The organism is Pseudomonas sp. BIGb0381 (assembly GCF_024809815.1).
Lineage (GTDB): Bacteria > Pseudomonadota > Gammaproteobacteria > Pseudomonadales > Pseudomonadaceae > Aquipseudomonas.
This window is the reverse complement of record NZ_JANUEN010000003.1, coordinates 57,672-288,357: the sequence shown is the minus strand read 5'-3', so window position 1 is coordinate 288,357 and position 230,686 is coordinate 57,672. Positions and strand designations below refer to the sequence as shown.

207 protein-coding genes, 3 tRNA genes and 4 pseudogenes (1 of these 214 running past the window's edge) are annotated in these 230,686 nt (G+C 60.8%); 102 read left to right on the top strand and 112 right to left on the bottom strand.

Annotation, left to right across the window (positions count from 1 at the left end):
• Positions 1-122: 122 nt before the first annotated feature.
• Positions 123-1,334, top strand: coding sequence for an alanine transaminase (gene alaC, locus M2397_RS11350; RefSeq protein ID WP_032891031.1), 1,212 nt, complete (start codon positions 123-125; stop codon positions 1,332-1,334).
• Positions 1,335-1,430: 96 nt separating this feature from the next.
• Here the strand turns inward: alaC and M2397_RS11345 are convergent, their stop codons facing one another.
• On the bottom strand, positions 1,431-2,783 hold the full coding sequence (locus M2397_RS11345) for a GntP family permease (protein ID WP_131697836.1): 1,353 nt from the start codon (positions 2,781-2,783) through the stop codon (positions 1,431-1,433).
• 84 nt (positions 2,784-2,867) lie between these two features.
• A complete protein-coding gene (locus M2397_RS11340; RefSeq protein ID WP_131697837.1) occupies positions 2,868-3,401 on the bottom strand; it encodes a gluconokinase in 534 nt (177 codons plus the stop codon).
• Between the two features lie 212 nt (positions 3,402-3,613).
• Between M2397_RS11340 and M2397_RS11335 the strand changes: the two genes are divergently transcribed.
• From M2397_RS11335 to M2397_RS11315, 5 genes are all read left to right on the top strand, one after another.
• A complete protein-coding gene (locus M2397_RS11335; RefSeq protein ID WP_167655187.1) occupies positions 3,614-4,645 on the top strand; it encodes a LacI family DNA-binding transcriptional regulator in 1,032 nt (343 codons plus the stop codon).
• 89 nt (positions 4,646-4,734) lie between these two features.
• Positions 4,735-5,367, top strand: a complete 633-nt coding sequence (locus M2397_RS11330) for a glutathione S-transferase family protein (protein ID WP_131697839.1) — start codon at positions 4,735-4,737, stop codon at positions 5,365-5,367.
• A gap of 10 nt (positions 5,368-5,377) precedes the next feature.
• Positions 5,378-6,115, top strand: coding sequence for an NAD(P)-dependent oxidoreductase (locus tag M2397_RS11325; RefSeq protein ID WP_167655089.1), 738 nt, complete (start codon positions 5,378-5,380; stop codon positions 6,113-6,115).
• Between the two features lie 12 nt (positions 6,116-6,127).
• Positions 6,128-7,537 carry an MFS transporter gene (locus tag M2397_RS11320; protein ID WP_167655090.1) on the top strand — a complete coding sequence of 470 codons (1,410 nt, stop codon included), beginning with the start codon at positions 6,128-6,130 and terminating at the stop codon, positions 7,535-7,537.
• Between the two features lie 133 nt (positions 7,538-7,670).
• Positions 7,671-8,171, top strand: coding sequence for a hypothetical protein (locus tag M2397_RS11315; RefSeq protein WP_259243135.1), 501 nt, complete (start codon positions 7,671-7,673; stop codon positions 8,169-8,171).
• A gap of 452 nt (positions 8,172-8,623) precedes the next feature.
• Here the strand turns inward: M2397_RS11315 and M2397_RS30510 are convergent.
• Together M2397_RS30510 and M2397_RS11305 are read right to left on the bottom strand one after the other, a co-directional pair.
• Positions 8,624-8,692 (bottom strand): annotated as a pseudogene (locus M2397_RS30510) (hypothetical protein); the annotation flags it as partial.
• A 41-nt stretch (positions 8,693-8,733) separates the two neighbouring features.
• The gene (locus tag M2397_RS11305) at positions 8,734-9,603 is read right to left on the bottom strand and encodes a LysR family transcriptional regulator (RefSeq protein ID WP_145337893.1); all 870 of its coding nucleotides are present in this window, start codon (positions 9,601-9,603) and stop codon (positions 8,734-8,736) included.
• A 96-nt stretch (positions 9,604-9,699) separates the two neighbouring features.
• Here M2397_RS11305 and gstA point away from each other — a divergent pair, with 96 nt between their 5' ends.
• From gstA to M2397_RS11290, 3 genes and pseudogenes are all read left to right on the top strand, one after another.
• Positions 9,700-10,302, top strand: coding sequence for a glutathione transferase GstA (gene gstA / locus M2397_RS11300; RefSeq protein WP_131697844.1), 603 nt, complete (start codon positions 9,700-9,702; stop codon positions 10,300-10,302).
• A 353-nt stretch (positions 10,303-10,655) separates the two neighbouring features.
• A complete protein-coding gene (locus M2397_RS11295) occupies positions 10,656-11,144 on the top strand; it encodes a GNAT family N-acetyltransferase (protein ID WP_237683063.1) in 489 nt (162 codons plus the stop codon).
• Positions 11,062-11,298, top strand: a pseudogene (locus M2397_RS11290) (methyltransferase); the annotation flags it as partial. The gene M2397_RS11295 and the pseudogene M2397_RS11290, both read left to right, overlap by 83 nt.
• An 81-nt stretch (positions 11,299-11,379) precedes the next feature.
• On the opposite strand, the gene def reads toward M2397_RS11290, so the two are convergent.
• The 3 genes from def to M2397_RS11275 form a co-directional block, all read right to left on the bottom strand.
• Positions 11,380-11,919 (bottom strand): peptide deformylase, encoded by a 540-nt coding sequence (def, locus tag M2397_RS11285; RefSeq protein WP_131697845.1) that lies wholly within the window; start codon positions 11,917-11,919, stop codon positions 11,380-11,382.
• A gap of 3 nt (positions 11,920-11,922) precedes the next feature.
• Positions 11,923-12,867: a YihY/virulence factor BrkB family protein gene (locus M2397_RS11280; RefSeq protein WP_131697846.1), complete on the bottom strand. Its 945-nt coding sequence runs from the start codon at positions 12,865-12,867 to the stop codon at positions 11,923-11,925.
• A gap of 182 nt (positions 12,868-13,049) precedes the next feature.
• The gene (locus M2397_RS11275; RefSeq protein WP_131697847.1) at positions 13,050-13,235 is read right to left on the bottom strand and encodes a CsbD family protein; all 186 of its coding nucleotides are present in this window, start codon (positions 13,233-13,235) and stop codon (positions 13,050-13,052) included.
• Between the two features lie 199 nt (positions 13,236-13,434).
• Here M2397_RS11275 and M2397_RS11270 point away from each other — a divergent pair, with 199 nt between their 5' ends.
• Positions 13,435-13,812, top strand: a complete 378-nt coding sequence (locus tag M2397_RS11270; RefSeq protein WP_131697848.1) for a hypothetical protein — start codon at positions 13,435-13,437, stop codon at positions 13,810-13,812.
• A gap of 68 nt (positions 13,813-13,880) precedes the next feature.
• Here the strand turns inward: M2397_RS11270 and fadD1 are convergent, their stop codons facing one another.
• Positions 13,881-15,572, bottom strand: coding sequence for a long-chain-fatty-acid--CoA ligase FadD1 (gene fadD1, locus M2397_RS11265; RefSeq protein ID WP_131697849.1), 1,692 nt, complete (start codon positions 15,570-15,572; stop codon positions 13,881-13,883).
• 414 nt (positions 15,573-15,986) lie between these two features.
• Positions 15,987-17,675, bottom strand: coding sequence for a long-chain-fatty-acid--CoA ligase FadD2 (fadD2, locus tag M2397_RS11260; RefSeq protein WP_145337886.1), 1,689 nt, complete (start codon positions 17,673-17,675; stop codon positions 15,987-15,989).
• Between the two features lie 222 nt (positions 17,676-17,897).
• Between fadD2 and M2397_RS11255 the strand changes: the two genes are divergently transcribed.
• Together M2397_RS11255 and M2397_RS11250 are read left to right on the top strand one after the other, a co-directional pair.
• Positions 17,898-18,842, top strand: coding sequence for an alpha/beta hydrolase (locus M2397_RS11255; protein ID WP_184743883.1), 945 nt, complete (start codon positions 17,898-17,900; stop codon positions 18,840-18,842).
• A gap of 56 nt (positions 18,843-18,898) precedes the next feature.
• The gene (locus tag M2397_RS11250; RefSeq protein WP_003175719.1) at positions 18,899-19,369 is read left to right on the top strand and encodes a MaoC family dehydratase; all 471 of its coding nucleotides are present in this window, start codon (positions 18,899-18,901) and stop codon (positions 19,367-19,369) included.
• A gap of 136 nt (positions 19,370-19,505) precedes the next feature.
• Here M2397_RS11250 and M2397_RS11245 read toward each other — a convergent pair whose 3' ends face one another.
• Complete coding sequence (locus M2397_RS11245) at positions 19,506-19,973, bottom strand: PA2169 family four-helix-bundle protein (RefSeq protein WP_032891010.1); 468 nt, start codon at positions 19,971-19,973, stop codon at positions 19,506-19,508.
• A gap of 206 nt (positions 19,974-20,179) precedes the next feature.
• On the opposite strand from M2397_RS11245, the gene M2397_RS11240 reads away from it, so the two are divergent.
• Both M2397_RS11240 and M2397_RS11235 read left to right on the top strand, forming a co-directional pair.
• Positions 20,180-20,416 (top strand): DUF3820 family protein, encoded by a 237-nt coding sequence (locus tag M2397_RS11240; protein WP_017139191.1) that lies wholly within the window; start codon positions 20,180-20,182, stop codon positions 20,414-20,416.
• 10 nt (positions 20,417-20,426) lie between these two features.
• A complete protein-coding gene (locus tag M2397_RS11235; RefSeq protein ID WP_259243133.1) occupies positions 20,427-21,602 on the top strand; it encodes an aminotransferase class V-fold PLP-dependent enzyme in 1,176 nt (391 codons plus the stop codon).
• A gap of 102 nt (positions 21,603-21,704) precedes the next feature.
• On the opposite strand, the gene M2397_RS11230 is transcribed toward M2397_RS11235, so the two are convergent.
• From M2397_RS11230 to zwf, 3 genes are read right to left on the bottom strand one after another with little or no spacing between them, the layout of a single operon-like run.
• Positions 21,705-22,370 (bottom strand): bifunctional 4-hydroxy-2-oxoglutarate aldolase/2-dehydro-3-deoxy-phosphogluconate aldolase, encoded by a 666-nt coding sequence (locus M2397_RS11230; RefSeq protein WP_026067364.1) that lies wholly within the window; start codon positions 22,368-22,370, stop codon positions 21,705-21,707.
• A 17-nt stretch (positions 22,371-22,387) separates the two neighbouring features.
• Positions 22,388-23,101 carry a 6-phosphogluconolactonase gene (pgl, locus tag M2397_RS11225; protein WP_131697853.1) on the bottom strand — a complete coding sequence of 238 codons (714 nt, stop codon included), beginning with the start codon at positions 23,099-23,101 and terminating at the stop codon, positions 22,388-22,390.
• A complete protein-coding gene (gene zwf, locus M2397_RS11220; RefSeq protein ID WP_131697854.1) occupies positions 23,088-24,554 on the bottom strand; it encodes a glucose-6-phosphate dehydrogenase in 1,467 nt (488 codons plus the stop codon). Before zwf ends, pgl begins: the two co-directional genes overlap by 14 nt.
• Positions 24,555-24,773: 219 nt before the next feature.
• Between zwf and M2397_RS11215 the strand changes: the two genes are divergently transcribed.
• Positions 24,774-25,634, top strand: a complete 861-nt coding sequence (locus tag M2397_RS11215; protein WP_169898656.1) for a MurR/RpiR family transcriptional regulator — start codon at positions 24,774-24,776, stop codon at positions 25,632-25,634.
• Positions 25,635-25,703: 69 nt separating this feature from the next.
• Here M2397_RS11215 and M2397_RS11210 read toward each other — a convergent pair whose 3' ends face one another.
• The 10 genes from M2397_RS11210 to M2397_RS11165 form a co-directional block, all read right to left on the bottom strand.
• On the bottom strand, positions 25,704-26,549 hold the full coding sequence (locus M2397_RS11210) for a D-hexose-6-phosphate mutarotase (protein ID WP_131697855.1): 846 nt from the start codon (positions 26,547-26,549) through the stop codon (positions 25,704-25,706).
• A 102-nt stretch (positions 26,550-26,651) separates the two neighbouring features.
• Positions 26,652-27,998, bottom strand: coding sequence for a carbohydrate porin (locus tag M2397_RS11205; RefSeq protein WP_131697856.1), 1,347 nt, complete (start codon positions 27,996-27,998; stop codon positions 26,652-26,654).
• An 85-nt stretch (positions 27,999-28,083) separates the two neighbouring features.
• Complete coding sequence (locus tag M2397_RS11200; protein WP_065939136.1) at positions 28,084-29,244, bottom strand: ABC transporter ATP-binding protein; 1,161 nt, start codon at positions 29,242-29,244, stop codon at positions 28,084-28,086.
• Between the two features lie 2 nt (positions 29,245-29,246).
• On the bottom strand, positions 29,247-30,092 hold the full coding sequence (locus M2397_RS11195) for a carbohydrate ABC transporter permease (RefSeq protein ID WP_034115702.1): 846 nt from the start codon (positions 30,090-30,092) through the stop codon (positions 29,247-29,249).
• Complete coding sequence (locus M2397_RS11190; protein ID WP_003175732.1) at positions 30,085-30,993, bottom strand: carbohydrate ABC transporter permease; 909 nt, start codon at positions 30,991-30,993, stop codon at positions 30,085-30,087. Before M2397_RS11190 ends, M2397_RS11195 begins: the two co-directional genes overlap by 8 nt.
• Positions 30,994-31,073: 80 nt before the next feature.
• Positions 31,074-32,360 (bottom strand): ABC transporter substrate-binding protein, encoded by a 1,287-nt coding sequence (locus M2397_RS11185; RefSeq protein ID WP_131697858.1) that lies wholly within the window; start codon positions 32,358-32,360, stop codon positions 31,074-31,076.
• 104 nt (positions 32,361-32,464) lie between these two features.
• On the bottom strand, positions 32,465-33,724 hold the full coding sequence (locus M2397_RS11180) for an AGE family epimerase/isomerase (RefSeq protein ID WP_145337880.1): 1,260 nt from the start codon (positions 33,722-33,724) through the stop codon (positions 32,465-32,467).
• Positions 33,725-33,876: 152 nt separating this feature from the next.
• Positions 33,877-34,722, bottom strand: a complete 846-nt coding sequence (locus tag M2397_RS11175; protein WP_131697860.1) for an ATPase — start codon at positions 34,720-34,722, stop codon at positions 33,877-33,879.
• A gap of 127 nt (positions 34,723-34,849) precedes the next feature.
• The gene (locus M2397_RS11170) at positions 34,850-35,848 is read right to left on the bottom strand and encodes an NAD(P)-dependent oxidoreductase (RefSeq protein ID WP_145337879.1); all 999 of its coding nucleotides are present in this window, start codon (positions 35,846-35,848) and stop codon (positions 34,850-34,852) included.
• Between the two features lie 52 nt (positions 35,849-35,900).
• Positions 35,901-36,794, bottom strand: coding sequence for a LysR family transcriptional regulator ArgP (locus M2397_RS11165; protein ID WP_131697862.1), 894 nt, complete (start codon positions 36,792-36,794; stop codon positions 35,901-35,903).
• A gap of 100 nt (positions 36,795-36,894) precedes the next feature.
• Here M2397_RS11165 and M2397_RS11160 point away from each other — a divergent pair, with 100 nt between their 5' ends.
• The 6 genes from M2397_RS11160 to M2397_RS11135 all read left to right on the top strand — a co-directional run bounded on the left by M2397_RS11160 (position 36,895) and on the right by M2397_RS11135 (position 44,471).
• Entirely contained in the window at positions 36,895-37,296 is a 402-nt protein-coding gene (locus tag M2397_RS11160) for an ACT domain-containing protein (RefSeq protein WP_027605586.1), read from the top strand.
• 4 nt (positions 37,297-37,300) lie between these two features.
• Positions 37,301-37,903 carry a LysE/ArgO family amino acid transporter gene (locus tag M2397_RS11155; RefSeq protein ID WP_131697863.1) on the top strand — a complete coding sequence of 201 codons (603 nt, stop codon included), beginning with the start codon at positions 37,301-37,303 and terminating at the stop codon, positions 37,901-37,903.
• Between the two features lie 177 nt (positions 37,904-38,080).
• The gene (locus tag M2397_RS11150) at positions 38,081-38,677 is read left to right on the top strand and encodes a superoxide dismutase (RefSeq protein ID WP_003212997.1); all 597 of its coding nucleotides are present in this window, start codon (positions 38,081-38,083) and stop codon (positions 38,675-38,677) included.
• A 583-nt stretch (positions 38,678-39,260) separates the two neighbouring features.
• Positions 39,261-41,312, top strand: a complete 2,052-nt coding sequence (locus M2397_RS11145; protein ID WP_167655098.1) for a bifunctional diguanylate cyclase/phosphodiesterase — start codon at positions 39,261-39,263, stop codon at positions 41,310-41,312.
• Between the two features lie 126 nt (positions 41,313-41,438).
• Positions 41,439-42,782, top strand: coding sequence for an imelysin family protein (locus tag M2397_RS11140; protein WP_131697865.1), 1,344 nt, complete (start codon positions 41,439-41,441; stop codon positions 42,780-42,782).
• Between the two features lie 234 nt (positions 42,783-43,016).
• On the top strand, positions 43,017-44,471 hold the full coding sequence (locus M2397_RS11135; RefSeq protein ID WP_131697866.1) for a TrkH family potassium uptake protein: 1,455 nt from the start codon (positions 43,017-43,019) through the stop codon (positions 44,469-44,471).
• On the opposite strand, the gene M2397_RS11130 is transcribed toward M2397_RS11135, so the two are convergent.
• On the bottom strand, positions 44,428-45,486 hold the full coding sequence (locus tag M2397_RS11130; RefSeq protein WP_131697867.1) for an AraC family transcriptional regulator: 1,059 nt from the start codon (positions 45,484-45,486) through the stop codon (positions 44,428-44,430). The two genes, M2397_RS11135 and M2397_RS11130, sit on opposite strands and share 44 nt — an antisense overlap.
• A 163-nt stretch (positions 45,487-45,649) precedes the next feature.
• Between M2397_RS11130 and M2397_RS11125 the strand changes: the two genes are divergently transcribed.
• From M2397_RS11125 to M2397_RS11115, 3 genes are all read left to right on the top strand, one after another.
• The gene (locus M2397_RS11125; protein WP_027605580.1) at positions 45,650-45,961 is read left to right on the top strand and encodes a DUF962 domain-containing protein; all 312 of its coding nucleotides are present in this window, start codon (positions 45,650-45,652) and stop codon (positions 45,959-45,961) included.
• 366 nt (positions 45,962-46,327) lie between these two features.
• Positions 46,328-46,513: a hypothetical protein gene (locus tag M2397_RS11120; RefSeq protein ID WP_131697868.1), complete on the top strand. Its 186-nt coding sequence runs from the start codon at positions 46,328-46,330 to the stop codon at positions 46,511-46,513.
• A 93-nt stretch (positions 46,514-46,606) separates the two neighbouring features.
• Complete coding sequence (locus M2397_RS11115) at positions 46,607-47,803, top strand: MFS transporter (RefSeq protein WP_131697869.1); 1,197 nt, start codon at positions 46,607-46,609, stop codon at positions 47,801-47,803.
• Here M2397_RS11115 and arfB read toward each other — a convergent pair.
• Both arfB and M2397_RS11105 read right to left on the bottom strand, forming a co-directional pair.
• Positions 47,800-48,213, bottom strand: coding sequence for an alternative ribosome rescue aminoacyl-tRNA hydrolase ArfB (arfB, locus tag M2397_RS11110; RefSeq protein ID WP_017139168.1), 414 nt, complete (start codon positions 48,211-48,213; stop codon positions 47,800-47,802). The genes M2397_RS11115 and arfB overlap by 4 nt on opposite strands.
• A 68-nt stretch (positions 48,214-48,281) precedes the next feature.
• Entirely contained in the window at positions 48,282-49,709 is a 1,428-nt protein-coding gene (locus tag M2397_RS11105; protein ID WP_145337874.1) for an amino acid permease, read from the bottom strand.
• 638 nt (positions 49,710-50,347) lie between these two features.
• Between M2397_RS11105 and M2397_RS11100 the strand changes: the two genes are divergently transcribed.
• On the top strand, positions 50,348-50,485 hold the full coding sequence (locus tag M2397_RS11100; RefSeq protein ID WP_034100099.1) for a hypothetical protein: 138 nt from the start codon (positions 50,348-50,350) through the stop codon (positions 50,483-50,485).
• A gap of 73 nt (positions 50,486-50,558) precedes the next feature.
• Complete coding sequence (locus M2397_RS11095) at positions 50,559-51,518, top strand: leucyl aminopeptidase (protein WP_131697871.1); 960 nt, start codon at positions 50,559-50,561, stop codon at positions 51,516-51,518.
• A gap of 121 nt (positions 51,519-51,639) precedes the next feature.
• Here the strand turns inward: M2397_RS11095 and M2397_RS11090 are convergent, their stop codons facing one another.
• The 6 genes from M2397_RS11090 to M2397_RS11065 all read right to left on the bottom strand — a co-directional run bounded on the left by M2397_RS11090 (position 51,640) and on the right by M2397_RS11065 (position 57,468).
• Complete coding sequence (locus tag M2397_RS11090; RefSeq protein WP_131697872.1) at positions 51,640-52,557, bottom strand: tyrosinase family protein; 918 nt, start codon at positions 52,555-52,557, stop codon at positions 51,640-51,642.
• 198 nt (positions 52,558-52,755) lie between these two features.
• Positions 52,756-54,003 carry a 23S rRNA pseudouridine(2605) synthase RluB gene (gene rluB / locus M2397_RS11085; RefSeq protein ID WP_092488924.1) on the bottom strand — a complete coding sequence of 416 codons (1,248 nt, stop codon included), beginning with the start codon at positions 54,001-54,003 and terminating at the stop codon, positions 52,756-52,758.
• A gap of 206 nt (positions 54,004-54,209) precedes the next feature.
• Entirely contained in the window at positions 54,210-55,130 is a 921-nt protein-coding gene (gene scpB, locus M2397_RS11080) for an SMC-Scp complex subunit ScpB (RefSeq protein WP_259243120.1), read from the bottom strand.
• Between the two features lie 12 nt (positions 55,131-55,142).
• A complete protein-coding gene (locus M2397_RS11075; protein WP_169898658.1) occupies positions 55,143-55,841 on the bottom strand; it encodes a ScpA family protein in 699 nt (232 codons plus the stop codon).
• 120 nt (positions 55,842-55,961) lie between these two features.
• Positions 55,962-56,591 (bottom strand): L-threonylcarbamoyladenylate synthase, encoded by a 630-nt coding sequence (locus tag M2397_RS11070; RefSeq protein ID WP_027605571.1) that lies wholly within the window; start codon positions 56,589-56,591, stop codon positions 55,962-55,964.
• 13 nt (positions 56,592-56,604) lie between these two features.
• Positions 56,605-57,468, bottom strand: a complete 864-nt coding sequence (locus M2397_RS11065; protein ID WP_027605570.1) for a PHP domain-containing protein — start codon at positions 57,466-57,468, stop codon at positions 56,605-56,607.
• An 87-nt stretch (positions 57,469-57,555) separates the two neighbouring features.
• Between M2397_RS11065 and M2397_RS11060 the strand changes: the two genes are divergently transcribed.
• The 7 genes from M2397_RS11060 (at position 57,556) to M2397_RS11030 (ending at position 63,061) form a co-directional block, all read left to right on the top strand.
• A complete protein-coding gene (locus tag M2397_RS11060) occupies positions 57,556-58,152 on the top strand; it encodes a septation protein A (protein WP_090400540.1) in 597 nt (198 codons plus the stop codon).
• Position 58,153: 1 nt separating this feature from the next.
• Entirely contained in the window at positions 58,154-58,453 is a 300-nt protein-coding gene (locus M2397_RS11055; protein ID WP_027605568.1) for a YciI family protein, read from the top strand.
• 106 nt (positions 58,454-58,559) lie between these two features.
• Positions 58,560-58,967, top strand: a complete 408-nt coding sequence (locus M2397_RS11050) for a translation initiation factor 2 (protein WP_184743919.1) — start codon at positions 58,560-58,562, stop codon at positions 58,965-58,967.
• Between the two features lie 7 nt (positions 58,968-58,974).
• Positions 58,975-59,652: a response regulator transcription factor gene (locus M2397_RS11045; protein ID WP_049711772.1), complete on the top strand. Its 678-nt coding sequence runs from the start codon at positions 58,975-58,977 to the stop codon at positions 59,650-59,652.
• Between the two features lie 142 nt (positions 59,653-59,794).
• Positions 59,795-60,259, top strand: a complete 465-nt coding sequence (locus tag M2397_RS11040; protein ID WP_053135934.1) for an LTXXQ domain protein — start codon at positions 59,795-59,797, stop codon at positions 60,257-60,259.
• A gap of 68 nt (positions 60,260-60,327) precedes the next feature.
• The gene (locus M2397_RS11035) at positions 60,328-61,671 is read left to right on the top strand and encodes a HAMP domain-containing sensor histidine kinase (protein ID WP_131697877.1); all 1,344 of its coding nucleotides are present in this window, start codon (positions 60,328-60,330) and stop codon (positions 61,669-61,671) included.
• A gap of 40 nt (positions 61,672-61,711) precedes the next feature.
• A complete protein-coding gene (locus tag M2397_RS11030) occupies positions 61,712-63,061 on the top strand; it encodes a CoA transferase (RefSeq protein ID WP_259243114.1) in 1,350 nt (449 codons plus the stop codon).
• A gap of 107 nt (positions 63,062-63,168) precedes the next feature.
• On the opposite strand, the gene arcD (M2397_RS11025) is transcribed toward M2397_RS11030, so the two are convergent.
• Entirely contained in the window at positions 63,169-64,596 is a 1,428-nt protein-coding gene (gene arcD, locus M2397_RS11025; RefSeq protein ID WP_259243112.1) for an arginine-ornithine antiporter, read from the bottom strand.
• 442 nt (positions 64,597-65,038) lie between these two features.
• Between arcD (M2397_RS11025) and arcD (M2397_RS11020) the strand changes: the two genes are divergently transcribed.
• The 6 genes from arcD (M2397_RS11020) (at position 65,039) to M2397_RS10995 (ending at position 71,864) form a co-directional block, all read left to right on the top strand.
• Positions 65,039-66,466 carry an arginine-ornithine antiporter gene (gene arcD / locus M2397_RS11020; RefSeq protein WP_131697880.1) on the top strand — a complete coding sequence of 476 codons (1,428 nt, stop codon included), beginning with the start codon at positions 65,039-65,041 and terminating at the stop codon, positions 66,464-66,466.
• A gap of 24 nt (positions 66,467-66,490) precedes the next feature.
• Complete coding sequence (arcA, locus tag M2397_RS11015; RefSeq protein WP_131697881.1) at positions 66,491-67,747, top strand: arginine deiminase; 1,257 nt, start codon at positions 66,491-66,493, stop codon at positions 67,745-67,747.
• Positions 67,748-67,759: 12 nt separating this feature from the next.
• On the top strand, positions 67,760-68,770 hold the full coding sequence (locus tag M2397_RS11010) for an ornithine carbamoyltransferase (RefSeq protein WP_015885593.1): 1,011 nt from the start codon (positions 67,760-67,762) through the stop codon (positions 68,768-68,770).
• A 158-nt stretch (positions 68,771-68,928) separates the two neighbouring features.
• Positions 68,929-69,858: a carbamate kinase gene (gene arcC, locus M2397_RS11005; protein WP_131697882.1), complete on the top strand. Its 930-nt coding sequence runs from the start codon at positions 68,929-68,931 to the stop codon at positions 69,856-69,858.
• 18 nt (positions 69,859-69,876) lie between these two features.
• On the top strand, positions 69,877-70,239 hold the full coding sequence (locus M2397_RS11000) for a DUF5064 family protein (protein WP_131697883.1): 363 nt from the start codon (positions 69,877-69,879) through the stop codon (positions 70,237-70,239).
• 116 nt (positions 70,240-70,355) lie between these two features.
• Positions 70,356-71,864, top strand: a complete 1,509-nt coding sequence (locus tag M2397_RS10995) for a sigma-54-dependent transcriptional regulator (protein WP_259243107.1) — start codon at positions 70,356-70,358, stop codon at positions 71,862-71,864.
• A 9-nt stretch (positions 71,865-71,873) separates the two neighbouring features.
• On the opposite strand, the gene M2397_RS10990 is transcribed toward M2397_RS10995, so the two are convergent.
• Entirely contained in the window at positions 71,874-76,529 is a 4,656-nt protein-coding gene (locus tag M2397_RS10990) for a hypothetical protein (protein WP_259243105.1), read from the bottom strand.
• A gap of 347 nt (positions 76,530-76,876) precedes the next feature.
• On the opposite strand from M2397_RS10990, the gene gcvH reads away from it, so the two are divergent.
• The 6 genes from gcvH to M2397_RS10960 all read left to right on the top strand — a co-directional run bounded on the left by gcvH (position 76,877) and on the right by M2397_RS10960 (position 83,998).
• Positions 76,877-77,260, top strand: a complete 384-nt coding sequence (gene gcvH, locus M2397_RS10985) for a glycine cleavage system protein GcvH (RefSeq protein WP_005790845.1) — start codon at positions 76,877-76,879, stop codon at positions 77,258-77,260.
• Positions 77,261-77,270: 10 nt separating this feature from the next.
• On the top strand, positions 77,271-80,111 hold the full coding sequence (gcvP, locus tag M2397_RS10980; protein WP_167655105.1) for an aminomethyl-transferring glycine dehydrogenase: 2,841 nt from the start codon (positions 77,271-77,273) through the stop codon (positions 80,109-80,111).
• Positions 80,112-80,268: 157 nt separating this feature from the next.
• On the top strand, positions 80,269-81,645 hold the full coding sequence (locus M2397_RS10975) for an L-serine ammonia-lyase (protein ID WP_065947880.1): 1,377 nt from the start codon (positions 80,269-80,271) through the stop codon (positions 81,643-81,645).
• Positions 81,646-81,684: 39 nt separating this feature from the next.
• Entirely contained in the window at positions 81,685-82,809 is a 1,125-nt protein-coding gene (gene gcvT, locus M2397_RS10970; protein ID WP_131697887.1) for a glycine cleavage system aminomethyltransferase GcvT, read from the top strand.
• Positions 82,810-83,202: 393 nt separating this feature from the next.
• On the top strand, positions 83,203-83,415 hold the full coding sequence (locus M2397_RS10965; protein WP_002552288.1) for a cold-shock protein: 213 nt from the start codon (positions 83,203-83,205) through the stop codon (positions 83,413-83,415).
• Between the two features lie 94 nt (positions 83,416-83,509).
• The gene (locus M2397_RS10960; protein ID WP_131697888.1) at positions 83,510-83,998 is read left to right on the top strand and encodes an RDD family protein; all 489 of its coding nucleotides are present in this window, start codon (positions 83,510-83,512) and stop codon (positions 83,996-83,998) included.
• A 75-nt stretch (positions 83,999-84,073) separates the two neighbouring features.
• Here M2397_RS10960 and nadA read toward each other — a convergent pair whose 3' ends face one another.
• The 19 genes from nadA to M2397_RS10865 all read right to left on the bottom strand — a co-directional run bounded on the left by nadA (position 84,074) and on the right by M2397_RS10865 (position 100,380).
• On the bottom strand, positions 84,074-85,132 hold the full coding sequence (gene nadA, locus M2397_RS10955) for a quinolinate synthase NadA (RefSeq protein WP_065925901.1): 1,059 nt from the start codon (positions 85,130-85,132) through the stop codon (positions 84,074-84,076).
• Positions 85,133-85,370: 238 nt separating this feature from the next.
• On the bottom strand, positions 85,371-86,810 hold the full coding sequence (locus tag M2397_RS10950; protein WP_259243533.1) for a lactate dehydrogenase: 1,440 nt from the start codon (positions 86,808-86,810) through the stop codon (positions 85,371-85,373).
• A gap of 452 nt (positions 86,811-87,262) precedes the next feature.
• Positions 87,263-87,338 (bottom strand) — tRNA-Lys (locus M2397_RS10945).
• 110 nt (positions 87,339-87,448) lie between these two features.
• Entirely contained in the window at positions 87,449-88,096 is a 648-nt protein-coding gene (gene queE, locus M2397_RS10940) for a 7-carboxy-7-deazaguanine synthase QueE (protein ID WP_131697889.1), read from the bottom strand.
• 163 nt (positions 88,097-88,259) lie between these two features.
• Entirely contained in the window at positions 88,260-89,096 is an 837-nt protein-coding gene (ybgF, locus tag M2397_RS10935) for a tol-pal system protein YbgF (RefSeq protein WP_131697890.1), read from the bottom strand.
• A 6-nt stretch (positions 89,097-89,102) separates the two neighbouring features.
• A complete protein-coding gene (pal, locus tag M2397_RS10930; protein ID WP_003209827.1) occupies positions 89,103-89,603 on the bottom strand; it encodes a peptidoglycan-associated lipoprotein Pal in 501 nt (166 codons plus the stop codon).
• 55 nt (positions 89,604-89,658) lie between these two features.
• Entirely contained in the window at positions 89,659-90,939 is a 1,281-nt protein-coding gene (gene tolB / locus M2397_RS10925; protein WP_043293513.1) for a Tol-Pal system beta propeller repeat protein TolB, read from the bottom strand.
• Positions 90,940-90,956: 17 nt separating this feature from the next.
• Positions 90,957-92,030 (bottom strand): cell envelope integrity protein TolA, encoded by a 1,074-nt coding sequence (gene tolA, locus M2397_RS10920; protein ID WP_053135848.1) that lies wholly within the window; start codon positions 92,028-92,030, stop codon positions 90,957-90,959.
• On the bottom strand, positions 92,030-92,482 hold the full coding sequence (tolR, locus tag M2397_RS10915; RefSeq protein WP_162276129.1) for a protein TolR: 453 nt from the start codon (positions 92,480-92,482) through the stop codon (positions 92,030-92,032). Before tolR ends, tolA begins: the two co-directional genes overlap by 1 nt.
• A gap of 23 nt (positions 92,483-92,505) precedes the next feature.
• Entirely contained in the window at positions 92,506-93,201 is a 696-nt protein-coding gene (tolQ, locus tag M2397_RS10910) for a protein TolQ (RefSeq protein WP_053135845.1), read from the bottom strand.
• A 1-nt stretch (position 93,202) separates the two neighbouring features.
• A complete protein-coding gene (gene ybgC, locus M2397_RS10905; RefSeq protein ID WP_032890914.1) occupies positions 93,203-93,658 on the bottom strand; it encodes a tol-pal system-associated acyl-CoA thioesterase in 456 nt (151 codons plus the stop codon).
• Between the two features lie 140 nt (positions 93,659-93,798).
• A complete protein-coding gene (gene ruvB, locus M2397_RS10900; RefSeq protein ID WP_003193867.1) occupies positions 93,799-94,857 on the bottom strand; it encodes a Holliday junction branch migration DNA helicase RuvB in 1,059 nt (352 codons plus the stop codon).
• A complete protein-coding gene (gene ruvA, locus M2397_RS10895) occupies positions 94,858-95,469 on the bottom strand; it encodes a Holliday junction branch migration protein RuvA (RefSeq protein WP_003175802.1) in 612 nt (203 codons plus the stop codon). It abuts the gene before it with no gap.
• A 68-nt stretch (positions 95,470-95,537) separates the two neighbouring features.
• Positions 95,538-96,062, bottom strand: a complete 525-nt coding sequence (gene ruvC / locus M2397_RS10890; RefSeq protein ID WP_024077147.1) for a crossover junction endodeoxyribonuclease RuvC — start codon at positions 96,060-96,062, stop codon at positions 95,538-95,540.
• 157 nt (positions 96,063-96,219) lie between these two features.
• On the bottom strand, positions 96,220-96,966 hold the full coding sequence (locus M2397_RS10885) for a YebC/PmpR family DNA-binding transcriptional regulator (protein ID WP_027605539.1): 747 nt from the start codon (positions 96,964-96,966) through the stop codon (positions 96,220-96,222).
• 135 nt (positions 96,967-97,101) lie between these two features.
• Entirely contained in the window at positions 97,102-98,877 is a 1,776-nt protein-coding gene (gene aspS, locus M2397_RS10880; RefSeq protein ID WP_131697891.1) for an aspartate--tRNA ligase, read from the bottom strand.
• A gap of 107 nt (positions 98,878-98,984) precedes the next feature.
• Complete coding sequence (locus tag M2397_RS10875) at positions 98,985-99,206, bottom strand: FmdB family zinc ribbon protein (protein ID WP_010208103.1); 222 nt, start codon at positions 99,204-99,206, stop codon at positions 98,985-98,987.
• 179 nt (positions 99,207-99,385) lie between these two features.
• A complete protein-coding gene (locus M2397_RS10870; RefSeq protein ID WP_131697892.1) occupies positions 99,386-99,727 on the bottom strand; it encodes a ribbon-helix-helix domain-containing protein in 342 nt (113 codons plus the stop codon).
• 179 nt (positions 99,728-99,906) lie between these two features.
• Positions 99,907-100,380 (bottom strand): Dps family protein, encoded by a 474-nt coding sequence (locus M2397_RS10865; RefSeq protein WP_003193874.1) that lies wholly within the window; start codon positions 100,378-100,380, stop codon positions 99,907-99,909.
• 429 nt (positions 100,381-100,809) lie between these two features.
• Here M2397_RS10865 and M2397_RS30300 point away from each other — a divergent pair, with 429 nt between their 5' ends.
• Positions 100,810-101,412, top strand: a complete 603-nt coding sequence (locus M2397_RS30300) for a cold-shock protein (protein WP_005790922.1) — start codon at positions 100,810-100,812, stop codon at positions 101,410-101,412.
• Positions 101,413-101,481: 69 nt separating this feature from the next.
• Here the strand turns inward: M2397_RS30300 and M2397_RS10855 are convergent, their stop codons facing one another.
• Complete coding sequence (locus tag M2397_RS10855; protein WP_167655108.1) at positions 101,482-101,688, bottom strand: SlyX family protein; 207 nt, start codon at positions 101,686-101,688, stop codon at positions 101,482-101,484.
• Positions 101,689-101,691: 3 nt separating this feature from the next.
• The gene (locus M2397_RS10850; protein WP_145337865.1) at positions 101,692-102,117 is read right to left on the bottom strand and encodes an HIT domain-containing protein; all 426 of its coding nucleotides are present in this window, start codon (positions 102,115-102,117) and stop codon (positions 101,692-101,694) included.
• Between the two features lie 743 nt (positions 102,118-102,860).
• Here M2397_RS10850 and M2397_RS10845 point away from each other — a divergent pair.
• A complete protein-coding gene (locus M2397_RS10845) occupies positions 102,861-104,159 on the top strand; it encodes an OprD family porin (RefSeq protein WP_259243061.1) in 1,299 nt (432 codons plus the stop codon).
• A 188-nt stretch (positions 104,160-104,347) separates the two neighbouring features.
• Here the strand turns inward: M2397_RS10845 and M2397_RS10840 are convergent, their stop codons facing one another.
• Complete coding sequence (locus tag M2397_RS10840; RefSeq protein ID WP_131697896.1) at positions 104,348-105,190, bottom strand: mechanosensitive ion channel family protein; 843 nt, start codon at positions 105,188-105,190, stop codon at positions 104,348-104,350.
• A gap of 136 nt (positions 105,191-105,326) precedes the next feature.
• Positions 105,327-105,812, bottom strand: a complete 486-nt coding sequence (locus M2397_RS10835; RefSeq protein ID WP_053135814.1) for a YajQ family cyclic di-GMP-binding protein — start codon at positions 105,810-105,812, stop codon at positions 105,327-105,329.
• Between the two features lie 123 nt (positions 105,813-105,935).
• Here M2397_RS10835 and M2397_RS10830 point away from each other — a divergent pair, with 123 nt between their 5' ends.
• Genes M2397_RS10830 through M2397_RS10820 form a run of 3 tightly spaced genes read left to right on the top strand, consistent with a single transcriptional unit; the run spans position 105,936 to position 109,514 of the window.
• Complete coding sequence (locus M2397_RS10830) at positions 105,936-106,853, top strand: putative 2-dehydropantoate 2-reductase (protein ID WP_145337863.1); 918 nt, start codon at positions 105,936-105,938, stop codon at positions 106,851-106,853.
• Between the two features lie 46 nt (positions 106,854-106,899).
• Positions 106,900-108,933, top strand: coding sequence for a PAS domain-containing sensor histidine kinase (locus M2397_RS10825; RefSeq protein ID WP_131697898.1), 2,034 nt, complete (start codon positions 106,900-106,902; stop codon positions 108,931-108,933).
• Between the two features lie 2 nt (positions 108,934-108,935).
• Complete coding sequence (locus M2397_RS10820; protein ID WP_098478848.1) at positions 108,936-109,514, top strand: cob(I)yrinic acid a,c-diamide adenosyltransferase; 579 nt, start codon at positions 108,936-108,938, stop codon at positions 109,512-109,514.
• Between the two features lie 129 nt (positions 109,515-109,643).
• On the opposite strand, the gene M2397_RS10815 is transcribed toward M2397_RS10820, so the two are convergent.
• From M2397_RS10815 to secA, 3 genes are all read right to left on the bottom strand, one after another.
• Positions 109,644-110,588: a Nudix family hydrolase gene (locus tag M2397_RS10815; protein ID WP_131697899.1), complete on the bottom strand. Its 945-nt coding sequence runs from the start codon at positions 110,586-110,588 to the stop codon at positions 109,644-109,646.
• An 18-nt stretch (positions 110,589-110,606) separates the two neighbouring features.
• Positions 110,607-111,824 carry a bifunctional glutamate N-acetyltransferase/amino-acid acetyltransferase ArgJ gene (argJ, locus tag M2397_RS10810; protein WP_027605527.1) on the bottom strand — a complete coding sequence of 406 codons (1,218 nt, stop codon included), beginning with the start codon at positions 111,822-111,824 and terminating at the stop codon, positions 110,607-110,609.
• Between the two features lie 123 nt (positions 111,825-111,947).
• Positions 111,948-114,683: a preprotein translocase subunit SecA gene (gene secA / locus M2397_RS10805; protein WP_131697900.1), complete on the bottom strand. Its 2,736-nt coding sequence runs from the start codon at positions 114,681-114,683 to the stop codon at positions 111,948-111,950.
• A gap of 294 nt (positions 114,684-114,977) precedes the next feature.
• Between secA and M2397_RS10800 the strand changes: the two genes are divergently transcribed.
• Positions 114,978-115,433, top strand: a complete 456-nt coding sequence (locus M2397_RS10800; protein WP_027605525.1) for a DUF721 domain-containing protein — start codon at positions 114,978-114,980, stop codon at positions 115,431-115,433.
• A gap of 4 nt (positions 115,434-115,437) precedes the next feature.
• Here the strand turns inward: M2397_RS10800 and M2397_RS10795 are convergent, their stop codons facing one another.
• Positions 115,438-116,916 carry a helicase HerA-like domain-containing protein gene (locus M2397_RS10795; RefSeq protein ID WP_145337942.1) on the bottom strand — a complete coding sequence of 493 codons (1,479 nt, stop codon included), beginning with the start codon at positions 116,914-116,916 and terminating at the stop codon, positions 115,438-115,440.
• A gap of 191 nt (positions 116,917-117,107) precedes the next feature.
• Here M2397_RS10795 and M2397_RS10790 point away from each other — a divergent pair.
• The 3 genes and pseudogenes from M2397_RS10790 to M2397_RS10780 form a co-directional block, all read left to right on the top strand.
• A pseudogene (locus M2397_RS10790) lies at positions 117,108-117,651 on the top strand (hypothetical protein); the annotation flags it as partial.
• Positions 117,652-117,835: 184 nt separating this feature from the next.
• The gene (locus M2397_RS10785; RefSeq protein WP_131697901.1) at positions 117,836-118,957 is read left to right on the top strand and encodes a glycosyltransferase family 1 protein; all 1,122 of its coding nucleotides are present in this window, start codon (positions 117,836-117,838) and stop codon (positions 118,955-118,957) included.
• Positions 118,950-119,693 (top strand): polysaccharide deacetylase family protein, encoded by a 744-nt coding sequence (locus M2397_RS10780; RefSeq protein ID WP_259243026.1) that lies wholly within the window; start codon positions 118,950-118,952, stop codon positions 119,691-119,693. The genes M2397_RS10785 and M2397_RS10780 overlap by 8 nt, the downstream gene beginning before the upstream one ends.
• A 45-nt stretch (positions 119,694-119,738) precedes the next feature.
• Here M2397_RS10780 and M2397_RS10775 read toward each other — a convergent pair whose 3' ends face one another.
• Together M2397_RS10775 and purU are read right to left on the bottom strand one after the other, a co-directional pair.
• Positions 119,739-119,924, bottom strand: coding sequence for a hypothetical protein (locus M2397_RS10775; protein WP_131697903.1), 186 nt, complete (start codon positions 119,922-119,924; stop codon positions 119,739-119,741).
• Positions 119,925-120,010: 86 nt separating this feature from the next.
• Positions 120,011-120,859 carry a formyltetrahydrofolate deformylase gene (gene purU, locus M2397_RS10770; protein ID WP_131697904.1) on the bottom strand — a complete coding sequence of 283 codons (849 nt, stop codon included), beginning with the start codon at positions 120,857-120,859 and terminating at the stop codon, positions 120,011-120,013.
• 348 nt (positions 120,860-121,207) lie between these two features.
• On the opposite strand from purU, the gene mvaT reads away from it, so the two are divergent.
• Complete coding sequence (mvaT, locus tag M2397_RS10765) at positions 121,208-121,582, top strand: histone-like nucleoid-structuring protein MvaT (protein ID WP_003175830.1); 375 nt, start codon at positions 121,208-121,210, stop codon at positions 121,580-121,582.
• Positions 121,583-121,671: 89 nt separating this feature from the next.
• Here the strand turns inward: mvaT and sbcB are convergent, their stop codons facing one another.
• On the bottom strand, positions 121,672-123,099 hold the full coding sequence (gene sbcB, locus M2397_RS10760) for an exodeoxyribonuclease I (protein WP_131697905.1): 1,428 nt from the start codon (positions 123,097-123,099) through the stop codon (positions 121,672-121,674).
• 166 nt (positions 123,100-123,265) lie between these two features.
• Between sbcB and M2397_RS10755 the strand changes: the two genes are divergently transcribed.
• The 6 genes from M2397_RS10755 to M2397_RS10730 are packed head-to-tail and all read left to right on the top strand — an operon-like array spanning position 123,266 to position 129,927.
• Positions 123,266-123,958: an RDD family protein gene (locus tag M2397_RS10755; RefSeq protein ID WP_131697906.1), complete on the top strand. Its 693-nt coding sequence runs from the start codon at positions 123,266-123,268 to the stop codon at positions 123,956-123,958.
• Entirely contained in the window at positions 123,955-124,935 is a 981-nt protein-coding gene (locus tag M2397_RS10750; RefSeq protein ID WP_131697907.1) for a stage II sporulation protein M, read from the top strand. The genes M2397_RS10755 and M2397_RS10750 overlap by 4 nt, the downstream gene beginning before the upstream one ends.
• On the top strand, positions 124,922-126,442 hold the full coding sequence (locus M2397_RS10745) for a DUF4129 domain-containing protein (RefSeq protein ID WP_259243020.1): 1,521 nt from the start codon (positions 124,922-124,924) through the stop codon (positions 126,440-126,442). The genes M2397_RS10750 and M2397_RS10745 overlap by 14 nt, the downstream gene beginning before the upstream one ends.
• Positions 126,439-127,596, top strand: coding sequence for a DUF4350 domain-containing protein (locus M2397_RS10740; protein ID WP_259243017.1), 1,158 nt, complete (start codon positions 126,439-126,441; stop codon positions 127,594-127,596). Before M2397_RS10745 ends, M2397_RS10740 begins: the two co-directional genes overlap by 4 nt.
• Positions 127,593-128,588, top strand: a complete 996-nt coding sequence (locus M2397_RS10735; RefSeq protein WP_131697910.1) for a MoxR family ATPase — start codon at positions 127,593-127,595, stop codon at positions 128,586-128,588. The genes M2397_RS10740 and M2397_RS10735 overlap by 4 nt, the downstream gene beginning before the upstream one ends.
• Before the next feature lie 7 nt (positions 128,589-128,595).
• Positions 128,596-129,927 carry a DUF58 domain-containing protein gene (locus tag M2397_RS10730; RefSeq protein ID WP_259243015.1) on the top strand — a complete coding sequence of 444 codons (1,332 nt, stop codon included), beginning with the start codon at positions 128,596-128,598 and terminating at the stop codon, positions 129,925-129,927.
• A gap of 60 nt (positions 129,928-129,987) precedes the next feature.
• Here M2397_RS10730 and M2397_RS10725 read toward each other — a convergent pair whose 3' ends face one another.
• Entirely contained in the window at positions 129,988-130,347 is a 360-nt protein-coding gene (locus M2397_RS10725) for a PilZ domain-containing protein (protein ID WP_131697912.1), read from the bottom strand.
• A 225-nt stretch (positions 130,348-130,572) separates the two neighbouring features.
• Positions 130,573-130,947 (bottom strand): hypothetical protein, encoded by a 375-nt coding sequence (locus M2397_RS10720; protein ID WP_025854787.1) that lies wholly within the window; start codon positions 130,945-130,947, stop codon positions 130,573-130,575.
• A gap of 175 nt (positions 130,948-131,122) precedes the next feature.
• On the opposite strand from M2397_RS10720, the gene pyk reads away from it, so the two are divergent.
• Positions 131,123-132,574: a pyruvate kinase gene (gene pyk / locus M2397_RS10715; RefSeq protein WP_027605512.1), complete on the top strand. Its 1,452-nt coding sequence runs from the start codon at positions 131,123-131,125 to the stop codon at positions 132,572-132,574.
• A gap of 106 nt (positions 132,575-132,680) precedes the next feature.
• On the opposite strand, the gene M2397_RS10710 is transcribed toward pyk, so the two are convergent.
• On the bottom strand, positions 132,681-133,430 hold the full coding sequence (locus M2397_RS10710; protein ID WP_259243012.1) for an enoyl-CoA hydratase-related protein: 750 nt from the start codon (positions 133,428-133,430) through the stop codon (positions 132,681-132,683).
• A gap of 30 nt (positions 133,431-133,460) precedes the next feature.
• Positions 133,461-134,393: an iron-sulfur-binding ferredoxin reductase gene (locus tag M2397_RS10705; protein ID WP_259243011.1), complete on the bottom strand. Its 933-nt coding sequence runs from the start codon at positions 134,391-134,393 to the stop codon at positions 133,461-133,463.
• Positions 134,394-134,611: 218 nt separating this feature from the next.
• Here M2397_RS10705 and M2397_RS10700 point away from each other — a divergent pair, with 218 nt between their 5' ends.
• The 5 genes from M2397_RS10700 to M2397_RS10680 all read left to right on the top strand — a co-directional run bounded on the left by M2397_RS10700 (position 134,612) and on the right by M2397_RS10680 (position 141,819).
• The gene (locus M2397_RS10700; RefSeq protein WP_259243008.1) at positions 134,612-136,135 is read left to right on the top strand and encodes a fumarate hydratase; all 1,524 of its coding nucleotides are present in this window, start codon (positions 134,612-134,614) and stop codon (positions 136,133-136,135) included.
• A 105-nt stretch (positions 136,136-136,240) separates the two neighbouring features.
• Positions 136,241-138,007 carry an ATP-binding protein gene (locus tag M2397_RS10695; protein WP_131697915.1) on the top strand — a complete coding sequence of 589 codons (1,767 nt, stop codon included), beginning with the start codon at positions 136,241-136,243 and terminating at the stop codon, positions 138,005-138,007.
• Positions 138,001-139,335, top strand: a complete 1,335-nt coding sequence (locus M2397_RS10690; RefSeq protein ID WP_131697916.1) for a sigma-54 dependent transcriptional regulator — start codon at positions 138,001-138,003, stop codon at positions 139,333-139,335. Before M2397_RS10695 ends, M2397_RS10690 begins: the two co-directional genes overlap by 7 nt.
• A gap of 167 nt (positions 139,336-139,502) precedes the next feature.
• The gene (locus M2397_RS10685) at positions 139,503-140,822 is read left to right on the top strand and encodes an MFS transporter (RefSeq protein ID WP_131697917.1); all 1,320 of its coding nucleotides are present in this window, start codon (positions 139,503-139,505) and stop codon (positions 140,820-140,822) included.
• A gap of 364 nt (positions 140,823-141,186) precedes the next feature.
• On the top strand, positions 141,187-141,819 hold the full coding sequence (locus tag M2397_RS10680; RefSeq protein ID WP_131697918.1) for a flavin reductase family protein: 633 nt from the start codon (positions 141,187-141,189) through the stop codon (positions 141,817-141,819).
• A gap of 124 nt (positions 141,820-141,943) precedes the next feature.
• Here M2397_RS10680 and M2397_RS10675 read toward each other — a convergent pair whose 3' ends face one another.
• Positions 141,944-142,189, bottom strand: coding sequence for a hypothetical protein (locus M2397_RS10675; RefSeq protein WP_027605503.1), 246 nt, complete (start codon positions 142,187-142,189; stop codon positions 141,944-141,946).
• 42 nt (positions 142,190-142,231) lie between these two features.
• Positions 142,232-142,573, bottom strand: a complete 342-nt coding sequence (locus M2397_RS10670) for an antibiotic biosynthesis monooxygenase family protein (protein ID WP_065925866.1) — start codon at positions 142,571-142,573, stop codon at positions 142,232-142,234.
• Positions 142,574-142,900: 327 nt separating this feature from the next.
• Between M2397_RS10670 and M2397_RS10665 the strand changes: the two genes are divergently transcribed.
• Complete coding sequence (locus M2397_RS10665) at positions 142,901-143,830, top strand: AraC family transcriptional regulator (protein ID WP_027605501.1); 930 nt, start codon at positions 142,901-142,903, stop codon at positions 143,828-143,830.
• Positions 143,831-143,854: 24 nt separating this feature from the next.
• Here M2397_RS10665 and M2397_RS10660 read toward each other — a convergent pair whose 3' ends face one another.
• Genes M2397_RS10660 through edd form a run of 4 tightly spaced genes read right to left on the bottom strand, consistent with a single transcriptional unit; the run spans position 143,855 to position 148,860 of the window.
• Positions 143,855-145,324: an ATP-binding protein gene (locus M2397_RS10660; RefSeq protein ID WP_259242997.1), complete on the bottom strand. Its 1,470-nt coding sequence runs from the start codon at positions 145,322-145,324 to the stop codon at positions 143,855-143,857.
• Entirely contained in the window at positions 145,314-146,048 is a 735-nt protein-coding gene (locus M2397_RS10655) for a response regulator (RefSeq protein WP_024077192.1), read from the bottom strand. The genes M2397_RS10660 and M2397_RS10655 overlap by 11 nt, the downstream gene beginning before the upstream one ends.
• A gap of 32 nt (positions 146,049-146,080) precedes the next feature.
• On the bottom strand, positions 146,081-147,037 hold the full coding sequence (locus tag M2397_RS10650) for a glucokinase (RefSeq protein ID WP_259242993.1): 957 nt from the start codon (positions 147,035-147,037) through the stop codon (positions 146,081-146,083).
• Entirely contained in the window at positions 147,034-148,860 is a 1,827-nt protein-coding gene (edd, locus tag M2397_RS10645; protein WP_167655115.1) for a phosphogluconate dehydratase, read from the bottom strand. The genes M2397_RS10650 and edd overlap by 4 nt, the downstream gene beginning before the upstream one ends.
• 221 nt (positions 148,861-149,081) lie before the next feature.
• On the opposite strand from edd, the gene gap reads away from it, so the two are divergent.
• The 8 genes and pseudogenes from gap (at position 149,082) to M2397_RS30500 (ending at position 158,065) form a co-directional block, all read left to right on the top strand.
• On the top strand, positions 149,082-150,083 hold the full coding sequence (gene gap, locus M2397_RS10640; protein ID WP_184743969.1) for a type I glyceraldehyde-3-phosphate dehydrogenase: 1,002 nt from the start codon (positions 149,082-149,084) through the stop codon (positions 150,081-150,083).
• Between the two features lie 142 nt (positions 150,084-150,225).
• Positions 150,226-150,744 (top strand): RNA polymerase sigma factor, encoded by a 519-nt coding sequence (locus M2397_RS10635; RefSeq protein ID WP_131697924.1) that lies wholly within the window; start codon positions 150,226-150,228, stop codon positions 150,742-150,744.
• A 74-nt stretch (positions 150,745-150,818) separates the two neighbouring features.
• Positions 150,819-151,787, top strand: a complete 969-nt coding sequence (locus tag M2397_RS10630; RefSeq protein WP_259242976.1) for a FecR domain-containing protein — start codon at positions 150,819-150,821, stop codon at positions 151,785-151,787.
• Between the two features lie 117 nt (positions 151,788-151,904).
• Complete coding sequence (locus M2397_RS10625; protein WP_259242974.1) at positions 151,905-154,469, top strand: TonB-dependent receptor; 2,565 nt, start codon at positions 151,905-151,907, stop codon at positions 154,467-154,469.
• Between the two features lie 134 nt (positions 154,470-154,603).
• Positions 154,604-155,212, top strand: coding sequence for a biliverdin-producing heme oxygenase (locus M2397_RS10620; RefSeq protein WP_131697927.1), 609 nt, complete (start codon positions 154,604-154,606; stop codon positions 155,210-155,212).
• Positions 155,213-155,384: 172 nt separating this feature from the next.
• Complete coding sequence (locus M2397_RS10615; RefSeq protein WP_145337846.1) at positions 155,385-155,786, top strand: YbaN family protein; 402 nt, start codon at positions 155,385-155,387, stop codon at positions 155,784-155,786.
• Positions 155,787-155,926: 140 nt separating this feature from the next.
• Positions 155,927-157,159: pseudogene (locus M2397_RS30505) on the top strand (chemotaxis protein); the annotation flags it as partial.
• A 150-nt stretch (positions 157,160-157,309) separates the two neighbouring features.
• Positions 157,310-158,065 carry a methyl-accepting chemotaxis protein gene (locus M2397_RS30500; RefSeq protein ID WP_371929146.1) on the top strand — a complete coding sequence of 252 codons (756 nt, stop codon included), beginning with the start codon at positions 157,310-157,312 and terminating at the stop codon, positions 158,063-158,065.
• Between the two features lie 110 nt (positions 158,066-158,175).
• Here M2397_RS30500 and M2397_RS10605 read toward each other — a convergent pair whose 3' ends face one another.
• Positions 158,176-158,739 carry an NAD(P)H nitroreductase gene (locus M2397_RS10605; protein ID WP_259242969.1) on the bottom strand — a complete coding sequence of 188 codons (564 nt, stop codon included), beginning with the start codon at positions 158,737-158,739 and terminating at the stop codon, positions 158,176-158,178.
• Positions 158,740-158,879: 140 nt separating this feature from the next.
• Here M2397_RS10605 and M2397_RS10600 point away from each other — a divergent pair, with 140 nt between their 5' ends.
• Genes M2397_RS10600 through M2397_RS10590 form a run of 3 tightly spaced genes read left to right on the top strand, consistent with a single transcriptional unit; the run spans position 158,880 to position 162,515 of the window.
• Positions 158,880-160,319: a di-heme oxidoredictase family protein gene (locus M2397_RS10600; RefSeq protein ID WP_131697931.1), complete on the top strand. Its 1,440-nt coding sequence runs from the start codon at positions 158,880-158,882 to the stop codon at positions 160,317-160,319.
• Positions 160,320-160,350: 31 nt separating this feature from the next.
• A complete protein-coding gene (locus tag M2397_RS10595) occupies positions 160,351-161,415 on the top strand; it encodes an imelysin family protein (RefSeq protein ID WP_145338417.1) in 1,065 nt (354 codons plus the stop codon).
• A gap of 2 nt (positions 161,416-161,417) precedes the next feature.
• Complete coding sequence (locus tag M2397_RS10590; protein WP_167655189.1) at positions 161,418-162,515, top strand: DUF1513 domain-containing protein; 1,098 nt, start codon at positions 161,418-161,420, stop codon at positions 162,513-162,515.
• Positions 162,516-162,638: 123 nt separating this feature from the next.
• Here the strand turns inward: M2397_RS10590 and M2397_RS10585 are convergent, their stop codons facing one another.
• The 10 genes from M2397_RS10585 to M2397_RS10540 all read right to left on the bottom strand — a co-directional run bounded on the left by M2397_RS10585 (position 162,639) and on the right by M2397_RS10540 (position 171,289).
• Positions 162,639-162,866, bottom strand: coding sequence for a hypothetical protein (locus tag M2397_RS10585; protein WP_131697933.1), 228 nt, complete (start codon positions 162,864-162,866; stop codon positions 162,639-162,641).
• Complete coding sequence (locus tag M2397_RS10580; RefSeq protein WP_259242965.1) at positions 162,863-163,582, bottom strand: lipopolysaccharide kinase InaA family protein; 720 nt, start codon at positions 163,580-163,582, stop codon at positions 162,863-162,865. The genes M2397_RS10585 and M2397_RS10580 overlap by 4 nt, the downstream gene beginning before the upstream one ends.
• Positions 163,583-163,586: 4 nt before the next feature.
• Positions 163,587-164,267, bottom strand: a complete 681-nt coding sequence (locus M2397_RS10575; RefSeq protein ID WP_145338415.1) for a class I SAM-dependent methyltransferase — start codon at positions 164,265-164,267, stop codon at positions 163,587-163,589.
• Positions 164,268-164,455: 188 nt separating this feature from the next.
• Positions 164,456-165,736, bottom strand: coding sequence for a HAMP domain-containing sensor histidine kinase (locus M2397_RS10570; RefSeq protein WP_131697936.1), 1,281 nt, complete (start codon positions 165,734-165,736; stop codon positions 164,456-164,458).
• Entirely contained in the window at positions 165,726-166,409 is a 684-nt protein-coding gene (colR, locus tag M2397_RS10565) for a two-component system response regulator ColR (protein WP_027605482.1), read from the bottom strand. Before colR ends, M2397_RS10570 begins: the two co-directional genes overlap by 11 nt.
• A gap of 262 nt (positions 166,410-166,671) precedes the next feature.
• Positions 166,672-168,318, bottom strand: coding sequence for a chaperonin GroEL (gene groL, locus M2397_RS10560; RefSeq protein ID WP_131697937.1), 1,647 nt, complete (start codon positions 168,316-168,318; stop codon positions 166,672-166,674).
• A gap of 50 nt (positions 168,319-168,368) precedes the next feature.
• On the bottom strand, positions 168,369-168,665 hold the full coding sequence (gene groES, locus M2397_RS10555) for a co-chaperone GroES (protein ID WP_003175874.1): 297 nt from the start codon (positions 168,663-168,665) through the stop codon (positions 168,369-168,371).
• Between the two features lie 246 nt (positions 168,666-168,911).
• Entirely contained in the window at positions 168,912-169,388 is a 477-nt protein-coding gene (locus M2397_RS10550; protein WP_024077215.1) for an FxsA family protein, read from the bottom strand.
• 66 nt (positions 169,389-169,454) lie between these two features.
• Positions 169,455-170,186: a HugZ family protein gene (locus M2397_RS10545; RefSeq protein WP_131697938.1), complete on the bottom strand. Its 732-nt coding sequence runs from the start codon at positions 170,184-170,186 to the stop codon at positions 169,455-169,457.
• A 95-nt stretch (positions 170,187-170,281) separates the two neighbouring features.
• Complete coding sequence (locus M2397_RS10540; RefSeq protein ID WP_131697939.1) at positions 170,282-171,289, bottom strand: DUF481 domain-containing protein; 1,008 nt, start codon at positions 171,287-171,289, stop codon at positions 170,282-170,284.
• A 144-nt stretch (positions 171,290-171,433) separates the two neighbouring features.
• Between M2397_RS10540 and M2397_RS10535 the strand changes: the two genes are divergently transcribed.
• The 4 genes from M2397_RS10535 to M2397_RS10520 all read left to right on the top strand — a co-directional run bounded on the left by M2397_RS10535 (position 171,434) and on the right by M2397_RS10520 (position 176,245).
• Complete coding sequence (locus M2397_RS10535; RefSeq protein ID WP_131697940.1) at positions 171,434-171,796, top strand: MGMT family protein; 363 nt, start codon at positions 171,434-171,436, stop codon at positions 171,794-171,796.
• Positions 171,797-171,839: 43 nt separating this feature from the next.
• Positions 171,840-173,372, top strand: a complete 1,533-nt coding sequence (locus M2397_RS10530) for an AmpG family muropeptide MFS transporter (RefSeq protein ID WP_131697941.1) — start codon at positions 171,840-171,842, stop codon at positions 173,370-173,372.
• Positions 173,373-173,555: 183 nt separating this feature from the next.
• Positions 173,556-175,271: a proline--tRNA ligase gene (locus M2397_RS10525; RefSeq protein ID WP_065925012.1), complete on the top strand. Its 1,716-nt coding sequence runs from the start codon at positions 173,556-173,558 to the stop codon at positions 175,269-175,271.
• A 20-nt stretch (positions 175,272-175,291) separates the two neighbouring features.
• Positions 175,292-176,245 (top strand): hypothetical protein, encoded by a 954-nt coding sequence (locus M2397_RS10520; RefSeq protein ID WP_065925011.1) that lies wholly within the window; start codon positions 175,292-175,294, stop codon positions 176,243-176,245.
• Positions 176,246-176,319: 74 nt separating this feature from the next.
• Here M2397_RS10520 and dinB read toward each other — a convergent pair whose 3' ends face one another.
• Positions 176,320-177,378, bottom strand: coding sequence for a DNA polymerase IV (gene dinB, locus M2397_RS10515; RefSeq protein WP_115487213.1), 1,059 nt, complete (start codon positions 177,376-177,378; stop codon positions 176,320-176,322).
• 281 nt (positions 177,379-177,659) lie between these two features.
• Between dinB and M2397_RS10510 the strand changes: the two genes are divergently transcribed.
• From M2397_RS10510 to M2397_RS10495, 4 genes are all read left to right on the top strand, one after another.
• A tRNA-Met gene (locus M2397_RS10510) sits at positions 177,660-177,736 on the top strand.
• A gap of 207 nt (positions 177,737-177,943) precedes the next feature.
• A tRNA-Met gene (locus tag M2397_RS10505) sits at positions 177,944-178,020 on the top strand.
• A gap of 266 nt (positions 178,021-178,286) precedes the next feature.
• A complete protein-coding gene (mprF, locus tag M2397_RS10500; protein ID WP_131697943.1) occupies positions 178,287-180,929 on the top strand; it encodes a bifunctional lysylphosphatidylglycerol flippase/synthetase MprF in 2,643 nt (880 codons plus the stop codon).
• Positions 180,929-182,209, top strand: coding sequence for a virulence factor family protein (locus M2397_RS10495; RefSeq protein WP_145338412.1), 1,281 nt, complete (start codon positions 180,929-180,931; stop codon positions 182,207-182,209). Before mprF ends, M2397_RS10495 begins: the two co-directional genes overlap by 1 nt.
• Before the next feature lie 136 nt (positions 182,210-182,345).
• On the opposite strand, the gene recJ is transcribed toward M2397_RS10495, so the two are convergent.
• Together recJ and M2397_RS10485 are read right to left on the bottom strand one after the other, a co-directional pair.
• On the bottom strand, positions 182,346-184,055 hold the full coding sequence (recJ, locus tag M2397_RS10490; RefSeq protein WP_131697945.1) for a single-stranded-DNA-specific exonuclease RecJ: 1,710 nt from the start codon (positions 184,053-184,055) through the stop codon (positions 182,346-182,348).
• A 96-nt stretch (positions 184,056-184,151) separates the two neighbouring features.
• On the bottom strand, positions 184,152-184,694 hold the full coding sequence (locus tag M2397_RS10485; RefSeq protein WP_032890801.1) for a YaeQ family protein: 543 nt from the start codon (positions 184,692-184,694) through the stop codon (positions 184,152-184,154).
• A gap of 148 nt (positions 184,695-184,842) precedes the next feature.
• Here M2397_RS10485 and M2397_RS10480 point away from each other — a divergent pair, with 148 nt between their 5' ends.
• Positions 184,843-186,042, top strand: a complete 1,200-nt coding sequence (locus M2397_RS10480) for a CaiB/BaiF CoA-transferase family protein (RefSeq protein ID WP_131697946.1) — start codon at positions 184,843-184,845, stop codon at positions 186,040-186,042.
• On the top strand, positions 186,042-186,926 hold the full coding sequence (locus M2397_RS10475) for a TIGR02285 family protein (protein WP_405046421.1): 885 nt from the start codon (positions 186,042-186,044) through the stop codon (positions 186,924-186,926). The genes M2397_RS10480 and M2397_RS10475 overlap by 1 nt, the downstream gene beginning before the upstream one ends.
• Before the next feature lie 170 nt (positions 186,927-187,096).
• Here M2397_RS10475 and M2397_RS10470 read toward each other — a convergent pair whose 3' ends face one another.
• The gene (locus tag M2397_RS10470; protein ID WP_131697948.1) at positions 187,097-187,381 is read right to left on the bottom strand and encodes a DUF3509 domain-containing protein; all 285 of its coding nucleotides are present in this window, start codon (positions 187,379-187,381) and stop codon (positions 187,097-187,099) included.
• A gap of 315 nt (positions 187,382-187,696) precedes the next feature.
• On the opposite strand from M2397_RS10470, the gene M2397_RS10465 reads away from it, so the two are divergent.
• The gene (locus M2397_RS10465) at positions 187,697-187,918 is read left to right on the top strand and encodes a hypothetical protein (protein WP_016971927.1); all 222 of its coding nucleotides are present in this window, start codon (positions 187,697-187,699) and stop codon (positions 187,916-187,918) included.
• Between the two features lie 81 nt (positions 187,919-187,999).
• Here M2397_RS10465 and thrC read toward each other — a convergent pair whose 3' ends face one another.
• From thrC to ffh, 9 genes are all read right to left on the bottom strand, one after another.
• Positions 188,000-189,409, bottom strand: coding sequence for a threonine synthase (gene thrC, locus M2397_RS10460; RefSeq protein WP_027605462.1), 1,410 nt, complete (start codon positions 189,407-189,409; stop codon positions 188,000-188,002).
• A 67-nt stretch (positions 189,410-189,476) separates the two neighbouring features.
• Complete coding sequence (locus M2397_RS10455) at positions 189,477-190,781, bottom strand: homoserine dehydrogenase (RefSeq protein WP_027605461.1); 1,305 nt, start codon at positions 190,779-190,781, stop codon at positions 189,477-189,479.
• 129 nt (positions 190,782-190,910) lie between these two features.
• On the bottom strand, positions 190,911-191,642 hold the full coding sequence (locus tag M2397_RS10450; RefSeq protein ID WP_003175893.1) for a thioredoxin fold domain-containing protein: 732 nt from the start codon (positions 191,640-191,642) through the stop codon (positions 190,911-190,913).
• A gap of 141 nt (positions 191,643-191,783) precedes the next feature.
• On the bottom strand, positions 191,784-192,680 hold the full coding sequence (gene xerD, locus M2397_RS10445; protein ID WP_259242938.1) for a site-specific tyrosine recombinase XerD: 897 nt from the start codon (positions 192,678-192,680) through the stop codon (positions 191,784-191,786).
• Positions 192,681-192,857: 177 nt separating this feature from the next.
• Positions 192,858-193,208 carry a 50S ribosomal protein L19 gene (gene rplS, locus M2397_RS10440; RefSeq protein ID WP_003175895.1) on the bottom strand — a complete coding sequence of 117 codons (351 nt, stop codon included), beginning with the start codon at positions 193,206-193,208 and terminating at the stop codon, positions 192,858-192,860.
• Between the two features lie 45 nt (positions 193,209-193,253).
• A complete protein-coding gene (gene trmD / locus M2397_RS10435; RefSeq protein ID WP_184743990.1) occupies positions 193,254-194,027 on the bottom strand; it encodes a tRNA (guanosine(37)-N1)-methyltransferase TrmD in 774 nt (257 codons plus the stop codon).
• Positions 194,009-194,545, bottom strand: coding sequence for a ribosome maturation factor RimM (gene rimM, locus M2397_RS10430; protein WP_027605457.1), 537 nt, complete (start codon positions 194,543-194,545; stop codon positions 194,009-194,011). Before rimM ends, trmD begins: the two co-directional genes overlap by 19 nt.
• A gap of 5 nt (positions 194,546-194,550) precedes the next feature.
• Positions 194,551-194,802 carry a 30S ribosomal protein S16 gene (gene rpsP, locus M2397_RS10425; RefSeq protein WP_003238923.1) on the bottom strand — a complete coding sequence of 84 codons (252 nt, stop codon included), beginning with the start codon at positions 194,800-194,802 and terminating at the stop codon, positions 194,551-194,553.
• A gap of 250 nt (positions 194,803-195,052) precedes the next feature.
• On the bottom strand, positions 195,053-196,429 hold the full coding sequence (gene ffh, locus M2397_RS10420; RefSeq protein WP_010207982.1) for a signal recognition particle protein: 1,377 nt from the start codon (positions 196,427-196,429) through the stop codon (positions 195,053-195,055).
• Positions 196,430-196,663: 234 nt separating this feature from the next.
• On the opposite strand from ffh, the gene M2397_RS10415 reads away from it, so the two are divergent.
• The 3 genes from M2397_RS10415 (at position 196,664) to M2397_RS10405 (ending at position 200,333) form a co-directional block, all read left to right on the top strand.
• Complete coding sequence (locus M2397_RS10415) at positions 196,664-197,476, top strand: inner membrane protein YpjD (protein ID WP_122720320.1); 813 nt, start codon at positions 196,664-196,666, stop codon at positions 197,474-197,476.
• 12 nt (positions 197,477-197,488) lie between these two features.
• Entirely contained in the window at positions 197,489-198,727 is a 1,239-nt protein-coding gene (locus tag M2397_RS10410; protein WP_259242927.1) for a transporter associated domain-containing protein, read from the top strand.
• 295 nt (positions 198,728-199,022) lie between these two features.
• Positions 199,023-200,333, top strand: coding sequence for an MFS transporter (locus M2397_RS10405; protein WP_259242925.1), 1,311 nt, complete (start codon positions 199,023-199,025; stop codon positions 200,331-200,333).
• A 95-nt stretch (positions 200,334-200,428) separates the two neighbouring features.
• Here M2397_RS10405 and purT read toward each other — a convergent pair whose 3' ends face one another.
• The 5 genes from purT to M2397_RS10380 all read right to left on the bottom strand — a co-directional run bounded on the left by purT (position 200,429) and on the right by M2397_RS10380 (position 203,685).
• Positions 200,429-201,610, bottom strand: a complete 1,182-nt coding sequence (gene purT, locus M2397_RS10400) for a formate-dependent phosphoribosylglycinamide formyltransferase (RefSeq protein ID WP_145338405.1) — start codon at positions 201,608-201,610, stop codon at positions 200,429-200,431.
• 69 nt (positions 201,611-201,679) lie between these two features.
• Positions 201,680-202,147, bottom strand: coding sequence for a VUT family protein (locus M2397_RS10395; protein WP_027605452.1), 468 nt, complete (start codon positions 202,145-202,147; stop codon positions 201,680-201,682).
• Positions 202,148-202,310: 163 nt separating this feature from the next.
• Positions 202,311-202,526, bottom strand: a complete 216-nt coding sequence (locus M2397_RS10390; RefSeq protein WP_259242923.1) for a DUF1289 domain-containing protein — start codon at positions 202,524-202,526, stop codon at positions 202,311-202,313.
• Positions 202,523-203,047, bottom strand: coding sequence for a gamma carbonic anhydrase family protein (locus tag M2397_RS10385; RefSeq protein WP_065939223.1), 525 nt, complete (start codon positions 203,045-203,047; stop codon positions 202,523-202,525). Before M2397_RS10385 ends, M2397_RS10390 begins: the two co-directional genes overlap by 4 nt.
• Positions 203,048-203,082: 35 nt before the next feature.
• The gene (locus M2397_RS10380; RefSeq protein ID WP_071489281.1) at positions 203,083-203,685 is read right to left on the bottom strand and encodes a CoA pyrophosphatase; all 603 of its coding nucleotides are present in this window, start codon (positions 203,683-203,685) and stop codon (positions 203,083-203,085) included.
• A gap of 146 nt (positions 203,686-203,831) precedes the next feature.
• On the opposite strand from M2397_RS10380, the gene M2397_RS10375 reads away from it, so the two are divergent.
• From M2397_RS10375 to nagE, 7 genes are all read left to right on the top strand, one after another.
• Complete coding sequence (locus M2397_RS10375; protein ID WP_131697954.1) at positions 203,832-204,380, top strand: NUDIX hydrolase; 549 nt, start codon at positions 203,832-203,834, stop codon at positions 204,378-204,380.
• A 37-nt stretch (positions 204,381-204,417) separates the two neighbouring features.
• A complete protein-coding gene (locus M2397_RS10370; RefSeq protein ID WP_131697955.1) occupies positions 204,418-204,921 on the top strand; it encodes a murein L,D-transpeptidase family protein in 504 nt (167 codons plus the stop codon).
• A 262-nt stretch (positions 204,922-205,183) separates the two neighbouring features.
• A complete protein-coding gene (locus M2397_RS10365) occupies positions 205,184-205,942 on the top strand; it encodes a GntR family transcriptional regulator (RefSeq protein WP_131697956.1) in 759 nt (252 codons plus the stop codon).
• Between the two features lie 10 nt (positions 205,943-205,952).
• Positions 205,953-207,059, top strand: a complete 1,107-nt coding sequence (nagA, locus tag M2397_RS10360) for an N-acetylglucosamine-6-phosphate deacetylase (RefSeq protein ID WP_131697957.1) — start codon at positions 205,953-205,955, stop codon at positions 207,057-207,059.
• Positions 207,052-208,062, top strand: coding sequence for an SIS domain-containing protein (locus M2397_RS10355; protein ID WP_131698011.1), 1,011 nt, complete (start codon positions 207,052-207,054; stop codon positions 208,060-208,062). Before nagA ends, M2397_RS10355 begins: the two co-directional genes overlap by 8 nt.
• A 29-nt stretch (positions 208,063-208,091) precedes the next feature.
• Complete coding sequence (ptsP, locus tag M2397_RS10350) at positions 208,092-210,602, top strand: phosphoenolpyruvate--protein phosphotransferase (RefSeq protein WP_259242914.1); 2,511 nt, start codon at positions 208,092-208,094, stop codon at positions 210,600-210,602.
• Positions 210,603-210,628: 26 nt separating this feature from the next.
• Positions 210,629-212,335, top strand: a complete 1,707-nt coding sequence (gene nagE, locus M2397_RS10345) for an N-acetylglucosamine-specific PTS transporter subunit IIBC (protein WP_259242912.1) — start codon at positions 210,629-210,631, stop codon at positions 212,333-212,335.
• 129 nt (positions 212,336-212,464) lie between these two features.
• Here nagE and M2397_RS10340 read toward each other — a convergent pair whose 3' ends face one another.
• The 3 genes from M2397_RS10340 to M2397_RS10330 form a co-directional block, all read right to left on the bottom strand.
• Positions 212,465-212,725, bottom strand: a complete 261-nt coding sequence (locus tag M2397_RS10340; protein ID WP_131697960.1) for a DUF6124 family protein — start codon at positions 212,723-212,725, stop codon at positions 212,465-212,467.
• Between the two features lie 364 nt (positions 212,726-213,089).
• Positions 213,090-213,539, bottom strand: a complete 450-nt coding sequence (locus M2397_RS10335) for a hypothetical protein (protein WP_131697961.1) — start codon at positions 213,537-213,539, stop codon at positions 213,090-213,092.
• Entirely contained in the window at positions 213,523-214,161 is a 639-nt protein-coding gene (locus M2397_RS10330) for a DUF6036 family nucleotidyltransferase (RefSeq protein ID WP_131697962.1), read from the bottom strand. The genes M2397_RS10335 and M2397_RS10330 overlap by 17 nt, the downstream gene beginning before the upstream one ends.
• Before the next feature lie 251 nt (positions 214,162-214,412).
• Between M2397_RS10330 and M2397_RS10325 the strand changes: the two genes are divergently transcribed.
• Complete coding sequence (locus M2397_RS10325; protein ID WP_259242902.1) at positions 214,413-220,139, top strand: membrane-targeted effector domain-containing toxin; 5,727 nt, start codon at positions 214,413-214,415, stop codon at positions 220,137-220,139.
• Positions 220,140-220,233: 94 nt separating this feature from the next.
• Here M2397_RS10325 and M2397_RS10320 read toward each other — a convergent pair whose 3' ends face one another.
• Positions 220,234-220,545, bottom strand: coding sequence for an NGG1p interacting factor NIF3 (locus M2397_RS10320; RefSeq protein WP_259242901.1), 312 nt, complete (start codon positions 220,543-220,545; stop codon positions 220,234-220,236).
• 4 nt (positions 220,546-220,549) lie between these two features.
• Positions 220,550-224,446 carry a phosphoribosylformylglycinamidine synthase gene (gene purL / locus M2397_RS10315; RefSeq protein WP_259242899.1) on the bottom strand — a complete coding sequence of 1,299 codons (3,897 nt, stop codon included), beginning with the start codon at positions 224,444-224,446 and terminating at the stop codon, positions 220,550-220,552.
• Positions 224,447-224,732: 286 nt separating this feature from the next.
• On the opposite strand from purL, the gene mltF reads away from it, so the two are divergent.
• Positions 224,733-226,193 (top strand): membrane-bound lytic murein transglycosylase MltF, encoded by a 1,461-nt coding sequence (mltF, locus tag M2397_RS10310; RefSeq protein ID WP_167655131.1) that lies wholly within the window; start codon positions 224,733-224,735, stop codon positions 226,191-226,193.
• 40 nt (positions 226,194-226,233) lie between these two features.
• Here the strand turns inward: mltF and M2397_RS10305 are convergent, their stop codons facing one another.
• From M2397_RS10305 to treC, 4 genes are all read right to left on the bottom strand, one after another.
• The gene (locus tag M2397_RS10305) at positions 226,234-226,512 is read right to left on the bottom strand and encodes a PTS transporter subunit EIIB (RefSeq protein WP_131697967.1); all 279 of its coding nucleotides are present in this window, start codon (positions 226,510-226,512) and stop codon (positions 226,234-226,236) included.
• Between the two features lie 2 nt (positions 226,513-226,514).
• Positions 226,515-229,040: a phosphoenolpyruvate--protein phosphotransferase gene (gene ptsP / locus M2397_RS10300; protein WP_131697968.1), complete on the bottom strand. Its 2,526-nt coding sequence runs from the start codon at positions 229,038-229,040 to the stop codon at positions 226,515-226,517.
• 61 nt (positions 229,041-229,101) lie between these two features.
• The gene (locus M2397_RS10295; protein ID WP_145338396.1) at positions 229,102-230,322 is read right to left on the bottom strand and encodes a carbohydrate porin; all 1,221 of its coding nucleotides are present in this window, start codon (positions 230,320-230,322) and stop codon (positions 229,102-229,104) included.
• Positions 230,323-230,376: 54 nt separating this feature from the next.
• Positions 230,377-230,686, bottom strand: partial view of an alpha,alpha-phosphotrehalase gene (treC, locus tag M2397_RS10290; protein WP_131697970.1) — the 3' end only. The gene runs 1,337 nt beyond the window's last position; only the last 310 of its 1,647 coding nucleotides appear in the window; its start codon lies off the right edge, out of view; its stop codon occupies positions 230,377-230,379.

Sequence of the window (230,686 nt, the reverse complement as noted above, 5' to 3'; positions counted from 1 at the left end):
GAAAATTTTCCTACGCATCTGGACAACTGGCCATCATCGACCGTATTGTCTGCCCCGCAGGCCACCGCAGTGGCCGACGTCGCTCGGACGGTTCCGGGCGCTTACGTACTCTCGAGGCAACAATGGCCGACCAAGGTTCGCCGCGCCGCTTTGCGCGCATAGATCGACTCCCCCCGTATGTTTTCAATATCACTGCCGAGCTGAAGATGGCTGCGCGTCGGCGCGGCGAAGACATCATCGACTTGAGCATGGGTAACCCCGACGGCGCCACGCCTCCCCATATCGTGGAGAAAATGGTTACCGTCGCCCAGCGTGAAGACACCCACGGCTACTCCACATCCAAAGGCATTCCGCGTCTGCGCCGGGCGATTTCGCGCTGGTACAAAGACCGCTACGAAGTGGACATCGACCCCGAAACCGAAGCCATCGTGACCATCGGTTCCAAGGAAGGCCTGGCGCATTTGATGCTGGCGACCCTGGACCAGGGCGACACGGTACTGGTGCCCAACCCGAGCTACCCGATTCATATCTACGGTGCCGTGATTGCCGGCGCCCAGGTGCGTTCGGTACCACTGATTCCTGGCGTGGACTTCTTCGCCGAGCTGGAACGGGCGATCCGCGGCTCGATCCCCAAGCCGAAGATGATGATCCTCGGCTTCCCGTCCAACCCGACCGCGCAGTGTGTGGAGCTGGATTTTTTCGAACGGGTGATCGCCCTGGCCAAGCAGTACGACGTGCTGGTGGTGCATGACCTGGCCTACGCCGACATCGTCTACGACGGCTGGAAAGCCCCATCGATCATGCAAGTGCCGGGCGCCAAGGACATTGCGGTGGAGTTTTTCACCCTGTCCAAGAGCTACAACATGGCCGGCTGGCGCATCGGTTTCATGGTAGGCAACCCGGAACTGGTCAACGCCCTGGCACGGATCAAGAGCTACCACGACTACGGCACCTTCACCCCGCTGCAAGTCGCCGCGATTGCTGCGTTGGAAGGCGACCAGCAGTGCGTGAAAGACATCGCCGAGCAGTACCGCCAGCGCCGCAACGTGCTGGTCAAGGGCCTGCATGAGCTGGGCTGGATGGTGGAGAATCCCAAGGCGTCGATGTACGTCTGGGCGAAGATCCCGGAAGCGTATGCCGCCATGGGTTCGCTGGAGTTTGCCAAGAAGCTGCTGCTGGAAGCGAAGGTCTGTGTGTCGCCGGGGATTGGGTTTGGCGAGTATGGGGATGATCATGTGCGCTTTGCGCTGATCGAGAACCAGGACCGGATTCGCCAGGCGGTGCGCGGGATTCGCGGGATGTTCCGGGCGGATGGGCTGGTCGCTAAAGCCTGACCCGATCCACCTGAACAAATGTGGTCAAAATGTGGGAGGGGGCTTGCCCCCTCCCACATTTGCATTGGGTTTTCACCCTTGCCGCTGGTGTGTCGGTTAGACCACCAACGACAGCAACATGATAAAGATCAGTGCCACAATGGAGAGGATGGTCTCCATCGCCGTCCAGGTCTTGAAGGTCTCGGCCACGGTCATGTTGAAGTACTGCTTCACCAGCCAGAACCCCGCATCGTTGACGTGAGACAGGATCAACGAACCCGCCCCCGTCGCCAACACCAGCAGCTCACGGTTAACCCCGGGAATCATCCCCACCACCGGCACCACGATGCCCGCGCCGGTAATGGTCGCCACGGTGGCCGAACCGGTCGCCACACGAATCACCGCCGCCACCAGCCACGCCAGCAGGATCGGGTTGATCTGCGCGTTCACCGCCATATGGCCGATCACGTCACCCACGCCGCTGGTCACCAGCATCTGCTTGAAGCCACCACCGGCACCGATGATCAGGATGATCGCGGCGGTCGGCGCAAGGCTGGCGTCGAGCAGCTTGAGGATCTGCTTGGAGTGGATGCCCTGGCGGCTGCCAAAGGTGTACAGCGACAGCAGCAACGCCAGCAGCAAGGCGGTGATCGGGTGGCCGATCATGTCCATCCAGTTGCGCACCACGTTGCCTTCGGCAAAGGCGATGTCGGCGAAGGTTTTGAGCAGCATCAGGAACACCGGCAACAGCACGGTAACCAGGGTGATACTGAAGCTCGGCAGGTTTTTGTTCTCAGGCTCGCGGGCCAGTTGGTCGACCAGTTCCTGGGACGGGTTGCCCGGGATGTACTTGGCGATAAACGTACCGAAGATCGGGCCAGCGATGATGGCTGTCGGCAGCGCGACGATCAGGCCGTACAGGATGGTCTTGCCGATGTCGGCGCCAAACACGCCGATGGCCAGCAGCGGGCCCGGGTGCGGCGGCACCAGGCCGTGGACTGCCGAAAGGCCGGCGAGCAGCGGGATGCCGATCTTGATCAGCGACACGCCGGTGCGGCGCGCAACGATAAACACCAGCGGGATCAGCAGCACAAAGCCGATCTCGAAGAACAGCGGAATGCCCACCAGGAACGCGGCGAACATCATGGCCCACTGGACCTTGTCCTTGCCGAAGGCGCGGATCAGGGTCTGGGCGATCTGATCGGCGCCGCCGGATTCGGCCATCATCTTGCCGAGCATGGTGCCCAGCGCGAGGATGATGCCGACAAAGCCGAGCACCCCGCCGAAGCCGTCCTGGAACGCCTTGATGATCTTGTCCACCGGCATGCCCGAGGTCAGGCCGAGGAAGCCTGCCGCGATGATCAGCGCAATGAACGGGTGAACCTTGAACCGGGTGATCAAGACGATCAGCCCGATGATGGTGACGACTGCATCTAACAGCAGGTACGACTCGTGGGACATGCCAAACATGGGGGGTCTCTCCTGTTTGTTGTTGTTATTAAAGCGGGTGTTGAATTTCCTGCCGGGGATAGCGCTATCTCTTCCGGCAAAAAATCAGTTGGATGGTTCAAAACCGTGCTTCAGCCACCAGGCGTTGGTCTGCTCGGCCAGTTCCTCGACGCTGTCTTCGCTGGCATTGAGGGCCAGGGTCAGCGGCTCGCCCTTGGGCGATTCAAGGGTGGCGAACTGGCTGTCGATGAGGCTTGCCGGCATGAAATGGCCGGGGCGATGGGACACGCGGTCGGCGGCGACTTCGCGGGTCAGCTCCAGGAATACAAAGCCCAGACCCGGCGCGGCTTCGCGCAGGTGGTCGCGGTATTTCTTTTTCAGCGCGGAGCAGGTGAGTACCGGATGTTCACCGGCTTTGAGCGAACGGCGCAGTTCATCGCACAGGATATCGAGCCAGCCGGCGCGGTCGTCGTCGTTGAGGGGGTGGCCGGCGCTCATCTTTTCGATGTTCGCGGCGGGGTGGAAGCTGTCGCCTTCAATGGCGGTGGCACCGTTCAGGCGGCACAGGGCCTCGCTGACACTGGTTTTGCCACAGCCGGCAACACCCATGATGACCAGGGCGGTAACAGGTTGACTCATGAAACACCTCAAGACGCAGATAGCGCTACCTTTGCACGCTGTAAGGCGAGTGCAAAAACAGGCTTTTCCCGCGCCGTCTTGTCATTTTTATGGAGTGACGCGTGCATCCGCTCCAATCATTTGAACCGGATCAGGCAACCCAAAGTTCAATAATTTGCAGCCTTTTGGAGACAGCGCTACCTTAGTGCCTCGATTTTTGTTTGGCAAGCCGCCTGATGACCTCTAAGAACGATAAAAATACCCGCACCACCGGTCGCCCTACCCTCAATGAAGTCGCGCGCCTGGCCGGCGTCAGCCCGATTACCGCCTCCCGCGCGCTGCGCGGCATCAGCACCGTCGCCATCGAACTGGTGGAAAAAGTCCAGCACGCCGCTGCAGAACTCAACTACGTGGTCAACCCCGCCGCCCGCGCCCTGGCGTCGGCCCAGAGCCATTCGGTGGTGGTATTGGTGCCGTCGTTGTCCAACCTGCTGTTTATCGAAACCCTTGAAGCTATTCACCAGGTACTGCGGCCCAAGGGCTTTGAAGTGCTGATCGGCAACTCCCACTATTCGCGCGACGAAGAAGAAAACCTGCTGCGCAACTACATGGCCTACCAGCCCCGCGGGTTGCTGCTGACCGGCTTCGATCGCACCGAAAGCGCCCGACGGATGGTCGAGGCCAGCAATGTGCCGTGTGTGTACATGATGGACCTCGACCCCAACGCCGGCGTGAATTGCGTGGGCTTCTCGCAGTTGGCGGCGGGTGAAACGGCCGCCGCGCATTTGATCTCACGGGGGCGCAAGCGCCTGGCGTATATCGGCGCGCAACTGGACCAACGCACCCTGTTGCGTGGCGAAGGCTTCCGCCGGGCACTGCAACAGGCCGGCCTGTACGACCCGGCGCTGGAACTGCTGACACCACGCCCCTCCTCGGTGGGCCTGGGCGGCGAACTGTTCCTGCAACTGCTGGCGGCCCATCCGGATGTGGATGCGATCTTCTTCGGCAACGACGACCTGGCCCAGGGCGCGCTGCTCGAAGCCATGCGCCACGGCATCAAAGTGCCAGAGCGCGTGGCGGTGCTGGGCTTCAACGACTTGCCGGCGTCGTCGTTCATGGTGCCGCGCCTGAGCAGTATCAGCACGCCCCGGGAAGCGATTGGGCGGCGGGCGGCGGAGCATTTGTTGACGATCATGGCGGGCAACAAGATCGCCAAGCCGGTGGTGGATATGGGGTTTGAGTTGCAGGTGCGGGAAAGCACGTAGGCCCACATTTCGAGCCTGCCCGCTCGGTGGCATCGCCGTAGCTTCTCCCTCCTGCTAGATTGGCTGTTCTCCACCGCAAGGAAAGCACCATGGCACACTCACTGAAAATCCTGGGTCGCACGTCCTCCATCAACGTACGCAAAGTGCTCTGGACCTGTCAGGAACTGGGCATCGACTATGTGCGCGAAGACTGGGGCATCGGCTTCCAGCCCACCCAGTCCGCCGAATTCCTCGCCCTGAACCCCAACGCGCAGATACCGGTGCTGATCGACGACCACGGCGTGCTGTGGGAATCCAATACCATCTGCCGCTACCTCGTGGGGCTTTACCAACGCCACGACCTGCTGCCCGTCGAGCCCGCACCACGGGCCCGGGTCGAGCAGTGGATCGACTGGCAGGCCGTCGAACTCAATCGTGCCTGGGGCGATGCCTTCACCGCCCTGGTACGCAATAACCCGGACGGCCTGGACGCGGCACAGATTGCTGCCGCCGTGCAACTCTGGAACGACAAGATGGGCATCCTCGAGCAACAGTTGGCGAGGACCGGCGCCTTTGTTGCCGGCGATGAATTCACCCTCGCCGACATCCTCATCGGCCTCTCGGTGCACCGCTGGCAGATGACGCCGATGGAGCGCCCGGCCTACCCCGCCATTGCCGCCTACTACCAGCGCCTCGGCCAGCACCAGGGCTTCCAGCTCTTCGCCCTCGACGGTCACAACTAAGGACATGCACGTGAAAGGACTCACCGTACTGCTCACCGGCGCCTGCGGCAGAATCGGCAAGACGTTTTTCGACGCCTCGAAAGACCGCTACCGTTTCACCCTCACAGACCGCATCGCGCCGGATTTCGATTTGGGCGAACACCGCTTCGTACATGCCGACCTCAGCGACAAAGCCGCCCTGGCCAGCCTGCTCGAAGGTATCGACGTGATCGTGCACCTGTCGGGCATCCCCCACGCCAGCGCCTCGTTCGACGAACTGCTGCCGAACAATATCCTCGCCACCACCTACCTGTTCGAAGCCGCCGTGGCTGCGGGTGTGCAACGCCTGGTATTCGCCAGCAGTGCACAAACCATCGAAGGCTATCCGGTAGACCGGCAGATCACCCCAGGCATGCCGGTGATGCCCGCCAACCTGTATGGCGTGAGCAAATGCTACGGCGAAGCGCTGTGTGGCTACTACGCGGCAAAAACCCCGCTGTCGACGATTGCCCTGCGCATCGGCGCCTTCGAATTCGTGGAAACCCACGACCTGAACAACGCCCGTGACCTCAGTGCCTGGCTCAGCCCGCGGGATGCGGTGCACCTGCTGCAGCGTTCAGTGGAGGCCGAAGGCGTGAAACACCTGATCGCCCACGGCATTTCTAATAACCGCTTCAAGCGCCTGGACCTGAGCGAAACCACGCGGGTGTTGGGTTACCATCCGCTGGACGATGCATTTCAGACCTTCGATATCCCCATCACTGACTGAGTTTTTCCCGCCATGCCTGCACTCCCCGCTACAGACGGCATCGACCCGATCCGCGCCGCCCATATCAGCGCGCGTATCGACCGCCTGCCCGCCGTCGCCACGGTCTGGCGCCTGGTGGCGCTGCTGTCGATCGGCGGTTTTTTCGAGCTGTATGACTTGTTCCAGACCGCCTACATCAGCCCCGGCCTGATCAGTGACGGGATTTTCCACACCGGCAGCGAGGGCGTGTTTGGCTTCTCGGACCAGGCGGCATTCGCCTCGGCGACCTTCCTCGGCCTGTTCCTCGGCGCCAGCCTGCTCAGCCCCATCGCCGACCGCTTCGGACGCCGGGCGATTTTTACCTTCGCGCTGATCTGGTACACCGTCGCCACGGTGTTGATGGGCATTCAGACGTCCGCGCTGGGCATTATCTGCATGCGTTTCCTGGTGGGCATCGGCCTGGGTATCGAGCTGGTGACCATCGACGCCTATCTGTCTGAACTGGTGCCCAAGCGCATGCGCAGTTCAGCGTTTGCCTTTGCGTTTTTCATCCAGTTCCTGTCGGTGCCGGCCGTAGCGTTGATGTCGTGGTGGCTGGTGCCCCAGGCCCCGTTCGGGGTCTCGGGTTGGCGCTGGGTGGTGCTTAGCAGTGCGGTGTTTGCGCTGTTTATCTGGCAACTGCGCAAGCGCCTGCCGGAGTCACCGCGCTGGCTGGCGCAGAAAGGCCGCTTCGAAGAAGCCGGTACGATCATGGACAGCCTTGAGGCGCGCTGCCGGAAAGACCACGGCAAACCGCTGGATGAACCCGAACCCGAAGCGGTCAGTGTGCAAGGCAGCGGCCGTTTTGCCGACATCTGGCAACCGCCATACCGCCGCCGCGCGTTGATGCTGATTGTGTTCCATGTGTTCCAGGCCATCGGCTTTTTTGGTTTCGGCAACTGGCTGCCGGCGTTGCTCTCGGGGCAAGGCGTCAGCGTGACCCACAGCTTGCTGTACGCCTTTATCATCACCCTCGCCTACCCGCTGGGGCCGTTGCTGTTCGTGAAGGTGGCCAACCGCTTTGAAAACAAATGGCAGATTGTCGGCTCGGCCATGGGCGCGGTGATCTTCGGCAGCCTGTTCGCGTTGCAGACCACGGCGGTAGGGCTGGTGATCTGCGGGGTGATGATCACCTTCTGCAACGCCTGGCTGAGCTTCAGTTACCACTCCTACCAGAGCGAGCTGTTCCCGACCAATATCCGCGCGCGGGCGGTGGGGTTCTGCTATTCATTCAGCCGCTTGTCGACGGTGTTCAGCAGCCTGTTGATCGGTTTTATCCTCGAACACCTGGGCACACCCGGTGTGCTGGCGTTTATTGCCAGCAGCATGCTGATCGTGATGATCACCATCAGTTGGTTCGGCCCGCGTACGCGCAACCTGGCCTTGGAAAATATCGCCCATTGACGGCAACGGTTGGCCGCCTGCGGGACAATGTTTGCCGCGGCGGCCAGGCCAAATCCAGTAAAACCGGGGTTATCGGACCCGGCATGTTATTTGCTCCCGCTATGGCACCGAACATTTTCCCAGGTGACCGATCATGCTGGTTAACAACAACACCCAAGCCGTGTCGACCATTCAAAAGATCACGCGGCCCGACATGGACCCTGCCAACGCCGCCGCCAGCACGCTGTACAGCGGTGCCCTGCAAGCGGCGCAGCAAAGCGTGACCCTGCCGGCCGCGCAGAAGGATCTGGACAAGGCGAGCGATCGCATCGACGAAGCTTTCGCCAAGACCCGCGTGCAGTTGCAGGCCAGCACTGCGGCTACCACGGCGGCGACGGATGTACCCGCCACCAGCTCCGCCCGTGCAGACTTCACCGATTACATGAGCAAAACCCCGGCCGAGCGAATCCGTGAGCAATTGCTCAAGGAGCAGGGGTTGACCGAGGCGGATGTGCAGAACATGTCGCAGGAAAAACAAGACGCCATTTCCAAGCAAGTGGCTGAGCGCTTGAAGCAACAGCAAGAGCAGCAGGTGGCGGCGAAGACCACTGAGCCGCAGGCGCAGACAGTGAAAGAAACCCTGGCGGCGATCTAACAGGCACCGCTGATCAAATGTGGAGGGCCCCACTACCTCTTCAACGTAGCGCTGTCGCGCAGCAAACTGGAACCTCTGTGGCGAGCGGGCTTGTCCCGCGTTGGGGTGCGAAGCAGCCCCTGATGAAGACGAATGCAGTGTATCAGGCACTCTTCTGCGCCTGGTTTTGGGGCTGCTGCGCAGCCCAACGCGGGCGGTGCGACGATTCGACAAGCCCGCTCGCCACAAGAATGCCGTCGACTGAAATTGCTTATGCAAGACTCAAGACTTTAGGGTGAAATTTTAACCCTTTAAAATCAGTCAGTTATTTCAAGTTTGATAAGAGCTGGCTCGCTCCCACATTGATCGGGTTATCAAAGTGGAAATCTGTTTACCGCAGTTGCAATGTCGAATTGAAATGCCCGATCGCATCCACCACATGCCGTGGTTTTACTTGCGCACACCTCCACATTTTCCACCGTCGCCTGGCTGGTACGTGCAGCGAGGCTGCACACTTCATCGGCCACTACCGCAAACCCACGCCAGCGTGAGCATAGACACAGCTTGCCGTGAGGCAATGCCACTAATCAGCCAGCATTTTCAACAAGGCACTGCTGGCGGCCGAAGGGGGACGGGTGGGTGAACCGACCAAGGCAAACTCGCGGTGCAGCGGCACCGTCAACGGCATTACGCGCAGACCATTACGTTGAACCGGCAGGGCCATTTCCGGTACCAGCGTGACGCCGACGCCCTCACGCACCAGGCTAAACGCGCTGTTCCATTCGCGCACTTCCACGCGGATATCGCTCAGGCTCAGCCCCGCCGCGGCTCCCAGGCTACGGGCATTGGCAGTGCAACCACCGGTGGCGAGGACGAAGGGTTGTGCGAGCAATTCCTCAAGCGACACCGTGGCATCAACCGAGCGTTGCGCCAACGTATGGTTCGCGGGCAGCACCGCCAGCCACAAGTCCCGCCCCAACACCGTGGCGTTGCGCTCGGGCCGGGGGTTGAGCACCACGCCCAGGTCGATCAGGTCGGCATCGAGCAGGGTGAGTACTTCGTTGTCGGTGACATCCAGGGTGGTGACCTCGATGCCGGGGTACAACTGACGGAAACGTTGCAACAGCGGTGTCAGAAACGTTGCCAGCACCTTGGGGAAACTGGCGATACGAAGACTTCCACGCAGCATCGGGCGCGCTTCATCCACAGTGCTGCGAATGGTCTGCAACGCACCCAGCATCACCCGTGCCTGCTCGATCACACTCAACCCCAGGGCAGTGGGCAACGTCTTGCGTGGTTCGCGGGTGAACAGTTGCGCGCCCAGGGTTGCCTCCATGCTGGCCATGGCCTGGCTGGCGGCGGATTGGGTCATGCCCACGCATTCGGCGGCAGCGGTAATGCTGCCCTGATCGGCCACAGCCACCAGCAGGCGCCAGTGCATCAGGTTCATCATGGCAGTCGCTGTCCTTATGGCAGGGGTCTGAAGGTTTAATTTTACGCACGGTGCCATGCCCGTGAGACTGACGCAAATCCTACGGAGTTGCCCACGATGAAGCTGTATTTTTCGCCGAACGCCTGTTCCCTCGCGCCGCATATCGTGCTGCGCGAATTGGCGTTGCCGTTCGAGTTGGTACGGGTCGACAACCAGGCCAAAACCACCGCCGATGGCCAGGACTACCTTCAGATCAACCCCAAGGGCTACGTCGCTGCGCTGCAACTGGATAACGGCCAGGTGCTGACCGAAGCCAGCGCGATCCTGCAATACCTGGCCGATCTGAAACCCGCAGCGGGCCTGGCCCCGGCCAATGACAGCTGGGCGCGCGTGCGCTTGCAGGAATGGCTGAATTTTATTGCCACGGAAATTCATGGAGGCCTGGCGGTGTTCTTCAACGGTGCGATCCAGGGTGACGTGCGGGCGATGTTCCTGGCCACGTTGTACAAGCGTTTGGCAGTTCTGGTGCAGACCCTGCAGAGCCAGGATTATCTGTTGGGCGGGCAGTATTCGGTGGCGGATGCGTACTTGTTTGTGGTGCTGCGCTGGGCGGCGTTTCACCACATTGATCTGCAACAGTGGCCGGCGCTGGTGGCGTTTATGCAGCGGGTAGGCGAGCGGCCAGCGGTCATCGCCGCGTTGGCCGCCGAAAACCCATAAGCTGAAATGCAACGGAGTGCAGGAACCGCCGACGCCGTGAATTGTTGGGCATCGGCAACTCAGAGCAGGTATTTCCTGCCCTGTGCCGTGACGCGGGAAAATCTTGCAGATCGTTTGGTTCTAAGCGTGTAACTCAGTGACCGAACAGGCCTGTCTCGGTTTTCTTGGCTTTCTTGTCCGCGCGTTTTTCATCGGCGGTTTTTGCCGGTTTCTTCTTCGCGGCTTTCTTTGAATCCATACCTTTGGCCATGATGCATGCTCCACTTACAGGGGATGTAACACTGGGTATACCACCTATTGCCGCACAGAAGGCGCTTATAATCCCCGGCCCTTGATTATGTCGGCCAAACACCATGCCCGAACTGCACATCGAACCCCTGGCTGAGCCGCTGTGGCCGCTGCTGAACAAGTTTTATCGCAGCCATCACTCACCGATGAAGGCGCTCAAGGGCGGGCGTTTGTGGGTAGCGCGCGACAGCGGGATTGTCGCAGGTCTGTGCCTGACGCCCGTGGTCAGCGGACAGTGGTTGACCGGCGTGTTTGTCGACCCGGCGTATCGCGGCCAAGGGTTGGCGGGGCGATTGATAGCTGCGGCGGCGGCCGAGGTGCAAGGCACCCTGTGGTTGTTGTGCCATCCGGACCTGGAGGGTTTGTATCAGCGCATGGGTTTCACCCAGGACACGCTATTGCCGCAATCGCTTAGCGAGCGGCTGGTGCGCTACAAGCGCAACAAACCGATGATCGCGATGGGCTTAGATCGTCAAGGACAGCGGTTACCTGACCACCGCCCAGGTGGTGAAACTGGCCACCGATGCGGGGTTCAAGCTGGTTGGCCAGAGTGAGGTCAACGCCAACCCGAAGGACACCAAGGATTATCCCGCTGGTGTGTGGACGTTGACGCCGACGTTGAAGTTGGGGGAGCAGGATAAGGCCAAGTATGTGGCGATTGGCGAGTCGGACCGGATGACGTTGCGGTTCGTCAAACCGGCCAAATAACCTGGCCTCAAATGCAAATCAAATGTGGGAGGGGCGGTGCGACTTGCCCCCTCCCACATTTTGATCTCAGCGTGTCTGCGATTACTCGTCAGCCGCAGGGTCCATGTCGGGAAACATCACGTCAATGAACCCGAACTTGCTGAAGTCGGTAATCCGCGAAGGGTACAGCCGGCCGATCAGGTGGTCGCATTCATGCTGCACCACCCGCGCGTGGAAGCCATCGGCGAAACGTACGATCGGCTCACCCTTCGGATCAAAACCCTCGTAGCGAATCTGCTGGTAACGGTCCACCGCGCCACGCAGTCCGGGCACCGACAGGCAGCCTTCATAGCCTTCTTCCAACACCGGACTGAGCGGCGTGATCAATGGGTTGATCAGGATGGTCTGCGGCACCGGCGGCGCATCCGGGTAGCGCTCGCTGGCTTCGAACCCAAAGATCACCAGTTGCAGGTCGACGCCAATCTGCGGGGCGGCCAGGCCGACGCCGCCCACGTGCTCCATGGTCTGGAACATGTCGTCGATCAATTGCCACAGCTCGGGGCTGTCGAACATTTCCGGCGGTACCGGCGGGGCGATACGCAGCAGGCGCTCATCGCCCATTTTCAGGATTTCACGGATCATCGATCAGACTTCGTCGGTAGTGGGTTTGGAGTGGTCGCGGCCGAGGCCGGAGACGTGTTGTTTTTCCTGCGGGGGCTCGTCGAAATCCTTCGCGCCGGGTTCCTTGCCTTCGGCCGACATATGCTCGATCACGGCGTTCATCTCCGCCCCCAGCAGCAGCACGGCGGCGGAAATATAGAAGTACAGAAGCAGCACGATGATCGCACCGATGCTGCCATACATGGCGTTGTAGTCGGCAAAGGTTTTGACGTAGTAGCCAAAACCAAGAGAGGCGACGATCCACACCACCACCGCGAGCACCGAACCCGGGGTGATAAAGCGAAACTTCTGCTCGACGTCCGGCATCACGTAATACATGAGGGCCACGGCGAACATCAGCAGGATCACAATCAGCGGCCATCGCACGATGGTCCACAGGGTGACCACGAACTCCTGCATGCCAATCTGGCCAGCCAGCCATTCCATCACCTGTGGGCCGAGCACCATCAGCGCGGCGGCGGCCAGCAGCATGCCGGCGATGCCGACGGTGTAGAAAATCGACAACGGAAAACGCTTCCAGATCGGCCGGCCTTCCACCACGTCGTACGCAGCGTTCATGGCGCTCATCATCAGGCGCACGCCAGCGGAGGCGGTCCACAGGGCAATCACGATACCCACCGAGAGCAAGCCGCCCTTGGATTGCTGCAACTGGTCGATCACCGGGTTGACCTGCTCCAGGGCCTGGGGCGGCAACACCAGCTCCGACTGCAGGCGCAGCCAGGTGAAAAAGTCCGGCAGGTGCAGGAAACCGATCAGGGCGATAAGGAACAGCAAGAAGGGAAACAACGAGAACAGCATCTGGTAGGCCAGTGCCGAGGCATAGGTGGACATCTCGTCATCGACGAATTCCTTGACGGTACGCACCAGCACCTTGTGCAGCTTGAGACCATCGAGAACCGGAAAGATCATAGCGTCTCCTTTCGCCGCAAAGAGGGTGAGTTCGTGGGCGACTCAGGGGCCGTTTTTTACATCAAAGTAGCCCATCTGGCGACTTTGAAACAATTTCGAAACTTTAGTTGCAACACATGACATAAAAACGGCCATCCGTGGATGGCCGCAAGACTGGGCAATTGCCGTCAGCCGGGTCAGGACTATTTGGTCGCTTTCTTGACCGCGTCCTTGGTGTCGCCAACCGCTTTTTGAACTTCGCCTTTCTTTTCTTGAATGACGCCTTCAGCGCGCAGTTTGTCGTTGTCAGTGGCTTTGCCGACGCCCTGCTTGATATTGCCGACGGCTTCATTCGCCAAGCCTTTTGCCTTATCCGATGTGCTACTCATGGTATCTCTCCTGGGAACAATCAAGGATTTTGGTCATTACGTAGAGGTTGACCCGAGGCCGTTCGGCAGAGTTTCAATTATTTTTCAGTGCGCATTTCATCACCAGCCGCAGGTTTGGCTTTATGTTTTGCAGCCAACCCACGAGAATGCCCGGCAGATTCAGGCTCTAACGCTGAATAACAGATCCCGTAGGAAGGTTATGAAACTCAATAAAGCACAGGCCATCGCCCGCAGAAACCAGGAACTGGGTGGTGCCGTACTCGGCGTCAACAACTGCCACTTCACCGACCTGGACCGCAAACGCAACATCTGGTGGTTCGATCTGCCGGTGGGTCGTATTGCCGTCGGCCAGTACGAGTGGATTCACCTGTTGATGCACAACGCCGAGACCGACCAACTGCTGCACCTGAAGGTGCCGACAGCGTTCCTGCGTGAAAAGCTCGAAGGGCTGGTGGTGCGCAACGCGGGCAAGCGCAAGCCGGAGATTACCCTGGAGCTGAGTGCGGACAAGGATTCGTTCTTGAAGGATGTGCGGCCGGCGGGTGCGGGAATCAGTTTCGCGCAGTTCGCCGTGTAAGCACCGGATTTAAAGGTGGGAGGGGGCAAGTCGAATCGTCGCACCGCCCCTCCCACCTTTGGACTGCGTTACTTTTTAAGACCGAGTTTCTTCAACTCTTCATCACGCAATTCGCGGCGCAGGATCTTGCCCACGTTGGTGGTCGGCAACGCATCGCGGAATTCCACGGCCTTTGGCACCTTGTAGCCGGTGACATTGGCGCGCATATGCTCCATCACCTGTTCCTTGGTGAGGGTGGCACCCGGCTTGACCACGATAAAGAGCTTGATGTGTTCCCCGGATTTTTCATCCGGCACACCGATGGCCGCGCACTGCAGCACGCCCGGCAAGCCCGCCAGCACGTCTTCCAGCTCGTTGGGGTACACGTTGAAGCCGGAGACCAGGATCATGTCCTTCTTGCGATCGACGATGCGCATGTAGCCATCCGGCTGGATGATCGCGATGTCGCCGGTCTTCAGCCAGCCTTCGCTGTCGAGCATCTCGGCAGTGGCGTCTTCGCGCTGCCAGTAGCCCTTCATCACCTGCGGGCCCTTGACGCACAGTTCTCCGACTTCACCCAGGGCCAGTTCGACACCGTCGTCGGTGATGACCTTGCACAGGGTGGACGGCACCGGAATGCCGATGGTACCGATCTGGATATGCTGGATCGGGTTCACCGTGGCCACCGGGCTGGTTTCGGTCATGCCGTAGCCTTCGCAGATGCCGCAACCGGTCACGGCTTTCCAACGCTCGGCCGCCGCCAGTTGCAGGGCCATGCCGCCCGACAGGGTGACCTTCAGCGCGGAGAAGTCCAGCTTGCGGAAGGCTTCGTTGTTGCACAGCGCCACGAACAGGGTATTCAGGCCGACAAAGCCGCTGAACTTCCACTTCGACAGTTCCTTGACCATCGCCGGCAGGTCGCGCGGGTTGCTGATAAGGATGTTGTGGTTGCCGATCAGCATCATCGCCATGCAATGAAAGGTGAACGCATAGATGTGGTACAGCGGCAGCGGCGTGATCAGGATCTCGCAACCTTCATGGAGGTTGGAGCCCATCAGCGCCTTGCATTGCAACATGTTGGCGACCAGGTTGCGGTGGGTGAGCATCGCGCCTTTGGCCACACCGGTGGTGCCACCGGTGTATTGCAATACAGCCACATCGCTGCTGGCCGGGCAGACTTCGTTGACCGCTTGCCCCTGGCCCTTGGCGAGTACGTCGTTGAACTTGATCGCCTTGGGCAAGTGATAGGCCGGAACCATTTTCTTCACGTACTTGATGACGCTGTTGATCAGCAGGCGCTTGAGCGGCGGCAACAGGTCGGCGACTTCGGTGACGATCACATGCTTGACGGCGGTCTTGGGTACGACCTTTTCCGCCAGGTGGGCCATGTTGGCCAGGCAAACCAGCGCCTTGGCGCCGGAATCATTGAATTGGTGTTCCATTTCCCGCGCGGTGTACAGCGGGTTGGTGTTGACCACGATCAGGCCGGCACGGATGGCACCGAACACGGCGACCGGGTATTGCAGGACGTTGGGCAACTGCACGGCAATTCGATCGCCGGGCTTCAAGTCGGTATGCTGTTGCAGGTACGCGGCGAAGGCGCCGGACAGTTCGTACAATTCACCATAGGTGAGTGTCTTGCCCAGGTTGCTGAAAGCCGGTTTGTTGGCGAAGCGCTGGCAGGACTGCTTCAATACCGCCTGAATATTCGGATACTCGTCTGGATTGATTTCTGCAGCAATCCCGGCGGGGTACTTATCCTTCCAAAAGTCTTCGTGCATGGAAGCCCACTCCTCAGCGACGCGAATTCATCATCGCATTTGATGCGATTATTATTGGTGTATGTTTTTTTTTGGTGAATCTGGCGCTTTCAAGCAGGCCTAGACGTCACAAAGCGCGCCGAGAGTAGCAGCTTTGCCAAGGGCCGCCTAGAGCCAAAGGAGGGCCCTACAGTCATAATCATGACTGTCCTACAATATTTGGTCACACTTTAAACGGAAGTAAAAAACCTACATGAAAGGCTCTGGAATAAGGCCTTCAGGATGACACACGACAAATGTGGGAGGGGCGGTGCGACAATTCAGCTAGCCCCAATAACGGTGGTTCAGTCTATATATCGGGTGACTGATTCTCCGCTATCGAGGGCAAGCCGAATCGTCGCACCGCCCCTCCCACATTTTTTACCGCATTTCACATCAGGCGATGTCGCGTAGCTCCCTGCGCAGGATCTTCCCTACCGGCGTCATCGGCAACGAGTCGCGCAACACAATGTGCTTGGGCACCTTGTACCCGGTGAAGTTGGTCTTGCAGTACGCCTTCAACTCCTCAAGGCTCACCCCTTCCGCACGCGCCACCACAAACAGCTTCACCGCCTCCCCCGTGCGCTCGTCCGGTACGCCGATCACCGCGCAGTTGGCCACCGCCGGGTGGGCCATTACCACGTCTTCGATCTCATTGGGGTACACGTTGAAGCCCGAGACGATGATCAAATCCTTCTTGCGGTCGACAATGCGCACAAACCCATCGTCGTCGATCACCGCGATGTCACCGGTCTTCAGCCAACCTTCGGCGTCCAGAGCCTCAGCGGTGGCGGCCGGTTGCTGCCAATAGCCCTTCATCACCTGCGGGCCCTTGATGCACAACTCGCCGCGCTCGCCCAGGGGCAGCTCGGTGCCTTCGTCATCAATCACCTTCATCGCCGTGGCGGGCACCGGGATACCCACGGTACCCAGCCGTGATTTGTTGCCGTAGGGATTGGTGCTGGCGACCGGCGAGGTTTCAGTGAGGCCGTAGCCCTCGCCGATCGAGCAGCCGGTGATTTGCTCCCAGCGTTCGGCCGTGGCCTTGATCAGTGCCGTGCCACCGGAGTTGGTGAGCTTGAGGTGGGAGAAATCCAGGTTCTTGAAGTCCGGGTGGTCCATCAGCGCCACAAACAACGTGTTGAGCCCCAGCAACCCGGTAAAGCGCCACTTTTTCAGCTCTTTGATAAACCCACCGATGTCCCGCGGGTTGGTGATCAGCACGTTGTGATTACCCGAGACCATCATGCACATGCAGTTCGCGGTGAAGGCATAGATGTGGTACAGCGGCAGCGGCGCGATCATCACCTCCTGCCCTTCCTTGATCAGTGGGTGGCCGTCATCGCCGGTCTGGGACATGCAGGCGCGCACCTGTTGCATGTTCGCCACCAGGTTGCCGTGGGTGAGCATCGCGCCCTTGGCCAGGCCGGTGGTGCCGCCGGTGTATTGCAGCACGGCGATATCGTCCAGGTTTACCGGGTGGCGCGTCACGCCGAGGCCCGCGCCCATGCGCAAGGCGCGCTTGAACGACACCGCACGCGGCAATTGGTAGGCCGGGACCATCTTCTTGACCTTGTCGACCACGGTGTTGACCAGCCAGCCCTTGGCGGCGGGCAGGAAATCGCCCATCTTGGCTTCGATCAGGTAGTCGATCTCGGTGTCGGTGCATACCTCCTGCACCCGCGAACCAAACAGGTTGAGGTAGACCAGGGCACGCACGCCGGCGTCCTTGAACTGGTGGCGCATCTCGCGCGGGGTGTACAGCGGGTTGGTGTTGACCACGATCAACCCGGCACGCAGTGCGCCGAACACGGCAATCGGGTAGTGCAGCACGTTGGGCATCTGCACGGCGATGCGCTCGCCGGGCTTGAGGTCGGTATGCTGCTGCAGGTAGCCGGCGAACGCCGCACTCTGGCGCTCAAGCTCGGCGTAGGTCAGGGTGATACCCATGTTGCTGAATGCCGGACGGTCGGCAAAGGCCTTGCACGAGCGCTCGAAGACTTCGATCACCGACTTGTAGGCCGAGAGGTCGATGTCGTTAGGAACGCCCGCCGCGCGTTTGTCATTCCAGAAATCAGGTTGCATTATTCTTGTCCTCTTACCTGAATGTGTCCGGCCGCTTTTGTACTGCTTATAAAAAGCGGAGCTTTGGGGACGTTAGCAGCTATGGCCAAACAGGCAAATACAGGAAGGAGCGTCATTTATTGCGTGAATCTTCCTACAGGGGCCTGTGCTGATCAGACGCTTCCCGCGGGATGAGCTATACACTGCAACGTCCCTGTGCAGACCTTGAGAAAAGGAACCGCCATGAATCACAGCACCTTCTGGCTGACCGCGAATGACCACAGCCGCCTGTACGTCAATCAATGGCTGCCCGATGCTCCGCCCAAGGCGCTGCTCATGCTGTCCCACGGCATGGCCGAACACAGTGGTCGGTACGCGCGCCTGGCCGAAGCCTTGTGTGGCGCAGGCTTCGGCCTGTATGCGCCGGACCAGCGCGGCCATGGCCGCACCGCCGACGAGGGCACCTTGGGGCTCTACGCCGAGAAAGATGGCTGGAACAAAGTGGTGGGCGACCTGGCCAGCCTCAACCAGCACATCGGCCAGCAACAACCGGGGCTGCCGATCATTTTGCTGGGCCACAGCATGGGCAGCTACATCGCCCAGGCCTACCTGCTGCACCACAGCGCCAGCCTCAACGGGGCGATTCTCAGTGGTTCGAATTTCCAGCCCGTGGCCCTCTACCGCGCCGCACGGCTGATCGCACGCGCCGAACGTCTGCGCCAGGGTGTGCGTGGGCGCAGTGCGCTGATCGAGTTCCTGTCATTCGGCTCATTCAACAAGGCGTTCAAACCCAATCGCACGGCGTTCGATTGGCTCAGTCGCGACCCGGTGGAAGTCGACAAGTACATCAATGACCCACTCTGTGGTTTCCGCTGCACCAACCAGCTGTGGATCGACCTGCTCGGTGGCTTGCAGCAAATCAGCAAAGCGTCCAATCTCGTGCAGATCGATCCGGGCCTGCCCATCCTGGTGATGGGCGGCGAATGTGATCCGGTGAGTGAGGGCAAGCGTCTCAAAAGCCTGGCCGATGCCCTGCGCGAAGCCGGCTGCCAGAACCTGCAACTGAATATCTACCCGCAGGCGCGTCATGAAGTGTTCAACGAAACCAACCGCGATGAAGTCACGGCAGACGTACTGGCGTGGCTCGACCAGGTCATGACCTTGCACAGGCCGGCCCGCTGCGAATAAATTTTGTTTAAAATCAGATAGTTAAATTACCGATTAGCCACAGGATGCACCTTTAGATGACCCAGGTAACCAACACCCCGTACGAAGCCCTTGAAGTCGGCCAGACCGCCAGCTACAGCAAGACCGTCGAAGAACGTGATATTCAGCTGTTTGCCGCCATGTCCGGCGACCACAACCCGGTGCATCTGGATGCCGAATACGCCAAGGCGACCATGTTCAAGGAGCGTATCGCCCACGGTATGTTCAGCGGCGCCCTGATCAGCGCGGCCGTTGCCTGCGAGCTGCCTGGGCCGGGTACCATCTACATCGGCCAGCAGATGAGCTTCCAGAAGCCGGTAAAAATCGGCGATACCCTCACCGTGCGCCTGGAAATCCTCGAGAAGCTGCCGAAGTTTCGCGTACGCATCGCCACTCGTGTGTTCAACCAGCGCGATGAGCTGGTAGTGGATGGCGAAGCGGAAATCCTCGCACCACGCAAACAACAGGTCGTGACCTTGACCGAACTGCCGCCGATCAGCATTGGCTGAGTACGGTTTCAAGGCCAACACCATACAACTGTGGGAGGGGGCTTGCTCCCGATTGCGGTGGGTCAGTCATTGAAATATCGACTGATCCACCGCTATCGGGAGCAAGCCCCCTCCCACATTTGTTACACAGCAGGGCTTACGACTGAGCGCGAGCCTGGTTACGCAGGGCTTTTACCTGATCGTGATTGCGTTGTACGCCGTGATACTGACGCTCAACCAGGTCACGAATGCCCAGCAGGTTGTGCTTGTTGATCTTCTCGATGGCTTCTTTGTAAGCCTTCAGTGCGTGGTCTTCGCCGCGCTCGGCTTCGTTCAGCACAGCCTCTTCGTCTTTACCGGTAACCATCGACTTAACGTCGACCCAGCCACGGTGCAGGGCGCCGGCAACGCTGCCGGAATCTTCCGGATCACCGCCCAGGGCACGTACAGCCGTCTTCAGTTCGGCGGCGGCAGTGGCGCAGTCAGCGGAACGCTTGGCAAACAGAGCCTTGAGTTCCGGATGCTTGATGTCTTCAGCGCATTCCTTGAAGCCTTTCTGGCCGTCGATGCTGGTTTCGATCAGGTCGTTCAGTACGGAGATCGATTCTTTGTTGATGTCAGTCATTTTTCAATTCCTTAGGCAGGTGAAGAAGGGTTGCCTTAATGATTGCAGCGCCCATGCCAGGTTTTTAAAAATTACTTTTATGTTTATTTTCAATAACTTAAAAATATTTGAACCATCTGTATGTACGTTATTTGCATGATCTGTCATTTGGCCTTCATGCAGAATGCCTGTATTTTCGAAGATCTCGCCTCACTCACACGAAGCCCATGAATCCCGAAAAACTCGAACTGCTGATCACCCGCGAAATGCCCTTCGGCAAGTACAAGGGCCGGATCATCGCCGACCTGCCGGGTCCCTACTTGAACTGGTTCGCCCGCGAAGGCTTTCCCCACGGCGAGTTGGGCGGGTTGCTGGCACTGATGCAGGAAATCGACCACAACGGTTTGTCTGAACTGTTGGAACCGCTGCGCGTTAAACACGGTAAACCCGCCCCCCGCCATTAAGAGACTCGCCATGCCAAGGAATGCTGACAACGAACTTCACTGGCAGACCATCGCCCAGCGCTATGCGCTGGAGCCCGGCCCGATCAACCTGGAGAACGGCTACTTCGGGCGCATGAGCCGCGACGTGCAGGCGCAGTACCTGGAACACGTGGCGTTTATCAACCGCAGCAACTCACTGTATGTGCGCCAGCGCTTCGAACAGGGTGAAAACGTCGAGATCCGTCGCCAGTTGGCAGGTCTGATCGACGTCGACCCTGAGGCAGTCGCCTTTACCCGTAACGCTACCGAAGCCCTGCAAGCACTGATCCGCAACTACAACCGCCTGCAACCCGGCGATCAGGTGCTGATCAGTGACTTGGAGTACGACACTGTCAAAGGTGCGATGCGCTGGTTGGCAGGTGTTCGCGGTGTGGAAGTGATCGAGTTGTCCCACACTCATCCGGCCAGTTTCGACAGCCTGGTGCAGACCTATCGCGAAGCGTTCACCCGGTACCCGCGCCTCAGGCTGATGGCACTTACCCATGTAACCCACCGGACCGGCTTGGTGATGCCTGTTGAAGCCATCGCCAAGGCTGCGCGTGAGCATGCCATCGACGTGATCCTCGACGGCGCCCATGCCCTGGGCCAGATCGAGTTCAACCTCGCCGCGCTGGGCATTGCGTTCGCCGGGTTCAACCTGCACAAATGGATCGGCGCGCCGCTGACCCTGGGGTTTCTCTACATCGCCCCCGAGCGCCTCGCTGACATCGATCCGGACATGGGCGAGTTCCACTATCCCGTCAATGACGTGCGTGCGCGCACGTCGTACAGCACGCCGAACTTTCCGGCACTGATGACCTTGCCGCTGGTACTGCAAGAACATCGTGCGCTGGGTGGCGCGGCGGCCAAGGGCGCGCGGATCAATTACCTGCGGGATTTATGGGTGAGCCAAGTACGGCCGTTGCCGGGGATCGAGGTGCTGACGCCGGATGATCCAAGGCTGTATTGCGGGATTACGGCGTTCAAGTTCAGCGGGCGGGATCAGTTGGTGATGGTGGATCGCATGCTCGAGGACTACGACCTGTTCACCACCACGCGCACGGGTGCTGCGTTTGGTACCTGTATCCGCGTGACACCGGGGTTGGTGACGTCAGCAGCGGACATCAATGTCCTGGTCAACGCCATTACCGAGCTAAGCAGCGATTAAATGGGGGGTCTCAGTTTTTTGCAGGCAAAAAAAAGCGGTACACCGACCAAGTGCACCGCAAAAATGCCGTTAAGCACAGCAACAACGATTCGATGAATCAGATCAATCCAGCAGCGCCAGCGCCTGCGCAGTGACTTCCTGGATGCGGGCCCAGTCGCCGTTCTTGACCCACTCCGGGTCCAGCATCCAGCTACCACCCACGCACATCACGTTTTTCAACGCCATGTAGCTTTTGATATTGGCCGGGCCGACGCCGCCGGTCGGGCAGAATTTCACTTCGCCGAACGGGCCGCCCAGGGCCTTGATCGCGGCAACGCCGCCGCTGACTTCGGCCGGGAACAGTTTGAAGCGGCGGTAGCCCAGGCCGTAGCCTTCCATGATACCGGAGGCGTTACTGATGCCTGGCAGCAGCGGGATCGGGCTGTGTACCGAGGCTTCCAGCAGGTCGCGGGTAATGCCGGGAGTAACGATAAATTGCGAACCGGCGACTTCCGCCGCTTCAAGCATGTGGCGGTCGAGTACGGTGCCGGCGCCGGTGCACAGTTCAGGCCGCTGCTCACGCAGCACCTGAATGGCCTTGAGGCCGAACTCGGAACGCAGGGTCACTTCCAATGCGGTCAAACCACCGGCTGCCAGGGCATCGGCCAGCGGCAGGATGTCCTGTTCGCGGGCGATGGTGATCACCGGCAGGATCCGCGCCTTGGCGCAGAGGCTGTCGATCAGGGCAACTTTATCCGCCATGGACACGGTCGGTTGAGGGCTTTTCATAGCGGCTGATCCTTGGCTCATGGGCACCAGTAAATCTCTAATGTAGGTTGCAAAAACGCGCGAATCGGCATGGCAGCAACGTCGTCACTGGCCAGGGCGGCGCTCAAGGTGGTCAATTTCGAACTGCCGGAAATCGACAGCGCGGTGTAGTGGGCCGTGGCCAGCAACGCGCGACTCATGGTCAGGCGCTGGTGCGGCACGGTCGGCGCCAGCATCGGCCAGCAACGGCGGGTACCGTCGACCTGCAATGCCTCAGCGAGGTTCGGGCTGTTGGGAAACAGCGATGCGGTGTGGCCGTCATCGCCCATGCCCAGCACCAGCACATCAATAGCCGGCAACTCGGCCAACAGGCGATCGGCCTGCTCGGCAGCGTCTTCAAGGTTGGCGGCGGCGCTGTACAGGCTGAGGAACTTGGCCTTGGCCGCCGGTCCTTGCAACAGGTGCTGCTTCAACAGGCCGGCATTGCTGTCGGCGTGTTCGACCGGCACCCAACGCTCATCGGCCAGGGTGATGGTGACCTTGGACCAGTCCACGCCTTGCTTGGCCAGGTTCTGGAAAAACGCCACGGGGCTGCGGCCACCGGACACCACCAGGATTGCCTCGCCACGAGCACTGATGGCCTCGCGCAGTTGTTCGGCCACGTCGTTGGCCAGGCCGTCCGCCAGCAGCACGGGCGTGCGGTACTCGTGGGCAGTCACGCCCCGAGGCAGTTTCAATTCAGATATCGCCATACCAAGACCTCCCATCCCGCGTGATCAGTGCAATCGAGCTCATCGGCCCCCAGGACCCCGCCGCATACGGCTTGGGCGCATCACCGGATTTTTTCCACCCGGCGATCAACTGGTCACACCACTTCCACGCGGCTTCGATTTCATCTTTGCGAACAAACAGGTTCTGATTGCCGCGCATCACTTCCAGCAACAACCGCTCGTAGGCATCGGGGATGCGTGCGCTGCGATAGGTGTCGGAAAAATTCAGTTGCAGTGGCCCGCTGCGCAGTTGCATGCCCTTGTCCAGGCCCTGCTCCTTGGTCATCACGCGCAAGGAAATACCTTCGTCCGGCTGCAGGCGGATGATCAACTTGTTGCTGATCTGCAGGCGCTGCTCGGGAGCGAAGATGTAGTGGGACGGCTCCTTGAAGTGGATGACGATCTGCGACAGTTTCTGCGGCATGCGCTTGCCGGTGCGCAGGTAGAACGGCACCCCGGCCCAACGCCAGTTACGAATATCGGCCCGCAGGGCGACGAAGGTTTCAGTGTCGCTCTGGGTGTTGGAATTCTCTTCTTCCAGGTAACCCGGCACCGGCTTGCCGGCGCTGTAGCCGGCGATGTACTGGCCACGCACCACCTGAGTGGTAAGGCCATCCGGGCTGATCGGCGCCAGGGCCTTGAGCACCTTGACCTTCTCGTCACGGATGCTGTCGGCGGACAGGTCGGCCGGCGGGTCCATGGCGATCAGGCAAAGCAACTGCAGCAAGTGGTTCTGGATCATGTCGCGCAGCTGGCCGGCCTTGTCGAAATAGCCCCAACGGCCTTCGATACCGACCTGCTCGGCCACGGTGATTTCCACGTGGGAGATGTAGTTCTGGTTCCACTGGGTTTCGAACAGGCTGTTGGCGAAACGCAGGGCAATCAGGTTCTGGACGGTCTCTTTGCCCAGGTAGTGGTCGATGCGGTAGGTGCGGTTTTCCGGAAAAAACTGCGCCACGGCGTCGTTGACCTTGCGCGAGGATTCCAGGTCCGAACCGATGGGTTTCTCCAGCACGACGCGGGTGTTTTCCGCCAGGCCGACCTTGGACAGGTTCTCGCAGATCGCACCATACACCGACGCAGGCGTGGCGAAGTAGGCGATCAGGCGTTGTTCGGTGCCGGCCTTTTCCGCCAGAGCCACGTAGTCATCGGCTTTCATGAAGTCGACATGGACATAGGTCAGGCGCGCCAGGAAACGCTGGGCGATGCTCTCGTCCAGTTCCTTGCCGACATATTTACGCAATTCTTTTTCGATATGGGCCAGGTGTTGCTGTTCGGAACCGGCTTCCCGGGCCAGGGCCAGGATGCGGGTGTCGTCGTGCAGGAGCCCGGCGCCATCGAGTTGATAGAGGGCAGGAAATAACTTGCGCAGCGCCAGATCACCCAAGGCGCCAAACAGGGCAAAGGTGCAGGGTTCTACGGTTATCGAAGGCATGATGTTTGTTCTTTTATCAAGTTAAGCTACAAATACCTTTTTTCAAGGCATCACTCAAGGAAAAATGTAGTAATAACCACAACATTTTCCCGAAATACGCATTCCGAGTGGTGGTGTTCAGCTACCCTCAGTAGGATAGGCCACCGCAAAGGGCCACTCGTCGATTGGTTGCCGCCCTTTATTTGCATCGTCGCCCGAAGGAAAGACTGAATGGACCGCGTGCGAAATCTTCTGGAACAGATCCGGAACCGCCTCGAAGAATTGAACAAGGCTGAGAAAAAAGTGGCCGAGGTCATCCTGCTCAACCCGCAGCAGGCGACCCGCTTCTCCATCGCAGCCCTCGCCCAGGCCGCTTCGGTCAGTGAACCGACGGTCAACCGTTTCTGCCGCTCGTTCGGCGTCAGCGGTTACCCTGAACTTAAATTGCAGTTGGCGCAAAGCCTGGCCAGTGGCGCAGCGTACGTCAGCCGCGCCGTGGAGGCCGACGATAACCCCGAGGCCTACACCCAGAAGATCTTTGGCAGCGCCATCGCCTCGCTGGACGCCGCCTGCCAGGCCCTGGACCCGGCCCTGATCAGCAAGGCCGTGGACCTGTTGATCCAGGCGCGGCAGATCCACTTCTTCGGCCTGGGCGCTTCGGCGCCGGTGGCCATGGACGCGCTGCACAAGTTTTTCCGCTTCAACCTGGCGGTCACCGCCCACGCCGACGTGCTGATGCAACGCATGATCGCCTCGGTGGCCCACACGGGCGAGCTGTTCGTGATCATTTCCTACACCGGGCGCACCCGCGAACTGGTGGAAGTGGCGCGTATCGCCCGGGAAAACGGTGCGTCGGTGCTGGGCGTAACCGCCGAGAACTCACCGCTGGCCAAGGCCAGTACCGTCAGCCTGAACATTCCTCTGCCCGAAGACACCGACATCTATATGCCGATGACCTCACGGATCATTCAGTTGACGGTGCTGGATGTGCTGGCGACCGGCATGACCTTGCGCCGTGGCGTGGATTTCCAGCCGCATCTGCGCAAGATCAAAGAGAGTTTGAATGACAGCCGGTATCCGGTGGGGGATGAGTTTAACTAAGCCAGCCTGTGCGTTGGCTTCACTGGCCTCATCGGCGGCAAGCCCCCGATGAGGCCATCAACCACACCGCTAAACCCCAGCCCGCGCCTGCAAACTGAGATGCGCCCTCTCCCCCGGCGCCAGGCTCGCCCCGGCCATCGCCGACTCCACGCACACAAACCCCGACGCCTCGTTGAAGCTCACCCCCAGCAGCGGCCGGCTGCCGGGATGCCATACCACGGTGTCGGCGCTGTCGCCGGTATCGATGCACAATTCACGCTGCCAGGCGTGATCCTTGAGGTGCAGTTCGCCGTCGTGTTGGAACACCCGCTGGCACCCGCCGTCCACGCGCAACTCGCCTTCCTGCTGGCACGCCTGGCGATTGAGCTGGTCGTAACCGTGCGCACCGTCGAGCCCAGACAGCGCTATCTCATCAACGTGACCAATACGCCAGTAAGCGTGCAAAGCATGGCTCAACTGGCACGGCAACTCGTCCTGATGCTCGGTGCTCAGGCGCAGTTCCAGGGTGTCGCCCAGGTGCGCGTGCAGGTCGACCTGCCAGTCGCACAGCTGCAATTGCCAATGCAGGCGCACGCCGTCGTCGTCGGTGCTGCTGTCGAGCAGTTTCCAGTCGATTAATCGCGCCCACCCATGGGACGGCCACGCGTTTTCGCTCGGATGGCGGCCATACCACGGCCAGCACACCGGCACGCCGCCACGGATGGCGCCGACTTGCGGCCACTTGGCCGCGCACCACAGCCAGGGTTTCTGGCCACGGGGCTGAAAGTGCAAGAGTTGCGCACCCTGGCGGCTGAACACCGCCTGGCACAGCGGATGGTCGATCACCAACACGTCGCGCATCTGAAAGCGCTCCCAGGCGAACACTGGACGCTCGCGCAGGGATTTGAAAAAGCGTTGCAGCGGTTGCTCATGCATGTGCCACGGTCCTGAATGTCTTCACAATGCGGCCCAAAAAAAAGCGGATAGCCATGGCTACCCGCAAATGCGCACAGAGAGAAGGAGCTTATCGCAACAGCGTTAGAACGTAGACTGAATTTTCAGGCCCGCCACCAGCGCGTTGTCGACTTTATCCACGCCGCCCGGTTGGACAACGTATTGCAGGTTGGGACGCACGGTCAGCCAGTTGGTGACGTGGAAGCCGTAGTTGATTTCGAAGTTGTACTCGGTTTCGCGGATCGGCGAGAACAGCGGGTTGTCGTAGTCGGCTACACCGTTGGAAGCGTTGAGCAGTTCGGCGTTTTTCTTCACGTCATCGTTGACGTGCAGACGCGCAGCGCCAATGCCGACGTCATCTTTTGGACGCGCGTCGAATGGGCCTTTGTACACCAGCATCAACGACTGGTAGTTGTCGACCAGGTTGGTTTCCTTGTCGTGGAAGGTCGCGTTGGCGGCGATGTTCAAGCCACGGGAAGCGTCGCCGTTATGGGTGGTGAGTTGCTGTTGGGCAACGAACCAGTAGCCTTTTTTGCTGCTGCGGGTACGGTAGGCCGCACCAGTGGTGGCAGCATCGTTGCCATTGACGTCTTCACGAACGTCAGCAGCATCGGCGGCGCTCTTGTAGTAGCCCACACGGTATTCGCCCGGCAGGTTGTTCACCTTCGGCGACCAGACCAACTCCACCGGAATCACGGTGCCCTTGGTGCCGCTGCCGCTGAGCTTGAAGCCGTTGCCGTGCTCCAGCTGCGAAGGGTTCTGGTTGTACGCGCCGATTTGCGCATACAGCTCAGGCGTGATGTTGTACTTCACGCGGATAGCGGCCTGGCTGACCGGCCAGTTGTACCAGGTGTTTACATAGTTACCGACCTGGGAACCACAGAACGACAGGTTCTGGAAGTCGCACGGGAAGGTGTTGAAGTCTTCGCCTTCACCGAAGTAGCCGAGCTTCACGTCCAGCTTGTTGTCGAACATCTGGTGCTGGATCCAGAACTGGGTCAGACGCACCATGTGGCCACGACCGTAGACTTCCATGGACGAACTCAGCGTGCCGGCACGCGGGTCGCCAATGCGGTCGTTGGAGATGTTCTGGCCATTACGGTTAGTCAGTTGGATCTTGGCCTGGGTGTTATCCCAGCCCCACAGCTTTTGCAGGTCCAGCGCTACGCCCAACCCGAACTGGTCGGAGTAACGGCCGGTTCTGTCATCGTTATAGCCGCCGCGCAGGTTGGCGCCCATTTCCCCTACGTAGTCAGCCTTGATGTCGATACCTTGCTCGATCAGCTTGGTACGTTCACCGCCCCAATCGCCGGTCATCCACTTGGAATCGGCACTGAATGCATCGGCCGCCATCGCATTGGCGGACAGTACAAGGGCTGCTGCTGCTGACAGTTGGCAGATCAGCCGGGTGTTGTTGTGTTGCTTTTTCATCCCTACATCCTCGTCTTTATTGTTATTAAACTGTTTTTATCTAACGCGGGTTACTTTTTTCATCTAAAACAACAAGTTATCTACTTCAGCGACCTTTGAATTGGGCCACGTTGTCCGCATGCCCCTGTGCGGGCAATGAAGAAGCAGTGCCGAGGCGCTCGCCCGTGTTGGCGTCGAACAGCAATACCTTGGATGGATCGAATTGCAGTGTCAGGGTCTCGCCCACCTGCGGCGCCACATCAGGCGCCAAACGGCAGCAGACCTTGGTGTCATTGAGCTGCACAAACACCAGTGTGTCCGGACCGGTCGGCTCGGTGACCTGGACCTCGGCACGAATGCTCGATGAACCATTACCCTCACCCGCCGCCAGCACGATCTGCTCCGGGCGCAGGCCCAGAATCACATCACGATCTTCCAGACCGGCGTCGTTCATACCCAGCGGCAATTCGCAACGCGCCTGGCCGCTGTCGAGCAGCGCCACCAACTTCCCGTCCTTGCGTTTTAGGCGCATAGGAACGAAATTCATCGGTGGTGAACCGATAAAGCTTGCCACAAATAGGTTAGCAGGGTCGTTGTAAATTTCTTTCGGCGTGCCGAATTGTTGGATGATGCCGTCCTTCATCACCGCCACTTTATCGCCCAGGGTCATCGCTTCGATCTGGTCGTGGGTCACGTAGACGGTGGTAGTTTTCAGACGTTGGTGCATCAGCTTCATTTCGGTACGCATCTCGACGCGCAGCTTGGCGTCGAGGTTCGACAGCGGTTCGTCGAACAGGTAGATCTTCGGCCGACGCGCCAGGGCCCGGCCCATGGCCACGCGCTGTTGCTGGCCGCCGGAAAGCTGGCCGGGCTTGCGGTTAAGCAGGTGTTCGATCTGCAGCAACTTGGCCACGCGCGCCACTTCAGCGTCGATATCAGCCTGGGGCATCTTGCGGATCTTGAGGCCGAACTCGATGTTCTCGCGCACGCTCATGGTCGGGTACAGCGCGTAGGACTGGAACACCATGGCGATGTCACGGTCCTTGGGGCTCATGCCGCTGACGTCCTGGTCGCCGATCATGATCGCGCCGCCGGTGATGGTCTCAAGGCCGGCGATGCAGTTCATCAACGTGGACTTACCGCAACCCGAAGGGCCGACCAGGATCAGGAACTCCCCTTCCTTGATCGACAGTTCGATGTTCTTCAAGGTGTCGGGCAGGCCGGCGCCATAGGTCTTGTTTACATTGCGAAGTTCAAGCGTAGCCATGATTACCCCTTGACCGCGCCGGCCGTCAGGCCGCGCACGAAATACTTGCCTGCGATCACATAGACCAGCAGGGTCGGCAGCCCGGCGATCATCGCCGCCGCCATATCCACGTTATATTCCTTGGCCCCGGTGCTGGTGTTGACCAGGTTGTTCAGCGCCACCGTGATGGGCTGGGAGTCGCCACTGGAGAACACCACACCGAACAGGAAGTCGTTCCAGATCTGGGTGAACTGCCAGATCAGGCAGACCATGATGATCGGCGTGGACATCGGCAGAATGATCTGACGGAAGATGGTGAAGAAACCGGCACCGTCCAGGCGTGCCGCCTTGATCAGCGCATCCGGAATGCTCACGTAGTAATTGCGGAAGAACAGCGTGGTGAACGCCAGGCCGTACACCACGTGCACAAACACCAGGCCAGTGGTGGTGCTGGCCAGGCCCATCTTGCCAAGGGTGAACGACGCGGGCAGCAGCACGGTCTGGAACGGCAGGAAGCAGCCGAACAACAGCAAACCGAAGAACAGCTGCGAACCACGGAAGCGCCAGAACGACAGCACATAACCGTTCAACGCGCCGATGGCGGTGGAAATCAGCACGGCCGGCACGGTGATCTTGATCGAGTTCCAGAAGTAGCCATCCACAGTGGCCCAGGCCTTGACCCAACCGATGCCGCTGACCACGGTCGGCCAGCTCAGCAGGTTGCCGGTGCTGATGTCTTCCGGGGTCTTGAAGCTGGTGAGCAACATCACCACCAGCGGTACCAGGTACAGCAACACAGCAAGGATCAACACCGCGTAGATCGCGATGCGGCTCAGGCTGATGGCAGGTTTGGCAGCGAGACTAGTCATTACGCTTGGTCCTCAGCTCGGAGTAGAGGTACGGCACGATGATCGCGAGGATCGCACCGAGCATCAGGATTGCACTGGCCGAGCCCATGCCCATCTGGCCACGGCTGAAGGTGAACGAGTACATGAACATGGCGGGCAGGTCGGACGAGTAGCCCGGGCCACCGGCCGTCATGGCCGCCACCAGGTCGAAGCTCTTGATGGCAATGTGCGCCAGGATCATCACCGCACTGAAGAACACCGGACGCAGGCTGGGCAGCACCACGCTCCAGTAGATGCGCGGCAGGCTCGCGCCGTCGATCTGGGCGGCACGGATGATCGATTGATCAACGCCACGCAAACCGGCAAGGAACATCGCCATGATGAAACCGGAGGCTTGCCACACGGCAGCGATCACCAGGCAGTAGACCACGCGGTCCGGGTCGATCAGCCAGTCGAGACGGAAGCCTTCCCAGCCCCAGTCACGCAGAAGTTTGTCCAGGCCCATGCCCGGGTTGAGCAGCCATTTCCACGCGGTACCGGTGACGATCATCGAGAGCGCCATCGGGTACAGGTAAATGGTGCGGATAAAACCTTCGCGGCGGATTTTCTGGTCGAGGAAAATCGCCAGCGTCACGCCGATCACCAAGGTGATACCGATAAACATCCCGCCGAAAAGCGCCAGGTTCTTGCTCGCCACCCACCAGCGGTCGTTGTCGAACAGCCGTTCGTATTGCGCAAGACCCGCCCATTTGTAGCTCGGCAGGAACGTAGACGTGGTGAACGAGAGCACAAACGTCCACAGGATGTAGCCGTAGAAGCCTACCAACACGATGAACATGCTGGGCGCCAGCACCAATTTGGGTAGCCAGCGCTGCAGTGCATCGAACGGCGAGGCTTTGCTGAACACAGCAACAGAACTCATGGGGAAATCCAATACAGGGAAAAAGGACTACAGGAACAAGCCTTGTGAGGGGTTAGGGGTCCCCCTCACAAGGTCAGCTGTTACTTGGCTGACTTGATCGCAGCGCCGAGTTTCTTGGCGGTGTCGGCCGGGTCGGCTTTCGGGTCGTTTATGAAATTGGTCACGACATCAAAGAACGCACCTTGCACAGCCAGGGTGGTGGCCATGTTGTGCGCCATGCTTGGCTGCAGGCCGCCGGACTTGGCGTCTGCCAGGAAGTCCTTGGCAGCGGTCTGGGCGCAGGAGTCGAAGCCGAGCTTGTCCATTTCATTGAGCATGTCGGTACGAACCGGGATCGACCCCTTGTTGATGCTGAACACCTTCTGGAAGTTTTCACCCAGCACGACTTTGGCGATGTCCTGCTGGCCAGCGGCAGTGCCTTTGTCTTTCTGCTTGAACACCGCCAGGGAGTCGATGTTGTAGGTGAAGGCTTTGTCGGTGCCTGGGAAGGCTACGCACTCATAGTCTTTGCCGGCGACTTTCTTGGCGGCGGTCCATTCGGACTTGGCCCAGTCACCCATGATCTGCATGCCGGCCTTGCCGTTGATGACCTTGCCCGCTTCGAGGTTCCAGTCCTGGCCTTTGCCGTCGACGTCCATATAGGTCGCGACTTTCTTCAGCTCGGTCAGGGACTTGACCATTTCCGGGCCGGTCAGCGCAGCGTTATCCAGGTCGACCAGGGCTTTCTTGTAGCCATCGGCGCCCATTACCGACAGGACCACCGCTTCGAACACGGTGCTGTCCTGCCAAGGCTGGCCACCGTGGGCGAGCGGAATGAAGCCCGCGGCCTTGAGCTTGTCGCCGGCTGCGTAGAATTCTTCGAGGGTGGTCGGGTTCTTGGTGATACCGGCTTTCTTGAAGACTTCCGGGTTGATCCACAGCCAGTTCACGCGGTGGATGTTGACCGGTACGGCAACGTAGTCACCGTCGTACTTCACGGTGTCGGAGACTTTTTTGTCGAGCAGGGAATCCCATTTTTCGTCTTTGGCGACGGACTTCAGGACGTCGGTGTCGAGCAGGCCGGTGGACGCCCATTCCTGGATGTCGGGGCCTTTGATCTGGGCAACGCCTGGTGGGTTGCCGGCGACCGCGCGGCTTTTCAGCACGGTCATGGCAGTGGCGCCACCGCCACCTGCGACGGCACCGTCTTTCCAGGTGAAGCCGTCTTTCTCTACTTGGGCCTTCAGGACATCTACAGCCGCTTTTTCGCCACCCGAGGTCCACCAATGCACAACTTCAACCGTCCCTTTGGAGTCGGCGGCAAAGGCACTGAGGGGAAACAACGAGGCAACGGAAATAGCTACGGCGAGGCGATTAATCGCGTTCATCTGAATACCTTTTCTTGTTGTTATGCATGCAAGTCTAGAGCTTGCGCTGCACGGAGTTTAAACATGGTTTTTTCGAGCGCAGGTAACAAAGGGATGCACAAATGTCACCAACTGGTGACATAACACCCAGCGCCTAAAGCGCTGGCCATGCTCGGTGCCAGGGGCAGTGCAGGCAGCACGACCGCTTGCCAGGCATGGTACAGGTCCGGTTTGCCACCCCAGATGGTGCTGCTGGGCTGGTTGTGGGGGTTGAGTTCGTGGTGCCAGCTGCCGTGGATACGGTCGATGAAATGGGTGTCGCAAAACTCCCAGAAGCGCCGGTACCAGGTTTCGTAATGCAGCTCACCCGTGCGTTTGAGCAAGGCCTGGGCAGCGGCGCTGGCTTCAGCGTGGGTCCAGTGCAGACGCTCGCGCACGACCGGGCGGTGGTTCCAGTCCAGGGTGTAGACGATGCCGGGGGCGCCATCCACGGCCCAGGCATATTCGCAGGCGCTGGCGAACAGGCCCTTGGCGGCGCTCAGCAGCCAGTCCGGCGTGGCCAGCCCGGCCTGCAGGCGCGCGGCTTCCAGGTGCAGCACCAGCCGCGCCCACTCAAAACCGTGGCCGGGGGTGATGCCGTAGGGGCGGAAGCCATCGGCGGGGTTGTCTTCGTTGTAATCGAGCAGGGGTTTCCACTGAGCGTCGAAATGCTCGATCACCATGAACTGATTGGCAGCGGCGTGGGTATGAATCACTCGCTCGACGATACGCAGGGCGCGGTCCAGCCAACGCGTGTCAGCGGTGACATCGGCCAGGGCCAGGAAGGCTTCCGTGGCGTGCATGTTGCTGTTGGCGCCGCGATAGGCTTCGACGCCGCTCCAGTCCCGGGCGAAGGACTCGAGCATCACGCCCTCCTCCTCACTCCAGAAGAACTGGTCGATGATAGAGATGGCGTCGCTCAGCAGGTTTTGCGCACCGGGCGCGCCCGCCACCGTGGCCGAGCTGGCGGCCAGGGCGACAAAGGCATGCAGGTAGGCAGCTTTGCCGGTATTGCCGTCCAGGGCCTGGGGCGTGGCGAACCAGCCACCGTGTTCGCTATCACGCAAAGGTCCGCCCAGGGCCGCAATACCGTGCGCCACCAGCTCGGCATAACCCGGCAAACCCATGGCATGGGCCATGGCGAAGCTGTGGGTCATGCGCGCGGTATTCATGGTTTCGGCATGGGCATCGGCCGGCAACTGGCCTTTGTCGTCGAGGTTGCCAAAACCCTCAGGCAGACGGGAGGCCTTGGCGAATGCCAGCAGGCGCTGGCCTTCGGCGGCGAGCCAAGCGTGATGGGCAGGTGCATTCAGCCAACTGCTGGCAGGCAGTGGTTGCGTGGTCATGGGTGGCCCTTATTATTTTTTGTGGGATGACCGGAGTCTAAACAAGGGCGAGGTGGGGGCAAGTAACGAAGGGGATGGGAAATGTCACCAGACGGTGACATTCAAGCCGCTTAGGCGGCCTGTGGCGAGCGGGCTTGCCACAGGCCCGAATATTACTGGCCGAGCGGCGTGACAGCCGCTGACGCGTTGAGGCGCTGATTCAGGTTCTGCACCTGGCTCTGCAAGGTGGTGATATTGCGCGTGGTCTGGATGCGGAACACGTCGAACTCTTTATTGGTCGGCGCATCGCTGTTAGCCGGTTGGCTGTCCTGCGCACTTTTGAGTACCACCAGGTCCTGCTCAAGACGGGCGATGGCTGCGCTTGGGTTACCTTGTTTTTTCAAGGCAGCCACATCAGCGACCAATTCCTTTATCTCGGTATCGCGCTTGCCGGCATCGCCCTGCGCTGCCTTCAGGGTGGCCACAGCATCGGTCAAGGCCTGCACCTGGCCTTGCAGCTTGGCATTGGCGCTCGACAACTCAGTGGTGCTGGCAGTCATTTGCGCCAGGCGCGTGTCCAGCTCGGTGGCCTGGCCGGCAACGCCGAGCTGCTGCTTGCCCTGCTCCAGCAACTGGTTTTCCAGCTGTTTGATCTGCAGTTTCAATGCTTCGCTGCCGTTGTTCACGTTGGCTTCACTGGCTACGACCTTGCCGGAAATGTCCTGCAGACGCCCTGCCGCTTCTTCGCTGATGCGCGCAAAGCTCTCCTGGGTGGCAACCAACTGCTGGCCCATCAGAGATATCTGCTGGAAACTCCACCAGGCCAGGCCGGCGAAGGCGATCAGCAGCGCACCGATCAGTGCCCACAGCGGGCCGGTGCTGGCCCCCTTGACCTTGACCACGGGCGTGTTACGCGAACGCACCGAGGTGGCCGGGGAAGGTTCGAAATCATCGTCATCCCCAAGATCGGCCCGCAGGCTGGGAATGTTGTCGAAATCGTCTTTAGCATCGTTGCGCATGAATCAACCCTGAATCGGTGAGTTAGCTGGCTGGAAAGCCGAGCGACGGGAGTATAAACCCCAACCCCATCGCGTTGATCGACCCGGAACCTGGAATTCGGTTCCCGATGTGTTGCCTGTTGTGACCTTATTTGAACCCGGGATCCTGGGCCTTCCACCAACCGCAGAACTCGTCGAGAGCGGTCCACAGGCTGACCTTGGGCTCGTAATCCAGATAATGCCTGGCCCGGCTGATGTCGAGGGTGAAATCTTTGTTCATTACCTGCATGCCCAGGCGCGATAACGCCGGCTCCGGACGACCGGGCCACATCGCGCAAAAGGCTTCGTTAAGCGCCGCGACGCTGTAGGACAAGCCGTAGGAGCGATAACGGGTCACCTGGGGCAACTCCATTTGGCGCATCACGTAATTCACCACATCCCACACCGGCACCGGCGTGCCATTGCTAATGTTGTAGGCCTTGCCCAGCGCCGAACCGGTGGCCAGCAAACTGCTGAGCAGCGCTTCGTTGAGGTTGTGCACACTGGTGAAGTCGACTTTGTTGAGACCGTCGCCGACGATGGCCAGGCGGTTCTTGCGCTGCATTTTCAACAGGCGCGGGAAAATACTCATGTCACCGGCACCGGTAACGAAACGCGGACGCAGGGCCAGCACCTCGAGACCGAACTCCTGGGCGCCGAACACTTTCTGCTCGGCCAGGTACTTCGTGGCGGCATAAGGGTGCTTGAAGCGCTTGGGGACTTGCTCTTCGGTCAACCCGAGATGATCGCGCCCGTCGAAGTAGATCGACGGCGACGACAGGTGCACCAGACGGCCCACGCGCTGCTTGAGGCAGGCTTCCACGACGTTTTCAGTCACCAGCACATTGCCTTGATGGAAGTCCTGATACCTCCCCCACAAGCCCACGGCGCCTGCACAATGCACCACGGCTTCGACATCGCGGCACAGATCGCGCACCAGGTCGGCGTCACTCAAGTCACCCTGGATAAACTCGGCACCACGCCGAACCAGGTGCTCCACACCCTCGGCGCGCCGCCCGTTGACCCGCACGTCCAGGCCCTGCTCCAGGGCGAAACGCGCAAAGCGCCCGCCGATGAAGCCGCTTGCGCCGGTGACCAGAATCTTCATGTATTACCCCGTGTCCTTTCATTTTTCATCGCTGTTGCCTTGACGACCGTCATCAGTCCAACGGCACCAACCATTGTCCACAGGCTTGGGCCAGATGGTCGGTCAACAAACCCAACAGCTGCCCGCCGCTGCGCCAATGATGCCAGTACAAAGGCACATCAATGGGCTTATCTGGCAATAACTCGATCAGTACGCCCTTTTCCAGCTGGTCGCGCACCTGTAACTCAGGCACCAGCCCCCAGCCGAGCCCCGCTTCCGCCAGGCGTATAAAGCCTTCGGACGATGGGCATAAATGGTGTTCGAAACCACCGTCCACGCCCAGAGACGCCAGGTAGCGGTGCTGCAGGAAATCATCAGGGCCAAACACCAGCGCCGGTGTGCGGGCCAGTTGGTCGGCGCGGACGCCCTCCGGGAAATGCCGTGCAACAAACGCCGGACTGGCCAGTGCCCGATATCGCATGGCGCCGAGCAACAGGCTGCGGGCACCGGCCACCGGGCGTTCACTGGCGCAAATGCAGGCCGCCACCTCGCCGGCACGCATGCGCTTGAGCCCCACCGTCTGGTCTTCTACGACCAGATCCAGCAGCAAATGCTGCTCGGCACAAAAGTCACTGACCGCCTCGGCCCACCAGGTGGCCAGGCTGTCGGCATTCAGGGCGATGCGCAGGCGCTCAGGCATGCCTTCTTCGTCCAGCGCCGGCACCTGGCTTTGCAGGTCGCGCTCCAGCAGCCGCACCTGCTGCACATGGTTAAGCAAACGTCGACCAATATCGGTGGGCGCCGGCGGCGTAACCCGCACCAGCACCGGCTGGCCGATGCGTGCTTCCAATAACTTGATGCGCTGGGAAATCGCCGATTGCGACAGCCCTAATACCTGGGCACCGCGCTCGAAGCCGGCCTGTTCCACCACCGCCGCCAGGGCGGAAAGCAATTTATAGTCGAACATCAGTTTCTCTAATGAGCGATCAGTAATATTGGTTTTTCTTATACAGCCTGCGCCATGAGAATAGCCAGCATCGCTTCTCTCTTTATAAGGACTCTTCATCATGGCTGGCGAAACCGCCCTGGCAACCCTACTGCGCAGCATGAGCCCGCAGCTCAATGACGGTGACTACGTGTTCTGCACCCTGCCTGACCATCGCATCCCGGCCGGTTGCGAGGCCATCGGCAGCTTTCGCGAGCAGGAAGGGTTGACCCTGATCCTGGAACGACGGCAGGCGGAACAGGCCGGCCTGGCGTTCGACTACATCGCCGCGTGGATCACCCTGAATGTGCATTCAGCGCTGCAAGCCGTGGGCCTGACGGCCGCCTTTGCCAGTGCGCTCGGCAAGGCCGGGATCAGTTGCAACGTAATCGCCGGTTACTACCACGACCACCTGTTCGTCGGCCGCGCGGATGCCGAGCGAGCCATGGACGTATTGCGCCAACTGGCAGCGACTTCGGAGTAATGGTATGTGGCAAAGCTATCTGAACGGATTATTGGTGGCCCTGGGGCTGATCATGGCCATCGGCACGCAAAACGCATTTGTATTGGCGCAAAGCCTGCGCCGTGAACATCACCTGCCAGTGGCAGCATTGTGCGTGGTGTGCGACGCCTTGCTCGTGGCCGCCGGGGTATTCGGCCTGGCGACGGTGCTGGCACAAAGCCCGCTCTTATTGGCGATTGCCCGCTGGGGCGGCGCTGCATTCCTGCTGTGGTACGGCACCCTGGCGCTGCGCCGGGCGTTTTCGACACAGGGCCTGGCGCAAGGGGGCAACCTCAAGGTCCGTTCATTGCGTGCCGTGTTGCTCAGTGCCTTGGCGGTCACGTTGCTCAATCCTCATGTGTACCTGGACACGGTGCTGCTGATCGGCTCACTGGGCGCACAACAGACCGAACCCGGCGCCTACGTGGCCGGGGCCGCGAGTGCATCGTTGCTGTGGTTCGCCACCCTGGCGCTCGGCGCGGCCTGGCTGGCGCCGTGGCTGGCACGCCCGGCGACATGGCGCCTGCTGGACTTGCTGGTGGCGGGGATGATGTTCAGCGTGGCCTACCAATTAATAAGCGCACAGTGAACTTATTCCAAAAGGCTCTGGAACCTCTATCCCACACAGTTGTTGCGTGGTTTTGCCGCACCCCCGGTGCTATGATCCGGACCCTGCGCCGCAAAGAGTACAAACTCCCCGGCGCTTGTTTGGCCGCCCGTGATCGGCCTTGCGCTCACCGCAACTGACCTGATTAGGAGAATCATCATGGCTTTCGAATTGCCGCCGCTGCCCTACGCACACGATGCCCTGCAGCCGCACATCTCCAAGGAAACCTTGGAATACCACCACGACAAGCACCACAACACCTATGTCGTGAACCTGAACAACCTGGTGCCAGGCACCGAGTTCGAAGGCAAGACCCTGGAAGAGATCGTCAAGTCTTCTTCGGGCGGCATCTTCAACAACGCCGCTCAGGTCTGGAACCACACCTTCTACTGGAACTGCCTGGCACCAAACGCCGGCGGCCAACCTACCGGCGCGCTGGCTGAAGCCATCAACGCTGCGTTCGGTTCGTTCGACAAGTTCAAGGAAGAATTCACCAAGACGTCCGTCGGCACCTTCGGTTCCGGCTGGGGCTGGCTGGTGAAAAAGGCTGACGGTTCCCTGGCCCTGGCCAGCACCATCGGCGCCGGCAACCCGCTGACCAGCGGCGACACCCCGCTGCTGACCTGCGACGTGTGGGAACACGCCTACTACATCGACTACCGCAACGTGCGTCCAAAGTATGTGGAAGCGTTCTGGAACCTGGTCAACTGGAAGTTCGTGGCTGAGCAGTTCGAAGGCAAGACCTTCACTGCCTAAGCAACCCTTGCAGTAAAAAGAGCCCGGCGAATGTGCCGGGCTTTTTTATGGGCGCGATGCAACCACAAGGGCAGGCAAAGACCCACGGAACTCAACGACAAGAAATGACCACCCAGGCGGCAGGAGGAATGTCCCTCTTAATTGATGTAGGAGAGTGTAATTATGGCAATCGCAGGCGCAGGCGCAGCAGCAGTGGCGGTCCCAATAATCTCAACCGTCGCCCCGATGGCGATAGACCTCGGGATTAAAACCTTAGGAATGGCAATCAACACAGGCTCGTCGCTGGCTAAATCCATGACAGACGCGCAGAAAGATAATCCAAACCAGGTACCAGCCGGGTAAAAGCCGCAGCGTTCGCTTCTCAGGGCTTCCAGGGAAGCGAAAAGCGCAGCCTCTCCCCGTCCATCGCTCGCCTGATTGAACCACCTCTCCATTTCACCCCGCGCCCGCCAACACTACCCGCCTCAGGCTCACCCAGCGCCACAAAGTACCGTAAGCCGCAATGTCCCTTTGACTGCAATCACGGGATTGCCAATACTCATGGCATATTGAAGGCCACCCGCATGAGACAAGGAATGCCCCTTTGAAGCTGGAACTCAAGAACAGCTTGTCGGTGAAGTTGCTACGGGTTGTGCTGCTGTCGGCGTTGATCGTGGGCGTGACGCTGAGCGTGGCGCAGATCGTTTTCGATGCCTACAAGACGCGCCAGGCCGTGGCCGGTGATGCCCAGCGCATCCTCGACATGTTTCGCGACCCCTCGACCCAGGCCGTCTATAGCCTGGACCGCGAGATGGGCATGCAGGTGATCGAAGGGCTGTTCCAGGACGAGGCGGTGCGCATGGCCTCCATCGGCCATCCCAACGAAACCATGCTGGCGGAAAAAAGCCGCGCCTTGCAGCACTCCCCCAGCCGTTGGCTCACCGACCTGATTCTTGGCCAGGAACGCACCTTCACCACTTCATTGGTCGGCAAAGGCCCCTACAGCGAGTATTACGGCGACCTGAGCATTACCCTCGACACCGCCACTTACGGCCAGGGCTTTCTCGTCAGTTCGGTGATCATCTTCATTTCCGGCGTGTTACGCGCCTTGGCCATGGGCCTGGTGTTGTACCTGGTTTACCACTGGCTGCTGACCAAACCGCTGTCGCGGATTATCGAGCACCTGACATCGATCAACCCGGACCGTCCCAGCCAGCACAAGATCCCGCAACTCAAGGGGCACGAGCGCAACGAGTTGGGGTTGTGGATCAACACCGCCAACCAGTTGCTCGAATCCATCGAGCGTAACACCCACCTGCGCCATGAGGCGGAATCCAGCCTGCTGCGCATGGCCCAGTACGATTTTCTCACCGGCCTGCCGAACCGCCAGAAACTGCAGGAGCAACTGGACAAGATCCTCATCGACGCCGGCCGCCGCCAGCGCCGCGTCGCCGTGTTATGCGTGGGGCTGGATGACTTCAAGAGCGTCAACGAGCAGTTCACCTACCAGGCCGGCGACAAATTGCTGCTGGCCCTGGCCGATCGCTTGCGCGCCCACAGCGGTCGCCTCGGCGCCCTCGCCCGCCTGGGGGGCGACCAGTTCGCGCTGGTACAGGCCGATATCGACCAGCCCTACGAAGCGGCCGAACTGGCGCAAAGCATCCTCGACGACCTGGAGGCGGAGTTCGCCCTCGACCACGAGGAAATTCGCCTGCGCGCCACCATCGGCATCACCTTGTTTCCCGAAGATGGCGACAGCACCGAGAAGCTGCTGCAAAAAGCCGAACAGACCATGACCCTGGCCAAGAGCCGCTCACGCAACCGCTATCAGTTCTATATCGCCAGTGTCGACAGCGAAATGCGCCGCCGCCGCGAACTGGAAAAAGACCTGCGCGATGCCCTGGGTCGCGACCAGTTTCACCTGGTCTACCAGCCGCAGATCAGCTATCGCGACCAGCGTGTGGTAGGCGTGGAAGCTCTGATCCGCTGGCAGCACCCGGAACACGGCCTGGTGCCGCCGGACCTGTTCATCCCGCTGGCTGAACAGAACGGCACCATTATTCCGATTGGCGAATGGGTGCTGGACCAGGCCTGTCGACAATTGCGCGAATGGCATGACCTGGGTTTCACCGAACTGCGCATGGCAGTCAATCTGTCCACCGTGCAACTGCACCACACCGAGTTGCCACGGGTGGTCAACAACCTGATGCAGATCTACCGCCTGCCGCCGCGCAGCCTGGAACTGGAAGTCACCGAGACCGGCCTGATGGAAGACATCAGCACCGCCGCCCAGCACCTGTTGAGCCTGCGCCGCTCCGGGGCATTGATCGCCATTGATGACTTCGGCACCGGCTATTCCTCCTTGAGCTATTTGAAAAGCCTGCCGCTGGACAAGATCAAGATCGACAAAAGCTTCGTCCAGGACCTGCTGGACGACGATGACGACGCCACCATCGTTCGCGCGATTATCCAACTGGGCAAAAGCCTGGGCATGCAGGTCATCGCCGAAGGCGTGGAGACCGCGGAGCAGGAGGCTTACATCATCTCCGAAGGCTGCCATGAAGGTCAGGGCTACTACTACAGCAAACCCCTGCCGGCCCGGGAGTTGGCGGCTTTTTTGAAGCAGGCCGAGCGCAATAGCGCGGCCATTCTCTGATCTGGTAAAACGATACTGAATATTTCCTGCGTATAACCCTTTACACAAAATGCAAATCTTTCGCATTATGTCGCAGTTTTGCGCGACCCCCGCGCGCCCATCAACAACCGAAGCAGGATGTTCGCCATGATTCGTATGCCCCTGGCCACCGCCAGTCTGCTGGCCATTGCCATTTCTCTCGCCGGTTGCGGCGAAGGTAAAGACAAGCCCGCAGCCAACCAGGCGCCGACCCCGGCTGCCAGCACTACCGCTCCAGCGGCTGCCACCCCTGCCGGCCAGGTCGACGAAGCGGCCGCCAAGGCCGTGGTTGCGCATTACGCCGACATGGTCTTCGCGGTGTACAGCGATGCTGAATCCACCGCAAAAACCCTGCAAACCGCGATCGATGCCTTCCTCGCCAAGCCCAACGACGAAACCCTGAAAGCCGCCCGCGCCGCCTGGGTTGCCGCTCGCGTTCCATACCTGCAGAGCGAAGTGTTCCGCTTCGGCAACACCATCATCGATGACTGGGAAGGTCAGGTTAACGCCTGGCCCCTGGACGAAGGCCTGATCGACTACGTCGACAAATCCTACGAGCACGCCCTGGGTAACCCTGGCGCTAACGCCAACATCATCGCCAACACCGAAGTTCAGGTCGGCGAAGACAAGGTCGACGTGAAGGACATCACCCCGGAAAAACTCGCCAGCCTCAATGAGCTGGGCGGTTCCGAAGCCAACGTCGCCACCGGCTACCACGCCATCGAATTCCTGCTCTGGGGCCAGGACCTGAACGGCACCGGCCCAGGCGCCGGCAACCGCCCTGCGTCGGACTACCTGACCGGCGACGGCGCAACCGGCGGCCACAACGAGCGCCGCCGCGCCTACCTGACCGCCGTGACCCAACTGCTGGTCAGCGACCTGCAGGAAATGGTCGGCAACTGGAAACCCAACGTCGAAGACAACTACCGCGCCACCCTGGAGGCAGAACCTGCCACCGAAGGCCTGCGCAAAATGTTGTTCGGCATGGGCAGCCTGTCCCTGGGCGAGCTGGCCGGTGAGCGCATGAAGGTTTCCCTGGAAGCCAACTCGCCGGAAGACGAACAGGACTGCTTCAGTGACAACACCCACTACTCGCACTTCTACGACGCCAAGGGCATCCGCAACGTCTACCTGGGCGAGTACACCCGCGTCGACGGCACCAAAATGACCGGCGCCAGCCTGTCGTCCCTGGTGGCCAAGGCCGATCCGGCTGCCGATACCGCGCTGAAAGCAGACCTGGCGGCGACCGAAGCGAAGATCCAGGTCATGGTTGATCACGCCAACAAGGGTGAGCACTACGACCAGTTGATCGCGGCCGGTAACGACGCGGGCAACCAGATCGTACGTGACGCCATCGCCGCCCTGGTCAAGCAGACCGGTTCGATCGAGGCCGCTGCTGGCAAGCTGGGCATCAGCGACCTGAACCCGGATAACGCTGATCACGAGTTCTGATCAGTGCCGTGTTGAATGAGGCGACCTTCGGGTCGCCTTTTTTTACCCCCCGGAACCCATGTGGGAGGGGGCTTGCTCCCGATAGCGGCCTGTCAGAGAAGAAAGTATCTGCTGCCCCCCCGCCATCGGGAGCAAGCCCCCTCCCACATTTGATTGGCGTCGCTTTCAAGGCCCGGTTTACATGCCCTGCACCCCAGGTAGAATGGCGTCTCTGCCCTCTTTCGAGCTCACTTCATGGCGTTGCCGACCCTCCGCATCATCGGTTTCATCATCGGCATCTTCCTGATCACTCTCGCGATCGCCATGGTCGTGCCCATGGCCACCCTGGTGTTTTTCGAACGCACCAGCGACCTGCCGTCGTTCCTCTGGGCCAGCCTGATCACCTTTGTCGCCGGGCTCGCCCTGGTGATTCCCGGTCGGCCCGAACACGTGCACCTGCGTCCGCGAGACATGTACCTGCTCACGGTCAGCAGTTGGGTGGTGGTGTGCGTGTTCGCCGCGCTGCCGTTCTTGCTGACCCAGCACATCAGCTACACCGACTCGTTTTTCGAAAGCATGTCCGGCATCACCGCCACCGGCTCCACGGTGCTGAGCGGCCTGGACACCCTGTCACCCGGCATTCTGATGTGGCGCTCGCTGCTGCACTGGCTCGGCGGCATCGGCTTTATCGGCATGGCGGTGGCGATCCTGCCGCTGCTGCGCATCGGTGGCATGCGCCTGTTCCAGACCGAATCCTCGGACCGCTCGGAGAAGGTCATGCCCCGCTCGCACATGGTGGCGCGACTGATCGTGGCGGCCTACGTCGGCATCACCATCCTCGGCAGCCTGGCATTCTGGTGGGCTGGCATGGGCCTGTTCGATGCGATCAACCACGCAATGTCGGCGATTTCCACCGGCGGCTTCTCCACCTCCGACGAATCCCTGGCGCACTGGAAACAACCGGCGGTGCACTGGGTGGCGGTGGTGGTGATGATCCTCGGCAGCCTGCCGTTTACCCTTTACGTGGCCACCTTGCGGGGCAATCGCAAGGCATTGATCAAGGATCAGCAAGTACAGGGCTTACTCGGTTTGTTGATCGTGACGTGGCTGGTGCTCGGCACCTGGTACTGGTGGACCACCAATCTGCACTGGCTGGATGCCTTGCGCCATGTGGCGTTAAATGTCACGTCGATAGTGACCACCACTGGTTTTGCACTGGGGGACTACAGCCTGTGGGGCAATTTCTCACTGATGCTGTTCTTCTACCTGGGCTTCATCGGTGGCTGTTCCGGCTCCACGGCGGGTGGGATCAAGATCTTCCGCTTCCAGGTCGCCTATATCCTGCTCAAGGCCAACTTGAACCAGCTGATTCACCCGCGCGCGGTGATCAAGCAGAAGTACAACGGGCACCGCCTCGACGAAGAGATTGTGCGTTCGATCCTGACCTTTTCGTTTTTCTTCGCCATCACCATCTGCGCCATCGCCCTGGCGCTGTCGCTGCTGGGCCTGGACTGGATGACCGCACTCACCGGCGCCGCCAGCACCGTGTCCGGTGTCGGCCCGGGCCTGGGGGAAACCATTGGCCCGGCCGGCAACTTCGCCAGCCTGCCGGATGCGGCCAAGTGGATCCTGTCCCTGGGCATGCTGCTGGGCCGGCTGGAAATCATCACAGTCTTTGTTCTGTGCATTCCTGCGTTCTGGCGTCACTGACCGTCGACGCATCCTGCAGTCGCGCCCGGTATTCGCCGGGTGTGGCATCGAACCAGCGGCGAAACGCGCGAAAGAAGTTGCTCGGGTCGGCAAAGCCCAGCAGGTAGGCAATCTCCAACAAGGTCATGCTCGGCTGCGCCAGGTACTGCTCGGCCAGTTCGCGGCGGGTGTCGTCGAGCAGGGTCTGGAAACTCGTGCCCTCTTCCTGCAGGCGCCGCTGCAAGGTGCGCTGGGACAGGTGCAGGGTCTGGGCCACCACTTCGCGCTTGGGTTCGCCCTGAGGCAACAGCCGGCACAGCACCTGCCGGGCCTTGTGGGTCACACGACTTTCCGAGAAACGCGCCAGGTACTCACCGGCAAATCGATCGTGCAACAGCGCCATGGCCTCGTTGGCCGTGGGCAGCGGCGCGTCCATGTCGGCGCGCTCAAAGATCAGCGCGTCATACGGCGCATCGAACTCCAGCGGGGCATGGAACGCTTGTCTATAGGGGGCCAGGTCCTCGGGTTGATCGCCCTGCAGCAATACTTTGCGTGGTTGCAGGGTCCGGCCGGTGAGCCAGCCGCACAGCGCCAATGCACAGGCCAGGGAGGCTTCGGCGCTTTGTCGGGTCGGCGGAAGATGATCGCCATGCACCGTCAGAATCAGCGCATAGCCTTCAGGCAATAGTCGGAAACTCAAGTCGGCGCTTTCGGCGATGATCCGCTGGTAACGCACCAGCCGCATAAAGCCTTCGGCCAGGGTGTTGCTGGACATCAAGGCGTAACCGGCCACATGAAACGACGCCGGGCGCACCACCTTGCCCATGTTCAGGCCAATCGCCGGGTTGCCCGACAGCTCTACCGCGCGCTGCCACAGGCGGGTCATGGAGTCTTGCGGGAACCGCGCATCGGGGTCACTCAGCGCGGCGTAGTCCAGGCCCAGCTGCTTGAACAAGGCGCGGCAATCCAGGCCGTCCATTTCCAATGCCTTGACTATCCCCATCGCCCAGCTTGCAGAAGTTGTTCGTTCGCTCATGGCGTCTTCTTGAATAAAGCAGGCTCAAAACGTCAGCCAGGAAAGCCAAGGATACTAAAGTGGCATCTATTGTCACTGGCTGTTACCACTGATCACTCTAGACTCAAATAAGCTCCCCGCCGAACATCTGTTGGGCAGCACAACAATCAAAGGGCCGGCCACAGTGGAAAACCTCAAGCGATTCAATAGCTTTGCCGAGTTTTACCCTTATTACCTGACTGAGCACGGCAACAGCACCTGCCGGCGCCTGCACTTTATCGGCACTACCCTGGTGATCGGCATCCTGGCCTACGCCATCGGCAGAGGTTCACTGGGCCTGTTGTTGGCCGTGCCGATTGCCGGTTACAGCTTCGCCTGGATCGGGCACTTCTTCTTCGAAAAGAACCGTCCGGCGACGTTTCAGCACCCGTTCTACAGCCTGCTGGGGGATTTTGTGATGTACCGCGACATGATCCTGGGCAAGGTGCCGTTCTGAACGGTGTGACCTCTTGTCACTTGCATAAAAACGATAAAAGGTTCGTTCACCCGGCGATATAAAAGTCTTTTTGTCATTTACAGTGCTGTATCCTGCCAAGGCTTTTTGAGAGCGCGGAATCACCTGCGATTGAAAAAACAGACTTTGCGAGGAGCGACGACGATGCACGAGATACCTAATCTCCCCTTCCCAAGCCTGCACGAAACTGAGCAGCCAACACCGCAGCAGGCCAGCGCGAAGCAGCCTGAGGCCATAGAAGCAAAACCAGTCGACAGCAAGAGCCAGGACTGACGCCGTACCAGACCGTGTGGAAAGCGTACCTTTGAACGCTTTCCACACTGCCTGAATCACCCCGAGGTCCCCGCCATGACAGACACCCTCCCGGACACCGCCGTACTCGACACCGCCCTGCAGATGGTCGAAGTGTGGAACCGCCTCAGCGCGGACAAACAAGCCTTGCTGCTCAAGCGCTTCGGCACCCAGGAAAACGCCCTGGCCGCCCTGGTCACCACCCAATTACTCGCCTCCCCTTCAAGCCTGACGTCTTTTTGATCTGACGTTTTTGCGTTTTACCGCCCTGCGCACGCCTAAGCCCCGGTATCATTAGCAGCCTATCTTTACCTGCTGCGACAGTGGACCTCTCCCATGCCCGATACCCAGCGCCCCCTGGCGGTAACGCTGCAAGTTGTTTCCATCGTGTTGTTCACCTTTATCGGCTACCTGAATATCGGCATTCCCCTGGCCGTATTGCCGGGCTATGTCCACAGCGAACTGGGCTACGGCGCGGTGATCGCCGGGCTGGTGATCAGCGTGCAGTACCTGGCCACGCTGTTGAGCCGTCCGTATGCCGGCAAAATCATCGATAACCTGGGCAGCAAGCGTGCGGTGCTGATCGGCCTGGTGGGCTGCGGCGTGAGCGGCGTGTTCATGTTGCTTGCGGCGTGGTTTTCAAGCTTGCCGGCCGTCAGCCTGGTCAGCCTGCTCATCGGTCGATTGGTACTGGGCAGCGCAGAAAGCCTGGTGGGCTCAGGTGCCATCGGCTGGGGCATTGGCCGGGTGGGCGCGGCCAATACCGCCAAGGTCATTTCGTGGAACGGCATCGCCAGTTACGGCGCGCTGGCGGTCGGTGCGCCGCTGGGCGTGCTGCTGGTGAAGAATTTCGGACTGTGGAGCATGGGTGTCAGCATTATCCTGCTGGCAGTAGTAGGCGTGTTGCTGGCCTGGAACAAAGTGGCCGCCCCCATCGTCGCCGGCGTGCGCCTGCCGTTCATGAATGTGCTGGGCCGGGTGTTGCCCCACGGCTGCGCGCTGGCCCTGGGCTCCATCGGCTTTGGCACCATCGCCACCTTTATCACCCTGTATTACACCACTCAGCATTGGGATAACGCGGTGTGGGCATTGAGCCTGTTCGGTGCCAGCTTTATCGGTGCGCGCCTGCTGTTCGGCAACTTGATCAACCGCATCGGCGGCTTTCGCGTGGCGATCGCGTGCCTGTCGGTGGAGATCCTCGGCCTGCTGTTGCTGTGGTTGGCGCCAGACGCCAACCTGGCCCTGGCCGGCGCGGCGTTGAGTGGCTTCGGCTTTTCCCTGGTGTTTCCGGCGCTGGGGGTGGAGGCGGTCAATCTGGTGCCCGCGTCCAGCCGAGGTTCGGCGGTGGGGGCTTACTCGTTGTTTATCGACCTGTCACTGGGGATTACCGGGCCGCTGGCGGGGGCCGTGGCGGCAGGCTTCGGCTTTGCCTCGATCTTCCTGTTCGCCGCCCTCGCCGCCCTTGGCGGTTTGCTGCTGAGTGTGTACCTGTACCGGCAAGCACCCCTGGCCCGTGCAGCGCGCGACGCCTAAAAGTCGACTTTGCCGCGCCCGGCCTTGATGCTGCCGCGCTTGGTCTTGGATTCCAGGCGACGTTTTTTCGAGCCCAGGGTGGGTTTGGTCGGGCGGCGTTTCTTCTCGACCTTGGTGGCACTGAGGATCAGCTCCACCAGCCGCTCCAGCGCATCAGCACGGTTCTGTTCCTGGGTCCGGTACTGCTGGGCCTTGAGCACCAGCACGCCTTCGCTGGTGATACGACTGTCACGCAGTGCAAGCAGTCGCTCCTTGTAGAACGCCGGCAGCGACGACGCCGGAATATCAAACCGCAGGTGCACCGCGCTCGACACCTTGTTGACGTTCTGCCCGCCGGCGCCCTGGGCGCGGATGGCGGTCAACTCGATTTCGGCGTCGGGCAGGTGCACGTTATTGGAAATTACCAGCATCAATCAAAAACCTCAGGCAACGGATAAGCCCGACCGGGACAACAACATCGACGCCTGGGCCTTGGCAATCACGGTGCCTTTGAACCCGCACTCGCTGCGCTCAACGCGGCGTCAGCACTGCGCTTGTTCTTGATCCCGTAACACACCGCCATAAACGCCACCCACACCGGGATCGCGTACACCGACACCTGGATCCCCGGAATCATCAGCATGATCACCAGGATAAACACCACGAACGCCAGGCACACATAGTTGCCGTACGGGTACCACAACGCCTTGAACAAAGGCACCTGGCCGGTGCGGTTCATGTGCTGGCGGAACTTGAAGTGGGAGAAGCTGATCATCGCCCAGTTGATCACCAGCGTGGCCACTACCAGGGACATCAGCAGTTCCAGGGCGTGTTGCGGGATGAAGTAGTTCATCAACACCGCCACCAGAGTGACCGCCGCCGAAGCGAGGATCGAACGCACTGGCACGCCGCGCTTGTCGATCTTGGCCAGCGCCTTGGGCGCATCACCCTGCTCGGCCATGCCCAGCAGCATGCGGCTGTTGCAGTAGGTGCCGCTGTTGTACACCGACAACGCCGCCGTCAACACCACGAAGTTGAGGATATGCGCGGCAGTGTTGCTGCCCAGCATGGAGAACACCTGCACGAACGGGCTGCCACTGTAGGCATCGCCGGAGGCGTTGAGGGTGGCAAGCAAGCTGTCCCATGGCGTCAGCGACAACAGCACGACCAGGGCGCCGATGTAGAAGATCAGGATGCGGTAGATCACCTGGTTGATCGCCTTGGGGATCACGGTGCGTGGCTGGTCGGCTTCGGCGGCGGTAAAGCCGAGCATTTCCAGGCCGCCAAAGGAGAACATGATGATCGCCATGGCCATCACCAAGCCGCCCACGCCATGGGGAAAGAACCCGCCGTGTTCCCACAGGTTGCTCACCGAGGCTTGTGGGCCGCCGCTGCCGCTGACCAGCAGGTAACTGCCCAGGGCGATCATGCCGACGATGGCCACTACCTTGATGATGGCGAACCAGAACTCCGCTTCACCAAAGACTTTGACGTTGGCCAGGTTGATCAGGTTGATCAACACGAAGAACGCCGCCGCCGAGACCCAGGTCGGGATCTCCGGCCACCAGTAGTGCACGTATTTGCCAACGGCCGTCAGCTCGGACATGCCCACCAGGATGTACAGGATCCAGCAGTTCCAGCCCGACAGGAAGCCGGCGAAACCGCCCCAGTACTTGTGGGCAAAGTGGCTGAAGGAACCGGCGACCGGCTCTTCGACGATCATTTCGCCGAGCTGGCGCATGATCATGAAGGCAATGAAGCCGCAGATGGCATAACCCAGGATCATCGACGGGCCGGCGGATTTGAGCACGCCGGCAGAGCCCAGGAACAGGCCGGTGCCGATGGCGCCACCGAGGGCGATCAACTGGATATGCCGATTTTTCAGGCCGCGTTTCAGCTCGCCTGAAGAGGAATGGGGTTCACTCATGAAAAGGGTCTCACGCAAGGTTTGATGATGTTGAATGCAGGTTGCTGCCTTGAATTACCGACTCAAGCAGCGCCGCTCAAACCCCAGCGCAGGCACCAGGAGTACAGCGTCTTTCTAACGGTCATGCGTCACCTGTTTGTTTTTATCTGTGACGAAATCGAACCCGCCGGGCTCGTGGCCAGGCGGAGTGATCAGGGTGGGTAAACCCTGAGGTCTTGGCCTTTTGCGTGGTTACGCAAGGGGGTCACAGTAAAACGCGGCGCATTGTACACCGCTCGACAGCTTGAAGCCGTACCCGCGGAGCGCGTGCGACGATCTGTCAGGTATTCCTTACAGCGGTAAATAGGCCAATCAGGCCGCGAGCTAGACGTAAATTAATCGTTACAGCATGGAAAATCGGCGTTACAGCTGTAAGTTTTCGAAAAAATGGCGGTAGGAAAATTCATCAACATTAGCGACGCCAGCTCGCTGTATTTCCTGAAGAAAAAAAGCTGGCGAAAAAACAGAAGAAAAAATCCAAATGAGACCGTGTCAATAAAATTTTTGCATTCCCAAACACTCTCACCTAGGTTCTTTCACTTGCCCAGCGAAGCCCGCTGGCAAGCCGTTCTCAAACAACGTCCTCTAGGAGATACACCATGCAAGTACTGGAAAACGACCTGGAAACCGAACTGCAACTCGACGATTGGTTTGAAGCGCCGACCCACGAGGCCGCCGTTGAAATGATGCAAGCCGATGCCGTTGTGCCCTTTGGCACGGCGATGTGGCCTTTCTGACACCCGGCACGTATTCGGCAGGTGCTGTGCACGGCACCTGCCTCCTTACCCAAGGCACACAAGGACACACGTCATGGACAAGGCCCGCGCCGTTGAACACTTTCTCTACTACCTTGCACACCATCCGGCCCTCAGCGGCCTGAGCTGCCCCACCGTGCTACTGGGCCACACCGAGCGCTACGACGCCATCGCCCAGGCGATCACCCAGAGCAGCGCCGCCCGTTTCAACTTCCAGGTGCAGCGCCTGGACCTGGCCGACAGCGACCGCCTGGCGCAGGCCATCGAAGCCTGCGACCTGTACCTGTTCCTCTACGACTCCTCCACCCTGCCCAACCCGCGCGCCGAGGGTCCGGACTTTATCCGTGCCCTGCAAGGCGTGATGGCCGAACACTGGAAGAAATCCCTGCTGTTCAAGGATTACGGCGACTATTTCTACGACACTTTCAGCGTCGAGCCGCAGCGCATCGCCGACCTCAACGCCACGCTGATCCGGCGCATGTCCCAAGCCGCTGTACTGAGCTTTACCGACAAACACGGCTCACGCCTGCAGGCGCCCATGAGCAGCATCAAGAAGTGGACCAATATCAATGGCATCGGCAACCACGACCTGGCCCCCGGCGAAATCGCCACCCACAGCGAGGCCATCAATGGCCAGGTGCGGTTTGTCGGCACCTTTCTCAGCACCATCCCCTTCGCACGCAAGTACGGCGTGCTGCAGTCACCGCTGGAACTGTGGATCGAGAACTCAACCATCTGCAGCGTGGCCAGTGACGTGCCGGGACTGGCCGACGACTTCAACAAATACCTGAATGCCAACCCGTCCAACCGCCGGGTGGAGGAACTGGGGATTGGCACCAATGAAGGGGTGAAGGACCTGTATGCGCGCAATGCCGGGTTCGAGGAGCGCCATTGCGGCTTGCACCTGGGCTTGGGTGGCGGGCAGAAAGGCAGTCATCACCTGGACCTGATCTTTGCCAGCGGGGTGTTGGCGTTGGATGACAAACCCGTCTTTGACGGCACCTTTGCGTTCTGAACATCGACCTTGAAAGCAATGGGGTCCGAATGTGCGGTTTGCTCGCGATAACGGTGCATCTTAAGCCGAGAACACCTCTATCGCGAGCCAGCACTTTCGATGCCGAGCAGGTTGAAGAATGTTACGTGAGCACATCACAAACGGGTGGCACCGGCGCGCAGGTGGTTATCGAGGTAAATAGACCGTAGGTGTAGTCCAGCGCTTCAGAGCTGATCACCTGGTCAACGGTCCAAGTCCCCGGCCAAGGCGCGGAATCGCCCGGCGCGTGGAAAACCAGCGTGGCCTCACGATCCAACCCTGGTACGCCGCTTACCGGATAGTACGCCGCAGAGCTCGGATGCTGGCGCTTCCAGCGTTCCCACAACAGATCAAGGTAACAGTGGTGCAGGAAAAACACCGGATCGTTGGGCGAGGTGGGCAGCGACATGTTACCGCCCACCCAACGGTGCACAGGATCATGCAGCATGCCTTCGCAATAATTGACCCAACTGTCCGGCCCTGGCCCATAAGGTGTCTTGGACAGCGCGCTTAGCACTTGCTCGGAGTCCGGCAAGTGCGCGCCGGGCTCTGTGCCCAGTTCCCGGCGCAAGCCCGAATCGCCCAATTCCAGGTCCCATAGACGAACTTCAAAGCGGCCACCCTGTAAGGCAAATGGACCCGACGTAATACGCTGGTCTTGAGCACTGTCGCCATTGCCGCCCAAAAAGCCAGGAGTGAACGGATTACTTGGGCCCTCCAACGACCAATCCCAAAACGGCAGGGTGAGGGAGGAATCGCTGACGGCGCGTTGCAAATCCTGCTCGAACTGGCGCAGGAATACACGGTGCCAGGGGAAAAACAACGGCGAGCGGTGCGGCATCGGCATGAAAGCACCCGGACCACCCATGGCGCTGCGGTGAACCTGTACGTAATCGTCATAGCGTTTTTGGCGTCCGGGACGCAGGACACTCTCGACGTCGTTTTTCAGCAATAGGATGGCCTGGATAAGAACGTCTTTCTGGCCGCGGGTCATGTGGCGATGATTGATGCGAATATCCATGGAAATAGCCTCGTAGCAAAAGTGAGTACGAGGCCCAATCTAGTGCCCTCTCCACCAAAGCCGGTGGTAACTGTTTAGCCCGGGGCGCACAACAATCCCTCGGCGAATGAAGATCCACCTGGGCACTCAGACGTAAATCCAGCTCAAAAAAAACGCCAACTTCGACAGTTGGCGTTTTTTTATGCAGTGTTTAAAACATCACTGTGGCTTCTTACGACCAAAACCAGGACGCTGACCCGAACCGGCCGGTGCGCCACGGCGCTTGCCCGATGGCTCGTCCGCGACCAACTTCAAGCCTGGACGCTTTTTCGGCGCGGGCTTGGCTGGGCGCTTGGTGTTGGCGCTGTCGGCTGGGTGATCGGATGCCGGAGCACCGCGACCGGCGTCACCACGGTTGCTGCGACCACCGCTTGGCGCTTCGCCACGACCGGCCGGGCGCGGGGTGCGGGGAGCACGCTCGCCTTCCTGACGCGATGGCGCGGTTGGGCGACGCTCGCCTTCGATGTGCGGCTGACGCGAGATACGCCCGCCGGTAGCCGGTGCATCCAGCGCCGGGCGCAGGGTGCGGGCAACGCGTTCGGTGCGGGCCACAGGGCGCGACGATTTACGCTGCATACGATCGAGCTTGTCTTTGCTCTTGGCGTTCATCTGCGGCATGGCGACCGGCGTCAGGCCGACTTCGGCGCTGAGGATGTCGACTTCGTACTGACTCATTTCGCGCCAGCGGCCCATCGGCAGGTCGGAGTTGAGGAACACCGGGCCAAAACGCACGCGCTTCAGGCGGCTGACCACCAGGCCCTGGGATTCCCACAGGCGACGCACTTCACGGTTACGGCCTTCCATCACCACGCAGTGGTACCAGTGGTTGAAACCTTCACCGCCCGGCGCCTGCTTGATATCGGTGAACTTGGCCGGGCCGTCTTCCAGCACTACGCCGGCCTTGAGGCGTTCGATCATCTCGTCATCGACTTCACCACGTACACGCACGGCGTATTCGCGGTCCATCTCGTAGGACGGGTGCATCAAGCGGTTGGCCAGTTCACCGTCGGTGGTGAACATCAACAAGCCAGTGGTGTTGATGTCGAGACGACCGATGTTGATCCAGCGGCCTTCTTTGGGCTTGGGCATCTTGTCGAACACGGTCGGACGGCCTTCCGGGTCGTCACGGGTGCAGATCTCGCCATCGGGCTTGTTGTACATGATCACGCGGCGCACCGATTCGGCGGCCTCTTCACGCTTGATGACCTTGCCATCAATGGTGATTGCATCGTGCAGGTCGACGCGCTGGCCAAGGGTGGCCTCGACGCCGTTGACCTTGATGCGCTTCTGGGTGATCCAGGCTTCGACGTCGCGGCGCGAGCCCACGCCGATACGCGCCAGCACCTTTTGCAGCTTTTCGCCTGCAGGGCCGATTTCCTGGCTGTCGTTCTGGTCTTTATCGTTCATCTTAAGCACCTCCCGGTGGGTCGATTCAGGCGTGGCCTGAAGAGTGTTGAAAGCGGGGCTTTGGCCGAATAGGTCGGCAAAGGGTCGCGAATCATACGCGCATGGCGCGAGTTGCGCATCAGAGACTAGTCGATAAGCGCCGGGTCAGGGTTTTTTCCGCCGACCGGTGGTGCCCAGGGCAACACATGACCCCATGTGGGATAGCGTCAGTCTTCGAACTGGCGGCGTTCGGCCTCGATGGCCTCGGCCAGTGCCCTGGCTTCGTCTTCCTCGTCACTCAGGGGCGGTTGTTCGAGGGCGGCGACGGCGGCCAGGAGTTTTTCGCGGGCTTCGGCCACGCCGAGGACATCGTCTTCGGCTTCGACGTCAAGCTCAGGTTCAACACTCACCTGGGCTTCCGGCTCGGCCGCACCATCACGCAGCAAGTCGTCAAAGTCGGTCTTGATGCCCTGCTCCATGTCGTCCAGTTCCAGCAATAACGTGTGGAAACTGGTTTCGTCCTTCGGCTCTTCCAGCTCGGCCGTGGCGTCGGCCAGTTCCTGCAAGCTCGCCGGGACCGGGGCGTCGTCGAAATCGAGCACCGGCTCGGCTTCCATCTCGCGCAATTCGGCCAGCGGCGGCAGGTCGTCGAGGTTCTTCAGGTTGAAATGGTCAAGGAACACCTTGGTGGTGGCGAACATCGCCGGTTTGCCGGGCACGTCGCGGTAGCCGACGATGCGGATCCACTCGCGCTCCAGCAGCGTCTTGACGATATGGCTGTTGACCGCCACGCCCCGCACGTCCTCGATTTCGCCACGGGTGATGGGCTGGCGATAGGCGATCAGCGCCATGGTCTCCAGCATCGCCCGTGAATAGCGCTGCGGGCGCTCTTCCCAGAGGCGGCCGACCCACGGGGAAAACTTCTCACGAATCTGCAGGCGATAACCCGACGCGACCTCGCGCAGTTCAAAGGCGCGGCCGTCACAGGACTTGCGCAGAATTTCCAGCGCCTTCTTGAACACCGGCGGTTCAGGGCGCTCGGCTTCCTCAAACAGTTCGAACAGGCGCTCCAGGGATTGCGGTTTACCCGAGGCCAGGAGAAAGGCCTCCAGCAACGGGGCCAGTTCGCGGGGTTCAGTCAGATTCATCGATTCAGCTCTTTATTCGGCTCGCGCCCGCACGTGGATAGCCGCAAAAGGCTCATTCTGGACCAGCTCGACCAAGGATTCCTTGACCAGTTCGAGGACCGCCATAAAGGTCACCACCACCCCCAGGCGCCCTTCTTCTGCCGTGAACAGCTCGACAAACGGCACAAACCCGCCGCCTTTGAGGCGTTCGAGCACATCGCTCATGCGCTCGCGGGTGGACAGGGCCTCGCGGCTGACCTGGTGGTGTTCGAACATATCGCCCCGGCGCAGCACCTCGGCCATGGACATCAGCAACTCTTCCAGGCTCACGTCCGGCAGCAGCTTGCGCGCCCGGGCCTCGGGAGCGTCGAGCTTGGGTACCACCACGTCGCGGCCCACGCGGCTCAGGCCGTCAATGCCTTCGGCGGCGGCCTTGAAGCGTTCGTACTCTTGCAGGCGGCGGATCAGTTCGGCGCGAGGGTCGTCCTCTTCGGCCTCGACCGTTTCCGCGCGCGGCAACAGCATGCGCGACTTGATCTCGGCGAGCATGGCGGCCATCACCAGGTACTCGGCAGCCAGTTCCAGGCGTACCGACTGCATCAACTCGACATAGCCCATGTACTGGCGGGTGATTTCCGCCACCGGGATGTCGAGGATGTTGATGTTCTGTTTGCGGATCAGGTACAGCAGCAAGTCCAACGGGCCCTCGAAAGCCTCAAGGAAGACTTCCAGGGCGTCCGGCGGAATGTACAGGTCCAGCGGCATTTCCAGCACCGCCTGGCCATAGACCATGGCAAACGGCAGTTCCTGCTGGGCGCCCGCCTGGCTGTCGACGGTTTCCACGGCTGACATTCAGGCCTCGGCCATAAAGGGCGCAGGGTCGCCGCAACCGACACGGATCACTTCAGGTTCGCCGTCGGCCAGGTTGATCACGGTGGAGGCCTTGTTGCCGCCGAAACCGCCGTCGATGATCAGGTCGACCTGTTTTTCCAGCAATTGGCGCATTTCGTATGGGTCTTCCAGCGGCTCGGTGTCGCCGGGCATGATCAACGACACACTCATCAACGGCTCACCCAGCTCGGCCAACAACGCCAGGGCGATAGGATGCTCCGGCACCCGCAGGCCGATGGTGCGTTTTTTCGGGTGCAGCAGCAGGCGCGGCACTTCGCGGGTGGCGTTGAGGATAAAGGTGTAGGGCCCGGGCGTATGGGCCTTGAGCAGGCGGAAGGTGCCGGTGTCGACCTTGGCGAACAGACCCAGCTGGGACAAGTCGCTGCAGATCAGCGCAAAGTTGTGCTTGTCATCCAGCTGACGCAGGCGTCTTACACGTTCGACTGCGCCCTTGTCGCCGATCTGGCAACCGATGGCGTAGGACGAATCGGTTGGGTAGATCACCACGCCGCCGGCGCGAATGATCTCTACGGCCTGCTTGATCAGGCGCGCCTGGGGGTTTTCCGGATGAATCTGGAAGAATTGACTCACGGGTTCTACCTGTTCAGACGGTGGCAATAATGGGGTCATGCTTGAATCTCCCCCACAACAGCGGCAAATCTTCCGGGACCGCGCGGTACTCGCCGATCTCGGACCAGCCGCCAGGGCCATGAAAATCACTGCCGGCGCTGACCAGCAGACCAAATTCGCGGGCAAGGATCGACAGGCTCCCCACCTGTTCGGCGGGTTGAAAGCCGTTGACCACTTCAATCGCATGCCCGCCCGCTCCAATATAGTCGCCAATCAGCTTGCGACGCTTGCTGCGGGTGAAATCGTAATGCCAGGGATGCGCCAGGCTGACCCAGGCCCCGGAGGCCCGCAGGGTCTCGACGGTGTCTTCAAGGGTCGGCCAATGTTGCTTTACATCGCCCAACTTGCCGGCGCCCAGCCATTTGCGAAAAGCTTCGGCGCGGTCTTTGACAAAACCTTCACGCACCATCCAGTCGGCAAAGTGCGGACGGGCCGGCGCGTTGCCGCTGTCGCCCAGTTCCTGCTGGATGGCGCGGGCGCCGTCGAGGGCGTTGGGCATGCCTTTGAGGCTGAGTTTTCGGCTTATTTCTTCGGACCGCAGCCAGCGGCCATCGTGCAATTGCGCGATAGCCTCCACCAACGGCGGCGCTTTTTGATCAAAACCGTAGCCGAGCACATGAATGGTGGCGCCGCCCCAGGTGCAGGACAACTCCACCCCGTTGACCAGCTGCATGCCCAGGGCATGGGCCGTTGTACGGGCTTCGTCGAGGCCTTCAAGGGTGTCGTGGTCGGTCAACGAGAGGACTCGCACGCCTTTTTCAAACGCACGCGCAACCAGTACCGCGGGCGCCAGGGCGCCGTCGGAGGCCGTGCTGTGGCAGTGCAAATCAACATTCACGGGGGTGTGTAACCTCAAGTCAGCTGGCGCTATCGCAACCAAGGATGTTTGTTATTATGCCGCCACATCCAGCTTCTGGCTCTTACTGTGAAACAATTCATCGACTTCATCCCGCTGTTGCTGTTTTTCATCGTTTACAAACTCGACCCCAGGGTCATCGATCTGGCCGGCCATGAGCTGACCTTCGGCGGCATCTACAGTGCCACCGCCGTGCTCATCATCAGCTCCGTCGTGGTCTACGGCGCCATCTTCATTTCCCAGCGCAAACTGGAAAAAAGCCAGTGGCTGACCCTGGTCGCCTGCCTGGTCTTCGGCAGCCTGACCCTGGCCTTCCACAGCGAAACCTTCCTTAAATGGAAAGCGCCGGTGGTGAACTGGCTGTTTGCCCTGGCGTTCATCGGCAGCCACTTCATCGGTGATCGCCTGCTGATCAAGCGGATCATGGGCCACGCGCTGACCCTGCCGGAACCGGTGTGGACACGCTTGAACGTGGCCTGGATCGCGTTTTTCATCTTCTGCGGCGCCGCCAACCTGTTCGTGGCGTTTACTTTCCAGGACTACTGGGTCGACTTCAAAGTGTTCGGCAGCCTGGGCATGACCGTGCTGTTCCTGGTCGCCCAGGGCATCTACCTGTCGCGCCACCTGCATGACACCGAGCCTACTACGCCGAAAACCGAGGACTGACATGCTCTACGCCATCATTGCCACCGACGTTGCCAACTCGTTGGAAAAACGCCTGTCCGTACGCCCGGCTCACGTGGAGCGCCTCAAGGTGCTGCAAGCCGAAGGCCGCATTGTGCTGGCCGGCCCGCATCCGGCCGTGGACAGCAACGACCCGGGCGACGCCGGTTTTACCGGCAGCCTGATCGTCGCCGAGTTCGCGTCACTGGCCGACGCCCAGGCCTGGGCCAAGGCTGATCCCTATGTCGCAGCCGGTGTCTACGCCGACGTGGTGATCAAACCCTTCAAGCAAGTCCTGCCCTGATCCTGGTTGCGCCGAACCTATTGAGTGCGGCGCACGCCTAATTGCTCATTATTTTCGGCAACCTGCCGACAACGTTCTGAATATTCGTGTGGAATCAGGAGTTCCGATGCGCTTACGTCAGTTGTGTCTGTTGGCAGTGTTAATGATCGGGGCTACGGCCCACGCTGAAGAAACCTCGAACACCGGCAGTTCCACGCCCCTGTCCTTGAGTGCCGGCGCCCAGATCACCGAGTTGCAGCAACGCTTGAAAGAAAGCGAACGGCAGCGTGAAGAACTGAGCAGGCAACTGCAGAGCGCGGATGCTGCCCGCGAAAGCGCTCAATTGAGTCGCCTTCGCCAGGAGAACCAACGCCTGGCCCAGCAACTCAAAGATGCACAGGGCGGCGCCTTGACCCGATGGCTGACCGAGCAGCAACAATGGTTCGTCACCGGTGGGGCCGTCGCACTGATCGCCCTGCTGTGCGGGATCTTCGCCAGCGGTGGACACCGTCGTCGTCGACAATGGCTAAATTGAGTGATTCATGAGCGAGCTGTTACTGATAGATGATGACCAGGAGCTCTGCGAGCTGCTGACCAGTTGGCTGAGCCAGGAAGGTTTCCAGGTGCGCGCCTGCCACGATGGCTTGAGCGCGCGCAAGGCCTTGGCCGACAGCGCCCCGGCGGCGGTGGTGCTCGACGTGATGCTGCCCGACGGCAGCGGCCTGGAGCTGCTCAAGCAATTGCGCAACGACCACCCGGAGTTGCCGGTGCTGATGCTCTCGGCGCGGGGCGAACCCCTGGACCGCATCCTCGGCCTGGAACTGGGCGCCGACGACTACCTGGCCAAGCCCTGCGACCCACGCGAACTTACCGCCCGCCTGCGCGCGGTATTGCGCCGCAGCCACCCGGCCGCCGTGTCCAGCCAACTGGAACTGGGCGACCTGTGCTTCAGCCCGGTGCGCGGCGTGGTCAGCATCGATGAGCAGGAATTCACCCTCACCGTCTCCGAAAGCCGCCTGCTGGAAGCTTTATTGCGCCAGCCCGGCGAGCCACTGGACAAGCAGGAACTGGCGCAGATCGCCCTGGGCCGCAAGCTGACCCTTTATGATCGCAGCCTGGACATGCACGTCAGCAACCTGCGCAAGAAGATCGGCCCGCACCCGGATGGCCGGCCACGGATCGTGGCGTTGCGTAGCCGGGGCTACTACTACAGCCTTTAACCCCCACCGCGCCTACAGGGTTTTGTCAGTTCGCAACAAAACCCTCTTTACCCAAGCTTTACCCACACCTGACCGCCGCTGACCTTGATCTCCGTAATCTACTCACATCCGGACTCGCCGGAATAGAGACAGGAGAATCACCATGCGCAAGACCCTTATCGCTTTGATGTTCGCCGCCGCCCTGCCGACCGTTGCCATGGCCGCTATGCCCGAAGGCCCAGGCCCGATGGGCGGCCCTGAAGGTCACATGATGGGTGGCCCGGGCCACGGCGGTGAACACGGTCCGCGTGGCAAAGGCGGCCCCTTCAGCCAACTGGACCTGAGCCGCGAACAGCGCGAGCAGATCGGCAAGCTGATGGGCGACCAATGGCACGCTCGCAAGGACCTGGTCAAAAAGTACCTGGACAAGCTCCCGGCCGCCGACCAGAAAGCCATGCAGGATGAAATCGCCGCCGGCAAGCAGAAAACCCAGGCCGACATCCGTGCCGTGCTCAAGCCTGACCAACAGAAGAAGTTCGACGAGATCGTCAAGAAGCAAGAACAGCGCCGTGCCGAATGGAAGGAATTCCAAGCCTGGAAAGCGCAACAGCCGCAAAAAGCGCAATAATGCTCCAGCGTTAACGCTCCCAGCCCAGTGGCCCCCGCCACTGGGCTTTTCCTGTTTGAGGGTTTCCTGTGCGTTCATTGTTCTGGCGCATCCTGGCCAGCTTCTGGCTGGCCATCGCCCTGGTTGCCGGGCTGTCGATCCTGCTTGGGCACATGCTTAACCAGGATGCCTGGATTCTCAGCCGTCACCCCGGCCTCAATAACCTGGCGCAAGAGTGGACCCAACTCTACGAAGCCCAGGGCGAGGATGCTGCCCAAGACCTGCTGCAACAGCGCAAACGCCAGTACCACATCGACGTGCAAGTGCTCAACGAAAGCGGCGAGCCGGTGGTGCGCGGCACCTTCCCGCGCCGCGCCGCCGCCTTCGAAGCCCGTCAGAACGACAGCAAAGAGGGCCATCTGCCCTGGCGGCGCCTGACCGCCGAGTACACCAGCGACAAGACCGGCGACACGTACCTGTTGATCTACCGCATCCCACACCCGGAGCTCGACGAATGGCATCGCAGCAGCCTGGCGTGGCCCTTGAGCGCGCTGGTGATTGCGCTGGTGGTGCTGACCCTGTTCAGTCTGTTTGTCACCTTGTCCATCACGCGCCCCTTGAGCCGCCTGCGCGGTGCGGTGCATGACCTCGGCCAGGCCACCTACCAGCAAAACAGCCTGGCGCAGTTGGCCAACCGTCGCGATGAATTCGGCGTACTCGCCACCGACTTCAACCGCATGGGCGCACGCCTGCAAAGCCTGATCGGCAGCCAGCGCCAATTGCTGCGCGATGTGTCCCACGAACTGCGCTCGCCCCTCGCCCGCCTGCGCATCGCCCTGGCCCTGGCCGAACGCGCCAGCTCCGAAGAACGGGAAAAACTCTGGCCACGCCTGACCCGTGAATGCGACCGCCTGGAAGCCCTGATCAGCGAGATCCTGGTACTGGCCCGCGTCGATGCCGACAATGCCAGCGCCGAAGACGTCGACCTCATCCCACTGCTCAAAACCCTGCAAAAGGACGCCCAACTCAGCGCGCCGGACCAAGTGGTGCAACTGAGCACCGACCCGGACCTGCAACTGAAGGGCTGGCCGACCATGATCGAACGAGCGGTGGATAACCTGCTGCGCAATGCCCAGCGCTTCAACCCGCCGGGGCAAACCATCGATCTGCACGCCCAGCGCCACGGCGACCGCATCCTGATCAGCGTGCGCGACCATGGCCCGGGTGTGGACGCCGAACACCTGAGTCAACTCGGCGAGCCGTTCTACCGCGCTCCCGGCCAGACGGCCCAAGGCCACGGCCTGGGCCTGGCGATTGCCAGACGCGCGGCCGAACGTCACGGCGGCAGCCTGATCCTGGCCAATCACCCAGCCGGTGGTTTTATCGCCAGCATCGACCTGCCGTTGGTACCAGGGGTTGTCACGCCGGTGTGATGATCTTCTATAGTGGCCCTTCTCTTAAGGAGGGCCTTTGATGACTGACCTGCTGACTCCCATCCAAGCCGCACTCGATCTACCCCACACCCCGCTGAGCTTCACCGAGGCGGGCGCCCTGCCCTCGACCTACGCCGTCACCGAACTGGCCAGTGCCAGCATCGGCGCCGCCGGGCAGGCCGTCGCCCAACTGATCCAGCAACAGACCGGGCGCTTACCCAGCGTGAGTGTGGACCGACGCCTCGCCTCCTTCTGGTTTTCTTCCTCGATCCGCCCGCTGGGCTGGCAAGTGCCGCCCCTGTGGGACCCGGTGGCCGGCGACTACGCCAGCGCCGACGGCTGGATTCGCCTGCACACCAACGCGCCCCATCACCGTGCCGCCGCCGAACGGGTGCTGGGCAAGGTCGCCGACCGCGCCGAGATGGCCAGCAAGGTCGCGGCGTGGAACGCCGCAGAACTGGAACAGGCGATTGTCGACCACGGTGGCTGCGCGGCGCAGATGCGTACATGGCAGGCCTGGCAGCAACATCCGCAAGGGTTGGCGGTGAACGCCGAGGCGCTGGTCCAACGCCAGACTTTCGAAACCACGACCGATAAACCCTGGCGCGGCTCGGTGGGACGCCCGCTGGCCGGCCTCAAGGTACTGGATTTGACCCGTGTGCTGGCCGGCCCGGTGGCCAGTCGTTTTCTGGCCGGTCTCGGCGCGGATGTACTGCGCATCGACTCACCCACTTGGAACGAACCCGGCGTAATCCCGGAAATGACCCTGGGCAAACGCTGCGCGCGCCTGGACCTGAAAACGCCCGAAGGCCGGCTGACTTTCGAGAGGTTGCTCAAGGACGCCGACATCCTGTTCCACGGTTACCGCGCTGACGCCCTGGAGCACCTGGGCTACACCGCCGCTGAACTGCAACACATCGCCCCCGGCCTGATCGACGTCAGCCTCAACGCCTACGGCTGGAGCGGCCCGTGGCGTAATCGCCGGGGCTTCGACAGCCTGGTGCAGATGAGCAGCGGGATCGCCGAGGCGGGCATGCGCTGGAAACACGCGGATAAACCGGTGCCACTGCCGTTGCAGGCGCTGGATCACGCGACCGGGTACCTGATGGCGGCCAGTGCGATTCAGGCACTGAGCGAACGGCTGCAGTCCGGGCGCGGTGGTTCGGCGCGGTTGTCGTTGGCGCGCACCGCAACGTTACTGGTGCAAGCAGGCCAAGTGCCCGAGCAACCGGCGTTGCGCGAGGAAGAACCAGGGGATCAAGGCCTGGTCGTCGAACAGACCGCCTGGGGGCAGGCCCACCGGCTGCTGCCCCCGCTGACCATCGGTGGAACGCCATTGCAATGGGATTTGCCGGCTGGAGAGTTGGGCTCGCACAGGCCTCAATGGTGACTTGACGGCCGCTATCGGGAGCAAGCCCCCTCCCACATTTTGAATATGTTCACCCATCAAAGTGTGGGAGGGGGCTTGCTCCCGATGAGGCCCGTCCCCTCACCCCATCACAACGACAACAACCCACTGTACAACCCATACGCCGCCAGCCCTGCACCGGCGATCACGCAGCTGAAAATGCCTTTCTCTACGTGGGTAAACAACGGCTGGCCCTGTTCGCGCTTGGCCAGGGCGAACAGGATCACGCCTGGCGCATACAACAGCGCCGACAACAGCAGGTATTTCAGCCCCCCGGCGTAGAGCAACCATACGGCGTAGCCCAGGGCGATCAACCCCACCAGCAAGTCCTTGATGCGATGGCGGTGCGCACCTTCATAGGTTTCACCTCGCCCGCTCAACAGCACGGCATACGCCGCCGACCACAGGTACGGCACCAGAATCATCGACGACGCCAGGTAAATCAGGGTGGTGTAGGTGCTGTGGGAAAACAGCGTGATCACCAGGAAGACCTGGATCATCACATTGGTCAGCCACAAGGCGTTGACCGGCACCTGGTTGGCGTTTTCCTTCTTCAGGAAGGCCGGCATGGTCTTGTCATGGGCGGTGGCGTAGAGGATTTCGGCACAGAGCAGCGCCCAGGACAACAAGGCGCCCAGCAATGAAACCGCCAGGCCGATGCTGATCAGCACCGCGCCCCAGGGCCCGACGATATGCTCGAGCACACCGGCCAGGGACGGGTTTTGCAGGCCGGCCAGCTCCGCCTGGCTCATGATGCCCAGGGACAGCACATTCACCAGCACCAGCAGCAACAGCACGCCAAGAAAGCCGATCACCGTGGCCCGCCCCACGTCCGCGCGCTTCTCGGCCCGCGCCGAATAAACGCTGGCGCCTTCAATGCCGATAAACACAAATACCGTGACCAGCATCATATTGCGCACCTGGTCCACCACACTGCCGAATTGCGGCTTGCCCAGGCCCCAGATGTCAGCCGTGAAAATATCGGCCTTGAACGCCACGGCGGCGATGACCACGAACATCAGCAGCGGTACCAGCTTGGCCACGGTGGTGATCTGGTTGATGAACGCGGCTTCCTTGATCCCGCGCAGCACCAGGAAGTGCACGGCCCATAGCAGCAACGATGCGCAGCTGATGGCCACCGGCGTGTTGCCTTGGCCGAACACCGGGAAAAAATAGCCCAGGGTGCTGAACAGCAACACGAAATAACCGACGTTGCCCATCCACGCGCTGATCCAGTAACCCCAGGCCGAGGAAAAGCCCATGTAGTCGCCGAAACCCGCCTTGGCGTAGGCGTACACCCCGGAATCCAGTTCCGGCTTGCGATTGGCCAGGGTCTGGAAGACGAAGGCCAGGGTCAGCATGCCCACGGCCGTGATCGCCCAGCCGATCAACACCGCGCCCACCTCGGCGCGCGCGGCCATGTTCTGCGGCAACGAGAAGATCCCGCCGCCGATCATCGACCCCACCACCAGGGCAATCAGGGCGCCAAGCCGAAGTTTCTGGGCCGGTTGAGACATGCAGACTCCTGAATAAAAATTGAGCTGACAACCCTGAACTCAACTAATTAAGTCAGCGAGTGTAGCGTTTATTAAAGACAGCGATAAAACCGCCACGCTCATAACTCAACGGCATGACAGTTTATCCAGTTCAGACGTATTTAGAATTTAAATATGGCCACTACTTTGTCGTTTCCAGGTCATTTATTGTCGCCTTTTGGAAAAACTTGCGTATTCAGTAAAAGGGTCTAGTTTCAAACGTCCACACGGCAGACTAAATAATTAATAAAACCGCAGAAATCGCTCTGGAACGCGACTTTGCGGGGGAGAGGTATTGCTCGCGACTTTCCTCCTAACTCATTAATTCACAATGGAATGTGCCAATGAAGTGATCTGAGTCAGCTGTTTGATTAGCACACGGAATTATTCTGTGGTCTCTCTTCTCCTGCATTGGAGTTATGCAATGTCTGAATCTCCCGGAAAACTTCGATTGGGTGCACTGGTTGCACTTGTCGTCGGCTCAATGATTGGCGGCGGGATCTTCTCTCTGCCGCAAAACATGGCCGCCAGTGCCGATGTTGGCGCGGTATTGATCGGTTGGGTAATTACCGCCGTGGGCATGCTGACCCTGGCGTTTGTCTTCCAGACCCTGGCCAACCGCAAACCTGATCTGGACGGCGGTGTTTACGCCTACGCCAAGGCCGGCTTCGGTGACTACATGGGCTTTTCGTCAGCCTGGGGTTACTGGATCAGCGCCTGGCTGGGCAACGTCGGTTACTTCGTCCTCCTGTTCAGCACCCTCGGTTATTTCTTCCCGATTTTCGGTGAAGGCAATACGCCTGCGGCGGTGATTGGCGCGTCGGTCTTACTGTGGGCCGTGCACTTTCTGGTGCTGCGCGGGATCAAGGAAGCGGCGTTCATCAACCTGGTGACCACGGTCGCCAAGGTGGTGCCGCTGGTGCTGTTCGTATTGATCGCCGTGTTCGCGTTCAAGCTGGACATCTTCACCGCTGACATCTGGGGCGTGAAAAACCCGGACCTGGGCAGCGTGATGAACCAAGTGCGCAACATGATGCTGGTCACCGTGTGGGTGTTCATCGGTATCGAAGGCGCGAGCATCTTCTCGGCCCGTGCTGAAAAACGCAGCGACGTCGGCAAGGCCACGGTGATCGGCTTTATCACCGTGCTGTTGTTCCTGATGCTGGTGAACGTGCTGTCCCTGGGCATCATGACCCAACCGGAATTGGCCAAGCTGCAGAACCCGTCGATGGCCGCCGTGCTGGAACATGTGGTGGGCCACTGGGGTGCGGTGCTGATCAGCGTCGGCTTGATCATCTCGTTGCTGGGGGCGCTGCTGTCGTGGGTGCTGCTGTGTGCGGAGATCATGTTCGCCGCCGCCAAGGACCACACCATGCCGGAGTTCCTGCGCAAGGAAAACGCCAACCACGTGCCGGCCAACGCCCTGTGGCTGACCAACGCCATGGTCCAGATATTCCTGGTGATCACGCTGTTTTCCGCCAGTACCTACCTGTCGCTGATCTACCTCGCCACCTCGATGATCCTGGTGCCTTACCTGTGGTCGGCGGCCTACGCCCTGCTGTTGGCGGTGCGCGGCGAAACCTACGAAAACGCCCTCAAAGAGCGCAGGAAAGACCTGTTCATCGGCGCGGTTTCGCTGATCTACGCGGTCTGGCTGCTCTATGCCGGCGGCACCAAGTACCTGCTGTTGTCCGCCCTGCTCTATGCCCCCGGCGCGATCCTGTTCGCCAAGGCCAAGCATGAACTGGGCAAACCGATTTTCACCAACGTCGAGAAGCTGATTTTCGCTGCGGTAGTCATTGGCGCCCTGGTGGCTGCCTATGGCCTCTACGACGGCTTCCTGACTCTGTAATTGTTGTTCCTTGGAGGATCTGTAATGACCACGGAAAAAGTGAAGTACGGCGTACATTCCGAAGCCGGCAAACTGCGCAAAGTCATGGTGTGCTCCCCAGGTTTGGCCCACCAGCGGCTGACCCCTAACAACTGCGATGAATTGCTGTTCGATGACGTGCTGTGGGTGGCCCAGGCCAAGCGCGACCATTTCGACTTCGTGACCAAGATGCGCGAGCGGGATATTGATGTGCTGGAAATGCACAACCTGCTGACCGACATCGTTGCGAACCCCGAGGCCCTGGACTGGATCCTGGAACGCAAGATCACCTCCAACACCGTGGGCCTGGGCCTGGTCGAGGAAGTCAGCTCCTGGCTGCGCAGCCTTGAGCCGCGCAAGATCGCCGAGTTCCTGATCGGTGGCGTGTCGGCCGATGACCTGCCGAGCAGCTTCGGTGGCAAGACCATCGAGATGTTCCGCGACTTCCTCGGCCACGCCAGTTTCATTCTGCCGCCGCTGCCCAACACCCAGTTCACCCGCGACACCACCTGCTGGATCTACGGCGGTGTGACGCTCAACCCGATGTACTGGCCGGCGCGACGCCAGGAAACCCTGCTGGCCAGCGCCATCTACAAATTCCACCCCGAGTTCACCAACGCGGACTTCCAGATCTGGTACGGCGACCCCGACCAGGAACACGGTGCTGCCACGCTGGAAGGCGGTGACGTCATGCCGATCGGCAATGGCGTGGTGTTGATCGGCATGGGCGAGCGCTCGTCCCACCAGGCCATCGGCCAACTGGCGCGCAACCTGTTCAAGAACAAAGCCGTGGAACGGGTGATCGTTGCCGGCCTGCCGAAATCCCGCGCGGCGATGCACCTGGACACCGTGTTCAGCTTCTGCGACCGCGACCTGGTGACCATCTTCCCCGAAGTGGTCAACCAGATCGTGCCCTTCACCCTGCGCCCTGACGAGAGCAAGCCCCACGGCATCGACATTCAGCGGGAGAAAACCAACTTCCTCGAGACCGTGGCCGCTGCGCTCAACCTCAAGGCCCTGCGCGTGGTGGAGACCGGCGGCAACAGCTTCGCCGCCGAACGCGAGCAGTGGGACGACGGCAACAACGTGGTGGCCTTGGAGCCTGGCGTGGTGATCGGCTACGACCGCAACACCTACACCAACACCCTGTTGCGCAAGGCTGGCGTGGAGGTCATCACCATCAGCGCCGGTGAACTCGGCCGTGGCCGTGGCGGCGGCCACTGCATGACCTGCCCGATCATCCGCGACCCTATCGACTATTAAGGAGATTCCATCATGGCTTTCAATATGCGCAACCGCAGCCTACTGTCGCTGATGCACCACACCACCCGCGAACTGAATTACCTGCTGGACCTGTCCCGCGACCTCAAGCGCGCCAAATACACCGGCACCGAGCGTCCGCACCTGCAAGGCAAGAACATCGCGCTGATCTTCGAAAAAACCTCGACCCGCACCCGTTGCGCCTTCGAAGTGGCAGCCCACGACCAGGGCGCCCACGTCACCTACATCGACCCGGTGTCGTCGCAGATCGGCCACAAAGAAAGCATGAAAGACACCGCCCGCGTCCTTGGCCGCATGTTCGACGCCATTGAGTACCGTGGCTTCGAGCAGGAAATCGTCGAAGAGCTGGCCAAGTTCGCCGGCGTGCCGGTGTTCAACGGCCTCACCGCCGAATTCCACCCGACCCAAATGATCGCCGACACCCTGACCATGCGCGAGCACAGCGACAAGCCGCTGCATGACATCAGCTACGCCTACCTGGGTGACGCGCGCTACAACATGGGTAACTCGCTGCTGATGATCGGCGCCAAGCTCGGCATGGACGTGCGCATCGGCGCGCCGAAAGCCCTGTGGCCCCACGAAGACTTCATCAAACAGTGCCAGGCATTCGCCGAGGAAAGCGGCGCGCGCATCACCATCACCGAAGACCCGAAAGAAGCCGTCAAAGGCGTGGACTTCATCCACACCGATATCTGGGTGTCCATGGGTGAGCCCGTGGAAGCGTGGGACGAACGCATCGAGCAACTGCTGCCGTACCAGGTCAACGCCAAGATGATGAAGGCCTCGGGCAACCCTCGGGTGAAATTCATGCACTGCCTGCCGGCGTTCCACAACAGCGAAACCAAGGTCGGCAAGGACATCGCCGCACGTTATCCGAACCTGGCCAATGGGGTGGAAGTGACCGAGGAAGTCTTCGAGTCGCCGGCCAACATCGCTTTTGAGCAAGCGGAAAACCGCATGCACACCATCAAGGCAATCCTGGTGTCGGCACTCGCGGATATCTAAAGGCTACACGGGTCAAGTGTGGGAGGGGCGGTGCGACGATTCGACTTGCCCCCGATGGCGGCGGATCAGCTACAGATAAGTTGCCTGACATACCGCTATCGGGAGCAAGCCCCCCCCCACATTGGCCTCTGTGTTCACACCCATAGAAGGATTGCATTATGCGCATCGTCGTAGCTCTGGGCGGCAACGCCCTCCTGCGCCGTGGTGAACCCATGACCGCAGACAACCAACGCGCCAATATCCGTATCGCCACCGAACAGATCGCCAAGATCCATGCCGGCAACGAGCTGGTCATCGCCCACGGCAATGGCCCGCAGGTCGGCCTGCTGTCGTTGCAGGCGGCCGCCTACACCAGCGTTTCGCCTTACCCGCTGGACGTACTGGGTGCCGAGACCGAAGGCATGATCGGCTACATCATCGAACAGGAACTGGGCAACCTGCTGGACTTCGAAGTGCCATTCGCTACCCTGCTCACCCAGGTGGAAGTGGACGCCAAGGACCCGGCCTTCCAGAACCCGACCAAGCCCATCGGCCCGGTGTACTCCAAGGCCGAAGCGGAAAAACTCGCCGCCGAGAAAGGCTGGGCCATCGCCCCGGATGGCGACAAATATCGCCGCGTCGTGGCCAGTCCACGGCCCAAACGCATCTTTGAGATTCGCCCGATCAAGTGGTTGCTGGAAAAAAACGCCATCGTGATCTGCGCCGGTGGTGGCGGTATCCCGACCATGTACGGTGAAGACGGCAAGCTCAAGGGCATCGAAGCCGTGATCGACAAAGACCTGTGCTCCTCGTTGCTGGCCTCGCAACTGGACGCCGATTTGCTGGTGATAGCCACCGACGTCAACGCCGCGTTTATCGACTTCGGCAAGCCGACGCAAAAAGCCATCGGCCAGGCCCACCCCGACGACATGGAAAAACTCGGCTTCGCCGCCGGCTCCATGGGGCCCAAGGTGCAAGCCGCCTGCGAGTTCGCCCGCCAGACTGGCAAAACCGCGGTGATCGGTTCACTCTCCGACATCGAAGCCATCGTCCAGGGCAGCGCCGGCACGCGCATCAGCACGGCAACACCTGGCATCACCTATCTGTGAAGTAGAGGAGATACGCCTATGGCCACCTTTGAACCCGGTCACCTGCACGTCGAACGTCACGCCCTTAACAAGGACGACTACAGCTACAACCTGTGCATCGATTACGAAGTCAGCCAGGATCCAAAGGAAGGCAAGGGCATGCTGTTCAAGCTGCACGGCTCGGTGCAGGGCAAGGACCTCAAGGAGGAGTTCTTCTTGCCCAAGGACCAGGCATTCGACTTCGCCCGGCATGCGATGAACATCGCGCAGAAGTATGGGATGCCGAAGACGGCCGTGCTCAATGGTTCGATGCACAAGCAGTACGACCAGATGTTCGAGGATGTGCGGCATCAGCTGGATGTGAAATCGGGCGATCCGGTCAAACCCGAACACCTGGAATAACTGACAAAACTCTGCTCCAACTGTGGGAGGGGGCAAGCCCCCTCTCACATTTTTTGATCTCTATCGCCTGTCAGGCATACTTGCCGCCTCTCGCTCCCCAGAATTGTTAGCGCCCCATGCGTATCCACGTCAGCTTCATCGACCGCGTCGGCATTACCCAGGAAGTCCTGGCCTTGCTTGGTGGGCGCAATCTCAACCTGGATGCGGTGGAAATGGTGCCGCCCAACGTCTACATCGATGCCCCGACGCTCAGCGCCGAGGTGCTCGAAGAGCTGCGCGACGCGCTGTTCAGCGTGCACGGCGTACAAGCCGTAACGGTAGTGGATATCCTTCCCGGCCAACGCCGCCACCTGCAACTCGACGCCCTGCTGGCGGCCATGACCGACCCGGTGCTGGCCCTGGACAGTGCGGGCAAGATCCTGCTGGCCAACCCGGCAATGATTGCGCTGTACGGGCGCGAGCCGGCGGGGGAAAGCATCGCCGAGCTGTTCAATGACCCGGCATTACTGGACACCTTGCTGGAACAGGGCTTTCGCCTGCCCCTGCGCGAGATCAGCGTCAACGGCCAGACCCTCTTGCTGGACGCCACTCCGATCACCGATGCCGGCGCCCTGCTCACCCTGTACCAACCCAACCGCATCGGCGAACAACTGTCGGCGCTGCACCATGATCATGCCGAAGGCTTTGATGCGCTGCTGGGCGAGTCACCGGTGATCCGCACGCTCAAGGCACGCGCACAACGGGTGGCCGCACTCGATGCTCCGCTGTTGATCCAGGGCGAAACCGGCACCGGCAAGGAGTTGGTGGCGCGGGCCTGCCACGCCATCAGCGCACGCCACAGTGCGCCGTTTTTGGCGTTGAACTGCGCGGCGCTGCCGGAGAATCTCGCCGAGAGTGAATTGTTCGGTTACGCCCCCGGCGCCTTTACCGGCGCCCAACGCGGCGGCAAGCCAGGGCTGATGGAGCTGGCCAACCAGGGCACGGTATTTCTCGATGAAATCGGCGAAATGTCGCCCTATTTGCAAGCCAAGCTGCTGCGTTTTCTCAACGACGGCAGCTTCCGCCGGGTGGGCGGCGACCGCGAAGTGAAGGTCAATGTGCGCATCCTCAGCGCCACCCACCGCGACCTGGAAAAAATGGTCAGCGAAGGCACCTTCCGCGAAGACCTGTTCTATCGCCTCAACGTGCTCAACGTCGAAGTACCGCCCCTGCGTGAACGCGGCCAGGACATCCTGCTGCTGGCCCGCTACTTCATGCAGCAGGCCTGTGCGCAGATCCAGCGCCCGGTGTGCCGCCTGGCGCCCGGCACCTATCCGGCGCTGTTGGGCAACCGTTGGCCGGGCAATGTGCGCCAGCTGCAGAACGTGATCTTCCGCGCCGCCGCCATCTGCGAAAGCAGCCTGGTGGACATCGGTGACCTGGACATCGCCGGCACCTCCGTGGCCCGCCAGAACGACGGCGAAGTCGATAGCCTGGAACAGGCCGTCGAGGACTTCGAGCGCAGCCTGCTGGAGAAGCTCTACGTCAGTTACCCCTCGACCCGGCAGTTGGCCAGCCGCCTGCAAACCTCACACACCGCCATCGCTCACCGCTTGCGCAAGTACGGCATTCCCGCAAAACCCTGAGCGCCTGCATCACCAGAACGCACGCCGGCCACGATGCTTGATAACGCCGGCAGCGCTGAAAAACAGCTGCGCGGCCATGGGCGGGCTGATGCGCGAATAGTAGATCGCGATGGCCTCACTGTCGGTTTTGTCGAGCAGGCTGCGAAAACTCATGAAGCGCTGCTCCGGCCTTTTCAGATGGCCGGCGTTGTAGGGTAAATCGGGGTCCGTGGGCGATGAATAATGAAAGTGCGCATAAGCCAGGACCTTGCCCTGCCTGTCCTTGACCACATACTCCTGCAGGAAATCATCCACCCGCTTGAGCGCAATACGCCCCTCGATGCGCAGTATCTGCACCTGGTTCCGGGCCAGGAGCCAGGCAATCCCATCCTCATCGGGCGGCAAGCGCTTGATCATCTCGATGCGCAACGCTCGACCCTGCTCCAGAGAGTGGCTGGCGGCCTGTTCCAATTCAGCGAGCAGCGCCTGGGCCGCGGTATCCGGCGTTGACGGCAGCGCCTTGCGAATCTTTTCGGCAACCGCCTTGATGCCCTCGGACTGCCGCGTCAACCGGGCTTCGACGCTGGCCGGCAGCTTGGCACTGCGCGCTTCGTCGCGGGTCTGCTGCAGCACCAGCGGTGCTCTGGCCAACAAGCGGCGCGCGTCGGCCTTGAGGTTTTCCAGGGAGCGCGTCGGCCGCGGCACCACGGCGCCAGCCGGTGTGATCGCTTCGAACGCATCCGAGCCCGGCTGCTGATGCAGGCTCACCACCACGGCCTGGTCAATCGGGTTGATGACATCAACGATGTCTTCGGTCGCTTCCGGCGTGCGGGCGCGAACCCGCCCCAATTGATAGCGCTTCTTCGAATCGCGGATCAGCCGTTGATCGGCTTCAAGGGGGCGTACCCGGCCGGGCTGAGGGTTGCGCTCGTGCTCACGCAGCAGCTTCGCCAGGGCGATTCTCGACTCCTGTTCCAGGCTGAGGATCGTGGCTTCCACCGGCACCTCGACATCCCCATGGATCAATTCCGGCGCGGCGGAACGGTATTCATCCAGGAGCGCCAGGGTTTTGGCGTATTCGTGCAGCACCGCCCGGGTGCCCTCGATACGCTGCTGCACACTCAGCACGCCTGGCTCATCGATGGTTTTCTGGGACTGTGCCGACTGGATCGCCTCATCCATGGCCGCGTCGATCCGACTGAAGTCGTCCTGCTCTTCAGGCAGGGGCCGCCGGCGCCACAGCTGCTCCTTGAGCACCTGCAACTGCACGGTCCGCCAGCCCAATGGCTGCCCGTACGAGGACGGTTGCAACTCACCGGTGTATGACTTGTAGGCAGGAATGCTGAGCAACCGCTCGTAATTGACCCGCTCCCAGAAGCTCAGGTTGACCATCTTGTCGTGAAACTCGCCGATTCTGCGGCTCTCTTCGGTCAAGATTCCGATAACCGCCTGGGCCGCGGTCGCGTCCTGCCCCGACAGTTGCGCGAGATGCGCTTCGGAAAACTGCTCCTCGCGGCGACTGAAGGTCAGCACGAACATCTGCCGGCGCAGGTTCAGCACGATATCTTCCAACTGCAGGCACTGTTCCCGTTCAAAGCCGTCCAGGGGTTTGTTGGCGTTTCTGCGCATAAGCACATTGAGTTTTTTCTGTTGCGCATCGGTCTTTTTTTCCAATTCGCGCAGGTAGCGCGCCCTGGCATCGCGCCGGTGCTGCTCGGTGAAGGCTGCCTCGGAGGTCAGGTGCGCCTTCTCACACAGGTCTTCGGCCGCGGTCACGACACGCTCGAGGCTCTGCAATTCGTTGCTTGCCGCGCTGTACTCGCGCTCAAGCTCAAGCTTTTGCTGCTCGATGTGGGCACGCCGCTGGGCCACCGTGCTCTTTGGCTGCCCGCCAACCAGGCGCAGGCCCAGGTCGACTTTCCAGACCCCATGGGCATCTTTGCCCAGCCACGGACCGAGACGCTGGGGTTGCCGCAGATCGACGACCCGCCAGCCATCCTTGACCGCGCTCAGGCCATACACTTTGCTGTCTATCAACGTGTAAGGCTCCTGACGGGCCGCGCCACTGTCGCCCTGTACCAGCAGACTACCGCGCACCGGGCTCGCCGCCGAGGCCAGCGTCGGCGAGTCGGGCCAGCGCTCGCCCTGCCTGGGTGACCATTGGAACGTCTCGAGCTGGGCACGCTGCTGGGTCGTAAGCCTGGACCTTGAGTTGGCCCAGGAAAAATCCATTGCCGTGACGTCGGCGAATGAACGCTGCCAGGCAAACGTCGACGCCGAGTGGCGCGTGTGGCTGACCGGGATCGCGTCACGGGCCTGGGCACTGCCAGGATTCAGGCGTAACCGTTGATCCAGCGTGACCACAGGGCTCATCAGCAGGCCGGCCACGCTGCCGATCAACTCGGCGAAGGCATTGGCGGAATCTTCGCGGCTGGTCTCAACCGGCAGCGCCAGCACCGTGCGGAACGTCCTGAAGGTTTGGGACAACCAGCCCGCCACCGCCACCGGCCCCCTGACCATCGGCAAAAGCGCATTGAACACTTGCCACAGATCATTCTTGAACAGGGTCCAACGCAGCGCCTCGTTGGAAACCGACTGTTTGACGGCGCGCTGCCACAGGTCTCTGGCGTTTTCATCGAAGACGCTCTCAAGGAACTCGCCATGCACCGGTTCGTCACTCAACAACGCCGGGCTCGATGCGGGCAGCACGTCGAACTCATCGCCCTGCAGCACACGCTGGACATGAGGACGAAGAAAACCGCCGTTGGCAAACAGAGCGCGGCTGTTCTCCGGTAAACGCTGCAGCACCACGCGTTGAAGATCGCCGCCCACCGTTGCGATCTCGTCGAGCAACGCCTGGCGGCTGGGGAACTGTTGCAGCACCGCGTCGGTTTGATCCGGCCGATAGAGAATATGCGGCAACGTGCTGTTGTCGCGGGGACCGATGACAAACAGGTTGTGCGCTTGATGGGCCAGCCCGCCTGCATGGGCCAGGAACGCCAGGGGCCGGGCGACAATCACCTCATCGTCGACCACGCGCTGACGCGGATCTTCCCGCAGCATCGCTTGCACCACCCGAGCGCCTGCCCGGGTGAAACCGTTGCGCTGGCGAAGGCTGTTTTCAAGGGCGCGCATCGGCAGTTGCAGCGCCATCTGATCGACAAACAACCGGCGCCGCCGTGCAGACTGCATCGGGTCGGCGATCAGTGCGTGCTCCAGCAACGACGGATAATACTTGCCCACGTCCACCCGCTCGATCAGTCCCTTGAGATAGGCCGGCGTGACCCAGCGCGGCACGTTACCTGGCGTGGCCTGGTGGCTGATGTGCACACTGGCATAGGCGGTGGCGAAGGGGTTTTCCAGCGACCAGTGGGTCAACGTCCGGGTGGTTCGTTGCGTCCAGCCAACCGTGCCACCCTGGGTGCGCTCGAAGGTCAGGAGGTAGTCGTCCGGGTTGATGGGGGCTTGCGTTGGATGATCCAGGCGCATTTGCCGTTGCAACGCCTTGCGCGCGTACACATCGATTGGCTCAAGGCCATCGAGGAACATTGCACCGCCGGTGCTGCGTTGCAGGCGCGCCAGGCGCTCCAGCCACTGACCGTAAGCCAGGCGATCCGCGCTGCTGGCCCGCTGCAACCAGACCGGTAATTGTTCTTCGTGAGGCTGCTCGAGGTAATCCGGGTCGAACCAGGCCAGTGGCGAGGTGAGCGTGATAAACAGCTGTTCATAGCTGCCGATATCGGGCAGTGCAGACCAGTCAACCCGCCGTACATCGCGAAGTTGTCGTTCGAGCAAGGCCTGGGCCAACGCATCGAACACATCGCCCTCGGGCTCGCGCAGTACCCATTGCAGCGGCGCCCCTGGCCGGTAGTGGCTCATATAGCGCGGCAGCAGGTCACCCAAGGCGTCCAGGGATTCGAGCTGCACCAGGTTCATCACCGGGATATAGACGAGGGTGAGCTGTTGCCCCGCGACCCGACGCTGCAAGATCAACAGCGGCAGCCATTCGCCCGGGTCCCCGGCCTGGGCCGCATAGACTTGATAGATATGCAGCGCATCGGCATCACCCAAGGCCTCTCGATCCGCCCGATACCCCCAAAGCTGCTGTACCTGCTCATCGCCCAGCCCCAGCAGCAGCCGCGCCTGCTCCGGCGTCAATGGCGGGTTCTGCCGCGCCGTGAGCAGGCATGCACGTAACTGGCTGCTGACCGCGTGCCAACGGCTGTCGGCCGAACCGTCCGACACGCGCGCGTTCCAGTAGTGCACCAAGCGTTCGGCAAAACCCGCCAGCACATCGGGCGCCAGGGTGTTGAGCATCCACTCGATATCGTCCACGGTGAGGGCGCCGCTCGCCGGTTGGAACACCTGCGGTGCAGACTGCACCAACAGCACATGATGGCCTGGCGTGTAGTTCAGCGCGTCACCCTTCATGCAGCGCTTGATCAGTGCGTCGCTCAAGGTAATAAGCGGCATGTGGCGGCGGCCGACCGAGGTTGGCTGGATCACACCGATCCAGCTGTTAGCGGCCTGCAGGCCGGAACCGGCAAACCACTGTCCGATCCATTCCTGGATCATTTCCCGGGCCACTTGGGCCAGGCCCAGGCGCCGGGCGAAGACGTTGGATAAATAGTCGCGAGATGTCCGGGCCTGGGAAATCTCCGGGGGAATAAGGTTTGAAGTACTCATGCGGCGCATCCTGATGACGAAGTGCGCGCACGGTAAAACGCGGGCCGGCCTCCCAGACGGTAGATAAATCGCAAAAGCGACGTCCATCCGTACTGAAAGCGCTACAGTGGAACGATATCGCTACAACCTTGTTTTTTACGCGCCATGCAAGGCTTTGATCCGCATAGGCTTTTTTTCGACGGCCGGAGTGTAGCGAAATCGCTACACACAAATGCGCTATCGTTATAACCGCTTTTACCAAGCCATTGATTAATAAAGAGTTAATGACATTGGCCGCGATATTGCTAAGCAACTCTCCATTATTTCCAATCCCGCCCACCAGACGATTCTGGCCCTGAGGAGTTTCCATGAGCGAGTTGCGTTTCACTGAAGATCACGAATGGCTGCGCGCCGAAGCTGACGGCAGCGTCACCGTGGGTATCACCGCTTTCGCACAGAACGCGCTGGGTGATGTGGTTTTCGTGCAACTGCCGGAGTTGCAGGCCTACGACAAGGGCGCTGAAGCATCCACCGTAGAATCGGTCAAGGCCGCCAGCGGCGTGTACATGCCGTTGGACGGTGAAGTGCTGGAAGTGAACGACAAGCTCGATGGCAGCCCGGAACTGGTCAACGAAGACCCGATGGGCGAAGGCTGGTTCTTCCGCTTTAAACCGGCCGATGCCGATGCGGTAGCTAAACTGTTGGATCAGGACGCGTACGACCGCCTGATCAAAGCCAACGCTGAAGCCTGAGGAGCGCGCCATGACGATCAACCTGAGCACCGCCAACGAATTCATCGCCCGCCACATCGGCCCGCGCCAGGAAGATGAGCAGCAGATGCTCGCCAGCCTGGGCTTCGATTCCCTGGAGGCCCTGAGCGCCAGCGTGATCCCGGAAAGCATCAAGGGCACCAGTGTGCTCGGCCTGGAAGATGGCCTGAGCGAAGCCGAGGCCCTGGCCAAGATCAAGGCCATCGCCAGCCAGAACCAACTGTTCAAGACCTACATCGGCCAGGGCTACTACAACTGCCATACGCCGTCGCCGATCCTGCGCAACCTCCTGGAAAACCCGGCCTGGTACACCGCCTACACCCCGTACCAGCCAGAAATTTCCCAGGGTCGCCTGGAAGCGCTGCTGAACTTCCAGACCCTGATCAGCGACCTCACCGGCCTGCCGATCGCCAACGCCTCGCTGCTCGATGAAGCCACCGCCGCCGCCGAAGCCATGACCTTCTGCAAGCGCCTGAGCAAGAACAAGGGCAGCAACGCCTTCTTCGCCTCTATCCACAGTCACCCGCAAACCCTCGACGTACTGCGCACCCGTGCCGAGCCGCTGGGCATTGACGTGGTCGTGGGCGATGAGCGCGAACTGACCGACGTCAGCCCGTTCTTCGGCGCGCTGCTGCAGTACCCGGCCAGCAACGGTGACGTGTTCGACTACCGCGCACTGACCGAGCGTTTCCACGCCGCCAATGCCCTGGTAGCCGTGGCTGCGGACCTGCTGGCCCTGACCCTGCTGACCCCTCCGGGTGAGTTCGGCGCCGACGTGGCCATCGGCAGCGCGCAACGCTTCGGCGTGCCGCTGGGCTTCGGTGGCCCGCACGCGGCGTACTTCTCCACCAAGGATGCGTTCAAGCGCGACATGCCGGGGCGTCTGGTCGGTGTGTCGGTAGACCGCTTCGGCAAGCCGGCCCTGCGCCTGGCCATGCAGACCCGCGAGCAGCATATCCGCCGCGAGAAAGCCACCAGCAACATCTGCACCGCCCAAGTACTGCTCGCCAACATCGCCAGCATGTATGCCGTGTACCACGGGCCCAAGGGCCTGACCCAGATCGCCAACCGTATTCACCACCTGACCGCGATCCTCGCCAAGGGCTTGACCGCGCTGGGCCTGAAGGTCGAGCAGGAACACTTCTTCGACACCCTGACCCTGCACACCGGTGCCGACACTGCCGCACTGCACGACAAGGCCCGCGCCCAGCGCATCAACCTGCGTGTGGTGGACGCCGAGCGGGTTGGCCTGTCGGTGGACGAAACCACCACCCAAGCCGATATCGAAACCCTGTGGGCGATCTTCGCCGCTGGCAAAGCCCTGCCGGACTTCAACGCCGAGGTGGACAGCCGCCTGCCCGCCGCATTGCTGCGCGAGTCGCCAATCCTCAGCCACCCGGTGTTCAACCGTTATCACTCCGAAACCGAGCTGATGCGCTACCTGCGCAAGCTGGCGGACAAAGACCTGGCCCTGGACCGCACCATGATCCCGCTGGGCTCGTGCACCATGAAGCTCAACGCCGCCAGCGAAATGATCCCAGTGACCTGGGCCGAATTCGGTGCCCTGCACCCGTTCGCCCCGGCCGAGCAAAGTACCGGCTACCTGCAACTGACCTCCGACCTGGAAGCCATGCTCTGCGCGGCCACCGGGTACGACGCGATCTCGCTGCAGCCGAACGCCGGTTCCCAGGGTGAGTACGCCGGCCTGTTGGCGATCCGAGCCTATCACCAGAGCCGTGGCGAAGAACGCCGCGACATCTGCCTGATCCCGTCGTCGGCCCACGGCACCAACCCGGCGACTGCCAACATGGCCGGTATGCGTGTGGTAGTTACGGCCTGCGATGCCCGTGGCAACGTGGACATCGAAGACCTGCGCGCCAAGGCCATCGAGCACCGCGAACACCTCGCCGCACTGATGATCACCTACCCGTCCACCCACGGCGTGTTCGAGGAAGGTATCCGCGAAATCTGCGGCATCATTCACGACAACGGCGGCCAGGTGTACATCGACGGCGCCAACATGAACGCAATGGTCGGCCTCTGCGCCCCAGGCAAGTTCGGCGGCGACGTGTCCCACCTGAATTTGCACAAGACCTTCTGCATCCCCCACGGCGGTGGCGGCCCGGGCGTTGGCCCGATTGGCGTCAAGTCCCACCTCACGCCATTCCTGCCAGGCCATGCGGCCATGGAACGCAAGGAAGGCGCGGTCTGTGCCGCACCGTTCGGCAGCGCGAGCATCCTGCCGATCACCTGGATGTACATCAGCATGATGGGCGGCGCAGGCCTCAAGCGCGCTTCGCAATTGGCGATCCTGAATGCCAACTACATTTCCCGTCGCCTCGAAGAGCACTACCCCGTGCTCTACACCGGCAGCAACGGCCTGGTGGCGCACGAATGCATCCTCGACCTGCGCCCGCTGAAGGACAGCAGCGGCATCAGCGTGGACGACGTGGCCAAGCGCCTGATCGACTTTGGTTTCCATGCACCGACCATGTCGTTCCCGGTGGCGGGCACGCTGATGATCGAGCCGACCGAAAGTGAATCCAAGGAAGAACTGGACCGCTTCTGCGACGCGATGATCGCCATCCGCGAAGAAATCCGCGCGGTGGAAAACGGCACCCTGGACAAGGACGACAACCCACTGAAAAACGCCCCGCACACCGCAGCGGAACTGGTGGGCGAATGGAGCCACCCCTACAGCCGTGAACAAGCGGTGTACCCGGTAGCCTCGTTGATCGAAGGCAAGTACTGGCCGCCGGTTGGCCGGGTCGACAATGTGTTTGGTGACCGCAATCTCGTATGCGCATGCCCTTCAATCGAGAGCTACGCGTAACCTGAGGCTGAACTCAATCAAATGTGGGAGGGGCTTGCTCCCGATGGCGGTTTTACATTCAACATCTCTGTTGACTGACACACTACCATCGGGAGCAAGCCCCTTCCCACATTGACCGAGTACACCCAATACATAACAAGAAACCGGAGAACAACTCATGTCTTTAAGCGTGTTCGACCTGTTCAAGATTGGCATCGGCCCCTCCAGTTCCCACACCGTTGGCCCCATGCGTGCGGCCGCTCGGTTCGTCGAGGGCCTCAAGCGTGACAACCTGCTGAGCGCCACCACCGGCATCAAGGTGGAACTCTATGGCTCCCTCGGCGCCACCGGTAAAGGCCACGGCAGCGACAAGGCCGTGCTGCTGGGCCTGGAAGGCGAACACCCGGACACCGTGAACACCGAAACTGTTGCCGCACGCCTGGCGCAGATGCGCGGCGACGGTCGCTTGAACCTGCTCGGCGAACACAGCATTGCGTTCAACGAGAAAGAACACCTGGCGATGATTCGCAAACCCCTCGCCTATCATCCCAACGGCATGATTTTTCGTGCCTTTGATGCGGCGGGTATCCAGATCCGCAGCCGCGAGTACTACTCGGTGGGCGGCGGTTTTGTGGTGGATGAAGACGCTGCCGGCGCCGACCGGATCGTCGAAGATGCCACTCCACTGACGTTCCCGTTCAAGCATGCCAAGGACTTGCTTGGCCATTGCACCACCTATGGGCTGTCCATCAGCCAGGTGATGCTGACCAATGAAAGTGCCTGGCGCCCGGAAGCGGAAACCCGCGCCGGCCTGCTGAAGATCTGGCAAGTGATGCAGGACTGCGTGGCAGCCGGCTGTCGCAACGAAGGCATCTTGCCCGGCGGCTTGAAGGTCAAGCGTCGCGCTGCCGCCTTGCATCGCCAGTTGTGCAAGAACCCGGAGTCGGCCCTGCGCGACCCGCTGTCGGTACTCGATTGGGTCAACCTGTACGCCCTGGCCGTGAACGAAGAAAACGCCAACGGCGGGCGCGTGGTCACGGCGCCCACCAACGGCGCGGCCGGGATTGTGCCGGCGGTGCTGCATTACTACATGCGCTTTATCCCCGGCGCGAACGAAGACGGCGTGGTGCGTTTTCTGCTCACCGCCGCCGCCATCGGCATTCTCTACAAAGAAAACGCCTCGATCTCCGGGGCCGAAGTTGGTTGCCAGGGTGAAGTCGGCGTGGCCTGTTCCATGGCCGCTGGCGCGTTGTGCGAAGTATTGGGCGGTACGGTTTCCCAGGTGGAAAACGCCGCCGAGATCGGCATGGAACACAACCTCGGCCTGACCTGTGACCCGATTGGCGGGCTGGTGCAGGTGCCTTGCATCGAGCGCAATGCCATGGGCTCGGTGAAGGCCATCAATGCGGTGCGCATGGCCTTGCGTGGCGATGGGCAACACTTCGTCTCGCTGGACAAGGTTATCCGCACCATGCGCCAGACCGGCGCCGACATGAAAAGCAAATACAAGGAAACCGCCCGTGGCGGTTTAGCGGTCAACATTATCGAGTGCTGACGCCTAAAGGCGCGCCAGCACGTTTTTCAGGAGCTGAATATGTCCACCGAAACCCTGTTGAAAACCCCATTGCACGCCCTGCACCTCGAGTTGGGTGCACGCATGGTGCCCTTCGCCGGCTACGACATGCCGGTGCAATACCCACTGGGCGTGATGAAGGAACACCTGCACACCCGTGAACAGGCCGGGTTGTTCGACGTGTCCCACATGGGCCAGATCCGCCTCACCGGCGCCAACGCCGCCAAGGCTCTGGAAACCCTGGTACCGGTCGACATCATCGACCTGCCGGTCGGCATGCAGCGCTACGCGATGTTCACCAATGACCAAGGCGGCATCCTCGACGACCTGATGGTGGCGAACCTGGGTAACGACGAACTGTTCCTGGTGGTCAACGCCGCCTGCAAGGACCAGGACCTGGCGCACCTGCGCCAGCATCTCGGCGACCAGTGCAGCATCGAGCCGCTGTTCGAAGAGCGCGCCCTGCTCGCCCTGCAAGGCCCGGCCGCGGTTAAGGTGCTGGCGCGCCTGGCACCGGAAGTCACCCGGATGACTTTCATGCAGTTCGCCTCACTGCGCCTGCTGGGCGTGGACTGCTACGTCAGCCGCTCCGGCTACACCGGTGAAGACGGCTTTGAAATCTCCGTGCCCGCCGCCAACGCCGAAAGCCTGGCGCGCAGCCTGCTGGCCGAGGACGAAGTGCAGGCCATCGGCCTGGGCGCCCGTGACTCGCTGCGCCTGGAAGCCGGCCTGTGCCTGTACGGCCACGACATGAACACCGAGACCACCCCGATCGAAGCCAGCCTGTTGTGGGCGATCTCCAAGGCCCGTCGCACCGACGGTGCGCGCGCCGGTGGCTTCCCGGGTGCCGACCGCATCTTCACCCAGCAGCAAACCGGTGTGAGCCGCAAGCGCGTGGGTCTGCTGCCCCAGGAGCGCACGCCTGTACGTGAAGGCGCAGAGATAGTCGATGAACACGGCACCGTGATCGGCAGCGTGTGCAGCGGTGGCTTTGGCCCGAGCCTGGGTGGCCCACTGGCCATGGGTTATCTGGACAGTGCATTCATCGCACTGGACACCGAGGTCTCTGCGTTGGTGCGTGGGAAAAAAGTGCCACTTCGTGTAAGCAAAATGCCATTTGTGCCGCAACGTTACTATCGTGGCTGATTGACTGTTCCTATAAGTAACGCGGTTGCATTAACGTGCACTAATCTGTAACGCAACCGCCATAAAATAGTGCAGCAACGATAGGCATTATTATAGGAATTAACCTATAACAAGTGACCCATTCTATCGAATAAGCAAGCCTCCCATTATTCAGCGAAGTGCCCTGTGGCCGAGTAAACGCTGGGCTTTTGGCAGGGCTTGTTTTTTCTCCATTAGTTGGCGTAGAGTTTGCCCACTGTGTTTGCATGGGTCGCTTGGAACCTGGACCTGGGCAGTAGCTGAAGTAGTTGTGCTACAACCCGTTCGACGTCTCTTACTTTCCTGCAACCCAGCCCAGTACTCTTTCATGCGAAAGGGGCTGTCATTAATTTTTAGCGTCAAGGAAATAAGAAAATGGCTGATCGTCAGAGCGGTACCGTCAAGTGGTTTAACGACGAGAAAGGGTTTGGTTTTATCACTCCAGAAAGCGGTCCGGATCTGTTCGTGCATTTCCGCGCTATTCAAGGCAACGGCTTCAAAAGCCTGAAGGAAGGCCAGAAGGTCACCTTCGTTGCGGTGCAAGGCCAGAAAGGCATGCAGGCTGACGAAGTACAAGCAGAAGCCTGATCCTTTCTGCAACAAAAAGCCCCTGAGATGACATCAGGGGCTTTTTTATGGGCGCTATTCCGTAAAATGGATTTTTTCCTCAGAGAGCCCTGCCATGCCCAAACCCTTGCTGAGTCCCCAAGGCGAGTTCCCCGCCGTTGGCCTGGGCCGTCGCCTGGCAGCGATGTTCTATGACTTCCTGTTGTGCACTGCCCTGCTGATCGTCACCGCGTTTATCTACAAGCTGGTGTGGATCGCGTTCGTAGGCGAAGCCAAGATGCGCACCCTCACCGAATCCGGCGCGCTGGACGGTGACCCGCTGCTGTCGACGATTCTGTTCTTTGTGCTGTTTGGTTTCTTTGCCAAGTTCTGGACCCATTCCGGGCAAACCCTGGGCATGCAGGTCTGGGGCGTACGCGTGCAAAACGCCGACGGCTCGCGAATCAGCCTGTGGCAGGCGCTGTTGCGCTTTGTGGTGTCGATTGCATCGTGGTTGTGCGTGGGGCTGGGGTTTGTCTGGTCGTTGTTCGACAAGCAGAAACGCAGCTGGCATGACATCTATTCGGACACGCAGTTGGTGCGGATTCCGAAGCAAAAGAAATAACCCACTGCCTGAACGAGATCAAAATGTGGGAGGGGGCTTACCCCCTCCCACATTTTTAACCGAGTTCGCCTCCGTTCAAGCGTTACCGGCCAGCCTCAGGCGCGCAGCCTGGGTGAAATCCAGCATGCGCTTGAGCGGTCGCACGGCGTGAGGAATCACCGAAGGCTCGACGAATATCTCGTTACTGCCTTCACGCAGGCACTGCAGCGTGCGCTCCAGCGTATTCATCGCCATCCACGGGCAGTGTGCGCAACTGCGGCACGCGGCGCCGTTGCCGGCTGTGGGCGCTTCGACGAAGACCTTGTCCGGGCACAGCTGCTGCATCTTGTAGAAGATGCCGCGATCGGTCGCCACGATGAAGGTCTTGTTCGGCAGACGCTGTGCCGCCGCAATCAACTGGCTGGTGGAGCCCACCGCGTCGGCCAGTTCGATCACCGAGGTCGGCGATTCCGGGTGCACCAGGATCGCTGCGTCCGGGTACAGCGCCTTCATGTCCTCCAACTGCTTGGACTTGAACTCCTCGTGGACGATGCACGCACCGTCCCACAGCAACATGTCGGCACCAGTCTGGCGCTGGATGTAGGTACCCAGGTGCTTGTCCGGGCCCCAGATGATGGTCTCGCCGTTGTCCATCAGGCTTTCGACGATTTCCAGCGCGCAGCTGGAGGTCACCACCCAATCGGCCCGGGCCTTGACCGCCGCCGAGGTGTTGGCATACACCACCACGGTGCGCTCGGGATGCTGGTCGCAGAACGCTGAAAACTCATCCACCGGACAACCCAGGTCCAGGGAGCAGGTGGCTTCCAGGGTCGGCATGAGGATGCGTTTTTCGGGGGTGAGGATTTTGGCGGTCTCGCCCATGAAACGTACACCGGCGACCAATACGGTCTTGGCCGGATGGGCTGCGCCGAAGCGGGCCATTTCCAGGGAGTCGGAGACACAGCCACCGGTTTCTTCGGCCAGGGCCTGGATCACCGGATCGCAGTAGAAATGGGCAACCAGCACCGCGTCCTGAGCCTTGAGCTCGGCGGCGATGGCGGCACGCAGGCTCGCCTCTTCCTCGGCGCTGAGGGCCTTGGGCTGCTTGGCGTCGAGGTGGGCTTGAACCAGTAGGCGTTCGGAAATGTGCGTCATGTTCGCAAGACCTGCAGGCGCAGTTGCGCGAAAGTCGAGTGTACCACCGGCTCTGGAGCCCTTCGGGCGCCGCCGGACGAAGTGATTGTGTTCATCAAGCACGGGTAAAGGTGAAGCTGCGCAAGGCTACAGAATATCGAATGGATTCAAAAGCCTAATCTGACTTTCGCGAGTGCGTCTGGCGGGCAAAAAAAACGGGAAACCCCGCCATTGGGGTTTCCCGTTTTTACGACGGCCGTCAGCGTGTCAGTGCAGAGGGATCTTCCTGCAACATCACCGATTCATGCATGTTCGCCAGGGCGTCCTTCAAGGTCGACTCTTGCAGCGCGTCCTTGGACTTCTTGCTTTGCGTCGCCGCGTACTCCAGCAGCACCAAATAGTCGCGCTGGACCGAGGCTTGCTTGGGCACAAAGGTCTCGTCGACCAACTTGCCCAGCACGTATTTCTGCGTGCGGGTGGACTGGCTGGCCTCTTGCGAAACAGAGGCGTTGGTCAGCAGGCCATCCTTATAGGCGAGGTTGGCCGAACTGCTCGCGTTGTCCTCAACCTGCACATAGAGGTAGTTTTGCGAGTTTTCATCGCGAGTCAGTCCCGGGGTTTTACTGCCATCAAGGCCCTTGTGATAACTGGCCGAAAGCCTCGACTGCTGGTCCTGAGTCACGCTGCGGTCCAATGCGCTGCTGCCGCTAACACGGGTCTTCTGCGACACGTTGTAGGCAAAACTGTCGATTTCAGAGGGGCGCATCGGGTTGGAGGATTCGCTGGTTTGCTTGATGGAGGCCTTGAAGTCCGCCAGGCCGGTCAGCAAGCCTTGGTCCGTCGGGTTGCGGGTCAGCGCCTCAGGAAGGCTGACACCTTGCGGGTAGTTGCTGTTCATGGCACTGAACGCGTCCTTGAACATCGTCATCAGGTCCGCCTTGGCATTGCCACGCTCCTGCGCCCGGTCAAACTGGGCCAGGTAGCTTTTCAGCGCCTTGGCCTGCTGCTGGGCGTTACCCAGGATCGCAGCGTTTTTCAGGTCTACCGCCAGGTTCACTTCGCCGTCCGGACCACTCATGCGCGTGGTGCGGCGCTGAGCGTCGGCGTGGAAGGCCAGAGTCTGGTTCTGACCGTCCAGCGTTTTCACTTTAGCGTTGAGGTCAACCGAGGCCAGTACCTTGGGGTCAAACTTGGTCAGGTTACCCAGATCAAGTTTAGGCGGCGTTGCGGTAAGGCCATCGATCGCTGATTGGAAGGCGCTGCCCAGTTTGCCGACGGCCTTGAGTTCGTCGTCGGTCAGGCTGCCCCCTTCCACGGTTGCCTGCACGCCCAGGCCGTCGCTCTGGCTGGCCAGGCTGAAGGTGACGGTCTTGCCGCTGGCGGTCTTGATACTGAGGCTGACCAGGTTGTCGGCGCTGTTGCGCAGCAGCGTCTGGTCGACTTTGATCTCACCAGCATTTTGCGCGCGGTCGGCGCTCGCGTAGAGCACAGACTGAGAAATGTTCGTACCGTTCTTGGCGAACAGCTCCACAAGGCCGGCGCCCAGGCCATTGAAGCGATTGGCTGTCGACAATGAATTGAAATTGGTATTGATCGCCTTGCTGAGGGCGTCCTGGCTGTCGCTCTCCCACGCTCGCACGACCTCCTGGCCGCGCAGTTGGCCGCGACGCGAGTAGGTATCGGCAAGCGTATCAGACATCACATTGCCCAGACTGACGACCGAAGAGGGTCGTGCAACGGCGGTAGAGGTGCTCTGCGCAAGGCTGACCGAAGGTTCGGTGGGCCGAATACCCAGTGTATTGACGGAGCTGATAGGCGAAAGCGTAGTCATGACGATCCCTGTCTTGAGTTGAACAGCCTTGATTAAACCCAACCAGCCCGACACAGGGCAAGCGATAAAAACGGTAATAGCACATTGACTCTTCCCTCGCTGGAGGGTTTACGCTCCGCGCCTTACTCATCATCACCGCATCCTGAAAGTTGAGCGTTCAGAATAGGGCGTGCTCGTAACAAAAGAGTCAACAGGTGCCTTGGCCAAATGCTGGCATTGCCGGGTGCATTGCGCACCTGTCAGGCCCAAATCACAGGCAAAAAAAAAACCCGGAAATCCTCACTTGCGTGGGCCTTCCGGATTTTCTAAACCGCCAAAAATGGTGGGTCGTGTGGGATTCGAACCTACGACCAATTGGTTAAAAGCCAACTGCTCTACCAACTGAGCTAACGACCCGCTGTGTGGTGGCGCGTATAATACTGATTTCTAAGGATTATTCAACACCTTATTTTAAAAAATCTGAAATAACGCGTTGGGGCCGCAATTGCGGTCGTTTGTGCGACCTCTCAGCGACCCGGCTCGTCGTTCCACAGGTACTTGTGCAACTGCAATTGCAAGCGTACCGGCAGGTTGTCCGCCACCACCCAGTCCGCCAGGTCGCGCGCGTTCAGGTCGTGGTGGCTTGGGGAAAACAGCACTTCGCCGGCTCGACGGTCGAGACCGTATTGGATCAACTTGGAGTTGGCCCAGTCGTAGTCCTCACGGGAACAGATGACGAACTTGACCTGATCGTTGGGCGTCAGCAGCTCGATGTTCTCGTAGCGGTTGCGATGAGCTTCCTTGGAACCTGGGGTCTTGAGGTCGACCACGCGACTGACGCGTGAGTCGACTGCGGAGATGTCCAAGGCACCGCTGGTTTCCAGGGACACTTCATAACCGGCATCACACAATTGCTTAAGCAATGGGATGGCATTGGGCTGGGCCAGGGGCTCGCCACCGGTCACGCAGACATAGCGAGGCTTGAAGCCGGCAACCTGCTCCAGGATGTCGTCGAGGGTGCGCAGGGTACCGCCACTGAAGGCGTAGGCGCTGTCACAGTATTGGCAACGCAAAGGGCAACCGGTGAGGCGCACGAAGACAGTAGGCAGCCCAGCGGTTCGCGTTTCACCCTGTAACGAGTAAAAAACTTCGGTAATACGTAATGTGTCTTGCATAGTCGCCACGGGCGTAACAGCTAAACAGGCTGTCCGCCTCCGTCAGGCACTTCAAGGAACCCCGCCAACGCGCAGGTCCCAGGAAGCGTGTGTCATAAAAGGGCGTGGATTCTAACGAAAAAACCCGCGCCAGGCGCGGGTTTCTTCTAAACGGCTGCATCGCTTACAAGCGTTGCAGATCCCGTTGAGCCAACTGTGCAGCGGAGGTACCCGGATATTGGGCTACGACCTGCTGCAGAATGCCTTTGACCTTATCGGTATGACCCAGGCGGCGCTCCACGTCAGCAAGTTTATACAGCGAGTCCGGCACCTTGGCGTGCTTGGGGTACAGCTGGCTGACCTTGGCAAATGCCTGGCCCGCCCCCTGCAGATCACCCTTTGCCAGGTTCACCTCGCCCAACCAGTACTGGGCGTTGCCCGCGTACTGGCTGTTTGGGTAGCGGCCCAGGAAAGCGGTAAAGGCTTTGCTGGCCTTATCGAAATCCTTGGCCTTGATCAGGTCGAAGGCTGCATCGTAATACAGCTTTTCCTTCGCCGGATCACCCGGTTCACTGCCGGCGGCAGGGGCTTGGCTCGCAGCTGCGGCCCCTGCTGCAGCACCACCGATAGCCGCGCTGGGCGCGCCACCGGCAGAAGAATTATCAGGAGTAGCGGCAGGTGTAACACCGGCTCCTATACGTCGATCAAGATCCTGGTAACGCTCCAGGCCTTCTTGCTTCAGCTGACGCACCTCATTTTGCAGAACTTCAATGGTGCCTTGTTGCTGCGCCAATTGATCCTGCATGCGTTGCAGCTGGTTGAACAGTTCGCCCTGTGCCGAGGGAGCGGACGTAGCCGCCCCCCCAGCATAGGCGCCATTCGTGCCATAACCCGCTGGCGGATAGCTGCTCCCGCTATTGTTATAGCCAGAGTTGCTATCTTCCACAGGAACCGCAGCCCACACCGCAAGCGGAGCGAGGCTGAGAGCCAATACAGTTAGAGCACGACGGCACGTTCGCATGACGAATTACTTACGCAGTTCGACGCGACGGTTTTGAGCCCAGGACTGCTCGTCGTGGCCAGTAGCAACTGGACGCTCTTTACCGTAGGAAACCAGTTCCAGTTGGCCTGGAGCAACACCTTGCAGTACCAGGTAGCGCTGAACGGCTTTCGCACGACGCTCGCCCAGTGCCATGTTGTACTCACGAGTACCACGTTCGTCAGTGTTACCTTCCAGAACAACGCGAGCGCCGTTAGCTTTCAGGTCCTTCGCGTGAACGTCCAGAGCGCGCATGGCTTCTGGTTTCAGGTCCGAACTGTCGTATTCGAAGTAGAAAGTGGTGATAGCGCGCAGAGCAGCTTCTTCGCTCAGGGAGCCGTCAACTGCACCAGTGTTAGCGCCGTAACCAGCGTTTGGATCAACAGCTGCGCCTTCACCGGCATTGTCGCCGCCTTTAGACGAGCAACCAACGGCTACGGACAGAGCCAGAGCCAGAGCAGCAAACTTACCAAACTTCAGCATTTCCATCGTGAAACTCCTAATGAACCCCAGTGTGTTAAGTACTTCTTTTTGTAGCGCCGCGTCAGTTCAGGTAAGGGGACCAGGACGGTTCTCTGACTTCGCCTTGTGCGGTAGGAAGCGGGAGCCTTACGCGTCCATTAATGGACACGAGCATCAAGACTCCCCGGCCCTGCTGGCGGGTGGCGTAGATTACCATGGTGCCGTTGGGCGCAACAGTGGCTGACTCATCAAGGTTGGTATCTGTGAGGATTTTTACCGTTCCACGCTGCAAATCCTGGGCCGCAACCCGGAAATTAGTGAAACCATCCTGACGATGAATCATCACCAACGTCTTTTCATCAGCTGAAAGCTTAGGATTGGCGTTGTAGTTACCGATAAAGGTCACGCGTTCCGCGCCCCCACCGCCAACGCTCGTTTTGTAGATTTGTGGCTTGCCGCCGCGGTCGGAGGTGAAGTAGATGGTCGAACCATCCTTACCCCAGAACGGTTCGGTGTTGATGCCTGGACCGCTGGTCACGCGGCTGATCTGGCGCGAAGCCATGTTCATCACGTAGATGTCCGGGTTACCGTCCTTGGACAGCACGAATGCCAGGCGCGAACCATCCGGCGACCAGGCCGGTGCACCGTTGAGGCCTTCGAAGTTGGTGATCTGCTCACGACGGCCAGTATCGATGTGCTGGACGAAGATACGCGGACGCTTCTGTTCGAAAGACACGTAGGCAATACGCTTGCCGTCCGGCGCGAAGCGCGGCGACAGGATTGGTTCACGCGATTGCAGCAAAGTAACAGCGCGCGCACCGTCGTAGTCCGAACGCTGCAGGGTGTAGCGAGTGTTGTCTACGGAGAAACGCTCGGCCGTTACATAAAGCAGACGCGTCGAGAACGCACCCTTGATGCCGGTGAGTTTTTCAAACGACTGGTCCGAGATGTAGTGGGCCATGTCGCGCAGTTGTTCGGCGGTACCCGATACGCTGCCGGTCAAGACCTGCTGCTCGGTGGCCACGTTGAACAAGGTGTACTGGATCTGCAGGCGACCGCCGGCCGGCGTGATGCTGCCGACCATCAGGTACTGCGCGCCCACCGCTTTCCAATCACGGAAGATGACTTCGCTGGCCTGGGTCGGCTGGCTGATCATGTTGCCTTTCGGAATCGGTGCGTAGTAACCGGAATTGCGCAGGTCGTCACTGACGATCTGAGCCATGTCGTCCGGCAGCACGCTGCCGCCCTGCCAACCAAACGGTACTACCGCGATCGGGGTGGCCCGATCGCTACCGCTGGTGACCAGGATGTTCTTTTCATCCGCCGCCGCTATCCCTGCCATACAGCAAATAACGACAAGCATTCCTCGAAGAAGGTTTCTCACAAGGCTAGATCCTCAGGTGTGAATGTCATCTTGAATGAACGATAGGGAGCGAAGTCGCTTGGTTTCATTCCCTGCATCTCGGTCAACCGGCCAATATTCTTGACCGCGGCAACCGCCGAACTGTCGAACGAACCGTCACCACTGGACTTGGCCACGCTGACCGAAGTCACCGTACCGTCCGGCAACATGCCGATCTGCAGCACTACTGTCATGCCTTTGCGTGCCGAAGGTGGACGTGTCCAGCCTTCTGCTGCCCGCGCCCGAATCAGGTCGTCGAAACTGCCCGCGACTTCATCGCCACGCTCATCGGCCAAGGCTTGCTGACGCTGCGGCGTGTCGGAGAGCAAATCTGCCAAGGCCTGGGCCTTTTTCTCTTCGGCGGATTTACGCGCTGCTTCCTGGGCCTTTTTCTTGGTGGCATCGGCGGCAGCTTTCTTCTTCGCGTCGTCGGCGATTTTCTTCTTCGCCTCGTCTGCTTCAGCTTTTTTCTTGGCGTCTTCGGCGGCTTTCTTTTTCGCGTCTTCGACTATTTTCTTCTTGGCGTCTTCAGCGGCCTTTTTCTTGGCCTCTTCTTCGGCAGCCTTTTTGGCTTCTTCTTCAGACTTCTTCTTGGCTATATCAGCCAATTGTTTCTCTTCAGCTTTTTTAGCTTCGGCAGCTTTCTCGGCTTTCTTGGCTTCATCAGCCTTTTTCGCCTCGTCGGCCTTCTTGGCTTCGTCAGCCTTTTTCGATTCCTCGGCCTTTTGAGCCGCCTCTTCTTTCTTTTGTTCCGCAGCAGCCTTCACCGCTTCCTGCTCGACCTTCTTCTGTTCCATCTGTTCGACTTCAGTCTGGCGCGCGGCCGACTTCTGGGCCTCACCCGCAATCTTCTGATTGGTCTGGGTGGTGGCCTGGCTTTTCGATTTCAGCTGATACAGGGTCGCCTGCACGATCGGCTTGGCTGGCGGCAGGTCCGGGGTCATGGCAAAGCTGACGAACAGCATGCCAAAGACCAGGACGTGCAGGGCAATCGCCCAGACGCTAGGCCAGAAGAAGCTTTCCGAGGCGGACGGCTCTCGCTGTTGGTGCATCAGGGCGCCTCGGTAATCAAGCCAACGTTACCGACGCCGGCCTTCTGCAGCCCGCCCATGGCGCCCATGACGGAACCGTAGTCGACCGACTTGTCGCCGCGGATGAACACCTGGGTGTGCTTGCCGCCTTCGTTACCGGAGCGAATGATCTTGGTCACCGCATCGGTCATCGCCGGCAGGGTCAGAGCCTTGTCCTGCTGCTTCTGGGTGTCGACTTCGCTGCCAAGGTTCCAGTAATAGGTCTTGTCAGACTTGATCGAAATGGTCAGGACCTGGGTGTTGTTGTCTTGCGGTAAGGCTTCACTGGAAACCTTGGGCAGATCAACCTTCACGCCCTGGTTGAGCATCGGCGCGGTCACCATGAAGATCACCAGCAGCACCAGCATCACGTCGATGTAGGGCACTACGTTCATCTCGGCGACCGGCTTGCGCTTTTTGCGAGCTCGAGCGATTAAAGCCATTGGGAATTACCTGCTTATTCTTCGCTGGTGTGCACTTTACGGTGCAGGATCGCCTGGAATTCATCGGCGAAGGTGTAGTAACGGCTGATCAACGTTTCGCTGGTGGCAGCAAAGCGGTTGTAGGCAATTACTGCGGGGATAGCGGCGAACAGGCCGATCGCGGTGGCGATCAGGGCTTCGGCAATACCCGGGGCCACGGTGGCCAGGGTCGCTTGCTGGGCCTGGGCCAGGCCGCGGAACGAGTTCATGATCCCCCACACGGTACCGAACAGGCCGATGTACGGGCTGACGGAACCGACGGTAGCGAGGAACGGCAGGCTCTGCTCCAGTTTCTCTTCTTCACGGGAAATGGCGACGCGCATGGCACGGGCCACGCCTTCCATGACCGCTTCCGGATCAACACCCGGCTGTTGGCGCAGGCGCGAGAACTCCTTGAAGCCGGCGCGGAAGATCTGCTCGACGCCCGAGTCCGGGTCCGGGTTGCTGCCGGCCTGGCGGTACAGCTTGGACAGGTCGATACCCGACCAGAAGCGCTCTTCAAAGCTCTCCAGGGCACGTCGACCGGCACGCAGCAGGTTGCTGCGCTGAAAAATCATGACCCAAGAGGTAACCGATGCGGCTACCAGGGTCAGCATCACCAGTTGAACCACAACACTGGCATTGCTGACCAGGCTCCACATGGAGGAATGGTCGACGACGGTAGGTTCCACGCTAAATCTCCTGCTTTGATTGTTTACCCGCGCCGCTCACGGCGGCAAAGGCCGCACGTAGAGTTTCGGGAATGGCCCGAGGTTTCAAACTGTTGGTGCGCACACACGCCACCAGAAACTGCCCCTCACAGAGCAGCGTTGCATCCGTTGCCCGCCTGACCTGCTGCTTGAAACGCAGGCTGGCACGGTTCAATTCGATTACTTCAGCGCTGACCAGCAGCTCGTCGTCCAGTCGCGCCGGTGCGTGGTAACGCGCCTCGCTGGAATGCACGACGAATAACAGGTCCTCCCCTGCCAGCTGGGATTGGGCAAAGCCCAGCTCCCGTAGCCGCTCGGTACGAGCCCGCTCCATGAACTTGAGGTAATTGACGTAATACACGATGCCGCCAGCATCGGTGTCCTCGTAATAAACGCGACAGCGATGTGCGAACGACTGATCCCCGTTTTGCGCGCGCATACTCTAGTGCTTACTCCTCAGGTTGCCAATCCGGTCGGGCAACTGTTTTTTCATTCTCGAAAAACATATCCAGTGACTGAATGACGACGCCCGCCACTAGGACAGCACAAACATCGAATAAATCGACTGGCGTGAAGCTTTTAATCGTCCACTGCATCAAGGAATTCGTCTACCACGGGCATCTCACCCAATCGTGACGGAATGTTTAACCCGAAGTGCAGATAGGCATGGCGCGTCACCACCCGGCCCCTTGGCGTGCGCATGATATAGCCTTGCTGGATCAGGTATGGCTCCAGCACATCTTCGATGGTATGACGCTCTTCACTGATGGCCGCCGCCAGGCTGTCGACACCCACCGGGCCACCGTCGAACTTCTCGATCATGGTCAAGAGCAGGCGCCGGTCCTGATGATCGAAGCCGTGCTCGTCCACATCCAGCAGGTTCAAGGCCAGGTCCGCCACGGCTTTGGTGATATGCCCCTTGGCCCGAACTTCGGCAAAGTCACGCACGCGACGCAGCAGGCGGTTGGCAATCCGTGGCGTGCCCCGGGCCCGACGAGCGATCTCAAACGCGCCTTCCGGGTCCAGGGGCAAGCCGAGAATACTCGCCGAACGGCTGACGATGGTCGCCAGGTCTGCCGTGCTATAGAACTCAAGACGCTGAACGATACCGAAACGGTCTCGCAGCGGGTTGGTCAACATACCCGCACGCGTGGTCGCGCCCACCAGGGTGAAGGGTGGCAAGTCGAGCTTGATCGAGCGGGCCGCCGGGCCTTCGCCAATCATGATGTCGAGCTGGAAGTCTTCCATCGCCGGGTACAGCACTTCCTCGACAATTGGCGAGAGCCGGTGGATTTCATCGATAAACAGCACATCGTGCGGTTCGAGGTTGGTGAGCAACGCCGCCAAATCACCTGGCCGCTCCAGCACCGGGCCGGAGGTGGACTTGATCGACACGCCCATTTCCTGGGCAATGATGTTGGCCAGGGTGGTTTTACCCAGCCCCGGCGGGCCGAAGATCAAGGTGTGGTCCAGGGACTCACTGCGCCCGCGCGCGGCCTGGATAAACAACTCCATCTGCTCGCGCACAGTGGGCTGGCCGATGTATTCGGCCAGGCTCAGGGGGCGAATGGCGCGGTCCTGGACTTCTTCACGGTCGCGCGGGCCAGTGGCCGCGATCAGACGATCAGCTTCAATCACTTAAATCATTCCCTTCAGGGCGCGGCGGATCATGTCTTCGCTGCTCAGGTTCTTGTCCTTGATGGCCGAGACGGCCTTGCTGGCCTCCTGGGGTTTGTAGCCCAGGGAGATCAGCGCACTGACGGCGTCGCTTTCAGCACTCGCGACCTGGCCCGCCGGCATGTCCGGCTGGTTCGGCACCAGGGCAAACATGCTCGGCACCACCTCCCAGGCCTTAAAGCGGTCCTTGAGCTCCACCAGCAGGCGCTCGGCGGTCTTTTTGCCGACGCCCGGCACCTTGGTCAGTGCCGAGGTATCCTGGGCCGAAACGGCACGTACCAGCTCATCCACTTCCAGGCTTGACATCAACGCGAGGGCCAATTTAGGCCCCACGCCATTGAGGCGAATCAATTCGCGGAAGAAGTCGCGGTCGCGCTTACCAATGAAACCATAGAGTAGTTGCGCGTCTTCGCGCACCACCAGATGGGTATGCAGCGTTATCGGCTCACCGACCGACGGTAGGCGGTACAGGGTGGTCATGGGCACTTCCAGCTCATACCCCAGCCCGTTTACATCCAGAATCAGGTGCGGCGGCTGTTTCTCAGCCAGGGTGCCGCGCAAGCGTCCAATCACGGTTCAGATCCTTAAAGCTTGGGGGTCAGAGCGAGGCCTGACCGGAAATAACGATTGCGCTGATGCTATCAGAGACGCAGGCGCCCGCCACGACTGCGTGCCGTACCCAAGCCGTGAGGCAGAAGGCTGGAACGGGTATGCGCATGGCAAATGGCAATGGCCAGGGCGTCGGAGGCATCGATCTGCGGTTTTGAGGTGAGCTTGAGCATGTGCATGACCATCATCTGCACCTGCTCTTTATTTGCCGCTCCGGTACCGACCACGGCCTGCTTGACCTGGGTCGCGGTGTACTCGGCGATCTCCATGCCCTCCTCGGCGCCGGCGACGATGGCGGCGCCACGGGCCTGGCCAAGCTTCAACGCCGAATCAGCGTTTTTTGCCATGAACACCTTTTCGATGCCCATGGTCACCGGTCCGTAGGTCTGGATCACTTCACGCACGCCACGATAGACGATCTGCAGGCGCTCAGCCAACTCGCCCGCGCCGGTACGGATACAGCCCGAGGCCACATACACGCAACCACGCGGGGTGTGTTGCACCACGCCAAAACCGGTGATGCGCGAACCGGGGTCGATACCTAGGATTAAAGTCATAACGCCTGCGGGTTGGGTAAACACAATTTTTGATTCACCGTAGTTCCAATGTGGGAGGGGGCTTGCTCCCGATGGCAATCGTCCAGTTAGACATAAGCTGACTGATACACCGCCATCGGGAGCAAGCCCCCTCCCACATTTGGATCTACGTCATTCTTCAGCCTAGCTGTTCGGCCACTGACTCCGGGATGTCGGCATTCGAGTACACGTTTTGCACATCATCCAGATCTTCGAGCATGTCGAGCATCTTCAGCACTTTCTGCGCACCGTCCAGGTCCAGCTCGGCACTGGTGGTCGGCAACATCACGATCTCGGCGTCGGAGCCTTTGAAACCGGCCGCTTCCAGGGCGTTACGCACGGCGTAGAAGCCGGCGAACGAGGTAAACACGTCGATGGAGCCATCTTCATTGGTCACCACGTCGTCGGCATCCGCCTCCATCGCCGCTTCCATCAGCGCATCTTCATCCACACCCGGCGCGAAGGAGATCTGCCCCTTGCGCTCGAACAGGTAGGCCACCGAACCGTCAGTCCCCAGGTTACCGCCACACTTGCTGAACGCATGACGCACGGCGGCGGCGGTACGGTTGCGGTTATCGGTCATGCATTCGACCATTACTGCCACGCCACCTGGGCCGTAGCCTTCGTAGGTCAGCTCGACCATATCGTCGGTGTCGGCAGCACCCGCGCCACGGGCCACGGCACGGTCGATGATGTCACGACTCATGTTGGCGCCCAGAGCCTTGTCCAGCGCCAGGCGCAGACGCGGGTTGGAGCCCGGGTCACCACCGCCCTGGCGGGCAGCGACCGTCAGCTCGCGAATCCACTTGGTGAAGATCTTGCCTTTCTTGGCATCCTGACGCTCTTTGCGGTGCTTGATGTTCGCCCACTTGGAATGGCCAGCCATAACACAACTCCGAAATTCTCTAGAAACCTTATCAACCCCACCCTGGGTGGGATACACCCCTTGTAACGCAAAGGCGCATCCGAAGATGCGCCTTTTTTGACTGCGTAAACCTCAGTGCGCTTTCACGCAGCAGCCTTACTCAGCCTTCGGCGTCTCGCGCAGGCGGATATGCAGCTCGCGCAGCGCCTTGGCATCCACCACACCTGGAGCCTGGGTCATGACGTCCGCAGCACTCTGGGTTTTCGGGAAGGCAATCACTTCACGGATCGACTGAGCGCCGGTCATCAGCATTACCAGACGGTCCAGACCGAAAGCCAGGCCACCGTGGGGCGGCGCGCCGTATTTCAGGGCGTCGAGCAGGAAGCCAAATTTCTCTTCCTGTTCCGCTTCGTTGATGCCCAACAGGCGGAACACCGCTTGCTGCATCTCCTTGCGGTGGATACGGATCGAACCGCCACCCAGCTCAGTACCGTTCAACACCATGTCATACGCGCGGGACAGCGCGCCTGCCGGGTTGGCTTCCAACTCTTCAGGCGAGCACTTCGGCGCGGTGAACGGGTGGTGCAAGGCGCTGAAGCTGCCGTCGTCATTTTCTTCGAACATCGGGAAGTCGACGACCCACATCGGCGCCCACTTGCAGGTCAGCAGGTCCAGGTCGTGGCCCAGCTTGATCCGCAGCGCGCCCAGGGCTTCGCTGACGATCTTGGCTTTGTCGGCGCCGAAGAACACGATGTCGCCATCGACCGCACCGACGCGATCCAGGATCACGTTCAGGTTGGCTTCCGGGATGTTTTTCACGATCGGCGATTGCAGGCCGTCAACGCCATTGGCGCGCTCATTGACCTTGATGTACGCCAGGCCCTTGGCACCGTAGATGCCGACGAACTTGGTGTAGTCGTCGATCTGCTTGCGCGGCATGCTCGCGCCGCCAGGCACGCGCAGGGCGGCGATGCGGCATTTAGGGTCGTTGGCCGGCCCGCTGAACACCTTGAAGTCGACATCCTTGAGTTGGTCGGCCACGTCCACCAGTTCCAGCGGGTTACGCAGGTCTGGCTTGTCGGAACCGTAGCGGCGCATGGCTTCTTCGAAGGTCATGTGCGGGAATTCGCCGAACTCCAGGTCCAGCACTTCCTTGAACAGGTTGCGGATCATCTGCTCAGTGATACCCATGATCTCTTTTTCATCGAGGAAGCTGGTCTCGATGTCGATCTGGGTGAATTCCGGCTGACGGTCGGCGCGCAGGTCTTCGTCGCGGAAGCACTTGGCGATCTGGTAGTAACGGTCGAAGCCGGCCACCATCAGCAGTTGCTTGAACAGCTGCGGCGATTGCGGCAAGGCGAAGAAACTGCCGGCGTGGGTACGGCTAGGCACCAGGTAGTCACGCGCGCCTTCCGGGGTGGCCCGGGTCAGGATAGGCGTTTCGACGTCGAGGAAGCCGTTCTCGTCGAGGAAGCGGCGGATGCTGGTGGTCATGCGCGAACGCAGGCGCAGCTTCTCGGCCATTTCCGGACGACGCAGGTCAAGGAAGCGGTAGCGCAGGCGGGTTTCTTCGCCGACGTCGGAGTATTCGTTGAGCGGGAACGGCGGGGTTTCCGATTCGTTCAGTACTTCCAGCTCGTAGCCCAGCACTTCGATCGCACCCGACGCCATGTTCGCGTTCACGGCACCGGCCGGACGCAGGCGAACCTTGCCGGTGATCTTCACGACGTACTCGCTGCGCACGCGGTCGGCGGCGGCGAAGCTCTCGGCGCGGTCCGGGTCGAACACCACCTGGGCCAGACCATCACGATCGCGGATATCGAGGAAAATCACCCCGCCGTGGTCGCGGCGACGGTGAACCCATCCGCAAAGAGTGATTTCCTGACCATCCAGGGTCTCGTTCAGTTGGCCGCAATAGTGGCTGCGCATCATGGTAGTGGTTTCACTTCTCGTAATTCGAAATTCGGTGGAGGCCCGCCTCGTCACCGTACATTAAAGCAGGGGACGGATAATGCAGGAGCCTGCGCGTAGAGTTCAACTCAGTCTGCTTTGTCGCCGCCCGCCAGGTTCTTCTTCGAGCCGGTCTTGAAGTCGGTCTCGTACCAGCCGCTGCCGCTCAGGCGGAAGCCCGGCATGGACAACATCTTCTTGAGCTCCGGTGCCTGGCAGGCAGGGCAATCGACCAGCGGCGCTGCGCTGATCTTCTGGATGGCTTCCAACTGATGTCCACAGGAAGCACATTGATAGTCGTACATGGGCATGGCGATGTCTCGGCGATCGATCGTTACTGTGCCGCGCCCGCTCCTGATAGAGAGCAGAGGGAGAAAGCCCCGGCAGCAGCAAAGCGCGGGATTATATCTGGTAAATCAAGGCAGCGCAGCCGGCTTTCTGCCCGGAGCATGGTCCACCTCAACGGCGGACCAGCCCGGAGGCCTGCCGATTACTCAGGGTTCGGTGAGGTAGCACGGCCTTTTAACAGATGAACCACACACACCACCCTGACCAACCCACTGAAGTTCTTCACTCCTCCATACCGCAAGTGCACTTCCCGATCGACATAGGACAGCAATGCACTGACAGAGCAGGCATTGATCCTGGCTATTTCCGTGAGGATATTCCAATAGATCTGCTCAAGCCGAAGACAAGTGGAAAACCCATTGAGCCTTACCGATCGGGACAATGGCTTGGCCAGCCCCATATCGAAACCCTTGGCGAAGGGGTCGACGTTTATCTTGTGGAAACCACCGGTTTCCATCACTCCAACATCCACTCCACGTGACATACACCTGACACTCCATTGCCAAACAACAGCCCATGGGTTCTCCCATTGGACAGTAGCCCTATAAGACAGCAGGACGAGGCAGGCAGCCAGAAGACGGGGCGTTGATAGGCGTAGGACAACGCCAGGAAATGCGTGGAAACAAGCAAGTGGCGCCATAACGGCGCCACTGCGGGTGACGGTTACTGGTTTTCGAGCAGGGAGCGAAGCATCCACGCGGTTTTCTCGTGAACCTGCATGCGCTGGGTCAGCAGGTCCGCGGTCGGCTCATCGCTGACCTTGTCGAGCAACGGGAAAATACCGCGTGCGGTACGTGTGACCGCCTCCTGGCCCGCCACCAGTTGCTTGATCATCTCTTCTGCGCTGGGTACGCCCTCTTCTTCCTTGATGGAGGAAAGTCGGGCATAGATCGAATAGGCGCCCGGCGCCGGGAAACCCAGGGCACGGATACGCTCGGCTATGGAGTCCACCGCCAGCGCCAGCTCGTTGTACTGCTCTTCGAACATCAGGTGCAGCGTGCGGAACATAGGGCCCGTGACGTTCCAATGGAAGTTATGGGTCTTCAGGTACAGTACATAGGTATCGGAAAGCAGTCGTGAAAGCCCATCGACGATGGATTTACGATCTTCTTCACTGATACCGATATCGATTGCCATGTTTATCCCCTTCAATTGACAAGCATTCATTGATCAGGTGCAGGACCACTCTAGCAAGAGCGCCGGAGATACGCAGCCCGACACCCTCGGGCGAGATGCGGCAAATCGTCCCTGCACGACCGATCAGCACTTGCAGGACAAGCCTTTGGGGCGCATAGGAAATTTCCTTTGAAGCCGCCTGAAACACCTGCACATGTCTAGGACAAGCGTTTCCCGCAGAAATGCCGTGCCCCTTTCAGCCCCGGAAAATGCTTGATTTGAGTAGGCACGGCCTTTGCTGTTAAATAGGCAGCGTGTCGCCGCCGTTAATTTCCACGGCAAGCGGCATAGGCTGATACCCGCGCACGTGCCCAGCGCCTCCCATTGTTCAGAAGCGAACCGTGCCAGTCAGCTCTTCCTTGTGATCCGTCTTAACGTGAGTTAATCAAAATGTTGAAAATCGTCCACCTGCTAACGGGCGTTGCAGCGTTGCTGCTGTCCTTTATCCCGAGCCTGCAGCCTGAAAGCCTGCCCTACCTGCAACAACACGACGCTCTGTACCTGGCCTTGTTCGGCCTTCTTAACCTGACGCTCGCTCCGGTAATCCCTTACTGGAACAAAGGCACGCGTCATCAACTGCAAAACCTGGTCAGCGCGCTGCTGGTACTGACCGTTGTCGTACAAACCCTCACCCTCCTGGCACCTATGCCTGAAGTCGGCGGCCACCCGGCCATCCTGCTCAGCCTGGTGATTGCTGTGGTCGCCATCGTTCTTCATCTGGCCATCAGCTTCTACCGTTCGTCCCCGGCGGCCGCGTCGCAAAACTACGACATGACCAATCGGGATACCGGTACCGTCAAGTGGTTCAACACCTCCAAAGGCTTCGGCTTTATTTCCCGCGATTCGGGCGACGATATCTTCGTCCACTTCCGGGCCATCCGTGGCGAAGGCCATCGCGTCCTGGTGGAAGGCCAGCGCGTGGAATTCTCCGTCATGAACCGCGACAAAGGCCTGCAAGCCGAAGACGTGATCGCTGCCCTGCCGCGCCGCTGATTCCAGCCGTCGCAGCAAAAAAAACCGCGATCCAGCTTGGCTGGGTCGCGGTTTTTTATTGCACTCGGATTAATAGTGCGGTGGCGGCGCCTCTTCTTCGGACGTCTCGAACTGGCCACTCATTTCTTCCTGACGCTTGAGCAGCGCGGTCATCTGCAGTTGCAGGCGTTCAACCGCGCGCTGCTGGGCGACCAGGATGTCATTGAGAGTTTCGATGGTGTCGTCCTGAAAGGCCAGGCGGCTTTCCAGATCGGTAACGCGGTCTTGCAGATCCATGATTCAGCCCTGGGTAAAGATGAAGTCGGCCGGCAGCAACTCGCGCAGGCGCACACGAATGGCCGCCACTTGTTCTTCAGTGTACGGCTTTGCCGGATGCTTGCCCCACACGGGTGCCGGCCAGGCGGCGTCATCACGCTTGCGTACGATCACATGCACGTGCAATTGGCTGACGACATTACCCAGCGCACCAATATTCATCTTGTCGGCGGCCAAACCTTCGTTCAGCCACTGCGCCAGGGCCGTTGTTTCCTTCCAGAGGATTTGTTGATCTGCGACATCCAGCTGAAACACTTCGCTGATACCGTTGATGCGTGGCACCAGAATGAACCAGGGGTAGTTCGAATCATTGGACAGCAGCAGGCGGCACAGCGGGAAGTCCCCGATGACCAGTGTGTCTTGTTGCAAGCGTTGATCTAAGGCGAACACCACGGGCACTCCGTTGGGCAGGTCAAGTTCAGGGCGCCAGCATACCTTCGAACGCCCCAGGCTTCACGGCGAATGCTGAAAACCGAATGCACCGCGATAAAAAACTGCACCCTTTAGAGGCAGGCCAATATTTGAGCTACGCTAACGCGGGCCTCCCAGGGACGCACCAAAATGACCCACTTGTGCTTCAAAGGGATCCGCCGATTACCCACTCTCAGGGTGAACCGGTAACGTTTTTCTCTGGGAAGGCATTTTTGCCTCACGAGTCAGGGACAACGCAGACGCGTCAAGCGCAAACAAAACGGCGTAAAAAGCCCGTGTTTATGAGGTCTTTACACGATTTTCACGTTTTTCACGAAAAAATGACATTCGATTACCGATTTGGGCGCGCTTGTTGCATTCACACCCATATCGTCGGCAACGACACCCGCTGGGAAGCAGGTGTTTCGCGATAGAAGAACAGCAGCGTTTCAATGCGCCTCAAGGAAAATCTCAAACTTAGAAAGGCGTTTGAAAAACAGCATTGAAGTTGTCAGTCCCGTTACACTCGGACTGTGAATTTGCGACATGGAGCTAGCAATTTACGACAGCCTCGTAAAGAAGCTGAAAGGAAAGATGGGTAAGTATCGTCAATAGAGTCTGCGTGATATAACTTTGCGCCGACACAAAAAAGAAAGAGCCGCCCAGATAAAAATACAGGTGGGACGGCAGTACTCTTCCTAAAACCAAAGGAGCAAATCACGATGCGCGTGATGAAGTGGAGCATGATCGCCCTGGCTGTTTCAGCAGGCACCTCGCAGTTCGCAATGGCGTCCGCCCAGGACGATTCCAAGGGCTTTGTTGAAGACAGTACGTTCAGCATCAACACTCGCGCGCTGTACTTCAGCCGCGACTCCCGTAACAACCCGTCGGGCCCGACCTCACAAAGCCGCACTGAAGAGTCCGGCCTGGGCTTCAACGCCCTGTACCAATCGGGCTTCACCCAAGGCACCATCGGTGTCGGTGTTGACGTAATCGGCCTGTTGGGCGTGAAGCTCGATAGCGGCAAGGGTCGTGCGGGTACCGGTCTGTTCCCAACCGGCTCCGATGGTCGTTCACAAGACGATTACTCCAAAGGCGGTGGCGCCGTTAAGTTCCGTATCTCCGATACCGTCCTGAAAATCGGTGACCAGTACACCACAGCTCCAGTGTTCGCGTCCGATGACAGCCGTCTGCTGCCAGAGCTGCCACAAGGCATCTCGATCACCAGCAACGAGATCAAGGGCCTGAAACTGGAAGGCGGTCACTTCACTTCCAGCGTTGCGCAGAACCAGACCTACCATGACAGCCTGGGCCTGACGAAGACCGACTTTGTCGGTGGCGTCTACTCGTTTACCCCAGAGTTCACCGGCAGCCTGTACTACGCGAAAACCGAAGATTACTTCCGCAAGTACTACAGCAACCTGAACTGGACCCATGCGCTTAGCGACGACCAGTCGTTCGCCTTGGACTTCAACATCTACGACACCAAGAGCGAAGGCGAAGGCCTGCAACGCGCTTCCAAAGACAGCGCGCTGCCATTTGATCAGCGTACCAAGCTCGACAACCGCGCATTCAGCTTGCAAGGTGCCTACACCATCGGCGCTCACACCTTTACCTTGGCAGCTCAGAAGGTTACCGGCGACGGCGACTACGGTTACGGTGTAGACGGCGGCGGCACAGTGTTCCTGGCCAACTCCGTTGCCCGTTCCGACTTCAACGCCGAAGGCGAGAAGTCCTACCAGGCTCGTTACGACATCAACATGGCAACCTTCGGCATTCCTGGCCTGAGCTTCATGACTCGTTACGTGACCGGTAGCGGCGCCAACACCGCCACGACGTCGAACGGCAAAGAGTGGGAACGCGACTTCGAAGCCAAGTACGTGATCCAGAGCGGTCCAGCCAAAGACCTGAGCCTGCGTGTGCGCCAAGCGACCTATCGCTCGTCTGACGGCGTGTACTACGGTTCTTCGTCCATCGACGAACTGCGTCTGATCGCGCAATACCCGCTGAACATCTTGTAATTGCTGGTTCAATTACAACGATGACTTAAGGCCTCGGCCTTAAACAAAAAGCCGCTCCCCTGCTTACAAGGGAGCGGCTTTTTCATTGCAGTTTTATTTCGACAAATAATAACTAGCAAGCTAACTAACGAGATTCAGGTGACACGTTTAACCTGACCTGTCGGCCAAGTTAAACACGCTTCTTTCGTTTACTTCGGGGTTGCTTCCTGCATCACGCGAATAACTCGCTGCGGAAATGGAATATCAATCCCCGCCGCCTTTAAACGGTCGCGCGACAGTTCATTCAGCATGAACACTACATCCCAATAATCCGGGGTGTTGGTCCAGCAGCGCAGGGAAACGGTGATTGAGCTATCGCCCAAGGTCGACACCACGGCCACTGCAGCAGGATCAGTCAGTACGCGCGGGTCTTTTGCCAGTTCCAGCAGCACTTCACGCGCTTTTTGCAGATCGGCCTCGTAGTCCACACCCACATCAAACACCACCTTGCGGGTCGGCTGACGGTTGGTGTTGGTGATGATGCCGTTGGACAGGATGCCGTTGGGCACGATCACGGTCTTGTTGTCGCCGGTACGCAGCACGGTGTGGAAGATTTGGATGCTGTCGACAGTCCCCGAGGTGCCCTGGGCTTCGATCCAGTCACCGATGCGGAACGGGCGGAACAACAGAATCAGCACGCCACCGGCGAAGTTGGCCAGGCTGCCTTGCAACGCCAGGCCGATGGCCAGGGTAGCGGCACCGATGGCAGCCACGAACGAGGTGGTCGCCACGCCGATCATCGAGGCCACACTGACAATCAGCATGACTTTCAGCGCGATGTTCGCCAGGCTGGTGATGAAGTGCTGCAGTGCAAGGTCCGCGTTACGCATGGCCAGCAGGCGGCCCACACGGTGGGTCAATACGTTGATCAGCCACCAGCCAATGGCCAGGGTGATCACCGCCAGCAATACCCGGCTGCCGTATTCCATGATCATCGGGATCCACGACTGCGAAGTCTTGATCAAGTGATCCATTTCAGCGTTTAAATCCATGTAGCTTCTCCTGTGTGGCGGATGTGCGGCTTTATTGACTGCCTGGAAACGCAAATGAGCCCCGTGGGGCTCATTTGCAGGCGCGGGTTCTGGGGCGTGGGACGTCGAAAACGCCCGCAGGTTCCCCAATGTGCCATCAGTCGCGGAAGTTATTGAACTGCAGCGGCATGTCGAAGGTCTTGGCGCGCAGGGCCGCAATGGCGTCCTGCAGGTCATCACGCTTCTTGCCGGTGACGCGAACCTGCTCACCCTGGATGGCAGCCTGGACTTTCAGCTTGGCATCCTTGATATGGGCGACGATCTTCTTCGCCAGCTCCTTGTCGATGCCTTCCTTGAGTACGGCTTCCTGCTTCATCAGCTTGCCGGAGGCGTAGGCGTCCTTGATTTCAAGGCACTGTGCGTCGATCTTGCGCTTGACCAGCGACAGCTTGAGGATCTCGATCATCGCTTCCAGCTGGAAATCGGCTTCAGCGGTCAAGTTGACGGTCAGCTCCTTTTCCTTGAATTCGAAGCTGCCCTTGCCTTTCAAGTCATAGCGGCGGTCCAGCTCCTTGACGGCATTCTCGACGGCGTTGGTGACTTCGTGTTTGTCCAGTTCAGATACCACGTCGAACGAAGGCATGTGATTTCTCCAATATAAGGGGCGGGCTCAGTAGAGATGGAGCGCGCCCGAGCTAAAATGCCGGGGCATTATAGCGGTTCTTTCGTCCCGTTCACTGTGAGCGACCCTACGGAGCAAAAACTGATGTCGACCACCTGGCATATTCTCGGCGCCGGCAGCCTGGGCACGTTGTGGGCCACCCGCCTGGCTCGCGCCGGCTTGCCCGTCAGGTTGATCCTGCGCGATGCCGCGCGACTGGCCAGCTACCGGGCTTCATCAGGCTTGACCCTGGTGGAACACGGCGTAGCCCATACCTACCCGGTGTTCGCCGAAAAACCCGACAGCCCCGAGCCGATTCATCGCCTGCTGGTAGCCTGCAAGGCCTACGACGCCGAGGGCGCTGTCGCACAACTGCAACATCGCCTGGCACCGGACGCCGAGCTGATCCTGCTGCAAAACGGCCTCGGCAGCCAGGACGCGGTGGCCGCGCAACTGCCCCAGGCTCGCTGCATTTTTGCCTCCAGCACCGAAGGCGCGTTTCGCGACGGTGACTGGCGCGTGGTGTTCGCCGGCCACGGCTACACTTGGCTGGGGGACGCGAGCCACCCTACCCCACCGCTGTGGCTGGACGACCTGCACGCTGCGGGCATCCCCCACGAATGGAGTACCGACATCCTGACGCGCCTGTGGCGCAAACTGGCGCTCAATTGCGCGATCAACCCGCTGACTGTGCTTTACCAGTGCCGCAACGGCGAACTGCAGAACCATCAATGTGAAATCGCTACCCTGTGCGCCGAACTTGGCGAACTGCTGGAATGCTGCGGCCAGCCCGCTGCCGCGCTGGATCTGCAGCACGAAGTGGAACGGGTGATCCAGGCCACGGCTGCCAATTACTCGTCCATGTACCAGGACGTGGCCAATGCCCGCCGCACCGAAATCAGCTACTTGTTGGGCTATGCTTGCCAGGCGGCCGCCCGTCACCAATTGAGCCTGCCGCATTTGCAACAACTGCAAGTGCGCCTGGTCGAGCAGTTACTTGCACGCGGATTGCCCAGCGACTGAGCCACGCGCTACCCTGCCCGCCTGTCTATCACCTGGAAAAACCCTGATGCCGCTGCGCCAGCGTCTAGAAAACCTACCGGTCGGGCAGAAATTGCTGGCCGCCCTGCTGGTGCTGCTCACCACTGTCCTGCTGGTGGCCAACCTGACCTTTATCAGTGCCGCCTACTGGATCTCCCAGGAAAGCATGGCACCCCAGGCCTTGCAGGCCATCGGCCGGCTGGTGTCCAACCCGGCCCTCGCCGCCGAAGCCCTTGAATCCCCGGCCAAGGCTGATGCGCTGCTCAATGAACTGACCAGCTATTCGCCCCTGCGCGCCGCCGCCCTGTACGACGGCGAAGGCAATCGCCTGGCGCAGATGCAACACGGCGATCGCCTGCACCTGCCGGACAACTACCGGCATATCGAAGCCTGGCGAGTGACCGAATTTCGCAGTAACCAGGTCATCACCCTGCCCCGCCCCGGCCAACCGTCCGGTCACCTGCTGCTGGTGGCCAGCAGTGAGCTGCCGGTGGCTTTCTATACCGGCACATTGACGGCGAGCCTGGGCATCCTGATTTTCAGTGTGCTGCTATGGTTGATCATCGCCCGGCAGATCAAACGCCTGATCACCCGGCCGATCCATGAACTCGAAGAGCTGTCACGCCAGGTCACCCGCGAAGAGAACTACGCCTTGCGTGCCGGCCGGGGCAACCGCGACGAAATCGGCAGCCTGGCCGAAGCCTTCAACACCATGCTGTCGCGCATCGAAGCCCGGGAGCAGCAGCTCAAGCGCGCGCGGGACGACTCCCAGGCGGCCTACGACCAGGCACAAGGTCTGGCCGAAGAGACACGTCACACCAACCGCAAGCTGGAGCTGGAAGTCCAGGTGCGCAGCAAGATCGAGAAAAAGCTCACCGGTTTCCAGAACTACCTGAACAGCATCATCGACTCGATGCCTTCGGCACTGATCGCCCTGGACGAACAGCTCTACGTCACCCAATGGAATCAGGAGGCCACGGCCTTGTCCGGCACGCGCCTGGATGAAGCGCTGAATCAACCGATCTACCTCGCCTTCCAGCCGCTCAAGCCATACCTACCGCAGATCAAGGCCACGGTGGAGCAACACACGGTGGAACGCATCGAACGCGTTACCTGGATCAAAGACGACGAACCCAAGCATTACGCCCTGACCTTCTATCCGCTGATGGGCGGTGCCGGGCGCGGCGTGGTGATCCGTATCGACGACATCACCCAGCGCCTGTCACTGGAAGAAATGATGGTGCAGTCGGAAAAAATGCTGTCCGTCGGCGGGCTTGCTGCCGGCATGGCCCACGAGATCAACAACCCGCTGGGGGCGATCCTGCATAACGTGCAGAACATTCGCCGTCGCCTGTCCCCGGACCTGCCCAAGAACCTGGAGCATGCCGAACAGGTGGGCATTGAGCTGGGCACGGTCAACCGCTACCTGCAAAGCCGCGAAGTGCCGCAACTGCTCGACGGTATCCAACAGGCAGGGGCGCGGGCGGCGAAAATCGTCACCCACATGCTCAGCTTCAGCCGCCGCAGCAACCGGCAGATGGCGCCTTGCGACTTGCCGGCGCTGATCGACCAGGCGGTAGAAATCGCCGGTAACGACTTTGACCTGGCTATTGGCTTCGACTTCAAGGGCCAGGCGATCATACGTCAGTTCGACCCGCAGCTGGGCCCCGTGCCCGGCACGGCCAACGAACTGGAACAGGTGCTGCTCAACCTGCTGAAAAACGCCGCCCAGGCCATTCATCTGCGCGAAGACGACAGCGAACCGGGGCGCATCATCCTGCGCACGCGCCTTAACCCGCCGTGGGCGGAAATCCAAGTGGAAGACAACGGCATCGGCATGAGCGAGAGCGTGCGCAAACGCACCTTCGAACCGTTCTTTACCACCAAGGAAATCGGCCAGGGCACCGGGCTTGGGCTGTCGGTGTCGTATTTCATCATCACCAACAACCACAAAGGCCAGATGGAAGTGCATTCCACCCTCGGCCAAGGCACCTGCTTCACCTTGCGCCTGCCCTTGGCGGGCCAACTGCCACCTTACGAACTCACCCAACTGGAGCACTGACCATGGGCTTTCGCCTGTCGAAGATTTATACCCGCACCGGCGATAAAGGCGAAACTGGCCTTGGTGACGGTCGCCGCGTGCCCAAGGACCATCCCCGGGTGGAAGCCATCGGCGAGGTCGATACGCTGAATAGCCAGTTGGGGTTACTGCTGGCGTATCTCGAAGCGCTCGGCGGGCAGCATCCAGGCTTACAGGACGTGATCGAGGTGCTTACGCCTTGCCAGCATCGATTGTTCGATCTGGGCGGCGAGTTGGCGATGCCAGAGTACAAGGCACTGAACGCGGCGGAAGTTGATCGGCTGGAAGCGGCGATTGATCGCTGGAACGAGGAAGTCGGACCGCTTGAAAACTTTATCTTGCCTGGTGGTTCAGCGCTGATTGCCCAGGCCCATGTATGCCGCAGCCTGGCGCGCAGTGCCGAACGGCGCTGTCAGCATTTGAATGCTGTCGAGCCGTTGGAAGGGGTGGGGTTGGCGTATATCAATCGGCTGTCGGATTTGTTGTTTGTGGCGGCAAGGGTGATTGCCAGACGCCAGGGAGTTGCCGAGGTTTTGTGGCAGGCGGCGGCAAAGCCACACTGATGATGATTCGGTGACTGACAGGGCCTCATCGGGGGCAAGCCCCCTCCCACATTTTGATCACATTCCAAAGTTGGAACTCGGTCGAATGTGGGAGGAGGCTTGCCCCCGATAGGGTCCTTCAGAGCGTCATCAAACCTCAGGCCAGAACGCCCGAATCCCTGCGACACCTTGAGCCCCGGCTTCCCACGCCTGCTCCCGCTGCGCAGGCCCTACCCCACCCAACAGAAACACCGGCTTGCTGAACCCACGGATCAACTCCGCCGCCTGCTCCCAGCCCAACGGCTGGGCATCTGGATGGGTCTGGGTCGGCTGCACCGGCGACAGCGTGACAAAGTCCACGTCCATCAATTCCGCCAACGCCAATTCTTCCGCGTTATGGCATGAAGCCCCCAACCAGCGATCCTTCGGCAACGGCCGGCCCTTGCTCGCATATTTGCGCAGTTGGGCCGAGGTCATATGCCAGCCGGCCGCCGGGAAGTCCCCGAGCCATTCAAACGGCCCCTTGAGCATCAACTGCGCCTTACCGGCGCACAGGCCCACCGCATCTACCGCGAGGTCGCGGTATTTGGGGTCGTAACCGTTGGGCGCCCGCAGCTGGATCAGCTTGATACCGCCAGCGACAGCCTTCTGAATCCCGCGCAAGAGCGTCGGCGTTTCCAGCTCGCCCGGCGTGATCAGGTAGTCGGCGGGCAAGCGTGCAGCAGCCACAATCGGCGCATTGGCCGCTGGGAACTCATAGTTGGGCAGATCGCGCGGGGCCACCCACTCCAGCGGTTGTCCCTCGGCACCGTGGGGCTCGCCGGTAAAGGCCGAGACTTCCCAGACATCCAGCAACACCTGTTTGTCCGGGTAGTCATGCTGCACCTTGATCAGCGGTCTCGCCGTGGTGACCTGGATGCCCAGTTCTTCCTGCAACTCACGGGACAGGGCCGTGGCGACCGACTCATCGGCCTCCACCTTGCCACCGGGAAACTCCCACAGGCCGCCCTGATGCTGGGTATCGGCACGGCGCGCCAGCAGGATCCTGCCGTCGACACCGCGGATCACCGCTGCTGCTACATGCACTCGTTTCACCGCGCTTATCCTCTTCTATCAGGTGCGGTATTCCGCATTGATCTTCACGTACTCGTGGGACAGGTCGGTGGTCCAGATGGTTTCGCTGCACTCACCGCGACCGAGCTCGATACGGATGGTGATCTCTTCCTGCTGCATCACCGCCGAGCCCTGGGCTTCGGTGTAGGTTTCGGCGCGGGCGCCACGGCTGGCAATGCACACGTCGCCCAAGAACACGTCGATCTTGCTCACGTCCAGGTCCGGCACGCCGGCACGGCCGACGGCAGCCAGAATGCGACCCCAGTTCGGATCGGAGGCGAACAGCGCGGTCTTGATCAGCGGCGAGTGGGCCACGGTGTAGCCGACATCCAGGCATTCCTGGTGGTTGCCGCCGCCGTTGACTTCAACGGTCACGAACTTGGTCGCGCCTTCACCGTCACGCACGATGGCCTGGGCCACGTCCATGCACACCTCGAACACCGCCTGCTTCAGCGCCGCGAACAGCGGGCCGCTGGCCTCGGTGATTTCCGGCAGGTTGGCCTGGCCGGTGGCGATCAGCATGCAGCAGTCATTGGTGGACGTATCGCCATCAATGGTGATGCGGTTGAACGACTTGTTGGCACCGTCCAGGATCAGACTGTGCAGCACATCGCGGGAAACCTTGGCGTCAGTGGCGATGTAGCCAAGCATGGTGGCCATGTTCGGGCGAATCATGCCCGCGCCCTTGCTGATACCGGTCACGGTAACCGTCACACCGTCGTGAACGAACTGGCGGCTCGCGCCTTTTGGCAGGGTATCGGTGGTCATGATGCCGGTGGCGGCAGCTGCCCAGTTATCCACAGACAAGTCATCCAGCGCGGCTTGCAGGGCGCCTTCGATTTTCTCGACCGGCAGCGGCTCACCGATGACGCCCGTGGAGTAAGGCAGCACCTGGCTGGCGTCCACACCGGCCAGTTGGGCCAGCTTGGCGCAGGTACGCGCAGCGGCGACCAGCCCTGGCTCGCCGGTACCGGCGTTGGCATTGCCGGTGTTGGTCAGCAGGTAACGGATCGAGCCGGCAACACGCTGCTTGGCCAGGATCACCGGCGCGGCACAGAAGGCGTTGAGGGTGAACACGCCCGCAACGGTCGAGCCTTCGGCACAGCGCATCACCACCACATCCTTGCGCCCTGGGCGCTTGATGCCGGCCGAAGCGATACCGAGCTCAAACCCGGCAACCGGGTGCAATGTGGGCAAAGGACCAAGACCAACAGCCATGAATGCGCTCCTTAAATATAGGTGATGTCTGTGCCGTCGTGATCGACGGTGAAATTAATGGCAAAACGCCGCGACGGCGGGGGCCGGTCGCGGCGCGGGGTGTAGCAGCGTCAGGCGAAAATCTTATTCGATCTGGCCGTGGCAGTGTTTGAATTTCTTGCCCGAACCGCAATAGCACAGTTCGTTGCGGCCCAGCTTCTGCTCGTTGCGAACCGGGGTCTGGGCCAGGACCACATCGACCTCTTCACCCAATACTTCAGGCGCTTCCAGGCCAGGTGCCTCGTCGTGCTGGAACTGCAAGCGCGCAGCCAGTGCCTCGGCTTCCTGGCGCAGGCGAGCTTCTTCCTCGATCGGGTCTTCGCGACGCACCTGAACGTGGGACAGCACGCGAATCGAATCGCGCTTGATCGAATCCAGCAACTCGGAGAACAGCGTGAACGACTCGCGCTTGTACTCCTGCTTCGGGTTCTTCTGGGCATAGCCACGCAGGTGGATACCGTGACGCAGGTGGTCCATGGTCGACAGGTGGTCTTTCCACAGGTCGTCCAGCACACGCAGTACGATTTGCTTCTCGAAGGTGCGCAGTGCTTCGGCACTCGCCTGCTCTTCTTTCTCGTTGTACGCGGCCAGCAGCTCGGTCATGAGCTTCTCGCGCAGGGTCTCTTCGTACAAGTGGTCGTCTTCGTCGAGCCACTGCTGGACCGGCAAGTCGACACCGAAGTCGCTCTTCAACGCCGCTTCCAGACCGGCGACGTCCCACTGTTCAGGCAGCGATTGTGGCGGGATATGTGCGCTGACGGTGGCGTTGAGCACGTCCTGACGGAAATCGGCGATGGTCTCGCCAATGTTGTCGGCGGCCAGCAACGTGTTACGCATGTGATAGATCACTTTACGCTGTTCGTTGTTGACGTCATCGAACTCGAGCAGTTGCTTACGAATGTCAAAGTTACGGCCTTCGACCTTGCGCTGGGCCTTCTCGATGGCGTTGGTCACCATGCGGTGCTCGATCGCTTCACCGGACTGCATGCCCAGGGCCTTCATGAAGTTTTTCACCCGATCCGAGGCGAAGATACGCATCAGGCTGTCTTCCAGGGACAGGTAGAAGCGGCTGGAACCGGCGTCACCCTGGCGGCCAGCACGACCACGCAGTTGGTTGTCGATACGACGGGATTCGTGACGCTCGGACGCGATCACCTGCAAGCCACCGGATTCCAGCACGGCCTGGTGGCGTTTCTGCCAGTCTGCCTTGATCTGGGCGATCTGCTCGGGGGTCGGGTTGTCCAGCGAGGCCACTTCCACTTCCCAGTTACCGCCCAACAGGATGTCGGTACCACGACCGGCCATGTTGGTGGCGATGGTCAGCGCGCCTGGGCGACCGGCCTGGGCGATGATCTCGGCTTCTTTTTCGTGGAACTTGGCGTTGAGGACCTTGTGCTCGATACCTTCCTTGTTGAGCAGGTTGGACACGTGCTCGGAAGTCTCGATGGTAGCGGTACCCACCAGGATAGGGCGACCTTGGGCCATGCCGTCCTTGATGTCGTTGATGATCGCCGCGTATTTCTCTTCGGCGGTCAGGAACACCAGGTCGTTGAAGTCTTTACGGGCCAGCGGCTTGTTCGGCGGGATAACCACCACCGACAGACCGTAGATCTGGTGGAATTCGAACGCTTCGGTGTCGGCGGTACCGGTCATGCCGGACAGCTTGTTGTACAGGCGGAAGTAGTTCTGGAAGGTGGTGGACGCCAACGTCTGGCTCTCGGCCTGGATGTTGAGCACTTCCTTGGCTTCGATGGCCTGGTGCAGGCCCTCGGACAGACGACGGCCCGGCATGGTACGCCCGGTGTGTTCGTCGACCAGTACGACCTGGCCATCCTGCACGATGTATTCGACGTTGCGATGGAACAGCTTGTGGGCGCGCAGGCCGGCATACACGTGGGTCAACAGGCCCAGGTTGTGGGCCGAGTAGAGGCTTTCGCCTTCAGCCAGCAGGCCGATCTGGGTCAGCATGTCTTCGACGAACTGGTGACCGGCTTCGTTGAGTTCGACCTGGCGGGTCTTCTCGTCGATGGTGAAGTGACCTTCTTTGGTCACCACGCCTTCCACTTCCTCGATGTGCTGCTCAAGACGCGGGATCAACTTGTTGATCTCGGTGTACAGGCGCGAGCTGTCTTCGGCCTGGCCAGAGATAATCAGCGGGGTACGGGCTTCGTCGATGAGGATGGAGTCGACTTCGTCGATCACGGCAAAGTTGAGTTCGCGCTGGAATTTTTCTTCCATGCTGAACGCCATGTTGTCGCGCAGGTAGTCGAAACCGAATTCGTTGTTGGTACCGTAGGTGATGTCGGCGGCGTAGGCGGCGCGCTTTTCTTCCGGCGGCTGGAACGGCGTTACCACGCCGACGGTCAGGCCGAGGAATTCATACAGCGGGCGCATCCAGTTGGCGTCCCGGCGAGCCAGGTAGTCGTTCACCGTCACAACGTGCACGCCCTTGCCGGACAGTGCGTTGAGGTAAACACCCAGGGTTGCTACCAGGGTCTTGCCTTCACCGGTACGCATTTCGGCAATCATGCCTTCATGCAAGGTCATGCCGCCGATCAACTGGACGTCAAAGTGGCGCATGCCCATGACACGCTTACCGGCTTCACGAGCAACCGCAAAGGCTTCGGGAAGCAGCTTGTCGAGGGTTTCACCTTTGGCTATGCGGGCCTTGAACTCTTCGGTCTTGGCGCGCAATTGCTCATCCGAAAGGGCAACCATCTGCTCTTCGAAGGCATTGACCAGCTGCACCGTCTTGAGCATGCGTTTGACTTCGCGCTCATTCTTGCTTCCAAAAAGTTTCTTTAACAAAGGCGCAAACATATCGGCAGGTTCTTCCACACATAGGGATGGAGGGCGCACCGTGAGTGGCCCGAGCAGCCCTCACGGCCGCATGCGAACGCGCATTCTACCCGGAATCGTGGGTGAGGAAAGTGGCGTTGTTCCCCGAGGCGGGCAAGGGGCTGTGAGAGGGCTTGTTTAAAATAAGGGCTTTTGCGCGAACTTCAACCCGTGGAGCTCATTGATTTTGTGGATAAAGCCCCGGCAATGCATTGCCCGGGGCCGCGTAGACGCTTTCTGCTAAGATGGCCGCTCTGTTACTTAAGGTGTCCAATCATGGCATTTCGCCCTCTTACAGCCCGCGCGCCCAGCGTGTTGCTTCGCGAAGCCAAGCCGTTGAAAGCCATCTTTGGCCATGCGCAACGCTTGGGCCACTTGCAACGCCTGCTCGAAAGCCAACTGCAACCGGCCGCCCGCGAACACTGCCATGTGGCGTCCTGGCGTGAAGGCAACCTGCTGCTGATTGTCACAGATGGCCACTGGGCGACCCGCTTGCGCTATCAGCAAAAACGCCTGCAGCGTCAATTGATGGCATTCGATGAGTTCGCCAGCTTGACGCGCATCCAGTTCAAGGTGCAGCCGCCGACCGTGCAGCAAGGCGCGGCGGGCCACACGATGGACTTGTCGGAGACGGCGGCCGAGACGATTCAGGCCACGGCCGACGGGATCAGCGATCCGGGCTTGCGCGCGGCACTTGAGCGGCTGGCCGCCCATGGCAAGCCCAAACCCTGAACCGCTACTTGCGCTTACTACCTCCCAGCAAAGACCCCAGCAAGCCACGCACCAGTTGGCGCCCCATCTGATTGGCCGCCTGCTGCATCGCGGATTTCAGCGCCTTGCCTGCGGTGGTTCCCAGAAACGCCCCGGCCTTGTCAGTGAAGCTAGGCTCCTCGTCGGACTGCCTGGCCTCTTCGGTCGGTCCAAGCGCCTTGCGCGCCATCAATACTTCATAGGCCGACTCGCGATCAATCGGCTTGTCATAGCGCCCCTGCAACGGCGAACTGGCCACCAATGTGGCGCGCTCAGCGGCGCTCAGCGGCCCGATTCGCGATTGCGGCGGCGCGACCAGTACGCGTTGGACGACTTCCGGCGTACCTTTTTCCTGCAAGGTGCCCACCAGTGCCTCTCCGGTGCCCAACTCGGTCAACACCGATAAAGCATCAAACGCCGGGTTCGGCCGGAACCCGTCTGCTACCGCCCGCAAGGATTTCTGTTCTTTCGTAGTGAACGCCCGCAGGCCATGCTGGACCCGCAAACCCAGTTGCGCCAGCACGGTGTCTGGCAGGTCGCCCGGCGATTGGGTAACGAAATACACCCCCACACCCTTGGAACGAATCAGTCGCACCACTTGCTCCAATCGTTCTTGCAAAGCCTTGGGCGTATCCGCGAACAATAAATGCGCCTCGTCGAAAAACAGCGCCAGCAACGGTTTGTCGGCATCGCCGCGCTCCGGCAGTTGCTCGAACAATTCCGCCAACAGCCACAACAGGAAGGTCGCGTACACCTTCGGCGCTTCATGCACCAGGCGGCTGGCGTCCAGCAGATGGATACGTCCGCGCCCGTCGCTGGTGGGCTGCAAGATGTCTTCAAGCTGCAGGGCCGGCTCGCCAAACAAGGCCTCGGCGCCCTGTTGCTCCAATACTGCCAGACGCCGCAACAGCGCCTGGCTGGAGCCAGTAGTCATCAGCGCCGCGTCTTCGCCGAGCAACTCCGGGTGATAGCGCAGGTGGTTGAGCAGGGCCTTGAGGTCCTTGAGGTCCAGCAGCAACAGGCCCTCGCGATCCGCCACCTTGAACGCCGCGTAAAGGGCCGACTGCTGGCTATCGGTGAGCTCCAGCAAACTGCCGAGCAACAACGGCCCCATTTCGCTGATGGTGGTGCGCAGCGGATGACCGGACTGCCCGTGGATGTCCCACAGCGTCACGGGGTACGCCTTGGCCGTGTAATTAAGGAAAGGCATGCCGGCGATACGCTCGGCCACCTTGCCCTGGGGGCTGGCGGCGGCACCCAGGCCACAGAGGTCACCTTTGATATCAGCCGCAAATACCGCCACGCCCGCATCACTGAAGGCTTCGGCCAGGCGTTGCAATGTGACCGTTTTGCCCGTGCCCGTGGCGCCGGCGATCAACCCGTGACGGTTGGCCAGGCGCATGGCCTGGGCAATGGGCTGGCCGTCAAGACCGGCACCGATAAGGAGTTGCGTGGAGTCAGGCATTTCGTCACCCATGGTTAATCTTTAGTGTCGCCAGGTCTATAAGACAGATGTGAGACCCACAAAGTCTAAAAAACGCTCAGATAGTTCCTACAGGGACCAACGGAAATATCAAACTTTTTTTGACGCTACCCTTCCGCGTGTTCCACAAGGACGCGCCTCGGATATTAAGACCTTAGCGGCCCCTTCAAGCTATGAATAAAAATCTGCGTTTCAGCCATAAAATCCTGCTTGCAGCCGCCCTTATCGTCATCGCCGCATTTACGCTGTTCACTCTTTATAACGACTATTTGCAACGTAATGCGATACGCGACGACCCCAATAGCTACCTGCACGAGATGGGCGACGTCACCGCGAACAGTATCCAGACCTGGCTGACCTGACGTATCGCGCTGGTAGAAAACGCCGCACAGAACATCGCCATTAACCCTGAACCCGGTGCGGTTGCCAGCCTGCTGGAGCAGAAACCCCGAATCTCCATCGCCCCCCCAGCGCCAAGATAGCCAGAGCATCGGTGTGGCCGGCGGCGACCTGAGCCTGCAGACCCTGGTGGATAAGGACGATGCCTACGCAATGCTCAGCAAATTTCGCACCTCCGCCGTAATCGCCACCGTGATTGCCGTGGTGATCATCATCGCCCTGCTCGGCATGCTGATACGCGTGCTGCTGCAGCCGCTGCACGTGATGACTCGCGCGATGCAGGACATCGCCGACGGCGAAGGTGACCTGGAACAGCAGGCGGCGCGGTTGAAACAGCTGGTGGGCAGCTTCCGGATCTGACACTCACTGCAAAAAACCTTGTGGGAGCAGCCCTGCTCCCACATCTGGCCCGTTTCCAGCTGATGACTGCAGCGACACCTATCCCGATCGAACATCTATCCTTACCTCAGGTCCACGTAGGGGAGAGCAATGGATCGGAGGGATGTTCATCGTGCATATCGCTGACATAACCATGTTCTACGCCCCAGCCAGCGGTGGCGTACGCACTTATCTCGACGCCAAGCACCGGCGCCTGGCGCTCAAGCCGGGCATCCGCCACAGCCTGCTGATCCCCGGTGCACACCTGAGCGAACAGGATGGAATATTCAAGGTGCCGGCCCCCGCCCTGCCCTTCGGCAAAGGCTACCGGTTCCCGCTGCGCCTGGCGCCATGGCGAAACGTCCTACACGATTTACAGCCTGATCTGATCGAGGTGGGTGACCCCTACCTGACCGCCTGGGCCGCGCTGGATGCCCGGCGCCAGCTGGATGTGCCGGTGATCGGCTTTTATCACTCCGACCTGCCGTTGTTGGTGCGCAACCGCATGGGGCCCTGGCTTACCCCGAATGTCGAAGCCTACGTCAGCAAGCTCTATGGGAATTTCGATCGCGTCCTGGCACCCAGCCGGATAATGGCCGACAAGCTCACGGGGCTTGGGGTGAAGAATGTTTTCGTTCAGCCGCTGGGGGTGGACCTGCAGACCTTCACCCCGGACAGGCGCGACCCGGGGTTGCGTGCGGAGTTGGGGGTCAGTGAAGACACGCGCCTGCTGATCTTCGCCGGGCGCGGCTCCAAGGAAAAGAACCTGCCAGTGCTGCTCAACTGCATGAAACGCCTGGGGAGTGGCTATCACCTGCTCTTGGTAGGCTCCAGCATGCCTGCCAGCGTGCCGGACAATGTCACGGTCGTCGATGGGTTCAGGCCTGCCCCGCATGTCGCGCGGTTGATGGCCAGTGCCGATGCGCTGCTGCATGGCGGGGACCAGGAAACCTTTGGCCTGGTAATCCTGGAGGCCATGGCTTGCGGGATCCCGGTAGTTGCAGTGGCCGCTGGCGCCTTCACTGAAATTGTCCATGAGCACTGCGGCCTGTTGTGCCCCCCGAACAACCCCAAGGCTATGGCCGATAAGGTGCGCGAGTTGTTCAGCGCCGACAGCCGTCACCTGGGCGCACAGGCACGCCGATATGTGACGCAGCATTATGCGTGGGATGCGGTGGTCGACAGCCTGCTGGGCCATTATCGTGCGGTACTCGGCAGCCACAAGCCGATGCTTTCCCATGGCTGAGCGCTCGGTGTTGCTGGTCTTGCATGACGTGGCACCGCACAACTGGGCCGACTACCGACCGTTTGTCGAAGCCGTTGACGCGCTGGGAGCGGTGCCTGTCACCTGGCTGGTAGTGCCGGACTTTCATCATCGTGATGCACTGTCCACCCAAGGAGACTTTCGACGACTGCTGGACCGCCGCCTGGAGCGGGGCGATGAACTGGCCCTGCATGGCTACTTCCATAGCGATGATCAACCGCCACCGCGCACGCCCAAAGAATGGTTCATGCGTCGCATCTATACTCACGAAGGTGAGTTCTACCAATTGCCACAGGCCCAGGCCCTGGAACGTATTCGCGCCGGCATCGAGGTATTTCGCCGCAACGACTGGCCACTTCATGGGTTCGTTGCACCCGCCTGGTTGATGAGCCAAGGCACCCGTGATGCCTTGCGCCAATTGCCGCTGAACTACACCAGCGATCCACAACACCTGTACCGGCTCCCCGACTTCAGCCGTATCGACGCCCCGGGCCTGGTGTGGAGTGCCCGTAGCAGCTGGCGTCGGGGCTTATCCAAACTCGTCAGCGACCACCGTGAACAGCGCTGGCAGAACGCCCCGGTGATTCGACTGGGGCTGCATCCCGTGGATATGCGCCACGATTTTTCCCGTCGTTACTGGATTGAAACCCTGCAACGCCTGCTGGCCGCTGGCCGCACGCCGCAGACCAAAGTGGCGTGGCTGGCAGCGCAACCCTGAGTCGGGTGGTTTGACGGCTGTCGGACGGGTATTCGCCGGCGCTGCTCAAGCGTCTTTTTCAGAAGACTCTTGCGGCTCGTCCGGCAATTGCAACTGCTCCCACAGCTGGGCAGCTCCGGGAAAGTCGGTGCCATCCTCGGCATCCAGCGCGTCAGGGTCGTAACGACTCAGACAGCCTTCGCCCAACGTAGCCGGCGCTTTGGACGTGGCTTTATCAAGTGGATCGCGCATCGCCGACTCCTCAATGGCCGACAAAGAAAAAGGGCCTGCAGCGATTTAACGCCCAGGCCCTCCATTCTTCAATCTAAACGCGTTGATCAGAACACGACAGTCTTGTTGCCGTGCACCAACACGCGATCTTCCAGGTGATAGCGCAGGCCACGGGCCAGCACCATCTTCTCGACATCCCGGCCAAACCGCACCATGTCCTCAATGCTGTCGCTGTGGCTGACACGCACCACGTCCTGCTCGATGATCGGACCGGCATCCAGCTCTTCGGTGACGTAATGGCAGGTTGCGCCAATCAACTTCACGCCACGCAAGGAAGCCTGGTGGTAAGGCTTGGCCCCCACGAACGACGGCAGGAAGCTGTGGTGGATGTTAATCACCTTGCCCGCGTATTCGCGGCACAGCTGCGGCGGCAGGATTTGCATGTAGCGCGCCAGCACGACCACGTCGGCCTCATGCCGCTTGACCAGGCGAGAGACCTCGGCGAACGCCGGCTCCTTGTCCTGCGGGTTGACCGGCACGTGGTAGTAGGGGATGCCATGCCACTCGACCATACTGCGCAGGTCGTCATGGTTGGAGATCACGCACGCGATCTCACAATCCAGCTCGTCGCTGTGCCAGCGGTGCAGCAAGTCGGCCAGGCAGTGGGATTCGCGGCTGGCCATCAACACTACGCGCTTTTTCTGCTCGGTGTCGGTGATGTGCCAGGTCATCGAAAACTCTTCTGCGATTGGCGCAAATGCCTCGCGGAAAGCCTCAAGACCAAAGGGCAGCGTGTCGGCACGGATTTCGTGACGCATGAAGAACCAACCGCTGAGATTGTCCGAGTGATGGCTCGCCTCGGTGATCCAGCCGTTGTGGGAGGCCAGAAAGTTACTGACTTTGGCAACGATGCCGACCCGGTCCGGGCAAGCAATCACCAGCCGAAAAGTGCGCATTAGGGGGGAACTCCAGAACTTCGCAAAGGCCGCCATTCTAGCGATTGTGCAGAAAAACTGCAGTATTCGATGAGCCTTATTCTGATCCCCCGACCTGGTCACATCCCTTAATAGCGCATGGTTTTACCAGCGCTATATGAATGAACAGCGCAAGCTGCGGCAATTATGGAAAAATTAAGCAGGTTATTTGCGGGGTAGCCCCTACTAATTAACTCGATTGCATAGCGCCTTTACAAACATTCAAAGTAATTCACCTAAATGCGCTCTTAAATGTTTACTTGAGGAAACCGCCTGACTATTATTGGGCCACTCTCCCTGTCAATCAGCGTTCTACATAAGGTAGTCCACATGTCTCTGATCAACGAATACCGTGCCACCGAAGAAGCTATCAAAGAGCTGCAAGCTCGTTTGAAGAACCTGTCCCAAGATGACAAACTGAAAACCGAGCTGGAATTCGAAGGCAAACTGCGCACCCTCATGGGTGAATACTCCAAATCCCTGCGTGACATCATCGCGCTGCTGGATCCAGAGTCGAAAGTTAAAGCACCACGTGGCGCCGTAAAAACTACCGGTACCAAGCGTGCTCGCAAGGTCAAGCAATACAAAAACCCGCACAACGGCGAAGTGATTGAAACCAAAGGCGGCAACCACAAAACCCTGAAAGAGTGGAAAGCCAAGTGGGGCGGTGACGTGGTTGAAGGCTGGGCTACCCTGCTGGGCTAAGCTTCGCCTGGTCCGCGCTTGATACGCGACCCATTAAAAACGCCAGCTTGCTGGCGTTTTTTATTGTCCGTCTTTTCTACAAACCGCTATTACCGATTCACACGAGCAGCTAAAGACTCAGCATATCCCTGCCACTGCTCCAGCACCTGCTGCTGAAACGGCGTCGCACTAACGGCCAACTCCTGCCGAGCTAGATTAAATGCCTCAAGGGTATTCGGCGCGCCGAATTCAGGATTTGCCAAACGCTGCTGACAGAAAAGTTTCCAGCGTTGTAGCTCCTCGCTGTTCAGCGTATCGGGGAAGTTGCGCGCCCGGTAACGAAACAATAATTCAGGCAAACGGTGATCATCAAAAGGCCACTGCCGGCTGGCTAACTGCGCAGGATCAGCCGCCCGGACTTGCTCGCATAACCGCCGATCACGATCCCCGATAAAACCCTCGTAAAGCTGCTGTTCCGGGTCTGAGCTCGGGGCAAAATCTTCCTCGGCGTAAATGACCGCCAACTTATCGCGCCAAAGTTCCTGTGCGTCAGTTAGCCGCAGGGCCCGCGCCTGGCAAATATCCATATCCAATTGCAGGCGTTCACGGTCCTCGGCCCGCAGTACATTCAAGGGCGCGACCACGGGGCAACGGTTGATATGCACCAACTTGAGCGGCACCGGCAGCTCTCCTTCGGCAAGGTCCTCACGACGGGTGTACAGGCGTTGGCGCAAGGCAGCGGCATCCATGTCCAGCAGCCCCTGGGGTTCGAGCCCAAGGTCGCAGACAATCAGCGCATTACGGTTGCGCGGGTGCCAGGCCAGGGGCAGCACGACACCCAGGTAATGACGCTCGGCAGAAAAACGTCCGGAAATATGCACCATGGGTTGCAGCAAGCGCACCTGGTCCATCACCCGTTGCTTGCTGCGCAGTTGAAACAGCCAGTCGTAAAGCTTGGGCTGCTTCTCGCGCACCAGGCGCGCCAGGGCGATCGTGGCACGCACGTCGGATAACGCATCGTGGGCCTGGCCGTGGTCAATGCCGTTGGCGGCGGTCAGGCGCTCAAGCTTGAGGGTCACGCGCCCGTCCTGCTGCGGCCACTCGATGCCTTCCGGACGCAGGGCGTAGGCAGTGCGAACCACGTCGATCAGGTCCCAGCGGCTGTTACCGCCCTGCCACTCCCGCGCGTAAGGGTCGAAAAAATTGCGATACAGGCTGTAGCGCGTCATTTCATCATCAAACCGCAACGTGTTGTAACCTGCGCCGCACGTCCCCGGGGCCGCCAGTTCGGCATGTACACGGGTCATGAAATCGGCCTCGGCCAGACCTTTTTCCGCCAGTATTACAGGGGTGATGCCGGTGATGGCACAAGCGGCGGGATGGGGCAGGATGTCGTCGCTCGGCTGACAGTAAAGATTGACCGGCGGGCCGACCTCGTTGAGATCGAGATCCGTACGAATGCCGGCAACCTGGAGTGGGCGATCGCTGCGCGGGTTGATGCCGGTGGTTTCATAGTCGTACCAGAAAATGGAGGTCACGGGCTATTCCTGTGCTGAAGATCGACAAAGTCTAGGCGTTCAGTCGTATTCGCGGCCAGCACCAATTACACTGTACAAACATCCAGCAAAACCTTGGGTAGTTGCTTCCATCGCCGACACTGTTAGCATCCGTGTCTCCAGCCGCTCTGCACTGCCAAGGATCGCGATGCCATCAGCCCCATTGGATACCCTCTACCAGATCGAGACCCCGGAGGGCATCGACCTGCCGCTGCGCCCAGCCGGACTGGTGTCACGGGCGCTGGCATTTGCCTTCGACCTCGGCGCACGCGCAGTGATCATGGGCGTGCTGCTGGTGCCGTTGGCGCTGCTCGGCAATATTGGTATCGGCCTGGGGTCGCTTTTGTTGTTCCTGGTCAGTTGGTGGTACATGGTGCTGTTCGAGGTACTCAACCAGGGCTGCTCACCGGGCAAACAGGTCATGGGCTTACGGGTCGTGCAGGACGACGGCACCCCCATAGGCTGGTCGGCGTCGCTGATCCGCAACCTCCTGCGGTTTGTCGACATGCTGCCTTTCGGCTACTTTCTCGGCGCAATCAGTTGCTTGCAACATCCTCACTTCAAACGCCTTGGCGACCTGGCCGCTGGCACCTTGGTGGTCTACCGCGAACAGCCTCTGGCACGTCCCCAGGTACCTCAAGCTGCGGCACTGCGCTTGCCGTTTGCCCTGGACCTGAGTGAGCAGCGAGCGATTCTTGGCTTCGCGGAACGCCAGGGTGAACTGTCCGCCGAACGGGTACACGAGCTCGCCTCGATCCTTGCAACGCCGCTGCAAGTATCCCCGGCCCGCGCCGTGGAGCAACTCAATGGTGTGGCCCGTGGCCTGTTGGGGCCGACATGAAGCAGAGTCTCTTCGAAAGCCGTTACCAGCACCAATGGCAATCCTTTGCCGAACAGCTGAAGTTGTTGGAGCACGGCAAGGCCAAGGCCAGTGACATGGCCGATTTCCCTCATCAATACCGGCGTCTATGCCAGCACCTGGCCCTCGCCCAGGAACGCGGCTACAGCAGTTACCTGGTGGACCCCCTGCAACAACTGGCATTGCGCGGCCATCAACAACTGTATCGCCACCGCAGCCAATTGGCGGCGAATCTGCTGAGTTTCATCCTGGCCGACTTTCCGCGACTGGTACGAGACCAGTGGCGTTTCGTGTTGATTGCCAGCCTGCTGTTCTTTGGCAGCCTGCTGGGCATTGCCCTGCTGGTCTATCTGTTTCCCGACCTGATCTACAGCATTGTCAGCCCCCAGCAGGTGGCCGAGATGCAGAGCATGTATGACCCCGAAGCCAGCCGGCTGGGGCGTGCTGCCGAACGTGCTTCGAGCGAAGACTGGATGATGTTTGGCTACTACGTAATGCACAACATCGGTATCGCCTTTCAGACATTTGCCGCCGGTTTGCTGTTCGGCCTGGGCAGTGTGTTTTTCCTGATATTCAATGGGCTGATCATCGGCGCGATTTCCGGGCACCTGACCGAAATCGGCTATGGGCAGACCTTCTGGTCATTCGTCATCGGCCATGGGGCCTTTGAGTTGACGGCCATTGCACTCGCCGGTGCCGCGGGCTTGCAACTGGGCTGGGCGTTGATCGCCCCGGGGCAACTGACCCGTGGCGAATCCCTACGGCTCGCAGCTCGCAAGAGTGTGCAACTGCTGTGCGGTGTCATGGTGTTCCTGCTGATCGCGGCATTTATCGAGGCCTACTGGTCTTCCACCACCCAGATCGCCCCTTGGGTCAAATACCTGGTGGGCGCTGCACTTTGGCTGCTGGTGGCGGCTTACCTGACCTTTGCCGGACGGACTCGCCATGCGCCTGAGTAATGCCAGCGTGGCGATTCGACCGCGTACCGCATGGGAGGCCATGGACCTTGGGGTATTAATGGCCCGGGAACATCGCCTGCTGTTGATGAGCAGTTGGGCGCTGGTGACCCTGCCGGTTTTTGCCCTGCTTACCGCGTTGCTATGGAAGTACCCATCCGCAGCCATGTTCCTGTTCTGGTGGTTCAAACCGGCCTTCGACCGCTTGCCTCTATATATCCTCTCCAAAGCCCTGTTCGGCGAAACGCCCAGCCTTAAACAGGCTGTGCGCGAATGGCCAAGACTGCTTAACCACCAACTGCTGGCCAGCCTGACCTGGCGCCGACTTAGCCTCAGCCGTAGTTTTGTAATGCCGGTCAGCCAGCTCGAAGGTTTGGACGGCCAGGCGCGTCAGAAACGCCTGGGCGTGCTGCAGCAGCGCAATGCCGGTGCCGCGCGGTGGTTGACCACCGTTGGGGTGCACCTGGAAATCGGGTTGTGGTTCGGCTGCATGGCACTGTTCTATCTATTCATTCCGCAACAACTTGAACTGGATTGGGATTGGCAACGGTTGGCGCTGGCGACGGGCTCCGAGGGGGTCTGGCTGGAACACTTGAGCAATGCCTTCTACGCCTTGATCCTGTTGTTTTGGGAGCCCATCTATGTCGCCTGTGGTTTCAGCCTTTATCTCAATCGTCGCACCCTACTGGAGGCGTGGGACTTGGAACTGGTATTCCGCCGCCTGCGCCAGCGCCTGAGCAGTGCAGCGCCGCTGTTAATGCTGTTAATCGGACTGACCTTGCTGTCATTCAACCCGCCCGCCATGGCGGATGAAGCCAAACCACTGCCCCCCCAAAGCGCAAGCCAATCCATCAAATCGCTGCTGGACAAGCCTCCCTTCAAAAATCCGGAAACCGTCACCCGCTATCGCTTTGGCGAAGAAAAACCCGTCGTTAAAAACAAGGCACACAGTGACGGCAAACTTCCGGCATGGCTGCAGGCACTGCTGGACAACCTCAACAGCAATACTTTCAAGCCTGTCGCCCAAGGCCTGGAAGTACTGTTATGGAGCCTGCTGATCGGTGGCGTGGCCCTGCTGGCATGGCGTTATCGGGACTGGTTGCGCACCTTTGTCAGCCTGCGCGGGGCACGTACACCCAAAGCGGCGAAACCATCACCCGCACAATTGTTCGGCTTGGAGCTGGGCACCGAGACACTGCCCGAGGATATCGCCAGCACTGCCGAGCAACTCTGGTCTACCCAGCCACGGGAAGCCCTCGGTCTTTTGTATCGTGGCCTGCTGAGCAGGTTGTTGCATGATTTCAACCTGCCCCTTAAAAGCGCCGACACCGAAGGTCAGGTCCTGCAACGCATTCACCAGTTGCAGCAGCCGCAGTTACTGGCCTTCAGTGATGAATTGACTCGGCACTGGCAAAACCTTGCCTATGGCCACCACCTCCCCCCGGTCTCAGCCCAGCAGAAATTGTGCAACGATTGGCGTGCCCTGTTCAGTTCGGGAGGCGCCCAATGAACCGGCCATTACTGTGGGTGGGGCTAGTGATGGCGTGCCTGCTTGGAGCGGGCGGCTTTTACGCTTGGAGCAAAGCGATCCCCTATGAAGAAGTGGTGGACCGCGGCCCCTCCCCGGAAGCCATGGCCAACCCTTACCTGGCGGCCGAACACTTTCTGCGCCAGCAAGGCCTGGCCGTGGAACACGCCAATGGCCTGGAACGCCTGACTACCCTGCCCGCCAAGGGCAACAGCCTGTTGTTACTGGGCGAGCGCGGCAACATGTCGCCACGCCAGGTAGGGCAACTCCTGGACTGGGCCAAGTCCGGCGGCCATCTACTGGTAGTCGCCGAGGCCCTGTGGGACGAAGAAGCCGGCAAGAGCGGCGACATGCTGCTCGATCGCCTGCATATCCACCAGGCCCTCAGCGATGAACCTGATGACCCCGCACAGGCCCGCAAAAACAAAGCACCGGACCTGACCAAACTCTATGTCGACAACGACACCGCACCGGCCTATTTCAGTTTCGACACCGACTTCAATCTCATCGACCCCAAGCACCGGGCACAATTTTCAGCCAATAGCGCCAGGTCGAGCCACTTGATGCAACTCGATGTCGGGCAAGGCCGCGTCACGGTGATCACCGACAGCGACCTGTGGAAAACACCGGCTATTGGCAAACACGACAATGCCTGGCTGCTGTGGTACCTGGCCCAGGGCACTGCCGTGACCTTGTTGTTCAACAGCAACGTGGATGACCTGTTCACCCTGCTGCTGCGTTATTTCCCCCAGGCGTTGGTGGCGCTCATTGCCCTGATTGCCCTGGCACTCTGGCAGGCAGGTATGCGCCAGGGCCCAATCCAGGCGCCCGCCCCCAAGGCACGCCGGCAATTGCAGGAGCACCTGAAAGCCAGTGCCGACTTCCTGCTGCGTCGCAGCGGCCAAGGCACACTATTGCAGGCCTTGCAGCGCGACATCCTGCGCGCCGCACGGCGGCGTCATCCCGGCTTTGAACATCTCGACAACACGGAACAGGGGCGAGTACTTGCCCACCTGACGCGCCAACCCTCTCACGTCATCAGCCAGGCCCTCGGCCCACTCCCGGCAAAACGGCTTTCCAGTGCCGATTTCAGCCGGCAGGTGGCGTGCCTGCAAACCCTCAGGAATGCCCTATGAGCGAATTTCCCAGCGCTAACACCCTGCCCGGCGACTCTCTGCAACGTGCTAGCCAGCAGGCCCAGGCCCTGCGCATTGAACTGCGCAAGGCGGTGATCGGGCAGGATCAGGTGATCGATGATGTACTCACCGCGCTGATCGCCGGCGGCCACGTATTGCTCGAGGGTGTCCCCGGGCTGGGCAAGACCTTGCTGGTACGTGCCCTGGCCCGTTGCTTTGACGGCGAATTCGCGCGGATCCAGTTCACCCCGGACCTGATGCCCAGCGATGTCACCGGCCACGCGGTGTACGACCTGCACACCGAGCAGTTCAAGCTGCGCAAGGGACCAGTATTTACCCACTTGTTGCTGGCCGACGAAATCAACCGCGCCCCGGCCAAGACCCAGGCTGCCCTGCTCGAAGCCATGCAGGAACGGCAAGTCACCCTCGAAGGCGAGGCGCTGCCCATCGGCCAGCCGTTCATGGTACTTGCCACGCAAAACCCCATCGAACAGGAAGGCACCTATCCCCTGCCGGAAGCGGAACTGGACCGTTTCATGCTCAAGGTACGCATGGACTACCCCGATGCTCAGCAGGAACTGGATATGGTGCGCGAAGTGACGCGCTCATCACGGGCCGACATGCTGGATGTGCAACCGTTGCGCACCGTGCTGAAGGCCGAGGACGTGCTGCAACTGCAACGGATCGCCAGTGAACTGGCCCTGGATGAACACGTGCTCGACTATGCCGTGCGCCTGGCGCGAGCAACCCGCAGCTGGCCGGGACTGGCCATAGGCGCCGGCCCGCGAGCCTCCATTGCCCTGGTACGCGGCGCCCGCGCACGGGCCTTGTTACGTGCAGGCGAGTTCGTCACACCGGACGACATCAAGGGCTGTGCCCTAGCGGTACTGCGTCACCGGGTACGTCTTGCGCCAGAACTGGATATAGACGGGCTGGAGGTCGACCAGGTGCTCAAGCAGTTGCTGGACCAGATTCCGGCCCCCCGGCAATGACCCGTCCATGAAACCGACCCGTCTGTTATTAGCCTGGCTTAGCGTACTGCTGGGTTTGAGCATCCTGCTGGGCGCTGCGGCAGCCTTGCAGTTCAAGGTACCCGACACCTTGCACTCAATAGCGTGGGGCTTGCTCCTGGCGCTGTTGCTGCTGGCCATGCTGGACGCACTGCGTCTGCGCCGCCGACCCTCGCCACGCGTGCACCGGCAGATGCCCGGCAGCCTGGCGCTGGGCCGCTGGGGCGAAGTACGCCTGTCCTTGGAATATGACTACCCACAGGCGCTGACGGTGCAGGTGTTCGATCACGTCCCCGATGGGCTAAGCGTGGAAAACCTGCCCCAGTCCATCGAATTGCGCCCTGGTGAACGCAGTGAGCTGGGTTATCGCCTGCGCCCCTTGCGGCGTGGGCATTTCACGTTCAGTCGCTGCGAAATCCACCTGCCCAGTCCATTGGGGCTCTGGTCTGCAAGGCGCTTTATCGACGCCGAGGATGCCACCCGCGTCTATCCGGATTTCGCCCGCCTGTACGGGGCACAACTGCTGGGTGTGGATAACTGGCTGAGTCAACTGGGGGTACGCCAACGGCAACGACGAGGATTGGGACTGGAGTTTCATCAGTTGCGCGAGTTTCGTGAAGGCGACAGCCTGCGGCAAATCGATTGGAAAGCTACCGCGCGGCAACGTACCCCCATCGCCCGGGAATATCAGGACGAGCGAGACCAGCAGATCGTGTTCATGCTCGATTGCGGCCGCCGCATGCGCAGCCAGGATGACGAGCTGTCCCATTTCGACCACGCCCTCAATGCCTGCCTGCTCCTCAGTTATGTGGCCCTGCGTCAGGGCGATGCGGTGGGGTTGTGCACCTTTGCCGCTGACCCGCCCCGCTACCTGGCGCCGGTCAAGGGCTGCAGCCAGTTGAACCTGTTACTCAATACGGTCTATGACCTGGACACCACCCGCCGAACCGCCGACTACCAGGCAGCGGCCAGCCAAATGCTGGCCCGGCAGAAACGTCGGGCATTGGTCATTATTGTCAGCAACCTGCGCGATGAAGACGATGAGGCGCTGCTCTCCGCCGTCAAGCGCATCAGTCGCCAACATCGGGTGCTGGTGGCGAGTATGCGTGAGGAAGTACTCGATCGACTGCGCCAATCCCCCGTACAAACCTTGCCCGAAGCCCTGGCCTACAGCGGTACTGTCGACTACCTCAATACTCGGGATGAATTGCATGACCGCATGAACGCCCACGGCCTGTCGCTGTTGGATACGTTGCCATCAGAAATGGGCGCGGCCTTGGTGACACGCTACCTGGGTTGGAAGAAAGCCGGTGTATTCTAAAAAAAGCGCACGACTGCGGCAGGGACAGTAGCCCCCGGCCGCATCGACGACGCGCTGCTTCTAGGCCGAAGCCTGCAAGGGATCAAAACTGAAGTACTGCAACAGCACGTTGATCAGTTGCCCATACTCCTGGGGAGCCTCAAGCACGCTGAACCCGGAATCGTAGTGCTGCGGGTTGATATCTTCATGGCTCCACAGGCAGGTCGCCGTGATGTCGATGGCATGGAACGTGTCGCCAGCTCCGGGTATCTTCAAACACAACTCGAAATCCACATTGACCATCATCGGTAACTGGCTGATCAACATCAGCCCGTCTTCAGAGACGTTACCCAAAAAACCTATGGGTTTGTCGGTGACGCGGTTAAATACTTGCAGGAAATACGGTAGTTGATGCCGCTCGATCCGTCGGTCGGTAAACATGGTGAGATCGCCATCCAGTGGCCATGACTCTGGCCGTGCCAGTGATTCGGAACGAGCGCAATTGCTCGCTCTCCCTGGATCTCGGTGTGACAACGGACAACATTTTGTCACTCGACAGCTGCCGAATCCGGGCCCTGCATCCGTTCGAATAGAAACTTGTACAAACGAACATTGAAAGAATAGCCCAAGACTGGCAACGGGCTAGTGGTTGAATGACGAATGCCATCACAAAGAGGCGGGCCGCGGCTGTGCCACGCTCGCACCGGGGTAATGACCCAGTTGTTGCAAGGTGTCCAGCCTCGCGCGGGCACGGTAGGCGTACTCGCTCGACGGGTATTGGTTAATGATGAATTGATAGGTTTGCACGGCGTCGACGAACAGTTTCTGGCGTTCCAGGCATTGCCCGCGCAACATCGAAACTTCCGGTTGTACATAACGCCGTGTACGGCTCTCGCGGTCGACCTGGGATAGTTCCAAAGTGACGCGCTCGCAATCACCGACCTTGTACGCCCGGTAGGCATTGTTCAAATGGTGGTCCATCGACCAACGGGTGCAGCCGACAACACTGACGGCCAGGGCAGCAATGAGCAAAATTCGCATGAAGGTTCTCCTGTCTTGTGCAGTGTATCGACCCCTCGTCAAAAATCTTCAAGGATGTTCATCTATTCAACCGGCGCGAAAACAAGCGAATCGTCGATAAGTAGTGCAAACGAACAATGACTACAACCAAAGAGCATAGTAGCCTTCCTCAGCGCTTGAACTCAGGAGTCTGTGCATGTCCGTCCGTCGTACCAAAATCGTCGCCACCCTTGGCCCGGCCAGCAACTCGCCGGAAGTCCTCGAACAGCTGATTCTGGCTGGTTTGGACGTTGCCCGTCTGAACTTCTCCCACGGCACCCCGGACGAGCACAAGGCTCGCGCCAAGCTGGTGCGTGACCTGGCCGCCAAGCATGGCCGCTTCGTCGCACTGCTGGGTGACCTGCAAGGCCCGAAAATCCGTATCGCCAAATTCGCCAACAAGCGTATCGAGCTGAAGATCGGTGACAAGTTCACCTTCTCCACCAGCCACCCGCTGACCGAAGGCACCCAGGACGTCGTGGGTATCGACTACCCGGACCTGGTCAAGGATTGCGGCGTCGGTGACGAGCTGCTGCTGGACGACGGTCGCGTGGTGATGCGCGTCGACACCGCTACCCCCACTGAATTGAATTGCACGGTGATCATCGGCGGCCCGCTGTCCGACCACAAAGGCATCAACCGTCGCGGCGGTGGCCTGACCGCGCCAGCCCTGACTGAAAAAGACAAGGCCGACATCAAGCTCGCCGCTGAAATGGAAGTGGACTACCTCGCCGTGTCCTTCCCGCGCGACGCCGCCGATATGGAATACGCCCGTAAACTGCGCGACGAAGCCGGCGGTACCGCCTGGCTGGTGGCGAAGATCGAACGCGCCGAAGCCGTGGCCGATGACGAAACCCTCGACGGCCTGATCAAGGCGTCCGACGCCGTGATGGTTGCCCGTGGCGACCTGGGTGTGGAAATCGGTGACGCCGAACTGATCGGTATCCAGAAGAAGATCATCCTGCACGCACGCCGCCATAACAAAGCAGTGATCGTCGCGACCCAGATGATGGAGTCGATGATCCAGAACCCGATGCCGACCCGCGCCGAAGTGTCCGACGTGGCCAACGCCGTGCTCGACTACACCGACGCCGTGATGCTCTCGGCCGAAAGTGCCGCCGGCCCGTACCCACTGGAAGCCGTGCAGGCCATGGCGCGTATCTGCGTCGGTGCCGAAAAGCACCCGACCAGCAAGACCTCCAGCCACCGCATCGGCAAAGTGTTTGAAAGCTGCGACCAGAGCATCGCCCTGGCAGCCATGTACACCGCCAACCACTTCCCGGGCGTGAAGGCGATCATCGCCTTGACCGAAAGTGGCTACACGCCGTTGATCATGTCGCGTATCCGTTCTTCGGTGCCGATCTACGCGTTCTCCCCGCACCGCGAAACCCAGGCCCGTGCGGCCATGTTCCGTGGCGTGTACACCGTACCGTTTGACCCGGCGTCGTTGCCGCCCCATGAAGTCAGCCAGGCAGCCATCGACGAGCTGATCAAGCGCGGCGTGGTGGAGAAAGGCGACTGGGTTATCCTGACCAAGGGCGACAGCTACCACACCATCGGCGGCACCAACGGCATGAAAATCCTGCACGTTGGCGACCCAATGGTCTGAGTGACAGGCTGAGAAACAAAAGCCCTGCCATGTGAATGGCGGGGCTTTTTGCTTTCCGTGTGGCAGGGAGCAAGTCGAATCGTCGCACCGCCCCTCCCACATCTGGTTAACGCCTATCCATAAACCCCGACAGTGCCGCAATCGCTTCCGGTGACTTCAAGCGCTGCACAAACAGCGCCCCCTCCTCCTCGATCACTTGCCGTAACTGCTCACGGTCCACGCTCTTCATCAACTGCTTGCTCACCTGTACCGCCCCCGGCGCCAGGACTTCAAAGCGCTCGGCCATCTCCCGTGCCTTGGCCAACGCTGCCTCGCCACTGCCCAACGCTTCGGTAGCAATCCCCCACGCTGCCGCTTGTTCGCCAGTAAAACCCTCGCCCAACAACAGCAGTTCAGCCGCCTTCGCGTGCCCCAGCAAACGCGGCAGGATCAGGCTCGCCCCAAACTCCGGACACAGCCCCAAATTGACGAATGGCATGCGCAACCGTGCATCGCGGCTGATGTACACCAGGTCGCAATGCAGCAACAGGGTCGTGCCGATACCCACCGCCGCACCCGCTACGGCTGCGATCACCGGCTTGCGGCAGTTGAGCAGGCTTTTCATGAAGTGAAACGCCGGGCTGTCGAGGTCGCTGGGCGGTTGTTCGAGAAAATCGCCGATGTCGTTGCCGGCGGTAAAACACCCGCTGCTGCCCTGGATCAGCACGGCGTTGATGTCCGGGTCCGCGTCGGCCTGCTCCAACGCCTGGGCCAATTGGCTGTACATGGCTCGCGTCAGGGCGTTTTTCTTGTCCGGGCGATTGAGCAGCAGGGTCAGCAGCCCGCGCTCGCGTTGCAGCAGGATGGCGTCGGTCATGGCGAATCTCACGGCAGTGGAATTCAGCACTCAACCACGGGACAGGAACACATCGGCCAGCAGTTGATTGCGCGGCAGTCCCGCCAGGAACAGGCGCTTGGAGAAGGCCTCGACGCTGACAGGATGCCCGCAGAGTAAGGCCAGCGTTTGCCGGGAAACAAGCCGCAGTTGCGCCAATGCCTGGGCCGACTCGGCCGCAGTCCACAGCTCCACCGTCAGGTTCGGATGACGCGCAGCCAGCTCGGCCAGGGGCCCGGCCAGGTAATGACCGTCGGCATCATGGGCCAGGTGAATCAGGCGGATGGCGCCCTGGTGATCCTGGCGCAACGCCTCGCGCAGCACACCCCACAAAGGGCCCAGGCCGGTACCGGAAGCCAGCAGCCACAGCGGCCGGGATTGCCAGTCGGGATCGTATTGCAGTGCGCCGCCACGCAATTCTCCCAGGCGCAGGCGATCACCCGCCGACAATGCTCGCGCGGCATCGCTGAATGCGCCGGGCTGCCGGCAATCGATATGAAACTCCAGGAAAGCATCCTCCTGAGGCAGGCTGGCCAGGGAGTAAGGCCGTGCCACCTGCCCGGCCCACACCACCAGGTGCTGCCCGGCGCGATACCGCAACCCGCGCTCCGGTTGCAGCCGCAAGCGCAGCACCGAGGCACTCAACCAATCGGCACCCACCACCTGGGCCGGCAAACCGTCACGCAGCGGGTCGAACGCTTCGACCTGCAGATCGCCGATCACCTGGCACTGGCACGCCAGGCGCCAGCCCTCCTGGCGTTGTGCCGGGCTCAGGGCATCGGGCTGCTGGTCCTCGACCTCACCCTGGCACCGCACCAGGCACGCATGGCAACTGCCGGCTCGGCAGCTGTAAGGCACGGCCACACCCGCCTGGTTCAAGACATCCAGCAGGTTGCTGCCGGTGGCTACCGACCAATGGCGTTCGCCGACGTACAGTTCAGGCATGGAAGGACTCAATCACAAGGGGTGCGCACAGGGAATCATGCCTGCGACAGTTTGACCATAGTCGGGTGTATCGGCCACCGTGCCGGGTTATACTGCCGCGCCTTTTTAGCGTCGCGCCTGCACCACTTGGCGTGCCTTGGAAAGGTGGACTCAGCCGACCGATGCACCCCCACTGAGCCCACCTTTATTGAATGTTCCCTTATAGAGGAGCGCGACTCATGACCGTGATCAAGCAAGACGACCTGATTCAGAGCGTTGCCGACGCCCTGCAATTCATTTCCTACTACCACCCCGTTGACTTCATCCAGGCGATGCACGAGGCCTACCTGCGCGAAGAATCGCCGGCAGCCCGTGACTCCATCGCGCAGATCCTGATCAACTCGCGCATGTGCGCCACCGGCCATCGCCCGATCTGCCAGGACACCGGTATCGTCACCGTGTTCGTGCGCGTGGGCATGGACGTACGTTGGGATGGCGCCACCATGGGCCTGGACGACATGATCAACGAAGGCGTGCGTCGCGCCTACAACCTGCCGGAAAACGTCCTGCGTGCATCGATCCTGGCCGACCCGGCCGGCGCACGCAAGAACACCAAGGACAACACCCCGGCCGTGATCCACTACTCCATCGTCCCGGGTAACACCGTGGAAGTGGACGTGGCGGCCAAGGGCGGCGGTTCCGAGAACAAGTCGAAAATGGCCATGCTCAACCCGTCCGACTCCATTGTCGACTGGGTGCTCAAGACCGTTCCGACCATGGGCGCCGGCTGGTGCCCACCGGGCATGCTCGGCATCGGCATCGGCGGCACCGCCGAGAAAGCCGCGGTGATGGCCAAGGAAGTGTTGATGGAATCCATCGACATCCACGAGCTGAAAAAGCGCGGCCCGCAGAACCGTATCGAAGAGATGCGCCTGGAGCTGTTCGAGAAGGTCAACCAACTGGGCATCGGCGCCCAGGGCCTGGGTGGCCTGACCACCGTGCTCGACGTGAAGATCATGGACTACCCGACACACGCCGCTTCGCTGCCGGTGTGCATGATCCCCAACTGCGCCGCCACCCGTCACGCGCACTTCGTGCTCGACGGTTCGGGCCCGGCGTCGCTGGAAGCACCTTCGCTGGACGCCTACCCGGAAATCGTCTGGGAAGCCGGCCCATCGGCCCGTCGCGTCAACCTCGACACCCTGACCCCGGAAGAAGTACAGAGCTGGAAGCCGGGCGAAACCGTGCTGCTCAACGGCAAGATGCTCACCGGTCGCGACGCGGCGCACAAACGCATGGTCGAGATGCTGAACAAGGGCGAAAGCCTGCCGGTGGACCTCAAGGGTCGCTTTATCTACTACGTCGGCCCGGTTGATCCGGTGCGCGAAGAAGTGGTTGGCCCGGCTGGCCCGACCACCGCGACGCGGATGGACAAGTTCACCCGTCAGATCCTCGAGCAAACCGGCCTGCTGGGCATGATCGGTAAATCCGAGCGCGGCCCTACCGCGATCGAAGCAATCAAGGACCACAAGGCCGTGTACCTGATGGCCGTGGGCGGCGCCGCTTACCTGGTGGCGCAAGCCATCAAGAAGTCGCGCGTGGTTGCCTTCGCCGAACTGGGCATGGAAGCGATCTACGAGTTCGACGTAAAAGACATGCCGGTCACCGTTGCGGTGGACAGCAAGGGCGAATCCGTCCACATCACCGGTCCTGCCATCTGGCAGAAAAAGATCAGTGAAAGCCTGGCGGTAGAAGTGCAGTAAGCACTTTCCCGCAAGGATAAAGGCGACTGCGGCCTCATGGCCCAGTCGCCTTTTTTATGGCTCATGCTATGGTGCACTCCCCTTACCGTGCCTGCCTATCACCGTATGATCGTGATCCCTCGTCCCCTGCGCCTGACCTTCTATTCCCTGCTGATCATCGCCGGTGCGTTGCTGGCCGCTGCCTTGGCCACGCGCCATGCCGAACGCCAGGCATTGGTGGACGATGCGGCACGCGCCAACCAGCAACTGGCGCTGTACGCCAACTCCCTGCACACCCTGATCGAACGCTACCGCGCCCTGCCCGCCGTGCTGGCGCTGGACTCGGAGATGATCAACGCGCTCAAAGGCCCGTTGGACGCCAGCACCCAGGATCTGCTCAACCGCAAGCTCGAACGCATCAACGGTGCAGCCCAGTCCTCCACCCTGGAACTGATGGACCGTACAGGCCTGGCCGTGGCCGCCAGTAACTGGAACTTGCCGAGCAGTTACGTCGGGCATAACTACGGGTTTCGGCCGTATTTCAGCCAGACCAAGAGCCAAGGCACCGGTCGCTTTTACGCGGTAGGCGTGACCACAGGGATTCCGGGCTATTTCCTCTCCAGCGCGGTGCTCGATGAACACGAGCAGTTCCTTGGTGCCATGGTGGTGAAGCTGGAGTTCCCTGAGCTGGAGCGCGAATGGGCCCAGGGCAATGACCTGTTGCTGGTCAGCGATGCACGCGGCATCGTGTTTATCGCCAACCAACCGGGCTGGCGTTATCGCAACCTGCACCCGTTGTCGGCCAGCGACCTCGCCGAACTCAAGGCCACCCGCCAATACGACAAGAAACAACTGCAGCCGCTGGACACCCAAACGTTGCAACGTTTCGACGAAAACAGCCACCTGATGCGCGTCAACGGCCCGGATGGCAACGCCAATTACATCTGGGAGTCCCTGCCGCTGAAGGCCGAGGGCTGGACCCTGCACCTGTTGCGCAAACCCCAGTTCGCCTTTGAAGACCAACGCAACGCCGGCCTCGCCGCCGCCGGTTCCTGGCTGGCACTGGTGTTCCTGGCGCTGTTCCTCAGCCAACGCTGGCGCCTGGCCCGTTTACGCCAGCGCAGCCGCGAAGAACTCGAACAGCTTGTGGAGGAGCGCACCCAGGCACTGCGCACCGCCCAGGATGGCTTGGTGCAATCGGCCAAGCTGGCGGCGCTGGGGCAGATGTCCGCCGCCCTCGCCCATGAGATCAACCAGCCACTGACCGCCCAGCGCATGCAGTTGGCGACCCTGCGGTTACTGCTGGACCACGGTCGGGTGGACGACGCCTACAAGGCCCTGACCCCGCTGGACGATATGCTCACACGCATGGCTGCGCTGACCGGCCACCTCAAGACCTTTGCGCGCAAAAGCCCCAGCGGCCTGCGCGAACGCCTGGACCTGGCCACCGTGGTCGACCAGTCCCTGCACCTGCTCGACGCACGCTTGCGTGATGAAGCAATCGGCACCGTGCTGGACCTGGCCCGCCCCGCCTGGGTACGTGGCGATGCGATCCGCCTCGAACAGGTGCTAATCAATCTGCTGCGCAACGCCCTCGACGCCATGGCCGACAAACCACGCAAGCGCCTGGAAATCCGCCTGCACGCCGATCAGCAACTGTGGCAACTCACGGTCAGCGACAGCGGCGGCGGGATTGCCGAAGAGCACCTCAACAGCGTGTTCGACCCGTTCTTCACCACCAAGCCGGTGGGCGACGGGCTCGGCTTGGGTCTGGCAGTTTCCTACGCTATCGTGCACGAATTGGGCGGTCGCCTGGTCGCCAGTAACCGTGGCGACGGCGCGGTATTTACCCTGACCTTGCCTATCGCGCTGGAGACACCCGACTTATGTTGAACGCGGTGATTGTGGTCGATGACGAAGCCAGCATTCGTACGGCCGTCGAGCAATGGCTGAGCTTGTCGGGGTTCGAGGTGCAGTTGTTCAGCCGCGCCGAGGCCTGCCTGGCGCAACTGCCCAGGGACTTTCCCGGGGTCATCCTGAGCGACGTGCGCATGCCCGGACTCAGCGGCCTGGAGCTGCTGGCCGAAGTGCAACGCCGTGACGCCGACCTGCCGGTCATCCTGCTGACCGGGCATGGCGATGTACCGATGGCCGTCGAAGCCATGCGCGACGGCGCCTACGACTTCCTGGAAAAACCCTTCAGCCCCGATGCCTTGCTCAACAGCCTGCGCCGCGCGCTGGACAAGCGCAGGCTGATCCTCGAAAACCGCCGCCTGCACCAACAAGCTGATCATCGAGCGCAGCTGGAATCGAGCCTGCTCGGTGTGTCCCGTGGCTTGCAGAACCTGCGCCGCCAGGTACTCGACCTGGCGAGCTTGCCGGTCAACGTCCTGATCCGTGGCGAGACCGGCAGCGGCAAGGAGCTGGTCGCCCGCTGCCTGCATGACTTCGGCCCACGCGCGAAAAAACCGTTCGTGGCGCTCAATTGCGCGGCGATCCCCGAGCAGTTGTTCGAGGCCGAACTGTTCGGTCACGAAAGCGGCGCCTTTACCGGCGCCCAGGGCAAGCGCATCGGCAAACTGGAGTACGCCCATGGCGGCACGCTGTTCCTCGATGAAATCGAAAGCATGCCCCTCGCCCAGCAAGTGAAGCTGTTGCGCGTACTGCAGGAGCAAAAGTTAGAGCGGTTAGGCTCCAACCAGAGCATCCACGTGGACTTGCGCATTATCGCCGCCACCAAGCCGGACCTGCTGGAAGAAGCCCGCGCCGGGCGCTTTCGTGAAGACCTGGCCTATCGGCTCAACGTTGCACAACTGCGCCTGCCGCCTCTGCGCGAGCGCCGCGAAGACATTCCGCTGCTGTTCGACCACTTTGCCCAAAGCGCCGCCGAGCGCCTGGGCCGCAGCGTCGAACCGCTGAGCGGCGTGCAACTGGGGCGCCTGCTCAGCCATGACTGGCCGGGCAATGTGCGCGAGTTGGCCAACGTCGCCGAACGTCAGGTGTTGGGCCTTGGCGAGCCGGAGCCAGAAGGGATCGAAGCCGGGCAATCGTTGGCCGCGCAGCAGGAGGCGTTCGAGGCCCATTGCCTGAAGGCTGCATTGACCCGGCATAAAGGCGACATCAAGGCGGTGCTGGCGGAGTTGCAACTGCCACGGCGCACCTTCAACGAAAAGATGCAGCGCCATGGGTTGGCCAGGGACATGTTCCTGAAAGATGAATGAGCGGATTTCCGCTCACCCCCCTAAAAAACATCAGCGACTTTCCGCTCAAAATAAACCCCAGACCCTTCTAGACCGGACCTTCATCTATCTGGCACAGCTCCTGCTATAGCCCCAGCCAGGCTGCGCTCGCGCCGCTCCATAAAAACAACTAGATGAAGGATCCTTCAATGGATAACTCCAACACCTTGCCTCTGGGGTCGGCGGCCGCGCCGGCTAAAGAACGCTCCACCTCCAGCCGGATCAAATCGATCTTCAGCGGGTCGGTCGGCAACATGGTCGAGTGGTACGACTGGTACGTCTACGCCGCTTTCTCGCTGTACTTCGCCAAAGCCTTCTTCCCGAAAGGCGACACCACCGCCCAATTGCTCAACACCGCCGCGATCTTCGCCGTGGGCTTCCTGATGCGCCCGATCGGTGGCTGGCTGATGGGCCTGTACGCCGACCGTGCGGGTCGTAAAGCGGCTCTGATGGCTTCGGTCCTGTTGATGTGCTTCGGCTCATTGATCATCGCCCTGAGTCCCGGTTACGAAACCATCGGCGTCGGCGCGCCGATCCTGCTGGTATTCGCGCGTCTGCTGCAAGGCTTGTCGGTCGGTGGCGAATACGGCACCTCGGCCACCTACCTGAGTGAAATGGCGACCAAGGAACGTCGCGGCTTCTTCTCCAGCTTCCAGTACGTGACCCTGATCTCCGGCCAGCTCATCGCCCTGGCGGTACTGATCGTGCTGCAACAAGTGCTCACCACCGAGCAACTGTACGACTGGGGCTGGCGTATCCCGTTCGCCATCGGCGCCCTGTGCGCAGTGGTCGCGCTGTACCTGCGTCGCGGCATGGAAGAAACCGAGTCGTTCACCAAGAAGGAAAAAGCCAAGGAAAGCGCCATGCGCACCTTGATGCGCCACCCCAAGGAACTGATGACCGTGGTCGGCCTGACCATGGGCGGTACCCTGGCCTTCTACACCTACACCACCTACATGCAGAAGTACCTGGTGAACACCGTCGGCATGAGCATTTCCGACTCCACCACCATCTCGGCGGCAACGCTGTTCCTGTTCATGTGCCTGCAACCGATTGTCGGTGGGCTGTCGGACAAAGTCGGCCGTCGGCCGATCCTGATCGCCTTCGGCATCCTCGGCACCCTGTTCACCGTGCCGATCCTCACCACCCTGCACACGATCCAGACCTGGTGGGGCGCGTTCTTCCTGATCATGGCGGCGCTGATCATCGTCAGCGGCTACACCTCGATCAACGCAGTGGTCAAAGCTGAACTGTTCCCGACCGAAATCCGCGCCCTGGGCGTGGGCCTGCCGTATGCGCTGACCGTGTCGATCTTCGGCGGTACCGCTGAATACATCGCGCTGTGGTTCAAGAGCATCGGCATGGAAACCGGTTACTACTGGTACGTGACCGCGTGTATCGCGGTGTCGCTGGTGGTCTATGTGACCATGAAGGACACGCGCAAGCATTCGCGGATTACCACGGACTAACGGTTGAATGCAGTAACAAATGTGGGAGCGGGCTTGCCTGCGATGGCGGTGGACCAGCCAGGGTTGTATTAGCTGAAACACTGCCATCGGGGGCAAGCCCCCTCCCACATTTTGAATCAGGACACCTCTGCTACCGGGCTCCGGCCATACCGACGCTGTGCATACGACGCCCCGGCAATCACCACCACCAGCACCGCCGCCAATACCGCCGATGATCCAATGGTGCCGAAATTCCACCGCCCCTTTCATGGGACCTGGTCAGGAAGTCGCCCAGGGTCGCCAAATTCCATAGGATCGATGGAAATTCGTCGCCGTGGATTGCACTATGGCTGCCTCCCAGAACCCCGCAGCAGGAACCCCGGCCATGTCTGACGCTATCCACTTCTACGAACCGGCCAACGGCCACGGCCTGCCACACGACCCGTTCAATGCCATTGTCGGGCCACGGCCGATTGGCTGGATTTCATCCCACGACAGCAACGGGCGCCTGAACCTGGCGCCCTACAGTTTCTTCAATGCGTTCAACTACATTCCGCCGATCATTGGGTTTTCCAGCGTCGGGCGTAAAGACAGCCTGAACAACATCGAACAGACCGGCGAGTTTGTGTGGAACCTGGCCACCCGCCCGTTGGCCGAGCAGATGAACCAGAGCTGCGCGGCCGTCTCGCCGGATGTGAATGAGTTCGAGTTGTCCGGCCTGACGCCGGTGGCGTCGAAAATCATTGGCGTACCGCGGGTGGGCGAGAGCCCGGTTTCGTTCGAGTGCAAGGTGACGCAGATCATCCAGCTGCAGCGCGCTGACAAACAGCTGGTACCAAGCTGGCTGGTGCTGGGCGAGGTGGTCGCGGTGCACATTGCCAAGTGGTTGCTCAAGGATGGGGTGTACGACACCGCCGCCGCCGAGCCGATTTTGCGCGGTGGCGGCCCGGCGGATTACTTCCAGCTGGGGCCGGAGGCGTTGTTCAAGATGTACCGCCCAGGCGCCAGCAAACCCTGACTGAAATACAGTCAAAAAGTGGGAGGGGGCTTGCCCCGATGGCAATGGCACATTCAACCTCTTTGTTGACTGACACACTGCTATCGGGAGCAAGCCCCCTCCCACATTAGATTGTCAGCGTTGTTCAGCTGGCGGCGCTCGCCCAGGTCAGTTGACCCTCTTCATCCACACCGATCAACCGTTCAAGCTGCACGGTGGCTGCATCATCGGCATCGGAGGCAGTCTTGAACGTCTGTCCATCCAGGATCTTGTGAAACTGCGGTGCGCCCATGCCATCCAGTGCCTTGACGGCGACGGCGGCGCTGTAGCCCCCTTCACCCGGTACTACGGCGGAAACGGCTTCGTGGTGGGCAAATTGTTTACGTGCCATGTTGCAGGTCCTGGCCAATGGAAAAGTGGGCCATTCTAACCATTAACCGGCCAGTTGCAGGTACTCGCCGTAGGCATTGGCGGCAGAGGCATCGGTGAAGGTCTGGAAGTCCATGCTGCGCACGACCATGTCGTTCAACAGCTCGGTAAAGATCATCAGGGCCGGCGAGTTGAAGTAGGCGCTCATCGCCTGCTCGCTGCTCCAGAAACCCGAGATCAACCAGACATCGGGATCGACCTGGGAATGCTGCAACGAGAACTGCAGGCAACCCTGAGCCTGACGGCCCGGTTCGATCAAACTGCTCAAGCGTGCACCCAGTTCGGTGCTGCACCCGGTGCGGGCGCGGATAAAGGCCATATGGCTTGCGGGAATGGGGGTGGACATGTTCGACTCTCCCGTTGAGAAGTGATGCTCGGCAAGCACTGTGAGGGCGTGTTGCCACAGGATCAAAGATAACGGCGCGGGTGCGGGCGCGGTTAGTCAATTCCTGCAGGCTTATTGCACAATCCTGCGAGAAGCGTAGACAGGACGTTCGGCCCGCCGGTTTATTCCACAGACCAACGCCTTATTTCAGGGAGTTGACAGCCCCGGCGCTTGCCTGATTCACGCGGTGTCGCAGGATCAGGCAAGGATTGTGCAGAATCGACCTAACACTGTTTGAAAAGCCGCCGCTAAGCTGAGCCCATCAAAAAAGCATGCAGAGGACGCCTTATGCCGTCGCCCGAACATCAGTCCATGCCCCTCGACGCCGAGACGGAAAAACAGCGCGCCGAGCTGGCGAGCATCGTGCATCGCCATACCTGGGAAGACGGCTCCTATGGCACCGCGATTACGTCACTGTTCCTGAACCGCCACAACACGCCGCGTGACTTCATGCCGGTGCTGGTGGAGCCTGCGTTGTGCATCCTCGCCAACGGCAGCAAGGAAGTGCGCCTGGCCGACGAAATCTTTGCCTACGACCCGCTCAATTACTTGGTGTTCTCGGTGGCGATGCCGGTGGCCGGGCGGATCATCGATGCCACGCCGGAAGATCCGAACCTGTCAGTGCGCATCAATATCGACCCGGCGCAGCTCACCGCCTTGATCGCCGAGGCCGGCCCCATGGGCGTGCCCACGCGCCCGACATCGCGCGGGATGTATGTGGACCGCATCGACCCCCAGTTGCTCGACGCCGTGCTGCGCCTGGCGCGCCTGCTGGATACGCCCAAAGACATCGCCATGCTGGCGCCGCTGATCAATCGTGAAATTCTCTACCGCCTGCTGCGCGGGCCGCAGGGTTATCGCCTGTATGAAATTGCCGTGGCCAATAGCCAAAGCCATCGCGTCAGCCAGGCGATCAAGTGGCTCAATGGCAACTACGAACAACCGTTGCGCATCGATGACCTGGCCAAGGAAGTGAACCTCAGCGTCTCGACCCTGCATCACCGTTTCAAGGCGATTACGGCCATGAGCCCGCTGCAGTACCAGAAACAGCTGCGTTTGCAGGAGGCACGTCGGCTGATGATTGCCGAAGGGCTGGAAGCGTCGGCGGCAGGGTATCGGGTGGGGTATGAAAGCCCGTCGCAGTTCAGCCGGGAGTACAGCCGGTTGTTTGGGGCACCGCCGCTGAGGGATTTGGCCAGACTGCGCCAAAGCGTCTGACCCACATTTGCCCAACCGTGTATTTCAGTCCAGGGTCCGGGGCAATTGCAACGTCACCCGCAAGCCCCCCTCACGCAAATTCTGCAAGCTCACTTCACCGCCATGGCTGTGCGCGATGTTACGGGCAATACCCAAGCCCAAACCGTAACCCTGCTGCTGGCCGGCCAGGCGAAAGTGCGGTTCGAAGACCTGTTCCAGGCGCTGTTCCGGCACACCAGGGCCTTCATCGTCGACGTGGAGGATGAACTCTGCGCCATCGTCCTCGATACGCAAATGGGCGTTCTGCCCATACTTCAAGGCATTGTCGATCAGGTTGCCGATGCAGCGCTTGAGCGCCAGCGGCTTGCCCGGATAAGCCGCCACCGCTGCGCCGTCCAAGGTGACCCGGCCGTTACCGTTGGGCGCCACATAAGGCTCCACCAGGCATTCGAGCACATGGTTGAGGTCGACCGGCTGGATGTTCTCGTGGATATCGGTGTCTTTCACACATTGCAGCGCGCCTTTGACCAGCAATTCCAGCTCATCCAGGTCGCGGCCGAACTTGGTTTGCAGGTTCTCATCTTCAAGCAGTTCCACGCGCAGGCGCAGACGGGTAATCGGTGTGCGCAGGTCGTGGGAAATTGCGCTGAACAACTGGCTGCGCTCCGTGAGGTAACGGCTGATGCGTTCGCGCATGGCATTGAACGCGCGGCCCACTTCCACCACCTCACTGCCGCCGCCTTCGGCCACCGGTTCCACATCGGCACCCAGGGACATGTCCCGCGCCGCCCGCGCCAGGCGCTTGAGCGGCCGGCTTTGCCAGTGCACCAGCAGGCCGATGAACAGCAGCAAAAAGCCGCTGGTCAGCACGATAAACCACACCTGCTGGGACGGCAGGCCCTGTTCTTCCAGGCTGGTGTAGGGCTCGGGCAACAGCGAAGCGATGTACAGCCATTCGCCGGGGGCGAGTTCGATCTGGGTGACCAGTACCGGCGGGTTGACGGGTTCCAGGGTCAGCGCGTAATGCGCCCAGGAGCGCGGCAACTCATCCAGTTTCAAGCCGGCGTTGAAGATGCGCAGGTCTTCAGCGCTGACGAACTCCACCGAGATTGGCACGTTGGCGCCCAGGGTCTGGCGCAGGACTTCATCCACGGCCACCAGCACCGCCTGTTTACGAGGGGTTTGCGGCAGCACTTGCATGTCCAGTGGCCGGTCATTGAGGGTCACGACAAAACGGGTGCCGCCCATGCTGCGCAACTGGTCAAGGACCAACGGCCGATAGGCCACCGGCAACGAACGGAAATAACTCACACTGGCGGTCATCGAGTGCGCCAGGCTACGTGCGCTGGTGACCAGGCCTTCGAGCTGGGTGGCACGCAACTGCGAAACCCAGATCACGCTGGACAGCGCCTGGGCGAACAGCACCGCGAGCAAGGTCAGCAGCAACATGCGCCCCAGCAATGAGCGCGGGACCGGGAGGCGCCGGCGACGCTCGGTTAGCAGTTCAGTGGGCATTGCCGGCAACCACGCTGGCTGCCAGTTGATAACCGCTGCCGCGCACGGTGCGGATCAGCCTCGGGGGTTTTTCGGTATCGCGCAGGCGTTGACGCAGGCGGCTGACAGCCATGTCGACGATCCGGTCCAGCGGCATCAGGTCACGGCCACGGGTGGCATTGCCGATGGTGTCACGGTCGAGAATCTGTTGCGGGTGATCGAGAAACAGCTTGAGCAGGGCAAAGTCGGCACCGGAGAGGATCACCTCTTCGCCATCCACGTGGAACAGCCGGTGACTGATCATGTCCAGACGCCATTCATCGAACACCAGCACATCGCCATTTCCGCTGCGCTCCTGGCCGAACTGGCAGCGACGCAACAGGGCTTTGATCCGTGCCTGCAACTCGCGGGGGCTGAACGGCTTGCCGATATAGTCGTCGGCCCCCAGTTCCAGGCCGATCACGCGGTCGGCTTCGTCGGAACTGGCGGTGAGCATGATGATCGGTACCTGCGCCTGGCGCGGGTGCTGGCGAATCCAGCGGCAGAGACTGAAACCGTCTTCGTCCGGCAGCATCACATCGAGGATGACCAGGTCGCACGGTGCCTCGTTCATCGCCTGGCGGAACCCCGCGCCGTCCGGCACGCCACGCACCTGGAAACCGGCGCGACTGAGGTAGGTTTGCAGCAATTCGCGGATTTCCTGGTCGTCATCGACGAGGAGAATCGATTTACTGATTACGCTCACGGGGTCCTCCTTGTTGTTATAGGTGATGCGGATCAGGCAAACGCCTGTTCCAATGCGACGCCAGCCCCGGTCAACCCGGAATACGGCGCGGTCACCAACCACACCGGAATGCCTTTGAAGTAGTCGCTCATGCAGCCTTTGTCACTGAAGCTCTTGGCAAATCCGCTGTTGATGAAAAAGTCGGCAAACCGCGGAATCACCCCACCCACGATATACACACCCCCGCGCCCACCGGTGGTCAGCACATTGTTGCCCGCTACCCGGCCCAGCCAGATGCTGAATTGATCCAACACTTCCATGGCCACTGGGTCGCCGGCCAGGCCCGCCGCCGTGATGGCTTCGGGCGTGTCGAGCACCGGTGTGTGGCCATCGACCGCACAAATCGCCCGGTACAGCCGCGGCAGACCGCCACCGCTCAAGGCGGTTTCGGCGCTGACGTGGCCGATCTCGTTGTATATTTGCTGCCACAGCTGGGTTTCCCGTGGGCTGCTCAGGGGCAGGTCGACGTGGCCGCCCTCTCCTGGCAACGCCGCGTAACGACCTGCGCCGAGGTCCAGCAGGGTACCGACACCCAGGCCGGTGCCCGGACCGATTACCACCGCCGGACGCAACGGTTCCGGCGTGCCTTCGCAGACCACGCGGAATTCGTCGGGTTTAAGGCGAGTCATGCCCAGGGCCATGGCCGAGAAGTCATTCACCAGCAGCAGCTCATCCACTTGCAAGGCCTGGCAAAACGCAGTCTTGCTCAGGCGCCAGTGATTGTTGGTGAATTTAAATTCATCCCCGCTCACCGGCCCGGCGACGGACAGGCACACCGCACCGATGTCGCCGATTTGCAGGCCTTCTTCCTTGAGATAGACCTTGATCGCGTCCTCAGGGCTTTGGTGATCAGCCGTGGCATGCACCCGAATCGAATGCAGTGCCTGATCTCGCCACAACGCAAAACGGGCGTTGGTACCCCCGATGTCACCGACCAGCGCTAGCTTCACTTAAGCGTCTCCAAGGCAGAGGTAAAGGCGCTGGCGCCCTGCTCTGCGGAGCTTGCGGCCAAGCGCATAAATGCAAACAGCTCGCGACCGGCCCCCACGTTATTGCCCAACAGGCCCGTGGCAGGCGTGCGCGCTGCAAATTCTTCGGCGTCCACCTTAAGCTCCAAGGTGCCTTTGACGCCATCGACGCGAATGATATCGCCATCTTTGACCCGTGCCAGTGGCCCGCCGCTCTGGGCTTCGGGGTTGACGTGAATCGCGGCGGGGATCTTACCCGACGCGCCGGACATACGCCCGTCTGTCACCAGTGCGACTTTGAAGCCACGGTCCTGTAACACACCGAGGAACGGCGTCATCTTGTGCAGTTCCGGCATGCCGTTGGAGCGCGGGCCCTGGAAGCGCATGACCGCGACGAAGTCTTTTTCCAGCTGGCCGGCCTTGAACGCATCGGCCAGGTCCTGCTGGTCCTGGAACACCACCGCCGGTGCTTCGACAATCTGGTGCTCCGGGGCAACGGCGGAAACTTTCATCACGCCCCGGCCGAGGTTGCCTTCCATCACACGCAGGCCACCTTCCGGCGAGAACGCGCGCGCCACGGGGCGCAGGATGGTTTCGTCGAGGCTTTCGATCGGGCCGTCGCGCCAGACCAGCTCGCCATCGACCAGGAACGGTTCCTGGACGTAGCGGCTCAGGCCCTTGCCGGCCACGGTATTGACGTCGTCGTGAAGCAGGCCGGCTTCGAGCAGCTCGCGAATCAGGAACGACATGCCGCCCGCCGCCTGGAAGTGGTTGATGTCGGCCTTGCCGTTTGGATACACGTGGGACAGGGTCGGCACCACCTCGGAGAGGTCGGCCATGTCGTCCCAAGTGAGGATGATGCCCGCCGACATGGCGATGGCCGGCATGTGCAGGGTGTGGTTGGTGGAGCCGCCCGTAGCGTTGAGCGCAACGATGGCGTTGACGATGGATTTCTCATCGACGATCTCGCCGATCGGCGTGAAGTTGCCGTTGGCCTTGGTCAGGCGCGTGACCTGGTGCGCGGCTTCGCGGGTCAGGGCGTCACGCAGCGGCGTGTACGGGTTGACGAACGAAGCGCCCGGCAAGTGCAGGCCCATCACTTCCATGAGCAGTTGGTTGGTGTTGGCGGTGCCGTAGAACGTGCAGGTGCCGGGGCTGTGGTAGGACTTCATCTCCGATTCCAGCAGCTCTTCGCGAGTGGCCTTGCCTTCGGCGTAGCGCTGGCGCACGTCGGCCTTCTGCTTGTTGGAGATGCCCGACGGCATCGGCCCGCCGGGTACGAAGATCATCGGCAGGTGGCCGTAGCGCAGCGCGCCCATCATCAGGCCTGGCACGATCTTGTCGCAGATGCCCAGCATCAGCGCGGCGTCGAACATGTTGTGGGACAGCGCTACCGCCGTGGACATGGCGATGACTTCACGGCTGAGCAGGCTCAGCTCCATGCCGGGCTCGCCTTGGGTCACGCCGTCGCACATGGCGGGGGTGCCGCCGGCGAACTGACCGACCGAGCCGACTTCGCGCAGGGCTTTCTTGATCTGTTCAGGAAAATGTTCGTACGGCTGATGCGCCGAGAGCATGTCGTTATATGACGAAACAATTGCCACGTTGGCGGCGTTCATCATGCGCAGGCTATTTTTATCTTCGGTGCCGCAACCGGCCACGCCATGGGCGAAGTTGGCGCATTGCAGCTTGCCGCGCATCGGACCGTCGCTGGCTGCGCCGCGAATGAGCGCAAGGTAAGCTTCACGAGTGGCGCGGCTGCGGGCGATAAGCCGTTCGGTGACCTCAAGGACGCGGGGATGCATGTGTAGAACTCCAGGCTAACGGATGTGGCGACCTGAGTGTCTATGCTGATCAAACGCCCGCAGCTCATGGGATGGCAGAGAGTCGTTTGGATCATCGGACCAGTTGATTCAGGTCACTCGTTGTAGATTGAACAAAATATTGCCACTAAAAAGGCTTGTTTTCTATTTTTATGCGAATAATCTTGTAATTCTTACAACAAATCGACGACAGGCACTTTCCAATGACTCTTCGTATCGCAATCAATGGTTTTGGCCGTATCGGCCGTAATGTCCTGCGCGCACTGTATACCCAAGGCTATCGCCAGGATTTGCAGATCGTCGCCATCAATGATTTGGGCGACAGCTCGATCAACGCCCACCTGCTTAAATACGACACCGTGCATGGCACTTTCGATGCAGAGGTCGCCCACGATCAGGAAAGCCTGACCGTCAATGGTGACCGGATTGCCGTCAGTGCCATTCGCAACCCGGCCGACCTGCCGTGGGCGGCGCACAAGGTCGACGTGGTGTTCGAATGCACCGGCCTGTTCACCGACCGTGACAAGGCTGCCGCCCATATTAGCGCCGGTGCACGCAAGGTGATCATCTCCGCCCCCGCCAAAGGCGCGGACGCGACCGTGGTCTACGGCGTGAACCACGACATCCTGCGTCAATCCCACCAGATCATCTCCAACGCGTCGTGCACCACCAACTGCCTGGCGCCGGTTGCCCAGGTGCTGCACCGTGAGCTGGGCATCGAAAGCGGCTTGATGACCACGATTCATGCCTACACCAACGACCAGAACCTGACCGACGTCTACCACACCGACCCGTACCGCGCGCGCTCGGCCACCCAGAACATGATCCCGAGCAAGACCGGCGCTGCCGAAGCGGTCGGCCTTGTACTGCCGGAACTGGCAGGCAAGCTGACCGGCATGGCCGTGCGTGTGCCGGTGATCAACGTGTCGCTGGTGGACCTCACCGTGCAGCTGAAGAAAGAAGCCACTGCCGATGAAGTCAACGCGCTGCTCAAAGAAGCCAGCCAACACTCGAAGATCCTCGGCTATAACACCCTGCCGCTGGTTTCCAGTGACTTCAACCACAACCCGCTGTCGTCGATCTTCGACGCCAACCACACCAAGGTCAGCGGCAAGTTGCTGAAAGTACTGGCCTGGTATGACAACGAGTGGGGCTTCTCGAACCGCATGTTGGATAACTGCCTGGCGCTGTGCAACGCCGAATAATGCGGTCCTGTGGGAGGGGCCAGTCGAATCGTCGCACTGCCCTCCCCCCACATTTGTTCTATGTAGACCCAGAGAAATAGCCACTTGCCATTTGAGTTGATGATAAGCATTATCATTAACTGCAAATCGGTCTGGTATCACTGTGAGCCAATCTCGCTTCAACCAAGTCTTTCTCACCCAACGGGTGATTCTGCTACGCACCTTGCAGCGGATGGTGAATAACCACAGCACCGCCGAGGACCTGTTGCAGGAAACCTACTTGCGCGTCACCCGAGCCCTCAGCGAGCGGCCGATCGATCACCTCGAACCCTTCGTCTACCAAACCGCGCGTAACCTGGCGCTGGATCACTTGCGTTCGCGCAGGATTCAGGCGCGCACGCTGCAGGAAGATGTACCGCTGGACATCCTGCAAAGCGTCGCCGCCCCCACCAGCACCCCCGAAGACGCAACCCAGGCCGAGCAATTGCTTGAGCACCTGAGCATCAGCCTCGGCCAGTTGAGCGCGCGCCAGCAGCAGATTTTCATCCTCAGCCGCCTGCACGGTTGCAGTTACCAGGAGATCGCCGATCAGTTGGACGTGTCCTTGAGCACCGTGCAAAAGGAACTGAAACTGATCATGGCTATTTGCGTAGGTGTGGCCGAAAGACTGGATCAGCCTTAAGCTTCAGCCGACAGAAGAGTGGACCCAAGCTGTAGGAAAGATGAATAGAACGTGGCGAAGACCCGAGGAACACCGTGACGGACCCGAATAAACTGCGCCCCCATGAGCTGGCTCATGAGGTGTTGCAAGACACGGCTATGGACCAAGCCCTCGACTGGCTGATCGCCTTGCAGTGCCCAGCGCCTGGGCAGCAGGCCGAGTTTGAAGCCTGGCTGGCCCAAGACCCCGCTCACGTCCACGCCTTCGGCAAGGCCCAGGCCGCTTGGGGTGGCGCGCCGGTGCACAGCGCCGCCGTCGCCCTGGCCGCGCCGCGCAAGCCCAGCGGCTGGCGCCGGATCAAGCCGCACTGGAAGCCGCTGGCCACCGCCGCCGTGCTGTTGATCGGCCTGTTCAGCTTCAGCAACCTGCCGGTGCGCCTGCAAGCCGACCATCTCACGGTGGTGGGCGAACGCCAGCGCCTGCAATTGGACGATGGATCGAAAGTGTTGCTGAACACCAATTCGGCGTTTTCCAGCAGCATCAAGGACCACCAGCGCATCGCCCGCCTGTACCAGGGCGAAGCCTTTTTCGAAATCATGCCCGGCCATGGCCTGCCCCTGGAAATCGACGCCGGCCCCGTGCGCGCCAGCGTGCGGGATACCGCCTTCGCCGTGCGCTACCTCAACGGCGAAGCCCAGGTGCAGGTGCAGCGCGGCGATGTCGACCTGAGCAACACCGTCGACGATGCCCGCGTACGCCTGAGCGCGGGCGAAAGCATCCGCATCGGGCCCAAGGGCTTTGGCCAACCGGCCAGGCTGGATGCCAACAAGGATCTGGCCTGGGTCCAAGGCCGGCTGATTTTCGAAAACTGCCCGATGAGCGAAGTGCTCGCCGAGCTGCGTCGTTACTACCCCGGCTGGATCGTCAACACCAACGACAAGCTCGCCAGCGTTGCCGTCACCGGCAATTACCGCCTCGACCAACCCCTGGATGTGGTGCGCTCCCTGGCCCACATCACCTCAGCGAAGTTGTCGGAATACCCCGCGCTGGTCATCCTCAACTAAATGAGAATTATTTTTACTCGATAGCCCTCGACGGTACGTCTCGTCTTAGCCAATGCAACTGATTCCTATTTGGTTCGGTTCGCAACTATAAGATTCGTACCTTCCGGAGCGCTCTCGATGTCCTCTCGTTTCAACCGCCGGTCCTCCTCGCCCGTGCTGTCGTTGCTGACCGCCGCCATCCTGCTGGCCGGTTCACCAGTGATGACCGCGACGGCCGCCGAACCTGCCGCCCGCAGCCACGGCAACTACAGTTTCAGCATCGAGCAACAGCCGCTGGTCTCGGCGCTGAACGCCTTTACCAGCGTAACCGGCTGGCAAGTCGGCCTGCCCGCCGAGCTGGGCCAGGGCGTGTCGTCCCCTGGCGTGCGCGGCGCACTGTCGCCGGAGAAAGCCCTGGACCGGCTGTTGGTGGGGACCAACCTGAGCTACCGCAAGCTGGGCAATAACAACATCGTCCTGGAAAAGCGCACAGCGGGCAGCACCCTCAACCTGCAACAGGTGACCATCAGCGCCACCCGTAACGAACAGGATGTGAACAGCGTACCGAGCACCGTCAGCGTGCAGGATCGCCAAGAGCTGGACCGCCAGAACGTCAACAACATCCGCGAACTGGTGCGCTACGAGCCCGGCGTCTCGGTGGGCGGCGCTGGCACCCGTGCCGGCAATGCCGGGTTCAACATCCGCGGTATCGACGGCGACCGTATCCTCACCCAGGTGGACGGTGTGGAAGTGCCCGACAACTTCTTCAACGGCCCCTACGCCAAGACCCGCCGCAACTACGTCGACCCGGAGATCGTCAAGCGCGTCGAGATCCTGCGCGGCCCAGCCTCGGCGCTGTACGGCAGCAGCGCCATCGGCGGCGCCGTGAGTTACTTCACCCTCGACCCGGACGACATCATCAAGCCCGGCCAGGACGTCGGCGCACGCCTGAAGACCGGCTACAGCTCCGCCGATGACAGCTGGCTCACCTCCGGCACCGTCGCCGGCCGCGTGCAGGACTTCGACGGTTTACTGCACCTGAGCCAGCGCAATGGCCATGAGACCGAGTCCTACGACGGCAACAACGCCACCGGCCTGGCCCGTACCGGCGCCAACCCCGAGGATGCGCGCACCACCAACGTGCTGGCCAAGCTCGGCTGGAACTATGGCAATGACAACCGCTTGGGCCTGACCTATGAAAAGTACAAGGATGATCGCGACGTCAACCTGAAGAACGCGGTGGGCGGCCCGTTCATCGGCGGCCGAGGCTTCAACCTCTACCGAGATCGTCGTGGTAACGACACCATTACCCGTGAACGTTTCGGCCTGGAAAACAGCTTCGCCCTTGAGTCGCCGATTGCCGACCGGATCAAGACCAGCCTCAATTACCAGATCGCCAAGACCGACCAGACCACTGCCGAGATCTATCAGTCAGGTCGTCGTGTCCTGCGCACCCGCGACACGCTGTACCAGGAAAAACAGTGGATTTTCGATGCCCAGTTGGACAAAGCGTTCAGCCTCGGTGAAACCGATCACCAAGTGACCTATGGCACCACCCTCAAGCAGCAGAAAGTCACAGGCTCGCGCGAGGGCGGCGCGACCTGTGTGGCCGTCGGCAGTGGCTGCACCGCCATCGGCGCGCCCAGCCCGATTGCCACTGACAGCGTGAAGAAGTCCAGCGACTTCCCCGACCCGACCATCAACACGTATTCGCTGTTCGCACAGGACCAGATCACCTGGGACAAATGGACCTTCCTGCCCGCCGTGCGCTACGACTACACCCAGCTCAAACCCAAGCTGACCCAGGAGTTCCTCAACACCGTCAACCCGACAGGTGCGGACCCGGTGAGCGACAGGGAAAAAACCTGGCACCGTGTGACCCCCAAGTTCGGCCTGACTTACGCCCTGACGGATCAATACACCTGGTTCGGCCAATATGCCGAAGGTTTCCGTACGCCATCGGCCAAGGCGCTGTACGGCCGCTTCGAAAACCTGAACCTGGGCTACACCGTCGAGCCGAACCCCGACCTCAAGCCAGAAACCAGCAAAGGCATCGAAACCGGGATTCGCGGCAAGTTCGACGAAGGCTCCTTCGAGATCGCCGTGTTTTACAACAAGTACCGCGACTTTATCGACGAAGACAACGCCGTCGTCGGCGGCACCGTTGAACAGTTCCAGGCCGTCAATATCAAGCGCGCCACCATCAAGGGGGCCGAAGCCAAAGGCCGCCTGAACCTGGATCCATTCGGCGCCCCGCAAGGCCTCTACACCCAGGGTTCGGTGTCCTATGCCTACGGCCGCAACGACGATAACGGCGAGCCGCTGAACAGCGTCAACCCGCTCAAGGGCGTCTTCGGCCTGGGCTACGACCAGGACAACTACGGTGGCCTGTTGAGCTGGACCCTGGTGAAAAAGCAGGATCGCGTCGACAGCACTACCTTCCACGCGCCGGACGGCGACACCAGCGGGCCCTTCAAGACCCCAGGGTTCGGTGTTATCGACCTGACCGCCTTCTACAAAGTCACCAACGACGTGACCATCAACGGCGGCCTCTACAACCTCACCGACAAGAAGTACTGGAACTGGGATGACGTGCGCAGCTACGACAGTGTCGGCGAAGCCGCTGTGACCGGACCGGCCAACCTCGACCGCCTGACCCAGCCGGGCCGCAACTTTGCGATCAACGTGATCTGGGACATCTGACAAAGCTTCCCTCACCTCGCGAAATTTCAGCGGCGAGGTGAGGATTTTTTACTGTGCCGCGTCTTCTTGTTCGTCTAGTTGATAACAGCTCTCTTTAAGGGCAACAAGGCGCTCCCCTTCTCAAGGACTTTTTCATGACCGCTTCTCCTACCGCAGAACGCCCAAGCCTGCGCTCCCAGCGCCTGAACCAAATCACCCACGAGCCGCACACCAAGCTGGATGCACTGGTCAAGGCCCACGCCCCGTTCGAAACCCAGGCCAACTTCGCGCGTTTCGTGGTGGCGCAGTACCTGTTCCAGTCGGAACTGGTGCCCCTGTACAACGATGCCGAACTGATCAAGATCGTGCCTGACCTGGCCGAACGGTGCCGCGCCGAAGCCGCCAGGCTGGACCTGGCAGACCTGGATACCGAAGTGCCTGCCCCGGTCGCGGGCGCACTGAAGAACCCGAGCAAGGCCGAAGCCCTGGGCTGGTTGTTCGTATCCGAAGGTTCCAAACTGGGCGCTGCGTTCCTGATCAAGCGCGCGGTAGGCCTGGGCCTGAGCGAAACCTTCGGTGCCCGCCACCTGGGTGAGCCCGCCGGTGGTCGCGCCGAAGGCTGGAAAAGCTTCACCCGCACCCTCGACGCCCTGGAGTTGAGCGCCGAAGAAGAAGCCGCAGCGGAAAAAGGCGCGGTGGATGCGTTTGTGCGCTTCACCGTGCTGCTGGAACAGGCGTACGCTAGCGCCCCTGAACTGGCCTGATCGCCCACATTGAAATGCAATCAACTGTGGGAGGGGGCTTGCCCCCGATGGCGGTGGGTCAGTGACCTATTTGTTGACTGATGCACTGCCATCGGGGGCAAGCCCCCTCCCACATTTTGATCGCATTTAAGTTCGGACTTTTTGTAAACTTTCCTCCAAGAAAAGCTTCACCATGACCGGCAAACCCCAATCCACCTCGAAAATCGCACAGATCCTCTTCGGCCTGCTGGCCTACGTCAGCCTGGGCATCGGGCTGGTGGCGATTGTGGTGCCGGGTTTGCCCACCACCGAATTCATCCTCCTGGCCGCCTGGGCCGCGACCAAAAGTTCGCCGCGCCTCAGTGCCTGGTTGGAAAACCACCGCCTGTTCGGACCGATCCTGTTCAACTGGCGCAACGGCAGGATCATCGCGCGTCGGGCCAAGGTCAGCGCCACCGTGAGCATGCTGCTGTGCGCCATCCTGATGCTGCTAATGCTCGACCACGGCTGGCCGATCTACCTGGCGATTGCCGGGATGAGCCTGGGCAACCTGTGGATCTGGTCACGCCCCGAACGACTCGCACAGCCCGTGTGACGCTGGCTGTAGGTGTTTTCCTACCGCCCATCGCCTCTCTCTCATGAATTGATTTGTTACGCCGATGTTTCAGACATAGCGCTGAATGGACTTGGCCCTGGATTGCATGCATTTCCACACGCCCATTCGCGAGTGAACCTATGTTCGATACCCTCTCCATACGTTTGAAAATCGTACTGCTGTCCGGGCTATGTCTGCTGGGCGTAATAGCGTTGATCATCAGCATCAACCTTTACGAAACCGACCAGAACGACCATCTGATCAGCGATTCAAGCTCGCGAATGCTCACCAGCAGCGTGCAGAACCTGCTGCAAGCCAAGGCAGCGGAGCAAGCCGTGCTGCTGCAGAAAACCTTTGGCGAAAATCTTACCGTGATCACGGCCATCGCCGATCAGGTCAAAGACCTGCGCAACCTGGCCACCAAGCGCTCGCTGGACCCCGGCGCCTTGCGTGAAGAACTCAACCAGAGCCTGAAAACCACCTTCGAACGCAACAGCAAAGTGCTGGGCATCTGGCTGGCGTTCGAGCCCAATGGCCTGGACGGCAAGGACAGCGAGTTCGCCAATGACAAGTCCCGCGCGTCCAACGAAAAAGGCCGTTTCTCCAGCTACTGGAACCGCGTCGGAGGTGAAGCGTTGAACACCATCATGGTCGAGGAAGACCTGACCAAGACCACGCTCAACCTCAGCGGAACGCCCTACAACATTTGGTACACCTGCCCCCGGGACACCCGAAGCACCTGCCTGCTGGACCCATATGAAGACACAGTGACCGGCACACCGGTACTGATGACCACCATCTCCTTGCCGATGATCGTGGACGGTAAAGTCATCGGCGTGGTCGGTGTCGATATCGCCCTCAACACCCTGCAAGCCAGCACGGACGCCGCGCAAAAAGAGTTGTTCAACGGCGCTGCACACCTGGAGATCATTTCCAGCAACGGCCTGATTGCTGCCTACAGTGGCGAGCCCGCCAAGGTTGGGAAAAACCTGGTCGACACCCTCGGTGCAGAAGGCAAGGAGATCGTGCAACTGCTCGCCAGTGGCAGCTATGTCAACCGCGAACAAGGCGACACCATCTACGCGGTTTACCCGGTCAAGCCCATCGCCGATGCCAAAGCCTGGGGTGTAGTGATCAAACTGCCCAAACACGTGATGCTTGCCGACAGCATGAAACTTCAAGGCGTGCTCGACGCAGCCCAAGCCAGCGGCACCCTCAAGGCCCTGCTGGTCGGTGCCGCTGCCGGCCTGCTCGGTTTGCTGCTGATCTGGCTCACCGCCACCGGTGTGACTCGTCCGATCAACAGCGTCGCCGCCATGCTCAAGGACATCGCCAGCGGCGACGGCGACCTCACCCAGCGCCTGGCCTACGCCAAGAAGGATGAGCTGGGCGAATTGGTGAACTGGTTCAACCGTTTCCTCGACAAGCTGCAACCGACCATCGCCCAGATCAAGCAAAGCATCACCGAAGCGCGTGGCACGGCTGACCAGTCCTCGGCCATCGCGCGCCAGACCAGCGAAGGCATGCAGGTGCAGTTCCGCGAAATCGACCAGGTGGCCACGGCGTCCAACGAAATGAGCGCCACCGCCCACGAGGTCGCCAACAGTGCCTCCAATGCCGCCAGCGCGGCACGCGGCGCCGACCAGTCGGCGCGTGAAGGCATGTCGATCATCGAACAGAGCACCCGCGACATCACCACCCTCGCCGAAGAAGTCAGCAAGGCCGTGGGCGAAGTCGAAGCCCTGGCGGTCAACAGCGAACAAATCGGTTCAGTCCTGGAAGTGATCCGCAGCATTGCCGAGCAGACCAACCTGCTGGCGCTCAACGCAGCAATTGAAGCCGCACGCGCCGGGGAAAGCGGCCGGGGATTTGCGGTGGTGGCCGACGAAGTGCGCAACCTGGCCAAGCGCACCCAGGACTCGGTGGAGGAAATCCGCCTGGTGATCGAACGCATCCAGAGCGGTACCCGAGGGGTGGTGGCGACCATGCACTCCAGCCAAAGCCAGGCCCAGAGCAATGCCGGGCAGATCCATCAAGCCGTACAGGCCTTGGGCAAGATCAGTGACGCAGTGACGGTGATCAGCGACATGAACCTGCAAATCGCCAGCGCCGCCGAGCAGCAAAGTGCCGTGGCCGAAGAGGTCAACCGCAACGTCTCGGCGATCCGCACCGTGACCGAAACCCTCACCGGCCAGGCCACCGAGTCGGCGGCCATCAGCAGCCAGCTCAATGCCTTGGCCAGCCAGCAGATGAAACTCATGGATCAGTTCAAGGTTTAACAAACACCACAGGACCCATGTGGGAGGGGGCTTGCCCCCGATAGCGATGTGTCAGCTACAGATGAGGTGACTGACACACTGCAATCGGGGGCAAGCCCCCTCCCACATTGTCAAAGACCGGGCCAGGCCTTCACAAACGCCGCCACATCTTCCTTCGGCGCCGTACGCGGCGGGTTCTGCGGTGTACCCAAATAAAGGAAGCCAATCACTTCCTCATCCGCGGTCAGCCCCAGGCCTTTGGCGACGTGGGCCGAGTAGGACAACTCACCCGTGCGCCACACCGCACCAATCCCCTGGGCATAGGCCGCCAGCAGAATGCCGTGGGCCGCGCAGGCGGCTGCCAGCCGTTGTTCGGATTTGGGCACCTTGAAGTGCTCCTGCAGACGGGCAATAACCACCACCACCAGCGGCGCACGCAACGGGCCGTTCTGGGCCTTGTCGATGGCAGCTTGCGGGGCATCGGGGTCTTGCAGGCGGGCGGCTTCGGCCAGCAGCGTGCCCATCTGCTCACGGGCGGCACCTTCCACGGTGAGGAAACGCCAAGGGCGCAGTTGGCCGTGATCAGGCGCACGCATGGCCGCGGCGAACAGCACATCGCGCTGCTCCTGGGTCGGTGCCGGTTCCAGCAAACGCGGCACGGAAACACGGTTGAGCAAAGCGTCGAGAGCCTGCATTGGCCACCTCCAGAAAAAAATGTGCGGTCATTCTAGCGGGAATGAATCGGGATGCCACCAAACGATAATTGCTCTTATTCAATCCGCCCGGCCCTGTTAGACTTTGCGACCTTATTTTCAGCCTTCGTCCGGGAAACTCGATGTTTCGTTCGCTTTTTCGCCTGTGCGCAGCATTGATGGCCTTGAGCCTGACCGCCTGCGATGACGCCCCTCGTTTCACCAAGGCCGAGCCGGGTGAATCGCGAGCCGGCGGCGCGACGACGGTGAACAAGCGCGACCAGAATGCGTTTTCCCTGCCCTCGGCCAACCTGTCGCCCACGCGCCGCCTGGATTTCAGCGTGGGCAACAGTTTTTTTCGCAGCCCTTGGGTGATCGCGCCGTCCACCACCACCGCCCGTGATGGTCTGGGCCCGCTGTTCAACACCAACGCCTGCCAGAACTGCCATATCAAGGACGGCCGTGGCCACCCGCCACTGCCCGACGCGGCCAATGCGGTGTCGATGCTGGTGCGCCTGTCGATCCCCGTGTCTATCCAGGAACAGCCGCCCTACGCCAAGCTCATCGAGCAAGCCGGGGTGGTACCCGAGCCCGTCTACGGTGGGCAACTGCAGGACATGGCAGTGCCAGGCGTACTGCCGGAAGGCAAGGTGCGGGTCGACTACACGCCGGTCAACGTCACGTTCAAGGACGGCAGCGTCGTCGAGTTGCGCAAGCCCGACCTGCAGATTACCCAGCTCGGCTATGGCCCGATGCACCCGGACACGCGCTTCTCCGCGCGCATCGCCCCGCCGATGATCGGCCTGGGCCTGCTCGAAGCCATCAGCGACGCGGACATCCTGCGCAATACCGAGCCGAAGACCGCCGACAAAGAAGCCCTCGTCGGCCGGGCGAATTGGGTCTGGGATGACGCCGAGCAAAAAACCGTACTCGGGCGTTTTGGCTGGAAAGCCGGGCAACCCAACCTCAACCAACAAAATGTTCACGCGTTTTCTGGTGATATGGGCCTCACTACCTCCCTGAGACCCTTCGATGACTGCACCGAGGCCCAAGTCGCCTGCAAACAGGCGCCCAACGGCAATGGCCCCGATGGCGAGCCGGAAGTCAGCGATAACATCCTGCGCCTGGTGCTGTTCTACACCCGCAACCTGGCCGTGCCCGTGCGCCGCGACGTCAACACACCGCAGGTGCTGGCCGGGAAAAACCTGTTCTACCAGGCCGGTTGCCAGGGTTGCCATAAGCCGACGTTCACCACCGCTGCGAATGCCGCCGAACCCGAGTTGGCCAACCAAGTGATTCGTCCCTACAGCGATTTGCTGTTGCACGACATGGGCCCAGGCCTGGCCGACAACCGCACAGAATTCAAGGCCGGTGGCCGCGACTGGCGCACGCCGCCGTTGTGGGGCATCGGGCTGACGCAGACCGTCAGTGGCCATACCCAGTTCCTGCATGACGGCCGCGCCCGCAACCTGCTCGAAGCCGTGCTGTGGCACGGCGGCGAAGCACAAGCGGCGCAGCAGCATGTGTTGTCCTTCAATGCCGAGCAGCGTGCTGCGTTGCTGGCGTTCCTGAATTCTTTATAAGCTTCGCCCCAATTACAGAAGGGAGCTCGACATGTTCCGTCCCAAGTTGTTGTTCACCAGCCTGGCCGCCCTCGCCCTGGGTGCCTGCTCGCCACAAGACCCGCAAGCAGTGACCTCGGCGGCGATCGCCAAGCAGGTGATCCTGCCGACCTACAGCCGCTGGGTCGAAGCCGACCGCCAGTTGGCCGTCAGCGCCCTCGCCTACTGCCAGGGCAAGCAAAGCCTGGACACCGCCCGCGCCGACTTCCTCCACGCGCAAAAAGCCTGGGCCGAGTTGCAACCGCTGCTGATCGGCCCGCTGGCTGAGGGCAACCGCTCGTGGCAGGTGCAGTTCTGGCCGGACAAGAAGAACCTCGTGGGCCGCCAGGTCGAGCAACTGGTCGCCGCCCAGCCGCAGATCGACGGCGCCGCACTGGCCAAATCCAGCGTGGTGGTACAGGGCCTGTCGGCCTACGAATACATCCTCTACGACGCCAAGACCGACATCGCCGACGACGCGCAGAAAGCCCGCTACTGCCCGCTGCTGGTGGCCATTGGTGAGCGTCAGAAAGCCCTGGCCGAAGAGATCCTGGCCAGCTGGAACAGCACCGACGGCATGCTCGCGCAGATGAGCAAGTTTCCGAACCAGCGCTACGCTGATTCCCACGAAGCCATCGCCGATCTGCTGCGCGTACAAGTGACCGCACTGGACACCCTGAAGAAAAAACTCGGCACGCCCATGGGCCGCCAGACCAAGGGCATCCCGCAGCCGTTCCAGGCCGATGCATGGCGCAGCCAGTCATCCCTGCAAAGCCTGGAAGCCAGCCTCGCCGCCGCCCAGACCGTGTGGGTCGGCGTCGACAACAAGGGCCTGCGTGGTTTGCTGCCGGCGGATCAAAAGCCATTGGCCGACAAGATCGACGCGGCCTATGCCGCCTCGCTGAAACTGTTCGCCAGCAACCAGCGCACCCTCAACGAACTGTTGAACGATGACGCCGGGCGCCAGCAGCTCAACGACATTTACGACAGCCTCAACGTGGTCCACCGCCTGCACGAAGGCGAGCTGGCCAAAGCGCTGGGGATCCAACTGGGCTTCAATGCCAACGACGGTGACTGATGATGCTCAGGCGACAGGCTTTGGCGATCGGCAGCGTGCTGCTCAGCGCACTTACGTTGGGTGGCTGGACGCTGTTCAAAGGGAAGGACAAGCGCCCGCTGCTGCTGTCGGCGCGCGATGATGCAGACGGCAAGCACTACGCCGTGGGCTTTCACTTGGACGGCAAGCAGGTATTTGCCACTCAGGTCGGCCAGCGCTGCCACGACATCATCAACCACCCGACGTTGCCGATTGCACTGTTTGTCGCCCGCCGCCCGGGCACCGAGAGCTATTTGATCGACCTGCGCGATGGCACCCTGCTGCAAACCATCACCTCGAACGCCAACCGCCACTTCTATGGCCATGCGGTCATCCACAAGAGCGGCGATTGGCTGTACGCCACCGAGAACGACACGTCCGACCCCGGCCGTGGCCTGCTCGGTGTGTATAAGTTCGAAGGCGAGCGCCTGGTACACAGCGGCGAGATCTCAACCCATGGCATCGGCCCGCACCAGGTGTCGTGGATGCCCGACGGCGAAACACTGGTGGTGGCCAACGGCGGCATTCGCACCGAAGCCGAAAGCCGCGTGGAGATGAACCTCAACGCCATGGAACCGAGCCTGGTGCTGATGCAGCGCGACGGCACCTTGATCAGCAAGGAAACCCTTGGCCAGCAGATGAACAGCGTGCGCCATATGGGCATCGCCAGCGATGGCACCGTCCTCACCGGCCAGCAGTTCATGGGGCCTTCCCAGGAGCGCTCCGAGTTGCTGGCAATCAAGCGTCCGGGGCAGCCGTTCGTGGCCTTCCCGGTGGCCGATGAGCAGTTGCAGGCCATGGGGCATTACACCGCCAGCGTCGCCGTACACAGCGAATTGCGCCTGGTGGCGTTGACCGCACCGCGTGGCAACCGCTTCTTTATCTGGGACATGGACACCGCCGAGCTGCGCCTGGATGGACCGTTGCCCGATTGCGCGGGCGTTGGCGCAGTGGCCGATGGTTTTGTCGTCACCTCGGGCCAGGGCCGTTGCCGCTACTACGATTGCCGCCAGAAACAGCTGGTCGCCAAACCGTTGGAATTACCGGCGGGGCTCTGGGATAACCACCTGCATCTGATCTGACCTGCGTAGACACCGTCTAATCCACCGCCGCACAAATCCGTAGCAGCCGCGCTGCGGGTAAGGTTTGAAAGGCAAAAAAAAGGGCCTCGCATCGCAAGGCCCTTTTCGGGGGTTTGAATCGTTTCAACTCTGCGGCCTCATCGCTTGAGACATACCAAACATGAACAGCAACAGCTCATGATCAGGCTTGGCCGCCACACTCGCCTTGGCGACGCGCGGCAACAGGCATTGCGTGCCGTCTTGCACCGCGCTGAGCACTTGTGTGCGAGGCTGCTCCCACGCCGCCAGGGCCAGCGCTGCAACGCCCATGGCCCCGACCAGGAACAAACCTCGTGCTATTTCTAGCTTCATTTGGTTAAACCCTTGATAGCGCTGCCAAACGCCGTCTCGTAAAAGTAGCTGAGTTTTTCCCAGTCGGTGCTGTTCCACGACGAATGGCGACGCAGCTGCAACATGTCATGGGAGGCTGCCCGATAAGCGGTCAAGCGCTGGCGGCATTTTTCGAAGTCCAGCAGCGCCACTTCCACTTGGGCCAAGTCACCCTCACCCGTCACCCGCACGAAAATATGCTTGATGTACAGGCAACCGTGCTGCCAGCGCCCTTTATGCATGCGGGCCAGGGTGCCGGCCAACTCCTTGAGCAAGCGCTCGTGCACGCACTCGCCGTACTGTTCGCGGCCACCGGCGGCGTACCAGTGTTCAATTTCTTCAAAGCCGTCGAGGGCGGCGGTTACAAGCAGTGCCTTCCAGCGGTGCTCGGGGTCACGACGCGCCTCGCAAAAGACCATTTCGGGGACACGCACATCCAACCCCCGCAGGCCCCTGAGGGCATCACGCTCGCGCAGCACGGTGGGGCGCCCAAACGGGTGCAGCCAACTGCGGTAGATATGGCCCGTCTGGCGCTTGCTGTAGAGCAACCGGCCATTGGCACTGAGTACGCGCTGTACACCACTTTCACCGCCACGCCGGAGATTGGGTTCTTCGACCCATTCGCCTTGCTGACGCCAGAAATAATCGAAGCGTTCTTCGGGAGCTACGTGACTGCCTGCTACGCACTCAACTGCCATCCTGTTACCTCTTGCGCAATACATATACACGCCACATGGCGTAGAGCGGAATGAAGTCCAGGGATTCCTGAACACGGAAACCGGCTTGCTCGAACTCTGCCTCAACAGTAGCAGCCGGTAACACAAATCTGTTTTGGTAACCTTCCTGCTCACCTTTCCTGCGACGCTGCCCTTCAAGACGCTTGCGTTTCCAGGCTTTGAAATTGCCATCCACCCACAGCGAAATGATCACGCTGTCACGGGTAACCCGCTGAAACTCCCGCAGAATCGCCTGCCGGTGCGCCGGATCACCAATGTGGTGCAGCAGGCGCATACAGAAAATGCTGTCGACCGAGTTATCCGGCAAATCGATATCGAAGGCAGATGTCTGCAAGGGCCGTACCCGTTTCACCACATCCGCGGGTTGGGCGACCGTCGCGACCTTCAACATGGAGGCCGAATTATCGGCGCCGATGATCACGCGGTTGGGCTTTTCCGCCAGCAACGGCCAGAAACGCCCGGCGCCGCACGGCAGGTCCAGCACCAGGCCAGGCTCGCCGGCCATCGCCAACGCGCCACGGGCCAATTGCTCGTCGCGTTTGTGGGACAACCGGCGCGCCAGATTGTCCTGATGCTTGAGCAAATATTCGTGGGCGTGCTGGTCGTCGTACTTTTCGGAAAATTCGAGTTTGATCGGGGTAGGCATCAACGGATCTCCAGTTGCTGATGCCTACAACCTTAAGCAGCGACCTGTGATCAACAGGTCAACCCATTGTGAAAAACTTGTCCTGTCCAATCTCATATATTTCAAGACTTTACAGATACAGGCAATATCATGGGGCCATCTTCGCCGATTTACGGGGATCTCTGGCAGGATAGCGGCAGGGGGAACGGTCAGGCGTTGACCTGACTCAACTGGACATGAAAGCGACAGCCATGGGGCTCCATGGTGCTGAGGGTAACGCTCCAGCCCTGGTTCTCGCAGATGCGCTGGACCAGCGACAACCCCAACCCCAGGCCCTCACCGCGCTTCTCACTGCCGCGTACGAACGGCTCGAACATCGCTTCGCGCTTGTCTTCGGGAATGCCGACGCCGCTGTCTTCCACCACAAAACCGGTCGGTTCCAGGGTAAGCCGGATAAAGCCGCGTTCGGTGTAATGCAGGGCATTGCGCAACAGGTTGCCCATCACGGCATGCAGGAACGTCGCGTTGTAGCGCGTATCCAGAGGGTTGCCCGGCTGGTAGATCAACTCCAGGCCCTTGTGCTCGATAGGCTCGCGCCAGATGCCGAGCAGATCATCAGCCACCTGGGACAGATTGACCTTGGGCGACATGCTCCCGTCATCATGCTGAGCCCGGGCCAGCATCAGGAAGGTTTGCACCAGTTCGCGCATTTCTTCGCAGGCACGGGCGATTCGCTCGACCTGGTTACGCCCACGCTGATCGATGGCCGGGTTTTCCAACAGCAGTTCGCAGGAACTGGCCAGCACCATCAACGGTGTGCGCAGTTCGTGGCTGACATCGCTGGTAAACAGCTGCTCGCGGGACAACGCCTGGCGCAGGCGCCCCAGCGTGGCGTCGAAGGCCACGGCCAACTCCCCCACTTCGTCGGCGGCGTAGTCCGGTGCCAGGGGCGGCGCCAGGCCCAGCAACTGGTCGCGGTGCCGCACCTGGCGGGCCAGGCGCACCACCGGCGCCATCACCTTACGGGCCAGCACCCAGCCGAGGAACACCGCCAGCGCCAAGCTGAGCACGAAGCCCACCAGCACCACGGCAAACAGCACGCGCTCGCGCTCTTCGAAATCGCTTTGATCCTGCAGCAGCACATAGCGCCGACCGTCGACCACTTCTACCATCGCGTGGTACGACAGCGCCTCGCGAAACACCTCATGAAACCCTGGTTCCAGATGCCGCAGGTCCTTGGGCAATTCAAAATCGCCGGGGCCACCGCTGAAGTAAAACAGCTGGTCGGGCTCGGGCCGGTGCCGCCAGTCCTCGACGGTGTCCATCAGCAGCAGGCGCTGCAAGTCACCGCCCAAGCCTGCCGAGATCAACTTCTCTTCCACCAGGTGCACGGTGGCGACGATGCCCATGGCGAAGGCCCCCGCCACCAACGCACTCATCAAGGCAAAGGCAATGATGATCCGCTGGGCAAGGCTTTGCTTAAACTCCATCACGGCCCTCGGCCAAGCGGTAACCCACCCCATGCACCGTTTGCAGCAACGGTTTGGCGAACGGCTTATCGATCACTTGACGCAACTGGTGGACGTGGCTGCGCAGACTGTCGCTGTCCGGGCAGTCATCGCCCCACAGGGCCTCTTCAAGCACTTCCCGACGCAGTACGTGGGGACTTTTCTGCATCAATACGGCGAGCAGCTTGAGGCCGACCGGGTTGAGTTTGAGCAGGCGCCCTTCGCGGGTCACTTCCAGGGTATCAAGGTCGTAATTCAGATCGGCCACTTGCAGGGCGCGACGACCGCCACCTTGGGCACGGCGCAGCACGGCTTCGATGCGCGCGGCCAATTCCGACAGGGCAAACGGTTTGAGCAAATAATCATCGGCGCCGGACTTGAAGCCCTGCAGCCGGTCATCCAACTGGTCGCGGGCGGTGAGCATGATCACCGGCGTGTCGCGGCGGGCGTCTTCGCGCAGGCGTTTGCACAAGGTGTAGCCATCGATGCCAGGCAGCATGATGTCGAGCACGATCAAGTCGTAATGCTCGGTCGCGGCCAAATGCAGGCCCGACAAACCGTCCTGCGCACAGTCCACGGTGTAGCCTTTTAGCCCCAGGTAGTCGGCCAGGTTGGCCAGAATATCGCGGTTGTCTTCAACCAATAGAATTCGCATGGGCAGTGTCTCCGTACGCGGTAACGGCCGTGTTGGCTCGCGCAGCTTAAGGCCAACGCTGACTCACGACTAGGGTACCTGAGCGAGTCTATAAGCTTTTTTAACCAACAGGCGCAGTTCACAAGTTTTTCACTATCGCTTCACCCCGTCGGTACATCGGGCGTGCCAAGCTCATGGCCTTCACGCCGATCAAAAACTTGGCGTAAAAAAACCCGCCTGCATCACTGCAGGCGGGTTTTTTCAGTCGCAGGGTAAGGCTGGCTTACATCATGCCGCCCATGCCACCCATGCCGCCCATGTCTGGCATACCGCCGCCAGCCGAGCCTTCTTTCTTCGGTGCATCAGCGATCGCAGCTTCGGTGGTCAGGATCAGGCCGCCGATGGAGGATGCTGCTTGCAGCGCGGAACGAGTCACCTTGGTAGGGTCCAGGATGCCCATTTCGATCATGTCGCCGTAGACGCCAGTCGCAGCGTTGTAACCGTAGTTACCTTTGCCGTTCTTGACTTCGTTGACCACAACACTTGGCTCGTCGCCGGAGTTGGCAGCGATCTGGCGCAGCGGTGCTTCAACAGCACGACGCAGCACAGCGATACCGACGTTCTGGTCAGCGTTGTCGCCGGTCAGGTTAGTCAGCGCTTCCAGAGCACGGATCAGCGCAACGCCACCGCCAGGTACCACGCCTTCTTCGACGGCTGCGCGGGTTGCGTGCAGGGCGTCTTCAACGCGGGCTTTCTTCTCTTTCATTTCAACTTCGGAACCAGCGCCAACCTTGATCACTGCAACGCCACCGGACAGCTTGGCCAGGCGCTCTTGCAGTTTTTCACGGTCGTAGTCCGAGGAAGTCTCGGCAACCTGCGCACGGATCTGAGTGATGCGCGATTGGATGTCGCCGTCAACGCCAGCACCGTCAACGATGATGGTGTTTTCCTTGGAGATGGTCACGCGCTTGGCGCTACCCAGGTTTTCCAGGGTGGCGCTTTCCAGGCTCAGGCCGATCTCTTCGGAGATAACGGTACCGCCGGTCAGGACGGCGATGTCCTGCAGCATGGCCTTGCGACGGTCGCCGAAGCCTGGAGCCTTGACGGCTGCGACTTTAACGATGCCACGCATGTTGTTCACAACCAGGGTCGCCAGGGCTTCGCCTTCAACGTCTTCGGAAACGATCAGCAGTGGGCGGCCGGCTTTGGCAACGGCTTCCAGCACTGGCAGCATTTCGCGGATGTTGGAGATTTTCTTGTCGACCAGCAGGATCAGCGGGCTGTCCAGCTCGGCAACCATGGTTTCCGGCTTGTTGACGAAGTACGGGGACAGGTAGCCACGGTCGAACTGCATGCCTTCAACAACCGACAGTTCGTTTTCCAGGCCAGTGCCTTCTTCAACGGTGATCACGCCTTCTTTACCGACTTTTTCCATGGCTTCGGCAATGATGTCGCCGATGGAGCTGTCGGAGTTGGCGGAGATGGTGCCTACCTGGGCGATAGCCTTGGTGTCGGCGCAAGGCTTGGACAGGTTTTTCAGCTCAGCGACGATGGCGATGGTCGCCTTGTCGATGCCGCGCTTGAGGTCCATCGGGTTCATGCCGGCAGCAACGGCCTTGTAGCCTTCGTTGACGATGGCCTGAGCCAGAACGGTAGCCGTGGTGGTGCCGTCGCCTGCGTCATCGTTGGCACGGGAGGCAACGTCTTTGACCAGCTGCGCGCCCATGTTTTCGAAACGGTCTTCCAGTTCGATTTCTTTGGCGACGGAAACGCCGTCCTTGGTGATGGTCGGAGCGCCGAAGCTCTTCTCGATGATCACGTTACGGCCTTTCGGGCCCAGGGTCGCTTTTACTGCGTCAGCCAGGATGTTGACACCGGTGAGCATTTTCTTACGGGCGGAATCGCCGAATTTAACTTCTTTAGCAGCCATGATCGATATTCCTTAAATACTTTGTAGTAACGGGAAAATGAGCGGGGAAATCAGTCTTCCAGAACAGCGAGAATCTCGTTCTCAGCCATAACCAGCAGGTCTTCGCCGTCGACTTTCACAGTGTTGCTGCCGGAGTAAGGGCCAAATACAACCTTGTCACCGACTTTAACGGCCAGCGCACGTACGTCACCGTTTTCCAGAGTCTTGCCTGGGCCTGCAGCGACGATCACACCGTGGTTGGCTTTTTCAGCAGCCGAACCTGGCAGAACGATACCGCCAGCGGTTTTCTTTTCTTCTTCGCTGCGACGGATTACGACGCGGTCGTGCAGAGGACGAAGCTTGCTCATTGTCGATCTCTCCTAATTGTGTTTTTCATCGGCCGGTATCGATACCGGCGGGTTGTATTCCGGCAGTGCCGGTCGCGGTTCGCTGGGCGAAACACGGAAGTCTGTCCGGTGTCGCCACCAGAAACCTTGCGGTGACCGTTACATAAGGGCGCATAAGCTTATTACAAGGGGCCGGCGATGATTTTTTTGCGTCTGCCAGCCTATAAAAGCAACACGGCACCCGAAGGTGCCGTGCCAGTGAAGCGGTTATTTGCTGTCGCGATGCTCGAACTCGCCTTCGATCACATCGCCTTCTCGCCCCAACGGTTGGCGCGGAGCCGGGCCGCCACGGGGTTGCAGGTCGTCGGCGAACGCACGTTGGCGAATCGCGGCCTCTTCGGCGCGCTGGCGCATCTTGCCCGCCAGCAATTTACGGGTGAACGGCAGCAGCATGACCAGGCCCACTACATCGCTGATAAAGCCCGGCAGGATCAACAGGCCGCCCGCCAACGCCATCATCAGGCCTTCGAGCATGGTCTGGGCCGGCAGTTCGCCGCGGTTCAGGCTCTCACGGGCACGCAGCGCCGTGGCGAGGCCGGCGACGCGCAGCACCAGGACGCCGAGCATCGAGCCGAGAATGATCAGCAACAGGGCCGGGAAGAACCCGATCGCACCGCTGACTTGAACGAATACGAACAGCTCCAACACCGGGAACAGCAGAAAGAGCAATAAAAAAGGGCGCATCAAATGGTTCCTCAACGCAAGAATGCCTTGCCAGTCCACCTTAGATGACGTCGCCGTTTCGTGAATTCAAGCTTCAGCAGCGGCTTTTTTCGGCCAGACCTCGGCGTGGGCCAATGAAACCAAGGCTTCGCGTACTTGTGTCGGCGTGTTGCAAGACTCGGCAAATGGCAGCCAATGCAGGGCTTGGCCGATACGCAGGTGCATGCCTTCGCTGTCGATGCCGGCCAATTGCGCAGGCTCGAACGTCGGCAAGCCGGCCAACTCGACGTAGTGGGCAATGGCCTTGGTGTGGTCGCTGTTCATGTGCTCGATCATGCTGCGCTCGGCCTTGCCCGCGAAGGGGTTGGCCAGGGTCAACTGGTCGATCCAGTGAATCGCGCCAAACCCGCCGATATAACGGTGGCGTACCGGCTTGAGCATCCAGAAATCGAAATCGTGGGCTTTGTGGTAGTTGGCCGAATCGGGGAAGTAGCGGTAATAGCGCTCGGCGGCCGCCTCGATGGCGGCCCCCTCCTCGAGTTTCTCGGCTTCGGCCAGATAGGTCAGGCGCCCCACGGCCTGCACATCATCCGCTTCGCGCTCGCCGACCAGCAGCGAACACTTGGGATCTTTTTGCAGGTTATGGGTGTGCTGGGCGATGCGGCTGATCAGGATCAACGGGCGGCCCTGATCGTCCAGGCAATAAGGGACAACCGATCCAAACGGAAAGCCGGGCATGGCTTTGGACAATGTGGAGAGAGCCCCACGGTACTCCTTGAGCAACAGCTCTCGGGCGTTCTTGGCAACCTGCGTGCTCAACGTATGACTCCTCGGGTATTCAGCCGCCCATAGCGTATGGGAATGGATCTCAACACAAGGTAATCAATCTACGCGCCGGTTGCCAGGGGCTCGATTTACCAGGCGACGCCGAAGCCTGCGGTATAGCGGGTCTTGCTCAGGCTGCTTTCCGAATCGCCGCTGATCACGTCGCGCTCGGCCTTAAGGTTGAGCGACGCCCACTCGGTGACTTTGTAGCGCAGGCCCATTTCCGCATCCAGGGAGTACTCCGCCGGGCCGTCGATAGGCTTGCCCACCTCGCCATTGGTGAAGAACTCAACGGTCTTGCCCACCAGGTAGCGGTTGTAGTTCCACTTCATGGCGAGGGAATAGAAGTTGTCCTTGCCACCTTCGGCGTATTCGTAATCGGTGCGGTTGACCAACGAACCGAGGGAGAATGCACCCAGTTCGTCGTCCCAGAACTGGTAGCCCGGGCCGGTACCGACGGTACGTTGGCGCGCCAGGTCTTCAACCTTGTCGCGCTTGTAGGTCAGACGACCCTGCCAGAACCAGTGCTCGGTGATGAAGCGGTCCAGGTCATACTCCAGGGCCCAGTTGTCGGTGGTGGTGACGTCGTCCTGGAACTCGCGGTTGTATTCACCCTGCCCGGTATGGCGCCATTGGCCATGACGCGCGGTGGTCTTGAAGTCGATGTCGTAGTCGTTGGTGTCTTTTTCGGCGCGCTTGTAGTCCAGCGCCATGTCGACATTGCCCTTCCACACCAGGTCTTCGATCACCGGCTTGGGCTTGATGATCTGCTGGATACTTGCCAGCTCGACGGTCTTGGGCGCCTCACCATTGGCCAGCACCACCTTGCCATCGTCCGCCGCCTGCAGGGACTTGGCTTTCTCGCCGGTGTAGGCGTCCTGCTTGACCAGCAGCTCCTGGTCGCTCTCCAGGGTTTTCACCTGCTTCCAGTCCACCGGAATGGCGCCGGCGTAGTCGGTCTGGATCAGTAGCTTGCCACCGTCGAAGACCTTGATCTTGCCGGTCAGGCGGTCACCGTTTTTTAACCAGACGGTATCGGCCAGCAGGGGCGTGGAGGCACTGAAGACAGCAAGGCACAGCAGGGTTCTGGACAACATAAGCGGATGGGGAGCTCAAGGTTGGCGAAAAGGGGCGATTATCGTGTTAGATAGCTAGGACTGACTCAAGGATTTGTGTTGAGTTCAATTCTCAACAGCATACTTACAGACGTTTCTTACAAAAGACCGACGATCCTAACGGATATGCCCACAGTGAATCAGCCTGCCGATGCTCCACAAAACCCCGCCGAGATGCGCCGCACTGCGCTGTACCTGACACTGGCGCAAGTCCCGCCAGGGTGCGTCGTGAGCTACGGCGAGCTGGCGCAACTGGCCGGGCTGGGACGCGCGGCACGCTGGGTCGGGCGCACCTTGAGCCAACTTCCCGAGGGCACCACATTGCCCTGGCACCGCGTGCTGGGTGCCGGTGGTCGGATAAGCCTGCCGGTGGGCAGCGTCTCAGGGGACGAGCAGCGGGCGCGCTTGCGCGATGAGGGCGTCACGGTGCGCAACAATCGCGTGGATATTCAGCGCCATGGCTGGCGCCCGGTAGAGCACAGCGGTTAGAGTGCGCGCTTTGTTTCCGTGAATCTGAGGCAGACTCCAGCCCATGCCCCGTAAAACCTGGCGCGCCGCGCTCGCCGCCTATGCCAGCCCCTCGACGTTAGTGCTGTTGTTGCTCGGCTTTGCCGCCGGTTTGCCTTACATGTTGGTGTTCTCGACGCTTTCGGTGTGGCTGCGTGAGGCCGGTGTGGCCCGCGAGACCATCGGCTATGCGAGCCTGATCGGTTTGGCGTATGCCTTCAAATGGGTCTGGTCGCCGCTGCTCGACCAATGGCGCCTGCCACTGCTCGGTAAACTCGGACGTCGTCGCTCCTGGCTTGTGCTTGCACAGTCGCTGGTGATCCTCGGATTGATCGGCATGGGCTTCTGCGACCCGCAGAAACACCTGTCCTGGCTGATCGCCATTGCCGTCGTGGTTGCTTTCGCTTCCGCCACCCAGGACATCGCAGTCGACGCCTATCGCCTGGAAATCGCCGACGACAGCCGCCAGGCTGCCCTGGCCGCCAGCTATATGTCTGGCTACCGCATCGCCGCCCTGCTGGCCACGGCCGGTGCGCTGTTCTTTGCCGAAGGCTTCGGCTCCACTGGCTTCAACTATAAGCACTCGGCTTGGACCGGCACCTATGTGCTGTTCGGCGTGCTGATGATCCCGGCGCTGCTGACCACCCTGTTCATGCGCGAACCGAATGTGCCGCTGCGCACCCAGTTGCAGGCCGGACGCTACAGCTTCGTGCATCAGCTGGTGTCGGTGTTCGTACTGATCGTCCTGCTGGTGTCCGTACCGGCGATGTTCACCCAGCTGTTCAACACCGACTTCGCCAGCGTGCTGTTTCAGGGTGTCAGCTTGTGGGACTTGCTGATGGACGACCGCGCTTTCCTGCGTGCCATTCTCTATATCATCCTCACCGCGTTATGCCTTTCGGCCATGGGTCGGCGGGGCCTGGCGCCGGTACTCACGCCGGTCAACGACTTTATCCTGCGCTACCGCTGGCAGGCATTGCTGCTGCTGGGGCTGATCGCCACCTATCGCATGTCCGACACAGTGATGGGCGTGATGGCCAACGTGTTCTACATCGACCAGGGCTTTACCAAGGACCAGATCGCGGGGGTCAGCAAGATCTTCGGCCTGATCATGACCCTGCTCGGCGCCGGCATGGGCGGCCTGCTGATCGTGCGCTTCGGCATCCTGCCGATCCTGTTTATCGGCGGCGTGACCTCGGCGGGGACCAACCTGCTGTTCGTGATGCTTGCCGACATGGGCCCCGACCTGCAGATGCTGATCTTTACCATCTCCCTGGATAACTTCAGCTCGGGCCTGGCCACGTCGGCATTCGTGGCGTACCTGTCGAGCCTGACCAACCTCAAGTTTTCCGCCACCCAATATGCGCTGCTCAGCTCGATCATGCTGTTGCTGCCTCGCCTGATCGGCGGGTATTCGGGGGTGATGGTGGAGAAATTCGGGTATCACAATTTCTTCCTGATCACCTGCATGCTGGGTGTGCCGACACTGTTGCTGATTGCGCTGCACTGGTATCAGGAGAATCGGCGGATTCGGTTGAATCCACCCGCCGAAGACTGACAATGCGGGAGGGGGCTTGCCCCCGATAGCGGTGGGTCAGTGACACATAAGCGCCTGACACCCTGCTATCGGGGGCAAGCCCCCTCCCACATCCCCCTCTGCATTCTGATGCCTGTACTCCAGCAGTTTGCGCCCGTACAATCCCAAGTCATTTCAAGTCCAAGCAACCGACAACGGCCTACCATGCGTACCAGTCAATATTTGCTCGCCACACAGAAAGAAACGCCTTCCGACGCGGTCGTGATCAGCCATCAGCTGATGCTGCGCGCCGGCATGATCCGCAAACTGGCCTCCGGCCTGTACACCTGGCTGCCCATGGGCTTGAAGGTGATGCGCAAGGTCGAAGCCATCGTTCGTGAAGAAATGAACGCCGCCGGCTCTCTGGAAGTGTTGATGCCGAGCACCCAACCGGCCGAGCTGTGGCAGGAATCCGGGCGCTGGGAAGAGTACGGCCCTGAGTTGCTGCGCTTCAAGGACCGTCATGGCCGCGACTTCTGCGCCGGCCCGACCCACGAAGAAGTGATCACCGACCTGATGCGCAACGAGTTGAGCAGCTATAAACAGCTGCCCCTCAACCTGTACCAGATCCAGACCAAATTCCGCGATGAAATCCGCCCACGCTTCGGTTTGATGCGCGGCCGCGAATTCATCATGAAGGATGCCTATTCGTTCCACGCCGACCAGGCATCGCTGCAGGCCACCTACGACCGCATGCACCAGGCCTACTGCAACGTGTTCACACGCCTGGGCCTGAAGTTCCGGGCGGTTGAAGCGGACAATGGCTCCATCGGCGGTGCCGGCTCCCACGAATTCCACGTGCTGGCCGAGTCCGGCGAAGACGATATCGCGTTCAGCAACGGTTCCGACTACGCGGCGAACATCGAGAAAGCCGAAGCCGTGCCACGGGAAACGTCCCGTCCAGCCCCGGCTGAAGAACTGCGCCTGGTGGATACGCCAGAGACCAAGACCATCGCGGCCCTGGTGGAGAAATTCAATCTGCCGATTGAAAAGACCATCAAGACCCTGATCGTCCACGCCGAAGAAGAAGGCAAGCTGATCGCCCTGGTGATCCGTGGCGACCACGAACTCAACGAAATCAAGGCCGCCCAGCAACCTGGCGTGGCCAGCCCGCTGGTCATGGCCAGCGATGCCGAACTGCGCGACGCCATTGGCGCCGGTGCCGGCTCCCTCGGCCCGCTGAACCTGCCGCTGCCGATCATCATCGACCGCTCAGTCGAGCTGATGAGCGACTTCGGTATCGGCGCGAACATCGACGACAAGCACTACTTCGGCGTGAACTGGGAGCGTGACCTGCCGGTTCCGACCGTGGCCGACCTGCGCAACGTGGTGGCCGGCGACCCAAGCCCGGACGGCAAGGGCACCCTGGAAATCAAGCGTGGCATCGAAGTCGGGCACATCTTCCAGCTGGGCAACAAGTACAGCAAGGCGATGAAGTGCGAAGTGCTGGGCGAGAACGGCAAGCCGATCACCCTCGACATGGGCTGCTACGGCATTGGCGTTTCCCGCGTGGTTGCCGCTGCCATCGAGCAGAACAACGACGAGAAAGGCATTATCTGGAGTGACGCCCTGGCGCCTTTCCAGGTTGCCCTGGTACCGCTGCGTTACGAAACCGAGCAAGTACGCGAAGCCACCGACAAGCTGTATGCCGAACTGACGGCCGCTGGTTTTGAAGTGCTGCTGGATGACCGGGACAAGAAAACCAGCCCGGGCATCAAGTTCGCCGACATGGAGCTGATTGGCATTCCGCACCGGATCGTGGTCAGTGACCGCGGCCTGGCCGATGGCAATCTGGAATACAAGAGCCGGACCGAAGCCGAAGCCCAACCGTTGCCGGTGGCTGACGTGCTGTCTTTCCTCCAGGCGCGTATTCGTCGCTGAAAACCAGATCAAGAGAAGTCATGTTCAAGCGAAACACCAGAGCCCTGGGGGGCGCCGCCTTGTGCGGCGCCCTGCTGGTCAGCGGCTGCGCCAATCAGATGTCGCAACGCAGTGAGCACGAGGAGCGGGTCGAGCGTAAGTTGCTCGACCACAGCCTGCAGATCGATGTAGGCGAACCCAAAGTGTTGGAACTGCCGCAACGCCGGGTTCGTATTCACGAGCAAAAGACCTTTGAGGTCACCGAATTCGAAGTCACCCGTCGTTACGACCGCTACACGCCCTACCAGCCCTGGCGCAAACTCTATGAGATGCCCTTGGGTGCAGTGGCTTTGGTCGCGGGCGCGGGCGCCAACGTGGCGAACATCTTCGCCCTCGGCAACCTGCCGACCAGCATGACCCACGACTGGCTGACCTACGGCGTGGACGGCCTCAACCCGTTCATGAACGTGCAGTCCCATGGCCGTGCGCAACAGAACCTGGCCGGTATCGATGAGGTCCAGCGTGACAAGCGCGTGGAGTATTCGAGCCTGCCCTGGAGCGAACGCCCGGTCCAGGTCACCGCCGGCAAACAGACCCATGAGCTGACCACCGACCGCAACGGCGTCCTGCGCCTGAACCTGTTGGACAGCCCGTTTGCCGAGCAGGACCTGAACCGCGTCACGACCTTGAAGATCAGCGTGGAAGATGGCCAGGACGACGTGCACTCGGACTCGACCCTGGCAATCAGCAGCACCCTGCGCGGCAAATTGCTGGAAGCCCACGGACTGATCTACGACGATCTCGAAGACGATGAAGTCAGCCAGTGGGTGCACCGGGTCAAGCGTCTGTCGGAGCTGGGCCTGGAAGAAGAAGCCAGTGAGCTGGAACAAAGCCTGATCGAATTGACCCGCAATGATCCCGAGTTGCAGCAGGAATTCCTGCAAGCGTTGACCAAGGATGCGGGGCGGTTAGTCGCAGATCCCGGAGCACGCTGAGACTTCGAAAACCCTATAGATCCAAATGTGAGAGGGGCGCTGCGACTTGCCTCTCCCACATTTTTTCCCGGTTTCTACCAAGAAAACTCTAACTGTTCGTTCCCGCCACTCAGGTCCAGCAACCGCACGCCAATCCCCAGCAACCGCACCGGTTTACCGCCACGATTGAACGCCTGGGTCATCAACTGTTGATAACTCTCCAGATCCCGCGCCGCTCCCGCCTGCTCCAACGTCGTCTGGGTAAAGTCATGAAACTTCACCTTAACGAACGGCTTTCCCGCCTTATAACTGCTGTCGATACGCGCCATGCGCCCGGCCAGGGTTTCCATCAACTCTGGAAGTTTCGCCAGGCAGCTTGAGAGATCCGGCAGGTCCACATCGTAGGTATTTTCCACACTGATGGACTGCCGCCGGCTGTCATTCTGTACCACACGGTCATCTATCCCACGGGCCAGGCTCCACAGCCGCTCGCCAAAACTGCCGAACTCACGCACCAGCGCCAGCTTGTTCCACTCGCGCAATTGCAGGCAGTCTTCGATGCCCAGGCGCGCCAGTTTGTCCGCCGTCACCTTGCCCACGCCGTGCAACTTGCTTACCCGCAGTTGGGAGACAAAGTCCTCGACCTGATCCGGGGTAATGACAAACAGGCCATTGGGCTTTTTCCAATCGCTGGCGATCTTGGCCAAAAACTTGTTCGGTGCCACGCCGGCGGACACGGTGATGTGCAACTGGTTGGAGACCCGGCGCCGAATATCCTGGGCGATGCGCGTGGCACTGCCGCCAAAGTGCGGGCTGTCGGAGACATCCAGGTAGGCCTCGTCCAGCGAGAGGGGCTCGATCAGGTCGGTGTAGTCGCGGAAGATCGTCTGGATTTCCTTCGACGCTTCCTTATATGCATCCATGCGCGGCTTGACGATGGTCAGGTCCGGGCAGAGCTTCAGGGCATGGCGCGACGACATGGCTGAACGCACCCCATACGCCCGCGCTTCGTAGTTGCATGTAGCAATCACGCCCCTTCGATCTGCCGATCCACCTACCGCCAGGGGCTTTTGCGCCAGGCTCGGGTCATCGCGCATCTCAATGGCGGCGTAGAAGCAATCACAGTCGACGTGGATGATTTTGCGCTGCGTCATAGATAGAAGGGGGTGTAATCCAACGGGTGGGCAGTATCGCATTCACCCCTGTATATAGCACCAGTAGTTTGAATCTTCCGCCTAAGCGGTAGGAAATTTCCCAGATGAATTTATTTTCTCAATCGAAATTAGCCCCCCAATAGAGCTGAAACCCTTAGCCCTACTGGCCCGCACGATTAAAATGGCTCTGTCTGGAGAGCTAACCGATTGAACCACAAGCCCTTTTCTTCGATTCACAGGTTGACACACACGCGATCCTCTGTAGAATGCCGACACACAGACGCGGGATGGAGCAGTCTGGTAGCTCGTCGGGCTCATAACCCGAAGGTCGTCGGTTCAAATCCGGCTCCCGCAACCAAACATCAAAAAAGGCTACTCGAAAGAGTGGCCTTTTTTGTGCGCGTCTGTTTTGTGTCTGTACGAAAATTGTAAGACAAAAAAATCTTTACCCATCGCGCACTTACCTTCCACAGCCGCCCTTCACCGCTCATTTCACACTTATTTGACCCATCGGCTCATTAACGGTTGACACCTCGCCGTTGGGCTGTAGAATGCCGCCCACAGACGCGGGATGGAGCAGTCTGGTAGCTCGTCGGGCTCATAACCCGAAGGTCGTCGGTTCAAATCCGGCTCCCGCAACCAAACATCAAAAAAGGCTACTCGAAAGAGTGGCCTTTTTTGTATCCGATGAAAAAGTTCATCTGAAACAATGGCATGGCATCTTTCATGAAACCGTACACGGTTTGTAGAGTCCATCTCATCGCACGCTATGCTTACGCCTCTACGACCAATGGCCGCAGTCGCCGCACCCGGTGATCCGCGTTAATATTTGTAATTATTTTGTCCATAGGGATTGGTAACTTGGCTGGATACCTCCATCCTGTCGCGCACAATCCACGAGGTGATTGATGCGCGCCAACTCGTCTGAACCACAAGACACCGTCACAGCAGAACAACCTATCGCTCCGACCCGCTTGCGCTGGCTGGATCTGTTGAGCAAATACCGGCAACCCATAGGGCTGGCCGTGACCTTGTTGCTGTTCGCAATCGCGCTGATCGCCTGCCGACACCTGCTATTGGAGCTGGACCTCTACGCCCTCCACGACTCGATCCTGGAAGTGCCCAAACCCGCTTTGCTCGGTGCGTTCGCCGCCGCCATCGCGGGGTTCGTCATTCTGTTGGGCTATGAGTTTTCCGGCGCACGCTATGCCGGGGTGAACCTGCCTGCCAAGACCTTGGCCCTCGGCGGCTTTACTGCCTTTGCGATCGGCAATGCCATTGGCCTTTCGATGCTCTCGGGCGGCTCGGTGCGCTACCGTTTATATGCACGCCATGGCATCGGGGCTTCGGAAGTCGCCCACATGACCGTGTTCGCCAGCCTGGCACTGGGCTGCGCCCTGCCCCCGCTGGCTGCGTTGGCCACGTTGAGCAACTTGCCGGCAGCGTCGACCTACCTGCATTTGCCACAAACTGTGCTCGGCGGCGTTGCCGGCGCGGTGCTGTTGCTGTCGGTCGTATTGTGCATAGGTATCTATCGCCGCCGCCTGCCGGAACAGCCCTACCCTGACAACCTGCTGGTAAAAGCCGGGCGTCGGACCTTGCGCCTGCCTGGCCGGCGCCTGACGTTCCTGCAACTGATCATCACCGCACTGGACGTTGCCGCTGCCGCTACCGTCCTTTATATGCTGCTGCCGGAAGCACCGCCTTTCGGCCCGTTCCTGCTGGTGTATCTGCTGGCGCTGGCCGCGGGTGTGCTCAGCCATGTACCAGGCGGTGTCGGGGTATTCGAGGCAATCCTGCTCGCGGCCTTCGCCGACAAGCTCGGTGCAGCGCCACTGGCGGCCGCCCTGCTGCTGTATCGCATGATCTACGTTGTATTACCGCTGCTGATCGCCTGCGTGTTCCTGCTGGTCAACGAAGCGCAGCGCCTGTTCCAGACCCAACAGAGTCTGCGGGTGGCTTCCGGCCTGGCGGCCCCGGTGCTGGCCGTACTGGTTTTTTTGTCCGGCGTGGTCCTGCTGTTTTCCGGCGCCACGCCGGAGATCGACTCACGCCTGGAAAACATCGGCTTCCTGATTCCCCACCGCCTGATTGACGCCTCGCACTTCGGTGCCAGCCTGATCGGCGTGCTGTGCCTGTTGCTGGCCCAGGGTCTGCGTCGACGCTTGTCGGCTGCGTGGATGCTGACCATGGTGCTGCTGCTGGTGGGCGCCCTGCTCTCGCTGCTCAAGGGCTTCGACTGGGAAGAAGCCAGCCTGATGACCATGACGGCGATACTGCTGGCGATCTTCCGCCGCTCGTTCTATCGCGCCAGCCGCCTGACCGAGCTGCCTTTTTCACCGCTGTACCTGGTGGCCAGCGTCTGTGTGCTGGGTGCTTCTATCTGGCTGCTGCTGTTCGCGTATCAAGATGTACCGTACAGCCATCAACTGTGGTGGCAGTTCACCCTCGATGCCAACGCCCCGCGCGGCCTGCGCTCGCTACTGGGCGCCGCCGTGCTGCTGGTCATCGTTTCGCTGACCTGGCTGCTGCGCACCGCACGCCCGGTGATCCACCTGCCGACACCCGATGAGCTGGAACGCGCCACCAAGATCCTGATGGCATCGTCGCAACCCGACGGCGGCCTGGCGCTGACCGGCGACAAGGCGCTGCTGTTCCACCCCAACGATGAAGCCTTCCTGATGTACGCCCGTCGCGGGCGCAGCCTGGTGGCCTTGTATGACCCGATCGGCCCGACTCAACCCCGTGCCGAAATGATCTGGCAGTTCCGTGACCTGTGCGACATCCATCATGCGCGCCCGGTGTTCTATCAGGTACGCGCCGAGAACTTGCCCTATTACATGGACATCGGTCTCACCGCGATCAAGCTGGGGGAAGAGGCCCGCGTCGACCTGAAACGCTTTGACCTGGAAGCCAAGGGCAAAGAGATGAAGGACCTGCGCTACACCTGGAACCGTGGCACCCGGGACGGCCTGTCCCTGGAGATTTTTGAACCCGGCACGGCGCCGATGGATGAATTAAAAGTCATCTCGGATGCCTGGCTTACCGGTAAGAATGTGCGGGAAAAGGGCTTTTCCCTCGGACGCTTCAGCGACGACTACCTCAAGCACTTTCGCATCGCGATCATTCGCTTCGAAGGTCGCCCGGTGGCCTTCGCCAACCTGCTCGAGACCTACAACCACGACCTGGCCAGTCTCGACCTGATGCGCGCCCACCCGGATGCGCCCAAGTTGACCATGGAATTCATGATGGTCGGCCTGATTCAACACTATAAGAGTCACGGCTATGCTCGCTTCAGCCTCGGCATGGTGCCGTTGTCGGGCCTGCAACCGCGACGCGGCGCGCCACTGACCCAGCGCCTGGGCTCGATGGTGTTCCGTCGCGGCGAGCAACTGTATAACTTCCAAGGCTTGCGCCGCTTCAAAGACAAGTTCCAGCCTGACTGGGAACCCCGTTACATGGCTGTGCCCGCGGGACTTGACCCGCTGGTGGCACTGGCCGATACCGCCGCCCTGATCGCGGGCGGCTTGACTGGATTGGTGAAACGCTGATGATTCGACGCTCCTGGCGGTATGTATTGGCCTTTGTAGTGCTGCTGGCCCTGATCCTGGGTGGCGGCTTTTGGTTCTGGAACCGCCCTGCCCCGCAGCCGACCCTGGAGCAACTGCCCCAGGCCGACGGCTCGGTGATGACCCGCGTGACCCCGGCCGGCACCCCGAAAGCCCGCGTCGCGGTGGCGGTGATGGCTGGCGAAACCCTGACGGATAGCCAACTGATTACCCTGAGCCAAGGCGGCAAGGCGCAGATCGTCCAGGTGATCCTGCCAAAGGATGACTGCAAGCTGCAGGAACAAGCGCTGCAAAGCGCCCTGGGCCAGCTCAAAGGGCCCGCGACCCTGGTCAGCGGCATCGGCCCTGGCGCCGCCCTCGCCTGGCGCTGGCTGGCCACACAGAACGACGACAAGGCCAACGCCATCTCCGTCGGCTTCGCGTTGGTACAGGAAGGTTGCAAGGACCCACTGCCGAAAACCGCCGCACACGGTAATTGGCTGGTGGCCTGGAACGATAACCCTGACGATGAAAGCGCCAGTTTCGTACGTGACACCCCGCGTGCCACCACCAGTATCAGCGACTACGACATTCACTATCCGCAAGTGCTGAACAACGAACTGCGCAAGCAACTGGTGGGTTCGGACAACGGCGGCCTGGCGATTCCCGTCGTGGAAGTGCCGGCTGGCCAGGCCAAGGACACCGTGACCCTGTTCCTCTCCGGTGATGGCGGCTGGCGTGACCTCGACCGCGATGTGGCCGGCGAGATGGCCAAGATCGGTTACCCGGTGGTCGGCATCGACACCCTGCGCTACTACTGGCAGCACAAGACCCCGGAACAAAGCGCCAAGGACCTTACCGAGCTGATGCAGCACTACCGGCAGAAGTGGGGCACCAAGCGCTTTGTACTGACCGGCTACTCGTTCGGTGCCGACGTCCTGCCGGCGATCTACAACCGGCTGCCGGAAAACGAACAGCAGCGTGTGGACGTCATCATCCTGCTGGCATTCGCCCGCACCGGCAGCTTTGAAATCGAAGTGGAAGGTTGGCTGGGCAACGCCGGCAAAGAAGCCGCGACCGGCCCGGAAATGGCCAAGCTGCCGGCTGACAAGGTGGTGTGCATCTACGGTGCCGAAGAAGTCGACGAGAGTGGCTGCACCGACAAGACTGCCGTGGGCGAGACTGTGAAGCTGCCGGGCGGGCATCACTTCGATGAGAACTACCCGGCGCTGGCCAAGCGGTTGGTGGATATCATCGTGAAGCACCAGGCCAAAACCGAATAAACCCGAGCCTTATACAAATCAAACTGTGGGAGGGTGCTTGCTCCCGATAGCTGAGTGTCAGTCAACAATGCTGTGACTGACCCAATGCTATCGGGGGCAAGCACCCTCCCACAGTTTTTTGCGGCGTCGGTAAGATCTAGCGCGGTTCGATGTGGGCAATCATCAGTTGCACGGTTTCATTCCCACGAAACTCGTTCACGTCCAGCTTGTAAGCCAACTCCACCCAACGTACGGACGGGTTCGGCCAGACTTCCCGGTCGACGCCAAAGGCAATGCCATCGAGCTTCACCGACCCGCACTCGCTCTTGAGCACCACTTTCAGGTGCCGCTCCCCCACCACTCGCTGCTCTACCAGCTGGAACACACCATGGAACAGCGGCTCTGGAAAGTGTTGCCCCCACGGCCCGGCATGCCGCAATGCGCGCGCCAGTTCCAGGTGAAACTCTTCCACCGCGAGGGTGCCATCGGACAGCAGACGCCCGGTGAGGTCTTCTTCGCGCAGTTGCCGACGCACTTCGGCGTCAAAGGCTTCGGCAAACAGTGGGAAATTTTCCTCGGGCAAGGTCAGCCCCGCCGCCATGGCGTGGCCGCCGTATTTGGTGATCAGGTTGGGATGCTGGCTCGCGACCACCGCCAGCGCATCGCGGATGTGAAAGCCCTGCACAGAGCGTCCAGAGCCCTTCAGCAGCCCATCGCCGGCATCGGCGAAGGCGATGGTCGGGCGGAAGTACCGCTCCTTCATGCGCGACGCAAGAATGCCGATCACACCTTGGTGCCAGTCCGGATCAAACAGGCACAAGCCGTAGGGCATCGATTCCACCGGCAAGTCCTTGAGCTGGGCCAGGGCCTCGCGCTGCATGCCTTGTTCGATGGATTTGCGGTCCTGGTTCATGCCGTCCAGTTGCGCGGCCATTTCCCGTGCCGCGGCGAAATCCGTGGTGAGCAGGCATTCGATGCCCAGGCTCATATCGTCCAGGCGCCCAGCGGCGTTCAAGCGTGGCCCGAGGATAAAGCCGAGGTCGGTGGACGTGATGCGCGCCGCATCGCGCTTGGCCACTTCGAGAATCGCCTTGATTCCCGGCCGTGCGCGACCGGCGCGAATACGCTCCAGGCCCTGATGCACGAGGATGCGGTTATTGGCGTCCAGAGGCACCACGTCGGCGACGCTGCCGAGGGCCACCAGGTCGAGCAGTTCGCCGATATTCGGTTGAGGCGTGTTCTCGTACCAGCCCAGACTGCGCAAACGCGCGCGCAGGGCCATCAGCACGTAGAAGATCACGCCAACGCCGGCCAGGGCCTTGCTCGGGAACTCACAGCCCGGCTGGTTCGGGTTGACGATGGCATCCGCCGCCGGCAACTCGTCGCCAGGCAAGTGGTGATCGGTCACCAACACCTGCAACCCCGCCGCTTTCGCCGCCGCCACGCCTTCGACACTGGAGATGCCGTTGTCCACGGTGATCAGCAACTGCGGCTCGCGCTGCAGCGCCACGGCGACGATCTCCGGGGTCAGGCCGTAACCGTACTCGAAGCGATTGGGCACCAGGTAATCGACATGCGCCGCACCGAGCAGACGCAGGCCCAGGGTGCCCACGGTGCTGGCGGTAGCGCCATCGGCATCGAAGTCACCGACGATGAGGATGCGCTGGCGCTGTTCCAGTGCCGTCACCAGCAAGTCCACTGCCGCGTCGATGCCCTTGAGCTGCTGATAGGGAATCAACCGCGCCAGGCTCTTGTCCAGCTCAGCCTCGGACTGCACACCACGAGCGGCGTAAAGACGGGTCAACAGCGGCGGCAATTCACCAAGGAAGGGCAGGACGGCGGGCAGTGGGCGGGGATCGATACGCATGGGTGACGGGAGCTTCTCTTGAATACAAAGGTTAAACGACAACTCTGAAGGCAACACAGATCAAATGTGGGAGGGGGCTTGCCCCCTCCCACATTTTCAACCGCGTTCGCCGACCAGCCATTGCAGTTGTACTTCGTGCTGGCCACGGTCGTCAGTGACGAAGATCGTGCCTTCGCTGATCATCACGTCCCACTTGATCACGCGGGGCATGTCCTTGGCCAGAACCTCCAGAATCTCCTGGGGCACCGCCGCGATGTGCACATTCTTCAGGTTATTGGCCACCGGCACGACCTTGCCCTCCCACACGCGCAGGCTGCCGTAGGCCAGCAGACTGGTGCGCTCGGTGCGGCGCGAGCACCAGGTCAGGCGGTCGGCATCCGGCTGGCCGACTTCGATCCAGTGCAGGACCCGATCGTCCAGGCTTTTTTCCCACAGGGCTGGCTCGTCTACATCTGACAGGCCACGACCGAACGCCAACTGTTCGTTGTAAAAAAGGGCGTAGGCCAGCAGACGCACGGTCATGCGCTCTTCGGTTTCCGACGGGTGACGGGCGATGGTCTGCTTGACGCTCTCGTACACCGAGCGATCAAGGTCGGTGAGGTTGAGTTCGAATTTATAGGTCGTGGACGGCTGGGCCATGAACGGGCTTCTAGAGACAGGGAAAGGCGGCCAGTCTAACCGATGGCGAGGTCATTCACCGAATCCTGCGCTGCATCATCCTTATCCCTGGGCTACTCGCCTATGTTAAAAGGCTTCACATCATCGTTCTGCGCAGACAAGGATCCCCATGTCGTTTAATGCCAAACCACTTGCAGGCCTGAAAGTTATCGAACTCGGCACCCTGATCGCCGGGCCGTTCGCTTCACGTATCTGCGCCGAATTCGGCGCGGAGGTGGTCAAGGTCGAATCCCCGGACGGCGGCGACCCGCTGCGCAAATGGCGCAAGCTGTATGAAGGCACCTCGCTGTGGTGGTTTGTGCAGGCGCGCAACAAGAAGTCGCTGACGCTTAACCTCAAGCATCCGGACGGCCTGGCGATTCTCAAGCAACTGCTGGCCGACGCCGACATCCTTATCGAAAACTTCCGTCCAGGCGTGCTGGAAAAGCTTGGCCTGAGCTGGGAAACCCTGCACGCACTGAACCCGAAACTGGTCATGGTGCGCCTCTCGGGTTTCGGCCAGACCGGGCCGATGAAAGACCAACCCGGGTTTGGCGCAGTGGGCGAGTCCATGGGCGGGCTGCGCTATATCACCGGTTTCGAAGATCGCCCGCCGGTACGCACCGGGATCTCCATTGGCGACTCCATCGCCGCGCTGTGGGCGGTCATCGGCGCCTTGATGGCGCTGCGTCATCGCGAGGTCAACGGAGGTGTGGGCCAGGTGGTGGATGTGGCACTGTATGAAGCCATCTTCGCCATGATGGAAAGCATGATCCCCGAATTCGACGTATTCGGGTTTATTCGCGAACGCACCGGCAACATCATGCCCGGCATCACGCCGTCATCGATCCACACCAGCGCGGACGGTAAGCACGTTCAGATCGGCGCCAATGGTGATGCCATCTTCAAACGTTTCATGAGTGCCATCGGCCGGGAAGACCTGGCGAACGATCCACAACTGGCCAGTAATGACGGGCGCGATAGCCGTCGTGATGAACTCTATGGCGTGATTGATCGCTGGGTGAACTCGCTGCCGCTGGAGCAGGTGGTGGAGCAACTCAACAAGGCCGAAGTGCCCGCCAGCCGTATCTACAGCGCCGAAGACATGCTGGGCGACCCGCAATTCCTCGCGCGCGAGATGTTCCTCAAGGCCCGGCTTCCCGGCGGCAAGGACTTCAAGATGCCGGGCATCGTGCCCAAGCTGTCGGATACACCGGGCAGTTGCGAATGGGTGGGGCCGCAACTGGGTGAACACAACGGCGTGGTGTTGGGCGAGCTGGGATACGACGCCGCCGCCATTGTCCGCCTGCGTGAGAAAGGCGCAATCTGATGCCCCACGGCTGCAAACACTGGCTCATTGCGCTGTACCTGGCCGTCATGCTGGCCGGCAGTTGGCCCGTACCGGCGAGTGCCGAGGGTACGTTGAGCTGGTTGTTGCGCGACTTGCCGCCGCTGACCATCTTCGAAGGGCCAAGCAAAGGCCTGGGTGCACTCGACCAGTTGCTGCCGATACTGATCGGACACTTGCCGGAGTATCGCCACCAGGTAATGCACGTCAATCGCGCGCGCGGCATGCAGATGCTGCGCGAGCCCACGCTCACCTGCGATCCATCATTGCTGTGGACGGCCGAGCGGGCCAGGTACATCGTATTTTCCAGGCAGGCGTTTGTGGTCGTCAGTAATGGCATCACGATTCGACAGAGCCAGCAGGACGCCTTGGCGGCGTTTATCGTAGACGGCCAGTTTGACCTGCAGGCCTTCTTCGCCGCCCCTAAGGCAAGGGTCGGCGCGATTGCGGAACGCAGCTACGGCCCCGTTATCGATGAGCGGCTGAAACAGGCCGACACACACAAACTGGCACTGCACTACGGCAACGATGCACTTGGCAGCTTGCTGCAGATGCAGCGCCTGGGCCGGCTGGAGGCGGTGCTGGGCTATTGGCCGGAAATCCGCTACCACGCGATGCAACAGGGGATCGCAACCGAAGACCTCAGCTTCTACCCCATCAAGGGCACAGCACCTTACCAGCGCACGTATATCGGCTGCTCGGATACGCCTCAGGGGCGCGAGGCCATGGAACGGATCAACCAGGTTCTGCTCAGCCTCCCGCTGGCACAAGTACAACAGTCCTATGCCGCCTGGCTAGACCCTGCCATGCGCGAACATTACCTGCGAGACAACCCGAGTTTTTTCCGGGATTCACCAGAACCCTGACAAATCCCAGGCAAAAAGAAACCCCGAAGAGTGGGGAGACACTTCGGGGTTAAACGTGGCCTACAAAGACCAGTACAACAAGGCACAAACACCGGAGCACAATGTTTGCTCTTGCTGTTACGAAATCTGACCGGCCATGACGTGGGAAGTTTCCATGGGTAAACAATTCTTCATGCAACGGCAGCGCCACGGGTCTGGGCAGCGCTGCGCAAGGCCGCGATGACCGAGGGCTCCAGGCGTCCTTCAGCGATCTTGAGGTCACGCAGCAAGCAATCCACCACATCCACCAATAGGCGCTTATCGAGCAATTGCGCCCGGTCGACTTCACGCTCGACCATGATCGCGCCGGCGGGGTTCTTTACGGTTACCAGGCACTCTTCCTGCACACCTGCGGTGGTCAACGTCACCTGATAAGGGCTCAGTGCTTCTTCGAGCAATAGGCTGATACTTTCCATCTCGATCACCACTCAATAGTTCGCAAACATTCTTGTAAACGGGAGCTGCATCTATCCTAAGTGACTGGTTGTGACGTAGGAAAGTTCGCTTTTTCGTTTATGCGGGGTTGTCGGGGGATGACGTTTCCAGCATGCGCTTGCAACATGACAGGCAAAAAACGGCAGCACATAAATGCTTACGCAATGGGCTGCTGTTTTTGGGGTTTGCCAGGCGCTGAGGCCGGGAGTGAATCCTATACTCGGTGAGCGCTGGTTACGCTGCGATGCAGATGAAAACGCATGTCATCAGGCCCTTATTGCGAAGGATAAATAGCGATGGCAGAACAAAATGAGCAACAAACGTCGACAGACAGAATGCACGCCGAGGTATCACGTATTTTTGCTGAAATAGCACGTATGAACGCAGAGCAAAACAAACTCAACAAAGAATCCCTGAAGATAACCTGTGAGACTTTCTGGTACCCGGTGGGTATCGCGACAGGCTTCTATGCCGCCGTGGGCACGGTCATAGTGGTCGCGCAGAAACTATTCTCGTAACGCGAGACCGGGCCTGCCAGAAACAAAAAACGCCGCTGACCCAAGGAAGGGAAAGCGGCGTTTTTGTCTTCGTGATTTGCCTTACAAAGGCTTACCACGGTTGCCATGCTGGCTGACAAACGCCTGCATCGCCTTCAAGTCATTCGGCAGCACCGTGCAACGCTCTTCACGCTCGAACAGGTCTGTCAGGTGAACCGGCAGTTCCAGCGCCTTGCCGACACCCGCCTTCTCCACCGCTTCCGGGAATTTCACTGGATGGGCGGTGCCGAGGATCACCATCGGGATATCCAGGCTTCGACGGCATTCGCGGGCGGCCTTCACCCCAATGGCGGTGTGCGGGTCGAGCAGCTCGCCGGTCTGGGCGTAGACTTCGGCGATGGTTTCGCAGGTCTGCGCGTCGTCCACGGCCAGGGAGTCGAACAGCTTGCGGGTTTCGGTCCAGCGCTCTTCATCAACGCTGAAACCGCCGCCGCTCTTGAAGGTGTCCATCAAGCCGGCAATGGCTGCGCCGTTGCGACCGTGCATGTCGAACAGCAGACGCTCGAAGTTCGACGACACCATGATGTCCATGGACGGCGACAGGGTGGCGTGCAGGGTTTCCTTGACGTACTGGTTGCCGCTCATGAAGCGGTGCAGGATGTCGTTGCGGTTGGTGGCAACGATCAACTGGTTGATCGGCAGGCCCATGTTACGGGCCAGGTAGCCGGCGAAGATGTCGCCGAAATTGCCGGTCGGCACCGAGAACGACACCGAGCGCGCCGGGCCGCCCAACTGCAGCGAGGCGTGGAAGTAGTAGACGATCTGGGCCATGATCCGCGCCCAGTTGATCGAGTTCACCGCCACCAGTCGCGTGCCTTTGAGGAAGCCCTGGTCAGCGAAGCTGTTCTTGACCATTTCCTGGCAGTCATCGAAGTTGCCTTCGATGGCGATGTTGTGGATGTTCTCACCGAAGATGGTGGTCATCTGGCGACGCTGCACTTCCGACACACGCTTGTGCGGGTGCAGGATGAAGATGTCGACGTTTTCGCAGTGCTTGCAGCCTTCGATGGCGGCCGAACCGGTATCACCCGAGGTCGCGCCGATGATCACCACGCGCTCGCCGCGCTTCTCCAGCACGTAGTCCAGCAGACGACCCAGCAGCTGCAGGGCGAAGTCCTTGAACGCCAGGGTCGGGCCATGGAACAGCTCGAGCACCCATTCGTTGCCGTTGAGTTGGCGCAAAGGGGCGATGGCGCTGTGGGAAAACACGCCGTACGTCTCTTCCAGAATCTTTTTGAAGTCCGCATCGGGGATGCTGCCGGTGACGAACGGGCGCATCACCCGGAACGCCAGCTCGTGGTACGGCAGGCCGGCCCACGAAGCGATTTCTTCCTGGGTAAAGCGTGGCAGGTTTTCCGGCACGTACAGGCCGCCGTCGGTGGCAAGGCCTGCCAGCAAGACGTCTTCGAAATTCAGGGCCGGTGCCTGGCCGCGGGTGCTGATGTAACGCATGACTGGCTCCTCTAAAACATTCTCGAACAGAGGCCGCCGCACACGCGGGGCCTCTGGAACAGATCGGTTAGTTCAGGTGTTCGACGCGAATCCGCACCACCGGGCCCACGACGCCTTGCAAGGCCTCCAGAGCAGTGATGGCATCGTTGATGTGCTGCTCGAGCACGCGGTGGGTCAGCAGGATCATCGGCACCTGGCCGTTCTGCTCCTCGACTTCCTTCTGCATGATCGACTCGATGTTGATACCGCGCTCCGACAGGATGCTGGCCACCTGGGCCAATACGCCTGGGTGATCCTTGGCCTGGATGCGCAGGTAGTAGGCGCTTTCGCAGGCCTCAATCGGCAGGATCGGGTGGGCCGACAGCGAATCCGGCTGGAAGGCCAGGTGCGGCACGCGGTTTTCCGGGTCGCTGGTCATGGCGCGAACCACGTCCACCAGATCGGCGATCACCGACGAAGCGGTCGGCTCCATGCCGGCACCGGCGCCGTAGAACAGGGTGGAACCGGCGGCATCACCGTTGACCATCACGGCGTTCATCACGCCATTGACGTTGGCGATCAGGCGGTCGGCCGGGATCAGCGTCGGATGCACACGCAACTCGATACCCGCCGGAGTGCTACGCGCGACACCGAGGTGCTTGATGCGGTAGCCCAGGGCTTCGGCGTAGTTCACGTCGGCAGTGGTCAGCTTGGTGATGCCTTCGGTGTAGGCCTTGTCGAACTGCAACGGGATACCAAAGGCGATGGACGCCAGGATGGTCAGCTTGTGCGCCGCGTCGATGCCTTCCACGTCGAATGTCGGGTCGGCTTCGGCGTAACCCAGCGCCTGGGCTTCGGCCAGCACGTCTTCGAAGGTACGGCCCTTCTCGCGCATTTCGGTGAGGATGAAGTTACCGGTGCCGTTGATGATACCGGCTACCCAATTGATGCGGTTGGCGGACAGGCCTTCACGGATCGCCTTGATCACCGGGATACCACCGGCAACCGCGGCTTCGAACGCGACGATCACGCCCTTCTCGCGGGCCTTGGCGAAGATCTCGTTGCCGTGCACGGCAATCAGCGCCTTGTTGGCGGTGACCACGTGCTTGCCGTTTTCGATAGCCTTGAGCACCAGCTCGCGGGCCACGGTGTAACCGCCCACCAGCTCGATGACGATATCGATTTCAGGGTTGGTGGCCACGGCGAAGACATCGTTGGTAATCGCAATACCGGTCGTTTGGAACTGAGGCTTTGGCGAACGCGTGGCAATTTGCGCCACTTCAATCCCACGCCCTGCACGGCGGGAAATTTCTTCAGCATTACGCTGAAGTACGTTGAAGGTGCCGCCACCGACGGTCCCTAACCCACAAATGCCTACTTTGACCGGTTTCACTGAAGAACTCCCCATGAAACGGCCGACGCTAGGTCGGCCGTGGAAAACAGCCGCACAACTGCGGCTTTCAATTAATAGCCCGTCGACTTATCCGCGGGCCATGATCGTCAAAGGTTCGACGATGCTGGTTTATTTGGCACTCAGCGCCAGTTTGGCAACTTGTGGTGCCGGCTGGTAGCCCGGAATCACCTGGCCGTCAGCCAAAACGATGGCCGGTGTACCGTTGACGCCGATGGACTGGCCCAGGGCAAACTGCTTCGACACCGGGTTGGCGCACTTGGCGGCCTTGATTTCCTTGCCATCGACCATCTTGTCCATGGCAGCTTTCTTGTCGGCCGAGCACCATACGGCCTGCAGCTGCTCGTCGCCCGGCGAACCCAGACCCTGGCGCGGGAACGCTACGTAGCGTACTTCAACACCCAGCTTGTTCAGCGCAGGCACTTCGGCATGCAGCTTATGGCAGTACGGGCAGGTGGTGTCGGTGAACACGGTGATATGGGTCTTCGTTTCGCCGATAGCTGGGTAAACCACGGTTTCCGCCACCGGGATGCCGTTGATCAGCTTGGATACACCCAGGCGCTCGGCTTTCTCGGTCAGGTTGACCGGCTTGCCGTCCTTGAGCTGGAACAGGTAGCCCTGAACGATGTACTGACCGTCTGCACTGGCGTACAGCACACGGCTGCCCTTGAGCTTGACTTCATACAGGCCGGCCATCGGGCTGGCGCTGATGCTTTCGATCGGGGTGTCGAGCTGCAGGTTGGCCAGGCTCTTGCGGATGGTCTGCTCGGCAGCGTCATCGGCGACGGCAAAGGTGGAAACCAACGCAATGGCTGCGGCGGCAATAATCTGGGTCAAGCGCATGGAAACTCCTGAAGGCAGATGCAGGGACGGGCGCAGGCACGCCGATACGCAAACACGGGTGCGGGCCGTCCCTTTGCTAACCGGCAAAGCCTACCACAGTTGGGCCGCAGGGCAGCCCGTGGCGGGATAAATTGGCGGTTTTCAGCCTCGTGGGTGGTGCTTGGCATGCATTTCCTGCAAGCGCGCACGCGCCACGTGGGTATAGATCTGGGTGGTGGATAAGTCGCTGTGCCCGAGCAGCATTTGCACCACGCGCAAATCCGCGCCGTGGTTGAGCAAATGGGTGGCGAATGCATGGCGCAAGGTGTGGGGCGACAGGCTCTTGCCGATCCCCGCCACCTTGGCCTGGTGCTTGATGCGATGCCAGAACGTCTGGCGGGTCATCTGCTCGCCACGCTGGCTGGGAAACAGCACATCGCTTGGCCGCCCGCCAAGCAGCTCGCTACGGGCATCGCGCATATAGCGCTCGACCCACACAATTGCTTCCTCCCCCATCGGCACCAGCCGTTCCTTGCTGCCCTTGCCCATTACCCGCAGCACCCCTTGACGCAGATTGACTTGCTCCAGAGTCAGGCTGATCAGCTCCGTGACCCGCAGGCCGCAGGCATACAACACTTCCAGCATCGCGCGGTCACGCTGGCCGATGGCTTCGCTGAGGTCGGGCGCAGCAAGCAAGGCATCGACGTCGGCTTCCGACAGGGATTTGGGTAAAGGCCTACCCAGTTGCGGCATATCGATTTGCAGGGTTGGATCGAGGGCGATCAGTTTCTCCCTCAGCAAATAGCGATAAAAACCACGCACACCGGAGAGAAACCGTGCAGTGGAACGGGGTTTGTAGTTCTGCTCCAAACGCCAGGCCAGGTGATCGAGGATCAGCTCGCGGCCGGCATTGATCAGTTCCAAGTGTTTCTCATGCAACCAGCCGTTGAACAGCGCCAGGTCGCTGCGGTAGGCCTGGCGGGTGTTGTCTGACAGGCCTTTTTCCAGCCAGAGGGCGTCGAGGAAGCGGTCGATCATGGGGTGGTCAATGGCAGGCATGAGGGCTCAGCTAAGGAAAGTGCGGGTATCGGGTAGATCCTATCGCAGCCCAGCCATGTACACACGCTTGAAGGTATGAACCGTCGCAGCAGGCCGCATTTCCGCCAAGGGCAGCTCAAATCGCGGGCACAAAAAAGCAGCCCGTAGGCTGCTTTTTTCTGCATCGGGAAGCTGGACTTAAGCCAGTTTTTCCTTGATGCGAGCTGCTTTACCGGACAGGTCACGCAGGTAGTACAGCTTGGCTTTACGTACGTCACCGCGACGCTTAACGGCCATGCTGTCGATTTGCGGGCTGTAGGTCTGGAAAGTACGCTCTACGCCAACACCGTTGGAGATTTTACGAACAGTGAAAGCACTGTTCACACCACGGTTACGCTTGGCGATTACCACGCCTTCGAACGCTTGCAGACGCGAACGGTCGCCTTCCTTCACTTTCACCTGGACGACAATGGTGTCGCCTGGGGCAAAGGTAGGGATCTCTTTGGTCATCTGCTCTGCTTCGAGTGCAAGGATGATTTTGTTAGTCATGCTGTGCTCCTAAGGTAAGTCAATGGACCTACCATCGATACGTTGTTAACTATCGTCCCGCGCGAGGATGTATTCCTCGAGCAGCTTCTTCTCTTCTCCAGAAAGCGAGCGGCTTTCCAGAAGATCGGCGCGTCGTTCATAGGTCCGACCAAGGGACTGCTGTAAACGCCAACGCCGGATGTGTGCGTGATTGCCACTTAGCAATACGTCGGGAACACGCTGATCCGCATACACCTCCGGTCGGGTGTAGTGCGGGCAATCCAGCAAACCGTCCGTGAAGGAATCTTCCTCCGCGGAGTCCGCATGCCCTAAAGCTCCAGGCAGCAGTCGTGTAACCGCATCTATCAGGACCATCGCCGGCAGCTCGCCGCCAGACAGGACATAGTCCCCAATCGACCACTCTTCATCGACATGAGCATCAATAAAACGCTCGTCAATGCCTTCATAGCGACCGGCAATCAGGATCAGTGCTTCCTCATTCGCCAGTTCGCGGACCCCAGCCTGTTTCAGCTGGCGGCCTTGAGGGGACAGGTAAATAACCTTCGCCTTCTCCCCGGCAGCGACCTTGGCCTGAGCCAACGCGTCTTCCAGGGGCTTGATCTTCATCACCATGCCCGGGCCACCGCCAAATGGGCGATCGTCCACAGTGTGATGTCGATCCGTCGTGTAGTCTCGCGGGTTCCAACAGGTAAGCTGCAACAGCCCCTGTTTCACCGCCCGACTGGTGATGCCGTACTCGCTGATGGCGGAAAACATCTCGGGAAACAAACTGATCACTTCAATGCGCAAATTAGCCACGCTTAGAAGTCCGCGTCCCATTCCACCTTCATCTCGCCCGCTGCCAGGTCGACAGCCAACACGCATTGCTCGGTATAGGGCAACAGGCGTTCGCGATCATCCAGGCTGCCAGCGCAAGGCTTGACCACCATTACATCATTGGCGCCGGTTTCCAGAAGATGATCGATTTTCCCGAACAATTGCCCGAGTTGATCAATAACCTTCAGACCTTCCAGCTGGTACCAGTAGTACTCGCCATCGGTCAATTCAGGGAACAGGTTGCGCGGCACGCAGATCTCATAACCGGCCAGAAGACGAGCTTCTTCACGATCATCAAGACCCTTGAGCTTTGCGACCAGGAACTTATCGCTCCCGCGTCCACTGACCAGCTCGACCTGTTTCACACTACCTTCGCGCTTAAGCGTCCAGGTTTTGTACTGCAACAGGTTTTCAGTCGGATCAGTAAAGGAATACACCTTCACTTCGCCGCGAACGCCATGAACAGAATAAATCTTGCCAATAACGATCAAATCATCAGCAACAGTTGGCGTCGCGTTCATATTGCTCAGGCTGCGGCCTTAGCCGAGTCCTTCAACAACTTGGCAACACGCTCAGACGGTTGTGCACCAACGCTCAGCCAGTAGGCTACGCGCTCTTGGTTCACGGACAGGCGGACTTCTTGACCACGAGCGATCGGGTTGAAGAAACCTACTTGTTCCTTGTGAGAGCCGTCACGTGGGTTGCGGCTGTCAGTTACGGTCAAGTGGTAAAACGGGCGCTTTTTGGAGCCGCCAAGGGCAAGACGGATTGTTAGCATGTGAACATCGTTCCTGTAGTCGGTGCTGCAAATCTAAATGCACAGCGGGCATAGGTGCCCGAAAGGCCGCATATTCTAAGGAATATCCGGACTTTTGCAAATGTCTTTTTCTGGCGCCTATCAGCGTGCCATTCAGATCTGCTAGAGAGCCGTCGGTTAAAACGGCAGGTCAGCCCCCGCCAACGGCGGGTTTGCTGGAGATCCCACATCGCTGTGGGTCGGAGCAGGAGTGAACTCCCGCTCGAATTCTTTACATTTTCGGCATGCCGCCGCCGGGCAACATACCGCCCATGCCGCGCATCATCTTGGCCATTCCGCCCTTGGCGGAGAATTTCTTCATCATTTTCTGCATCTGCTTGTGCTGCTTGATCAAGCGACCGATATCCTGCACCTGGGTGCCGGAACCCATGGCGATCCGACGCTTGCGCGAACCACTGATCAGCTCAGGGTCGCGGCGCTCGGCCGGGGTCATGGAGTTGATGATGGCTTCCATCTGTTTGAACTGCTTCTCCGCCGCGCCTTGGGCATTGCCCATTTGCGCCAGGTTCACACCGCCGATGTTCGGCAGCTTGTCCATCAGGCCGCCGAGGCCGCCCATGTTCTTCATTTGTTGCAGCTGGTCGCGGAAGTCTTCGAGGTCGAAGCCCTTGCCCTTCTTCAGCTTCTTGGCCAGTTTATCGGCCTTGTCCTTGTCGAGGGTGGCTTCGGCCTGTTCGATCAGGCTGAGCACGTCACCCATGCCGAGGATACGCGAGGCGATACGCTCAGGGTGGAACGGTTCGAGCGCGTCGCTCTTCTCGCCCATACCGATGAACTTGATCGGCTTGCCGGTGATGGCACGCACCGACAGCGCGGCACCGCCACGGGCGTCGCCGTCGACCTTGGTGAGGATCACGCCGGTCAGCGGCAGCGCGTCGCCGAAGGCCTTGGCGGTGTTGGCCGCATCCTGGCCGGTCATGGCGTCGACCACGAACAACGTCTCGACCGGATTGATCGCGGCATGCAGCGCCTTGATCTCGCCCATCATCTCTTCATCGATGTGCAGGCGACCGGCGGTATCGACGATGACCACGTCGATGAATTTCAGTTTTGCTTCTTTAATAGCGGCGTTGGCGATGTCGACCGGCTTCTGGCTCAGGTCGGACGGGAAGAAGGTCACACCCACTTCGCCCGCGAGCATTTCCAACTGCTTGATGGCCGCCGGACGGTACACGTCAGCCGACACCACCATCACGGACTTCTTCTTGCGCTCTTTAAGGAAGCGCGCCAGCTTGCCGGCGGTGGTGGTCTTACCCGCACCTTGCAGGCCGGCCATCAATACGACGGCCGGTGGCACGGCGCTGAGGTTCAGGTCTTCGTTGGCCGCGCCCATCAGGCTTTCGAGTTCGGCCTGGACGATCTTCACAAAGGCCTGGCCCGGAGTCAGGCTGCGGGACACTTCAGTGCCGACCGCACGTTCCTTGACCGAGTTGACGAAGTCCTTGACCACAGGCAAGGCGACATCGGCTTCCAGCAACGCCATGCGCACTTCACGCAGGGTGTCTTTAATATTGTCCTCGGTCAGCTTGGCCTTGCCGGTTACGTGGCGCAGCGTCTGCGAGAGACGGTCAGTCAGGTTTTCAAACATGCGCGATCCTTTCAGGCCCTATTCATCGAAATGCATTAGTAGACCGAGGTAATGGCGGCCCAGGCTGTGGTAAATCGCTATTAAAAACAGCGCTCGGCGAGCCTGCGGCGTGGGCAGGTCGCGGATTATAGCGAAGACTGCGCCCATGCACACCCGCTGTCTGGCCCTGGAGTCTTTCGTGGAACGCAGGTGTATGCCAAACTCAGCGCCTTTCGGGCTTGCCTCTCAGGATTTATGCTCCCCTTGTCACCCAGTTTGCTACCCAGCCTCGCCGCCGCCATCGTGTATGCCGCTGCGACCCTTTATCAGGGCACTCGTCTGGCCAAAGGCGCCAAGGCGGACAAACGCCTGCTGGTCGGCCTGGGCGTCCTCGCCCTGCTGGCCCATGCTGCGAGCCTGTTCACCCACCTGATGACGCCGGTTGGCCTTGGCCTGGACTTCTTCAGCGCCGCCAGCCTGATCGCGGCGGCGGTCATTGCGCTGACGCTGATGGCCTGTTATCGGATTCCTGTCGAGAACCTGCTGGTCCTGCTCTTCCCATTGGGCGTGCTGACGGTGCTGCTCGCGCAGTTCGCCCCCACCGGCACGGTGCAGGTGATCGATGAGGAGCCAGGCATCCTCGCCCATATCCTGCTGTCGATCCTGGCCTACGGCATGTTCACCATCGCGGTGTTCCAGGCCTTGCTCCTGCTGCTGCAGGACCACCAGCTCAAGCACAAGCACCCTTCCGGGCTGATCAAGAACTTCCCGCCCCTGCAAACCATGGAAAGCCTGTTGTTCGGTTTCCTGTGGGCCGGCTGGACGCTGCTGTCGCTGTCGCTGATTTCCGGTTGGCTGTTCGTCGAAAACCTGTTTGCCCAGCACCTGGTGCACAAGACCCTGCTGGCGTGCCTGGCCTGGGTGGTGTTCAGCGTATTGCTGTGGGGCCGCAACCGCCTTGGCTGGCGCGGACACAAAGCGATTCGCTGGACCCTGGCCGGTTTCTGCCTTCTGATGTTGGCCTATTTCGGCAGCAAGCTGGTTCGCGAATACATCCTGCATATCTGACGGGCAGCAAAAATGGACAACTTGCCCCTGGGGCCGATGCTCGCGGTAATCGCCTTGCTGGTGTTATGGGCGGCGCTGTTTACCGCCATCGAAGCCGCACAACAACACCTGCTGGCCCTGCGCCCCGGTACACGCCAGGGCGACAAGGCTGCCGCCCGCCTGAGTTTCCCGCGCCACAGCCTGATCCTCTGCAACAGCCTGTGCCGTGCGGCCGTGGTAATCCTCTGCACCCTGCTGGCGATTTATGCCTGGGCACAGAACGGCCCGTGGCTCGGCTGGCTGATCTCCTGCGCCGTTCTGCTGATCCTGGCCGACTACCTGCCACGCGCCCTGGCAACCCGTCATCCACAAGCGGTGCTGGGCTTCGGCAACACGCTGCTGGGCGTGCCATTGAAAATCCTCTATCCCGCCGCCTGGCTGCTCAATGGCATCAGCCTGTTGCTGCTGCGCCCGTTTGCCCGAAAGCCCGGCGTGGTGAAAAACAGCGATGAGCCACAGCCCGGCCACGACGATGAACCGCAGCCCGAGGCCGATGACGGCCGCACCCCTGGCATGCCGGGTATCCACGCCCTGGACAACATCACCGTCAATGACATCCTGGTGCCCCGCAGCGAAGTGGACGGTATCAACCTGGATGACTCGATCGAAGAAATCATCGAGCAATTGCGCACCTCCTCACGCACTCGCCTGCCGGTGTTCCACAGTGACATCAACCAGGTTGAAGCCGTACTGAACACCCGGCTGATCCAGCACCTGCTGCCGGACGCCAGCCTGACCAAGGAAGCCCTGCTGGACGCTTCCTACGAACCCTACTTCGTCCCCGAAAGCACGCCCCTGCAACTGCAACTGCTGAACTTCCACAAACAGCAGCGACGCCTGGGCATGGTGGTGGATGAATACGGCGAAGTACTGGGTATCGTCACCCTGGAAGATATTCTCGAAGAAATCGTCGGCGAATTCGAAAACGAGCAAAGTGCGGACAACCCGCATATCGAAGCGCAGCCGGATGGCCGCTATATCATCGACGGCGCCGCTTCGATCCGCGAATTGAACAAGAGCCTGGGCTGGCACCTGCCCAGCGACGGCCCCAAGACCCTCAACGGCCTGGTAACCGAAGCACTGGAGACCATTCCGGATTGTGCGGTGTGCCTGAAGATCGGCCGCTACCGCCTGGAAATCCTTGAGACCGAGGACAACCGCGTCAGCAAGGTGCTGATCTGGCATACCAGCCACGTGCCAGTAGCCTCATAACTTCCTGATAAGCCACAATCCAGTGTAGGAGGGGGCAAGCCTCCTCCCACATTTTGATTTGCGGCGCTCCAGTCACTTGTTGTAATTCCAAACCCCTTCCTATAATCCCTGCGGCTTACCCAAGCCCCCGCCCGACCGCGTGCTACCCGCACTCAGCGCGTCCAGGCACCGCTTTACCATGTCCGACCGGTGTCCGCTCCCATCCCGAGCCGCCCCGAGCACTACCCTGATCCAAGGGTGTTCGACCCAATAATAATCCGCGTCCAAACGCGCAACGACCGTCAGGGATACCTCCATGAGCACCACCTATAACGAGGCCGCGACCGCCGCCCCGACCAACTCGACCGCACGTGTCGCCACCGCGAGCATCGTCGGCACCGCCATCGAGTTCTACGACTTCTATATCTACGCCACGGCTGCCGCGCTGGTGATCGGGCCGGTGTTCTTTCCGCAGACCTCCGGTACCGCGCAGATGCTGGCGTCGTTCCTGACCTTCGGCATCGCCTTTATCGCCCGCCCACTGGGCTCAGCGCTGTTCGGCCACTTTGGCGATCGCATCGGCCGCAAGTCGACCCTGGTGGCCTCGCTGCTGCTGATGGGCGTGTGCACCACGCTGATCGGCTTGCTGCCCGGCTATGACAGCATCGGTGCCTGGGCGCCGATCCTGTTGTGCGTGCTGCGTTTCGGCCAGGGCCTGGGCCTTGGCGGCGAGTGGGGTGGCGCGGCACTGCTGGCCACCGAGAACGCGCCGAAAGGTAAGCGCGCCTGGTTCGGCATGTTCCCGCAACTGGGCCCCTCGATCGGGTTCCTGGCAGCCAACGGTTTGTTCCTGATCCTGGCGATGAGCCTGAATGACGAGCAGTTCCGCAGTTGGGGCTGGCGTATCCCGTTCATCCTCAGCGCAGCCTTGGTGATGGTCGGCCTGTATGCGCGCCTGAAGCTGCATGAAACCCCGGTGTTCACCAATGCCGTGGCGAAGGAAGCCCCGGTGAAAGTGCCGTTGGTGGAGCTGTTCAGCCAGCATTGGTTGCCGGTCCTGCTGGGCGCCGCGTCGATGGTGGTGTGCTATGCGCTGTTCTACATCACCACGGCCTTTTCCCTGAGCTACGGCGTTTCGACGCTGGGCTACAGCCGCGAGACGTTCCTTGGGTTGCTGTGCTTTGCAGTGCTGTTCATGGGTCTGGCCACACCGCTGGCGGCGCTGGCCAGTGATCGCTATGGGCGCAAGCCGGTGCTGATCGTCGGCGCAGTCCTGGCGATTCTGTCGGGCTTTACCATGGAACCGCTGTTGACCCACGGTTCGACCTGGGCCGTAGCACTGTTTTTGGCCCTGGAGCTGTTCCTGATGGGCGTGACCTTCGCGCCGATGGGTGCGCTGTTGCCGGAATTGTTCCCGACTCGCGTGCGTTATACCGGGGCTTCGGCGGCGTATAACTTGGGTGGGATTGTCGGCGCTTCGGCCGCACCGTTCTTCGCGACCAAGCTGGTGGCGATGGGTGGGCTGAGTTATGTCGGCGGGTATGTGTCGGCGGCAGCGTTGCTCAGCTTGATTGCGGTGCTGTGCCTGAAAGAGACGCGGGATAACGATTTGAACAGGGTTGCCTGATAAACAGCTATTGGGGGCAAGCCCCTCTCACATTTTGACCGCATTCCTACAGATTAAACGCGGTCAGTGTGGGAGGGGGCTTGTCCCCGATGCTTTTAGAGCTCTACAACAACCGCTTGGGAAGCACGGGTCGCCTTGGCTCGAGCCGCTTCAATCGACTCATCCCGCGCCAACGCCACGCCCATGCGGCGCTGGCCATTCACTTCTGGCTTACCAAACAGACGCAACGCCGTGTCCGGCTCGCTCAAGGCGGCGCCGAGGTTGGCGAATGCGGTCTGGGTCGACTGCCCTTCCACCAGAATCACCGCCGAAGCCGAAGGCCCGAACTGACGGATCAACGGGATTGGCAGGCCCAGGATGGCGCGCGCATGCAGGGCAAACTGCGAAAGGTCCTGGGAAATCAGGGTCACCAGGCCGGTGTCATGGGGGCGCGGCGACACTTCGCTGAACCACACCTGATCGCCTTTGATGAACAGCTCCACGCCAAACAGGCCACGACCGCCCAACGCCTCGGTCACTGCCTTGGCCACACGCTCGGACTCGGCCAGGGCAATCGGGCTCATGGCTTGCGGCTGCCAGGATTCCTGATAGTCGCCCTTCTCCTGACGATGACCCACCGGCGCGCAGAAGGTGGTGCCGCCGATGTGACGCACGGTCAGCAGGGTGATTTCATAGTCGAAATCGATAAAGCCTTCGATGATCACCCGGCCTTTACCGGCACGCCCGCCTTCCTGGGCGTAGTCCCAGGCTTTCTGCACATCGTCGGCGCTGCGCAGCAGGCTCTGGCCCTTGCCCGACGAACTCATCACCGGCTTGACCACGCAAGGGAAGCCCAGGTCCTGGACAGCCTTGCTGTAGTCCTCGAAGGTGTCGGCGAAGTGGTACGGCGAGGTCGGCAGGTCCAGCTCTTCGGCGGCCAGGCGACGAATACCTTCGCGATTCATGGTCAGCGACGCGGCGCGGGCGGTCGGGATCACGGTGAAGCCTTCGGCCTCCAGCTCCACCAGGGTCGCGGTGGCGATGGCTTCGATTTCCGGCACGATGAAATGCGGCTTTTCCGCTTCGATCACCGCACGCAGGGCGGCGCCGTCGAGCATATTGATCACATGGCTGCGATGGGCAACCTGCATGGCCGGTGCATTGGCATAGCGATCCACGGCAATCACTTCAACGCCCAGGCGTTGCAGTTCGATCACCACTTCCTTGCCCAGCTCACCGCAGCCACACAGCAAAACGCGGGTCGCGGTTGGCGACAATGGAGTTCCGATTCGGGTCATCTCAGGTCCTCAGGGGAGCGGATCATGGGGAGAAAGGCCGGCATTTTACATGAACTGTAAAAATTGGCCTCAGTTGGCGACGGCCCGCTTGCGGATACGCCAGGCCATGATCAGCCACACCACCGTGACCCCGGCGAACTTCGACGCCAGGGCCGTGCCCACCACGGCAGGAGTGAGTGCGCCGATCAGGCCGAAAAAGATAAAGGTGTCGAGGGGAATGCTCAGTGCCGAACTTATCCACAGGCGGTCGTGGAGCGGGCGCTTGGTGATGCTGAACACCAGCCAGTCGATGCATTCCGACACCGCGAATGCCGTTGCGCTGGCCAGGGCGATGGACGGGTCGGAGGTGATATACGACAACGCCAGCGCCGCCAGCATGGCGATGATCGCACCGTGGCCGAAGCGGGTTTGCACCATGTCACGCAGGATAAACACCAGGCCACCCCAGGCCGACCAGATGACATCCAGGTGCGGGGCGGTGGAGAAGGCGAAGTTGATCAGCACGACACTGCTGATGTAGGCGATCAGGAAGAGCATGGGGCGAGGGACCTGTGAACAAGGGGCACAGGGTACTTCACATTTGGAAATATGTCGTCTGGGTGGGCCTCATCGGGGGCAAGCCCCCTCCCACATTTTGACCGCATTCTTACAGATCAAACGCGGTTAAGTGTGGGAGGGGCTTGCTCGCGATGGCGATCTATCAGGCGCCGGATTTACCAGAAACCATAAACACCAACCCTCCCGCCACCGCCCGCTCATGGCACAACCCCAACACCACCCGCCGTTCGGCGTTGTCCATGCGGCTCCAGCGCGTGATTTCATCCACGCTGCGCTGGCAGCCGGTGCAAATATCGTCGTCATCCAGCGCGCAAATGCTCACGCACGGCGAGGCGACGGGGCGTTCAACTGCACTCATTCTTCCTGCTCGACCAGGTCACGCGCATACCGCTGGGCGTTATGCACATAGTGTGCGGCGCTGGCTTCGAGCATGCGTTTTTGCGCATCAGTCAATTCACGTACCACTTTGCCCGGCGAGCCCATCACCAGGGAACCGTCAGGGATTTCCTTGCCTTCGCCGATCAACGAGTTGGCGCCGATGATGCAGTGCTTGCCGATCTTGGCGCCATTGAGGATCACCGCGTTGATACCGATCAGGCTGTAATCGTCGACCGTGCAGCCGTGCAGCATGGCGTTATGGCCGATGGTCACGCCGGTACCCAGGGTCAGCGGGTAGCCCATGTCGGTGTGCATCACGCTGCCGTCCTGCACGTTGCTGTTCTTGCCGATCAGGATCAGTTCGTTGTCGCCGCGCAGCACCGCGTTGAACCAGACGTTGGCGCCCTCCTCCAGCTTGACCTTGCCCACCAGCGTGGCATTCGGCGCCACCCAGCTGTGTGGATGGGTCTCGACGCGGGCATCGCCCAGGCGGTATTTCATGGTGTTCCCTCACGGCTGGCCGTTCAAACGACGGCTTAGGTATTGATGAAGCTCTTGGGCGGCTGGTGCAGGCTGATCTTGGCGTCGTCATAAAGCAGGTTGATCAACTCGACGATCATGATTGCCGTCAGGCCCCAGATCTTGTATTCGCCGAAGCGATAACTGGGCACGTACCAACTGCGGCCCTGGTAATCGATTCGGTGGGTATGTTCGCGCGGGTCCTGTCGGAAAAAATCCAAGGGCACGCTGAAGACGGCGGCAATCTCGGCATCGTTGGCCAGGTATTCGACGTAATCGGGGATCACCCCCACATAGGGCGTGACCCGGATGCCGTGCAGGGAGATCAGCGGGCTGAGCGGGCCGATGACTTCCACCAGGCCGGGGGGCAGGCCGATTTCTTCTTCAGCTTCACGCAGGGCGGTGAAGATCAGGTCCGGGTCTTCGGGGTCGCGGCGCCCGCCGGGAAAGGCCACTTCGCCACCATGGGTCGACAGGCCGCTGGCGCGCAGGGTCAGGATCAGCTCGGGTTCGTCACTGCGGGTAATCGGCACCAGTACCGCGGCCTCGGGGAAACGCCCGTCGGTTTCCAGCGTGTGGGGGGTGTGGTTGCTTACCCGGCGAAGTAGCTCGTCCAGCATGAGTCATCTCGGTCTGTTGGCTACCTTGCATCATGCACCAAAGCCGCCGGGTGCCCAACCCCAAAACCTGGGGCATGTCGCTAAACGACAACTTGCAGGGCCCTGCCGGCCAAGCCAAGATAGACGCACTTTCCAGGAACCCCAGCATGAATTTCTGCAGCCAGTGCGGTAAACCGGTTACCCAACGCATTCCCGACGGCGACGCCCGTCTGCGTTTTGTGTGTGATCACTGCTCGACCATTCACTATCAAAACCCCAATATCGTCGCCGGTACCGTGCCGGTGTGGGGCGATAAGGTGCTGCTGTGCCGCCGCGCCATCGAGCCGCGCCTGGGTTACTGGACCCTGCCCGCAGGTTTTATGGAAAACGGCGAGACCGTGGAACAGGCCGCCATGCGCGAGACCCTGGAAGAAGCCTGCGCCCACGTACGCAACCTGAGCATCTATACCCTGATTGATGTGCCGCACATCAGCCAGGTGCATATTTTCTACCGTGCCGAACTGGTCGACCTGGACTTCGCCGCAGGCCCCGAAAGCCTCGAAGTGCAGCTGTTCGACGAGGCTGACATCCCTTGGTCCGAGCTGGCTTTCCGCACGGTCGGGCGTACCCTAGAATACTTTTTCGCCGACCGCCGCCAGCAGTCGTTCCCGGTGCGCAGCGAAGCCGTGCCACCTCTTTCCAAGCCCGCCCAATAACCATTCGGCCGCTCGTCGCCACAGGGATACCGTTTTAATGCGTTGGTTGCTTGCTCTGATCTGCCTGTCGTTCGCCACGCTGTCGTCAGCCTCTACCGTGGAAACCCTGGGTGGCAAGACGGTCGAAAAAGTCCTGGTGCTCAAGTCCGCCCACCAATTGCAGTTGATCAACGACGGCAAGCCCTTCAAGACCTACCGTATTTCTCTGGGCAAAAACCCCAAGGGCCACAAGCTGATCGAAGGTGACCGCCGCACACCGGAAGGCCTGTACTGGATCGACTGGCGCAAGACCAGCGACCGCTACTATCTGTCCATGCACATCTCCTACCCCAATATCAGCGATGCCGCCCGCGCCCGACGCGAAGGGGTGAAGCCCGGCAGCATGATCATGATCCACGGCACGCCCGACACCGAAGAGTACCCGGAGCAGTGGTTTCACACCCTGGACTGGACGGACGGCTGCATCGGCATGCGCAACGTCGACATGCGCGAAGTCTGGAACCTGGTCAAGGACGGCACGCTGATCGAGATTCGGCCCTGACGTTGGACCGCTCGTAAAATAAATCAAAAAAGATTCCTGCCCTCGGCAGCCCCTGCCAGTGAATACCAATTCACTGCGCGGGCTGCGCACCTCTGCGCGCTATAAAGACCTCTCTAATACCACTTGATACCAGGCACCGTTAAGGTGCCCTTAAACCGCTACATGCACCGTTTTGGAAGCATTGACATGGTATTTAAGTGGTATTAGCTTCCGGCCAATACCGGGCGACAACACTCCAATAACCGCATCGGAAACCCCATAGATGAACCCCATCCTGACGCTGCGTCCCGACGACAAGCAATCCACACCGCTGTACCTGCAATTGGCCCGCAACCTGGAAGCGGCGATCCATGCCGGCCAGTGGAAATCCGAACAGGCCCTGCCCTCGGAGCGTGCCCTCAGCGAGCAGCTGAGCATTTCGCGGGTCACCGCCCGTAAAGCGTTGGAAGTGTTGTTTGCCCAAGGCCTGATCCGCCGCAGCCAGGGCTCCGGCACCTTTATCACGCCACGCCTGGAGCAACCGCTGTCGCGCCTGTCGGGGTTCAGCGAGATGTTGCGCCTCAAGGGCTTTGTGCCCAGTTCCCAATGGCTGGAACGTGACATCACCCCGCCGACCCATGAAGAACTGATCCGACTGTGCCTGTCGCCGAACGACAAGGTCGCGCGCCTCAAACGCCTGCGTAAGGCCGATGACACCGTGATGGCGATCGAGATGACCGCCATGCCCGCCTCGGTACTGCCGCAGCCGCAAGCCATCGGCAATTCGCTGTACGAATACCTGGAAGGCATCGGCAAACCCATCGTTCGCGCCCTGCAACACATCCAGGCGATCAACGCCTCGGATGAATTCGCCAAGCTGGTGGGCATCGCCCCCGGCACCGCCATGCTGCTGATGACCCGGGTCGGCTACACCGCCGACAACACGCCGATCGAAATCACCGACACCTACTGCCGCAACGACTACTACGACTTTGTCGCAGAGCTTCGCCGTTATGACTTTGCCGCCGAGTTGCGGCCTTAGAGAACTGCCCATGTCCGAAGACAATATCCTCACGCCCCACGGCTGGATGCGCGGCCGCCTGGTGCACCAGCACGGCAAGGTCATCGCCATTGAAGGCGAGCCTTGCGATCCGGCTGAAAACGACTTGCCGTACCTGCTGCCGGGTTTTATCGACCTGCACGTCCACGGCGGCGGCGGTAAAGACATCATGGAAGGCGCCGACGCCTTCGAGACCATCACTCGCACCCACGTGCGCTTCGGCACCACGTCGCTGCTGGCCACCACCATGACTGCCCCGGTGGAGGAAATCTCCAGCGTGCTGGGCCAACTCGGCCGCTTCTGCGAACAGCGTCCTGCAGGCAGCGCCCGGGTACTCGGCGTGCACCTGGAAGGCCCCTACATCAATCCGGGAAAACTCGGCGCGCAACCCAACTTCGCTCATACCGCATTGATGGCCGAAGTTGAAGCCTACCTGCGCCTGGCGCCGATCCGGGTAATTACCATCGCCCCGGAAATCGCCGGCCACGACGCCCTGATCCGCGCCCTCAGCGAGCGCGGCGTGCGTATGCAGATCGGCCACACCCTGGGCAGCTATGAAGAAGGCGTCGCCGCCCTCGCTGCCGGCGCCACCAGCTTCACCCATTTGTACAACGCCATGAGCCCGTTGCATCACCGCGAACCGGGCATCGTCGGCGCCGCGCTGGCCCACGCCCAGTACGCCGAGTTGATCCCGGATTTGCTCCACGTGCACCCCGGCGCCATGCGCGTGGCCCTGCGCGCGATCCCGTGCCTGTACTGCGTCACCGACTCCACCGCCGCCGCCGGCATGCCCGACGGCGAGTACAAGCTGGGCAGCCACACCGTGACCAAATGCCTGGGCGGCGTGCGCCTGGCCGACGGCACCCTGGCCGGCAGCACCCTGACCATGGATCAGGCGCTGCGCAACCTGGTGAAAATCGGCCTGCCCATCAGCGAAGCCTCACAACGCCTGTCGCAATTTCCGGCGGACTACCTAGGCCTGGAACAACGCGGTCGCCTGCAACCCGGCAGCTTCGCCGACTGCGTGCGCCTGGACCGCTCCCTGCACCTCACCGACGTCATGGTCGAAGGAGAAACCATTGTCTTCAAAGATGCTTGAAGAGGCCTTGGCCTCCTGTGACGCCGTCGCGGCGCAACTGCAACGCCTGGAACCGTTGCTGGAAGAAGTCGCCGGCCGCCTGCGCCGCCAGCCGCCACAAGTGGCGATGACCATTGCGCGGGGCAGCTCGGACCACGCCGCCAGCTACTTCGCCTACCTGGCCATGCAGCATGTCGGCATCCCGGTGGCGTCGTTACCGATGTCGGTGGTGACCTTGTTGCAAGCACCAATGAAAGTCAGCGGCCAGGTAGCGTTCGGTTTCTCCCAGTCGGGGCAAAGCCCGGACCTGGTCAACAGCCTGCGCCTGCTGCGCAAGCGTGGCGCCTTGAGCATCTCGCTGGTCAACGTCGAAGACTCACCGCTGGAAGCCGCCTGTGAATTCCATGTGCCCCTGTGCGCCGGGCCGGAACTCAGCGTGGCCGCGACCAAGAGCTTTATCGCCACCCTCAGCGCCAGCGCGCTGCTGATCGGCCACTGGAACCAGGAGCCCGACTTGCTGCAAGCCTGCCATGCCCTGCCCGCTGGCCTGCGTGAGGCCGCCGGGCAGGACTGGACGCACGCCATCGAGGCGCTGCGTGGCTGCCAGCAACTGATGGTGATCGGCCGTGGCGCCGGTTTTGCCATCGCCCAGGAAGCGGCGCTCAAGCTCAAGGAAACCTCGGCGATCCAGGCCGAAGCCTTCAGCAGCGCCGAGGTGCGCCACGGGCCGATGGCCTTGATCGGCGCGGACTACCCGCTGCTGGTCTTCGCACCACGGGGTGCCGAGCAAGCCGGCTTGTTGAGCCTGGCCGCCGATATGCGCCAGCGCGGCGCCCGCGTGCTGCTCGCCGCGCCGGACGATATCGCCGAACGCGACTTGACCCTGAGCCGCGCCGAACACCCGAGCCTGGATCCGATCCTGGCGATCCAGAGTTTCTACGTCATGGCGGCCGGCCTGGCGGTCGCTCGGGGCATGGACCCGGACCAGCCGCGCCACCTGAGCAAAGTTACCCGCACTCACTGAGTCGCGCTTTCCTGATGAGTACCGTGCCCATGTCCAACAACAATAATGAATTAACCCTCAACGCGCCCCTAAGCGGGCCGTTACTGGCCCTGGGCACCGTGCCTGATGACGTGTTCGCCAGCGGCGCCATGGGCGACGGCATCGCTATCGACCCGCTCAACGATTGCCTGCATGCGCCGTGTGATGGCGTAATCATCCATGTCGCCCGCACCGGCCACGCCTTGACGATTCGTGCCGACAATGGCGCCGAAGTGTTGCTGCACATCGGCATCGACACGGTCGAATTGAATGGCGAAGGGTTTGCCCTGCTGGTCAAGGAAGGCGCCCGGGTCCGCAATGGGCAGGCGCTGGTGCGCTTTGACCTGGACCGTATCGCCCGCCAGTGCAAAAGCCTGATCAGCCTGATCATCCTCACCAATGGCGAACACTTTGAACTGCGCCCGCTTGCCGCGAAAACCGTCAAGCTGGGCGAACCGCTGTTGCAGGTCGTGCCACGCGCAACCGCGCCGCTGCAAACGGCTGTGGATAACGTCGTCGCCGAAGCCAGCGCCAGCGTGCGCGTGACTCACCGTGGCGGCCTGCACGCACGACCGGCGGCGCTGATCCGCAAGACCGCCCAGGGTTTCAGCAGCCAGGCAAAGGTGCACTTCGGCGCCAAGTCGGCCGCTTGCGACAGCCTGATCGGCCTGATGGGGCTGGGCATTGGCGAAGGCGACGAGGTGCGCGTGACCTGTCGCGGCAAGGACGCCGAGGCCGCGCTGCAGGCGCTGGTCGCGGCCTTGTCCGTCGCGGTTAAGCAAGAACACCACGCACCGGTCGTCGCCATGCCACGCCGGGCAACTACTGAGGCAGATGTGTTGCAGGGCGTGTGTGCGGCACCGGGACTGGTCTGCGGGCCGTTGTTCCGGCTGGCGGGTATCGAGTTGCCGTCAGACCCCGGCAATCACGTCACCGACGAACAACTGCAACGCCTGGACGCAGCCCTGGAGCAGGTGCGCGGTGAGGTCCGCAGCACCCTGGACCAGGCTCGCCAACGCAAGGCCGTCGAAGAAGAAGAGATCTTCGCCGCCCACCTCGCCCTGCTCGAAGACCCGGCCCTGCTGGAGGCCGCCACCGACGCCATCGAACACGGCAGCGCCGCCACCCACGCCTGGCGCGATGCGATCCAGGCGCAGTGCGCGGTATTGCTGGCCCTGGGCAAGCCGCTGTTCGCCGAACGCGCCAACGACCTGCGCGATCTGCAACAACGGGTGCTGCGCGCACTGTTGGGCGAAGCCTGGCATTTCGAGTTGCCTGCGGGGGCGATTGTCAGTGCCCATGAACTGACCCCTTCGGATTTGCTGCAACTGAGCGCGCAACAGACTGCCGGGATCTGCATGGCCGAAGGCGGCGCCACCTCCCATGTGGCGATCCTGGCCCGGGGCAAGGGCTTGCCTTGCGTGGTCGCCCTGGGTGCTGAAGTGCTCGCTGTACCGCAAGGCCAGCGCGTGGTGCTCGACGCCGTCAACGGCCGCTTGGAGCTGGCCCCCAGCGAGGCGCGCCATGCCGAAGTACACCAGATGCGTGACGCACAAAAACTGCGCCGCCAGCATCAACAGGCCCAGGCCCAATCGCCGGCCCTGACCCGCGATGGCGTGGGCATCGAAGTGGCCGCCAATGTCGCGTCGAGTGCCGAGGCGCACATAGCGTTTGAGAACGGCGCCGATGGCGTCGGCCTGCTGCGCACCGAATTCCTCTTCGTCGACCGCCGCACCGCGCCGGATGAGCAGGAACAATGCGACGCTTATCAAGCCGTGCTGGACGCCATGGGCGACAAGTCGGTGATCATCCGCACCATCGACGTCGGTGGCGACAAGCAGCTCGACTACCTGCCGCTGCCCGCCGAAGCCAACCCGGTGCTGGGCCTGCGCGGCATCCGCATGGCCCAGGTGCGTCCCGAACTGCTCGACCAGCAACTGCGCGCGCTGCTGCGAGTTTCGCCGTTGGCGCGCTGTCGCATCCTGCTGCCGATGGTCAGCGAAGTCGACGAACTGCTGCAGATTCGCCAGCGCCTGGATGAGTTGTGTGCAGAGCTGGAACTGACCCAACGCCCCGAGCTGGGGGTGATGATCGAAGTGCCCGCCGCGGCGCTGATGGCCGAGCAGTTGGCCGAGCACGCGGACTTCCTGTCCATCGGCACCAACGATCTGTCCCAGTACACCCTGGCCATGGACCGCGACCACGCCGGCCTCGCCGCACGTGTCGATGCGCTGCACCCGGCGCTGTTGCGGCTGATCGCCCAGACCTGTACCGGCGCGGCGAAACACGGGCGTTGGGTCGGCGTGTGCGGCGCCCTGGCGTCCGATCCGCTGGCCACGCCGGTGCTGGTCGGCCTGGGGGTCAGCGAACTGTCGGTGAGCCCGCCGCAGATCGCAGAAATCAAGGACCGCGTCCGTCACCTGGACGCGGCGCAATGCCGGCAACTCAGCCAGGGCCTGCTTGACCTGAGCAGCGCCAAGGCAGTTCGCCAAGCCTGTCAACACCACTGGCCGCTGAGCTGACAACAACAAGAAAAAGGAGACCCGCCATGCACCAATTATTCATCGAAGGGCTGCAACGCCTGGGCCGCGCGCTGATGCTGCCCATCGCCATCTTGCCGATTGCCGGCCTGCTGCTGCGATTGGGTGACACCGACCTGTTGAACATCGCGGTGATGCACGATGCCGGCCAGGCGATCTTCGCCAACCTGGCACTGATCTTCGCCATCGGCATCGCCGTGGGCTTTGCCCGCGACAACAACGGTACGGCCGGGCTGGCCGGTGCGATTGGTTACCTGGTAATGGTCTCCACCCTCAAGGTGATGGACAGCAGCATCAACATGGGCATGCTCGCCGGTATCGCCAGCGGCCTGATGGCCGGTGCGCTGTATAACCGCTTCAAGGACATCAAGCTGCCGGAATACCTGGCGTTCTTCGGCGGGCGGCGGTTTGTGCCGATTGTCACCGGGTTCTCGGCCGTTGCGCTGGGGGTGATCTTTGGCCTGATCTGGCCGCCGATCCAGCACGGCATCAATAGCTTCGGCGTGTTGCTGATGGAAAGTGGCAGCTTCGGCGCGTTCGTGTTTGGCGTGTTCAACCGCCTGCTGATCGTCACCGGTTTGCACCATATCCTCAACAATATGGCGTGGTTCGTGTTCGGTACCTTCACCGACCCGGTCACCGGCGCCGTCGTCACCGGCGACCTGACCCGCTACTTTGCCGGCGACCCGAAAGGCGGCCAGTTCATGACCGGCATGTTCCCGGTGATGCTGTTCGGCCTGCCCGCCGCGTGCCTGGCGATGTACCGTAACGCCCTGCCGGAGCGGCGCAAGGTGATGGGCGGGATCTTCCTGTCGATGGCGCTGACGTCGTTCCTGACCGGGGTGACCGAGCCGATTGAATTCGCGTTCATGTTCCTCGCACCGTTCCTGTACCTGATCCACGCGCTGCTCACCGGCCTGTCGATGGCGGTGACCAATATGCTGAATATCCACCTGGGCTTTACCTTCTCCGGTGGGTTTATCGACATGGTGCTGGGCTGGGGCAAGTCCACCAACGGCTGGCTGGTGATCCCGGTGGGCCTGGCGTATGCCGCGATCTACTACAGCGTCTTCAGTTACTGCATCCGCCGTTTCAACCTGAAAACCCCGGGCCGTGAGGATATCCAGGTGGCGCAGGCTGCAGCGATGAGTGATAACCAGCGCGCCACGGCTTACATCCGGGCCTTGGGCGGTGCGGCCAACTTGCTCAGTGTGGGCGCCTGCACCACGCGCCTGCGGTTGGACATGGTCGACCGCAACAAAGCCGTGGATGCCGAATTGAAAGCCCTGGGTGCGATGGCCGTGGTGCGGCCTGGCAATGGGGGGAGTTTGCAGGTGGTGGTCGGGCCGCTGGCGGACAGCATTGCCGATGAAATTCGGTTGGCGATGCCATCGTTTGTAGCCTCTGCACCCGTAGCGGCTGTGCCTGTGGATAAGTCGGCTGCGGTGAATGCGCAGGAGGCCGAACAATGGCTGGCCGCACTGGGCGGTCGAGGCAATGTGCGCCAGCTGGAAGCGGTGGCGATGACCCGGCTGCGGGTGGAGTTGGGCGATGATTCGGTGGTGTCCGAAGCTCAACTGACGGCGTTGGGTTGCCAGGGTGTGCGCCAACTGGACAGCGGGGTCTGGCACCTGGTGATGGGTGACAAGGCGTCGGGGTTGGGGGACGCACTGGAGCGCTTGGTCAGTGGCCGTAACGTAGGCGCCAGGGTATAGAGCTGCGGTGACCGTACTGACCAATCGCGGGCAAGCCCACTCCCACATTTTGATCGGTGCCCGACTTGGCAATACGGTCAAATGTGGGAGCGGGCTTGCTCGCGAATGGGCCTCATCGGCGCCGAATTACTACTGCGCAGGCACCTCGGATAAATCCAGTACTCGATCCACCATCAACTGGATCCCCTCCACCATCCGGTGAATGCCCAGCACCGCATCACGCTGCGAGCCGTCGATGTCAAACGCCAGATGGGCCGCCAGCGCCTGCACGGATGCCAGATCCTGGGATGCGTTGGCAAGCAAGGTTTCGCTGTTCAGATGGGGCAGTACGGTGAAGAGTTGGTCGGTGGGTTGAGAGGCGGATGGGGGATTTGGACTGTCTTTGATCATGGTAAACCTCTGGTGTGAAGTAAGAGCTACCAGCGTCACTTGCAGTTGATGGGTGGCAGCTGTGTGCAGGCCTGCAAGACCGAGAATCACCAGTAAATCTCGGTAGACCCGAAGGTCTCCCGCACACAGCCGCCATAAATGACGACCATGAAAAAGCGCCGCAATTATAAAGGCGCTTGTGACTAACTGGTGAGGTTTCGGCGGGCTTGCAGTCCCGATCGCTGAATGAGCAGCGACTGGCGAAGGTTAGTGAGGTGAGTTCCGAGGGACAACCTGAACAGATTGTGGGAAATCTCCGAGAGCTGAAGATATCGCAGACAATAAAAAACCGGCCTGAACCGGGTCCTCTGATCGCGACCAACGCTTAGGTAGATGCTGCCGCACGTTGTTGCGCCTCGTAGTGGCGGGTCTGAAAAGGTATCAATGCCTGAGCCTTCAAACCCAGCCCTTCACTCAACCCCCAAGACACTGCCAACTCATCACGACGACGGCGAAGCGCAACAGTACCTTGTGGTTTTACGTCTTGCCTGGAAGCAGAAAACAACTCAAGCGCCTTCAACGCCTCCATTACCCGACTGTCTGTCGCACACGAAAAACGCGTGAATCGCTCAAGCAAGTAGCCTGCGCGACGAAGTTCCACCTCACTGGAGTGTTCCTCCAGAAAAGCTCTCACCTCGCCCACAAGGTTCGCTTCCGAGTACCAAACCGCTTTCGCTGCACTGACAAGAGCAGTGTCATCAGCCTGATTCAAAGGTTCTTTGACCAGAGTCCCCAAGGCGCAAGAGAGGACTGGACCATCAAAAGGCTTCGTCAACTTCAGTGTCCAGATAATCGTGCAAAATATTGGTCAGAATGGATCTAGGTGGCTCTTTGTTACCAACATACATATCAATCGCCTGCAACGCCAGCCGGCGGAACTCAGTGGTCACAATGAAGCCGGCCCTAAGCAACGCCATGATATCGCCAATGTCCTGATCAGTCGCTCTACCCAGTTTGGAAATTGCAATATCGATAGGCGCAGCTATACGCAGATGCAATGCAGACTCATCAGGAAACTCTTCGAGGGGAAGACTGCGTTCCCAGTAATCTTCGTGAAGCGGGCCAAAACCCGTGTTGTACTGAAGATCGTAATTCAGTTCCATTACACGGCCAGACTGCTGGTCGAAAAACTGCTCTGGAAACTCGGCCAGCAATGTCCGCAGACGCAGCTTGTCCTGAATATTCGCGCAATAAATCTCTGCATCCACGTCAGTGGAAACACGGTGGTGCGTATATAAATGAACAGCGCAACCACCGAATACAATGACCTTGACCGCGCCTGACGCGGCGCCCTCAAGCATTAACTCCACCTCGATGGACTTGAACATCGAAACCAATGCTTGCCCCAGTGCAGTACTCGTATTGAGTCTAGGAACGACGACGTCTGGTAACTCCATTATTGAATCTCAAGCCGGTGCAACGTTACTGAACGGGTCTTGAGTTCAAACCCCGATCACTGAATTGTCAGCGACCGGCGAAGGTTATTGAGGCGGGTTCCTAGGGACAACCTGAAAGGGTTGTAGGAAACATGCAGATTGTCGTCGGGTAGATTCATTCCCACAAATCAAAAAACTTACTTATCTACCTCTCTGCCAATGGCCCGCCTGCGCATGCTCAAGGTTCTTACCCCCGCATGGAGAGCGTACCTGTGAGCACACCCCCCCAGACCTTTGAAGGTATCAAAGGTCACCTCAATCAGATCGGGCACCACCTGCTCCAGATCGAAAAGCCGCTAGTGCCCGAACACACACCGTCTGCCGAACTGGCCTACCTGGAAAAAACCAACGGCATCCTGACGCGTTACCGCCAGCAGTTCCTGGCCAAGAGCCGCGCCCTCTATCAGGACATCACCCAGAGCGATTTGCTCGCCCGAGTCGAAGCACTCAAGACCACCTTGAATACGCATCTGCTGGCACTTGATCGCAACGAGCAAATCGATGGCAAGCCCCGCAAATCCTTCATGACCTTTGAAGCCGGCTACACGGCCCTGGCCAACGAAACGGCGGTCAGTGCCCAGGACCGCCTGCTGCATCCGCAACAACAGGCCATGCTTGAGCGCGTACCGCTGGGCGCTACGTTGCGTCCAGGCCTGTATGCACTGACCTTTCGTTATCAGGAGCAGACGGTTGAACTGGCCGGTGCCTTTGTCCTGACCGAAAATTCCAGCCCTGTGGTCGCTGATCTAAGCGCTGCGCCGACGGTAGGTGAAGTGATGCTGTTCACGCCCTCACACGGGATCGAGTCCTTCGGCTCGCTGGCGCAACTCAATACGCACGTGCTGCAAGGCATGGAGGATGCCGAGCGGCGACGCGACTTCATGGCGTTGTTGCCCGTGCGTTATCGCGCTGTGACGCCTGCCGCCATGTGGCCGCTGGAACTGACGCCCATCCAGGATAAGCCGCTGTTTGAGCACACCTACAACGCCTTGGTCGACAAGCGCACCCAGGACATCGAGCGCGCCTTGAGCCTGGTGGACAACCCCGCCCACGCGGCGGCTCAGTTGATCGACGCCCTGGACCGTGCCATAGCGGCGGCGTTGCCGGATTTCAGCGCACGCCTGCAATGGCGCAGCCGACGTCTATTGGAGCGGCACCTGCGCCACAGCGCTCCGGACTGGTATCGCAGCGCCACCGAAGCTCGCCGCGCCGCACTCGCCGCTCACCTGGCGAGCTATAACGAGGCCCGCCAACAGCTTCTCGACGTGCTCGGCCCGGTCACCAGCCCTGAAGCCCTGGCCCGTTATCGACTGTTGCAACACCTCAGCGATGAGCTGGACATCCACGACCTGGCGCCGGAACACCTGGCGATCAACACGCGCCGCTACGTGGACCCCATCGGCGAATACGAACACGACCGCAACCTGGTTGAGCTGGCCCTGCGCGGGCTGCACGCCGGTGATGATGCGCCGGGGTCGGACTTCCTGACCAAAACCACGCTGACCTACCAGGAGGCACCGCTGCCCGAGGCCTACCAGGACCTGACTCCCGCCTGGCTGGCGCAGGTACTGACCACCTTGCAACCGCGTATCGAGTTCGGTGAGTTGCAGCAACAGATACATGCCAAACCTGTGGTCAGCCGTGCGATCGAAACAATGCTCGACCAGCGGATCAACGCGCTGGCCTACACCGCGATGCTCCAGGGTCATCTCAGTGAAGAGGACTTTCAGTTGGTCCAGGACGTACGCCTGGGCACCGACACTCGCCTGAGCGCCGCCACCCTGTCATTGCACGAAGCCCAGTTGCAGGACATATGGGTACTGCGCCAACGCGACGCCAGCGGCGCGATCATCCGCCTGTTGCTGTGCACGCCCGAAGCGCCACGGGAGCAGCAGTTCCAGGCTTTCGACAGTGAGGTCGCGTGCCAGAATCACATCCTCGGCTGGAGCCTGGACAACGGCGAAAAAAAACCGCCGGGCACCCTCACCGATTACCTGATCAAACGGGTCGCCCTGCGTTTTCGCAGGGCCATGAAGCGCGTCCTGAGCGGCTTGAGCTTCAAGGTTCAGGACCGCGAGTACACAGCGATCAGCTTTGGCAATGTCGGCAGCCACGCCGACTGCCTCAAGGCCATGTCCGCCCATGTGCTGGCGACCCGCCTCGACGACTACGCGTTCAGCACCCCGACCTGGTACCGCGCGGCCCACCCCGACACCCGCCGCAAGTTGTTGAAACTGGCCGAGGACAGCGAAGGTGCGCTGCTCACCTACCAGGACTTTCCGCTGTCTGACGCGCAGTTTCCCAGCTTCGCTGACTACCTGCATGAACAGGCCAAAAAACGCCTTAACCTGCTGCTGGCACGCCCTCAGAACGATGTCGACCCCGACACCGTCTGGGCCTTTTCACCACCGGCGCTGCTCGGCTCATTGACCCCCGCGCCCATGACCTACACCCAGCTCTACCGCGACGGCTACGCCGACGGTGTGGGGTTTATCGACGAGAAGTTCTCGCGCGCCGCCCGATTCAAAGGCCCCAAAGGGGTGGACCTGAGTGCGCTGACGGCAGAAAAAGTCGCCCGCTCGATCACCGGCACCTGGGTCGGCCAGCGTTACATCAACGAGGTCAGGCGCCGCCTGCTCAACGTTGGCAACGCGGACTATGACCTGCGGCGCAATGCGACGCTGAGCATCACCCAGCGCCAGATGCAGAGCGCCGCCCTGGAGTGCCGGCTTGAAGGCTACATCGCTGGTGTCGACTGGACCTGGTTGGAGCTCGCCATAGCCAGCATGGGTGACACCGCCACCGACACACGCAACACCTACGCCATTCATCGCCTGCTCATCGATGGCGAATGGGTGATGGGCAATTTCCTCTTCAGCCACGCCACTTTCCCGACGCTGCTCTACACCCCCAATGCCCCGGACGGCATCAGCTTTCGCGAGGCCAGGCAGTTCAACTACCTGCTGAAAAAGGTGCCCGGCATGGTCGGCTATTTCACCCTGCGGGTTGGCGCCCACTCCCAGGCCAAAGTGCGTACCTTTCTCGAAAATGCCAAGGCACAGCTGCCCGAGGACCTGAACAAAACCGACACCAGCCCGGCACGCTACGACACAATCCGTGCACAACCACCGCTGACGGATCTGCGTCGAGCACTGTACGACATGAAGCTGCAGCGCAAGATCGATGACGTTGAAGGCACCACGGCCAATCGCACCCAGATGATCACGGGCATCCTCTGGACCTGCGTGGAATGGGTCACTGCCATTGCTACCGCGCCGTTTCCCACCGTCAGCCTGAGCCTGGGCATGCTGCTGGCGTTCAAGGACGGCATGCTCGCCCTGAACGCGTATGAGCAAGGCGACACCGGAGCTGCCGTGGAACACTTGATCGGTTACGTGCTCAACAGCGCCGGCGCGGCTTTTACCGATCTGCGCCCGGCATTGGTTTCCCTTAGGCAACTGGCAAGACCGGCGCCGCGCGAGGCAGCCAAGAGCGCCGCCGCTGCCAGCGAGGCCGTGAAGCTGGTGCAACCCCTGCAAGCCCAGGCTCTTGCACCGGCAGACATGCAGGCGGTGCTGTTCGATGGCGAGTTGCTTTGGGCGAAGAACACCCCCGACCCGATCGGACGTTATTTGCTGTACCGACTCGATCCGCCTACCGGCAAATTGATCTCCACGACTCGCGTGGCTGCGCCTGATGCACAAGGTGTGTGGCGCCGCACCGGGGTCACGGGCGGCGCGCCCAAGTATGAAAAATTGCCGGACACACCGGAGCCGCTCAAGCCTTACGAGGTACCGGGGAAATACGCCGGCAAGCTGGAGTTGGCCCTTAACCCGCAGGTGCGAGCCGAAATCCTGTCACGTTCCGAATGGGAGTTCGGCACCACAAACGTCGGTCGGGGAAGTGGCATCAGCGACCTGCGATCCCTGCGCACGGTTTACCTGCAACAGGCCAAACGCTTGGCGACTGACGCCGAGGACTTTTTCAAGCACCTCGACCCGTTGCCGCCCCGTACCGCGCCCCCGGCCCTGGAGGCCAACACATCGTTTGCACAGCTGATTGCCAGCGATGCCTTCAGCGGCAACAAGAACCTGGTCATTGGCGCACTACCGGGCTCCATCGCCAGCAAACAACTATTGATCACCCAGATGGACGCCTTGATTGAGCGCGGCTTCAAGCATGTGTACATCGAGTACCTGCCCACCGATGTATTCCGCCTAAAACTGGAAAAACTCAACAGCGGCAAATCCTGGCAGCATATCGAACGGCACCTCAGGGCCGTCGATAAAGCCCTCGGTTTCGCCGAGGATGCCGAGTACTCCTACGTAGCATTGGTGCGCAAAGCCCAGGAAAAGGGCATGCAGGTCAAAGCCCTGGACGCCTCCACGTCCTACCTGCTGGACGATGTGCTGCAAATGGGCGATACCCCACCGACCACGCCACGGGGTAACAGCGTCAGGAACTTCTACTCCCATAAAGTCATTGAGGCCGATGCCCTCAGCGAACAGGATGAACGTTGGATTGCCCTGGTGGATCACTCCCGCCTGCGTACCTTCGAGAAAACGCCTGGCCTGGCGGACCTGCAGGATGCGGTTGCGCTGCGCGTGGTGGATGTGGGCGCGGACCAACCGGTGGGCGTGTGGGTCGACGCCCCCGGCGCCCTGGCAGGTGACGCGCTGGCCAGGGGCGATTACCAGTTGGCCCTGCGAACCTCGTACAAAGCGCCCGAGCCGATAGCATCGTCCAGCACAGTCACGGCGGCGGTGGCACATTACGACGAATACGACATTGCCCGCCCTCTCAGGGAAAGCATCGTCCGTCAGACCGATACCCGGCACGGGCTGGACACTCGCTACTTCCCACAGAACCCTGACCATACCGAGGCCTTCCTGGCGTTTCAAAACGCCAGGGCACGTCTGGTCACCGATGCAGATACCTACCTGGCCAGCCACGTACCACCCGCCAGGCCCGATCCCTCCGTCCTCGCCTCACCGAAAAGCCCGGAGGCGCTGCTGGAGAACGTCCGTCAAAGCGAGTTCTCGGGGCTGGTAATCGGTGAAGGACACAGCGCGCAGTCCAGCAAACGCTGGTTGCGCGACTACATGAAAAAACTCAAGGACCTGGAATTCAAGACCCTGTACATGGAGCACCTGCTGACCGATATCCACCAGGAAGAGCTGGATATTTTTCTGCGCACACAGCGGCTGCCGGACAACCTCAAGCGCTACCTCACCCAGTTGGATCGCGGCCATATGCCAGGCTACAAAGGCAACGATACCTACACTGAGGTGATCCAGGCGGCGGCCAAACAGGGCCTGCGCATCCGGGCCCTGGACTGCACCGCCAGTTATCACGTCAAGGGCCTGGGGGATGAGGACGTCTCGCGCAACCAGCTGTTCAGTTACTTCGCCAACCAGGTAATCACGGCCGACCAGGCGGCACAGGGGTCTCACAAGTGGGTTGCCTTCATTGGCAGCACCCACACCAATACGCACCTGGGCGTGCGAGGCCTGGCGGAACTGCAAGGTGCGGTCAGCCTGCATGTCCGGGACACCGCCCCCGCGCTGGCCCAGAATATTCGTCCGGGTGCCTGGGAGTCGTTTGCCGAAGGGATGAGTCCGTACAGGAAAGCCTTGCGCAGCGACTTCATCCTGGACGCCGGTGTTGCCGGTATCAACGCCCCCGCCCCGTTCGTTGCGGTGGACAGGGCACGACTGAACCGGCCCGGCCTGTTCCTGATCGAACGCTCGTCGCCGTCGCAGAGCAACTTGCTGCATCGCTCGCGCAGCGGGGAGATCGTGTCGACGCCGATCAAGGTCGACAACAACGGCCTGTTTTATGTCGAACGCTGGGAGCCGATGCAGGGCAAGCGTTTCAGCTACGAAAACATCTTGATCGATGCGTTGAAGGCGGAAGTGGGGTTGGTTCCGGCCCCCTGAGCCACTGAGGCTTTGACGCGGGGTTCATGACCGTCAACAAAAAACCCGCTGGCCAAACTGGCCCAGCGGGTTTCTTGTCTTTACCGTCGGTGGATCAGAAGTCCGCCAACTGCCACACGTCATAAGCCGGTGTTTCATAGGGGTGGCTGAGCTTCAACGCGGCGACCACCGCGTTGATCAACTCATCGGCCACTACCAGCTCAACCTTCCATTCTTCCACCACTTCAACCTGGCCAACCTGCCCGATAAACGGCTGGCTTCCGTCCAAAGCGCGAAACTGGCCCTGGCCCAGCACTTGCCAGGCGCAGCTGTCGTAGTCGCCGATGCGCCCGGCGCCAACCGCGAAGACGGCGGTTTTCACCGCCTCCACATGGCTGTCGGGCACAAAGAAGGCAAGCTTGTACACGGCCTTAGTTCACCCATACGCGGGCGTTGCGGAACATGCGCATCCACGCACCGTCTTCGTTCCACTCTTCCGGGCGCCACGAGTTCTGCACGGCGCGGAACACACGCTCCGGGTGCGGCATCATGATGGTGACGCGACCGTCGCGGCTGGTGAGGCCGGTGATCCCGCGCGGCGAGCCGTTCGGGTTGGCCGGGTAGCTTTCGGTGACCTTGCCGTGGTTGTCGACGAAACGCATGGCCACGCAACCGGACAGGTCGGCTTCGAGCAAGGCTTCTTCGCTTTCGAACTCGGCATGACCTTCACCGTGGGCGATGGCGATTGGCATGCGCGAACCGGCCATGCCTTGCAGGAAGATCGAGTTGGATTCCTGCACCTGCACCATGGCGACACGGGCTTCGAACTGCTCGGAGCGGTTACGCACGAAGTGCGGCCAGAACTCACTGCCCGGGATCAGTTCGTGGAGGTTGGACATCATCTGGCAACCGTTGCATACACCCAGGGTGAAACTGTCGTTGCGTTCGAAGAAGCCCTGGAACGCATCGCGGGCACGGCTGTTGAACAGGGCCGATTTGGCCCAGCCTTCGCCGGCACCGAGCACGTCGCCGTAGGAGAAACCACCGCAGGCCACCAGGCCTTTGAACGCGTCGAGGTCAACGCGACCGGCGAGGATGTCGCTCATGTGCACGTCGATCGCATTGAAGCCGGCGCGGTCGAACGCGGCCGCCATTTCCACCTGGCCGTTGACGCCCTGCTCACGCAGTACGGCAACTTGCGGGCGGATTCCTTTCTTGATGTACGGCGCGGCGATGTCCTGGTTGACGTCGAAGCTGAGCTTGGTGCTCAGGCCCGGGTTGTCTTCTTCAAGGATCACGTCGAATTCCTGCTCGGCGCAGTCGGCGTTGTCACGCAGGCGTTGGATCTGGTAGCTGGTCTCGGACCACTGGCGTTGCAGCAAGCGGCGCTGGCCGGCAAACACGGTGTCGCCGTTGAAGGAGATGTTGATTTCACCGTTGTTGATCGGCTGGCCGATCACCGCGACGCAGTCGTCCAGGCCAGCGGCGCTGAACTGTGCGAGTACGTCAGGGGTAGCGTCCTGGCGAACCTGGATCACGGCGCCCAACTCTTCGTTGAAGAGGATGCCGTTGATTTCCGAGGCGTCCTCGGCAACGCTGTCGAGCACGATGTTCAGGCCGCAGTGACCGGCAAACGCCATCTCGACCACGCTGGTCAGCAGACCACCGTCGGAACGGTCGTGGTAAGCCAGCAGGTGGCCGTCGGCGTTGAGGCCCTGGATCACGGCGAAGAAGGCTTTCAGGTCTTCGGCGTCATCCACGTCCGGCGCGTGCTTGCCGAGCTTGCCGTGGGTTTGCGCGAGGATCGAGGCGCCCATGCGGTTCTGGCCACGGCCCAGGTCGATCAGGATCAGGTCGGTGGTGCCCTTGTCCATGCGCAGTTGCGGGGTCAGGGTCTGGCGGATGTCGGTGACCGGCGCAAAGCCGGTGACGATCAGCGACAGCGGCGAGGTGACGCTCTTGTCCACGCCTTCATCGTTCCAGCGGGTGGCCATGGACATGGAGTCCTTGCCCACCGGAATGGTGATGCCCAGCTCCGGGCACAGCTCCATGCCGACCGCTTTTACCGTGTCGTACAGACGCGCATCTTCACCTGGGTGACCGGCGGCGGACATCCAGTTGGCCGACAGCTTGATGTCGGACAATTTACCGATACGCGACGCGGCGATGTTGGTGAGGGTTTCACCAATGGCCATGCGGCCCGACGCCGGGGCGTCCAGCAGGGCCAACGGCGTACGCTCGCCCATGGCCATGGCTTCACCGGTGTAGACGTCGAAGCTGGTGGCGGTGACGGCAACGTCAGCCACCGGAACCTGCCATGGGCCGACCATTTGGTCACGGGCCACCAGGCCGGTGATGGTGCGGTCGCCGATGGTGATCAGGAAGCTTTTGCTCGCCACGGCCGGGTGGTGCAGCACACGTTCGATGCTGTCGGCCAGGTCCAGGGCGCTTGGGTCGAAATCATCGCCCAATTCGGCTTCACGTACCGCCGAACGGTGCATGCGCGGGGCCTTGCCCAGCAGCACTTCGAGGGGCATGTCCACCGGGCTGTTGCCGAAGTGGCTGTCGGTGACCGTCAGTTGCGGCTCGGCAGTGGCTTCGCCGACCACGGCAAACGGGCAACGCTCGCGTTCGCAGATGGCCTGGAAGCGCGCGAAGTCTTCAGGGCCGACCGCCAGTACGTAACGTTCCTGGGATTCGTTGCTCCAGATTTCGTGCGGGGCCATGCCCGGCTCGTCGTTTGGAATGTTGCGCAGTTCGAAGCGGCCACCGCGGTCGCCATCGTTGACCAGCTCCGGGAAGGCGTTGGACAAACCGCCGGCGCCGACGTCGTGGATGAAGCTGATCGGGTTCTTGTCACCCAACTGCCAGCAACGGTCGATGACTTCCTGGCAGCGGCGTTCCATCTCAGGGTTTTCGCGCTGTACGGAAGCGAAGTCGAGGTCTGCCGAGCTGGTGCCGGTGGCCATGGAGGAAGCCGCGCCGCCGCCCAGGCCGATCAACATCGCCGGGCCGCCGAGGACGATCAGCTTGGAGCCGACCAGAATCTCGCCTTTCTTGACGTGTTCTTCACGGATGTTGCCCATGCCGCCAGCCAACATGATTGGCTTGTGGTAGCCGCGCACTTCATCGCCACGCGGGGTGGTGATGGACTGTTCGAAAGTACGGAAATAACCAGTCAGCGCCGGACGGCCGAACTCGTTGTTGAACGCGGCGCCGCCCAGCGGGCCTTCGATCATGATGTCCAGCGCAGTCACGATGCGCTCAGGCTTGCCGTACGGCACTTCCCATGGCTGTTCGAAGCCCGGGATCTGCAGGTTGGACACGGTGAAACCGGTCAGGCCAGCCTTTGGCTTGGCGCCACGGCCGGTGGCACCTTCGTCGCGGATCTCGCCGCCGGAACCGGTGGCTGCGCCCGGGAACGGAGCAATCGCGGTCGGGTGGTTGTGGGTCTCGACCTTCATCAGGATGTGCACCGGTTCCTGCACCGCGCCGTACTGGCGGGTTTCAGGGTCCGGGAAGAAACGGCCGGCAACCGAGCCGACGATCACCGAGGCGTTGTCCTTATAAGCCGACAGAACGCCTTCGCTATGCATCACGTAGGTGTTCTTGATCATGCCGAACAGGCTTTTTTCCTGGCTCTCGCCGTCGATGTCCCAACTGGCGTTGAAGATCTTGTGACGGCAGTGCTCGGAGTTGGCCTGGGCGAACATCATCAGTTCGATGTCGTGGGGGTTGCGCTTGAGACCGGTGAAGGCGTTGACCAGGTAGTCGATTTCGTCTTCGGCCAGCGCCAGGCCCAGTTCGGTGTTGGCCTTCTCGAGGGCGGCGCGGCCACCGCCGAGCACGTCAATCGCGGTCAGCGGCTTGGGCTCGGCGTGGCTGAACAGGCCGGCAGCCTGTTCCAGCTGGCTGACGATGATCTGGGTCATGCGGTCGTGCAGGCTGCTGGCGATCAGCTCGGCCTCGGCATCGCTGAACCCACCTTCGACATAGAAAGCGATACCACGCTCCAGGCGCTGGATTTTCTCCAGACCGCAGTTGCGGGCGATATCGCTGGCCTTGCTCGACCAGGGCGAGATGGTGCCGAACCGTGGCAGAACCAGGAACAAGCGGCCAGTCGGCTCTTGAACGGGAACGCTGGGGCCGTACTTCAGAAGGCGTGCGAGCACTTGCTGTTCGTCGGCGGTCAAGACGCCGGTAACGTCGGCGAAGTGAGCAAATTCAGCATACAGGCCTGTAACCGCTGGAACCTTCTGGCTCAGTTGCTCAAGGAGTTTGCTGTGGCGAAAGGCAGAAAGGGCAGGAGCGCCGCGCAGGATCAACATCTTCGGGACAGCCTCGGGAAGGGGTGTGCTTTGAGGCCGTGCATTCTAGCGTAAACCTGCGCCAACGGCACCCGAAACGGCACCGCTGGCTGCTGCCGAACGTCAGTTGGCACGGTTTGCACGGTATCGGGGCGCTATCCAAGGCATTCCGCGCAGTTATTTTAACCGTCACAATCGGCCCCCAGGCCACGTTTCTGCGGGCTGCAGCACAGTTTTTCCGGCGCTAGCAGACAAGTCCGCCGCTGTCGAGATATGGCGCCGTGGGCCGTTTGCGTATACTGCGCAGATGTTCTCCCCAACTGCTTTGCGCCCGCGATGCGCCAGATGGCTCATCGTCACCGGACTCTTCCTGATGCTCAGCGCCTGTGTTGATAAACCCAGCACGCTCGAGCGAATCAAGGAGGATGGCGTATTGCGGGTGATTACCCGAAACAGCCCGGCGACTTATTTCCAGGACCGCAACGGTGAAACCGGTTTCGAATACGAACTGGTCAAGCGTTTTGCCGATGACCTGGGCGTGAAGCTGGAGATCGAGACCGCCGACAACCTCGACGACCTGTTCGGCCAGTTGGGCAAACCCAACGGCCCGGTGCTCGCCGCCGCCGGCCTGGTCAGCAGCGAGCAGCGCCAGCAACAGGTGCGATTCTCCCACCCTTATCTTGAAGTCACCCCGCAGATCATCTACCGCAACGGCCAGTCCCGGCCGACGAACGCGGCGGACCTGGTGGGCAAGAAGATCATGGTGCTCAAGGGCAGTACCCACGCCGAACAACTGGCGGCGCTTAAAAAGCAGAACCCGGCCATCGAATACGAAGAATCCGACGCCGTTGAGGTGGTCGACCTGCTGCGCATGGTGGACGAGGGGCAAATCGACCTGACCCTGGTGGACTCCAACGAAGTGGCGATGAACCAGGTGTACTTCCCCAACGTGCGGGTGGCGTTCGACCTCGGCAATGCCAGCAACCAGAGCTGGGCCGTGGCGGCCGGCGACGACAACAGCCTGCTCAACGAGATCAACAGCTACCTGGACAAGGTGGAAAAGAACGGCACCCTGCAACGCCTTAAAGACCGCTATTACGGGCATGTCGATGTCCTCGGCTATGTCGGCGCCTACACCTTCGCCCAGCATTTGCAGCAGCGACTGCCCAAATACGAGAAGCACTTTCGCGCCTACGCCAAGGAAGAAAAAGTCGACTGGCGCCTGCTCGCGGCGATCGGCTATCAGGAATCGCTGTGGCAACCGACGGTCACGTCAAAGACCGGCGTGCGCGGCCTGATGATGCTGACCCAGAACACCGCCCAGGCCATGGGCGTGTCCAATCGCCTGGATGCCAGGCAAAGCATCATGGGCGGCGCCAAGTACCTGGCCAAGATCAAGGACGAGCTGGACGACAAGATCGCCGAGCCCGACCGCACCTGGTTCGCCCTCGCCGCTTATAACGTCGGCACCGGCCATCTGGACGACGCGCGCATTCTGGCGAAGAAGGAAGGCCTGAACCCGAACAAGTGGCTGGACGTGAAGAAGATGCTGCCGCGCCTGTCGCAGAAGCAGTGGTACAGCAAGACCCGCTACGGCTACGCCCGAGGCGGCGAGCCGGTGCACTTTGTGGCGAACATCCGGCGTTATTACGACATCCTGACCTGGGTGACCCAGCCGCAGCTGGAAGGCAACCAGGTGGTGGAGGGCAACCTGCATGTGCCGGGTGTGGACAAGACCAAGCCGCCGGAAGACACCCCGCAGCTGTAAAACTGATCCTCCCACTCCCACATTTTGATCTCTACTTGGGTTAGAGGCCGGTGATCAGGTGGACCACTCCTCCCGCCAACACCATCACACCCGGCACACCCGCCGCTTTCAACGCCGCCTCATCCAGCCGGCCCGCATCCTGCAATTGCACCCTCACCCGCGTCAGCGCCACACGCTGTTGCGACTTGAGGTTATCCGCACCTCCCAACGCACTCAGCACCTCGGCCGACAACAGCCCCTGCGTCGGAGTCACCACCGTCTCGGCAATCAAATCCGGGGTCAGGGCTTTCCAGAACGCCCGCTGCAATTTCTCGAACATGCTCAGTGCTCCACGACAGGTGAGGTTTCAACGGTGGCCGCGTGATACAGGCGCAAGGCCTCGCGCACCTGGGCGGCTTCTTCCAGGCCCAGTACCTGACGGGCGATGGTCTGGCAGTCGACCAGGTCCAGCTCGCGCACGGTGGCCTTGATGGTGGGAATCAGCGGCACACTGACAGACAGCTCATCCACGCCCAGCCCGATCAACACCGGCACCGCCAGCGCTTCGGAGGCCAGTGCACCGCATACGCCCACCCACTTGCCATGGGCGTGGGCGGCCGTGACGGTGGTGGCGATCAGGCGCAGCACCGCCGGGTGAAAGCTGTCGGCCTGGCTGGCCAGGCGCGGGTGATCGCGGTCCATGGCCAGGGTGTACTGGGTCAGGTCGTTGGTGCCGATGGAGAAGAAATCCACATGGGGCGCAAACACATCCGCCATCAAGGCTGCCGACGGCACCTCGATCATGATGCCCAGTTTGGGCAACTCGCTGATCCCGAGGGCCTGGGCTTCTTCTTCCAGAACCTTGCGCGCCAGATGCAGCTCCGACAGCAGGCTGACCATCGGCAACATGATATGCAGGCGCGCCAGCCCGGCACTCGCAAGGATCGCGCGCAACTGTTCACGCAACAGCTCCGGGCGCTCCAGGCACAGGCGTATGCCGCGCAGGCCCAGGAACGGGTTGGTTTCACTGTCCATCGGCACATACGCCAGCGGTTTATCGCCGCCGACATCCAGGGTGCGCACCACCAGATTGCGCTCGGTACCCAGGGCACGGGCGATGGCGCTGTAGGTTGCGGCCTGCTCATCCACGCTTGGGGCGCGATTGCGATCCAGGTACAGGAACTCCGACCGCAGCAGGCCGACGCCTTCGCCTCCCAGGGCCAGGGATTGCTCCACCTCCTGCAACGACGCGACGTTGGCGGTCACCTCGACGTGATGGCCGTCACGGGTAATCGCAGGCACGGAGGCCTGCGCCACGTCACGCTGGCGTCGCAGTATTTGCTGTTGGCGCGCAGCCTCCAATTGTTCGATCTCGGCCAGGTTGGGGTCCAGGTGCAACTCACCCTTGTCGGCGTCGAGCAGGACCTGTTTGCCGTTGGCCAGCGCCAGCACTTCAGGCCCGACCCCACACATGGCAGGCAGGCCCAGGGCACGCGCCAGGATCGCGACATGGCTGGTTGCCCCACCGCCGACGGTGACAAACCCCAGCACCTTTTGGGTGTCGAGGCTGGCGGTTTGCGAAGGCGTCAGTTGCTCGGCGACCAGGATCGCGCGGTCGGGCAGGTCCCAGGCGCGGTCTTGAATACCGAGGATCAGTTTCAGCACGCGCTGACCGACATCCGCCAGGTCCGCCGCACGTTCGGCCAACAGGGCATTGCCCAGGCCCTGGAACAGTTGGGCGGTGGCGACCGTGGCGCTGTTCCAGGCAAACGCGGCGCTCTTGCCTTCGGCCAGCAAGCCGTGGGCTTGTTCCAGCAGCGTCGGGTCTTCGAGCAATTCCTGATGGGCACGGAAAATCTCCGCCTGGGCACTGCCTGACGCCTGGGTTTGCAAGGCTTGCAGCGCTTCATTTGCAGCCAACAGGCCACGCGCCAACGCAGCGCGTTCGAAGGTTTCTCCCGCCCCCTGTTCAGTCACCTTCAGCTCGGGCTCAGCGACCTGAACCACTTGGCCAAACGCCGACCCCGGCGATGCGCAAACGCCTCGCAGCAGCGTCGTCGACGATACCGGCACGCGCGCTTCGAGCTGTGCAGCCGGCGCCGCAATGGCCTCGCCGCAGCCTTCAGCCAACAGCGCAACCAGCGCATTGATTGCTGCCTCGGCATCCTCCCCGGCTGCGCTGACTTGCAAGGTATCGCCCTGTACGGTTTGCAGCGCCATGATCGCCACCAGCGACTTGGCGTTGGCACTCTGGGTTTGCTTGTGTAGGTAAATGCTCGCGTTAAAACCTTTCGCCGCCTGGGCAAATACCGCTGCCGGGCGCGCGTGCAAGCCATTGGCGTTGGGCAAGGTCAACGGCTTGGAGAAGCGTGCATCGCCCTCCTCCTCATCGGCCTCCTCTACCCGGTTGCCGGGCGATACCTGCAACACCGGTTGGCCCCGTTCCACCAGGCCGCTTGCCAACGGCGTGAACGGCTCGCCGCTGACCACCAGCATCAAGGTCAGCAAACTGCGCGCGTTAAGCGCCACGTAGTCGGCATCGAATTCGATCAGTGCTTGCCCGGCTTCCACCCGCTGGCCTTCCTCGACCAGGCGGGTGAAGCCCTTGCCCGCCAGGCTCACGGTGTCCAGGCCGATATGCATCAGCACCTGCACGCCGTTGTCGTCGGTGACGCTGACCGCATGCCCACTGTCCTGGATATTACTGATCACTCCGGCCAGCGGCGCACACAGGGTCTGCGAAGTGGGATCGATGCACAGGCCGTCGCCAATCATGCGGCTGGCGAACACCGGGTCAGGCACCTGGTCCAGTGCCAGCAGCACGCCGGATAAAGGCGCGAGCAATTCCAGGGGTTGAGTTGCGGTCATGACGTCACCTGCTGTTTTGTTCTGTAAAAATCCTTGGGTGGATGCCTATCCCACGGATGACTTATTTCCACCAGTATTCAACCTGCACGCCAACGTTCGACCCATGCCGCGCGGTGCCATAGGCGCCGGTGTCGGACAACGCCGAGCCCGCCGCCAGTTCATTCGCTGCACGCTTGGCCGCTTCGTTCCAGGTCGCATAGGTGTAGTACAACCGCACTTCCGGCCGCGCCCAGAAATCCGGCCCCTTGGGCGACCAGGTCGGGGCGAAGGTAAATTTGCTCAGTTTGCGCGTGCCGCCTGTGGCATCGACCTGATCGTGCCCGAGTTCGGTGACCAGTTTGAATTGTTCGCTGATCGCATACGCAGGGCGAACACCGATGGACATCCAGGTCTGGTCCTGGCTGCCGGGGCGAATATCCTTCTGGTACACCGCTTCGATCTGCCCACCAAAGCGCGGGGTCACTTGCCAGTCGAAGAACTCCACGGCGCGATAACTTTTGCTGCTGTTATCCAGGAAGGTATTGCCGGTGTAGCCCAGGCCGGTGCCGGGACCTTCGCCGTACTGCAGGGCGAATTTGTTCTTGCCGCCCAGAAAGGGTTTTTGCACATGCTGCGCGGTGAGCGCCCAACCGCTGTTGGTGTCGCGCCCGCCGGCCTTTTCGATATAGCTCAAGCCCAGCTCCAGCTCGCCGCCGGGGTTGGTCTTGAAGCCCGCCACGTTGAAGTCGTGACGGGTGGCGTATTCCTTCTGGTACAGGTTGTCCTTGCGCGAGAGCGCGTAGCTGTATTTCAGGTCGCCGATCAGCACGTCCTCAATACCGCCACCGGTGGCGCTCTGGTTCCAGTAGTAGAAGTCGGAAATATGGATGTCATTGCGTTTGTAGTAGCGCCGACCGGCCCACAGCGAACCGCCATTGAGGGCCGGCAGGTTCGACCACTGCGCATACATCTGCGGCATGCGCGCCGAACCGTTGTCTTCGCCCTGGAATTTAAGGGCGCGGTCGTATTTGTTGTAGAGGGATGCCATGGCGTCGACGCTGAGCACTGAGCCATCGTCGAGGGTCAGCAGGTCCTGACGCAGTTCCAGTTCGGCGTACTGCTCGCATTCGTTGCCCAATCGGTATTTGGTTTGCGCCCCCGGCAGTTGGAAACATTGCTGCTTGCCACTGCCCGTTGAAGTCCCCGCACCGCTGCGTAAGTAACCTGCAAATTCCAGGGCCTGCGCACCGAATGGCAGGCTCAGGCAGGAGGCAACGAGGCCCAGCTTTATTGTTGTTTTCATGAAGCACTCCGATATTTTTATTATGTTTTTTTTGAAGCACCCTGCGCCCGGGGTTTAGTCCTTCAGATACAGCACGAACGATTCGTAGGGACGCAAGACGACCGTGGCCGTGCGTTGCGGGCAGTCGGGGTAATTGCTGATCAGCAGGCGTTGCTCGGTCGCCGCGCCGATCACGTCGTCAGGCAGTTGGATCTCACAGGGCTGGCGGTAGAAATTATTCAGCACCAGCAAGCGCTCGCCGTGGCCTTCACGCAGGTACGCCCAGACCTGCAGATGGTCTTGCAGCAGTTGGCGGTAAACACCCGCTTGAATCAGCGGTTCATGACGACGCAAGGCGATCAGCGCACGGTAGTGATGCAGCACG

Excerpts from the sequence above, each read along its gene's own strand:
- alaC (WP_032891031.1), top strand. The coding sequence starts at position 123 with ATGGCCGACCAAGGTTCGCCGCGCCGCTTTGCGCGCATAGATCGACTC.
- M2397_RS11345 (WP_131697836.1), bottom strand. The coding sequence starts at position 2,783 with ATGTTTGGCATGTCCCACGAGTCGTACCTGCTGTTAGATGCAGTCGTC.
- M2397_RS11340 (WP_131697837.1), bottom strand. The coding sequence starts at position 3,401 with ATGAGTCAACCTGTTACCGCCCTGGTCATCATGGGTGTTGCCGGCTGT.
- M2397_RS11330 (WP_131697839.1), top strand. The coding sequence starts at position 4,735 with ATGGCACACTCACTGAAAATCCTGGGTCGCACGTCCTCCATCAACGTA.
- M2397_RS11320 (WP_167655090.1), top strand. The coding sequence starts at position 6,128 with ATGCCTGCACTCCCCGCTACAGACGGCATCGACCCGATCCGCGCCGCC.
- M2397_RS11315 (WP_259243135.1), top strand. The coding sequence starts at position 7,671 with ATGCTGGTTAACAACAACACCCAAGCCGTGTCGACCATTCAAAAGATC.
- M2397_RS11305 (WP_145337893.1), bottom strand. The coding sequence starts at position 9,603 with ATGATGAACCTGATGCACTGGCGCCTGCTGGTGGCTGTGGCCGATCAG.
- gstA (WP_131697844.1), top strand. The coding sequence starts at position 9,700 with ATGAAGCTGTATTTTTCGCCGAACGCCTGTTCCCTCGCGCCGCATATC.
- M2397_RS11295 (WP_237683063.1), top strand. The coding sequence starts at position 10,656 with ATGCCCGAACTGCACATCGAACCCCTGGCTGAGCCGCTGTGGCCGCTG.
- def (WP_131697845.1), bottom strand. The coding sequence starts at position 11,919 with ATGATCCGTGAAATCCTGAAAATGGGCGATGAGCGCCTGCTGCGTATC.
- M2397_RS11280 (WP_131697846.1), bottom strand. The coding sequence starts at position 12,867 with ATGATCTTTCCGGTTCTCGATGGTCTCAAGCTGCACAAGGTGCTGGTG.
- M2397_RS11275 (WP_131697847.1), bottom strand. The coding sequence starts at position 13,235 with ATGAGTAGCACATCGGATAAGGCAAAAGGCTTGGCGAATGAAGCCGTC.
- M2397_RS11270 (WP_131697848.1), top strand. The coding sequence starts at position 13,435 with ATGAAACTCAATAAAGCACAGGCCATCGCCCGCAGAAACCAGGAACTG.
- fadD1 (WP_131697849.1), bottom strand. The coding sequence starts at position 15,572 with ATGCACGAAGACTTTTGGAAGGATAAGTACCCCGCCGGGATTGCTGCA.
- fadD2 (WP_145337886.1), bottom strand. The coding sequence starts at position 17,675 with ATGCAACCTGATTTCTGGAATGACAAACGCGCGGCGGGCGTTCCTAAC.
- M2397_RS11255 (WP_184743883.1), top strand. The coding sequence starts at position 17,898 with ATGAATCACAGCACCTTCTGGCTGACCGCGAATGACCACAGCCGCCTG.
- M2397_RS11250 (WP_003175719.1), top strand. The coding sequence starts at position 18,899 with ATGACCCAGGTAACCAACACCCCGTACGAAGCCCTTGAAGTCGGCCAG.
- M2397_RS11245 (WP_032891010.1), bottom strand. The coding sequence starts at position 19,973 with ATGACTGACATCAACAAAGAATCGATCTCCGTACTGAACGACCTGATC.
- M2397_RS11240 (WP_017139191.1), top strand. The coding sequence starts at position 20,180 with ATGAATCCCGAAAAACTCGAACTGCTGATCACCCGCGAAATGCCCTTC.
- M2397_RS11235 (WP_259243133.1), top strand. The coding sequence starts at position 20,427 with ATGCCAAGGAATGCTGACAACGAACTTCACTGGCAGACCATCGCCCAG.
- M2397_RS11230 (WP_026067364.1), bottom strand. The coding sequence starts at position 22,370 with ATGAAAAGCCCTCAACCGACCGTGTCCATGGCGGATAAAGTTGCCCTG.
- pgl (WP_131697853.1), bottom strand. The coding sequence starts at position 23,101 with ATGGCGATATCTGAATTGAAACTGCCTCGGGGCGTGACTGCCCACGAG.
- zwf (WP_131697854.1), bottom strand. The coding sequence starts at position 24,554 with ATGCCTTCGATAACCGTAGAACCCTGCACCTTTGCCCTGTTTGGCGCC.
- M2397_RS11210 (WP_131697855.1), bottom strand. The coding sequence starts at position 26,549 with ATGCATGAGCAACCGCTGCAACGCTTTTTCAAATCCCTGCGCGAGCGT.
- M2397_RS11205 (WP_131697856.1), bottom strand. The coding sequence starts at position 27,998 with ATGAAAAAGCAACACAACAACACCCGGCTGATCTGCCAACTGTCAGCA.
- M2397_RS11200 (WP_065939136.1), bottom strand. The coding sequence starts at position 29,244 with ATGGCTACGCTTGAACTTCGCAATGTAAACAAGACCTATGGCGCCGGC.
- M2397_RS11195 (WP_034115702.1), bottom strand. The coding sequence starts at position 30,092 with ATGACTAGTCTCGCTGCCAAACCTGCCATCAGCCTGAGCCGCATCGCG.
- M2397_RS11190 (WP_003175732.1), bottom strand. The coding sequence starts at position 30,993 with ATGAGTTCTGTTGCTGTGTTCAGCAAAGCCTCGCCGTTCGATGCACTG.
- M2397_RS11185 (WP_131697858.1), bottom strand. The coding sequence starts at position 32,360 with ATGAACGCGATTAATCGCCTCGCCGTAGCTATTTCCGTTGCCTCGTTG.
- M2397_RS11180 (WP_145337880.1), bottom strand. The coding sequence starts at position 33,724 with ATGACCACGCAACCACTGCCTGCCAGCAGTTGGCTGAATGCACCTGCC.
- M2397_RS11175 (WP_131697860.1), bottom strand. The coding sequence starts at position 34,722 with ATGCGCAACGATGCTAAAGACGATTTCGACAACATTCCCAGCCTGCGG.
- M2397_RS11170 (WP_145337879.1), bottom strand. The coding sequence starts at position 35,848 with ATGAAGATTCTGGTCACCGGCGCAAGCGGCTTCATCGGCGGGCGCTTT.
- M2397_RS11165 (WP_131697862.1), bottom strand. The coding sequence starts at position 36,794 with ATGTTCGACTATAAATTGCTTTCCGCCCTGGCGGCGGTGGTGGAACAG.
- M2397_RS11160 (WP_027605586.1), top strand. The coding sequence starts at position 36,895 with ATGGCTGGCGAAACCGCCCTGGCAACCCTACTGCGCAGCATGAGCCCG.
- M2397_RS11155 (WP_131697863.1), top strand. The coding sequence starts at position 37,301 with ATGTGGCAAAGCTATCTGAACGGATTATTGGTGGCCCTGGGGCTGATC.
- M2397_RS11150 (WP_003212997.1), top strand. The coding sequence starts at position 38,081 with ATGGCTTTCGAATTGCCGCCGCTGCCCTACGCACACGATGCCCTGCAG.
- M2397_RS11140 (WP_131697865.1), top strand. The coding sequence starts at position 41,439 with ATGATTCGTATGCCCCTGGCCACCGCCAGTCTGCTGGCCATTGCCATT.
- M2397_RS11135 (WP_131697866.1), top strand. The coding sequence starts at position 43,017 with ATGGCGTTGCCGACCCTCCGCATCATCGGTTTCATCATCGGCATCTTC.
- M2397_RS11130 (WP_131697867.1), bottom strand. The coding sequence starts at position 45,486 with ATGAGCGAACGAACAACTTCTGCAAGCTGGGCGATGGGGATAGTCAAG.
- M2397_RS11120 (WP_131697868.1), top strand. The coding sequence starts at position 46,328 with ATGACAGACACCCTCCCGGACACCGCCGTACTCGACACCGCCCTGCAG.
- M2397_RS11115 (WP_131697869.1), top strand. The coding sequence starts at position 46,607 with ATGCCCGATACCCAGCGCCCCCTGGCGGTAACGCTGCAAGTTGTTTCC.
- arfB (WP_017139168.1), bottom strand. The coding sequence starts at position 48,213 with ATGCTGGTAATTTCCAATAACGTGCACCTGCCCGACGCCGAAATCGAG.
- M2397_RS11105 (WP_145337874.1), bottom strand. The coding sequence starts at position 49,709 with ATGAGTGAACCCCATTCCTCTTCAGGCGAGCTGAAACGCGGCCTGAAA.
- M2397_RS11100 (WP_034100099.1), top strand. The coding sequence starts at position 50,348 with ATGCAAGTACTGGAAAACGACCTGGAAACCGAACTGCAACTCGACGAT.
- M2397_RS11095 (WP_131697871.1), top strand. The coding sequence starts at position 50,559 with ATGGACAAGGCCCGCGCCGTTGAACACTTTCTCTACTACCTTGCACAC.
- M2397_RS11090 (WP_131697872.1), bottom strand. The coding sequence starts at position 52,557 with ATGGATATTCGCATCAATCATCGCCACATGACCCGCGGCCAGAAAGAC.
- rluB (WP_092488924.1), bottom strand. The coding sequence starts at position 54,003 with ATGAACGATAAAGACCAGAACGACAGCCAGGAAATCGGCCCTGCAGGC.
- scpB (WP_259243120.1), bottom strand. The coding sequence starts at position 55,130 with ATGAATCTGACTGAACCCCGCGAACTGGCCCCGTTGCTGGAGGCCTTT.
- M2397_RS11055 (WP_027605568.1), top strand. The coding sequence starts at position 58,154 with ATGCTCTACGCCATCATTGCCACCGACGTTGCCAACTCGTTGGAAAAA.
- M2397_RS11050 (WP_184743919.1), top strand. The coding sequence starts at position 58,560 with ATGCGCTTACGTCAGTTGTGTCTGTTGGCAGTGTTAATGATCGGGGCT.
- M2397_RS11045 (WP_049711772.1), top strand. The coding sequence starts at position 58,975 with ATGAGCGAGCTGTTACTGATAGATGATGACCAGGAGCTCTGCGAGCTG.
- M2397_RS11040 (WP_053135934.1), top strand. The coding sequence starts at position 59,795 with ATGCGCAAGACCCTTATCGCTTTGATGTTCGCCGCCGCCCTGCCGACC.
- M2397_RS11030 (WP_259243114.1), top strand. The coding sequence starts at position 61,712 with ATGACTGACCTGCTGACTCCCATCCAAGCCGCACTCGATCTACCCCAC.
- arcD (WP_259243112.1), bottom strand. The coding sequence starts at position 64,596 with ATGTCTCAACCGGCCCAGAAACTTCGGCTTGGCGCCCTGATTGCCCTG.
- arcD (WP_131697880.1), top strand. The coding sequence starts at position 65,039 with ATGTCTGAATCTCCCGGAAAACTTCGATTGGGTGCACTGGTTGCACTT.
- arcA (WP_131697881.1), top strand. The coding sequence starts at position 66,491 with ATGACCACGGAAAAAGTGAAGTACGGCGTACATTCCGAAGCCGGCAAA.
- M2397_RS11010 (WP_015885593.1), top strand. The coding sequence starts at position 67,760 with ATGGCTTTCAATATGCGCAACCGCAGCCTACTGTCGCTGATGCACCAC.
- arcC (WP_131697882.1), top strand. The coding sequence starts at position 68,929 with ATGCGCATCGTCGTAGCTCTGGGCGGCAACGCCCTCCTGCGCCGTGGT.
- M2397_RS11000 (WP_131697883.1), top strand. The coding sequence starts at position 69,877 with ATGGCCACCTTTGAACCCGGTCACCTGCACGTCGAACGTCACGCCCTT.
- M2397_RS10995 (WP_259243107.1), top strand. The coding sequence starts at position 70,356 with ATGCGTATCCACGTCAGCTTCATCGACCGCGTCGGCATTACCCAGGAA.
- M2397_RS10990 (WP_259243105.1), bottom strand. The coding sequence starts at position 76,529 with ATGAGTACTTCAAACCTTATTCCCCCGGAGATTTCCCAGGCCCGGACA.
- gcvH (WP_005790845.1), top strand. The coding sequence starts at position 76,877 with ATGAGCGAGTTGCGTTTCACTGAAGATCACGAATGGCTGCGCGCCGAA.
- gcvP (WP_167655105.1), top strand. The coding sequence starts at position 77,271 with ATGACGATCAACCTGAGCACCGCCAACGAATTCATCGCCCGCCACATC.
- M2397_RS10975 (WP_065947880.1), top strand. The coding sequence starts at position 80,269 with ATGTCTTTAAGCGTGTTCGACCTGTTCAAGATTGGCATCGGCCCCTCC.
- gcvT (WP_131697887.1), top strand. The coding sequence starts at position 81,685 with ATGTCCACCGAAACCCTGTTGAAAACCCCATTGCACGCCCTGCACCTC.
- M2397_RS10965 (WP_002552288.1), top strand. The coding sequence starts at position 83,203 with ATGGCTGATCGTCAGAGCGGTACCGTCAAGTGGTTTAACGACGAGAAA.
- M2397_RS10960 (WP_131697888.1), top strand. The coding sequence starts at position 83,510 with ATGCCCAAACCCTTGCTGAGTCCCCAAGGCGAGTTCCCCGCCGTTGGC.
- nadA (WP_065925901.1), bottom strand. The coding sequence starts at position 85,132 with ATGACGCACATTTCCGAACGCCTACTGGTTCAAGCCCACCTCGACGCC.
- M2397_RS10950 (WP_259243533.1), bottom strand. The coding sequence starts at position 86,810 with ATGTCTGATACGCTTGCCGATACCTACTCGCGTCGCGGCCAACTGCGC.
- queE (WP_131697889.1), bottom strand. The coding sequence starts at position 88,096 with ATGCAAGACACATTACGTATTACCGAAGTTTTTTACTCGTTACAGGGT.
- ybgF (WP_131697890.1), bottom strand. The coding sequence starts at position 89,096 with ATGCGAACGTGCCGTCGTGCTCTAACTGTATTGGCTCTCAGCCTCGCT.
- pal (WP_003209827.1), bottom strand. The coding sequence starts at position 89,603 with ATGGAAATGCTGAAGTTTGGTAAGTTTGCTGCTCTGGCTCTGGCTCTG.
- tolB (WP_043293513.1), bottom strand. The coding sequence starts at position 90,939 with ATGCTTGTCGTTATTTGCTGTATGGCAGGGATAGCGGCGGCGGATGAA.
- tolA (WP_053135848.1), bottom strand. The coding sequence starts at position 92,030 with ATGCACCAACAGCGAGAGCCGTCCGCCTCGGAAAGCTTCTTCTGGCCT.
- ybgC (WP_032890914.1), bottom strand. The coding sequence starts at position 93,658 with ATGCGCGCGCAAAACGGGGATCAGTCGTTCGCACATCGCTGTCGCGTT.
- ruvC (WP_024077147.1), bottom strand. The coding sequence starts at position 96,062 with ATGACTTTAATCCTAGGTATCGACCCCGGTTCGCGCATCACCGGTTTT.
- M2397_RS10885 (WP_027605539.1), bottom strand. The coding sequence starts at position 96,966 with ATGGCTGGCCATTCCAAGTGGGCGAACATCAAGCACCGCAAAGAGCGT.
- aspS (WP_131697891.1), bottom strand. The coding sequence starts at position 98,877 with ATGATGCGCAGCCACTATTGCGGCCAACTGAACGAGACCCTGGATGGT.
- M2397_RS10875 (WP_010208103.1), bottom strand. The coding sequence starts at position 99,206 with ATGCCCATGTACGACTATCAATGTGCTTCCTGTGGACATCAGTTGGAA.
- M2397_RS10870 (WP_131697892.1), bottom strand. The coding sequence starts at position 99,727 with ATGTCACGTGGAGTGGATGTTGGAGTGATGGAAACCGGTGGTTTCCAC.
- M2397_RS10865 (WP_003193874.1), bottom strand. The coding sequence starts at position 100,380 with ATGGCAATCGATATCGGTATCAGTGAAGAAGATCGTAAATCCATCGTC.
- M2397_RS30300 (WP_005790922.1), top strand. The coding sequence starts at position 100,810 with ATGTTGAAAATCGTCCACCTGCTAACGGGCGTTGCAGCGTTGCTGCTG.
- M2397_RS10855 (WP_167655108.1), bottom strand. The coding sequence starts at position 101,688 with ATGGATCTGCAAGACCGCGTTACCGATCTGGAAAGCCGCCTGGCCTTT.
- M2397_RS10845 (WP_259243061.1), top strand. The coding sequence starts at position 102,861 with ATGCGCGTGATGAAGTGGAGCATGATCGCCCTGGCTGTTTCAGCAGGC.
- M2397_RS10840 (WP_131697896.1), bottom strand. The coding sequence starts at position 105,190 with ATGGATTTAAACGCTGAAATGGATCACTTGATCAAGACTTCGCAGTCG.
- M2397_RS10835 (WP_053135814.1), bottom strand. The coding sequence starts at position 105,812 with ATGCCTTCGTTCGACGTGGTATCTGAACTGGACAAACACGAAGTCACC.
- M2397_RS10830 (WP_145337863.1), top strand. The coding sequence starts at position 105,936 with ATGTCGACCACCTGGCATATTCTCGGCGCCGGCAGCCTGGGCACGTTG.
- M2397_RS10825 (WP_131697898.1), top strand. The coding sequence starts at position 106,900 with ATGCCGCTGCGCCAGCGTCTAGAAAACCTACCGGTCGGGCAGAAATTG.
- M2397_RS10820 (WP_098478848.1), top strand. The coding sequence starts at position 108,936 with ATGGGCTTTCGCCTGTCGAAGATTTATACCCGCACCGGCGATAAAGGC.
- argJ (WP_027605527.1), bottom strand. The coding sequence starts at position 111,824 with ATGGCTGTTGGTCTTGGTCCTTTGCCCACATTGCACCCGGTTGCCGGG.
- secA (WP_131697900.1), bottom strand. The coding sequence starts at position 114,683 with ATGTTTGCGCCTTTGTTAAAGAAACTTTTTGGAAGCAAGAATGAGCGC.
- M2397_RS10800 (WP_027605525.1), top strand. The coding sequence starts at position 114,978 with ATGGCATTTCGCCCTCTTACAGCCCGCGCGCCCAGCGTGTTGCTTCGC.
- M2397_RS10795 (WP_145337942.1), bottom strand. The coding sequence starts at position 116,916 with ATGCCTGACTCCACGCAACTCCTTATCGGTGCCGGTCTTGACGGCCAG.
- M2397_RS10785 (WP_131697901.1), top strand. The coding sequence starts at position 117,836 with ATGTTCATCGTGCATATCGCTGACATAACCATGTTCTACGCCCCAGCC.
- M2397_RS10780 (WP_259243026.1), top strand. The coding sequence starts at position 118,950 with ATGGCTGAGCGCTCGGTGTTGCTGGTCTTGCATGACGTGGCACCGCAC.
- M2397_RS10775 (WP_131697903.1), bottom strand. The coding sequence starts at position 119,924 with ATGCGCGATCCACTTGATAAAGCCACGTCCAAAGCGCCGGCTACGTTG.
- purU (WP_131697904.1), bottom strand. The coding sequence starts at position 120,859 with ATGCGCACTTTTCGGCTGGTGATTGCTTGCCCGGACCGGGTCGGCATC.
- mvaT (WP_003175830.1), top strand. The coding sequence starts at position 121,208 with ATGTCTCTGATCAACGAATACCGTGCCACCGAAGAAGCTATCAAAGAG.
- M2397_RS10755 (WP_131697906.1), top strand. The coding sequence starts at position 123,266 with ATGCCATCAGCCCCATTGGATACCCTCTACCAGATCGAGACCCCGGAG.
- M2397_RS10750 (WP_131697907.1), top strand. The coding sequence starts at position 123,955 with ATGAAGCAGAGTCTCTTCGAAAGCCGTTACCAGCACCAATGGCAATCC.
- M2397_RS10745 (WP_259243020.1), top strand. The coding sequence starts at position 124,922 with ATGCGCCTGAGTAATGCCAGCGTGGCGATTCGACCGCGTACCGCATGG.
- M2397_RS10740 (WP_259243017.1), top strand. The coding sequence starts at position 126,439 with ATGAACCGGCCATTACTGTGGGTGGGGCTAGTGATGGCGTGCCTGCTT.
- M2397_RS10735 (WP_131697910.1), top strand. The coding sequence starts at position 127,593 with ATGAGCGAATTTCCCAGCGCTAACACCCTGCCCGGCGACTCTCTGCAA.
- M2397_RS10730 (WP_259243015.1), top strand. The coding sequence starts at position 128,596 with ATGAAACCGACCCGTCTGTTATTAGCCTGGCTTAGCGTACTGCTGGGT.
- M2397_RS10725 (WP_131697912.1), bottom strand. The coding sequence starts at position 130,347 with ATGTTTACCGACCGACGGATCGAGCGGCATCAACTACCGTATTTCCTG.
- M2397_RS10720 (WP_025854787.1), bottom strand. The coding sequence starts at position 130,947 with ATGCGAATTTTGCTCATTGCTGCCCTGGCCGTCAGTGTTGTCGGCTGC.
- pyk (WP_027605512.1), top strand. The coding sequence starts at position 131,123 with ATGTCCGTCCGTCGTACCAAAATCGTCGCCACCCTTGGCCCGGCCAGC.
- M2397_RS10710 (WP_259243012.1), bottom strand. The coding sequence starts at position 133,430 with ATGACCGACGCCATCCTGCTGCAACGCGAGCGCGGGCTGCTGACCCTG.
- M2397_RS10705 (WP_259243011.1), bottom strand. The coding sequence starts at position 134,393 with ATGCCTGAACTGTACGTCGGCGAACGCCATTGGTCGGTAGCCACCGGC.
- M2397_RS10700 (WP_259243008.1), top strand. The coding sequence starts at position 134,612 with ATGACCGTGATCAAGCAAGACGACCTGATTCAGAGCGTTGCCGACGCC.
- M2397_RS10695 (WP_131697915.1), top strand. The coding sequence starts at position 136,241 with ATGATCGTGATCCCTCGTCCCCTGCGCCTGACCTTCTATTCCCTGCTG.
- M2397_RS10690 (WP_131697916.1), top strand. The coding sequence starts at position 138,001 with ATGTTGAACGCGGTGATTGTGGTCGATGACGAAGCCAGCATTCGTACG.
- M2397_RS10685 (WP_131697917.1), top strand. The coding sequence starts at position 139,503 with ATGGATAACTCCAACACCTTGCCTCTGGGGTCGGCGGCCGCGCCGGCT.
- M2397_RS10680 (WP_131697918.1), top strand. The coding sequence starts at position 141,187 with ATGTCTGACGCTATCCACTTCTACGAACCGGCCAACGGCCACGGCCTG.
- M2397_RS10675 (WP_027605503.1), bottom strand. The coding sequence starts at position 142,189 with ATGGCACGTAAACAATTTGCCCACCACGAAGCCGTTTCCGCCGTAGTA.
- M2397_RS10670 (WP_065925866.1), bottom strand. The coding sequence starts at position 142,573 with ATGTCCACCCCCATTCCCGCAAGCCATATGGCCTTTATCCGCGCCCGC.
- M2397_RS10665 (WP_027605501.1), top strand. The coding sequence starts at position 142,901 with ATGCCGTCGCCCGAACATCAGTCCATGCCCCTCGACGCCGAGACGGAA.
- M2397_RS10660 (WP_259242997.1), bottom strand. The coding sequence starts at position 145,324 with ATGCCCACTGAACTGCTAACCGAGCGTCGCCGGCGCCTCCCGGTCCCG.
- edd (WP_167655115.1), bottom strand. The coding sequence starts at position 148,860 with ATGCATCCCCGCGTCCTTGAGGTCACCGAACGGCTTATCGCCCGCAGC.
- gap (WP_184743969.1), top strand. The coding sequence starts at position 149,082 with ATGACTCTTCGTATCGCAATCAATGGTTTTGGCCGTATCGGCCGTAAT.
- M2397_RS10625 (WP_259242974.1), top strand. The coding sequence starts at position 151,905 with ATGTCCTCTCGTTTCAACCGCCGGTCCTCCTCGCCCGTGCTGTCGTTG.
- M2397_RS10620 (WP_131697927.1), top strand. The coding sequence starts at position 154,604 with ATGACCGCTTCTCCTACCGCAGAACGCCCAAGCCTGCGCTCCCAGCGC.
- M2397_RS10615 (WP_145337846.1), top strand. The coding sequence starts at position 155,385 with ATGACCGGCAAACCCCAATCCACCTCGAAAATCGCACAGATCCTCTTC.
- M2397_RS30500 (WP_371929146.1), top strand. The coding sequence starts at position 157,310 with ATGCAGGTGCAGTTCCGCGAAATCGACCAGGTGGCCACGGCGTCCAAC.
- M2397_RS10605 (WP_259242969.1), bottom strand. The coding sequence starts at position 158,739 with ATGCAGGCTCTCGACGCTTTGCTCAACCGTGTTTCCGTGCCGCGTTTG.
- M2397_RS10600 (WP_131697931.1), top strand. The coding sequence starts at position 158,880 with ATGTTTCGTTCGCTTTTTCGCCTGTGCGCAGCATTGATGGCCTTGAGC.
- M2397_RS10595 (WP_145338417.1), top strand. The coding sequence starts at position 160,351 with ATGTTCCGTCCCAAGTTGTTGTTCACCAGCCTGGCCGCCCTCGCCCTG.
- M2397_RS10590 (WP_167655189.1), top strand. The coding sequence starts at position 161,418 with ATGCTCAGGCGACAGGCTTTGGCGATCGGCAGCGTGCTGCTCAGCGCA.
- M2397_RS10585 (WP_131697933.1), bottom strand. The coding sequence starts at position 162,866 with ATGAAGCTAGAAATAGCACGAGGTTTGTTCCTGGTCGGGGCCATGGGC.
- M2397_RS10580 (WP_259242965.1), bottom strand. The coding sequence starts at position 163,582 with ATGGCAGTTGAGTGCGTAGCAGGCAGTCACGTAGCTCCCGAAGAACGC.
- M2397_RS10575 (WP_145338415.1), bottom strand. The coding sequence starts at position 164,267 with ATGCCTACCCCGATCAAACTCGAATTTTCCGAAAAGTACGACGACCAG.
- M2397_RS10570 (WP_131697936.1), bottom strand. The coding sequence starts at position 165,736 with ATGGAGTTTAAGCAAAGCCTTGCCCAGCGGATCATCATTGCCTTTGCC.
- colR (WP_027605482.1), bottom strand. The coding sequence starts at position 166,409 with ATGCGAATTCTATTGGTTGAAGACAACCGCGATATTCTGGCCAACCTG.
- groL (WP_131697937.1), bottom strand. The coding sequence starts at position 168,318 with ATGGCTGCTAAAGAAGTTAAATTCGGCGATTCCGCCCGTAAGAAAATG.
- groES (WP_003175874.1), bottom strand. The coding sequence starts at position 168,665 with ATGAGCAAGCTTCGTCCTCTGCACGACCGCGTCGTAATCCGTCGCAGC.
- M2397_RS10550 (WP_024077215.1), bottom strand. The coding sequence starts at position 169,388 with ATGCGCCCTTTTTTATTGCTCTTTCTGCTGTTCCCGGTGTTGGAGCTG.
- M2397_RS10540 (WP_131697939.1), bottom strand. The coding sequence starts at position 171,289 with ATGTTGTCCAGAACCCTGCTGTGCCTTGCTGTCTTCAGTGCCTCCACG.
- M2397_RS10535 (WP_131697940.1), top strand. The coding sequence starts at position 171,434 with ATGCCCACAGTGAATCAGCCTGCCGATGCTCCACAAAACCCCGCCGAG.
- M2397_RS10530 (WP_131697941.1), top strand. The coding sequence starts at position 171,840 with ATGCCCCGTAAAACCTGGCGCGCCGCGCTCGCCGCCTATGCCAGCCCC.
- M2397_RS10525 (WP_065925012.1), top strand. The coding sequence starts at position 173,556 with ATGCGTACCAGTCAATATTTGCTCGCCACACAGAAAGAAACGCCTTCC.
- M2397_RS10520 (WP_065925011.1), top strand. The coding sequence starts at position 175,292 with ATGTTCAAGCGAAACACCAGAGCCCTGGGGGGCGCCGCCTTGTGCGGC.
- dinB (WP_115487213.1), bottom strand. The coding sequence starts at position 177,378 with ATGACGCAGCGCAAAATCATCCACGTCGACTGTGATTGCTTCTACGCC.
- mprF (WP_131697943.1), top strand. The coding sequence starts at position 178,287 with ATGCGCGCCAACTCGTCTGAACCACAAGACACCGTCACAGCAGAACAA.
- M2397_RS10495 (WP_145338412.1), top strand. The coding sequence starts at position 180,929 with ATGATTCGACGCTCCTGGCGGTATGTATTGGCCTTTGTAGTGCTGCTG.
- recJ (WP_131697945.1), bottom strand. The coding sequence starts at position 184,055 with ATGCGTATCGATCCCCGCCCACTGCCCGCCGTCCTGCCCTTCCTTGGT.
- M2397_RS10485 (WP_032890801.1), bottom strand. The coding sequence starts at position 184,694 with ATGGCCCAGCCGTCCACGACCTATAAATTCGAACTCAACCTCACCGAC.
- M2397_RS10480 (WP_131697946.1), top strand. The coding sequence starts at position 184,843 with ATGTCGTTTAATGCCAAACCACTTGCAGGCCTGAAAGTTATCGAACTC.
- M2397_RS10475 (WP_405046421.1), top strand. The coding sequence starts at position 186,042 with ATGCCCCACGGCTGCAAACACTGGCTCATTGCGCTGTACCTGGCCGTC.
- M2397_RS10470 (WP_131697948.1), bottom strand. The coding sequence starts at position 187,381 with ATGGAAAGTATCAGCCTATTGCTCGAAGAAGCACTGAGCCCTTATCAG.
- M2397_RS10465 (WP_016971927.1), top strand. The coding sequence starts at position 187,697 with ATGGCAGAACAAAATGAGCAACAAACGTCGACAGACAGAATGCACGCC.
- thrC (WP_027605462.1), bottom strand. The coding sequence starts at position 189,409 with ATGCGTTACATCAGCACCCGCGGCCAGGCACCGGCCCTGAATTTCGAA.
- M2397_RS10450 (WP_003175893.1), bottom strand. The coding sequence starts at position 191,642 with ATGCGCTTGACCCAGATTATTGCCGCCGCAGCCATTGCGTTGGTTTCC.
- xerD (WP_259242938.1), bottom strand. The coding sequence starts at position 192,680 with ATGCCTGCCATTGACCACCCCATGATCGACCGCTTCCTCGACGCCCTC.
- rplS (WP_003175895.1), bottom strand. The coding sequence starts at position 193,208 with ATGACTAACAAAATCATCCTTGCACTCGAAGCAGAGCAGATGACCAAA.
- trmD (WP_184743990.1), bottom strand. The coding sequence starts at position 194,027 with ATGGGACGCGGACTTCTAAGCGTGGCTAATTTGCGCATTGAAGTGATC.
- rimM (WP_027605457.1), bottom strand. The coding sequence starts at position 194,545 with ATGAACGCGACGCCAACTGTTGCTGATGATTTGATCGTTATTGGCAAG.
- rpsP (WP_003238923.1), bottom strand. The coding sequence starts at position 194,802 with ATGCTAACAATCCGTCTTGCCCTTGGCGGCTCCAAAAAGCGCCCGTTT.
- ffh (WP_010207982.1), bottom strand. The coding sequence starts at position 196,429 with ATGTTTGAAAACCTGACTGACCGTCTCTCGCAGACGCTGCGCCACGTA.
- M2397_RS10415 (WP_122720320.1), top strand. The coding sequence starts at position 196,664 with ATGCTCCCCTTGTCACCCAGTTTGCTACCCAGCCTCGCCGCCGCCATC.
- M2397_RS10410 (WP_259242927.1), top strand. The coding sequence starts at position 197,489 with ATGGACAACTTGCCCCTGGGGCCGATGCTCGCGGTAATCGCCTTGCTG.
- M2397_RS10405 (WP_259242925.1), top strand. The coding sequence starts at position 199,023 with ATGAGCACCACCTATAACGAGGCCGCGACCGCCGCCCCGACCAACTCG.
- purT (WP_145338405.1), bottom strand. The coding sequence starts at position 201,610 with ATGACCCGAATCGGAACTCCATTGTCGCCAACCGCGACCCGCGTTTTG.
- M2397_RS10395 (WP_027605452.1), bottom strand. The coding sequence starts at position 202,147 with ATGCTCTTCCTGATCGCCTACATCAGCAGTGTCGTGCTGATCAACTTC.
- M2397_RS10390 (WP_259242923.1), bottom strand. The coding sequence starts at position 202,526 with ATGAGTGCAGTTGAACGCCCCGTCGCCTCGCCGTGCGTGAGCATTTGC.
- M2397_RS10385 (WP_065939223.1), bottom strand. The coding sequence starts at position 203,047 with ATGAAATACCGCCTGGGCGATGCCCGCGTCGAGACCCATCCACACAGC.
- M2397_RS10380 (WP_071489281.1), bottom strand. The coding sequence starts at position 203,685 with ATGCTGGACGAGCTACTTCGCCGGGTAAGCAACCACACCCCCCACACG.
- M2397_RS10375 (WP_131697954.1), top strand. The coding sequence starts at position 203,832 with ATGAATTTCTGCAGCCAGTGCGGTAAACCGGTTACCCAACGCATTCCC.
- M2397_RS10370 (WP_131697955.1), top strand. The coding sequence starts at position 204,418 with ATGCGTTGGTTGCTTGCTCTGATCTGCCTGTCGTTCGCCACGCTGTCG.
- M2397_RS10365 (WP_131697956.1), top strand. The coding sequence starts at position 205,184 with ATGAACCCCATCCTGACGCTGCGTCCCGACGACAAGCAATCCACACCG.
- nagA (WP_131697957.1), top strand. The coding sequence starts at position 205,953 with ATGTCCGAAGACAATATCCTCACGCCCCACGGCTGGATGCGCGGCCGC.
- M2397_RS10355 (WP_131698011.1), top strand. The coding sequence starts at position 207,052 with ATGCTTGAAGAGGCCTTGGCCTCCTGTGACGCCGTCGCGGCGCAACTG.
- ptsP (WP_259242914.1), top strand. The coding sequence starts at position 208,092 with ATGTCCAACAACAATAATGAATTAACCCTCAACGCGCCCCTAAGCGGG.
- nagE (WP_259242912.1), top strand. The coding sequence starts at position 210,629 with ATGCACCAATTATTCATCGAAGGGCTGCAACGCCTGGGCCGCGCGCTG.
- M2397_RS10340 (WP_131697960.1), bottom strand. The coding sequence starts at position 212,725 with ATGATCAAAGACAGTCCAAATCCCCCATCCGCCTCTCAACCCACCGAC.
- M2397_RS10330 (WP_131697962.1), bottom strand. The coding sequence starts at position 214,161 with ATGGAGTTACCAGACGTCGTCGTTCCTAGACTCAATACGAGTACTGCA.
- purL (WP_259242899.1), bottom strand. The coding sequence starts at position 224,446 with ATGTTGATCCTGCGCGGCGCTCCTGCCCTTTCTGCCTTTCGCCACAGC.
- mltF (WP_167655131.1), top strand. The coding sequence starts at position 224,733 with ATGTTCTCCCCAACTGCTTTGCGCCCGCGATGCGCCAGATGGCTCATC.
- M2397_RS10305 (WP_131697967.1), bottom strand. The coding sequence starts at position 226,512 with ATGTTCGAGAAATTGCAGCGGGCGTTCTGGAAAGCCCTGACCCCGGAT.
- ptsP (WP_131697968.1), bottom strand. The coding sequence starts at position 229,040 with ATGACCGCAACTCAACCCCTGGAATTGCTCGCGCCTTTATCCGGCGTG.
- M2397_RS10295 (WP_145338396.1), bottom strand. The coding sequence starts at position 230,322 with ATGAAAACAACAATAAAGCTGGGCCTCGTTGCCTCCTGCCTGAGCCTG.